Below are 225033 nucleotides of genomic sequence, written 5' to 3'. Positions count from 1 at the left end.
GCCCCAGGATCGGCAGGCGCAGCGCCAGCCCATGCACGATCGCGGCGTCGATATCCGCGGGTTCGGCATAGCCGCCATCCAGCAGATGAAAAACCTCGGCCGAGATCGCCGCCTGGATGCGGTTGGCGATGTAGCCCGGGATGAAGCGCTTCATCACCACCGGATGCTTGCCCAGGGCCGCGATCATCGCGCGCGCCTGCTCGATCAATTCCGGCGGGCATTGCGGCCCGGCCACGATGTCCACGAGGTCCACCAGATAGGGCGGCGCATACCAGTGCTGGACCATCGCGCGCGCCTGGCGCCGTTCGGGGATCAACGGGAAGGGGTCGAGGTAGGAGGTGTTGGAGGCGATGATCGCCTCCATCGGCGCCAGCGCGTCGATCTCGGCGAAGAGGGCGCGCTTGGCCTCGGGCTGTTCGATGATCGCTTCCACGATCCATTCGGCCTCGACCAAGGTATCGGCCAGGCTGGTGTGGATGGTCAGCGCCTCGGCCAGTGTCTCGGCGGTGAACTGGGTTTCGCCGGCCGCGACCAGGGTTTTGCGCGCGGCGTCGATCAGGGCCGGGGCGCGTTCCAGGGTCGGCAGATGGCTGTCCGTCAGCCGGACCCGATGCCCGCCGATGCCAAAAACCAGCGCCAAGGCATGGCCCATGGTTCCGGCGCCGATGACGGCGATATTGGCCATGCGTGTCTTCCCCCGATTGCGCCGGAGGTTGGCCTCTGGTTCAGCCGTCGTAAAGCCCGGGCGTGGTCACCACGCCACGTGCCAGATCCTGCGCGAGCGCCGCCCGGTCGCGCGCATGCGGATCGCCGAAGCCGCCGCCGCCGCTGGTTTCTAGCCGCACCACATCGCCAAAACCCAGGCGGTTGCCGTCGGATTTTGGCGGCAGGGGCGTCTCCACCCCATCGCGGATCAGGGTCAGCCGCCCCAGGCTGCCCGCGCCGCCGCCGGCCAGGCCAAAGGGAGCGAAGCGGAAGCGCTCCATATTGGCGCCGAAACTTGCCGCGGGGCATTCAACCCGCCATTCCCGCAGCAACCCCAGGCCCCCACGGAACTGCCCGGCCCCGCCGGAATCCGGCAGCAGCGCATAGCGGCGGATCGACAGCGGCATCGTCGCCTCGATCATCTCGACCGGAATATTGGCGTTGTTGTGCATGCCGGCGGCAAAAGCCGATGCCCCATCGCCGCGCGGCGAGGCACCGACGCCGCCGATCTCGATCTCGACCAGAACTTCGCGCTTGTGGTCCTCGTCCACCGTCTGGATCGATGCGACGTAGGACCCACCGTAGTAGGCAGCCGGGATACGATCCGGCACCGCCTGGTGCAGCGCGCCGAACATCGCATTGGCCAGGCGATGCACCACGGCGATGCGATGCGCGACGGGGGCCGGGAAGCGGCAATTCACCACGCTGCCGAGCGGGGTGATGATGGTGACGGGGCGGTAGCAGCCGGCATTGGGGAACAGCTCCGTGTCGGTCGCCGCCATCAGCGCGTAGAACACGCCGCAGGCGCTCATCCCGATGGTGCAATTCACCGGCCCGGCCTGTTGTGGCGCGCAGCCGGACAGGTCGACGGTCGCGGAATCTCCGGCGATGGTGACGGCGACATGCAAGCGGACCGGCGTGTCGGACACCCCGTCGTTGTCCACAAAATCCTCGAATTCATAGGTGCCGTCCGGCATGGCCGCCAGCGCGGCGCGCATCTGCGCCTCGCTCATGTCCAGCAGCCTCGCCTGAGCCTCGATCAGCGTCGCGGCGCCAAAACGCTTGGCCAGGCGGGTGATGGCGGCGGCACCGACCGATAGGCTCGCGAGTTGCGATTGCAGGTCGCCCAGCATGAGGTCGGGCTTGCGCACATTGGCGCCCAGCATGCGCCAGACCGAGTCATTCAGCCGACCGCCCTCGATCAGTTTCATCGGCGGGATGCGGCAGCCTTCCTGGAACAGTTCCGTGGCAGTTGCTGCGTAAGATCCCGGCGCCATCCCCCCGACATCGATGTGATGCGCCAGCGCGCCGACATAGGCGACGCGCCGCCCGTCGAAGAACACCGGGCGGAACACCAGGATGTCGTTCAGGTGCTGTCCCCCCGAATAGGGGTCATTGGTGCAGACGACATCATCCTCGGCCCAGTCCTCGGCCGCGACATGATGTTCCAGCAGCGCGCGCAACGCGTGGCCCATGCTGTTCAGATGCTGCGGGATGCGCGCCGATTGCGCGATGTTGAAGCCCTCCGCATCAAACACCGCCGTCGAGTAGTCCAGCAATTCGCGCACGATGGTGCTGCGGCTGGTGCGCCAGATGGTGACGTCCATCTCCGCCGCGGCGGCGGAAAGGGCGTTGCGGATGATCTCGATGTCGATCGGGTTCATGCCGCCTCTCCTTTCGTCGCGACAAGCGCGCCGGCGGCGCCCGGCCTGGCGGTCCAGCCGGGACCGATCCAATGGGTAGAAAAGGCTTCCTCGATGATCGCAGGGCCGGCGATGATATCGGCGGCCCCCAAAAATTCGCGCTGCCAGACTGGCACATCGGCCCAGGCGTTCTGGGTCCAGCACCGGCGCGTGCCTTTTTGCGCTCCGCCGCCAACGGTGTCCGCCGCGCGTTCGTCGGGTTTCTGCAACCGCCCCGTCGCGGTCGCGCGCAGAATGACGATCTCCACCGCATCGCCTTCATTGGCGTAGGAAAAGCGTTTTTGGTGCGTGGCGTGGAAGCCCGCCACCAGCCCGTCCAAATCGGTGCCATCGGGCCAGGGGATCAGCAGTTCAAACGCCTGGCCGCGATAACGCATGTCGGCGGCCAGCCCGATGATTCGGTCGGCGGGCGGAATGCCATCGGCCGCCAGCGCCGCATCGGCCTGGGCACGCAGCGATGCCACGGCCTCCTCGATCGCCGGCAGGTTTTCCGCTCGCGCCGATACCAGCCGCGCACGGGAAAAATCCTGCATCAGGTCGCTGTACAAAATGCCGAAGGCCGACAGCGTGCCCGGTTCAGCGGGGAAGACCACTTCGGTGATGCCCATTTCCTCCGCGACCTCGATCGCGTGCAGCCCACCCGCGCCGCCAAAGGTCAGCAAGGTAAAGGCGCGCGGGTCCAGCCCCTTTTCGAACAGCGACAGCCGCACCGCCGCCGCCAGGGTCGCATTGACCACCGCCAGCACCCCGGCGGCGGCCGGTTCCGCCCCCAGGCCCAGCGGTGCCCCAACTCGCGCGACCATCGCCGCCCGGGCGGCCGGCAGGTCCAGCGCCATCGCCCCACCCAGGAAGAATTCCGGATCCAGCCGCCCCAGCACCAGGTTGGCATCCGTCACCGTCGGCTCCGTGCCGCCGCGCGCATAGGCGACCGGCCCCGGCCTGCTGCCCGCGCTGCGCGGCCCGACCGCGAGCCTGCCGCCGGCATCCACGGCGGCGATGCTGCCGCCCCCGGCGCCGATGGTCCGCATCTCCACCATCGGCAGCCGCACCGGCAGCCGGTCGATCTCGCCCTGGGTGACGATGCCGACCCGGCCGTCCTGCACCACCGACACGTCATAGGATGTGCCGCCCATATCCACCGCGACCATGTCCGGCCGCGCCAGAAGTGCGGCCAGCCGCCCCGCGGCCAGCGCCCCGCCCGATGGGCCGGACAGCAGCAGCCGCGCGGGTTGCGATGCGGCGGTGGCCAGCGAACAGACCCCGCCGTTGGACTGCACCATGTAGACGTTGGGCGAAAACCCCGCCTCGGCCAGCCGCGCCGCCAGCCGGTCGAGGTAAGTCTTCACCACCGGCACCAGCAGCGCGTTCAACACCGTGGTGCTGGTGCGTTCGTATTCGCGCATCTCCGGCGACACGTCGGACGACAGCGACACCGCCAGATCGGGCCGCGCCGCCGCGATCAGCGCCGCCAGCCGCCGTTCATGCGCGGGGTTGGCATAGGCATGCAGCAAGCAGACCGCGACGGCCTGCACATCGCCCAACCGCTCCAGGATCGCGGGCAGGGCGGCTTCCTCCAGCGGCAATTCCACGCTGCCATCGGCGCGCAGCCTCTCGGCGATGCCGAAACGCAGGTCGCGCGGGATCAAGGTGGGGAAGGCGGCGGGCGTCAGCCCGTAGATGTCGCGCCGCACATGGCGGCCGATTTCCAGCACATCCTCGAACCCCGCCGTCGTGATCAGCGCACCGCGGGCCAGTTTGCGTTCCAGCACCGCATTGGTCGCGATGGTCGTGCCATGCAGCAGCAGCCCGACATCGGATAGCGCGAAACCGAACCGCGACGCCGCTTCGGTGATGCCGCGCAACAAGCCGATGGAGGGATCCTCCGGCGTCGTCGGGGTCTTCCAGGCGCGCGGCACGGGGTCGCGCGCATCCAGCAGCATCAGGTCGGTGAAGGTGCCGCCGATATCGACGGCAATGCGAACGGGGGGGGGATTGGCCATGCCCCATCCTGCCATGTGCTGGGCGGTCGAACAGGCCCGGGCTGGCTCGCCAAAACCCGCCCGCGCCAAAAATGCCGCGCGGACGGGCAGTTCGTCGTCGTCAGCCGCAGCCGGGGGCGGCCACGCGATCCGCCTCGCCAATCAGGCTGGGGGTGAAGGGCTCGGCCGCCTCCGTATCCACCGCGATCAGCACCGCGCGGATATCCTGCTCGCCCGGCACCATGATGCGGCGCAGGTTCGGCGCGGCCGGGATGGGGCGGTCGTCGAGGAAGAAGTGGCTGTCGCCGTTCAGCAGCAGCACCGGCTTGCCGAAGGCGCGCGCCCCCGCGCCGATCGCGGCGATCGTGTCGGTATAGCCGCTGCCATAGCCGCGCCCGCAGCGCTCCCGATAGAACAGATCGGCCTGCAGGTTGATCACCATGGCCGGGGCACCGGATTCGAGCGCGCGGACGAAGGCCGCGTTGATCCAGGCGATATTGGCGGCATTGCGCGCGGCGTATTCGGCCGCGGCGGAGGCCGGCGGGGCGATCACCGGCGCTTCGCCCGGGACTGTCGGGCGGTTGTTGTTGCTGCCGGGCACATGGGCGGTGACGAAGACCACCCCGTCGCGCTCCCAGCGCGCGTTTTCCACGTAGAGCCGCATCGCCGGGTCGGTATCCGCCTGGCGTGTCAGGCGCATCGGGCGGCGACCCAGGCTCTGATCATCGGGGAAGAACCGTGCGCGCAACAGCGCCAGGCGTTCATTCGCATCGAAGCGGCCGGCGCGGGTCTGCCAGCAATCGGTCCATTCATTGTCGCCGGGCGTATAGATCAGCGGGTGGGCCGCCAGGCTCATCCAGGTAAAGGCACGCAGCAGGCGGTCGTCGGAGCAGATCTCCGACCCCCCCTTGGTATCGCCCAGGAAGATGCTGAACGCTGGCTGGGCGCGGTTGATGGTGCCCATGAGCCGGGCCACGCGACCTTCCTCATCCGGGCAGAGGTTCGGGGCCGAGGGGATGCAATAGGGCATGTCCCCAAACGCCACGAAGGAAAAGCGTTCGGCCTGGGCCGGGGCCGCGAACAGGGGAAGCAGGCAAAGCAGGGCAAGGAGGCGCATGGAGGAATCCCTATTGATACCTCCATCCTAGCGGAACCCGGCGCCCTGTGGATGACAGCATGGTTGCGGTTCGGCCCGGTCCCGGCTACCGCCCCCCGCGTGCTTCTGAAAACCGCCGACTTCGACTTCCACCTGCCGGAACACCTGATCGCGCGGGAACCCGCCCGGCCACGCGATGCCGCGCGCCTGCTGCTGGTCGGCCCGGACGGCGCATCCGACCGCGCCATGCTGGACCTACCGGGGCTGCTGGAACCCGGTGACGTGCTGGTGGTCAACGACACCCGCGTCATCCCCGCCCGGCTGACCGCGCGCCGGGGCGAAGCGCGGGTCGAAATCCTGCTGAACCGCAACGAGGGCGGCGGCATCTGGCACGCGCTGGCCAAGAACGCCCGCCGCCTGCATGCCGGCGACACCATCCGGATCGAGGGCGCCGAGGATTGCACGGCCACCGTCCTGGCCGCCCCCGAAGACGGCGCGGTCCGGCTGGACTTCGGCCCCGACCAGGCGGCCCTGGCCGTGGCCCTGGAAGCCGCGGGGAAAATTCCCCTGCCGCCCTATATCCCCCGCCCCGATGGCCCGACGGCGCAGGATGTGGCCGACTACCAGACCATTTTCGCCCAAACCCCCGGCGCGGTCGCGGCGCCCACAGCCAGCCTGCATTTTTCCGAACGCCTGCTGGCGGCGCTCGACGCACGCGGTGTGACGCGCGCCACGGTGACCCTGCATGTCGGCGCCGGAACCTTCCTGCCGATGCGGGCCGACAACCCGCATGATCACCGCATCCACGCCGAATGGGGCGAAATCACCCCCGAGGCCGCCGCGACGATCAACGCCGCCCGCCGCGTCATCGCCGTCGGCACCACCGCGCTTCGCCTGATCGAGAGTGCGGCCCGCGACGGCGGCGGCGTCACGCCGTTCCGGGGGCTGACCGACATCTACATCCTGCCCGGCTTCCGCTTTCGCGTGGCCGATGGGCTGATGACCAACTTCCATTTGCCGAAATCGACCTTGTTCATGCTGGTTTGCGCCTTTGCCGGCGAAGCCCGCATGAAATCGGCCTATGCCCATGCCATCGCGGAGCAATACCGCTTCTATTCATACGGAGACGGTAGTTTGCTGTGGCGCGCATGAGCCTGCACTGGACCGAGACGGCCCGCGACGGCGCGGCCCGCGCCGGCACCCTCCATACGGCGCATGGCACCGTCGAAACCCCCGTCTTCATGCCCGTCGGCACCGCCGGCACGGTCAAGGCGATGACCGCCGACAGCGTCCGCGCGACGGGCGCGCGCATGATCCTGGGCAATACCTATCACCTGATGCTGCGGCCGGGGGCGGAACGGGTGGCGCGCCTCGGCGGGTTGCATCGCCTGGCCGATTGGCATGGCCCGATCCTGACCGATTCCGGCGGTTTCCAGGTCATGTCCCTGGCCGGACTGCGCCAGATGGACGCCGATGGCGTGACCTTCCAAAGCCACCTGGACGGCAGCAAGCACCGCCTGACCCCGGAACGCAGCATCGAGATCCAGCATTTGTTGGGCGCTGACGTGACGATGTGCTTCGACGAATGCACGCCCCACCCGGCGACCGAAGCCCAAACGGCCTCCTCCATGCGCCTGTCCATGGCCTGGGCCGCCCGATCCCGCGCCGCCTTTGTCCCGCGCGAGGGCCATGGGCTGTTCGGCATCGTCCAGGGCGGCGTGTTCAACGACCTACGGGCCGAAAGCGTCGCCGCCCTGACCGCCATCGGCTTCGAGGGCTATGCCATCGGCGGATTAGCGGTGGGGGAGGGCCAGGCGGAAATGTTCCGCGTGCTGGACTGGACGGTGCCGCTGCTGCCCCGAACCAGCCCGCGCTACCTGATGGGCGTCGGCACACCGGATGACTTGATCGGCGCCGTGCTGCGCGGGGTCGATATGTTCGACTGCGTGTTGCCCACCCGGTCCGGCCGCACCGCCCGCGCCTATACCAGCCGCGGCGTGCTGAACCTGCGCAACGCGCGCCACGCGGAATCGCTGGAACCGCTGGACCCCGATTGCCCGTGCCCGGCCTGCCAAAAGCATTCGCGCGCCTATATCCACCACCTGATCCGCGCCGATGAGATTCTTGGGCCCATGCTGCTGACCTGGCACAATATCCAATATTACCAGACCCTGATGGGCCGCCTGCGCGCCGCGATCATTGACGGCCGCCTGGTGGAGGAAGCCGCCGCGATCCGCGCGGGTTGGCAGGAAAGAGCCGTCGCATGAGCACCCCCACCGACACCAGCGGCCTGACGCAACTCGGCCACCTGTCCGGCCTGCCGGCCAATCCGGATGTGCCGGTGCTGGAACGCGTGCCCAACCCGCATCCCGGGCTGAACTATGTCGTGCGCTTCGTGGCGCCGGAATTCACCAGCCTCTGCCCGCTGACCGGCCAGCCGGATTTCGCCCATATCGTGTTGGACTACATCCCGGCCGATTGGCTGGTGGAGAGCAAGAGCCTCAAGCTGCACCTCTCCTCCTTCCGCAACCACGGGTCTTTCCACGAGGCCTGCACCCTCGACATCGCGCGCCGTGTTGGCGCGTTGCTGACGCCGGTCTGGTTGCGCATCGGCGCCTATTGGTATCCGCGCGGCGGGATGCCGATCGACGTGTTCTGGCAATCCGGCACGCCGCCCGAGGGCACCTGGATCCCCGACCAGGGCGTGCCACCGTATCGTGGCCGCGGCTGACCTGATCCGCGCCGAGGCCCTGGCCCTCGGCTTCGACAGCGTGGGTTTTGCCCGCGCCACGCTGGGCCTGGAGGTCCGCGAACGCATGGCGGCCTTCCTGGAGGCCGGGATGCATGGGCAGATGGCTTGGCTGGAGGACCGCGCCGAGCAACGCGCCCAGCCCCGCGTGTTGTGGCCGGAGGCAGTGTCGGTCGTCAGCCTGGGGCTGAACTACGGCCCGGCGAATGACCCGCTGGAAACCCTCGACCGCCGCGACCGCGCCAGCATCAGCGTCTACGCCCAGAACCGCGACTACCACGATGTGCTGAAGAAGCGCGTGAAGGCCCTGGCCCGCTGGATGGTCGGCAAGTTTCCAGGCGCGGACGTAAAAGTGTTCGTCGACACCGCCCCGGTCGCGGAAAAGCCCCTGGCGCAGGCGGCCGGGATCGGTTGGCAGGGCAAGCACACCAATCTCGTCAGCCGCGCCCTCGGGTCCTGGCTGTTCTTGGGCGAGGTGTTCACCACGCTCGACCTCGCCCCTGATGCCGCGGAGGTCGACCACTGCGGCACATGTTCGCGCTGCCTCGATGTCTGTCCGACCAAGGCTTTTCCCGCGCCCTATCAGTTGGATGCGCGGCGCTGCATTTCCTATCTGACCATCGAGTATCGCGGCCCGATCCCGGAGGAATTCCGCACCGCCATGGGCAATCGCATCTATGGCTGCGACGACTGCCTGGCGGTCTGCCCCTGGAACAAATTTGCTTCCGCCCATGACGAACCCGCCTTCGCCCCCCGCGCCGCGCTGAGCGCACCGCTGCTGGCCGATTTCGCCGCGCTGGATGACGCGGGCTTCCGTGCGCTGTTCAGCGGCAGCCCGATCAAGCGCATCGGCCGCGACCGCTTCATCCGCAACCTCTGCATCGCCATCGGCAATAGCGCGACACCCGCCCTGCTGCCCGTCGCGCAATCCCTGTGCGAGGATGCCGATCCTGTGGTGGCGGAGGCAGCGCGTTGGGCGGTGGACAGGCTTCGATGAACACGGCCCTGGTGCTGTTCAGCGGCGGACAGGATTCCGCCACTTGCCTCGCCTGGGCGCTGGCCCGCTTCGATCATGTGGAAACCCTGGGCTTCGACTACGGGCAGCGGCATCTGGTCGAACTCGCCTGCCGCGACGCGTTGCGTGCCGGCATGGCATCGCCAAAACTTGGCCCCGACCACACCTTGGCGGTGCCGACCCTGGCCGCGATCGGCGGTTCCGCACTGACCGAGGATGCGGCCATCGCCATGCGCGCCGACGGCCTGCCAAATACCTTCGTCCCCGGGCGCAACATCCTGTTCCTGACCCTGGCCGCCGCCCTGGCCGCGCGGCGCGGCATCCGCCATCTGGTGACGGGTGTCTGCGAGACAGATTATTCCGGCTACCCCGATTGCCGCGACGACACGATCAAGGCGGTGCAGGTTGCGCTGAACCTCGGCATGAATGCGCGCTTCGTCATCCACACGCCGCTGATGTGGCGCGACAAGGCGGCGACCTGGCGCCTGGCGGAGGCGCTGGGCGGCACCCCGCTCGTGACTTTGATCCGGGATGAAAGCCATTCCTGCTACATCGGCGATCGCAGCCAGCGCCACGCCTGGGGTTTTGGCTGCGGCGCATGCCCGGCTTGCGACCTTCGGGCTCGCGGTTGGGAGGCTTATGTGGCATCGGCAAACGCATGATGACCAAACGCACCGAGGGCCTGCTGTTCCTGGCCGGCTTCGCCCTGACCATCCCCGCCGCCAACTGGCTGATCGGCAATGCCGGCACGGTCTGCGTGCCGAACGGGCCCTGCCTGATCCCGGTCGCGCCGGGGCTGATGGCGCCATCCGGCGTGCTGATGGTGGGCCTGGCCCTGGTGTTGCGCGACATGGTGCAGCGCCGGCTTGGCGTCTGGGCCGGCGCCGGCGCGGTGCTGGTGGGCGCCGCCCTTTCGGCCTTCCTGGCGCCGCCGGCGCTGGTGCTGGCCTCGGCCCTGGCCTTCCTGTTCAGCGAGGCCGCTGACATGGCGGTCTTCACCCCGTTGCAGAAGCGGGGGCTGCTGCTGGCCGTTGTCGCGAGCAGCCTGGTGGGGCTGGTCGTGGACAGCCTGATCTTCCTGTCCGTCGCCTTCGGCAGCCTGGATTATCTGGCCGGGCAGATCGTCGGCAAGGCGCTGATGGTGGCCATCGCCCTGCCGCTGATCGCCCTGGTTCGTCGGCGGGACATCGCGCGCGGCTGGTAAAGCCGGTCAGCCGTGGCCGCCGCCCAGGTAGGCGTCACGGACTTCGGGCCGCGCCAGCAATTCGGCGCCGGTGCCCTGCATCGTGATCCGCCCATTCGCGAGGACGTAGCCGCGATGGGCCAGGCGTAGCGCCTGGAACGCGTTCTGTTCGACCAGCAGGACCGTCAGACCCTCTTCCTCGTTCAACCGCCGGATCGCCGAAAAGATCTGGCGCACGATCAGCGGCGCCAGGCCCAGCGACGGCTCGTCCAGCAGCAGCAGGCGCGGCTGCGACATCAACGCGCGCGCGATCGCCAGCATCTGCTGCTCGCCGCCCGACAGCGTCCCCGCACGCTGATCGGCACGCGCCGCCAGCAGCGGGAACAAATCATGCGCCCGCGCAAAGCCTGGGGCGGGGTCGTGGCCCGCGACCTCGGCGCCCATCAGCAGATTTTCGGCGACGGACATGCGCGGAAAGACCCGGCGCCCTTCCGGTGACTGCGCCAGGCCAAGGCGCATGATCTCATGCGTGGGCAGGCCGGTGATGTCGCGGCCGTCGAAAACGACACGCCCCGACCGCGCCCGCGGATCGCCGCAGATCGTCATCAGCAAGGTGGATTTGCCGGCCCCATTGGCGCCGACCAGGGTGACGATCTCCCCGGCCGCGACGGTGATCGACACCTCGCGCAGGGCCTCGACGGGGCCATAGCCGGCGGAGACGGATTCGAGCGCCAGCAGGCTCACGCTGGTTCATCCTCGCCCAGATAGGCCGCGATGACGGCGGGGTCGGCGCGGATCGCGGCGGGCGGGCCCTCGGCGATCTTGGCGCCGTGGTCGAGCACGACGACATGGTCGCTGATGCCCATGACCACGCCCATGTCGTGTTCGATCAGCAGCACGGAACAGGGCGGCGCCTCGGCCGCGCGGCCGTCGCGGATGGCCATGATCAGCGCCGACAATGCGGCGGATTCGCGCGGGTTCAGCCCGGCGGCGGGTTCGTCCAGGCACAGCAGGCGCGGCGCGGTGCACATGGCGCGCGCGATCTCCAGCCGGCGTTGCGCGCCATAGGGCAGGGCGCCCGCCGCATCATCGGCGCGGTCCAGCAGGTCCGTCGCGACCAGCCAGGCACGGGCGCGTTCGATCGCGCGGCGCTCGGCGGCCGGATAGCGCGACAGCCCCAGCACCGCGCCGATGCCGAAACCGCTCGCCGCCATCAGGGTGCGATGCTGCGCGACCAACAGGTTTTCCAGGCAGGTCATGCCGCCGAACAGCCGAATGTTCTGGAATGTGCGCGCCACCCCGGCCAGCGCGATGCGATGCCCCGGCAACCGGTGCAGCGCCGTGTCGCCCAGGGTGATGCTGCCGGATGACGCGCGGTAGAATCCGGTGATGCAGTTGAACAGCGTGGTCTTGCCCGCGCCATTCGGCCCGATGACGGCGGTGATACGCCCCGGCTCGGCGGTGAAGGACACATCATCCACGGCGACCAGCCCGCCGAAGCGCATGGTGACGTCGCGTACGGCCAGGGCGCTCATCCCTGACCCTGCCCGACCATGCCGCCGCCGATGGCTTTCTTTTGGCCGCCGAGCGTAACCGTCGGCGTCCGCTCGCCGACCAGCCCGCGTGGCTTCAGGATCATGATCACCACCATCGCCCCGCCGAAGAACAGCATCCGCCATTCGTCCAGGTCGCGGAACAGCTCGAAGCCGCCGATCATGACCAGCGCCGCGATGGCCACGCCCAACTGGCTGCCCAACCCCCCCAGCACGACGATCGCCAGGATGATCGCCGACTCGCTGAAGGTGAAGGATTCCGGGCTGATGAACCCCTGCCGCGTGGCGAAGAAGGCACCGGCGAAGCCGCCGAACAGCGCACCCAAAGCGAAGGCGGTCAGCTTGGTATTGGTCACGTTGATGCCTAGGGCGCGCGACGCGATCTCATCCTCGCGCAGCGCTTCCCAGGCCCGGCCAAGCGGTTGCCGGCGCAGCCGGATCGACACCCAGTTCGTCAGCAGGGCCAGGGCCAGGATCAGGTAGTAGAGAAACATCACCCGATGGACTGGCGATGGTTCCAGCCCAAAGGCGCCGGCGAAACTGCCCGGCCCACCATCGGCGGAAAACGGCAGGCCAAAGAAGGACGGGCGCGGAATCCCGCCGATGCCATTCGGCCCACCGGTCACGCTGGCCCAGTTCAGCAGGATGATGCGGATGATCTCGCCAAACCCGAGCGTCACGATGGCCAGGTAATCGCCGCGCAGCCGCAGCACCGGAAAGCCCAGCAAGACCCCCCAGAACGCCGCCAGCACACCCGCCAGCGGCAGGCAGATCCAGAACGACCAACCAAAGGTCTGCGCCAACAGCGCGTAGGAATAGGCCCCGATTGCGTAGAAGGCGACGTAGCCAAGGTCGAGCAACCCCGCCAACCCGACCACGATGTTCAGCCCCCAGCCGAGCATCACATAGGTCAGCACCAGGATGCCGATATCCAGCTCATACCGTCCGGTGAAGGGCAGCACGGGCAGCACGACGGCGAACCCCAGCAGGGCAGGGGCCAGGAAGCGCCCGATGCGCGGCAGGCGCGGCAAGGCGATCCGCGCCGGGCCCCGCGCTTGCCACGCCAGGATCGCCAGCCGTCCGCAAAACACCAGCCCCACCAGCAGCGCCACCAACCCCCAGCGCGGACGCAGGATCAGCGACCCGACCGGCCCCACATCGGTGCGCAGCCCGACGATGGGCGCGAACAACAGCAGGGCGACGGCGGCGACGGTCGCGGCGTCACGCAGGGAGGCGCGGTTCATACCTTCTCGACCTCCTGCCGCCCCAGCAACCCGGTCGGCAGGAAGATCAGCACGATGATCAGGACGGCAAAGGCCGCGACATCCTTGTATTGCACCGAGAAATAGGCGGACCAGAAGGTCTCGATCAGCCCGATCAGCAGCCCGCCCAGGACGGCCCCCGGCAGCGATCCGATGCCGCCCAATACGGCGGCGGTAAAGGCCTTCACCCCGGCGACGAAGCCGATGAAGAAATCGATCACCCCATAGCGCATCAGGTAGAGGCACCCCGCGACGGCGGCCAGCGCCGCGCCGATGACAAAGGCGAGCGAGATCGTTCGGTTGGTATCGACCCCCAGCAGGCTGGCCATCTTGCGATCCTGCTCCACCGCCCGCATCGCACGGCCCAGCGGCGTTTTCGTCACCAGCACGGTGAACCCGGCCAGCACGACCAGGGTCGTCACGATGATCAGCACCTGGATCGCGCTGATGGTCGCGGCAAACCCCGATGCATCGCGGAACAATTCCATGCCCCCGCGCACCACCGGCTCGGTCGGCTTGACCCGCGCGCCTTGCGCCAGTTGCACGTAGTTCTGCAGCACGATGCTCATCCCGATCGCCGAGATCAGCGGCGCCAGGCGAAACGATCCGCGTAATGGCTTGTAGGCGATGCGTTCGACCGCCAGCCCATACATCGCGGTGATGCCCATGGCGAAAGCCAGCACCAGCACGATCGCCGCGGGCCCGTCGATGCCGCCCGCCAGCAGCAGCAAGCCGATCAGCGACACGAAGGCCCCCACCATGAACACATCGCCATGGGCGAAATTGATCATGCCGACGATGCCATAGACCATGGTGTAGCCGACCGCGATCAGCCCGTAGATCATTCCCAGCGAAACGCCATTCACCAGCTGCTGCAACGCATAGGCCACACGATCACCCCTTGCCCGGTGGATGCGATGCTAGGCGGGGCGGCGTGGCCTGCGCCAGCGGATGATGCGCCGTGACCAGCGCGCGCAGCCGTTCTTCCAGCACCTTTGTATAGATTTGCGTCGTCGCGATGTCGGCATGCCCCAAAAGCACCTGCAGGCTGCGCAGATCGGCCCCATGCGCCAGCAGATGGCTCGCGAAGGAATGCCGCAGCACGTGCGGGCTGACCCGGTCGGGGTCCAGCCCGGCGGCCAGGGCTGCTTCCTTCAACAACAGCGCCATGCCCTGGCGGGTCAGATGTCCGGCGGCCCCGCGGGATGGGAAAAGCCAGCGGCTCGGTGTCTTATCCGTGGGGGCCTTGTCCGCGGCGGGCCTGGCGGCCAGTACCGCTTCCCGAGCCCGGGCGGAGATCGGCACCAAGCGCTCCTTGCCGCCCTTGCCCCGCACCGCGACCAGGATTTCGCCATCCCGGAGGGCCGCGGCAGGGAGTGTGACCAATTCGCTGGCCCGCAGGCCCGAAGAATACAGCAATTCCAACATCGCGACCGCGAGCGCCCCCCGCGTGCCGGGCAACAGGGCGGCCCCCGCGATCAACCGGGTCACCTCCTCCTCCCGCAACGCCTTGGGCAGGCTGGCCGGGGTTTTTGGGGAGGTCAGCAGGATGGTCGGATCATCATCCCGCACCCCCTCGCGCGCCAGGAACCGGAAGAACTGGCGCAGCGCCGACAGCCGCCGCTGGGCGGTGCGGGCGGCCAGCCCCGCGGCGTTCAAGCCGCGAAGGTAACTGGCCAGGGTCTCGGGCGTCGCCGATTCGGGGTTTTGGGCGAAGCGGCGAGCATGGCTGGCGAAATCGGCCAGGTCGGCGTTGTAGGCGGCCAGCGTGTTGCGGGCGGCACCCCGTTCCGCCGACAGCATTTCCAAAAAGGCCTCGACATGCCGGCCGTCGGCCACCGGTCAGCGAGTACCGAAACGGTCGTTGGGGATGCTGCGCTCGATCGGCTGCGGATCGACCGACGGCGGAAACGCGCCGATCGCCAGCAGCCCGAGCACAATCACCCCGATCACCACCAGAAGGATCGAAAGCACGGGGCGGCGGAACATGGGGCTGGGGCATCCTGTGCGGAGGTTGATGGTGTGCTAGCCTTCGCCACCGTGTCACGCAACCTCGACCTGGCGGCCCCCCCGTCCCACCAAAGCCAAAGCCCCTGGCGGCAGCCCCTGCCCATGGGGCAGGCCACGCATGGGCGCAGCGTCGTGCTGATCGGACTGCCCGGGGCGGGCAAATCCTCGATCGGGCGGCGCCTCGCACACCGGCTGAACCTGCCCTTCCGCGACGCGGATACGGAGATCGAGGCCGCCGCCGGCCTGCCGATCACCGAAATCTTCGCCCGCTACGGCGAACCGCATTTCCGCGATGGCGAACGCCGGGTCATCGCGCGCCTGCTGGCCGGCCCCCCCCTGGTGCTGGCGACCGGCGGCGGCGCCTTCATGGACCCGGTGACCCGCCAGGCGGTGCAGGCCAGCGGCGCCCTGTCGATCTGGCTGCGGGCGCGCGCGCCCACGCTGCTGCGCCGGGTCGCCGGGCGCGAACACCGCCCCCTGTTCCATGGCAAGGACCCGTCACAGGTGCTGCGGGACCTGATTGCCCTACGCCACCCTGTCTATGCCGAGGCCGATGTGATCGTGGACTGCACCGACGAACCGCCCGAGGGCACCACCCGGCGCGTGCTGGACGCGGTCGCCACCCACGCCAGCCCCGCGCGGCTGACCGTGCCGCTGTCCACCCCGTATGACATCCTGATCGGCGGCAATCTGCTGGCCCGGTCGGGCGCCTTGCTGGCGCCCCTGCTGCCCGGCACCCGCGTCGTCGTCATCGCCGATGCCAATGTCGCGGCCCAGCACGGCCACACCCTGCGGTCCGGGCTGGAGGAAGGCGGGCTGACCATCCTGGCCGAAATCACCCTTCCGCCGGGCGAGGCGACCAAATCCCTCGCCTCCTACGCCGATACGATGGAGGCGGTGCTGGCCGCCGGCGCCGACCGCCGCACCACGATCATCGCCCTCGGCGGCGGCGTGGTGGGGGATCTGGCCGGTTTTGTGGCCGCGACCACGCTGCGGGGCCTGGCCTTCGTGCAGGTGCCGACCACCTTGCTGGCCCAGGTGGACAGCAGCGTCGGCGGCAAGACCGGGATCAACCTCAAGGCCGGCAAGAACCTGGCCGGTGCCTTCCACCAGCCGAAGATGGTCCTGGCCGATACCACCACCCTGGCGACCCTGCCGCGGCGCGAATTGCGCGCGGGCTGGGCGGAGGTCGCCAAGCACGGCCTTCTGGACGGCCCGCTGTGGGACTGGTGCGAGGCCAATGGCCCCGCCGCCATCGACGGCGACCCGGCGGCCCTGCGCCACGCGGTCCTGGAATCCTGCCGCCTGAAAGGCGCCGTGGTCGCCGCCGATGAACGCGAGGAAGCCCCCGACGGCGGCCGCGCCCTGCTGAACCTGGGCCATACCTTCGGCCACGCCTTCGAATCCGAATGCGGCTACGACGGCAGCCTGCTGCATGGTGAGGCGGTGGCCATCGGCCTGGTCCTGGCCGTGGCGCTGTCCACCCGCCTGGGTTTTTGCGACGCCGGCCTGCCGGCGCGGGTGGCGCGGCACCTGTCGGCGGTGGGGCTGCGCGCGCGGGTCATCGACCTGCCGCGGCCGTTTTCGACGGCGCGGCTGATGGCCAGGATGCGGACGGACAAGAAGGCGCGCGAGGGCAAGATGCGCTTCGTGCTGCTGCGCGCCCCGGGCGACTGCTTCACCAGCAGCGACGTCCCGGAAGCGGCGGTCGAAACCCTGCTGCGGGACGCCGGCTGCGGCGACTGACGGGGCCGGCACCTGCAGCGCGATCGACGTGACGCGCTTCAGGCCTGTCTTCGGCCGGGCGGTGCCATCGCATCGCGCGCACGCCCTGGCCCGTACCCTCGCGTGTCAGGTCACGCGCAATCCGGCTGCTTCGATGACGGCCGACCACTTCGTATTCTCCGCACGGACGAATGCGGCGAAGGGCACGGGCGGCAGGAAGCCGACCGTGCAGCCCTGCTCCCCAACGCCCTGCACCACGGCGGGCTGCGCCAGCGCGGCGCCAAGCGCCGAGGACAGCTTCTCCAGCACCGGTGCCGGCATGTTCGCCGGGCTGCACACCCCCCACCAGGGTGCGGCGGAGAAATTCGCGAGGCTGGTGCCCACCCCCAGCTCCGCGATGGTCGCCAATTGCGGCATCTGCGGGACGCGCGCGGTGGTCGTCAGCCCGATGAGGTTGAGACGCTGGGCGTTGTAGTGCTCGACCACCGCCGATAGCGCATCGAAGTAGAAATCCACCCGCCCGGCGACCAGGTCCACCATGGCCTGGGAGGAGCCGCGATAGGGCACGTGGGTCACCTCGATCCCCGCGGTGCGGTTGAACATCTCGCCGGCCAGGTGGCTGGTCGAGCCGATGCCCGAGGAGACCATGTTCAGCTTGCCGGGATTGGCCTTGGCATAGGCGATGAAGCCCGGCAGGTCGGACGGCAGGCCTGGCCGCACCGCCAAGGCAAAGGGGCCATCGCCGATCAGCCCGACGAAGCCGAAGTCGCGATCGGGGTTGAAGGGCGTGTCGCGGTCGATCAGCGGGCGATAGAAGGCGCCGGCGCCGGCCATCAGGATCGTGTAGCCATCGGCCGGGCTCTTCGCGACATTCTCCGCGCCGAGCGAGCCGCCCGCGCCGGAGCGATTGTCAAAGATCACCGGCTGGCCGAGCAGCGGCGTCATCGCATCGCCGACGATCCGGGCGATATTCGACGTGGCGCCACCCGCCGGCCAGGGGACGACGAAGCGGATCGGGCGAGTCGGGAAGGCGCCTTGCGCCTGGGCGGCGCCGGCACCCAGCAGAAGGGCGGGGGCGGCAAGCAGGTGACGACGAAGCATGGTCTCAGGTTCTCATCGAGGGATCGCGGAACGATGACGCCGTTTCCACGCGACAGCAAGACGTCACGCTGCAATGCACAAAAAATCTACCTCTATCGCGGGTGGAATCCGATCACGCCGCGGGCATTTAACATCAGATCTGCACAACCGTCTCGCATCCCGGCCACGGCGATAGGATGGAACAGGTAGAGCCAGGCCGGATTCGCATGGAGTCGGGTGAGGCATGCGCCATAGGCGGCCTCCCGCGCCGTATCGCCGACGGTGCGATTGGCGCGCTGGATCAGCGCCTCAAGCGCCGGGTCGTCGTGCCCCTGCCACCAGAGCGCCCGTACCGCGCTGGAGATCTTGTCGTTGAGGATACGATAGGTGCTCTGCGGTGTGGAATCGAAGATCGCCATGTCGCCGATCTCCCGCCGGCTGGCTTCGCGGGCATAGGCCGGGCGGTCGGGTTGCACCTCGATCCGCGCGGGGACGCCGACGGCCGACAGGGCCTCGGCCAGGGCCTGGCTGATTCGTTCCGCCCTTTCGGGGGTCGTCGTGGGCGTGCGGATCAGCACGGGTGCCCGAATGTCCGCCGTGTCGAACAGCCGGCGGGCTGCCTCGGGATCGTAGGGGATGGGGGCGAGGGCGGCGGCCGAGGCGCCCAGGTGGGCGGGGCTGACGATCGTCGTGGCCGGCACGCCGAGGCCGAAGAAGATCTCCTCCACGATCGCCTGGCCATCGACGGCGTGGTTGACCGCAAGCCGCGCCTCCGGCCGCGCGAAGGGGCCGCTGGCTGCGTTGAGGAAGGCCGTGACCGACAGCGTGTTGACGGTGCGCAGCCAGTCCAGGTCGGCATCGAAGGCCAGCCGGTGCTCGCAACGTTCCAGGTTCATGGCGACATCCACCGCACCGTCGCGCAGGGCGCGCAGACGGTCCTCCGCCAGGGGCACGGCCAGCAGTGTCACCTGCGCGGGGCCCGCCGTCGCATAGACACGCGCCAGTCGCACCTGCCGCTCCGGCGCGTAGTCCACCACCCGATAGGGACCGGTGCCGAGGAGCGGCAGGCCTTCGGCCGTCTCGCGGGAGATGAAGAACTCCGCGAACAGGTCGAGGATATCGGCGAAGGGCGCCGGCGCTTCCACCTGGACGTCGCGACGCGACAGGGCCGTGATCCGGCAGCCCGCCAGGTACCGCGCGTAGGACGAGGCCATGCCGAATGTATCGATGGCATCACGGATGCCCGCGATGAAGTGCAGGATGGTGTCCGCATCGCAGGGCGTGCCATCGTGGAAGATCGCGCCGTCCCGGATTTGGAAGATCCAGCGACGCCCCTCGTCATGGTGCTGCCAGCGGGCGAACAGACCCGGCGCCGCGCGACCGTGCCGCCAGAGGCACAGCGGCTCCAACACCAGGGACCTCAGGGTCAGCAGGGCCGGGTCATCGGTGACCTGGCGCGCGGGCAGGAAGCGCAGCTTCTCGACCGCGATATGCAAGCCGCCCTTGTGTGAATCCGAAGCCCGCGCCCCGACCGCCTCCATCAGTCGGCGTAGGACCCGTCGATCCGGTCGAGCTGGCGCAGCAACGCCGGCCATTCCATCACGCCATAGGCCCGCCGCGTGCCGGGCTGGTAGTTCTTGTAGGTCGCGGCGACGACATCCTCCCGCGCCGGACGCAGGGGGGTGTTGCAGGCCATCGCCGCCAATTGCGCCTTGCAGGACAGTTCCAGCCGATGCATCGCGTTGAAGGCCTGGGGGATCGTCTCGCCCACCGTCAGCAGGCCGTGGTTGTACATGATCATGGCATTGCAGTCGCCCAGGTCGCGGACCAGCTCCTCCTGCATCTCCAGGTCCAGCACCACGCCCTTGTAGTCGTGATAGGCGATCTTGGCGAAGCGCATCGCCGTCTGCGTCAGCGGCAGCAGCCCGCATTCCAGCGACGAGATCGCCATGCCCGGCCAGGTGTGGGTATGGATGACGCAGCCGATCTCATGCTTCGCCTGGTGGATGGCGCTGTGGATCACGAAGCCCGCGCGGTTCACGCCGAAATCGAAACCGCCGAAATCGGTCTTGGCGAGCACATTGCCCAGATGATCGATCTTGATGAGGGAGGAGGCGGTGATCTCCTCATACATCATGCCATAGGGGTTGATGAGGAAGGTGTCCTCGCCCGGCACCCGGACCGAGACGTGGTTGGCCCCCATGTCGGCCATGCCATAGAGCGCCATCAGGCGGTAGCAGGCGGCCAGGTCGATCCGGGCCTGCCATTCGGCCGGCGTCACGCGGTCGCGCATGGAGGCGATGGTCAGGGTGGGTGTCGGACGGTCGAGCATGGGCTGTGTCTCCCTATGACGATATAATGCCATGTCGCGGCGGTGACCGCCAAGCCTGGGGCGCCAAGCCTTGGCGGGGGCGGGACTTGGCCTCATGTTGCCCCGCATGATGGCCAAGAAACAAGACGATGCCCTGCTCATCCTGGTGACCCCGGCATGAGCAATACCGCGGCCCCTTTCGCGGCCCTGCGCCCCCCGCCGCTGCCGCGCCGCCTGCGCGACATGCTGTCGCTGGATGACTTCGAACGCGCCGCCCGGCGCCACCTGCCGCGCCCGATCTTTGGCTATATCGAGGGTGCGACGGAATCCAACAGCGCCTTGCGCCACAGCCGCAGCGCCTTCGCGGCGCATGCCTTCGTCCCGAACGTCCTGGTCGATACCGGCGAGCGCCACGCCCGCACCCGCGTCATGGGGCTGGATTTCGCCCAGCCCTTCGGGCTTGCGCCCATGGGCGGCAGCGCGCTGGCAGCCTATCGCGGCGACGTGGTCCTGGCGCAAGCGGCCGAGGCCGCGGGCCTTCCCGCCATCCTCTCCGGCGCCTCGCTGATCGCGATGGAGGATGTCGCCCGCGCCGCACCCTCCGCCTGGTTCCAGGCCTATCTGCCCGGCGAGGAAGCCCGCATCGTGCCCCTGGTCGAACGCGCCAAGCGCGCGGGCTATGGCACGCTGGTGCTGACGGTCGATGTCGCCGTGCTGCCGAACCGAGAGAACAACGTGCGCACCGGCTTTTCCATGCCGCTGAACCCGACGCCGCGCCTGGCCTGGGATTGCGCGACCCGCCCGCGCTGGCTGCTCGGCACCTTTGGCCGCACGCTGCTGAACCATGGCATGCCGCATATCGAGAACATGGACGCGGTGCGCGGCGTGCCGATCGTCTCGCGCAATTTCGTGCGGCAACTGGGCGCGCGGGATCGGCTGACCTGGGCGCATGTGGCGCTGATGCGGAGGCTCTGGCCCGGCAAGCTGGTGGTGAAGGGCATCCTGGCCGCCGAGGACGCCCGTCGTGCCGCCGAACACGGTGTGGATGGCATCATCGTGTCCAACCACGGCGGCCGGCAGTTGGACTTTGCCGTGGCGCCCTTGCAGGTCCTGCCCGGCATCGTGGCGGCGGCGGGCGACATGCCGGTGATGCTGGATGGCGGCGTGCGGCGCGGAACCGATGTGCTGAAGGCGCTGGCCCTGGGTGCTGCCTTCGTCTTCGTGGGACGGCCGATGCTCTATGCGGCGTCGATCGGCGGCCAGGCGGGTGTTGCCCATGCCATCGGCCTGCTGGCGGAGGAAATTCGTCGCGGCATGGCGCTGCTGGGCACGCCGACCCTGTCCGACCTGGGGCCGCATATGCTGGTGAAGCCGGACTGACGGCCAGGGATCGACGCAACGATCAGGTCTGGACCGGTCCCCGCTGACACCGGCCTGGCCAGGACGTCGCCGCTGCGTGCTACAACTTGGCCAACCACCGCCGCTTGCCGGCCAGCACATGTTCCTCGCCCAGGCGCCGCGCCTCGGCCGCGTCACCGCTGGCGATGGCGTCCAGCGTCGCGGTGTGTTCGGCGTTGCTGGCGCGCATGTTGGCCTCGCTTTCCAGCGATTCCCACCGCGACCGCCAGCCCTCTCGCAGGGCTGCGTCATAGGCGGCGGCGACGCGCTTGTGCCCGGCGGCGACGAAGATCGCCTGGTGGAAATCCAGGTTCAGCCGGTAGTAGCCCTCCCGATCCCCGGCTTCGATCGCCGCCTGCATCGCCGCGACCATCGCCCGCAGCGCGGTCGGTTCGCCGCGACCGGCCAGGCGGGCGCAGGCAAAGCCGTTGAGCAGCGCGCGCATGTCGTAGATCTCGGCGACCTCGGCCGCTTCCAGCACGCGGACGCGCATGCCGCGATGGGCTTCGCCTTCCACCAACCCGGTCTGTTGCAGCGTGCGCAGCGCTTCACGGACCGGTCCACGCGATACGCCAAGCTCGGCGGCCAGCGCCGCCTCGTTCAGGCGGGTGCCGGGGGCAAGGCTGCCATCCAGCATGCGCTGTTCGAGCGAGGCGCGAACGACGTCGTTAAGCGCGCGGCGCGGCGCGGAGGGAATGGAGTCAGGCACGAACCAACATCGCGGAAGTACGCCGTCATCGTCAACACATTGTTAACATTGTGTCGGCATCCACTGCCAAGCTCACCTGCCCAGCGACCGAAGGATCGGACGCGATCCTACGCGGAGGGAAGCGAGTTCACTCGCAGCGCCGCCGCTGCATGCTCAAGGATCGTATCCGCGATCATCCTGTCCACGGACTCGCTGTAATGGAAGGGGGCATCGCCCCAACGGTGGTTGACGCGGGCCACTAATTTTTTTTCGGCAAACCCGAAGAATTTGGCCGTCGTCCGTATCTTGATCGCGTTGTATATGAGTTCGAGAGTCCGATTACTTTCATCCGCCTCCTTTTGCATTTTTTCATCGAAAAAACTTCCATCCTCTTTTTCAATTGTCCAAAACACATCATTAATATGAATATTTGGAATCTCTGCGAGGTAATCGCAGAGTGGTGGTAGAAATTCAGTTAAAATATTGTTATATTCATCTCTGTTTGGTCGAAAATATCGGAATTTCTTTAACACTTCAGGAGTTTTTTTCACAGCACGCTGCAGCGGTGTCGAATACGTGAAATATCCGCCACTTCCGACTCCGAGTCCAAATCGCTGATCAATAAAATCCATGATGAATATATCGGATTTTACCTGAAATCCATTTCGCCAGCTCTTATTGAAATCCTCGCGAACGCAGCGCAATTCAAATTTAGGGACATCCTCGTCGAGATCGAAGTCCATGGAAACCGGATCACTCATCATGGATCCAATAGAAGTCCGTGCCTGAAAGTAAGATATATTAACGCGATCCAGTATCAAATTCACGGCGTCACGCGTCACGCAGCTTCCTAAAATCGCCAGATCAATCTTTCTTGGGGTGGCGCTCTTATCTAAAATGTGGGCATCCACGGCAATGAACTCCGTCCAAAAAATACGGTGCGCACCTGGGGTGAATCGCACGTTGCGCGTTTTATATCCTGACTAAACTCTAGTGACTGGCGTGGGTGGCGCCAAGCTTCATATAAAGTCTGGACGCTTGTCCCCTCGGCGCGAACGCCCTTCGGACCGCCGAAGCCTTCTCGGCAATCTCGTCAACCGATTGTTGACATCCTGTCGGCAGATCGAAAGGATGGCCCCATGACAGACGCCCCGACCCCCTCCACGGCGCTCTCGCGCTTCACCGTCCTCGACCTGACGCGCGTGCGTTCCGGTCCGACCTGCGTCCGGCAGCTTGCCGACTGGGGCGCCAAGGTCATCAAGATCGAGATGCCGGAGGGCCTGGACCAGGGCGACCCGATGGGCGGCCCGCGCCTGGGCTCCGACTTCCAGAACCTGCACCGCAATAAGCGCGGCCTGACCCTGAACCTGAAGCACCCCGAAGGCGTGGCGCTGCTCAAGGAACTGGCCAAGACCGCCGACGTCATCGTGGAAAACTTCCGCCCCGACGTGAAGGAACGCCTGGGCATCGGCTACGAGGCGATGGCCGCGGTGAACCCGCGCATCATCTACGCCAGCATCTCCGGCTTCGGGCAGGACGGCCCCTACGCCGACCGTCCCGGCTTCGACCAGATCGCGCAGGGCATGGGCGGGCTGATGTCCATCACCGGCGAACCCGGCAAGGGTCCGATGCGCGTCGGCATCCCCATCGCCGACCTGACCGCCGGCATCTTCTGCAGCCAGGGCATCATGGTGGCGCTGCTGGAGCGTGAGGTGTCGGGCAAGGGCCAGTGGGTGCAGACCTCGCTGCTCCAGGCCCAGGCCTTCATGCTGGACTTCCAGGCGTCGCGTTGGCTGATGCAGGGCCAGATCGCCAAGCAGGCCGGCAACGATCACCCGACCAGCATCCCGACCGGCGTCTTCCCGACCTCGGATGGCTTCATCAACATCGCGGCCAGCGGCAACGCCATCTGGGCGCGCTGCGCCAAGGCGCTCGACCTGGGCGCGCTGATCACCGACGAACGCTTCGCCAGTGGCGAGGCACGCTCCACCAACCGCCACGCGCTGAACGCGTTGATCGCCGAACGCACCAAGGCCTTCACCAGCGCCGACCTGGTGGAACGCATGAACAAGGCCGGCGTGCCTTGCGGTCCGATCAACACCATCGACCAGGTTTTTGCTGATCCGCAGGTACAGCACCTCGGCGTCGCGCAGACCCTGAATGGCAACAAGACGGCGACCTACGTCGGCCAGCCCTTCACTCTGTCGCGCACCCCCTCCGCCATCGTCACGCATCCGCCGGCGATCGGCGAGCATACCGACGCCATTCTTGCTGAAATGGGCGTCGCCCCGGCGGACATCGCGCGTCTGCGCGCAGAACAGGTGGTTTGATAATGGATGGCATGACGCTCAACACCCCGCTGATGCTGGCCCGCAAGGGCGGCGGCATCGGCTGGATGACCTTCAACAACCCGGCCCGGCACAACGCCGTGTCGATGGAGATGTGGGAAGCCGCCGAAACCATCCTCGCCGATTTCACCGCCGATCCCGATGTGCGCGTGATCGTCATCCACGGTGCTGGCGGCAAGGCTTTCGTGTCGGGCGCCGATATCTCGAAGTTCGAAAGCGAGCGGTCTTCCGAAGCCGCCGTCGCCGCCTACCAGGCGCAGACCGCGCGCGTGTATGACGCGCTGTCCGATTGCCCGAAGCCGACCATCGCGATGATCCAGGGCCATTGCATCGGCGGCGGCACCGCGCTGGCCGTGTGCTGCGACATGCGCATCTGCAACGACACCGCCAGTTTCGGCGTGCCGGCGGCCAAGTTGGGTCTCGGCTATCCGCTGAAGGGCATCCGCCGCCTGGTCGATCTCGTCGGGCCGTCCTTCGCCAAGGAAATCTTCTTCACCGCCAGGAAATTCAGCGCCGAAGACGCCCGCGTCATGGGCCTGGTGAACCGCGTGGTGCCGAGCGCTGATCTCGAAGCCTATGTCACCGACTACGCCACCACCATCGCCGGCAATGCGCCGCTCACCGTCGGTGCGGCAAAATTCATCGTCGGCCAGGCGCTGAAGGACCGCGGCGCCGAGGATGGCGCGACCTGCGATGCCATGGTCGCCGCCTGTTTCGCCAGCGCCGACTACATCGAGGGTCGTCGCGCCTTCATGGAAAAGCGGCCGCCCCAGTTTCAAGGCAAGTAAGACGCGCGACGGCGGGACAACCGCCGCGCGAACCATTCGGGAGGTCCGCCATGTTTCCACGCCGCACGATCCTGGCCGCGTCGCTATCCGCGCCGGCCATCCTCTCCCCGTTCGGGGCCCGCGCCCAGGACACCTATCCCAACAAGGCGATCCGCGTCGTCGTCGGCTTCGCCGCCGGCGGCAGCACGGATCTGAACACCCGCACCATGGCGCCGAAGCTCGGCCAGTTGCTGGGCCAGCCGGTGGTGGTGGACAACCGCCCCGGCGCCGGCGGCAACCTGGCGACCGAGATCGTCGCCCGCGCCAATCCCGATGGCTACACCTTGCTGATGGGCACCATCGCGGCGCTGTCGGTGAACCCCAGCCTGTATCGCAACCTGCCCTTCGACCCGCAGACCGATGTCACGCCGATCTCCATGGCCGGCAATGTGCTGAACGTGCTGGTCGTCCCGATGGACCGGCCCTGGCGCAGCACCGCCGACCTGATCGCCGCGGCGCGGGCGCGGCCGGAGACCATCACCTATGGCAGCAGCGGTGTCGGCGGGGCCGGGCATCTGTCGGGCGCGCTGCTCGACCGCCTGGCCGGGGTCAAGACCATCCACGTGCCCTATCGCGGCGGCGGGCCGCTGATGACGGACCTGATCTCCGGCAAGCTCGATTTCGCCTTCTCGACCGGCCCGACCGCGCTGCCGCAGGTCGAAGGCGGGCGGTTGCGGATGCTGGCGGTGCCGTCCGCCGCGCGCAGCCCCTTGCTTCCCGATGTCCCCACCGTCGCCGAAAGCCTGCCGGGCTTCGACGTGCAGAACTGGAACGCGCTGGTCGGGCCGAAAAACCTGCCGCGCGCAATCGTGGACCGGCTGAATGCCGCCATGCGCACGACCTTGCAGGACCCGGAGGTGGTGCATCACCTCGGCCGCCACGGCGTGGAGCCGCTGCCCTCCTCCCCCGAGGATCTGGCCCGCTTCATCCGCGAGGAAACGGCCAAATGGGCGCCGATCCTGCGCGACGCCGGCGTCAGCCCGGACTGATCGGCGCATGGATCTGGGACTTTCGGGCCGCCGCGCCCTCGTGCTCGGCGGATCGTCCGGCATCGGCCTTGCCGCCGCCGCCATGCTGGTGGCCGATGGGGCCGATGTCACCATCGCCTCCCGCGACCAGGGCAAGCTGGACAAGGCGGCGGCCGAAACCGGCGCCCGCGCTGTGCGCTGCGATGTGGGCGACCCGGCCCAGGTCGCGGCCCTGGCGGCCGAATACGCCGATGGGCTGGGGCTTCTGATCTCGGCCTTTGGGGGCAGCCACCGGTCGCCCTTCCTGAAGCTGACCGACGAAGACTGGCTGGCGAATTACGAATTCAACCTGCTGGGCACCATCCGGGTGCTGCGGGCCTTCCACCCCGCGCTGGTCCGCGACGGGGCGGGCCGCGTCGTGCTGCTGGGCGCCGTCTCCGGCCGCCAGCCGACCGCCGAACAGGCGGTCAGCAATGTCCACAAGGCCGGGCTGCATGCGCTGACCAAGACGCTGTCCACCGAATGGGCACAGGACAACATAGGGGTGAACTGCGTCGGCCCCGGCCGCGCCTTCACCCCCCTGTGGCAGCGCCGCGCCACCGACCGCGCCGCGGCCGAGGGCACCACCGTGGCCGCGATCAAGGCCGAGGTCACGGCCGACATCCCGATGCGGCGCTTCGGCTCGGCCGAGGAAGTCGCCACCATGGTGGTCTTCCTGGCCAGCCCGGCCGCCGCCTATGTGACCGGCCAGACCATCATGGTGGACGGGGGCCTGATGCGCGCGGTGTAAGACTTCGTGGTTCGCCTCCCGCCCCGCGCGGGTGTAGGAAGCGACCATGGCTTTGCATGAACTCCGCGCCGACCGGCCGCTGGGGCGCGACAATGCGCCCGAAAAACCCGCCCCGCCCCCGCCGAAGGCGGACCGCCCGGTAAAGGCCAGGCGCGCCTATCGCTTCGGCTTCTTCGGCTGGACCTGGCGCATCGGCGTCGTGCTGGCCGGCACCGTCATCCTGGCCGCCGGGGTCGCGGGCTTTGGCTTCTACCGCGCGGCCGTGGCCGAACTGCCCGACTACCAATGGCTGGCGACCTACGAGCCGCCGCAGATGTCGCGCATCTATGCCGCCGATTCGCGGCTGATGGCGGAACTGGCGACCGAACGCCGCGTCTTCGTGCCCATCGCCGCCATTCCGCGCCGGGTGCAGCAGGCCTTCGTTTCGGCCGAGGACCAGAATTTCTGGTCCCATGGCGGCTTCGACCCCATCGCGATCCTGCGCGCCGCCCTGGTCAACGTCGAGAATATCGGCACCGGCCGCCGCGCCATCGGCGCCAGCACCATCACCCAGCAGGTCGCCAAGAACATGCTGGTCGGCAGCGACCGCACCATGCTGCGCAAGCTGCGCGAAGCCGTCCTGGCGACCCGTATCGAGGAGACGATGCCCAAGTCGCGCATCCTCGAAATCTACCTGAACGAGATTTTCCTGGGCGCCCAGGCCTATGGCGTCGCCGCCGCGGCGCAGCAGTATTTCAGCAAGGGGCTGGACGACCTGACCCTGGCCGAGGCTGCCTTCCTGGCCGCCCTGCCCAAGGCGCCCAACAACTACAACCCGATCCGCTACCCCGAGGCCGCCCGCGCCCGGCGCGACTGGGTCATCGACCGCATGGCCGACGACCGCGCCATCACCGCCGAGGAAGCCGCCGCGGCCAAGGCCGAGCCGCTGATGGCCCGCCCCAGCCGCCGCCCCGACTTCGTCCCCGTCGGCCAACACTTTACGGAAGAAGTCCGGCGCGAGTTGGTGACCCGCTTCGGTGTGGACCAGACGACGATGGGCGGCCTCGTGGCCCGCACCAGCCTGGACCCGCGCCTCCAGGCCCAGGCCGAGGTCGCGCTGCGCCACGGCCTGCTCGCCTACGACCGGCGCCGTGGCGGCTGGCGCGGGCCGGTGTCGCGCATTTCGGCGGTGCAGACCGAATGGCTGCCCCAGCTTGAACAGGTCATGCGCCCACCCGGCGCCCTGCCCGAATGGCGCGTCGCCGTCGCCCTGGACGTGCGTGACCGGGAGGCGCGGATGGCTTGGCTCGAACGCCCCGACCCGCGTGCCGCCCCCCAGCCCCAGACCATGACCCTGCCGTTCGACGAGGTGCAGTCCTGGGCCCGCCCGGTGCTGCGCGACGGCCGTCTCGGCCCGCCGCCGCGCCGCATGCAGGATGTGCTGGCGCCCGGCGACGTGGTGCTGGTCGAAGTGCTGCCGCCCACCGCGGCCAATCCGCCGCGCACCCCCGCCCGCCCGGAACGCCTGGCCTTGCGGCAATTGCCGGCGGTCGAGGGGGCGCTGGTCGCGCTCGACCCCAATACCGGCCGCGTGCTGGCCATGGTCGGCGGGTTTTCCTTCGAACGCTCCTGGTTCAACCGCGCGTCGCAGGCGATGCGGCAGCCCGGGTCCTCGTTCAAGCCCTTCGTCTATCTGCCGGCGCTGGAAATGGGCATCCCGCCGAACCAGCGCCTGCTGGACGCGCCGGTCGAAATCCAGACCGCCGCGGGCACCTGGCGCCCGGGCAATTACGCCGGCACCAGCAATGGCTGGGTCACCATGCGGTCGGCGCTGGAACGCAGCCTCAACCTGGTCACCGTGCGGCTTGCGCAGGAAATCGGCATGGAGCGGGTTTCCGCCACCGCCGCCCGCTTCGGCGTGATCGACAGCATGCCGCGTTACCTTGCCATGGCGCTGGGTTCCGGTGAGACGACGGTGCTGCGCATGACCTCGGCCTACGCTTCCTTCGCCAATGGCGGCAAGCGGGTGGAACCGACCCTGATCGACAGCGTGCAGGACCGCTTCGGCCGGCTGGTCTGGCGGCCCGATGGGCGCACCTGCCCCGAATGCGCGACCCGTGGCTTCGAACAGGGGCCGCCGCCGCTGACGGATGAACGGCGCCAGATCGTCGATCCGATCGCCGCCTTCCAGATGACCAGCATGTTGCAGGGGGCCGTGCAGCGCGGCACCGGCAGCCGCGCCGGGGCGGGGCTGAACCGCCCGATCGCGGGCAAGACCGGCACCACCAACGACTACATGGACAATTGGTTCGTCGGCTATACGCCCGACCTCGTGGTCGGCATCTGGGTCGGCTACGACGAACCGCGCACCCTGGGCGATGGCGAAACGGGCGGGCTGAACGCCGCCCCGATCTTCCGTGAGGTCGTGGCCGCGGCCCTGGCCGGCAGCCCGCCGGTGCCCTTCCGCGCGCCACCGGGCATCGCGCTGGTCCGCATCCAGACCGACAGCGGGGCGACGATCGTCGAAGCCTTCCGCCCGGGCACCGAGAACAGCGCCCGCCCGCCGCCGGACGACAATGCCCTGTTCGGCGGCGGCGGCGTCTCGGGCCTGCCGCCCGCCTTTGGCGTGCCCAGCGCGGCACCGAACCCCGGTGCCGCACAGCGCAACCTGGGCGATCTGTATTGAGGATCAGGAGTCCAGCCTGATCCCCAGATCGCGGATCAGGGGGCGCCACAGCGCGGACTCGGCTGCCACGAAGGCGTTGAATTCGGCCGGCGACCAGGCCGCGGGCTCGACACCCATCTCCTGCATCCGGCGCGTTATGTCGTCGGATGCGACGGCCGTGCGCATCGCCGCGTTCAGCCGGGCGATGATCACCGGCGGGGTCGCGGCCGGCACCGACATGCCCTGCCAGCCATAGGCGACGGCATCGATGCCCAGGTCCCGCAGGGTCGGCACCTCGGGCGCCGAGGCGCTGCGCGCATCTGACAGCACGGCCAGCACCCGAAGCTCCGGGTCGCGCAGGAACGGCAGGCCGGTCGCGGCGACCAGCACCTCGACCCGCCCCGCGCGCAGATCCTGCATCGCGGCGGCGGCCCCGCGATAGGGCACGTGCTCGGCCGCCAGCCCGGCGCGGCGCTGCACGAGTTCCATCGCCAGGTGATGCGGCGATGCCACCGCCGGGGTGCCATAGGTCACCGGCCGCACCCGGCCCTGTGCCACCAGCCCGGCGAAATCCCTGACCGGGCTGTCGGCCCGCACGACGAGGAACAGCGGAAACCGCCCGATGAAGCCGACGCCGGTCAAATCACGGTCCGGATCATAGGGCAGCCGGGTATAGAGCGCCGGGTTGTAGACCAACACGCCATTGTCGACGTGCAGCCAGGTATTGCCATCGGCCGGGCTTCGCGCGACCGCATCCGATGCCAGCACGGCGCCGCCGCCGGGGCGGTTTTCCACGACCACGTTCTGGCCCAGCGCCGGCGCCATCTGCGCCGCGATCAACCGGGCAAACAGGTCCGACGCGCCACCGGCCGGGTAGCCGACGATCCAGCGCATCGTCCGGTCCGGCCAGGGGGTCTGGGCCAGGGCCACACCCGGCAGCGCCAGCCCGGCCAGCGCCGCGCGCCGTCCGATGCCGTTCACGAATCCAGCCTGATGCCGAGTTCGCGGATCAACGGCCGCCACAGCGCGTTCTCGCGCCCGACGAAAGCGTTGAATTCCGCGGCGCTCCAGGGTGTCGCCTCGATGCCCAGGTCGCGCATGCGCCGGGCGATATCCTCCGACGCGATGGCCGCGCGCAGGCCCTCGTTCAACCGCGCAACAATGGCGGACGGCGTCGCGGCGGGGACTGACATGCCCTGCCAGCCATAGGCGACCGCATCCGGCCCCAACTCCTTCAGGGTCGGCACATCCGGCACCATCGGGCTGCGCGCATCCGACAGCACCACCAGCGCCCGCACCCGCCCGTCGCGGATGAAGGGCAGGCCGGTCGCGGTGTCGATCACGACGCAATCCACCTGGCCGGCCAACAAATCCTGCATCGAGGCCGGGCCACCGCGATAGGGCACGTGTTCCGCCGCCAGGCCCGACCGCCGCTTGACCAGTTCCATCGCCAAGTGATGCGGCGATGCCACCGCCGGGGTGCCATAGGTCACCGGCCGTACCCGGCCTTGCGCCACCAGCCCGGCAAAATCCCGGATCGCGCTGTCGGGCCGCACCACGATGTAAAGCGGGAAGCGCCCGATGAAACCGACCCCCGTAAAATCGCGGTCCGGGTCATAGGGCAGCCGGGCATAGAGCGCCGGGTTGTAGACCAGGATGCCATTGTCCACGTGCAGCCAGGTGTTCCCGTCGGCCGGGCTGCGCGCGACCGTATCCGACGCCAGCACCGCGCCGCCGCCTGGACGGTTTTCCACCACCACGCTCTGGCCCAGCCCCGGCGCCATCTGCGCCGCGATCAACCGCGCGAACGTGTCGGACGCGCCACCGGGCGGGTAGCCGACGATCCAGCGCAGCGACCGGTCCGGCCAGGCACCCTGCGCCCGGGCGGCGAGTGGCAGCAGCCCCGCGGTGCCTAAAAATGCTGCGCGCCGGCCAATCCTCAGGGTCCGCATCACCGCCTCCGTCGTCGTCATGCCCGCAGTTTGGGCACAGCGACGGCGATGGGGAAGGGGCCGCGCCTAGACCGCTTCGAGCAGGCCGAGCGCGAAGAGGCGTTGCAGAAACGCCAGCGCATCGCCCGGCAGGTCGGCCGCGGCCGCCCCATCCTCCAAACTCATCAGCCAGCCGAATTCCGCCTCGGTCATGATGATCTTGCCGCCGCCGTATCGCAGGGCGCCGCCGCCGTCGGGCAGCGGCACCACGGCGCTGTGCATGGAATCGGCCAGCCGCAGGCGCTGGTCCGGCGCCGGGGGCGGGGCGATCAGCCCGCGCGCGGGCATCTGCAGCCGGTCCTCCGCAAGCCGGCCGATCAAGGTCAGCGCCAGGGTCTCGACCAACCCCGGGGCGGCCAGCCGCGCGACCAGGTCGGCCAGCCCCGCGCCAAACCCGTCCTGCCCGATCCGCCAGGTGGGGACGGCGGCGCGGAAGGCGGGGTCCTGTTCCTCCGCCGTGTCGATGATGCGGCGCAGCGCCTCCGCCCAGGAGGGTTCCAGCAGCCCGATCGTGGCATGCAGGCTGGGCTCGCCGCCCGGCTGGGTGGCCGCGTCATGCATCACCCCGCGCGGCAGGTAGAGGATGTCGCCCGGGCGCATCGGCACGGCGATGGGTTCGCCCATCGGCTCCACCTGGTTGTCCCAGCGGACCCGCCGCGTCGGGTCCGGCACCGGCTGGCCGTTCCAGACGCGCCAGTCCTTCTGGCCGCTGACTTGCATGACCAGCACATCATGCGTGTCGAAATGCGCGCGAAAGCCCTGCGCACCCGGCGGGGTCAGGTAGATGTTGCACTGCACGCCGTGCAGGAACAGTTTTTCCAGCCCCCGGCAGAACCGCGCCAGCGGCGGATGCAGTTCGTGCAGTTCGCTGACGATCAGCGTCCCGCCCTGGTCGAAGCGATCGAACAGCCGCGGCAGGTCGACGCGGCCGTCATCGAAGGACCAGTCTTCCTCCGGCACCGCGGCACTACCCTCACGCGCGCTGTCGGCGACGGCGATGCGCCCGGCGCGCGCGGCGTCGGTCCGCAGCAGCGCGTCGATATCGGCGATCGAGACCAGGTGCGCGAAGCGGTCCGGGCTGGTGTGGCTGCGCAGATGGCACCAGTCGCGTGCTTCGCGCAGCGCGATGATCGCGTCCTCGTCAAGGCCGGGGAAGGCCAGGGCGGCGGCTTCTTCCGCCAGGGTCATGGTCATCGCGTCGTGCTCACTGTTCTGCGTGGCGTTAGCGCCGCCCTTGGCCCGCGGGGTCATCGGGATCGCTGTCCGACGTGCGTCGCACATTGCCACGGCCGCGCCCAGGGGCGTCGAAGGGGTCGGCATCGGACGCGGCGCCGCCGGCGCGATAGCCGATGCCGCGCCCCTGGCCCGGCGCGTCGGCGGGATCACTGTCGGAGATGCCGGTATAGCCGCGCGGCGCCACCGCACCGCGGCTGCCCCGCCCCTGGCCGGGCCGGTCGGAGGGATCATTGTCGTTGATGCCGCTCCCGCCCGTCTGGATCGAGACGCAGCCCGCAAGCCCGCCGGCGCCCAGCACCAGCAACCGTCGCCCGGCCCTGGATCCGGCCACGGATGGTTTTGGCGGATCTTGGTCGGCCGCCATGCAGGTGCCCCCGTGTATCGTGTCCTGTGCCATCCATGCTCGGCGCGAAACCGCGCCGGGTGCAAGCGTCGTCCCCCCGATTGCGCCAGGCCGGGCGTCGGACGCATGGTCTGCCCGAACAACCGAGGAACCCGCCGCATGGGCGATTTGCAGGCCTTGATCGGACGCAGCCGAACCGTGACCGACACGTTCACGGCGGCCGCCGTGCGGCGCATTCGTGCGACCCTGGATCTCGCGCCCGATCCGGTGCCCGACACGGTGCCGGCGCATTGGCACGCCATGTTCTTCGCCGACATCGCCCCGCAATCCCAGCTCGACCCCGACGGCCATCCCCAGAAGGGCGATTTCCTGCCGCCCGTGCCGCTGCCGCGCCGCATGTTCGCCGGCCGTCGCACGCGCCTGCTGGCCCCGCTGCCGGTCGGCGCCACCGCGACACGCACCAGCACCATCCACGCGGTCACGGAAAAGCAGGGCCGCACCGGGGCGATGGTTTTTGTCACCGTCCGGCACGAGATCGCGGCCGATGGCGTGGCGCTGGTTTCCGAAGACCAGGACATCGTCTACCGCGAAGCCGTCGCCCCGGGTGCCGCCTCGGCCACCGCAAGCCCCGCCATGGCCCCGGCCGACCCCGCCTGGTCGCAGGTCGTGACCCCCGATCCGGTGCTGCTGTTCCGCTATTCGGCCATCACCTTCAACGGCCACCGCATCCACTACGACGCGGATTACGTGCGCGGCGAGGAAGGCTATCCCGCGCTGGTGATGAACGGCGGGCTGACGCATCTGCTGCTGGCCGAGGCCGCGATCCGCCACGGCGGCCCGCTGCGCAGCTTTGCCGCGAAAAACCAGAAGCCGCTGTTCTGCGGGCGGCCGGCCACCCTGGCCGGCGATGGCACGACCGGCTCCATCAGGCTTTGGGCCGCCGACGACACCGGCGCGCTCGCGGTCGATGCATCGGCGGAGTTCGCGGCATGACGGCACAGAACAACGGCCCCCTTGCGGGCCTGCGCGTCATCGACCTGACCAGCGTCGTGGTCGGGCCGATCTGCACCCGGTCCCTCGCCGACCAGGGCGCCGATGTGATCAAGGTCGAAGCCCCCGAAGGCGACCTGCTGCGCCAATTGGGCGGCCGCGGCCGCAATGCGGGCATGAGCGGCAAGTTCATCAACTTCAACCGCAACAAGCGCGCCGTCTGCCTCGACCTGAAAAGCCCCGAGGGCCGCGCGGCGATGCTGCGGCTGATCGAGGGCGCGGATGTCTTCGTCTCCAACATCCGCCCCGCCGCGTTGGACCGCCTGGGCCTGGGCTGGGAGTCGCTGCGGGAGAAGAACCCGCGCCTGATCCATTGCAGCATCCTCGGCTTCGGCAAGGGCGGGCGGTATTGCGACCGCCCAGCCTATGACACCGTGATCCAGGGCGTCTCCGGCATCGCCGATGCCTTCAGCCAGTCCAACGGCACGCCGCGCTACGTGCCGATGGTGATGTGCGACCACACGACCGGGCTGATCGCGGCCCAATGCATCGGCTTCGCCCTGTACCGCCGCGAAAAGACCGGCGTCGGCGAGGCGATCGAAGTGCCGATGTTCGAGAACATGGCCGCCTTCGTCATGGCCGAGCACATGGGCGCGATGAGCTTCGACCCGCCACTCGGCCCGCCGGGCGATGCGCGCCTGCTGTCCAAGGACGCGCGGCCGCTGCCGACCAAGGACGGCTACATCTCGATCAGCGCCAATACCAACGCCCAGGCGTTCGGGTTGTTCGCCGCCATCGGCCGGCCGGAATTGCGCGACGATCCGCGTTTCGTCTCGGTCGCCGCCCGCACCGCCAATACGCCGGCCTATTTCGCCGTGCGGGCCGAGGCCCTGCGGGAAAAAACCACCGCCGAATGGCTGGAAGCCCTGGCCGCCGTCGACGTCCCGGCCATGCCCTGCAGCACCTTGGAAGGCCTGCCGGATGACCCCCACCTGAACGACGTCGGCTTCTTCACCGAGGAAGACCACCCGACCGAAGGCCGCCTGAAACGCTTCCGCCCGGCAAACCAGTTCGGTGGCGGCATGCGGGAGGGGCACCTGCCCAGCCCCCGCCTGGGCGAGCAAACCGCGGAGGTGCTGCGCGAAGCGGGGCTTTCGGACGCGGAGGTCGAGGCGATGCTCGCCAGCGGCGCGGCGCGCCAGGCCTAGCCGGCCGCGCCGCCCCTGTTGCCATTCCCGCCCATCGCGCATTCTCTGCGCCGTGGGAAATGGGATGCTGGAATGAGCCTGAAACACGCGGCCTGTATCGTCGGGGCCTTTGAGCACCCGACGCGCAAGGCGGAACACCAGTCGGTCGCCCAGTTGCACGCGGAGGTCGCCTGGGGCGCCCTGCAGGATGCCGGGCTGACCAAGGACGACATCGACGGGTATTTCTGCGCCGGCGACGCGCCGGGCATGGGGCCGGTCAATATCGTCGACTACCTGGGGCTGGACCGGCTGCGCCACGCCGACAGCACCGATTTCGGCGGCTCCTCCTACCTGGCCCATGTCGCCCATGCCGCCGCGGCCATCGCCGCCGGGCGCTGCAACGTGGCCCTGATCACCCTGGCCGGTCGCCCCCGGGCCGAGGCGATGGCGACCGGCACCGCTCCCCGTTCCTGGGGCGTCAACGTGCCCGATGATCCGTTCGAGATTCCGATGGGCCGCACCGTCGCCGCCGCCTATGGCCTGGTCGCGATGCGGCACATGTATGAATTCGGAACGACCTCGGAACAATTGGCCTGGATCAAGGTCGCCGCCAGCCACCACGCCCAACACAACCCCAACGCCATGCTGAAGAAGGTCGTGACGGTGGCCGAGGTCGTCGCCTCGCCCATGGTCGCCGACCCGCTGCACCGACTGGACTGCTGCGTGATCAGCGACGGCGGCGGGGCGCTGATCGTGACCCGGCCGGAAATCGCCAAATCCCTGAAGCGCCCGGTCGTGTCGGTGCGTGGCACTGGCGAGGCGCTGAAGCACCAGGCCGGCGGGACCATTGACCTCACCTATTCCGGCGGCCGCATGTCCGGCGCCGCGGCCTTTGCCGAGGCCGGCATCACCCCGGCCGATATCCGCTACGCCAGCATCTACGACAGCTTCACCATCACGGTGCTGGTGCAGCTTGAGGATCTGGGCTTCTGCGCCAAGGGCGACGGCGGCAAGTTCGTCGCGGACGGCAACCTGATCTCCGGCGTCGGCCGTCTGGCCTTCAACACCGATGGCGGCGGCTTGTGCAATAACCACCCGGCCAATCGCGGCGGCATGACCAAGATCATCGAGGCCGTGCGCCAATTGCGCGGAGAAGCCCATCCCGCCGTGCAGGTGCCCGGCCTGTCCCTGGCTCTGGCGCATGGCACCGGCGGGCTGTTGGGCACCCGCCACGGCAGCGCCACCCTGATCCTGGAGCGCATGGCATGACCCCCGCATCCAACCGCGCCATCCCGGCCCCCGTCATCGACCCGACCAACAAGCCCTTCTGGGACTCCGCCCGCGAAGGCCGGCTGCTGATCGGGCTCTGCGGCGACACCGGGAAGCATTTCTTCTACCCGCGCGGCTCCTCGCCCTTCACCCTGTCGCCCAACGTGACCCTCGTTGAGAGCAAGGGCACGGGCGTGATCTATTCCTACAGCGTCATGCGCGTCGCCGAGCCCTATGCCATCGCCTATGTCGAATTGGACGAAGGCCCACGGATCCTGACGAATATCGTGGACTGCGACATGGACGCCCTGAAGATCGGCCAGAGGGTGTCGCTGGTGTGGAAGCCGACGGTCGACAACGGGGCGCCGGTGCCGATGTTCGCGCCGGTGTAAGTCTTTTGCGCGTCTGGACCGTCGGAAACGGCGGTTTGGGCAAAAACCCCGGCCTCCCTCGGTTGCCGCAACGCAATGCAGCGTGCTAAGCGCCGGTCGCCGTCCGAGGGGGTGATCGCCCCCACGTGGCATCCTGGCAGCCGCCCGCCGGCCGCCAGGGCAGAATGACCAGGATTTCATCCGGGGCCATCGGGCTTCGGGACCAGATGGAACGGAATCGCCGTGGCCTCCGACGCGCCTGAGATTGCTGCCGATACGGTATCCAACAGCGGCGGCGCCGCTGATCGTTACGCCACGGCCATGCTCGGCCTGGGCGACGACCTGCGCCCGACCGACCCCGGCGCGACCGACCGGATCGCCGCCGATCTGGATCGCCTTTGGGCACTGTACCGGGACGACGCGGGCTTCCGCGCCTTCGTCACCGACCCGCGCTTCGGTGCGGTGGAACAGCGCCGCGCCGCCTTCGCCGTGATCGAACGGGCCGGCATCGGCCAGGAAGTTCGCAACCTGGTCGGCGTGCTGATCGCCAACCGGCGCCTGTCCATGCTGCCGGCGGTGGCCGAGGCCTTTGGCGCGGCCCTGGCCGCCCGACGCGGCCAGCAGGTGGCGCATGTCACCACCGCGGCGCCGCTGAGCGAAACACAATCCGCCGCCCTCGTGGCGCGGCTGACGGAATCGGGCTTTTCCGGCGTGCGCCTCGCGGCGCAGGTCGATCCCGCGATACTGGGCGGGCTGATCGTACGGATCGGCTCCCGCCTTTATGACAACAGCATCAAGAGCAAGCTGCAACGCCTGCAATACGCGATGAAAGGGGCCGCCTGACCATGGACATTCGTCCTGCCGAGATCTCGGAGATCCTGAAGTCGCAGATTGCGAACTTCGACGCCGAGGCGAATGTGGCCGAGGTCGGGACCGTCCTGACGGTCGGTGACGGCATCGCCCGCGTCTATGGGCTGCAGAACGTCATGGCCGGGGAGATGGTCGAATTCCCCGGCGCCGGGATCAAGGGCATGGCCCTGAACCTGGAAAACGACAACGTCGGCGTCGTCATCTTCGGCGACGACAAGGGCGTGAAGGAAGGCGACACCGTCAGCCGCACCGGCACGATCGTGGACGTTCCCGTCGGCCGTGGCCTGCTGGGCCGCGTGGTCGATGGCCTGGGCAACCCGATCGATGGCAAGGGCCCGATCGAGGCGACCGAACGCCGCCGCGTGGACGTGAAGGCCCCCGGCATCATCCCGCGCAAGTCGGTGCATGAGCCGATGCAGACCGGCGTGAAGGCGATCGACGCGCTGATCCCGATCGGCCGTGGCCAGCGCGAGCTGATCATCGGTGACCGCCAGACGGGCAAGACCGCGGTGATCATCGACACCATCATCAACCAGAAGGGTATCAACGCCGGCGACGACGAGAGCAAGAAGCTCTACTGCATCTACGTCGCCATCGGCCAGAAGCGCTCCACGGTTGCCCAGTTGGTCAAGACGCTGGAAGAAAACGGCTCGATGGAATACTCCATCGTCGTCGCCGCCACGGCTTCCGACCCGGCGCCCTTGCAGTTCCTGGCACCGTTCAGCGGCTGCGCGATGGGCGAATTCTTCCGCGACAACGGCATGCACGCGGTCATCTTCTACGACGACTTGTCCAAGCAGGCCGTCGCCTATCGCCAGATGTCGCTGCTGCTGCGCCGCCCGCCGGGCCGCGAAGCCTATCCGGGCGACGTCTTCTACCTGCACAGCCGCCTGCTGGAACGCGCCGCAAAGATGGGCGACGACTTCGGCAATGGCTCGCTGACCGCCCTGCCGGTGATCGAGACCCAGGCCGGCGACGTTTCCGCCTATATTCCGACCAACGTGATTTCGATCACCGATGGCCAGATCTTTTTGGAAACCGAACTCTTCTACAAGGGCATCCGCCCGGCCGTGAACGTCGGCCTGTCGGTGTCGCGCGTCGGTTCCGCCGCCCAGATCAAGGCGATGAAGCAGGTCGCCGGCAAGATTAAGCTGGAACTCGCGCAGTACCGCGAAATGGCCGCCTTCGCGCAGTTCGCCTCCGACCTCGATGCCTCCACCCAGGCGCTGCTGGCCCGTGGCGCGCGCCTGACGGAATTGCTGAAGCAGCCGCAGTTCAAGCCGGTCCCGGTCGAGGAGCAGGTGCTCGCGATCTTCGCCGGCACCCGCGGCTACCTCGACAAGCTGCCGCTGAACCGCATCGGCGCCTATGAGACGCAGATGCTGGCGGCCGTGAAGTCCCGTGCGCCGGCGATCATCGACGGCATCCGCGACGCGCGTGAAATCAAGAAGGACAATGAGGCCGCCCTGGTCGCCTTCCTGGACGATTTCACCAAGTCCTTCACCTGACACGCGGCCGGTAGGGACGACACAGCATGGCGAGCCTGAAAAGCCTGCGGCTGCGGATCAACAGCGTGAAATCCACGCGCAAGATTACGCAGGCCATGAAGATGGTGGCGGCGGCCAAGCTGCGCCGCGCCCAGTTGGCAGCCGAAGCCGCCCGCCCCTATGCCGAGCGCATGGCGGGCATCCTCGGCCGCCTGGGCCAGGCGGTCGCGGGCGCCCCCGGCGCCCCGCCGCTGCTGGTCGGCACCGGTTCGGACAAGGTCCACCTCCTGGTGGTGGTGACGGCCGATCGCGGCCTGGCCGGCCCGTTCAACACCAACGTCGGCCGCTTCGCCCGCGCCCGGGTGCGGGAGCTTGAGTCCGAAGGCAAGACGGTCAAGATCCTGTCGATCGGCCGCAAGGGCGCGACCTTCCTCAAGCGCGAATTCGCCTCCCGCATGGTGGGCGAGATCACCTACGCCGGCGTCAAGCGCATCGGCTACGAGCAGGCGGCCGAGGTCGCGGCCCGGGTGACCGCGATGCTGGAAGCCGGCGAGTTCGACGTCTGCACCCTGGTCTACAACCGCTTCCGCAACGTCATGAGCCAGATTCCGACGGAACAGGCGCTGATCCCCTCGGCGATCCCCGAGGACACGGCCGAGGTCGAGCCCGGCACGGTCCCCGCGCTCTACGACTACGAGCCGGCCGAGGAAGACATCCTGGCCGCCTTGCTGCCCAAGAACCTGGCGATCCAGATTTTCCGCGCGCTGCTCGAAAGTGCGGCCGGCGAACATGGTGCCCGGATGTCGGCGATGGACAGCGCGACACGCAATGCCGGTGAGATGATCAACAAGCTCACCCTGAACTACAACCGCACGCGACAGGCCAACATCACCCGGGAGCTGATCGAGATCATCTCCGGTGCTGAAGCCCTCTAGACAAGGATCTGTTCCCATGAAGAACAATGTTGGCAAGATCACGCAGATCCTGGGCCCGGTGGTGGACGTGCAGTTCAGCGGCGAACTGCCGTCGATCCTGAACGCGCTGACCACGCCGATGGCCGGCGGCGGCACCTTGGTGCTGGAAGTCGCGCAGCACCTGGGCGAACACACCGTCCGCTGCATCTCGATGGACACGACCGAAGGCCTGGTGCGCGGCAATGAAGTCGTGGACACCGGCAAGGGCATCGCCGTGCCGGTCGGCCCGGGCACGCTCGGCCGCATCATGAACGTCATCGGTGAGCCGATCGACGAGCGCGGCCCCGTGCCGCACGACATGGAATACACCATCCACCGCTCGGCCCCGTCCTTCGACGAACAGGCGACCAGCGCGGAAATCCTGGTCACCGGCATCAAGGTCGTCGACCTGCTGGCGCCCTACCTCAAGGGCGGCAAGATCGGCCTGTTCGGCGGCGCCGGCGTCGGCAAGACCGTGACCATCCAGGAACTGATCAACAACATCGCCAAGGGCCACGGCGGCGTGTCGGTTTTTGCCGGCGTCGGCGAGCGGACCCGCGAAGGCAACGACCTTTACCATGAAATGATCGATGCCGGCGTCATCAAGCTCGGCGACGGCAATACCGAAGGCTCCAAGGTCGCCCTGGTCTATGGCCAGATGAACGAGCCGCCGGGCGCCCGCGCGCGCGTCGCGCTGTCCGGCCTGTCGATGGCCGAATACTTCCGCGACGAGCAGGGCCAGGACGTGTTGTTCTTCATCGACAACATCTTCCGCTTCACCCAGGCGGGCGCGGAAGTCTCGGCGCTGCTGGGCCGTATTCCTTCGGCGGTGGGCTATCAGCCGACCCTGTCGACCGACATGGGCGCGCTGCAGGAACGCATCACCTCCACCAAGAAGGGGTCGATCACCTCGGTCCAGGCCATCTACGTGCCGGCCGACGACTTGACCGACCCGGCGCCCGCCACCTCCTTCGCGCACTTGGACGCGACGACGGTGCTGTCGCGCTCGATCGCCGAAATGGCGATCTTCCCGGCGGTGGACCCGCTGGACAGCACCTCCCGCGGGCTCGACCCCCGCGTGGTCGGTGAAGAGCACTACAGCACGGCGCGCGAAGTGCAGCGCATCCTGCAGACCTACAAGTCGCTGCAGGACATCATTGCCATCCTGGGCATGGACGAGCTGTCGGAAGAAGACAAACTGGTCGTCGCCCGCGCGCGCAAGATCCAGCGCTTCCTGTCGCAGCCCTTCCACGTCGCGGAAGTCTTCACCGGCACCCCGGGCGTCTTCGTGAAGATCGAAGACACCGTGCGTTCCTTCGCCGCGATCTGCGCCGGCGAATACGACCACCTGCCGGAAGCCGCCTTCTACATGGTCGGCACGATCGAAGACGCGGTGAAGAAGGCCGAATCGCTCAAAGCGGTCGCGTAAGGGGGTATCATGGCCACCTTCGAGCTCGAACTCGTCTCGCCGGAACGCCTGCTGCTGTCGCGGCCGGCGGAGATGGTCGTCATCCCTGCGGCCGAGGGGGAGATGGGCGTCCTTCCAGGCCACGCGCCGATGATCGTGAAGCTGGCCGCCGGCCTCATCCGGGTCACCGAGGGCGGCCAGGTGACGGAGGTCCTCTTCGTCCCCGGCGGCTTCGCCGAGGTCACGCCGGAACGCCTGACCATCCTGGCCGATGAGGCGACCCCACCGGCCCGCCTGTCGAAGGCCGAGGCCGAAGCCCGGATCGCCGCCGCCGACAAGGCCTACAACGAACTTGGCCTCACCGGCACGCCGGAGGCGCGGGAGGCCGCGATGGAGCAGCTCCTCGCCGCCCGCGCCATGGCCGCCGTCGCGGAAGCCGCCTGAACCTTCTTGCGGCCGCATGTCACTTTTCTGACACAACCGCTTGAAACGATACCCCGGATCGCGAAGATACGGGGCTGGGCCAAAAGCTGACCCGGCACTATGGTCAGGCAGTGGCGCTGATCTCGACACTGGCGGGAGATTCGGCATGAAGCACTGGACGTTGGATCAGGTGGCCTGGGATCAGTTCGACCCCACCGCCGTGGACCCGGCGTTGGTGCCGCTGGTCAAGGCCGCCGCCATGGTCGAAAAGAACGGTGCCGATTACGCGCTCTACCTGGGCGGCGTGTTTCACGACGACCCCGCCTTCCGCGCCGCCGCCGATCATTGGGCGGTCGAGGAAGAGCAGCACGGCGATGCCCTGGGCGCCTGGGCCATGCTGGCCGATCCGGGTTGGGATTTCGCCGCGGCCTTCGCGCGGTACCGCGCCGGCTACCACGTCAATACCACCGCCGATGCCTCGATCCGCGGCTCCCGCACGGGCGAGTTGATTGCCCGCTGCATGGTCGAAACCGGCACCTCCTCCTACTACACCGCGCTCGGCGAACAGACGACGGAGCCGGTGCTGAAGGAAGTCTGCCGCCTGATCGCGGCCGATGAGTATCGCCATTTCAAGCTGTTCTACGACCACATGAAGCGCTACCTGGCGCGCGAAAACCTGTCCTTCGCCAAGCGGCTGCGGGTCGCGGCGGGCCGGATCGGCGAAAGCGAGGATGACGAACTCGCCTTCGCCTATCATTGCGGCAACGAGGATGAATCCGTCCCCTACAGCCACGCCCGTTGCATCGCGGCCTATATGGGGACGGCCATGCAGGCCTATCGCTACCACCACATCCAGCGCGGCATGGCGATGGTGTTCAAATCCGTCGGGCTCGACCCGCGCGGACGCATGTCGGACCTGGCGGCCCGCGGCGCCTGGCGCTTGATGCAATGGCGGCGCGAACGCTACCGCCAGACCCTGGCCCGGGAAGCGAACGACACCACGGCGGCCCCGCTGGCCCGGGCCGCGTGACGGCCGGCCCAGACGGATACACCGGCCGGCGCGTCTTGGGCGGCGCGGCCCTCGCCGCAATCCTGTCGCGTGCCGCGGCGGCCCAACCGGGCACCGGCCTCGGCGCCATCGCCCGCCAGCACGGGTTTTCCTATGGCTGCGCTGTGCTGGGCAATCTGCTCCAGTCCAACCCCACCTATGCCCAGGCCGTGGCGATCGAGGCCGGGCTGCTGGTCCCCGAATACGAGGCCAAGTTCGCCGCCCTGCAACCGCAGGAAGGCCGCTTCGATTTCGCGCCGCTCGACGTCATCCTGAACTGGGCGCAGGCGCGTAGCATCCCGGTGCGCGGCCATGCGCTGATCTGGCATGAAGCTCTGCCGGCCTGGGTGCCGCCCGCGCTGGCCGAAGGCCCCGCCCGCGCCCGCGGCATCATGCAGGCGCATTTCGACACGGTGCTGGCCCGCACCCGCCCGCGAATCCGCGACTGGGACGTGGTGAACGAAGCCGTGGCCAATCCGCCCGGCAGCGACAATCCCAGCCCCTCTGGCCCCTTGCGGCCGACGCCCTGGCTTGCCGCCCTCGGCCCCGACTACATCGGCATGGCCTTCCGCCTGGCGCGGGAACGCGATCCGACCTTGCGGCTGGTGTTGAACGACTACGGGGTCGAGGAAGACACCCCCGCCGCCGAGATCAAGCGCGGCTGGCTGCTGGCCCTGTGCCGCCATTTGCAGGACCAGAACGTGCCGCTGGATGCGGTCGGCATCCAGGCGCACCTGCAGATGCGCAACGCCTTCAGCGCCCCCAAGTTCACTGCCTTCGTACGCAACCTGCGGGCGATGGGGCTGGCGGTGCTGATCACCGAACTGGACGTGCGCGAACCCGACCGGGTGGCCAATGGCTATCCGGCCCGCGATGCCGCCGTCGCGGCCTGGGTCGGCAATTTCCTGGGCGCCGCGATCGAAGGCGGGGTGCGGACGGTGCTGACCTGGGGGTTGATCGACCGCTATTCCTGGCTGGTGACCACCCCGGGCGTCGCCCGGCGGGATGGGCTGTTCCATCGCGGCCTGCCGCTCGACTGGAACGCCCAGCGCAAGCCGATGTGGCGCGCCATGGCCCGGGTCATGGGCGGACAAGTGTAGCACCCGAGACACGCAGATGTGCGGTCCGGTCTCCCGCACCTGGGATTAACCTTCGCTGGTCTTTGAACCTTCGGGGGAACCGGCATGTTGCTCGTCAAACGCGGTGACCGTGGCCCGCGCGTCATCATGATCCAGGGCATTCTTCGGTCGATGGGCAGCCCCATCAGCATCGATGGCGCCTATGGCCCCGGCACCGCCGCGGCCGTCGCCGCGTTCCAGGGGCGGGCCGGCGGCGGGATCGCCGCCGATGGCACCGTCGGGCTCGCCACCTGGGCCGCGATGGAACGCCTCAGCGGCTATCGCATCATCAACGTGGTGGATGCGGAGGATGCGGCCCAGCGCCAGCGCGTCTGTTCCGGCCTGACGCGCGCGGGCGGCGACCCGATCATCATGCATGGCATGAGCAATGCCGTGATGCAGGCGATGGACGAGGTCTGCAACCGCGCCGGCGGCAGCGGCGGGATCGCGATGGTGCGCTTCTACTCGCATGGCGGGCCGGGGATCCAGAACGTCGCCTCGGGCCATGATGCCGGCAACATGGGCCATCTGTCGGGCATTTCGGTGCAGCATTTCCCCGCCATGCGGGCGCAGTTCGAACGGCTGAACGATGTGCTGGCCCCCTTCGGCTGCGTCGACCTGATGGGCTGTTCGGTGGGTGAGGGCGCCCAGGGCACGGCCCTGCTGGAAGGCATCGCCGATGCCGCCGACCGCCCGGCCGAGGCCGGCATCCAGGTGCAGTATTCGCAGGACGAGGGCTACAAGGTCTTCAACTTCGAAGGCCCTGTGCGGCAATGCTATCCGGGCCGGCGCTCCCGCGTCGCCTGGGGGCAGCGGGTGCAGGGCTGGATGGGGGCCACGCGGCGGCGTGCCTGAAACTCTCTGCAACCGTTTCGCCCATTGGCGCGGCGGGCGGCGACCCCCATTCTCCGGAACATGCCCGACATCACCCGACGCGCCACCCTTGCCGCCGCCATCGCCCCCGTGGTGCTGGCCCCGCCTGGCCTGACCAGCCCCGCCATCGCGCAACCGGCGCCCACGACGGCCAATCGTGGCCGCCCGCTGTTCGGGGCCAGCCTGTGGTCGCTGCCGAACGGGTTGCGGGTCGCGCATGTCGAACAGCGCCGCGCGCCGGTCGTGGCGCAATACCTCTTCGTCGCCGCTGGCGGTGGGGAGGATCCCTCGGGCCTGTCCGGCACCGCCCACTTCCTCGAACACATGATGTTCAAGGGCAGCCCGCGCGTCGAATCCGGTGCCTTCTCCCGGAAAATCGCGCGTGAGGGTGGCAGCGACAACGCCTTCACCTCCCGCGACGTCACCGCCTATTACGCGCAGGTCGAGGCGACCCGCCTGCCGCTGATCGCGATGCTGGAATCCGACCGGCTGACCGCGCCGGTCATCCCGGAAAGCGAAGTGGACCCCGAGCGCCTGGTGGTGATCGAGGAACGGCGCCAGCGCACCGACGTCTCCCCCCGCGCCCGCTTCCAGGAAGAGTTTGCCGCCGCGATGTGGGGGCCGCAGCATTGGGCCGGGCGCCCGATCATCGGCTGGCCGGACGAAATCCGCCGCATCGACCGGGACGCCCTGGCGGCCTTCTTCGCGACCCACTACGCCCCGGCCAATTGCGTGCTGGTCGTCGCGGGCGCCGTGCCGGAGGCGGAGTTCCGCCGCATCGCCGAACAGGAATTCGGCGCGGTCCCGGCCCGCCCCTTCACCCCGCGCCACCGCGCCGGCCCGCCCGCCGCCGCCCATACCCCCCGCCTGGTCCGCCACGACCGGGTGGAGGAAGCCAGCTTCGTCATGGCCTGGGCCGCACCGTCGCTGACCTGGGGCGACACTGCCCAGGCGCTGCCGCTGGAGGTCCTGGCCCATGTCCTGGGCAGCGGCCCCGGATCGCGGCTGCATCGGGCGCTGGTGCAGGAAGGGCTGGCCCTGTCGGTCGGTGCCTCGATGGATGCCGATGCGATGGGCGTCTCGGATTTCAGCATCTATGCCGCGCCCCGCCGGGGCGTGGCCCCCGCGCGGGTCGAAGCCGCCTTGCGCGCCGCCATCGCCAGCCTGCTGGCCGATGGCGTGACCGAGGCGGAGGTCGCCCGCAGCACCCGCCAGATGACGGCCGGTGCGCTGCTGACCTTGGATGGGCTGGGGGCCGCCCCGCGCATGATCGGCCAGGCGCTGTCGATCGGGCTGTCGCTCGACACGGTGGAATACTGGCCCGCCCATATCGCCGCGGTCACGGCCACGCAGGTCAGCGCGGCCGCGCGCGCAGTCCTCGGCGGCACCCAGGTGCAGGCCACCGGCTGGCTCTTGCCCGAGGGCGCGGAGGTCCCGGCATGACCGGCTTCACCCTGCCGATCCAGGTGGTCACCGCCGGCGGCCTGTCCGCCTGGCTGACCGAGGATCACAGCGTCCCCGTCGTCTCGCTCACCTGGTCCTGGACCGGCGGCGCGGCGCTGGACCCCGTCGGGCAGGAAGGGGCGGCGGCGCTGGCCATGGGGTTGCTGACCTCCGGCGCTGGCGACCTGTCGGAAACCGCTTTCGCCGAGGCGCTGCGCGACAACGCCATTTCCCTGACCTTCAGCGCCAGCCGGGATGAGGCCGATGGCGGCTTCCGCTGCCTGGCCGATGCGCTGCCGGAGGCGGTGCGACTGGCCCGCCTGGCCATGACCGCACCGCGCCTGGATGCCAATCCCTTCGACCGCGCGCGCGCCCGGGCGCTGGCCAGCCTGCGGGCGGCGCAGGAAACCCCGCGCGGCCGGGCGGGGCGCGCTTTTTGGCCGGCGGCTTTCCCGACGCACCCGGCGGCCCGCCCGACCGGCGGCACCGCCGAAAGCCTGCCGGCGATGACCACCGACATGCTGCGCGCGGCGCTGGCGCGCCAGTTGCGCCAGGGCGGGCTGCTGATCGCGGCGGCCGGGGCGATCACCCCGGCGGCGCTGGCGGAGCTGATGCCGGTGCTCTTCGCAACCCTGCCGGCGGAAGCACCGCCCGCCGTGCCGCCGCTGCCCGCGATGGTCGATTTCGGCACCAGCGTGGTGCCGATCGCCGCCCCGCAATCCCTGGCGATTTTTGCCCAGACCGGCCTGTCGGTCGCCGACCCCGATTGGGAAGCGGCCCAGGTCGTGCTGCGCGTGCTGGGCGGTGGCGGCTTCTCCTCCCGCCTCATGGACAGCGTGCGAACGCAGCGTGGCCTGACCTACGGCATTTCGACCGGCTTCGACACGCTGTTCGGCCAGGGCATCGTGATCGGCACGGTCGCCACCGAAAACGCCCGCATGGCCGAAACCCTGGGCCTGGTGCGCGAGGAATGGGCGCGCATGGCCCAGACCGGCCCGACGGCCGAGGAATTGGCCGATGCCGTCGCCTTCCTGACCGGCAATGCACCGCTGCAATTCACCGATACGCGGCGGATCGCGGGCAATCTTCTGGCGCTACGGCGCAACAACCGGCCGCTTGACTGGCTGGCGCAGCGCCCGGCGCGTCTGGCCGCCCTGACGCAGCCCGGCACCGCCGCGGTGGCGGCGCGGCTGCTGCGGCCGGCCGCCTTGTCGGTCATGGTGGCGGGCGAACCGATCGGGCTGTAGCCTTCCCGCCGTATCCGCGCCACGATTTTCCTATAGGGTATCGACCCTTAGGGAGATCTGAACGTCCGTGACCGACACCACCGCAGCGATCGCCAGGCGCCTCGCCGACCTTGCCGCCTTCGCTCGCACCGCGCGCGAGGACGGCACGGGCCGCGCCACCATCCGCCCCCTGTTCGCCGCCGACCCCGGTCGCTTCGCGCGGATGAGCAACAGGGTGGGGCCGCTGCTGCTCGATCGTTCAAAAACCTCGCTGGATGATGCGGCGATGGCGGCCTTGCTGGGCATGGCGGCAGCGACCGATGTCGCCGGCCAGGCCCGCGCCATGGCGGCGGGGGAGGCGGTGAACAGCACCGAGGGCCGCGCCGTCCTGCATATCGCACTGCGCGCGCCGCGCGACGCGGGCTTCCGCGTCGGCGCCGAGGATGCCTCGGCCGAGGTCGCCGACACGCTGGACGCGATGCGCGCCTTCTGCGCCGCGGTGCATGACGGCACCCTGCGCGGGGCGACCGGCAAGCGCTTCACCAATGTGCTGAACATCGGCATCGGCGGCAGCGACCTCGGCCCCTTCATGGCCGTGCGGGCCTTGTGGACCGAAGCCTCGCCGATGCGGCCGTACTTCATCGCCAATGTCGATGGCCACGCCTGGCTGGCCGCGACGAACCGCCTGGATCCCGAAACGACCCTGGTGCTGGTGGCGTCAAAGACCTTCACCACGGCCGAGACCATGCAGAACGCCAACAAGGCGCGCGAATGGATCGCCGGCGCGGTCGGCGAGGCCGGGGTGGGGGCGCATTTCGCCGCCCTTTCCACCAATCTTTCAGCGACCGCCGCCTTCGGCATCGTCCCGGCCCGGGTTTTTGGGTTCCGCGACTGGGTCGGCGGGCGATTTTCGCTATGGTCGGCGATCGGGCTGTCGATCGCGCTGACCTGCGGCTGGGATGCCTTTACCGGCATGCTGGACGGGGCGCGGGCCTTGGATGAGCACGCGCTCTCCGCACCTGATGCCGAGAACCTGCCGCTGCTGCTGGCACTGGTCGAGGTCTGGCACGTCAATGCCCTCGGCTATCCCGCCCGCGCCGTCCTGCCCTACGACGCCCGGCTTGGCCGGCTGCCCGCGCATCTGCAACAGGTCGAGATGGAAAGCCTGGGCAAGCGGGTCGGCCGCGACGGGGTGCTGGTGCCCTATGCCACCGGCCCCGTGGTCTTCGGCGAACCGGGCACCAATGCGCAGCATTCCTTCATGCAGTTGCTGCACCAGGGCACCACGCCCGTGCCGGCCGACATCATCCTGGTCGCCGCCCCCGAACATGGTGACGCCGCCAGCCATCGCATGCTGCTGGCCAATGGCCTGGCCCAGGCCGAAGCCCTGCTGGTCGGCCGCGACCTGGACCAGGTGCGGGCCGAGATGGTCGCAGCCGGCCTGGATGCGGCCGAAGTCGCGCGCCTGGCGCCGCATCGGGTGTTCCCCGGCGACCGGCCGAGTGTCGCCATCCTGCTCGATCGGCTGAACCCCTATACCTTGGGGATGATGATCGCGCTCTACGAGTACAAGGTGTTCTACCTGGGCGCGCTCTGGGGCGTGAATGCCTTCGACCAGTATGGCGTCGAACTGGGCAAGGTGCTGGCCAGCCAACTCCTGCCGGAGGTGACGACGGGCGCGAAGGCGGGGGGACATGACGGATCGACGGCGGGCTTGATCGCCGAGATCCGGGGGGCGTGGTCGGGCTGACCGCGCCCCGCAGGCATCAACCCGGCGGCGGCACCACCGCATACATCACGCTATTGCCCCGCATATAGCCCTGCAACCAGGCCGAACCGCAGCGGTAGTAGGTCGTCGGCCCGACCGGCTGCGTCGTGCAGCCCCCCGGCAGGGCCGGCAATTGCGTGCCGATGGTCAGCGGCGTGCCCTGGGGCGCAAAGGCCGGCGCCGGATAGGCATAGGCCGGGGTCGGGTACACCGGCACCACCGGCGGCGCGCCGTAATAGACCGGCGCGGCCGGGCGTGTCGCGGCCTCGACCGCGCCCGCCGTCAACCCGCCGACCAACCCGGCCGTGGCCCCGGCCGCGACGGCGGCGCCGTAGTTCGGCGCGGCGTGGTAGTAGCCCGGATAGACGTTCACATTGCCGTGGTAGGTGTTCACGGGCGGGCGCCCGCCGACGGCCCAACTGCCCGAATGCCCGGCCCAGGTGCCACCGCCGGGGGCGTGGTAGACGCCGCCACCCCCTTCATGCGCGGCATACCAGGCCTCGGCCGGTGCGGTCGTGGCCAGCAGCGCGGCCGCCAGGGCGGCGGCGCCGAGGATGACGCGGCTCATTGGGCAGACTCCATCGGCGGGCGCTGGCCCCGCTCCAGCAAGGGCACGCGCACCGCACCGCGCGGCGGGGTGAAGGCGAAGTCGCGGGCACCCAGGCGGGGCTGGAGGTTCCAGGCCTCGAATTCCAGGATCAGGCGCGGCGCGTCGGGCACGCCGCGCGCGACGACCGACACGCGGCAGGGGACGGGGCGGGGGCCGGTGGCGATCCAGATCTCCCAATCCGCCGCGGTGTTGCGCAGCGCATAGTGGTCGCAGGCGACGCCGCCGACGATGGTGCGCCCGAGCAACCGGCCGGAGGTCCCGACCGGCAGCAGGATTTCGGCCGGGTCATTGGCCAGCAGAGGGCGCAGCGGCAGGTCGATGCCGTAGCGATCGTCCAGCGCCGTCAGCATCTGTTCGATCGAACCCGCCAGCGGCGTGCTGGAATAGGTATTGGCGACCGGCGCCAGCACCGACAGCGTCGTGCCATCGAACCAGACGGCGATACTGCCCAGGTCGCTGCCGCTGATCGCATTCAGCCGGTTGGGGCGTTGCACGGCGGCGACGGTGGTGGCGCCCAGCAGGACCATCTGGCCTTCCGGCAGCGGGGCCTCACGCAGCGATGTCATGCGCACGGTCAGGGCCGGTGCCGCCGACAGGGTGGCGCCCATGGCGCGGATCGCATTGACGATGGCGGGGTCGAGCGGCGGCGCCGGGGCGACCGCGACGGGCGGCGGCGGCGCCGGTTGCGTGGCGCAGGCGCCGAGCAGCATCGCCGCCAGGACCCAGGCAGGCCCCCCCAACTTGGCGCGTCGCGGGGATGGCGTCTGATGGGCGTGGGGGCTTGGGGCCGGCATCGTCCCTCCGGGGGCGTTTATCGCGTGGTCAGGTGCGAAGCCTAGACCGATCGCGTTAACCTTGTCTCCCGGGGGGGCGTCTCAACTGTTCGGGGGGCCGTGGCGCATCAGCACCACGCGCAGTGGATCGGCGCCGGGGTTATGCGCCGCCATATCGATCACGACCTGCCGCGCAGCCACGTCGCGGCCGTAATAGGCGCGATTGGCGGCGGGCCGGGTGGACAGCAGGCTGCCTTCCAGCGCGATGCCCGCGAACAAGCCGCGCGACCGCGCGAAGGCCACGATATCCGCACCCACCGCGGCGGTGGTCGCGCCGCCGATGCCGCTGCCCATGTTGGCGATGGCGATGGCCGCATCCGCGCCGATGGTGAACTGGCTGTTCAGCACCGCGTCCAGCCCGCGCTGGCTCATGATCAGCATGGCGATCTGGGCTTCCTGCACGCCCGCCTGCGCGCCGAAGGACCCCGACCCCAGGCCGTAGAAGGCCGGCGACGACCAGGACCCGCTGCCATCGCGCGCCACCAGCACGCAGGCGCCGCCCTGGCCCGCGAAGATGAAGCCGGCCCGGATCACGCTGGGGCAGATCACCGCCGCCCGCGCCCGGCGCAGCACATTGGTGAAGTCGGCGGTATTGTCGCCCAGGGTGGAGAGTTCATCGATCGTGCGGGTGGCGTTGTCGATCAGCGCCTGCTGGTCGGCCTGGGCCTGGGCCAGCCGTGGTGCCGCGAACAACCCGCAGGCGGCGAGGAAAAGGGCGGTGATTTTGATGCGGCGGCGCATGAGACTTCCCCGGCAAGCCGTTGCCTTTCATCGAATCTAAACTATCGCGACTCGGGGCGCCAGTTTTACCTGACGTCAGCGCCGGCCAAACATCCGCTCCAACGCCGCCTGGTCCAGCCGCAGCACCGTCGGCCGGCCGTGGCTGCAGGTCGCGGCACGCGGCGTCGCCTCCATCTGGCGCAGCAGGGCGGACATTTCCGCCGCGTTCAGCCGCCGGCCGGCGCGGATGCTGCCGTGGCAGGCCAGGCGGGCGACGGCGGCATCCAGCCGGCTTTCCAGCGCCGGCAGATCATCGCCGCTGGCCCAATCGGCGACTTCCTCCGCCAGGTCGCGCAGCAATGGGCCGGGGTCGGCGGTGCCCAGCAGCGCCGGCAGGGCGCGGACCAGCACGGCACCGCCGCCAAAGCCTTCCAATTCCAGCCCCAGGCGGGCCAGGGCCGGGGCGGCGGCCAGCAGGGCGGCGGCCTCGGCGCGCGGCAAATCCACCACGGCGGGCAGCAACAGCGGCTGGGCGCGGACCCCGCCCTCGATCAACTGCGCGCGCAGGGCTTCATGCGTCAGGCGTTCGTGGGCCGCGTGCTGGTCCACCAGGACCAGGGCGCCGTCCGGGGCCTCGGCCAGGACATAGGTTTCCAGCAATTGCGCCAGGGGGCGGCCGAGCGGGCCGTCCGGCGCATCCTCGGCGATGGCCGGGGGCGCGGCGCGGGAAAACGCCAGCGGCAGGGCGGTTTGCGCCGGGGCGATCTGGGTGGGGGCCTCGGCGAAGCCGGGCGCCTGCCACGCATTCGGTGTCGCGGCCTGCCACGGCGCCTCCGCGCGCGGCGGGCTTGGGCGCCAACCCCCCGGCGTGCCGGCCGACCACCCCCCCGCGGTGCCGGCACCGACCCCCAAGGCCCGGCGCAGCGCCCCGATCACCATGCCACGCACCCGCTCGCCCTCGCGGAAGCGCAATTCGGCCTTGCCCGGATGCACGTTCACATCGACCGCCTCGGGATCGATGGCCAGGAACAGCGCCGCCGCCGGGTGGCGGCCCTTTTCGATCAGGTCGCGATAGGCCACGCGCAGCGCCGCCCGCAGCATCGGGTCCTGCACCGGCCGGTCGTTCACCACCAGGTGCTGGCCGCCGGTCGTCGCGCGGGTATGGATCGGCAAGGCGGCCAGGCCGGTCAGGGTCATCCCCTCCGCCTCGGCCAGCACCGGCACCGCCTGGGCGGCGAACTCCGGGCCGAGCAGGGCGGCGATCCGCGCGTCGCGGTCCTGTGGCGGCAGGGCCAGGACCTCGCGCCCCTCGACCTCCGCCCGGAAGCCGACGCCGGGCCAGGCCAGGGCCAGGCGGCGCACCGCCTCGACCGCCGCCGCCGCCTCGGTCGATGGCTGGCGCAGGAATTTGCGCCGCGCGGGGGTGGCGTAGAACAGGTCCCGCACCTCGACCCGCGTGCCGGGGGCGCCGGCGGCCGGGGCGACGGCGCCCTTGGCGCCGCCTTCCACCGTGATGCGATGCGCCGCGCCGCCAGCCGTGCGCGACACGATGGACAGGCGCGCGACGGCGCCGATCGACGGCAGTGCCTCCCCCCGAAAACCCAGGGTGGCGATGCGGAACAGCATCGCTTCCTCGGGCAGTTTGGAGGTCGCGTGCCGTTCCACGGCCATGGCCAAGTCATCCGGCGCCATGCCGGTGCCGTCATCCTCGACCATGATGCGGGCGCTGCCGCCGCCTTCCAGCACGACCGAGACGCGGCGGGCGCCGGCGTCCAGCGCGTTCTCGACCAATTCCTTCACCGCGGCGGCCGGTCGCTCCACCACCTCGCCGGCGGCGATCCGGTCGGCGGTGGCGCTGGGCAGCAGGCGGATGCGCCCGGGGGTCGATTCGGTCTGGGACACGCGGCCAGGATACACCGGCCGCGTGACCGCGTCGTGCGGGACCGCTTAGGCCGACAGGTCCCGCATCACCTTGATCAGATCCGACTTCCCCTCGAAGCCGATGCCCGGCAGTTCCGGCATGACGACATGGCCGTTCTCCACCCGCACCCCATCCGGGAAGCCGCCATAGGGCTGGAACAGATCCGGGTAGCTTTCATTCCCGCCCAGCCCCAGCCCCGCCGCGATCATCAGCGACATCTGGTGCCCGCCATGCGGGATGCAGCGCGACGGCGACCAGCCGAACTGCTTCAGCACATCCAGGGTGCGCAAATATTCGACCAGCCCATAGGACAGCGCGCAGTCGAATTGCAGCCAATCGCGATCCGGCCGCATGCCGCCATAACGCAGCAGGTTGCGCGCATCCTGGTGGGAGAACAGGTTCTCCCCTGTCGCCATCGGGCCGGGATAGAATTCCGACAACGCGGCCTGCAGCGCATAGTCCAGCGGATCGCCCACTTCCTCGTACCAGAACAGCGGGAAGTCGCGCAGCATCTTGGCATAGGCGATGCCCGTCTCCAGGTCGAAGCGCCCATTGGCATCCACGGCGAGCTGGGCCTGCGACCCGATCTCGGCCAGCACCGCCTCGATCCGCCTGGCATCCTCGGCGATGCTGTCGCCGCCGATCTTCATCTTCACCACGTTGTAGCCACGGTCGAGGTAGCTGCGCATTTCGCCCCGCAGCGCCGTATTGTCCTTGCCCGGGTAGTAATACCCTCCGGCGGCATAGACGAAGACGCGCGGGTTCGCTTCGCGCGCGTGGCGTTCCGCCAACATGCGAAACAGCGGCTTGCCCTCGATCTTCGCCACCGCGTCCCAGATCGCCATGTCCAGCGTGCCGACGGCGACCGAGCGTTCGCCATGCCCGCCGGGCTTCTCGTTCACCATCATCGCGGCCCAGGCCTTCGCCGGGTCGATATTGTCCCGCGTGTCGTCCAGCAGGCTTTCGGGCTTGGCCTCCAGCAGGCGCGTGCGAAACCGCTCGCGGATCAGCCCGCCCTGGCCGTAGCGGCCATTGGAGTTGAAGCCGTAGCCGACGACCGGGCGGCCATCGCGCACCACATCGGTGATCACGGCGACCAGGCTCGTCGTCATCTTGCTGAAGTCGATGTAGGCGTTGCGGATCGGCGAGGCGATCGGCTGGGTGATTTCACGGACGTCCACGATGCGCATTTGGCATGCCCTTTTCGGTTGCTGGGTGCAGGTACGATTGTCCTGGACGCCTTTCCAATGCCAAGTTTCGGAATCGTCATGCAGGATCGGCATCGACCATGGAACTCGCCTGGCTTGAGGATTTCCTGGCCCTGGCGGAACACCGGAACTTCTCGCGTGCCGCCGAGGCGCGCAACATCACCCAGCCCGCCTTCAGCCGGCGCATCCAGGCGCTGGAAGCCTGGGTCGGCACGCCCCTCGTCCTGCGCCGCCCGCAAGGCGTGGCGCTGAACGCCGCCGGCGACTACCTGCGCGAACAGGCCGCCGACCTGACCCGGGACCTGCACCGGATGCGACGCGGCGCGTTGAAGGCCGCGGGGCGCGACGGGGCGGCGCTGTCCATCGCCGTGACCCACGCCCTGTCCTTCACCTTCTTCCCAAGCTGGATCCGGGCGCTGTCGCCCCTGGGCACGCTGAACCTGATTTCCGACACCATGGCCGCCTGCGAGAAGATCCTGCTCGCGGGCGATGCCGATTTCCTGCTTTGCCATGCCCGCCGCGACGTGCCGACGCGCCTCGTATCGGCCTCCTTCACCAGCCGGGTGGTCGGCACCGACTGCCTGGTTCCCGTCACCGCCCCGTATGCGCAGCACCTGCCCGGGACGCCGGAGGCCCCGGTGAGCCTGCTGGCCTATAGCGAGGTCTCGGGCCTCGGGCGCATCCTCACGGCAACCCAGGCCTCCTTCGCCGAGGCCCCCTCGCTGGAGACGGTCTTTACCGCCCCCCTCGCGGCCACCCTGCAATCCATGGCGCGACAGGGCCAGGGCATCGCCTGGTTGCCGCGGACCATGGTCGCCGAGGACCTGGCCGCCGGGCGCCTGGTCGATGCCGGCGGCGGGGCGTTTTCGATCGAGGTCGAGATCCGGCTGTTCCGCCCCCTGCGCCGGCTGTCGAACGCCGCCGAGGCCTGCTGGAACGCCGTGTCCGCACAAGCCGCGCCCTGACGAAACCCGCCAGCCATTCCTTCGCCCCCGGAAAGCCGCTTCTCTACCGTCGGGTGGCGGGGGAACGGTGATGCGGGCCGATGCGGCGATTCTTCTCTACGGGCCGCCACTCGCGCCCCCGGTCGAACTCAGCCGCTGGCTGCTGGACCGCCTTGCCATCCCCTATCGCTTCGAGACGGCGGCCGCGGGCCTCAGCGCGATCCGGTCCCGGCGCGAGAAGGTGCCCGTCGAGTTGCCGCTGCTCACCTGGAATGGCGAGGCCTCGGGCGGGCTGCGCGCCGCCTTCGACCGCATCACCGGCCCGATCGCCGCGGCCCATGCGGTCGTGGTGCCAGGCTTCGATGCCGAGTTCGTTGGTCAGATGGTGGCGAGCCTGTTCGGCCCCGCGGTCCGCAGCTTCTATCGCCACATGCTGCCCCGGCCGGATTTGCTGAAGCCCCTCGCGACCGCGGGCGTGCCCGTGCCGCATCGGGTCGCCATCCAGCTTGCCTACCCGGCCTGGCGCTGGGTGATGGCCAAGGGGCTGAACCTGGCGAGCCATGCGCCCGATGCGGATGTCGCCAGCATCGGGGACGCCTTCGCGCAGGTCGAGGCCAGGCTGGCCGATGCACGCTTCCTGGGCGGGGATCAGCCCGGGATCGACGATCTCCTCTTCGCCGTTCTCGCCAGCCCCGTGCTGTTGCCGCCGGAGCATCCGGTCCGGCTACCGCCGCTCGATACGCTGCCGGCGCCGCTCGGGGCGCTCATCACCCGGTTCCGCCACAGCCGGGCAGGGGAACTGGCGTTGCGAACCTACGCGTCCGCGCGGCGCCGCGACTGACGTCGCTACCGGAAGCGGTCCAACCCCGCCCTTAGGCCACCATCCGGGTCGCCCAAAAACCCGTGCCGCAAAAACAGGTCGATCAGCACCAGGGCGACGTTGAACTTCACATCCTCGGTGCAGCGCACCGCCTCCAGCAGCCGCGCGGCGGGCCAAAGCTCGAAGCGCGCGACCTCATCGCCATCCGGCACGGGGACGAAATCCTCCGGCAGGTCCAGGTCGAAGACATGCAGCACGTCGCGCCGCAGGCCCTCGCGCGCCGACATCACATAGCCAAGCCGCCCCGCCGGCCGGGCGCGCGCCGCCAGGTCGGGCGGGATCGCCGCTTCCTCGCCGGCTTCCTTGACCAGGCATTCCATCGGGGTCAGCCCGGCGCTCAGCCCGCCGGCCACCAGGTTGTCCAGCTTGCCCGGCGCCACCGCCTTGTCGGCCGCACGCACGCCGACCCAGATGTGCAGCCCATCGGCGCGGCGGACCAACCCGTTCAGGTGCACCCCCTGCGCCGCCACGCCAAACACCGGGATCGCGCCGCGATCCAGCACCGCCAGCGCCGGGGCTTCGGGGGTGGCGCGCACGTCGAAGGCCTCGCCCCTGATCCGCAGCAGCCCGGCGTGCGCCAGGCGCTGCGCGGCGGCGGCCAGCGCGGCGCTGCGGGCGGCGGCATCGCCTGGCACCAGCGCCAGGCCCGCGCCGTCGGTGGCGAAACCCGCCGTGTCGCGGCGCAGATCCTCGGCGGCGGCGGGGCTGACCCAGCCGACCAACGCCCCGTCGATCGACAGCGGCACGCGCCCGCCGGGCAGGTCGGTGTTGTTGCAGGCGGCAAGGTGGCGATGAAGGCTGGTCATGCGTTCGTCTGGGATGGGTCGGCCGGCGGCGTCAACCGTCAGCCCGCGCGCCGGTACAGCATCAAGGTCAGCCACCGGCCGCGCACGTAGTTCAGGCCCGACACCTCACCCAGCACGGTGACCTCCAGCCCCAGCCGCACCGCCTCGGCGCGAAAGGCGGTTTCCTGGCGGTCGTTCACCGCGACCACGCGCCCTGGCGCACCGCCCAGGAATTCGGCCGCCGCCGCGCCGTCGCGCAGCAGCCGCGTGCCGGACCCCATGGCGAAGATCAGCGACGGCTCGTGATGGCCGACCACGCCAAATTTTTCTGACGGTAGCCCCGGGGCGACCCGCTGCATCACCGTGGCGACGCGGGGCGCCAGCCAGGGTGCCTCCAGCCGCGGCAACACCCCGGCCAGCACGACCCAATACAGCGGCACCACCAGCAGCACCGCCGCCAACCCGGCCCGGCCATAGGCGCCAGCCCGCCAGGCTCCGGTGCTGGCCCAGACCAGCAGGGCCGCCGCCGCCAGCCCGGCCACGGCCATCGCCGCCGTCCAGATCAACCGCCCGTCGGCGAACCAGATCAACGCCGGGCCGGCCACGGCCAGCCCGATCGCGGTGCCGACCAGCGCCAGGGCGGCGATCCAGGCCACCCAGCGCGGCGCGGGCCGCCGCAGAGGATCCATCGCCCAGGCCCCCGCCAGCAGCATCAGCGCCGGCCAGACCGGCATGGTGTAGTGCGGCAGCTTGGTCGCCACCGCCTCGAACAACAGCCAGGTCGGGGCGGCCCAGGCCAGCAGGAAGCGGGTGCCGGGCCGCAGCCGGTCGGCCCAAGCGGCCGGCAGCGCCAGCAACACCAGGAAGGCCGCCGGAAAGGCCGCGATGCCAAAGGTCATGACGTAGAACCCGGGCGGGCCCCAATGGGCTTCCTCGCCCGATCCGACCTTGTTCAGCATGTCCTCGCCGATCGCCTGGGCGAAGAAGCGGCCTTCGGTCGCGATGCCGATGGCGATGAACCAGGGCGCGGCGACGGCCAGCATAAGCGGGATGCCCCACCCCGGCCGCAGCGCCCGCAGCCAGGGCGCATGCAGCCAGCCGCCGCCGGCGCGGCGGTCGACGATGGCGAGCGTAACCCCGGCAAACAGCGCCACCATCGGCCCGATCGGACCCTTGAGCAGGATGGAAACCCCCAGGATCAGCCAGAACCCCACCGCCTGCCCGGTGCGGAACGTGCCCGGCGACAGATACGCCCGGCCAAACAGCCCCATGGCCGCGGCGACGGTGCCCAGCAGCGCCGCATCGGTCTTGGCGATATGGGTTTCCACCACCAGCACCATCGTGCTGGCCAGCAGCGCCGCCCCCAGGAACGCCGCCCTGCGCCCGACCAGCGCGCGGCCCCAATGGAAGGTCGCCAGCACCGCCGCCAGCGCGCCCAGCACGCCCGGGATGCGATAGGCCCAGATATCGGCGCGGGTGCCGAGGCCCACGGCCTCCAGCGCCGTCACCACGCTCGCCTGCGCCCAATGGATGCCGACGGGCTTCTTGTTGCGGTCTTCGTCACCGACCCGGATGCGGACCCAGTCGCCGCTCTCCACCATCTGGCGGCTGGCCTGGGCGAAACGCGCCTCGTCCCGGTCGCTGGCCGGGATGGTGAAGAAACCCGGCAGCCACAGCGCCAGGCACAGCAGCACCAGCACCAGTCGCGGGCGGCGCGTTTCGGGCAAACGATCGAGGAAGATGGACAGGGCAGGGGGCATGGGCCACGCGGCACTAGCATGGGGGGCCAGGGCGGGACATAGGAAGCCGATGCAAGACCGCCCACCCCGCCGCCCGAAAGGCGTGCCCCTGCCCCCCGAAGCCCGCCCTGGCCGGCATCGCACCTCTGGCCCCCGCACGCCCGCGCCCCCGAACCCCAAGGCCAGCCCAGCCCGCGTCGCCGCGCTGTCGCTGTTGCAGGCCGTGTTGGAACACCGGAGGTCGCTGGAAGACGCGCTGGATGCGCTGCCGACGCATGAACCGCGCGACCGCGCCGCCGCCCACCGCATCGCCGCCAGCGTGCTGCGCAGCCTGGGCACCCTGGACGCGATCCTGGAACCCTATCTGAAGCGCGAACCGCCGCCGGAGGTGCGTGAGGCCCTGCGCATCGGCGCCGCCGAACTGCTGTTCCTGGGCACGCCGCCCCATGCCGCCGTCGCCTCGGCCGTCGACCTGGTGCCCAAGCCTTTTGCCGGGCTGCTGAACGCCGTCCTCCGCCGCGTCGCCGAAGCCGGGCAGGGCGCGCTGGAGGGTATCGACGCCGACCGCATCGACACCCCCGTCTGGCTCTGGACCGCCTGGCACGGCGCGTTCGGCGCCGCCGGGGTGCGCGCCATCGCCGCGGCCCACCGCATCCCGGCCCCGCTGGACCTGTCGCTGCTGCCCGGCGTCGCCCCGCCCGAGGGCGCCATCCTGCTGCCCAATGGCACCGCCCGCATGCCCGCCGGCACCCGTTTTGCCGATTTGCCCGGCCCCGAGGGGTTTTGGGCGCAGGATGTGGCCGCAACCTTGCCCGCGATGCTGCTGCGGGCGAAAAAAGGCGAACGAATCGCCGACCTCTGCGCCGCCCCCGGCGGCAAGACGGCCCAACTCGCCGCCGCCGGCGCGACCGTGACGGCGGTGGAAAAGGACGCCAGGCGAATCGCCCGCCTGTCCGACAATCTCGCCCGGCTGGGGCTGGAGGCCGAAATCATCGCGGCCGACGCGCTGTTGTGGCGCCCGCCCGCGCTGCTGGACGCCGTGCTGCTGGACGCGCCCTGTTCCGCCACCGGCACCATCCGCCGCCACCCCGATGTCGCGCGCCTCAAGCGCCCGACCGATGTGGCGACCCTGGCCGCCCTGCAATCCCGCCTGATCGCCGCCGCCGCCGAGATGCTACGCCCGGGCGGGCGCCTGGTCTTCGCCACCTGCTCCCTGCAGCCCGAGGAAGGCGAAGCCCACCTGCGCGCTGCCGACGCCGCCGGCCTGCTGCCCGACCCGATTCGGGAGGAGGAGATGCCCTGGCTGGAAGACGCCATCACCGGGGGCGGCAATCTGCGCACCCGGCCCGACATGTGGGCCGAACAGGGCGGCATGGATGGCTTCTTCGCCGCGCGTTTCGTGAAGCGGTGACGCGGCAGCGGTTGGCGTCCCGGGCCTGTCAAGGCTAGGGTCGCACCGTGACACGCAATATCCGCATCGCCCCCAGCCTCCTCGCCGCCGATTTCGCCAGGGCGGGCGAGGAAGTTCGCGCTGTGACCGCCGCCGGCGCCGACTGGCTGCACCTCGACATCATGGATGGGCATTTCGTGCCCAACATCTCCTATGGGCCCGCGATCGTTAAGGCTTTGCGCAAGCACACGACGATCCCCTTCGACGTGCACCTGATGATCGCCCCGGTGGACCCCTACCTCGCGGCCTTCGCCGATGCCGGGGCGCAGGTGATCTCCGTCCATGCCGAAGCCGGGCCGCATCTGCACCGATCCTTGCAGACCATCCGCGCCCTGGGGCTGCAAGCCGGCGTGGTGCTGAACCCCGGCACCCCGGCGGGCGTCGTCGCGCCCGTGATGGACCTGCTGGACCTGATCCTGGTGATGACGGTCAACCCGGGCTTTGGCGGCCAGAGCTTCCTCGACAGCCAATTGCCGAAGATCGCAGCACTGCGGGCGATGATCGACGCGACCGGCCGCGACATCGCGCTGGAGATCGACGGCGGGGTCACGTCCGTGACCGCGCCGCGCTGCATCGCCGCCGGGGCCGATACCTTGGTCGCGGGCACCGCGGTCTTTGGCACCGACGACTATGCGGCAGCGATCCGTGGGCTGCGTGGCGGCCAGGTCGCCAATGGGAAGGCCGCCTGATGGTCGAGAATTTCCTCCGCGGCGCCCGCCAGATGCTCGCCGGGCTCAAGCCCGTCCGGGCGCCGGATGCCCCCGCCCGCGCCTTCCGCGACCTCTGGCCCGGCGATGCCGCGCGCGGCAACCGGCTGTTGCAGGGCGAATTCGAATTCCTGGGCAGCGCCCGCGCCCTGACCGAGGAAACCGGCTGGGACCAGGGCAGCCTGCCCTGGCGCGCCGCCGCCCACGCCTTCGGCTGGGCGCGCGACCTGCGGGCGCTCGGCACCGATGCGGCGCGGCTGCGCGGGCGCGGGCTGACGGCGGCCTTCCTGGGCCGCTGGGGCGCCGACCCCCTGGCCGCGGTGCCGGAAGTGGCGGGCGCGCGGATTTCCGCCTGGCTCGGCCATTGGGATTTCTTCTTCGCCACGGCCGAGGACAGCCTGCGTCGCGGCGTGATGCAGCGCATGGCGCAGGATGTCCGCACCCTGGTCGCCGGCCTGCCGGCCGAGGCCGCGCATCGCGGCGCGCTCGCGGCGCTGAAGGGCGCCATGGCCGGCGCGGTGGCCCTGGATGATGAAGCCGCCCTTTCGCGCTGCCTGCGCTTCCTGACCCAGGAATTGGAACGCCAGTTCCTGCCCGACGGCTGCCATGTGGAACGCAGCCCGGCGCAACACCTGCTCGCCCTTCAGGATCTGGTCGAAATCCGCAACCTGCTGCACGGCGCCGGCGTCGAAAGCCCGCCGCACTTGGCCATGACGCTCGACCGCGCCGCCCCCGCGCTGCGCCTGTTCCGCCATGGCGATGGCGGCCTGGCCGGGTTCAACGGCACGCGGGAAGAAGCGGCCAGCCTGCTGGACCTGACCCTGACCCAGGCCCAGGCACGCGGGCGGTCGCCCCTGGCACTGCCCGATGGCGGCTTCCAGCGCATGCAGGCGCAGCGGACCCTGGTCATCGTCGATGCCGGCCCGCCGCCACCGGGCCGCGCCGGCACGGGGCTGCTGCCACGCGGCGCCGACCGCTTCCATCACGCCGGCACGCTCTCCTTCGAAATGTCGGTCGGGCGCGACCGGGTGATCGTCAATTGCGGCGCCGCCCCGGCCGCCGATGCCGGCTGGCGCGACGCGCTGCGCGCCACCGCCGCCCATTCCACGCTGATCGTCGCCGATACCAATTCATCGGAACTGCAGGACACCGGCCTCGGCCGCCGCCCGGAAGCGGTGGAGGCCGAGCGCCAGGAAACCGGCGGCGCCCAATGGCTGGAAATCGCCCATGACGGCTATCGCAAGCCCTTCGGCGCCGTCCATCGCCGCCGCATCTACCTGTCGGAAAGCGGCGACGACCTGCGCGGCGAAGACGTGCTCGAAGCCGAAAAGCCGATGCCCTTCACCGTCCGCTTCCACCTGCACCCCGGCGTATCCGCGACCGCGCAGCAGGATGAGCAGGCGGTGATGCTGCGCCTGCCCTCCGGCGCCGGCTGGCGCATCCGCGTCAAGGGCGCCCGCGTCGCCGTGGAAGAAAGCATCTACCTGGCTGCCGAACCACGCCGCACGGTGCAAGTGGCCCTCTACGCCGACGACGGCGAACAAACCGTCCAATGGGCCATCAGCCGCATCAGCCTGGCAGGACCAGACCCGGCGGCGACCTAGCAAAGTGCTGAAACTTGGCAGGTTGCGCTTTGAGAGGGGCGTGGCCCCTCTCAAACTCTCCCCACCAAGGGGCTGTGGCCCCTTGGAACCCACGCGATTTGGTAAAATAAAGAGAGGGGCATCCATTGGCGTGCCTTTGATCGAAGGCGGACCATGCCCCTCTCTTTATTTTACCAATATTCCGCCGGTCCAGGGGCGGCGGCCCCTGGTGGGGGTGGTGTGGAGGGGGCGACGCCCCTTCCACGGCGCAACCTCCCCTGTTCCAGCACCCCGCTAGTCGCCGATGCTGCGTAATGTCCTCACGGTCGGCGGCTGGACCATGGCCAGTCGTATCCTCGGTTTCGCGCGTGATGTGCTGATCGCGTCGCGGCTGGGTGCCGGGCCGGTTGCCGATGCTTTTTTCGTCGCGCTGAAGCTGCCCAACCTGTTCCGCCGCTTGTTTGGCGAGGGCGCGTTCAATGCGGCCTTCATTCCCGCCTTCGCCGGAACGCTGGCGGCCGAGGGCAGGCTGGCCGCCTTGGCGCTGGCGAACCATTTGGCCGCGCTGATGACCTTGTGGCTGTCGCTGATCGTGGTCGTCGGCTGGATCCTGATGCCGCAGTTGATTTTTGTGCTGGCGCCGGGCTTTGCCGACGAACCGCTGCGCTACGGGCTGACCGTGGAGATGACGCGGATCACCTTCCCCTATCTGCTGTTCATCTGCCTGGCGGCGCTGGTGTCGGGCGTGTTGAACGGGTTGAACCGCTTTGGCGCGGCGGCGGCGGCCCCGGTGCTGTTCAACCTGATGAGCATGGCGACCTTGATCGGGCTGACGCCTTTCGTCGCGACGCCAGGCCATGCGCTGGCCTGGGGCGTGATGCTGTCGGGCATCGTGCAACTGGGGCTGGTCTGGTGGGCGGCGCGCGACGCCGGCATGGCGATCGGGCTGGTCGGCATACCGCGCCTGACGCCCGCGGTGCGCGCCGTGCTGCGGCGAATGGGGCCGGGCATCTTTGGCGCCGGGGTGACGCAGTTGAACCTGGCGATCGACGTGATCATCGCCTCCACCCTGCCGGCGGGGGCGGTGTCGTTCCTGTATTATGCCGACCGGGTCGCGCAATTGCCGCTGGGCGTCATCGGCGCGGCGATGGGCACGGCCTTACTGCCATTGTTGGCCCGGCAGTTGCGGATGGGCCAGCCGCTGGCGGCGCATCGCAGCCAGAACCGTGCGCTGGAATTGTCGCTGCTGCTGACCCTGCCCTCCGCCGTGGCGCTGGCCTTGTTGGCCGAGCCGATCATCATGGCGCTGTTCCAGCGCGGCGCCTTCTCGGCCGATGCCGCCTCCGCCACCTCCGCCGCCCTGGTCGCCTATGCGTTTGGCATGCCCTTCTTCGTGCTGGTGAAGGTCTTTGCGCCGGGGTTCTTCGCCCGTGGCGATACCTCCGCGCCCGTAAAAATCGGGCTGGTCGCGGTGGCGCTGAACCTGGCGCTGAACCTGTCGCTGTCGCCCTTCCTCGCGCATGTCGGGATCGCGCTGTCCACGGCGATCGCGGCGGCGGTGAATGCGGGGCTGCTGGCGGTGGTGCTGATGCGGCGGCGGCAATTGGTCTTCGACGCCCGGCTGCGGCATCGCGTGCCGCGCATGCTGGCGGCGGTGGCGGTGATGGGGCTGGTGCTGGCCGCCGGCCGCGCCCTGTTGTGGCCGGCCGAGCCTGGGCTGCGGCTGGCGGTGCTGGCGCTGCTCTGCCTGGCTGGCGGCGTCGCCTATATCCTGTCCGTGTCGGTATTTGGCGCGCTGCGGCTGTCCGAGTTGCGCGCGATGCTGCGCCGGCGATAATCGGCCGCCATGTACAATCCGCCCGCCTTCCGCATTGATGACGCTGACGAACTCGCCAGCCTGATCACCCAGGCGCGCCTGGCCCTGCTGGTCTGCAACGGCGCCGATGGCATTCCCGCGGCGTCCCATCTGCCGCTGATCCTGGACCGCGCCGACAAGGTTCTGCACGGCCATCTGGCGCGCGCCAATCCGCAATGGCAGGCGCTGGCGGCGGCGGGGCGGGCGCTGGCGGTGTTCAGCGGGCCGGACGCCTATGTTTCGCCCTCGCTTTATCCCTCAAAGGCCGAGCATGGACGCGTGGTCCCGACCTGGAATTACGTCGCCGTCCACGCCCATTGCGATGTCGAGGTCTATGACGACGCCGACCGTCTGCACGCCGTCGTCTCCCGCCTGACCGACCTGCATGAATCCCCCCGGCAAAAACCCTGGGCGGTGGATGATGCGCCCAAGCCCTTCGTGGCTGGGCAGCTCAAGGGCATCGTCGGGCTGCGGCTGACCATCACGGCGCTGATCGGCAAGAAGAAGCTGTCGCAGAACCGCGCCGCGCCGGATCGTGACGGCGTGGCGGCGGGGCTGGCCGATAGCGCGGACCCGCGCGACCAGGCGGTCGCCCAGGCGATGCGGGGCTGATCAGAAGGCGATCATCCGGGGCCGCAGCGGCGCCTGCGCCACGCTGCCCACCGGTGCGGCCGCATCGCTGAACCGCAAACCCGTGACCGCCCAGCCGAGCCGCAAGGGGGCGGTCATCGACATCGTCACCCGCAGCGACGGGGCATCGTCGCCGCCCCGCCCCAGGCCCAGCGTCAGCCGGCCGATATCTTCAAGCCTGGCGCCTTCCAGCCGGGGGCTGCCCCGATCGGCCAGCACGATCGACCGCGCCTCCGGCCGTTGCCAGGCCGCCGCCATGTCCTGCGCGAGCCCATCGAGGAAGCGGCTCGCCCCGGGACCATGGTCGCGGCCGGCAGAATCGCGGAACGAAACCGCCAGGGCCGGGATGGCCGCCGCCCAATCCACGCGGTCGGTCAGTGCCGCGCTGTCCGGCCCGCGCAGGATGTCGCCGGCGATCAGCACCGGACCCGCGAACCAGGCCAGCGGCAGGGCCAGCAGGCCGAGCCAGGCGCGGCGCCGCGGGCGGGCCGCGACCGGCGCCACCGGGCGCGCGTCGAACCTGTTCCAGACGTCGTCCCAGGCATCGGCGGTCGCTCGGCTGGTCATCGTGGCGCGTCTCCCACCGCATGCGGCGTCATCTCATGATTTGAGACTAGCGACGCGCAGATGGGTGAAAGGTTAACGCCTTCGGTCCGGCGGCGGGTTTTTGTTCACGAAGCGCCAAGGAAGCGACCATGGCGCGGGACGGCCGGATCAGGCGTGCGCCCGCAACGCGTCTTCCAGCGCGGTCAGCGCCCCAGCCAGGGCCTCGGTGCCCGACGCGGCGATGGCGCCAGGCGGCGGCCCGTCGGGGTTGGTGGAGGCCGGCAGCGGCGCCCGCCCGATCACGGCCCATTGCCCCACCACCCGTCCACCCCCGCCATCGTCGCCGGCCAGCAGCAGCACGGCGATGCCGGCACGGGATTGGCCGTCGCGCAGATCGGCCTCCAGCGCCGTCACCTCGCCCTCCAGCACCAGGTCGGTGCGGGCGCGGGTGCCCTGGGCGACGATGCCGCCGAACAGACCGCTGGCCGCGAGCCAGCGGCGCAACTGCTCCTCCACCAGTTCATTCGGCGGCCCAACCCATTCGGCATAGGGATCCAGCCGTTCGGTGCCATCGGCGCGGATCACGCGCAGGCCCCGCGCGTCCAGCCCCGGGGCGGCGCGCAAGCCGCGGATCATCAAAGTCGGGCGGCGCGGGCGCCCGCCGCGCACGGCCGATGCCGGCATCGCGACCGGCATGGCGGCCGGCCGCGCGGGCTGCAACGGATAGCGCAGCGTTTCGACATAGGGGCGGTCCAGCACGGAACACCCAGCCAGCAAGGGCAGCGCCAAAAGGCCGGCGCGGCGGGTCACAAAGGGTCCGGTCATCGGGTGCGCTCGCGGTTGGTGGGTGGCGGCGGCGGGCTGCCCCAGAGCCCCTGGGACGGCGTGCGGCGGATCGTCTCCGTGGTGTCGCGCAGGTTCTGGGCCGTACCGCGCAGGTCGCGCAGCAGCGGCGCCAGGTCGGCCGAGGTATCGCTGGTCGCGACCCGGATGGTCCGCACCGCCTGTTCGACCTGGGCGATCGCGGCCGGCAGGCGCGCCATCGCCGCGCGCAATTCGGCCGCCGCGGCGGCGCTGTTCTGCACCGCGCCGCGCACCTCCGGCCCCGCCACCAGCGCGCGGGTATCGGCGGCCAGGCCGCGCATTTCCGCCACCGCCCCCGGCAGGTCGGCCTTCTCGATGGCCTCCCGGATGCCGACCAGCGTCGTCGAGGCCTCACGCAGCACCACGGCGATGTCGCCCGTGGTGATCATCGCGCGGAAATCGTTCACCAGCGCCGCGCTGTCCTGCAGGATGCGGTCGAGGGGGGCTGCCTCGATGCGGGTCAGGATCGCCTCGGCGGCCGAGGTCACTTGCGCGATGGTCGATGGCATCGACGGGATCACGGTGAACTGCGGTATCCAGGGCGTCGGTTCGACAGGAAAACGCGCCGGATCGACGAAATCGGCCTCGATATACATCACCCCGGTGATGCCCGTGCTGGCCAGCTTCACGCGCAATCCGGCCGCCACGGCCTGTTCGATGGTCGGTGCGTTGCTGCCAAGCGCCGCCGGGTCGATCGCGAACCGCACGACGACGCGCCGATAGGCCGCATCGTCGGCTTCGCTCCTCGGGCGGTTCTCGGGGCGCGGATAGAGGCTGCCGGCCAGCCGCAACTGGGTGACGCGCCCGACCTGCACGCCGCGGAACCGCACCGGCGACCCGACATCCAGCCCGGTCACCGATTCGCGCAGATAGGTCTCGAACAGGGCGGTATTGGCCGAGAACCGGCCGGAGGTCAGGAACAGCAGGAAGCCGATGCCCAGCACCCCCGCAACCAGGATCAGCGCGCCCACGCGGGCATAAAGTCTGCGGTTCACGGCCATCTAATCAACGGCCTCCCGCCGGAAAAACGCGCGCACGGTGGGGTGCGTCGCTGTGTCGCGCAATATGCGCGGGTCGCCGGTCGCGATCATGCCCTGGGCATCCTTGTCCAGCATGATGCAGCGATCCCCGATCGCCAGGATCGACTGCAATTCATGGGTGACAACGACAAAGGTGGTGCCAAGGTCACGCGCCAATTCCTGGATCAGCTTGTCCAGCCCGGCCGAGGTGATGGGATCCAGCCCGGCGGAAGGTTCGTCCAGGAACAGCAGCGGCGGGTCCAGCGCCATCGCGCGCGCGATCCCGGCACGCTTGGCCATGCCGCCGGAAATCTCGGCCGGCAGGCGATTGGCCGCATCCGACAGCCCGACCATGCCGAGCTTGATGCGGGCGGCTTCCTCGCGGGCCTCCTCCGGCATGCTCGTATGCGCCTCCATCGGCAGCATCACGTTCTCCAGCAGGGTCATGGAGCCGAACAGGGCGCCCGATTGCCACATCACCCCCAGCCGCGTCAGCAACGCTTCACGCGCGTCCCCATCGGCGCCCAGCATGTCGGTGCCCAGGATGTCGATGGACCCCGCGGTGGGCGGGAACAGGCCGATCAGCAGTTTCAGCAGGGTGGACTTGCCGCAGCCGGAGCCGCCGAGGATGACGAAGACCTCGCCCTTCTTCACCTCGAAGGACACATCCTTGAACAAGGTGCGACGGCCGAAGGCCATGGCCAGGTCCTTGACCGTGACCACGGGCGGGCCGGGCTGGCGCTTCGGGCGGTCGTCGCCCTCACGCTTTGTGGGGGTTTGCGCCTCGCGCTTCGCGCGGTCCTCAGCCTCGCGCTTGCCGCGGTCCTCGGTCGGGTCCGGCGCGTCGGTCACCAGCCCATCCTGAAGAACACGACAGCGAAAATGCCGTCGAGGATGATCGTGGAGACGATGCCGCCAACCACCGCCCCGGTCGCCGCATCGCCCACCGCCCGCGGCCCGCGCCCGGCCGAAAGCCCGGCCCGGCAGCCGATCAACGAGATCGCGAAGCCGAAGGCGGCCGCCTTGCACAGCCCGCCGACCATGTCCCCCAGGTGCAGCGTCTGTTCCAACTGGTTGATGGTGGCGACGAAGGGGAAGCCCAGGCCCAGCATCACCAGCCCCATGCCGATCAGCCCCGTCAGGGTCAGCAACAGCGCCAGCGCCGGCATCACGATCGTGCCGGCGAACAACCGCGGCAGCACCAGCATGCGCATGGGGTCGATCCCCATGATCCGCAGCGCGTCCACTTCCTCATTTACCGTCATGGTGCCGAGTTCGGCGGCATAGGCCGAACCGGTGCGCCCGGACAGGATGATCGCCGCCATCAGCGGCCCCAGTTCGCGCATCAGCGAAATGCCGACCAGTTGCGGGATGAAGATCTCGGCCCCGAACTGCCGCATCGGGATCGAGGACTGGAACGCCAGGATGACCCCCAGCAAGGTGCCCAGCAGGATGGTCAGCGGAAAGGCGCGGGTGCCGGCCTCATCCAGGTGCCGCAGCACATCGCCCAGCCGCACCCCGCGCGGCCGCACGACATAGGAGGCACCCGCGACCGCCGTTTCGCCGACAAAGGCGATTTTTTCCTGCAGGCCGCCCAGGAAATCGAAGAACCCGGCCCCGACGCTGGACAGCAGCGACAGCGGACGCGGCCCCGCCTGCGGCGCGGGGGCCGCCGCCGCGGTCACCGCGCGGGCCAATACCGCCGCGACGGGGGCCGAGGCGCCCTCGACCTTCGGCGCCGCCTCGCTGCCCGCCGCATGCAGCAGCAAGGTCGCGCCATTGGTGTCGAGCGAGTCCACCGCCTTGAGATCGAGCGTGATCGCCCCGGTCGCTTCGGCCCGCGCCTCGCTCGCCGGGCGCCACAGGGCCGCGGCGGCCTGGGAATCCAGCGTGCCCGCAAAGATCAACCGGTCGCCGTCGCGCGTCAGCGAGGGCGGCGCAGGGCTGGCGCTGGTGGGGGCTTCGGCGGCCATGCTCTCCTGTCCCCGCGGCGCGAACATGTTGCGGCGCGGCGTGGTCGTCCTTGTGCCCGTCGCGGCGCGCCGCGCCAAGTGTCCAGGCGCGCCAAGCCAAGTGTTCGGGGGCGCCGCGCCAGATGCCGCGCCCTGGCGATGTGTCGCTATCCGGTGATCATGGCGGCGGCCCGCAAACCGCTTTCCCAGGCGCCGCCGACAGTGCCGGCCAGCGTCGGGTGGCAGGCCTCGCCCGCCAGGATGACCCGACGGGCCGCATCCAGCGGCGTGCCCAGCACACCCCGCGCCGCGGCCTGGCCGGGGCGGGCGTGGCTATAGGCGCCACGCGACCAGGGATCGCGGCCCCAATCGGTGACTATGGCGCGCCCCCAGTCGAAGGCCGATTCGCCACGCGCGCCAAAGCGCGCGGCGATCTCGGCCCGCATCAACGCGATCGTGGCCGAGGGCGGCTGGTCCGCCAGCGCCCAGGCCACAGGCCCGCCGACAAAGCCGAGCGCATGCGGCTGGCCAAAGGGCCAGAGCAGGAAGGTGACCAGCGTCTCGCCCGGCGCGATCTGCCGGTCCACGACGGAAAACGGCACCACGTCCAGCCGGTCGGCCCCGGCTGCCGGCAGCAGCACCTTGGTCAGCAGGCCGAGCGGCAGCGCCTCGGCCGCCGCCTGCTGCGGCACGGGAAGCGGCGGCGAAAACGCGAAATCCAGCAGCAGCGGGGTCGGCAGCGTCACGATCGCGTGTTTGGCGGTGACCGGCCCGGCGGCGGTCTGCGCCACCACGCCGGGGCCGGACCAGTCCAGCGCGGTGACCGGGCAGGACAGGCGGATCGGCAAGCCGCCGCCCAGGCGCGCGACCAGATGGCCGAACCCGCCCTCGGGCAGCAGGTTCGGCGGGTCCAGCGCATTGGCGGTGAAATCATGCAGATCTATCGCTGCCAGCGGGGCGGCGGAGATCAGATCGCCCGCCCAGGCCGCGATGGTGGGCCCCCAGGGGCCGGTGGGTATGGGCACGCCGCGCGGGCCGGGGCCGGCGGCTTTGACATGGGCGTAAAATCCGGCCTGCGCGGCGTCGCGGGCGGCGACCTCGGCCGGGCTGGCGCGGCGGGGGCCGACAAAGGTGATCTCATCGCCCAAGGCATCATGATCGGCCAAGGTCACACCCAGCCCGCGCGCCAGCGGCGTCAGCGGGTTGGTGCGGCCGCTGTGCAGCCAGGAGGCACCGGCATCGAAGGCGCCTTCCGGCGTGTCGATCGTCCAGGCCCGGCCGCCGACGCGGTCCCGCGCCTCCAGCACCAGCACCGAACGCCCGGCGGCGACCAGGGCGCGCGCGGCGGCGATGCCGGCGGCCCCGGCACCGATGACCAGCACATCGGCATCGGGCATCAATCCAGCCGGGCGCCGCTGATTTCCACCAGCCGCCGCCAGGGCGCCTGTTCGGCCGCGATCAGCGCCCCAAGCGCCGCCGGCGTCGCGGAGGTCACCACGTCATACCCAAGCGGCCGCAGCCGCTCGATGAAATCGGGCATCACCGCGACCTGGCGGATCGCGCCGAACAGGCGCTCGACGACCGGGGCCGGGGTATGGGCGGCGGTCATCAGCGCGTTCCAAGTGACGACATCCATCTCGCCCAGCCCGATATCGGCGAATTCGGCATAGCCGGGGATGTCCGGCGCGAAGCCCAGGCGTTGCGCGGTGGAGACCGCCATGGCCTTGAACTTGCCGCTCTCCACATGCGGCATCAGTGCGGGCGACACGTCGAACATCATGTCGATGGTGCCCGACAGCAGATCGTTGATGGCCGGCCCGCCGCCGCGATAGGGCACGTGCAGGATACGTGCGCCGGTCGCCTGGTTCACTGCCTCGATATTCAGGTGGCTGGTGGTGCCGGTGCCGGAGGAGCCCATTCTTATGCCCTCCGGGTTCGCCCGGCCCCACAGGATCACGCTGCGAAAATCGGTCCAGCGGCGCCGCGTCGCGGTTTCGGCGTTCACCACGCACAACAACCCGCCCGTGGTGACCTGGGTGACGGGCGTCAAATCCTTCTGCGGATCAAACGGCATGTTGCGCGACATATAGGATGCGGCGGCCAGGGTGGTGACGCTGATCAGGCCCAGGATGCTGCCATCGGCCGGGCCCTTGGCGACCACGTCGGCGCCCAGCAGCCCACCGGCGCCGCCGCGGTTTTCCACCACCACCGACTGGCCGATCACGGTTTGCAGGCGTTCGGCGATCAGCCGGCCCAGGATGTCCACCGCCCCACCGGGCGGGAAGGGCACCACCAGCCGGATCGGCCGCCCGCCGGCGATGGGCTGGGCGCGGGCGACCGCGGGTGCGGCCAGGGCGGCGAGGAGCAGGGGGCGGCGACGCATGGCGATCTCCCGGGGGCGGCCTGTCAGGGTGACGCCCCCGGGGGATGTTTCGCAAGCCGCGGGCGGATCAGTCGCCGCGCCGCGGGCGGATCAGTCGCCGCGCCGCGGGCGGATCAGTCCCCACGCCGCAGGCGGATCAGTCCAGAGTCGCGCCCGAATCCGCGACCAGCTTTTCCCACGTCGACAACTGGCTGGTCAGGTAGGCGCCGAAGGCGGCCGGGGTCGCATCGGTGATCGGCTCGAACCCCAGGGGCTGCAGCCGCGCCTTGAACTCATCCGATCGCACGACCTGCACGATGGCGCGGTGCAGGATGGCGATGCGATCCTCCGGCGTGCCGGCCGCCACATTGATGGCGTACCAGGACTGCATGTCGATGTTGCTGCCCGGCAGGGCCTCGCGCATCCCCGGCACATCCTCCAGCCCCGGCACATAGGTCACGCGTTCGGCGCTGCCGACGGCCAGCGGGCGGAAGCGGCCCTCGCGCACATGCGGCATCAGTGCCGGCATCACGTCGAACATCATGTCGATGGTGCCGCTGACCAGGTCGGTGATGGCGGGGCCGCCGCCACGATAGGGCACATGGGTGATGTCCACGCCGGCGAACTTGCTGACCGCGCTGATGGTCAGGTGGCTGACCGTGCCCGTCCCGCTGCTGCCCATCGAGATCTTGCCCGGGTTGGCGCGGGCAAAGGCGATCATCTCGGCGAAGGTGCGATAGGGGCGATCGCTGTTGACCACGCAGAGCACCGTGCCGGTGGAGACGCGCGTCACAGGCGCCAGGTCACGCGACGGGTTGAACGGCATCGACCGCCGATACAGGAACGGGTTCGCCGCCATGATCGAGGCGGTGGAGAGCAGCAGCGTGTGGCCATCCTTGTCGCCCTTGGCGACCACATCGGCGCCGAGGTTGCCACCCGCACCGCCGCGATTGTCCACGACCAGCGACTGCCCCAGGATCGGTTGCAGCTTTTCCGCCAGCAACCGGCCGGTGATGTCCACCGCCCCGCCCGGCGCGAAGGGCACCACGATCCGCAAGGACCGGCTGGGGAAGGCGGTTTGCGCGCGCGCGAACGCCGGGGCCGCCAGCAACGGCGCGGCGGCGAGCAGGGTTCTGCGGGTCGTCGTCATGATCATGTTCTCCGGGGGGGGTGCGCAGGGAATGGGAAGCGCCGCTTGTCAGGTCAAGGCATGAAACAGCACGGCCGCCGCCGCGGACACATTCAGGCTTTCGACCAGCCCCGATCCGGGCAGGGTCACCCGCATCTCGCAGGCGGCGATGGTATCGGGCGCCGGGCCGGTTTCCTCATTGCCCAGGACCAGCGCGATGGGCCGGTCGCGCGGCACGGCGGCCGGCGCGACGCCGCCGGCGGCGACGGCCACCACGGTCAGCATGCGCGGCGCCAGGCCGCGCAGGACCGAGGCCAGGGGGTCGGCGCGATACAGGGTCAGGTGCTCCAACCCGCCTTCGGACACGCGATAGGCCGCATCCGACAGCCCCGCCCGCCCCATGCCGCCCAGCAGCATGGCCCGCGCGCCGAAGAACGCCGCCGTCCGGGCCAGGGCGCCCAGGTTGTGCGGATTGCCCACCCCATCCAGCACCGGCAACAGCGTGCCCGTGATCGCCAGATTGTCCGGCAGGGCCATCAGGGATCGCGGTTCGGCGATGCCGACGATGCCGCCATGATGCGGCGTGCCGGCGATGCGGGTCATCTCCTCTGGCGGGACTTCGCGGTAGGGGCGGCGGGACTTGGCCAGCAGCGCGCAATAGGGCCCAGCGCGGAAACGTTGTTCGGGCACATAGAAGAGTCGCAGCACCGCCGCCGGACGGCAGGCGAAGAGGGCGGCGACGGCCGGGGCACCGCAGATGCGGTCAGGGTCAGTGAAGCTCACGACCCCGTCCCTAGCACAGCCGCGGCCCGGTTACGCCATCATACCCCGGGCGCCGATCGGCCAGAGGCATTCCACCCGGCCCTTCCGCACACCCACATACCAGTCGAAACGATCCACCGTCGGGTCGCAATGCCCGGGCACCAGGCGCAGTTTCTCGCCCAGGGCGGGGGCCGCGCCGTCGCCAATGGTGATCTTCCCGTGCTCGTCGCTGGCCCCGACATAGGCCAGCCCCGGGCGTTCCCAGACCAGCGGATAGCCGCTGTCGGTCGGGATCGCCTTATGCCCCGCATCCACCACCGCGACCCCGGGCACCGCGCGCGACATCACCGTGGCCAGCACGAACAGCGCATGGCGGAACGGCGGCGGCGACGCGTTCCGGGCGTAATCCGCATCCATGAAGGCATAGGACCCCGCCTGGATTTCCGTATAGACGCCGCTGCCCGCCTCCAGCGCGAAGGTCCCGGTGCCGGCGCCGCCGACAATCGGACAATCCAGCCCACGCTGGCGCAACTGTTCGACCGTGCGGCGGCTGTCCTCGCTGGCCGAGGCGATGGCGGCGACGCGCGCTTCCGGATCGCGGATGTGCTGGGCGCTGCCGTGATAGGCTTGGAGCCCGCCAAAGATCAGGTGCGGGCTGTCGGCGATTCGGGTGGCCAGCGCCACCGCCTCCGGCCCCGGCGTCACGCCGCAGCGCCCCGCGCCCACGTCGATTTCCACCAGCACCGTCAGCCGGCGACCGGCGGCCTCGGCGGCGGCCTCGGCCGCGACGATCTGGGCTTCGTCGTCGACGCAGACCGCCACATCGGCGATGCGCGACAGCGCCATCAGGCGCGCCAGCTTCTTCGGCCCGACGACCTCGTTCGACACCAGGATGTTGCGCACCCCGCCCCAGGCGAGGATCTCGGCCTCACCCACCTTCTGGACGCATTGCCCGATGGCGCCGCGCAGGATCTGCGCATTCGCGACCACCGCCGACTTGTGGGTCTTGGCATGTGCCCGCAGCCGAACCCCCGTCGGGATCAGGGCGCCGGCCATGGTGTCGAGGTTATGCTCGAAGGCATCGAGATCCAGCACGAGCGCGGGAGTCTCGACATCCTCCTCACGCATGCCGGGTTCGGCGGGCGGGTATTGCATGTCAGGGGCCCTTGTCGATCGCGTCCAGCACGCTGGGATGAAACAGGTCTTCGGGCGCGATGGGCTGGGCCGCAAGCCCATCGGCGACGGCATAGCGAATCATCGCCGCGATTTCGTCGCGATTGCGCGCCAGCCCATAGGGCCAGGGGTTGCCGCCCATGAGGCTGGACTGTTCCTGCGCCTCGTAATGCGAAAAGGGCAACGACACCCGCAGCACATTGCCCAGCATCATCTCGCGCACCGAGGCGTTCTTGGCGGCGCAAAACGCCTCGAACAGCGCCATCGGCAGGTCGGGATTCGCGGCGGCGACATCCTTGCGGATGGTCAGGCAATGCATGATCGGGAAGAAACCGGTCGCGGCATGATAGGCTTCCTCCGCCGCGCGCGGTTCGGGCCAGAGGCGCGCAACCGGCGCGCCGGCAGTCAAGGCCCCGGCCGGCGGGCGCGGCCCGAAGAAGGCATCGACCCGGCCGGCGATCAACGCCTCATCCGCCGTTTCGCCCAAGGGGGCCAGATCCATCCCCGGCGGAGGCGTGATCGCGATGCGTTCGCTGACGATCCGCCATTTGATCGAGGCCGTATCGACCCCGTGCTGGTCGCGCAGGATGCCGCGCACCCAGAGCGCCGCCGTCTGCTGGTATTCCGGCAGCGCGATGGTCTTGCCCGCAAGATCCCCGGGGCCGTTGATCCCGCGATCCGTCCTGATCCAGACGGCATTGTGCCGGAAAGCGCGCGACAGGAAGACGGGGATGCCGGTGTAGCGGCTGTCGCCGCGTGCCGTGGTGACGATGTGGCTGCCCATGCTGAGTTCCGCGACGTCAAACGCCGCTTCACGCAGGGTGCGCCGGAAGATGATCTCGGGCTCGTCGGCGACATGCGTGATGGCGACGCCGGGGATCGGAAACCGCCCATCCAGCACCGGGCGGGTGCGGTCGGTCAGGGTGCTCGCCAGGACGATCGGGATCATGCGGCGGCCCTCATCACGGCGCTGACAATGCGGTTGTGGCTGCCGCAGCGGCACAGATGCGGGTCCAGCGCGGCACGCACCGTCGCCTCATCCGGATGCGGCGTGGTCTCCAGCAAGGCCGAGGCACTGACCAGAATCCCCGGCAGGCACCAGCCGCATTGCCCCGCCTGTTCGTCAAGAAACGCCGTCTGCAAGGCATGCGGCGCCTCCGCCGTGCCAAGGCCTTCCACGGTGGTGACGCGGCACCCCTCCACCGCCGTCAGCGGCAAGGTGCAGGACGGCACCGACTTGCCATCCAGCAGCACATGGCAACAGCCACAGGCCTCCGCACCGCAGCCGAATTTCGGCCCGTTGAGTTCCAGCGGCCCCCGCAGCGCATGCAGCAGGGTGGCGTCATCCGGCAAATCCACCGAAACGGGGCTGCCATTCAGGGTGAAGCGCGTCATCAGCCGGCCTGGATCCGGGCCATGCGGATGTATTCCGCCTGGCGCGTGATGTCGGCGCGCAGGAAGGTGTCGAATTCGGCGATGCTCATCGGCATCGGCTGGGCGCCCATGCGGGCCTGGGCGGCCTTGGTGGTCTCCAGCCCCAGGATGCGGTTCACCTCGCCGTTCAGCCGTTCCACGATCGGGGCCGGCGTGCCGATGGGGGCCATCAGGCCGAGCCAGATGCTGGCGTCATATCCCGGCAGCGTCTCGGCCAGCGGTGGCGCTTCCGGCAGCAGCACGCTGCGGGTCGGGCCGGTCGTGGCCAGCGCGCGCACGCGGCCGGCAACGATCTGTTCGCGCATGGTAGGGATGGCGTCGAACATCATCGGCACCTGGCCGCCGATCAGCGCGGTCCGCGCCTCGTTCGACCCGCGGAAGGGGATGTGGCTCAACTGGATGCCGGCCATGGCGGCAAAAACCTCGCCGGCGATGTGATACGGCGTGCCGGGGCCGGAGGAGGCGAAGTCGATCGCCCCCGGCCGCGCCTTGGCCGCCGCGATCAACTCGGCAACGGTGGAAACGCCCAGGCTCGGGTGCACGGCCAGCACATGGAAGGCGATGTTGATCGCCGCGACCGGCATCAGGTCGCGCATCAGCGCATAGGGGCGCGCCGGGATCAGCGTCTCATTCGCCGTATGCGTGTTGCTCATCAGCAGCAGCGTCTGCCCATCGGGCGGCGATTTCGCGACCAGGTCGGTGCCGATGACGGCCCCCGCGCCGGGGCGGTTCTCGATGATCACCGACTGGCCGAGCGACACGGCCAGCGGTTCGGCCAGGAAGCGCGCCGCGACATCGGCGGAACCACCGACGCCAAAGGGCACGACGATGCGGATCGGGCGGCTGGGCCAAGCCTGGCTGAAGGCGGGGCGTGCCAGCAGCAGCGCCGGTAGCGCCAATGTTGAACGGCGGTCGATCATGCGGCGCTCTCCTTTTCGGATGTTGTTTTTTGTTGTTGGACGTATTCCCAGTCGGGCGAGGGAATCCCGAGCCAGGCGGCACGCAGCGATTCCTCCCAACCCACCCGCACGGTGCGCAGATAGGGGTCTTCCTCCACGATCCGCCGTTGCAGCGCGATGTCGTGCGTGCCCTCCCGATACACCAGCAGGTCCAGCGGCAACCCGCAGGTCAGGTTCGACCGGATCGTGCTGTCCATGCTGACCAGCACCAGCTTGATGCCCTGGTCGATGCTGGTGTCATGGCGCACGCCGCGATCCAGCACGGGCTTGCCGTATTTGTGCTCGCCGATCTGCAGGAAAGGGTTGTCCGGCGTCGCCTCGATGAAATTGCCGGCGGCATAGACCAGGTACAGCCGCATCGGCCCGCCGGCGATCTGCCCGCCGACCATCACCGACACGTCGAAGCCGATATTCTGCGCCGACAGCATCGCGGCATCGGCGCGATAGACATCGCGGATCGCCTCGCCGACCAGGCGGGCGGCCTCGAACATATTGGTCACGTTCAGCAAGGTTTGCTTGCGCTGGTCGAGGAAGACGCCGTCCTGCAAGCGGTTCCACGCCGATTGCGTGATGGCCAGGTTGCCCGCCGACAGCAGGCACAGCATCCGTTCACCCGGCGCCGTCACGGTGAACATCTTGGAGAAGGTGGAGATGTGATCGACACCCGCATTGGTGCGGGTATCGGCAAGCATGACCAGTCCTTCCTGCAAGAACAGGCCGACGCAATAGGTCATGTTGTTTCCTCCAGCTTTACCCGTGCAGATACGTGTCCGCGATCTGGATGCCAAGGCGGAGGTTGATGCCGATGGTCTCGGTGATGAAGGCGTGCACGCCCTGCTCCAGGATATCCTCGATCCTGGCGTTCCGCAGCCGCGTGTGCAGGGCGGCGACGATGTCATTCGCCTCCCCACGCCGGCCGCCGGCATCCTGCGAAATCCGGTCCAGCACCTGGTCCACGCGGCGATAGCAGGCGACCAGCGAACGCGGCAATTCCGGCTTCAGGATCAGCAATTCCGCGACCAGCCGCGGCGTCAGCCGGGCGCGATAGACGTGCTGGTAGGCGCGCAGCGACGCGACGGCGCGCAGCACCGCCTGGCATTGCGCGTGGGATGACGCATCCTCCGGTGCATCGGGCACGAAGACCGCATGGCGCACATCCAGCAGCCGCGCGGTATTGTCGGCGCGTTCCAGCATGGTGCCGAGGTGGGTGAAGCGCCAGGCCTCGCCCCGCAGCATCGTGTCGGCGGCGGCCCCGTTGAACAGCAGGGTTCGGGCCTTCACCCAATCCAGGAACCCGGGCAGCCGGTCGCCCTGGATGGTGCCTTCATCCATGCGGCGGAATTCCAGCCAGGTCTCGTTGATCGCCTCCCACATGTCGGCGGTCAGCGCGGTGCGCACGGCGCGCGCGTTGCGCCGCCCGTTCTCGATGCAATTGGCGATCGAGGAGGGGTTGTCGGTATCCAGCGTCAGCCAGTGGATCGCCGTCTCGCCGGTCGCGGCGCCATGCTTTTCGGCAAAGGCCTCACGCCCGCCCGTGGCGGTGACCAGCGCCTGCCATTCCTGCGGCGCCGAAGCCAGCGCGCCGCCCAGCGAGGCCATGCGCAGCGACGCCTGCAAGCCGCGCGCGACATTGCCGGCGCGTTCGGAATAGCGGCCGAGCCAATACAGGCTGTCAGCGGTGCGGGAGAGCATCAGCCGCCCCCCCCCTGGCTTTGCGATTGGCTTTGCGACCCGCCGCCGGATTGGGACTGGGATTGCGATTGGCTCTGGACCGGTTCGTCCTCCACCACCCAGGTGTCCTTGGTGCCGCCGCCTTGCGATGAATTCACCACCAGCGACCCTTCCCGCAGCGCGACCCGCGTCAGCCCGCCCGGCACGATCCGCACTTCACGCCCGGTCAGCACGAAGGGCCGCAGATCGACGTGGCGCGGCGCGATGCCGCTATCCACCAGCGTCGGCACGGTGGACAGCGCGAGCGTCGGCTGCGCGATGTATTCATGCGGCCGCGCCCGGATGCGGGCGGCGAAATCGGCACGTTGTTCGGGCGTGCTATGCGGCCCGACCAGCATGCCATAGCCGCCGGAGCCATGGGTCAGCTTCACGACCAGCTTGTCCAGGTTCGCCAGCACGTATTCGCGCTCATCCTCCCGTTCGCACAGGAAGGTCGGCACATTCGCCAGCAGCGGTTCCTCGTTCAGGTAGAAGCGCACCATCTCCGGCACGAAGGGGTAGATCGCCTTGTCGTCGGCGATCCCGGCCCCCGGCGCGTTGCACAGCGCGACATTGCCGGCGCGATAGGCCCGCATCAGCCCCGCGACGCCCAGGGTGCTGTCCGGAAGGAAGACCTCCGGGTCCAGGTATTCATCGTCGATGCGGCGATAAATGACATCGACCCGCTTCGGCCCGGCCGTCGTCTTCATGAAGACGATGTCGTCCTCGACGAAAAGGTCGGTGCCCTCGACCAGCTCGACACCCATCTCATCGGCCAGGAAGGAGTGTTCGTAGTAGGCCGAATTATACGGCCCCGGCGTCATCACCACGACGATCGGATTTCCGGTACAGTTTTCCGGCGCGATGGATTTCAGGGTTTCGAGCAATTCCTCGGGGTAGTTGTTCACCGGCAGCAGGCGATGCGCCGCGCAGACATCGGGGAACAGCCGCAGCATCGCCTCGCGGTTTTCCAGCATGTAGGACACGCCCGATGGCGTGCGGCAATTGTCCTCCAGCACATAGAATTCGTCAGGTCCCGTGCGGACCATGTCGATCCCGGCGATCTGCGAATAGACGCCGCGCGGCGGATGGATGCCGACCATTTCCTTCCGGTAGCAGGCATTCTCCATCACCAGCGCGCGCGGGATCAGCCCGGCGTCGAGGATTTTCCCCTCGCTATACACGTCGGCCAAAAAGGCGTTCAGCGCCCGTACCCGCTGTTCCAGCCCCTTGGCCAGCCGGTCCCATTCGCCGCGGCCCAGGATGCGCGGGATGATGTCGAAGGGGATAAGCCGCTCCGGGTCACCACCCTCGCCATAGACCGCGAAGGTGATGCCGATGCGGCGGAACAGGACCTCCGCCTCGCGCCGCTTTCGCTGCAACAGCGGTTCGCCGGCGGTGGCGAGGTAGCGGGCAATGCCGGCATAGGGGGGGCGCGTGCCTTCCCCTTCCGTCATTTCGTCGAAGGGGGCGGGGCGGTCCGTCACGGCGATCTTCGTTGTCCCAAGGTCGTGATGCAGTCTCGGCAAGCAAAGCGGGCTGCGCAAGGGCCGGGACCGGGGGGATCGCCCCGGTCAGACCACGTCCGGGCGCCGCAAATGCCAATCCGTGTCGCGTTGGAAGGCATCTGCTGCTGCCAGAACGCGCGCTTCGGCAAAAGGTCGCGCGGCAAGCTGCAACCCGACCGGCAGCCCCCGGTCGTCGAAGCCGCAGGGGACCGACACCACCGGCAGCCCCAGGTAGTTGAAGGGCCGGGTATTGGTGGACACCGCCAGCATCCTTGGCCAATTGGCCGGATCGGCATCGGAATCCGTCTCGGCCCGGGTCGGCACCCGGATGGGCATGGTGGGGCTGGCGACCAGGTCGGCATCGGTCAGGCAGGCGCCGACGAAGGCGCGCAGCAGGGGGCCGCGCATCGCCAGCGCCTCGTTATAGATCGCCCCGGGGATGGCGAAGCCGCCATAGATCCGGGCCGACAGGTGCGGCGCGTAGTCGCCCGGTCTTTCGCGCATCCAGTTGGCATGGATGGTCGCCGATTCCACGCGGGACAGCACGGCCATGCCGGCGTTGATCGCCCGCATCAGCGGCAGCGCCATGCGGGTGATCGTCGCACCCCGGGCGGCGAGGACCAGCAGCGCCGCCTCGAACGCCGCCATGACCGGGGCGTCGATGTCCTCCATGAAGGTGGTTTCGACCACCACGATCCGCCGCCCGCGCAGGTCGCCGGTCAGTGCCGCCTCGTAATCCGGCACCGCTTCCCTGGCACAGGTCGGATCCAGCCCGTCGGCGCCGGCGATCACCTTCATGAAGCGCGCCGCGTCCCGCGCCGTGCGGGTCAGCGGCCCGACGTTGTCGCAGGAAAAGGACAGCGGCATGACCCCGGTGCGCGGCACCCGCGTCTGCGTCGGCTTCAACCCCGTCACGCCGCACATGGTCGCCGGCAGGCGGATCGACCCCCCCGTGTCCGACCCCAGCGAGGCATAGGCAAACCCGGCCGCCACCGCCGCCCCCGGCCCGGACGATGACCCGCCGGTGCAGTAGTCGGTGTTCCAGGGGTTCCGGCAATCGCCGAAATGCGCGTTGTGGCCGGTGCCGTTCTGGGCGAATTCCGACATGTTCAGGGTGCCGCAGTCGATCGCCCCGGCGGCATCCAGCCGGGACAGCACCGTCGCGGTCACCGGGGGGACGAACATCCCGCGGATGCTGCTGCCGCAGGTGCTGACATGGCCTTCGCGGTAATACATGTCCTTGTGCAGCATCGGCACGCCGGCCAGCGGTCCCAGCGGTTCGCCGCGTGCGCGGGCGGCGTCCAGCGCCGTGGCGCGGCTGCGCGCGGCCTCCGCATCCAGCCGGATCACCGCATTGATCGCGCCATCCTGGGCAGCGATACGCGCCAGGCAGCTTTCGGTCAGGGCCGCGGCCGAAACCTCTCCGGCGGCGAAGGCATCCGCCGCCGCGGTCAAGGTCGGGTAGGCGAGGGCCGGCATCAGCCCGGGTCCCGCGTCGCCGCCAGGGCCGCCTCGAAACTGGATGGCTCGTATTCGAAGGCCATCTGCCCCCGCAACGCCACGAATTCGGCCAGCACCGGCGCCAGATCCGCCAGGGCCAGCAACGCCAGCGGGTTCGGCGGCGTGACACCGTGCCATTCGGCGATCTCGGCCACGCGCCGTGCCACGAAGCTGTCGTCCAAGGCGGCCATCCTCTTTTCCTGTCAGGCCGGAAGCGTATCGGAGGCCCCGGCGATGCGCCATGCTCCGCCCCAAGGGAGGAACCGCCATGACCGAAGCAGCGCCCGTGCTGATTGCCATCGACGACCAGGGCGTCGCCACCGCCACCCTGAACCGCCCCGCCCGCGGCAATGCCTATGACGAGGACATGCTGGAGGCCCTGATCGACGGCCTGGCCAGCCTGGCCACCGACCCCGAGGTCCGCGCCCTGGTCATCCGCGGCGACGGCAAGCATTTCCAGGCGGGGGCCGACCTGACCTGGCTGCTGCGCGCCGCCGCCTACCCGCCCGACCAGGCCTTTGCCGCCAGCATGGCGACCACGACCGCGATGCAGCGGCTGAACGAATTCCCCAAGCCGAGTTTTGCCATGGTGCATGGCGCCTGCTTCGGCGGCGGCTGCGGGATGGTCTGCTGCGTGGATGTGGCGCTGGCGACGCCGGATTCGATCTTCGGCCTGACGGAAGTGCGCGTCGGCGTCGCCCCCACCCCGATCTCCACCCACATGGTCAACGCCATGGGGCTGCGCCACACCCGCCGCTACGCCCTGACCGGCGAACGCTTCGACGCCGCGGAAGCCCTGCGGATCGGCCTCGTGCACGAGGTCGTGGCGGCCGAGGCGATCGAGGCCCGCCTGGCCCATATCCTGGCCGAAACCCTGCGCTCGGCGCCCGGTGCCTGCGCGGTGACCAAGCACTCCTTCCTGGCCGCCAACGGGCTGACCCTGGACGCGCGCCAAATGGCACTGCTGGCGCATGAAAGCTGGATGCAGCGGGCATCGGAGGAAGGCCAGGAAGGCCTGTCCGCCTTCGCCGGCCGCCGCCGCCCGGCCTGGGACCCGGCGGCGTAGGTTGCACGGATCAGGGCCGGATCGCGATGCCGGCCTGTTGTGACTGTCTCGGTTTTTCACGATACGATCACGGTCGCGCCGGCTTGGGCCGGCCAAGGTATTGACCCGCATGACCATCGACCTGCCGCCGCTGCTCACCTCGCCGCGCGACCTCCTGGGCTATGCCGGGGACTTGCCGCATGCACGCTGGCCGGGCGGGGCCGGCATCGCCGTCTCCTTCGTCGTGAATTTCGAGGAAGGGTCCGAATTCTCCATCCGCGACGGCGATGCGCGGAACGAGGCAATCCACGAGGTCTCCCACCCCCTCGACGGCCCCGACCCCTGCACCGACACCCATTTCGCCTATGGCACCCGCGCCGGCTGGTGGCGGATCATGGACCTGTTCGACGCCTATGGCGTGAAAGCCACCATCAGCACCTGCGGCCGCGCCGCCCAGCGCCTGCCCGGCCTGGTCCGCGACGCCGTGCTGCGCGGGCATGAGGTGTCGGCCCATGGCTGGCGCTGGGAAAGCCACGCCGCGATGCAGGAGGATGAGGAACGCGCCACCATCCAGCGCACCATCGCCGCCATCAGCGCCGCCGCCGGCACCCGCCCGGTCGGCTGGCACACGCGCTCCGCGGCCTCGGCCAATACGCGGCGCTTGCTCGTCGAGGATGGCGGGTTCTTGTACGACAGCGACGCCTATGACGACGACCTGCCGTACCTGACCTCGGTCGCCGGGCGGCGGCACCTGGTGCTGCCCTATGCCTTCGACACCAACGACATGCAGTTCCTGAACGAGTCGCGCTTCAACGGCCGCGATTTCGCCGACTACTGCAACGGCGCCTTCGACTGGCTGCTGCGTGAGGGCGACCGGCGACCCCGCATGCTGTCGATCGGCCTGCATCTGCGCATGATCGGCCGCCCCGGGCGGATGGGCGCGCTGGAGGCGATCCTGGCCCATATCGCCGCCAGCGGCCGCGCCTGGGTCGCGCCCCGCGCCGCCATCGCGCGGCATTGGCTGACGGTGGTGCAACCACCCGAGCCTTGATTCTGCAATCGGTTGCATTCATAAGTCCGTCAGGAAGAAACGGACCCAAACAATGACCTCGAAGCAGGACACGACCGGCCTCGGCCGGCGCGGGCTGGCCGTCGCCGCCGCCACACTGGCCGCCGCCACGGCGCTGCCCGCCATGGCGCAAACCCCCGCCAACCGCCCGATCCTGATCCGCGGCGCCCATATTCTCTCGATGGACCCCGCCATCGGCGACCTGCCGCGCGGCGATATCCTGATCATCGACGGCATCCTCCGCGCCGTCGCCGCCGCCATCGAGGCCCCCTCCGGCGCCCTGGTCCTGGACGGCACCGGCCGCATCGCCATGCCCGGCATGGTCAATGGCCATATCCACCTAGCCCAGACCATGCAGCGCGGCCTGTCCACCGAACATTCCTTCGGTGACTACTTCCAGACCATCGTCCTGCGCCATTCCAACCGCATGACGCCCGATGACGTGCGCCTGGCAGATCACGCCGGCGGCCTGGAACAAATTTTCGGCGGCGTCACCACGGTGATGGACTGGAGCCGCGAAACCGCCTCCCCCGACCATGCCGACGCCGCCCTGGCGGGGCTGGATGCCGCCGGCATCCGCGCGGTCCTGGCCTATACCGCGCCGCCGATCCCCGCCGGCGGCGACGCGGCCGCGATCAACGCGCGCATGATGGCGCATGCCCGCGCCCTGCGCCCGGGGCCGATGGTCAACCTCTGGACCTGCCTGCAAGGCCCGGATTTCACGCCGCTGGAACCGGCGCTGGCCGATATGCGGCGGCTGGCCGAACTCGGCTTCCCCATCTCGATCCATACCGGCGCCGCGATCTACCCGAACCGCAAGCAGCGCCTCCTGGCGCAACTGGACGCCGCCGGCCTGCTGAACGATCGCCTTCAGATCGTCCATGCCAACAGCCACGAGGACGATGAATACAAGCTCGCGGCCGACAAGGGCGCGATGCTCTGCTCGACGCCCGAGGTCGAGATGCACATGGGCCACGGCCACCCCGCGATCTTCAAGGCCGCCGCCGCGGGCATGCGCGTGTCCCTCGGCACCGACATCCCCTCCATGGTCGGCGGCGGCCTGCTGCCGCAACTCCGCGTCGCGCTGGCCGCCGAATTGCACCGGCTGAACGTCGCAAGCCTGGCCGCGACCCGCGCCGCCCCCAGCCCGCCGCCCGTCACGGCCCGGCAGATGCTGGGCCTAGCCACCATCGACGGCGCCCGGGGCCTCGGCCTGGACCGCATCACCGGCAGCCTGACCCCCGGCAAGCGCGCCGACCTGCTGCTGATCCGCACCGACAGCGCCCTGACCGCCCCCGTCAGCGACCCGGCCGGCCTGGTCCTGCTGCAAGCCAGTGCCGGCGATATCGACACGGTCATCATCGACGGCCGCATCCGCAAGCAAGCCGGCCAACTGACCGATGCCGACGCGGCGGCGGTCTTCGCCCGGCTGCAGGCGCGGGCCGAGGTGATGCGTGAGGCGGCGTCACGGTAGCGGGGGCGCGTAAGTACTGGGGAGGTTGCGCTTTGAGAGGGGCTTTGCCCCTCTCAAACTCTCCCCACCAGGGGCCGCCGCCCCTGGACCGGCGAGATGTATTGGCAAAATAAAGAGAGGGGCACCGGGCACCCTTGATCAATGGCGCTCCCGTGACGCCCCTCTCTTTATTTTGCCAAACGCCGTGGGTTCCAAGGGGTCACGGCCCCTTGGTGGGGGAGGTGTGGAGGGGGCGAAGCCCTCTCCACGGCGCAACTTACCCGTTCAGACCACCACCGCCCGGTACAGATGCCACGTCGCATGCCCCAGCACCGGCACCACCACCGCCAGGCCGACGAAGAATGGCACGGCGCCCAGCAGCAGGGCCGTCCCGACGATCAGCCCCCAAAGGGCCATCGTGAACGGGTTGGCCGCGACCGCGCGGATGGAGGTGCGGATTGCGACGCCGATCCCCGGGTCGCGGTCCAGCAGCATCGGGAAGGATACCACCGTCAGCACCAGCACCAGGGCCGCGAAGAAGAAGCCGACGGCGTTGCCCAGCACGATCATCCGCATCCCTTCGGGCGAGTTGAAGACGAAGCGCACGAAGGCGTCGAAGGGCGCGTTCGGTATGCTGCCCATGGTCAGCCCGTAGATCATTCGTGCCGCCGTCATCCAGGCGACGAAGATCGCCAGCAGGATCACGCCCATGATCAGGATCGAGAAGATGGCCGGCGAATGTCGGACCTGCAGCGCATCCAGCCAGGACACCTCCATCCCGTTCTCTCGCCGCCGGCTGATCTCATAGAAGCCGAGTGCGGCGAGCGGCCCCACCAGCGCGAATCCGCTGACCAGCGGCCAGATCATCGGCAGCAGGCTGTCGCCCGAGGCGACGGCCGCCGCGACCAGCCCCACGATCGGGTAGATCAGCGCCAGGAAGAACAGTTGCGTCGGCGCGGCCAGGAAATCCTGCCAGCCCAGCCGCAGCGCCCGCCACAGGTCGGATGGGCCGATGTGGCGGATGGCAGGGGCCTGCCCCGCCATCGAGTGCATGTTGTCTACCGTATATGCCATGTCGCGCTTCCTCGGTACGCCGTTGGAGGCTCCGATCGGGCAACGCGGGCCAGGGTCGATTCTCAAAGATGGCCGGCCCTGGCGGGCGGCGGGTCGAACCTCAGGCAGGCAGGCTAGCAGCCTTGTCGGCATTCGGCAGCGAATAATCGTATCCGCCGCCGGGGGGCGCCCCTGATACGAAAAAGGGCCGCCCCGGTTGGGGCGGCCCTTTTTGCGTGGGGATCGAAGGCCCTCAGGGCAGCGGCTGCGGGCTCGCCGACAGGGTGCGCAGATAGGCGATGATATCGGCGCGCTGCTGCGCATTGGAGACGCCGGCGAAGGCCATGCGGGTGCCGGGCATGTAGCGCGTGGGCGACACCAGCCAGGCGTTCAGGTCCTCATAGGTCCAGGGCTTGTCGCCCTGGGCGCGGTTGGCGGCGGAATAGTTGAAGCCTTCGGCATGCGCGTGCTTGCCGCCGACGACGTTCCACAGGTTGGGGCCGACGCCGTTGCGCCCGCCTTCGGTGAAGGTGTGGCAGACGCCGCAGAGGCGCCGGGCCAGCACTTCGCCGTTCTGGACATTGGCCGTCGCCAGCATCGGGCCGATCGGGGCCAGTGCCGGCGCGGCCGGCGCCGTGGCGGCGGCGGCGGCGACCGCGGCCGCGGATTCGGCGGGGACCGCGGCCGTCGCCACGGGCGGCGGGGCGGCGGCGGCCGCGGCGGCCTGGATCTCGGCCTCGGTCGGCAGCGGGGCAGGGGTCGCGGCCAGGGACCGCAGATAGGCGATCACATCCGCGCGCTGCTGCGTATTGGCCAGGCCGGCATAGGCCATGCGCGTGCCGGGGGCGTATTGCGCCGGCTTCCACAGCCATTCGTTCAGGTCGGTGTAGCTCCAGGGCTTCGCATTCATGCCGCGGATCGCGGCGGAATAGTTGAAGCCTTCGGCATGGGCGTGGTGGGCGTTGACGATATTATAGAGGTTCGGCCCCACCCCCGCGCGGCCGCCGTCGTTCACGGTATGGCACACGGCGCATTGGCGGCCGAACACGGTCTGGCCATTCGCGACATTGGCCGTGGCCAGAAGCGCCAGGATCGGGTCGGCCTTGGCCGGCGCCGCGGGCGCCCCGGCCGGCGCCGCCGCCGGGTCGGGGCCGAGCGCGATCGCCAGCTCATGCGCGGGTTTCGGATGGACCAGCAGCCCACTGACGAAACCGGTCACCATGAAGGCGATGCCGGCCGTCAGGACCGCCCCGAAGACCTTGTTCACTTCGAGTGAGCTCATGGATCCCGATGTCCCCTGCTACACGGTACGCTGCCCGAACAAATAGCGTCGGGCCAGGGGCCAGGCGCCCCGTATTCATTGCGCGTGATATGGCGTGCGGCGCGGGACTGCAACCCGCGGATCGGCGGTTTCGCGGCCGCCGGGGGCGGCATTCGGCCGCGACGGCGCATATTATGGACAATCCACCATGATCGGCTTCCCGGGGCGGCAAGTCCTTGCCTGGGCCGGGGCGGCACGCTATCTAGCGCGACACAAACATCTTCACTGACATTCAGAGGGGGTGGCCTTGCGGGGCCGCCCTTTTTCATGTCCACCCCTTTTCTTGTCCCCCCCGATCCGTTGGTTCGGGGGCCTTGCGACCGGACCCGCCGTGACCAGCGAACCCGATAAACCCGAACCGATCGCGACCCCGATCCTCCCCTCCGGCGACCTGCCGATGCATGAGGGGCTGGAAGCGCGCCTGGCCGACTGCATCCTGCCGGTGATCCTGCAACTGGGCTACGAGCTGGTCCGCGTGCAGGTCAGCGGCAAGGAACGGCCGACCGTGCAGATCATGGCCGACCGCACCGACGGCGCCATGATCGATGTCGAGGATTGCGCCACCATCAGCCACGCCGCCGGCGCGGCGCTGGACGTGCTGGACCCGTTCAAGGGCTTGTGGAACCTGGAAGTCTCCTCGGCCGGCATCGACCGGCCCTTGACCCGCATCAAGGACTGGAACCGCTTCATCGGCCACATCGCGACGGCCGAGGTGATGGTCCCGCTGAACGGGCGCAAGCGCTTCCGCGGCATCGTGCTGGGCGCCGATGCCGAGACCGCCCGCATGAAACTGGATGATGGGACCGAGATCGCCCTGCCGCGCGCCACCCTGCGGCGGGCCAAGCTGGTCCTGACCGATGAACTGATCGCGGCGACGGCGGGCCCCCCCGCCGCGCCCAACTGACCGAGAGAAAGAGGAACACCGCCATGGCCATCGACGTCGCCATCGCCCGCCCGGAACTGCTGCAGGTCGCCGAAGCCGTTGCTCGTGAAAAGATGATCGAGCGCGAGGAAGTGCTCGACGCCATGGAACAGGCCATGGGCAAGGCGGGCAAGGCCAAGTACGGCCTGGAGAAGGACATCCGCGCCACCATCGACCGCAAGAACGGCGAAGTCCGCCTGTCGCGCTGGACCGAGATCGTCGATGCCGAGCCTGTGGAAAACGAGGCGACGCAGCTTTCCCTTCGCATCGCGGTGAAGATCAAGCCGGGCATCAAGACCGGCGAATTCATCGTCGACCCCCTGCCGCCGATCGATTTCGGCCGCATCGCCGCCCAGACCGCCAAGCAGGTCATCGTCCAGCGCGTGCGTGAGGTCGAGCGCAAGAAGCAGTTCGACGAATACAAGGACCGCGTCGGCGAGATCGTGAACGGCATCGTCAAGCGCACCGAGTACGGCAACCTGATGGTGGACCTGGGCCGGGCCGAAGCCCTGCTGCGCCGGGACGAGACCATCGCCCGCGAAGCCTTCAAGAACGGCGACCGCGTCCGCGCCTATATCTATGACGTGCGCGAGGAACCGCGCGGGCCCCAGATCTTCGTGTCCCGCACCCACCCGGGCTTCCTCGCAAAATTGTTCGCGCAGGAAGTGCCGGAAATCTACGACGGCATCATCGAGATCAAGGCCGTCGCCCGCGACCCCGGTTCTCGCGCCAAGATGGCCGTCATCAGCCGCGACCAGTCGATCGACCCCGTCGGTGCCTGCGTCGGTATGCGTGGTAGCCGCGTGCAGGCGGTGGTCGCCGAACTCCAGGGCGAAAAGATCGACATCATTCCCTGGTCGCCCGACAACGCGACCTTCATCGTCAACGCCCTGGCCCCGGCCGAAGTGACCAAGGTCGTGCTGGATGACGAGGCCCGCCGGGTCGAAGTCGTGGTCCCCGACGACCAGCTCTCCCTGGCCATCGGCCGCCGCGGCCAGAACGTGCGCCTGGCCAGCCAGTTGACCCGCTACGACGTGGACATCCTGACCGAGGCCGAGGAATCGGAGCGCCGCCAGGAAGAATTCCGCACCAAGACCGGCCTCTTCGTCCAGGCGCTGGACGTGGACGACATGATCGCCAGCCTGCTGGTGACCGAGGGCTTCTCCACCATCGAGGACCTTTTGGCCGTCGAGGATGAGGAACTGGCCGAGATCGAAGGCTTCGATGAATCCGTCGCGGCCGAGTTGAAGCGCCGCGCCCAGGCCTTCCTGGACGCCCGGGACCTGGAACTGGAGGCCAAGCGCGTCGAACTCGGGGTCGAGGACAGCATCCTGGAGATCGGCGTATTCACGCCTGCCATGCTTGTGGCGCTGGGCGAGAAGGGCATCAAGTCGCTGGACGACCTGGCCGACCTCGCCTCCGACGAGCTGCTGGAGATCGTGGGCGAGGAAGCCCTGGACGAGGAAAGCGCCAATGCCGTGATCATGGCGGCCCGCGCGCATTGGTTCCCGGATGACGAAAATGCCATGCCGGAGGCCGATGACAACGCCCCCGCCTGACGCGACGACCGACCCGGCCGATCCCGTAGAGGACGAACCCGAAACCGGACCGACCCGGCGCTGCATCGTCACGCGCGACACGGATTCGCGCGAAAAAATGTTGCGCTTCGTGATCGGTCCCGACAACACGGTGGTCCCCGACCTCGCGGCGAAGCTGCCGGGGCGGGGTTTGTGGTTGAGCGCGCGGGGCGATGTGCTAGAACGCGCCGTCACCCGTGGGGCCTTTGCCAAGGCCGCGCGGTGTGCGGTGCATGTCCCCCCCGACCTGAGGTTGCGGATCGAGGATGGTCTGCGGCGCCGCGTACGCGACCAGATCGGTCTGGCGCGGCGTGCCGGACAGGCGGTTGCCGGTTGGGCAGCCGTGAAGGAATGGCTGCTGGCGGGCCGGGTCGGCCTGTTGGTGGAAGCGGCGGACGGTAGCTTGTCCGAACGCGATCGTCTGCTTGGCAGACGCGACGTGCCGGTGGTCACACCGCTCACCGCCGCCGATCTCGGCGGGGTGTTCGGTCGGGACCAGGCGGTGCATGTGGCGGTGGCGCCTGGTCGTTTGGCCGGATCCATCGCAACCGAGGCGCAGAGGTTGGCCGGTTTCGCCGGCGGCCCCAGCACCCCCGGGACAGTTTGACGGTTACCAGGTTACCAGGCGGACGGATGAGCGATCAAAACGACCAGGATGCGACCAAGAACAAGCTGAGCCTTCGGCCCAGCGGTCGTCTGGAACTCAACAAGACAGTCGATGGCGGCACCGTCCGCCAGTCCTTCAGCCATGGCCGCAGCAAGGCTGTGCAGGTCGAGGTGCTGAAGAAGCGCGTCGTCAGCACGCCGGCACGCCCGGGCGGACCGCAGGTGATGGTGCCCTCGCAGGGCTCGCGCCCCGCGGCCCCGGCCGTGCCCGCCGCGGCGAAGCCAGGGGCCGCCGCCCCGGCGGCACCGCGCCCCGCGGCAACCCCCGCCGGCCGGCCCCTGACCGCCGCCGAACTGGCCACCCGCCAGCGCGTGCTGGACGAACAGCGCCGGCTTCAGGCCCAGCGTGAGCGCGAGCTGCGTGAGCAGCAGGCGCTGATGGTCCGCTCCGCCGCCGAGGAAGCGGCCCGCCGCGCCGAGGACGACCGCCGCCAGGCGGAAGAGGACGCCCGCGCCGCCGAGGAGGCGCGCAAGGTCGCGGCCGAAGCTGCCAAGCGCGCCAATATCGAAGCCGCCCTGGCCCGCGCCACCGGCGTGCCTTCGCCCGAACCGGCCGAGGAAGCCGCCCCGGCCCCGGTCGCCGCTGCCCCGGCCGCCCCCGCGCCGGTCGCCGCCGCCCCGGCCGTCGACCTGCCCGGCAGCCCGGTCCGCCAGACCGTCGCCCGCCCGATCGCGGCCAATGCCGTCGGCCAGGCCCCGGTCCCGGCCCGCCGCCCCGGCAGCCCAGCCCCCGGCGCCGCCGCCACCACCCCGGGTGCGGCCGCCGCCAAGTTGACCCTGCGCGCCCGTCCGGCGGGCGAGGAAGAAGAAGAACGTCGCGGTCCGCCGCGCCGTCCGGGCGGGATGCCGATGGGCCCCGCCGGCAAGCGCATGCCGCCGCCGCCCGTCCGCAAGACCACCCCGGCCTCCGCCGGCCGCCGCGACAGCGGCCGCGTCGACGTGAATGCCGCGATCGAGGGCGAGGACGAGCGGTCCCGCTCGATCTCCTCGCTGCGCCGCGCCCGTGAACGCGAACGCCGCCAGGCCGAACTGGCCCGGCTGCGCTCCGACCAGGTGCGCGTCGTGCGTGACGTCGTGGTGCCGGAAGTCATCACGGTGCAGGAACTCGCCAACCGCATGGCCGCCCGTGGCGGCGAAGTGGTGAAGTCGCTGTTCCGCATGGGCGTCATGGCGACCCTGACGCAGAGCATCGACGCCGACACCGCCGAACTCGTGGTCCAGGAATTCGGCCACCGGGTGAAGCGCGTTGCCGACAGCGACGTGGAAATCGGCCTGGAAGGCGTCGTGGACGTCGACACCACCATGGTGCCGCGCCCGCCGGTCGTGACCATCATGGGCCACGTCGACCACGGCAAGACCAGCCTGCTGGACGCGCTGCGCAAGACCGATGTGGCCGGCCGCGAAGCCGGTGGCATCACCCAGCACATCGGCGCCTACCAGGTGAAGCTGCCGTCCGGCGAACGCGTCACCTTCATCGACACGCCGGGCCACGAGGCCTTCACCTCGATGCGCGCCCGTGGCGCTTCGGTCACCGACATGGTGGTGCTCGTGGTCGCGGCGGATGACGGCGTGATGCCGCAGACGATCGAGGCCATTCGCCACGCCAAGGCGGCGAACGTGCCGATCATCGTGGCGGTCAACAAGATCGACAAACCCGGCGTGAACCCGGCCCGCGTGCAGCAGGAACTGCTGAGCCACGACATCGTCGTGGAAGACCTCGGCGGTGAAACCCAGGTGGTGCTGGTCAGCGCGACCCAGGGCACCAACCTCGACAAGCTGCTGGAATCGATCCTGCTGCAGGCCGAAGTGCTCGACCTCCGCGCCGCCGTGGATCGTGCCGCTGAAGGCACGGTCATCGAAAGCCGCCTGGACAAGGGCCGCGGCGCCGTCGCGACCGTGCTGGTCCAGAAGGGCACCCTGAAGCAGGGCGACATCGTCGTTGCCGGCGCCGAATGGGGCCGCCTGCGCGCGATCGTGGACGACAAGGGCAAGACGGTGAAGGAAGCCGGACCCTCGGTCCCGGTGGAAATCCTCGGCCTGTCGGGCGTGCCCTCGGCCGGTGAGACCTTCATCGCGGTCGAGAACGAAGCCCGCGCCCGCGAAATCAGCGAATTCCGCCAGGCCCGCCTGCGCGAGAAGGCGGTGAATGCCGCCGGCGCCAGCCGTGGCACGCTGACCGAAATGCTGGCCCGCATCCAGGCCGGCGCGCAGAAGGAAGTCACCTGCGTCGTCAAGGCCGACGTGCAGGGCAGCGCCGAAGCCATCGGCGTGACCCTGGGCAAGATCGGCAACGACGAGGTGAAGGTCCGGGTGCTGCACAGCGCCGTCGGCCAGATCACCGAGTCGGACATCCAGCTCGCCAAGGCTTCCGATGCCGTGGTCGTCGCCTTCAACGTCCGCGCCACGGTGCAGGCGCGGGAGATGGCGCAGCGCGACGGTGTCGACATCCGCTACTACTCGATCATCTACGAGGTCGCGGACGACATCGAGAAGCTGGTCCGCGGCAAGCTGGCTCCGGTGCAGCGCGAAAAGTTCCTGGGCTACGCCCAGATCCTGCAGGTGTTCGAGGTCAAGCGCATCGGCAAGGTCGCCGGTTGCCGCGTGACCGAGGGCGTGGTCCGCCGCGGCTGCGGCGTTCGCCTGCTGCGCGAGGGCGTGGTGATCCACCAGGGCGAACTTTCGACCCTGCGTCGCTTCAAGGACGACGTGAAGGAAGTCACGAACGGCTACGAATGCGGCATGGGCTTCATGCGCTACGACGATATCCGTGTGGACGACCAGATCGAGTGCTACGAGGTCGAGACGGTCGCCGGCACGCTGTAAAAGGCGTCCAGGGTCAAAGCGTCGGGGGCGCCCCCGTAGAACGGGGGCGCCGGTTATCCAGGGAACACCACCACCATGTCGAAACGCGCCGCCGATGCGGGGCCGTCCCAGCGTATGCTGCGGGTCGGCGAAGAAGTGCGTCACGCGCTTTCCGCCGTTTTTGCGCGCGGGGAATTCCGTGACCCCGCCCTTGATGGCATCGCCCTGACCGCGACCGAGGTTCGGGCATCGCCCGATCTCAAGCACATGACGGTTTTTGTCGCCGCCCTCGGCAAGCCCGTGTCCAACGAATTGCTGAAGCTGCTGCATGCCGAACAGCCGCATCTGCGGCACGCGGTGTCGCAGGCGGTGCGCCTCAAGTTCGCGCCGCAACTGCATTTCCAGCCCGATACGGCACCGGATTACGCGCTGAAGATGGACCTGCTGATGAAGCAGCCCGAAGTGTTGCGCGACCTGCTGGCCAAGAACGAACCGGAAGACCCGGAGTGACGGCGCCGACCGAACCGCCCGTCATCCGCACCATTGCCATGCCGGCCGACACCAATCCGGCCGGCGATATTTTTGGTGGCTGGCTGATGGCGCAGATGGATTTGGCCGCCGGCAATGCCGCCGCCCGCCGGGCACGCGGCCGCGCCGCGACCGTGGCGGTGGAGGCGATGTCTTTCGAAGCCCCGGTGCATGTCGGCGACGAGGTCAGCCTCTACGCCACCGTGCTCGCCACCGGCCGCACCTCCATGCGCATCCGCATCGAGGCCTGGACCCGCGAACGCCATGAAGACGCCACCCGCCGCGTCACCCAGGCGGTCTTCACCTTTGTCGCGCTGGACACAGCCGGCCGCCCACGCCCGATTCCTGAGGACACTGACTGATATGCCCCCGCGTTTTCAACGTAAGCCCAAGGGCCGCGTCCTCGACGGCTGGCTGGTGATCGACAAGCCGGGTGGCATGGGTTCGACCGATGTGGTCAACAAGGTCAAGCGCGCCTTCCAGGCCCAGAAGGTCGGCCATGGCGGGACGCTGGATCCGCTGGCGACCGGCGTGCTGCCGCTGGCTTTCGGTGCCGCCACCAAGACCGTCCCCTATGCCATGGACGCGACCAAGATCTACCGCTTCACGTTGCGCTTCGGCGAGGCACGCGACACGGATGATTCCGACGGCGTGGTGATCGAAACCTCCGACGCGCGACCCTCGGATGAGGCGATCCGCGCCGCATTGCCCGCCTTTCGCGGCGACATCATGCAGATCCCGCCGCAGTATTCGGCGATCAAGATCGGCGGCGAACGCGCCTATGACCTGGCCCGTTCCGGCCAGGCGGTCGACATCGCCGCCCGCCCGGCCCGTGTCGATGAATTCGACCTGGTCGAACGGCCGGACGCCGATACCGCCATCTTCCATGTGCGCTCGGGCAAGGGCGTCTACATGCGCTCGCTCGCCCGCGATGTGGCGCGTGCGCTCGGCACCGTCGGGCATATCACGGCGCTGCGCCGCCTGCGGGTCGGCCCCTTCCTTGAGAGCATGGCGGTTTCGCTGGACTCTTTGCTGGTTTCCGGCGATACGCCGCCTCCTTCCCCGGACCTTCTCTTGCCGGTAACGACCGCGCTGGCCGACATCCCGGCACTGGCCGCGACCGCAGGAGAGGCCATGAGGCTCCAACACGGCGAGGCAATGAGCCTTGTCGCGTTCATGGGCCGCATTCCGACCGATGCCAGCCCCGATGGGGGCCTGGTCCGCGTGATGGCGGGGGAGCGCTTGTTGGGCCTGTGCCGGCTGGATGGGGGCATGTTGCTCCCCGAACGCTGGATGGGTGGCCAGGGCGAAGCCTAACTCAAACGCGAAGGAACACGCGATGTCGATGGACTTGGCCGCCCGCTCGGCGGTTGTCAAAGAATACCAGACCAAGGCGAATGACACCGGCAGCCCGGAGGTCCAGGTCGCCCTGCTCTCCGGCCGGATCACCTACCTGACCGAACACCTCAAGGCGCACCCCAAGGATTTCCACAGCCGTCGTGGTTTGTTGGTCCTGGTTGGCCAGCGTCGTGGCTTGCTCGACTACCTGAAGCGCAAGGACCACAAGCGCTACGAGAGCCTGATCGGGCGCCTCGGCATCCGTCGCTGACGGTGTAGGCGAGGGGTTTTTTTCACCCCTCGCGCTTTCCGGCGGGAACCTTCGGTTCCTGCCCGGATTTGCCCCCATGGCGGGGCAGGGTAGCGGCGCTAGACCCGGATGCGTTCGCCTTCACTCACCCATCAGGGTCCAGGATTCTGTTTTCGCGGGTGATTCAGATCTTCGGCGCCTTCGCGCCTGCGGTCATCACGCTCTAAAAACCGTTGCGGCAACGCCCCATGATGCAGGTATGACTCGCACCTGCGGTCCCCGGCGGATCGCGGCGGGGGGGCCTGCGATGGCGAGCGATCTATCCACGCTGACGACACTCCATACGGCGCTCAGTTTCATCGCCCTGGCGACAGGTGCGGTCGTGGTCGCCCAATTGCTGCGTGAGGGTGCCCGCCCCGGCTGGACGGGAATGTTCCTCGCCAGCGCGATCGCCACCAGCGTCACGGGCTTCCTGTTTCCCCTCGGCCGGATCCTGCCATCGCATCTGGTGGGCGGGATCGCACTGCCCGTCCTCGGCCTCGTGCTCGCCGCGCGCTACGCCTTCCGGCTGGATGGCGGCTGGCGCCAGGTGGATGCGGGCGGGATGGTGGCCAGCCTCTACCTGCTGGCCTTGGTGGCCGTGGCGCAGGCCTTTGCCAAACTGCCGGAACTGCGCGCGGCGGCGACGCGATCCGAAACACCCTTTAACGTGACGCAGGCGGTCCTGCTGGCCGGCTTTGTCGTGCTTGGTGTTGCGGCCGTCCGGGCTGCGCGGCGCGGGCGAACCCTGACCGCCTGATCAGCGCGCCGCGACCAGGGGCGGCGCCTGCATCACGCGAGACGCCGCCTCGGCGAGGATGCGATGCCCCACGGTCGTCGGATGCGCGGGGTCCCAGTAGAAGAAGCGATCCGGCGCCGCGCATTGGGTCCCGTTGCCCAGCGCGTCGCCGACCCAGCACACCTGCCTGGCCTCCACGAGGCCGAAGCGTGCAGGGTCGGCCACGACCGCGCGATAGGTCGCGAAGGCATCAAAAACCCGCAGTTCCAGCCCACGCTGTTCGGCGATGGCGCGAATGGCCGGCACCAGCGCAGCGTTCAGCGCCTCGCTACGCTGCGTCGCATTGGCGGCGATCGGCGGCGTGTCCAAGGCGTAGCGCGGCACGATGCCGCGGTCGGGCACCGTCACGAGCAGGAAGCGCTTGGCGCCGCGCTCGGCCAAGGTATTGACCAGGGTTGCGACATTCGCCGTCGTCTGCGCGATGGCCTGGCCCGCCAAGGGGCCATCGATGCCTTCGGCGCGGAAGATCGCGGCGAGGTCGTTGGCGCCGATCCAGATCACATGCAGCGCCGCAGGATCCGCCGCGGGGGTGCGCGCCAGATACTCGGCAAGCTGTCCGGGGCCATCACTGGGGGTCGCGGCATAGACGGCGGTCGGCCCGGAGGTGGCGCCACCATAGGCATAATTGGTCCCGCCCCGCCGGCTGGCGACGGGCGTTTCCGCGCCGATCATCGGCGCGAGCAGTTCCACCCACACCGGTCCATTGGTCGACCGCTCGGCATAGGGCGGCCTCGGGTTGGCGCCGCCGCGCAAGACGAAGTTGTTGCCGCCGTCGGAGAGGCTGTCGCCGAATACGAAGATCGCTTCCGCCGCGACGGGCTGGACGAAACCAACGGCCAGGCCGGCCAGGAGTGCGAGGCGAAGCAACATGGCGGTCCTCCCCAGGACGATGTCTTTCGCCAACATTCGGCCCGGTGGCCGTATGGGTCAATACCCTGACCTAAGGGGTGCTCGCGAATTGCCGTTGACAAATTGGCAAGATCGCCGCGAGCATGCGGACAAATAAGTCCATCAAGGACAGAGGAGGCGTCCATGCTCGCCGAAGCCCAGACCAGGGTCCGTGCCGTACCAACCGGCGGCCCGCTTGGTGCCGACATCGTCGATTTCGACCCAGGCCATTTCTCGGACGAGGATATGGCCGTCGTCCGTCAGGCGCTGCTTGACCACCTTGTCATTCGCATCCGCAGCACGGATATCGACGACGTCGCCTTCGAACGCTTCGGCAGCCGCTTTGGGGAACTCCTCCCTTCGCCGGACTTCACCCGCAGCCGGCCCGTCTATCTCGAGAACGCCCGCTACGTGACGATCATCTCCAACGTCACCGACGACGGCAAGCCGATCGGCGAGCATGGCGACGGCGAATTGCACTGGCACACCGACCTCGCCTTCACCGACACGCCCTCCGCCCTCACCATGCTGCTGGCGCGGGAGGTTCCGCCGACCGGCGGCAATACCTCCTTCGCCAATATGTATGCGGCCCTCGGCGCGCTTTCGCCGGAGACGCGGGAGCGCATCAAGCGCCTGCGCATGAAGCACCAGGCCAGCCACAACGCCCAGGGCGGCCGGCGCCCGGGCTACAAGGACATCGAGACGGATGACGTGCGGGAGATGCCGGGCCCGATCCATCCGATCATCCGCACCCATCCGCTCAGCGGCCGCCAGGCGCTCTACCTCGGCCGCCGCTTCGGCGCCTATATCCCCGGCCTGCCCTTGGCGCAGTCGGAAGCGCTCTGCGACGAACTCTTCGCCACCGCCAATGATCCCTCCCGCGTCTGGGCGCAGGAATGGAAACTCGGCGACCTGGTGATCTGGGACAACCGCTGCACCATGCATCGGCGCGATGCCTTCACCGGCCTCGGTCGCCGGCGAATGCACCGGCTGACCACGCGCGGCGAACGGCCCGTCTGACACCATGACGGGCGCCCAGCCGCAGCATGCAGCCCGCGCCCCCACCCTGGCTGACAGGGTGGAGGAGCAGCTGCGCCGGCTGATCGACCGTGGCGATTTCCCACGCGACTGCAAGCTGCCGACCGAATTTACCCTGTGCCGTCGCTTTGGTGTCTCCCGCCCGGTGCTGCGGGCGGCGCTCGCAAAATTGCGCGACCAGGGCTACGTCAGTTCGCAGCAGGGCAGTGGCACCCTGGTGCTGCGCGGGCCGGAAGCCGGCGCCATGCGCTTCCCGCCGATCGCGACGGTCGCCGATGTCGAAAGCCTCTACGAGTTCCGCATCGCGATCGAGGGCGAGGTCGCGCAACTCGCCGCCCTGCGCCACACGCCGGACACCCTGTCCGAAATCGAGAACGCCCTGGCCGAGGCCGAGGCGATGGTGACCAGTGTCTCCCCGGAACTGGTGCGGGACACCAACTTCCGCTTCCACCGCGCGGTCGCACATGCCTCGGGCAACGGCTTCTTCATCGCGACCCTGGAGCAGATGCCGAACCTCATCGGCCTCGGTCCGGTCGAGGTACGGAATTTTGGCCTGCACGACCCGGTCGCGCGGGCACGATTGATCGCCGCCGAACACCGCACCATCCTCGACGCCATCCGCAGGCGGGATGCGACTTTGGCGCGGGCGGAGATGCAGGCGCATATCGCGGCGGCCCGGCAGCACATCTACCAACGCCAGCCGGTGGGCCTCGTGGCACCGGACTGAACACCAAGGAACAGGAGGGAAAACTCCGATGACGACGACCCGCCGACTCTTGTTGGGATCCGCCGCCGCCGTGCTGGCGGCACCGGCCATCGCCCAGCCGCGCCGCTTCGTCATCATGGGCCATGCGGTGCACCAGCGCGCCGTCACCGGCGCCACGGGGGGCGACAGCAGCGCGGAATGGCGCGCCAGCACCGGCATGCAGACGGAATGGCTGACCTTTGGGGTCGAGGCGGTGCATGAGCGCGTGTATCGCGAAGCCGCCCTGGCCGAAGGCGGCGTCGATGTCGCCTTTCTGCTCGACCGCTACACCGGGCCGCATGTCGCGCCGCTGTTCGAAGACCTGACCCCCTTCATGGCGGCCGAACCGCTGGAGATGCCGGACGAAATCCCCGCCGGCATGTATGCCTCCCACAATTTCCGTGGCCGCCAGACCGGCATCCCCTATCGCCACGCCACCCATGGTTTCTTCTTCAACCGCGCGCTGATGCGCGAACGCGGCGTGACCGCCGTGCCGACGACCTACGACGAGATCATCCAGGCGGCGGACAAGCTGACCTTCACCCGGTCGGACGGCACTCGCGTCGCCGGCTTCGTGAATTCCATGGACGATCCCTCCGGCACCATGGACCTCATCCGCGCCCATGGCGGCGACTTCATCACTCAGGACTACCGCTTCGTCGCCGACCAGGAACCGGCGGTGCGCTCGGTCGCGCTGCTGCGCGACTGGTTCCGCCGGGGCGTGCTGCCGCGCAACGTGATGACCTTCAAGACGGAGGAGGTGATCACCGCCATGCAGCAGGGCCGCGCGGCGATGACGACGCAGCCTTTCGGTCGCTTCGTGAACTACAACGACCCCCGGCAAAGCCGCTTTGCCGGCGAAATCGACGTCATACCGATCCCCATGGCCGCCGCCGTCGGCCCCCCTGGCGCGTTGGCGCCGGCAAAAACCTCGGTCTGGGCCATGGCGATTCCCAAGAACGCCCGCGACAAGCGCCTGTCCTGGTCCTTCATCCGTGAGGTGTCGTCCCGCGCCAGCACCATCCGCGCGGCGGTCAACGGCAACGGGCCGGTCCGCGCCTCGGCCTACGACGATCCCAAGGTGCAGGAGATGGCGCCCTTCCTGACCACCGAGAAGCGCGTGCTGCCCTATGCCCGCCTGACCGTGCCTGGCTTTGAAGGCGCCGGCCGGTCGATGGATATCTTCATGGAGGAAATCCAGCGCGCCATGCTGGGCCAGGTGGAGCCGCTGGCCGCCATGCGCACGGCCAAGCAGCGCATCGAGCCGTTGCTGCCGAGTTGAGCGCGGCCGAACGAACAAGCGCGCTGGACCTGCCCGTCGCGGCCAAGCCGCGGCGCCGCACCCGACCGATGTTCGGCGGCCGGCCCGGCCTCGCGCAATGGGTCCTGCTGACGCCGGCCCAGTTTCTGCTGATCGCGCTGATCCTGCTGCCGGCGGTCTGGGTCGTCTGGCTCAGCCTCAACAAGGTCTCCTTCACCGCGCAGGCGGAGTTCGTCGGCCTCGGCAATTTCTACGCGCTGGCGGCGGACCGCGTCTTTTGGCGCGCGGTCTGGAACACCTTTGTGGTGGTCAATGTCGTCGTCTATGGCGAATTGCTGCTGGGGCTGGGGCTCGCGTTTCTCGCCATCGGCTGGATGCCGTGCCGCACGCTGTTCATCGCGCTGCTGATCGCGCCCTACGCCATCAACGAAGTCTCGGCCGTGGCGATGTGGCGCTTCGTGCTGGAACCGGACATCGGCATGGTGAGTTGGACGCTGGACCAGATCGGCATCGGGCAACTCGACTGGTCCTCCGACCCCACCGACGCGCTGGTGCTCGCGTCACTGCTGTCGATCTGGATCCATACGCCCTTCACCTTCCTGATTCTCTACGCCGCCTTGCAGGCGGTGCCGCGCGAGTTAATCGAAGCCGCGACCGTGGATGGCGCCGGCGGCTGGCGCGTCTTCATCCATGTGCAATTCCCGATCATCCTGCCGGCGCTGCTGGTCGCGCTGATGTTCCGCTACATCACGGCGATGCGGGTCTTCTCCGAGATCTGGCTGCTGACCGAGGGCGGACCCGCGCGACTGACCGAGGTGCTGGCCGTCTACCTCTACCGCGAGGCCTTCCGGTATCATGAATTCGGCCTGGCCTCGGCCACCGGGCTGGTGATGATGCTGCTGTCGCTGACCATCGCTACACCCTACCTCTACGCCGCCTGGAAGCGGATGTTCGCCCGTGGCTAGGCCGAGCCTGGCCAGCAAGGCGATCCGCCTGTCGCTCGGCGCGCTGGCGGTGTGCTGGTCGGTCTTCCCGATCGCGATGGTGATCTCCGCCAGCTTCAAGCCGCCGCGCGATATTTTCGCGATCCCGCCGACGCTGATTTTCACCCCCACGCTTGACAACTATCGGGAGCTTTGGCGCGCGTGGCCGGCCTTCTTCGACAACATGCTGAACAGCCTGATCGTCACCATCGGCGCGACGGGAATGACCGTCCTCTTCGCCACCTGCGCCGGCTATGTCTATTCGCGCTACAGCAGCCGGCTCTTGACGCTGTCGGCCTTCTTCATGGTGGTGGTGCGCATGCTGCCGCCGATCGTGGTGACCCTGCCGCTGTTCCCGGTGTTCAGCTGGCTGCGGCTCAGTGACACGCATCTGGTGCTGATCCTGCTCTACTCGGCATTCTTCGTCAGCCTTTCGACCTGGATCATGCGCGCCTTCATCGACCAAGTGCCGCGCGAATTGGAAGAAGCAGCGGTGGTGGATGGCGCGACCCTGTTGCAGATCCTGCGGCGCATCGTCTTCCCGCTGGTGATGAACGGGGTCATCGCCGCATCGCTCTTCATCATCGTCTATGCCTGGAACGAGTTCATCTTTGCCCTGGTCTTCACCACGCGGCATGCCCGCACGACGCCGCTTGTGCTCAGTGAAATCCTGAGCACGGTCGAGGGCGTGGATTGGGGTGTGCTGTTTGCCGCGGCGACGGTGCAACTGGCGCCTGTGCTGGCCTTCGTGCTGGCGGCGCAACGCTATGTCATCGCAGGCTTGGCCGCAGGCGCGGTGAAGGGATAGCGCTTAGCTCAGCGCCATCTCCACCAGCGGGGCTTCCTCGGCAAAATGGCAGGCCGCTTCGCGCCCGCCGCCAAACTTCCGCAACGCCGGCATCTCCGTCCCGCAGCGATCCACCCCCATCGGGCAGCGCCCATGAAAGCGGCAGGCGTTGGGGTCCGGGTCGATCGGGCTTTTTGGGTCGCCGACCAGGCGCAGCGCGTCGTCGCGCAGTCCGTCGAAGCGCGGCACCGCCGCCACCAGCCCGCGCGTATAGGGATGCAGCGGATTGTCGAAGACGGCCCGCGCCGGCCCGACCTCCACCACCTTGCCCAGATACATCACCACCACCCGGTCGCAGAGCAGCCGCACCACGTTCAAATCATGGCTGACGAAGACGTAGGAGATACCGAGGCTTTCGCGCAGCGACACCAGCAACTGCAGGATGGTGACCTGCACCGACACATCCAGCGCGGCCGTCGGTTCATCCAGCACCAGCAAATCCGGGCGCGGCCCGATGGCGCGCGCGATGCCGACGCGGGCGCGCTGCCCGCCGGACAATTGGTGCGGAAAGCGGTTCAGCAATTCCAGCGGCAGGCCGCAGAGCGTCGCCGCTTCCTCGACCTTCGCGCGCAATGCGTCGCCGGTCATCCCCTTCAACTGCCGCAGCGGGTCCGCGATGGCATCGGCCGCGGTGAAGCGCGGGTTGATGCTTTCACCCGCGTCCTGGAACACGATCTGGATCCGGGCGCGGTCAAAATCCTTGGCGAAATCCTTGGCTGGGATGGCCGAAAGTTCGCGCGTGCCGAAGCGGATCGACCCACTGGTCGGATCGGTCAGCCGCGTCAGCAGCCGCACCAGGGTCGATTTGCCGCAGCCGGATTCGCCAACCAGTCCCAGTGTCTCCCCCCGCGCCAGGGTCAGCGACACGTCATCCACGGCATGCACCATCGACGGCGACTTGCCGCTGAAAAAGCCCTTCCTGCCGACGGGAAAACGCTTGGACAGTTCCGCGACATCCAGCAGCGCCGGGCCTTCCAGCTCCGGCGGGGTCGGGTCATTGCCGATCATATGGCTCATGCCGGGTTCCAGCACGCGATGCGGTGTTGCGGCGCGATGTCGCGCCAGACCAGGGGCTGGTCGCAGTCCGGCAAGTGACGATCGCAGCGCGCCGCGAAACGGCACGGCGCCAGGTCGGTGCGTCGCAGATCCGGCAGGCTGCCGGGGATCGAGCGCAAATCGGCCAGCGACCCCGCCGCCGTCGGCGTCGCCGCCAGCAGCCGCCGCGTATAGGGGTGGCGAGGATTGCTCAGCAGGGTCTTGGTCGGCGCATCCTCGACGATATGCCCAGCATGCATCACCGCAATCCGCCCGGCGCGTTCGGCTGCCAGCGCAAGGTCGTGGGTGATCAGGATGGTCGCCATGCCGGTGTCGGCGGCCAACTTGCCCATGATATCCATCACCACCGCCTGGGTGGTGACATCGAGCCCGGTGGTCGGTTCATCCGCGATCAGCAGCGCGGGACGCGTCGCCACCGCGATGGCGATCATCACCCGCTGGCACATGCCGCCCGACAATTCGAAAGGATAGGCCGCCGATCGCCGCACCGGGTCGGGAATGCCGACGGCGCGCAGCATCTCGATCGCGCCCTCGGCCGCCGCGCGTGACGACAGACCGGCATGGCGGCGCAGGACATCGGCGATCTGCGCCCCCACGGCACGGATCGGGTTCAACGCCGCGCGCGGGTTCTGGAACACCATCGACGCGCGCTTGCCGCGGATCGCCGAGAGCGTGGCGGGGGAGGCGGTGGTCAGTTCCGTGCCCTCAAGCACGGCACTCCCGCCGGTGATCCGCCCGGCGGCATCCAGCAGGCCGAGCAGCGCATAGGCGGTGACGGATTTCCCCGATCCGGATTCACCAACCAGCGCCAGGGTTTCGCCGGCGCCGACGGTGAAGGCGATGCGGTCCAGCGCCTTCACGATGCCGGAGCGCGTGCGGAACTCGACCGAGAAATCCTTGACGTCGAGGACGTTGCTCACGTCCACCAACCCCTTGAGCATATCGGCGTCCTCACGTCCGCCTCCGGGGATCGACGATATCCCGCACGCCGTCGCCCAACAGGTTGAAGCAGAATACCGCGACCATCAGCGTGGCCCCCGGGAACAGCGCCACCCACCATTCGCCGGAGACGATGAAGGCGGCACCCTCCGCCACCATGATCCCCCATTCCGGCGTCGGCGCGCGCACGCCCAGGCCGATGAAGGACAGCCCCGCCGCGTTCAGGATGGCGTAGCCCATGGTCAGCGACATCTGCACCACCATGATCGGCATGATGTTCGGCGCCACCTGGCTCAGCAGCACGCCCATGTCCCGGTGCCCGGCGATGCGGGCAGCATCGACGAACCCGGCTTCCCGCCGTTGCACCGTCTCCGCCCGCGCAATGCGCACATAGAGCGGAAAGTTGATGATCGCCGTCGCCAGAACGATATTCGGCACGGTATTGCCCAGCGCCGCGACAATCGCCATCGCCAGCACGAACAGCGGGAACGCCATGATGGTGTCGGTGATCCGCCCGATCACCAGGTCCACCCAGCCGCCGAAGAACCCCGACACCAGCCCAGCAAACCCCCCGGCAGCAAACACCAGCGCGACCGATGCCGCGGCGATCCCCAGATCCAACCGCGTCGCCACCAGCACGCGCGAAAAAATGTCGCGCCCGATCTGGTCCGTGCCGAACCAATGCTGCGCCGATGGCGGTTGCAGCGCGCGCATGGTGTTGCTCGCCAGCGGGTCATAGGGCGCCAGGGACGGCCCAAAAATCGCGGCCAGCACGAAGAAGACGAACAGCCCCAGCGCGATGCCGGTGACCGGGTTCTCCGACACCACATGCCGGGCGTGGCCGAGTGCTGTGTCGCTCATGCCTGGCGCGCCCTTGGGTCAAGCAACCGATTCACCAGGTCGATCGTCAGGTTAAGCACGACGTAGAGGATCGCCATGGTCAGCACGAACCCCTGCACCGGCGCGCCATCCGATGCGATCAGCGCCTCGACCGCGTAGGATCCGATCCCCGGCCAGGCAAAGACTTTCTCGACCAGCACATTCGCGCCGAGCAGGAAGGAGAAGACCATGCCAAGCGTCGTCACCACCGGCAGCAGCGCGTTCCGCAGCGCATAGGTCAGGATGATGGTGTTCGACGACAGCCCCGATGCGCGTGCCGTGCGGATGAACTCCGCCCCCAGCACCGCCAGCATCGACGCCCGCGTGATGCGCGCGATCGGCGCCAGCGCGAACAATCCCAGCGTCGCCGCCGGCAGGATCAACTGCGCGAAGGCGCTGCGCCACGTCTCCCAATCGCCGGCAATCGCCGCATCGATCAGGTAGAAGCCCGTATAGGTCGGCGGTGCCGAGGCAAACGCATCCAGCCGCCCCACCGGCGCCGGCGACCAGCCCAGCAGGAAGTAGAAGACATAGACCAGCAGCAACCCGGTGAAGAACACCGGCAGCGACACGCCCGCGGTCACGATGATGCGGCAGGCATGGTCGGCCCAGGAGCCCTGCTTCACCGCCGCCACGATGCCCAGCGGAATGGCGATACCCATGGCGATCAACAGCCCGGCCAGGGTCAGTTCCGCCGAAGCCGGCAGCCGCGCCACGATGTCCTTCAACACCGGCTGCCCGGTGGTCAACGACATCCCCAGATCGCCCCGCGCCAGCGCCTGCACGTAATTGCCGAACTGCTCCAGCAGCGGGCGATCCAGCCCCAATTCCCGCTTGATCTGCGCGATGCTCTCCGCACTCGCGGTCGGCCCGGCAAAATACGTCGCGGTATCGCCGGGCAGCACCCGCGTCAGGATGAAGGTGACGATCACCACGGCTACCAGCGCCGGCAGCGATCCCACCAACCGGAGGAGGACGCCCCTCATCCCTTCGTCAGGAAACGGAAGTCCGGTTCGCGGCAGGGCCAGAATTGATACCCGCCGATGGTCCGCTGCATCGCCACGTCATGGAACGGCTGCGCGATCGGGATGAAGGGCACTTCCTGCATCCCCAACTCCAGGAACCCGCGCACCGCATCGGCATAGGCCGGCGCATTTGGCGCGAAGCGCGCCGCGTCGATCAAGCGGTCCATCGCCGGGTTCTGGTAGGCCGCGACGTTGAAGATCGAATTGTTGCCGTGGTAGTTCCAGAAGAAGAAGTAGTCGGGCCAATCCAGCCAACCGCCGAAGCGGTTGATCACCATTGGCGCCGTCTTCTTGTTCAACTCGCCACGGAAGTTCGCACCAGGCACCTTGTTCAGCTCGACGGTGATGCCGAGCGGCGCCAGCGCTTCCTTGACCAGCACGGCCATCGGCTCGGCGATCGTGCCCGACCCCGCGTCGAAGACCAGCGATGTGCTGAACGGCGCCACGCCCGATTCCGCCATCAGCGCCTTCGCGCGGTCGATGTTGGAGGTATAGGGGAAGGGCACCGGCCAGGTCAGTTGCGCCGGGGTGGACGGCCCGCCCCACATCGGCACGCCGCGCCCGAACAGCGACGCCTGCATGATCTGCTCATAAGGGATCGCCCAGGCCACGGCCTGACGCAGCTTCACGTTGTTGAAGGGCGGCAGCGAGGAATTCAGCGCGACATACCAGATCGCATTCGGCACCGGCACCGCCGAGACCCGCACCCGCCCGGCCGCCGCCAGATCAGCAAAGTCCTTGGGCGGCAGGCCGTAGGAGATGTCGGCATCCCCACGTTCGATCAACGCCCGGCGCGTGCTGGGGGAGGGGATGTCGCGCGCGATCACCCGCCGCAGCTTCGGCAGCGGCCCGTTCTTCCAGTCGTCGTTGCGCGTGTAGATGGTCTCGGTGCCCGGGCGCCAGGCCTCGACCTTGAAGGCACCGCCGCCGGCGATGTTATTCTTCAGGTAATCCTTGGCCCAGACATCGCCGCCGGAATTGCGGATGGCCAGTTCGCTGTCGAAGACGAAGGGGATGGTGACGGCCAGGTTCGGCATCGTCAGCTTGTCGCGGCGCAGGAAATCGATGCGGAAGGTCTTGTCGTCCACCGCGACGAACTGCTCCGGCTTCTCCAGGGAGCCTGCGTTCATCTGGGTGGTGGCGAAGCCGCCGATGCTCACGGCGCGGTCCAGCGACCACTTGACATCGCGTGCCGTGACGGTGCGGCCGCTATGGAAACGGGCATCTGCACGAATCTTGAACGTAACGCTCGTGCCATCGCTGGCGTCCTGCCAGGATTCGGCCAGTTCCGGTTCCAGCGCATTGATGTCGAAGCTGGTGGTCACGTCATCGACGCGCACCTGCTTGAACTTCACCAGGCGGTCGTAGCAGTTCAGCGCCACGCCATTGACCGGCTGGGATGAGCCAATTCCCTGCATGTCCAGGCTGTTCGGCCCGTATTCCTGCACCAGCAGCAGGGTTTCGTTGCGGGTCGGGGCTGCCGTCTGCGCCTGCGCGACGGCGGGGGCCGCCAATGCTGCGGCGGGGGCAACCTTCAGGAAATCGCGGCGCTTCATGCGGGCCTCCAGACCTAGGTTCTGGGACCGGTGCAGCAAACCCTATGCCAGCAACGCCTCGATCGCCCGCGCCGCCCGGTCCCGGGCCGCATCGTCCAGATGCAACCCACGCTTGGTGCGGCGCCACAGCACGTCCTCGGCCGTGGTGGCGAATTCATGCGCCTTCATCCAGGCGATCTCGCAGGCATAGAGCCCCGCGCCCAGATCCGGCCCCAGGTCGTTCAACCCTTCGGCGCCGGCCAGCACCAGGTCGATCTCGCTGCCATAGCACCGCACCATCCGCGCCAGCACCGCGCGCGGCAGGAAGCGGAAGCGCAGCGCCGCCGCTTCCTCGAACGCCGCCAGCGACAGGCCGCCCAGGTCGCCGCCCGGCAGCACCGCCCCGGCGGTCCAGGCTGCGGCATCGCGCCCCATGGCACGGCACAGCCGGTCCACCGCCTCCTGCGCCAGATGCCGGAAGGTCGTGATCTTGCCGCCATAGACGGTCAGCAGCGGGGCGCCACCCTCATCCAGCCGCAGCACATAGTCGCGCGTCACCTCCGATGCCGCCCCCGCGCCATCGTCGAACAACGGCCGCACCCCGGCATAGCGCCAAACGATATCGGCCGGCGTCACCGGACGGGCGAATTGCGCGCTGACGGCGGCGCAGAGATAGGCTTCCTCGGCCGGCGTGCAGACCGGGGCCTCATCCCCCTGCGGTTCGTCGGTCGTGCCGATCAGGCTGAACCGGCCCTCATACGGGATCACGAAGACCACGCGCCCGTCGTCATTCTGCAGGATGAAGGCCTGGTCGCCATCATGCAGCCGCGGCACCACGATATGACTGCCGCGAACCAACCGCACGCGACCGCTGGCCGGCGCCCCGGTGGCCGCCTGGGTCGCCATCACCCAGGGGCCAGCCGCATTGACCATCGCACGCGCCCGCACGCTACGGGCCGCGCCATCCGGCCCCACCAGCCGCGCCGTCCAGCCCCTGGCATCGCGCGTGGCGTCCACGAAGGCCGTGCGCACCAGGACCTCCGCTCCCCGCCGCGCCGCGTCACGCGCGTTCAGCAGGGTCAGCCGGCTGTCCTCCACCCAGGCGTCGGAATAGGCGAAGCCGCGCGCCCCCGCCGCCAGCGGCGCCAGCAGCGGGTCGCCGGGCGCCAGGCTTCTGCTCGCCGGCAAGGTCACGCGCCGCGCCAGATGATCATACAGGAACAGCCCCGCCCGGATCAGCCAGGCCGGGCGCATCGCCGGCCGGTGCGGCAGCACGAAGCGCAAGGGCCAGGCGATATGCGGCGCCAAGCGCAACAACACCTCGCGTTCGGCCAGCGCCTCCCGCACCAGGCGGAACTCATACTGCTCCAGGTAGCGCAGCCCGCCATGGATCAGCTTGGACGAGGCCGATGACGTCGCCCCCCCCAGGTCGCCCTTTTCGACCAGCAGCACCGACAGGCCGCGCCCCGCGGCATCCCGCGCGATCCCGGCGCCATTGATCCCGCCGCCGATCACCAGAAGGTCGTAGCTATCCCGCATGGATCAAGCATGGGGACGCCCCGGCCCGCTGGGAAGCCGTCGCTTGGAACACAGGACCGCGTGTGACAGCATCCCGTCGGAGCAACCCGGAACCGAACCCATGCATCGCCGCAGCCTGGCCGCCCTCCTGGCCGCCATCCCCCTCTCGGCCCGGGCGCAGGTCGAAACCCATCCCATGCCGCCGGCCGGCCGCCGCGCCTGGGCCGACCAGGTGCCGGTGCTGCGCTTCGGCATCCTGGGCGGCGAGAACGAGGCCGATCGCCTCGGCCGCTACGACGGCTACCGCCGCATGATGGAGGAGAATTTCGGCATCCCCGTCCGCCTCCTCTTCGCCGCCGATTATTCGGGCGTGCAGCAGGCCTTTTCGGCGAGGCAACTCGAAGCCTCCTACATGTCGCCCGCCGCCTATGCCGCGACCTGGATGGACACCAATGGCGGCGTCGAACCCCTGCTGGTGACGAAGGAGGCCGATGGCAGCACCTCCTATGTCTCGGTCATGTATGTCCGCGCCGACAGCGGCATCACGACCCTGGAACAGATGCGCGGCAAGGCGATGGCCTGGTCCGATCCGAATTCGGCCAGCGGCTACCTGATCCCACGGTCGGAACTGCGCGGCGCCGGCATCAACCCCGAGCAGTTTTTTGGTCGCACCGGCTTCGCCGGCGGGCATGAACAGGCAATGGTCGCGGTGCTGGGGCGGCAATATGACGCAGGTGTCGCCTGGGCCAGCGGCCAGGGCGAGGAATCCCAGGGCTTTTCGCGCGGCGCCCTGCGCGCGGCGGTGGACAAGGGCCTGCTGAAGATGTCCGACGTGCGGATCATCTGGCGCTCCCGCCCGATCCAGAACGGCCCTCTGGTCGTGCGCACCGACCTGCCCGCCGCCTTCAAGCAGGACATGATCGCCTTCCACCTCGCGTTGCCCAGCGCCGCCCCCGATGTGCATCGCGCCATCGAACGCGGCAGCGCCATCGGCTGGGCCCTGACGCGACATGAGGATTATGCCGTCTTCGTCGACATGCGCCGGGTCGAGGCGCAGGAACGCCGCCGCCGCAACTGAAATTAAATACTCGGCAAGTGCAGACCGCCATCGACGTGAAACGCATCGCCGGTCGAAAACGGCATGCGCCCCGCGGCCAGGGTGGCGACCACGCGGCCGACATCCTCCGGCTCCCCCCAGCGTCGCGCCGGCACCACGCCTGACGCGATCCGCGCGCCATGGGCCGACGCCGCCGGCGCGGTCATCGCCGTGCGGATGATGCCGGGCCGCACCTCATGCGCGGCGATGCCGTGCGGCGCCAGGCGCAGCGCCAGCACCTTCACCATCATCGACAGCGCGGATTTCGAGAAACAATACTCCGCCCGGTCCGGCGCCGGGATGAAGGCATTGGCCGAGGTGATGGTGACGATGCTGCGCGGCGTCGCATCATCGCCACGCTCCTCCGCCAGCATCCGCCGCGCGATCGCCTGGGTCAGGAAGAAGGTCCCGCGCAGGTTCACCCCCATCAGGCGGTCGAAGGACTCTGCGCTCGTGTCCAACAGATCCCCGCGCACCGCGACCTGCACGCCGGCATTGTTCACCAGGCAATCCAGGGTGCCAAAGGCGCCAAACGCCGCCGCCGCGATGCCCGCATGGCCGTCCACATCGGCGATATCGGCGGTCAGCCAGGCGGCCCGGCGGCCCAGTGCCATGATGGCGGCCATTGTTTCGTCGGCATCCGCATCGCGGCCCAGGTCGGCCACGACGACGTCAAACCCCTCGGCCGCCAGGGCCAGGCAGATGCCCCGCCCGATGCCGCGCCGCCCGCCCGTGACCAATGCCACCGGTGCCCTGTCCGCCATGGATTTTCCCCCCCGTGGCGAGCAGGCTGGCGCAACGGTTGCCTCCCGCCAAGCCCGACCGATAGGCTGGCCCGTCCGTTGCATGGCGCAGCCCATCCCACAGGAGAGTCCACAGATGACCACCGTCCCACGTCGTGCCCTTCTGGCCGGGGCCGCCTTGCTCGCCGCCCCCGCCGTCCGCGCGCAGACCGCGCCGCGCCGGGTGCGTTTCGTGCTCGACTGGACCTGGCAATCCGCCCATTCCGCCTGGACCCTGGCCGGCGACCGCGGCTTCTTCACCGCGCGCGGCCTGGATGTCGGCATCGATCGCGGCTTCGGCTCGGGCGACACCATGACCAAGGTCGCTGCCGGCACCTATGACATCGGCTTCGCCGATACGAACCTGCTGCTGAAGTTCAACCACGACAACCCGAACAACCAGCTCGTCTCGGTCTTCGTGCTCTACGACGCATCGCCGAATGCCGCGATCTTCCTCAAGTCCAGCGGCATCACCCGCCCGAAGGACCTGGAGGGCCGCAAGGTCTCCGTCACCGATGGCGAGGGCACGCGCCTGCTCTTCCCGATCTTCGCCCGCGCCAACCAGATCGACGTGTCGAAGATCGAGTTCCTGTCGGTCAACGCGCAACTGCGCGACGCGATGGTGGTGCAGCGCCGCGCCGATGCGACGCTGGGCTTCCTGACCACCACAGCGCTGAACATGGTCGGCAGCGGCGTGCCGCTGAATGACATCGGCTGGCTGCAATACAACCGCTTTGGCGTGGAACTCTATTCCTCTGGCCTGGTCTGCCGGAAGGATTACGCCGAGCGGAACCCCGAAGCCGTGACGGCCTTCGTCGCCGCCACCATCGATGGCATCCGCGCCATGGTCGCCGATCCGCGCGCCGCCATGGCATCGCTGAAACGCCGCGAACCGCTGATCGACGAGGCCGTGGAAATCCAACGCAACGAACTGATCAACGAAGTCGCGCTGCTGACCCCGCACGTGCGCGCCAATGGCGTCAGCAGCGTGGTGCAGGCGCGCTTCGAACGCTCGGCGGCACAAGTCGCCGAAGCCTTCGACATCCCGATCCGCCCGTCGATGGATTTTACGTACACGGACCGGTTCCTGCCGGCGGATCGCAAGATCGTGTGAGGTCGCGCCTTGAGAGGGGCGTTGCCCCTCTCAAACTCTCCCCAGCAAGGGGCCGTGGCCCCTTGCAACCCACGATGCTTGGTAAAATGCGGAGAGGGGCATCAAGCGCGCGCCATTGATCCAAGGCGCGCCATGCCCCTCTCCGCATTTTACCAATGCCGCCGGTCCAGGGGCGGCGGCCCCTGGCGGGGAGGGGGGCGGAGCCACATCCACGGCGCTACCCGAACCGCTCCGGCCGATACGCCTCCGGTGCCACGAACGGCTGCTCGCCCACCATCATCTCCGCCAACAACCGCCCCGTCGTCGGCCCCAAGGTCAGCCCCTGGTGCGCATGTCCAAAGGCGCACCACGCCCCTGCCTGCCCCGGCATCCGCCCGATGATCGGCAGCATATCCGGCGTGCAGGGCCGCACGCCCATCCAGGGCGTGACCTCCACCCGTTCCGCCAGCGGCAGCAACGCCCGCGCGACGGGTTCGGCCCGGTCCAATTGCATCGGGCTCGGCGCCGCTCCCGGCTGCGCGAATTCCGCCCCCGTGGTCAGCCTCACCCCCGCCCGCATCGGCGCCAACAAAAACCCGCTGCCCACGTCCAGCACGGGGCGGTTCAGCGTCGCATTGCCGTGCAGGCCGAAATGCGCGTGGTAGCCACGCTTGCCAAACACCGGCGGCGCATAGCCCAGCGGCTTCGTCACCCGCGCCGAGGCATCGCCCAGCGCCACCACCACCTCGGCGGCCTCCACCGGCCCGGCCGCACTCGTGACCTGCCAGCCTGACCCCGCCCGCCGCAGGGTGGTCGCATCGCCGATGGCCAGCGTTCCGCCCGCCTCGGCAAAACGCCGCGCATAGGCCAGCGTCAGCGCATGCGGGTCGCTGACGGAAAACGGGTCGGTCCAATGAATGCCGCCCGCCCGTTCCACCAGCAGATGCGGTTCGGCCGCGGCCACTCCCGCGCGGTCCAGGGCGGTGAAATTGACGCCATGATCCCGCCGCGCCGCCTCGGCCTGCGCCAGCGCCGCGTCCAGCATGTTCGGGTCCGCAAACACCTTCATCCAGCCGATCGGCCGCAACAGCGCCATCGCCTCGGTGTCGCGGGCGAGCGCCATATGCTCATCCAGGCAGGTCGCGATCAGCGCCGCATGCCCGCGCACCGCGTCCAGGTAGCGTTGCGGTTCGGAATGCCACCAATACCGCAGCAGCGGCGCCGCCAACCCCGGCAGGGCGCCGATGTGGTAGGCGGTATCGACCTGCCGGTTCCCGACAATCCGCCGCAGTTCCGCGATGTCGCGCGGGAAGGGATGGGGATACACCGCCTCCCGCTGGATCAGCCCGCCATTGCCGAAGGACGCGCCTTCGCCCGGCCCGCGCCGATCCACCAGCACCACATCGTAGCCGCGCCGCCGCAGATGCAGCGCCACCGACACCCCGACCATCCCCGCGCCAAGGACGATGGCCGAACGTGTCACTGCGCCAACCGCGCCGCGATCCCCGCCGGCAACCGCCCCATATCCCGCGCATGATCCCACACCCGCCGGATCGCGGCCCCACCGCGCCGCACGACGGAAACCTCATCCGCCACCAGCACCTGGCGGTCGCGCAGCAACGGCACGCCATCGACGAACAGGCTGTGCAGATCGGCAGCGACGCCATTGGTCAGCAGCGCCTGCAACGGGTTCCACACCGGCTGGTAACGCGCGCCCGACAGGTCGAACAGTAACAGGTCGGCGGTCGCCCCCGGCGCGATCACCCCCAGGTCCGGCCGCAGGATGGCCTCGGCCCCCGACAGGGTCGCAGCCCCCAGCATCGCCTCCGCCGAAGCGATCCCCGCCCGCCCCGCCTGCACCTTCGCCAGCAGCGCCGCGGCGCGCAGTTCCGCCACCATGTCCAGCCCAACGCCATCCGTCCCGACACCCAGCCGGATGCCGCTGTCGAGGAACCGCGCAAACGGCACCGCGACGCCGCTACGCGCAAACGCATAGGGGCAGGACGCAATCGCCGCCCCGTGTTCCTTGACGATCGCCAATTCCTCGTCGGTCGCGAACACGCAATGCGCCAACACAGTCCCCGGCCGCAGCAGCCCCAAATCCCGCAAATGCCGGATCGGCGAGGTGCCGTAGCGCTCCTGCACGATCCCCAGTTCCACCGCCGACTGCGCCGCATGGATCGTCAGCGGCACGCCAAGTTTTTCGACCGCCGCGCCAATTTGCCGCAGCAGGTCCGGCGTGCAGGTATCCAGCCCATGCGGCCCGAACCCGACACGAGTCCGTCCACGCGGCCCCTCGTCATGCGCCGCGATCAGCGCCATCACCGTGCCGAAGCCGGTATCCGCCGCCAGCGGTGCCGTCACCGGCTTCCCATCCGGCGTCATATCCATCTTCGGTGTCGAGAACAGGTAGGGACAGGAATAGGTCCTTAACCCCAGCCGCTTCGCACGCCCGACAAAAGGCGCCTGTTGCAGCCGCCAGATATCCATGATGGTGGTCGATCCACCCTTCAGATTCTCCAGCAACGCCATTTCCGCGACGTCGCCGATCTCCTCCTCGTCCAGGATTTCCGCCGCGATGTCGCCCAGCGGCATCAGCAGCGAATAGACGACATCGCCCGGCAGATCCGCCTCGCCAATGTCATCCGCCAGGCCCCGGAACAGCGGCGCGCTGAAGGCGTGGTTATGCAGGTTCACAAACCCCGGGATCAGCAGGCTGTCCGGCAGGGCGATGCGGTCGGCATCCAAGGTCGGTGCCTCGGCGACCACATCGGCAATCCTGTTGCCCTCGATGACCACATGCTGCCCGCCGCGCAGCCCCCCGGCCGCATCCCAGATCCAGCGCGGCGAAACAACGATCGTCATCCCAGGCAAGCCTCCTTCAACAGCCGGAACGCCGCCGCACGATGGCTGATGCGGTGTTTTTCGGCCGGGTCGATTTCAGCAAAACTTTGCGTCATGCCGTCGGGAATGAACATCGGGTCATAGCCAAAACCTTTGTCCCCGCGTGGCGGCCAGACCCAGGTGCCATGCGCCTCACCCAACACACCCTCGGTATGGCCATCGGGCCAGGCCAGGACCAGCGCGCAGGAAAACCAGGCGCGGCGGTCGCGGTCGTGGCGCGCCAGTTTCTCGACCTTGGCCATCGCCATCTGGTAGTCGCGCCCGGTCGGCGTCTCCGCCCAATCGGCGGTATAAACCCCCGGCGCGCCATCCAGCGACGCCACCGAAAACCCGCTGTCATCGGCCAGCGCCACCATCCCCGACGCCCGCGCCGCAGCCAGCGCCTTGATCGTGGCATTGCCGATGAAGGTCGTTTCCGTCTCCGCCGGTTCCGGCAGGCCCAATTCCTTGGCGCTCACCACCGAAATGCCATGCTCGGCCAGCAAGGCGGCGTTCTCCGCCACCTTGCCGGCATTGTGGCTGGCCAGGCAGATCCGGGTCTCGGTCAGCCTGCGGTGCATCAGAGACCCAGCGCCTTCTGCTGCGCCGCGAACAGCGCCGCCGTGCCCTGCCGCGCCAGCGCCATCAGCGCCAGGAACTCGGCCTCCGAAAACGGATCCTGTTCGGCGGTGCCCTGGATTTCGACGATGCCGCCGCTCTCGGTCAGCACGAAATTCGCATCCGCCTGGGCGTCGCTATCCTCGGCATAATCCAGGTCCAGCACCGGCGTGCCCTTGTAGAGCCCGCAGGACACCGCCGCGACCTGGCCCGACAGCGGCACGCGCGGCAGCACGTTCAACTTCACGCAATGCTGGAAGGCCAAATGCAGCGCGACCCAGGCCCCCGTTATGGCGGCGCAGCGCGTGCCCGCATCGGCGGTCAGCACGTCGCAGTCGAGCGTGATGCTCATCTCGCCCATCGCCTCGCGGTCGGTCACGGCGCGCAGCGCGCGGCCGATCAGGCGCTGGATTTCCTGCGTGCGGCCCGATTGCTTGCCACGCGCCGCTTCACGATCGCCGCGGGTATGCGTCGCGCGGGGCAGCATGCCGTATTCGGCGGTGACCCAGCCCTGGCCCTTGCCGCGCAGGAAAGGCGGCACCCGCGCCTCGACGCTGGCGGTGCACAGCACCTCCGTCACGCCCATTTTTATCAGGCAGGAGCCCTCGGCGTAGCGGGAAACGCCGGGAGTCAGGATGACCTCCCGCAACTGGTCGGGAAGGCGGCCGGATGGGCGCATGGGGTGGGGCTCCGCGTGTCTGTTCGCGGCGCAGGAACCCCGCCCGGTTGGCCAAGTCAATCAGGCGGTCAAGTCAATAAAGCGGCGGCTTCGGGGCGCCCCGCATGTAGCGGCGCTCGGGGCGGTAGCGAAGCCGGCGCAGCAGGCGCTGGAACAAGGCGGACATGGGCGGAACCCCGGCGGTGTCCGGCGGCCCCATCCTGAAAACCGGGCCGGACGTCATGCCCGCCTTCTGGGCCCCATTCCGTGAACCGACCGTTTACGTCCGTCCACAATTCCGCGACGCCCCCAGCCCGGCGAGACAGCCCTCAGGCGTCGATCACCGGCGTCCGCAAGGTGCCGATGCCTTCGACATAGGCCTCCATCTTGTCCCCGGCCTTCAGATGCTGCGGCGGGTCCATCGCATAGCCCACGCCATGCGGCGTGCCGGTCATCACGATGTCCCCCGCCTCCAGGGTCAACCCGGCCGACAGATGCTCGATGATCGACGGGATCGGGAAGATCATGTTGCTGGTCCGGCTGTCCTGCCGCAGCTCGCCATTCACCGTCATGGTCAATTGCAGATCCATCGGGTCCAGCGCATCCGCCGTCACGATCCAGGGGCCGAGCGGGCAGGACTTGTCCAACCCCTTGCCCTTGAACCACTGCCCATGCGCCCGCTGCAACCGGCGCGCCGTCACGTCATTGCCGACCGTATAGCCAAAGATGTGCTTGAGGGCGTCGGCCTGGACGATGTCGCGCCCGGTGGTGCCGATGATCAGCACCAGCTCGACCTCGTAATCCATCGCGGTATTGATCGGGAAATGCAGCGTCGGCTCATCCGGCCCGATCACGGCGGTCGGCGGCTTGGTGAAGAATTCCGGCAGGGCCGGCGGCGGGGCAGGGGGGGCGCCGCGGGCCTTCAGCCCCTCGTTGATATGCGCCTGATAGTTGCGGCCGACGCAGAACACGTTTTTCGCGGGCCGGGGGATCGGCGCCAGCAGCTTGGCACCAGTCACCGTGGCACCCGCCGGCGGGCTCGCCGCCCAACCCGCGACCTGCGCCTTCACCTGCGGCCAGGCCGCGATCAGCGCCAGCATCGACGCATAGGGCGCAGCCCCGCCCGAAGCCGCATGCAGGTCCAACACGCTGGCCCCGGTCGCATCCAGCACCACACCCACGCGCGCGCCGGCACCCGCATCAAACGTCACAAGCCGCATTGTCCGCCTCCCTTTGCCCGGCACCCCCTTGTCGATACACTGGGTGGCGGAAACATATTGTCGATAAAAAACTACCGAGGCAAAGCCCCATGCGCAACCCTGTCCACCGCCGCGCCCTGCTGGCCGCACCCGCCCTGCTGGCGCTTCCCGCGATCGCCCAGACCGCCTGGCCCGACCGCCCCGTCCGGGTCATCGTGCCCTTCGCCCCGGGCGGGCCGACCGACCAATTGGCGCGCCAAGCGGCGCGCGACCTGTCCAGCCGCCTCGGCCAGCCCTTCGTCGTGGAAAACCGCCCCGGCGCCGGCGCCAATATCGGCATCGGCCAGGCGGCGCGCGCCACCCCCGATGGCACGACCCTGCTGTTCGTCTCGGCCGCCATCGCGATCAACCCCAGCCTCTATGCCCAGGTGCCCTACGACCTGGCCCGCGACCTGATCCCCGTCACGCGGGTCGCCACGTCCTTCAACATCATCGCCTCCCGCCCCGACCGGCCCTTCCAGGACATCGCGGGGCTGGTCACGGCGGCCCGGGCGCGGCCGGGGGCGCTGACCTATTCCTCACCCGGCATCGGCACCTCGCCACACCTGGCGATGGAGATGCTCAAGCAGCGCGCCAACATCGACATCCTGCACGTGCCGTTCAACGGCGCCGCCCCCGCGGTGCAGGCGGCCTTGGGCGGGCAGGTGGACATGGTCTCCTCCTCCCTGCCCGTGGCCCAAGCCCATGTCGCCGCCGGCACCCTGCGCGGCCTTGCCGTCACCGGCCCGGTCGCCATCGGCGGCGTGCCCAGCCTGGTCGAACAGGGCTTTGCCGGCCTCGTCTCCGACAATTTCCAGGCCTTCTTCGCCCCCGCCGGCACGCCGGAGCCGATCATCGCGCGGCTCCATGCATCGCTGCGCGCCTGGGTCGCGGAACCCGACACGGTGGCCGCGATGGAACGCCAGGGTTTTTCCATCATCGCCGACAGCCCGGCCGATTTCGCGACCGCCTTGCGGGCCGAACAGGCGGTCTGGGCCGCGGTCGTCCGCGCCGGCGGGATCAGGGCGGAGTAGGCACCGCCACCGCCTCCAGCATCCGCAGCGCCTCATCCCGCACCGACACGGTGCGCGCCGTCCAGCCGCGCCCGAACACGTCGAACTCCGCCAGGCTTTGGTAATGCGCCAGCCGGCGTTCGGCGAATTTGTTGATCAGGTCACGGGGATTGCCGGCCCGCACCGCCGCCAGGGTGATCGGCCCGATCGATCCATCCGCCGTCACCCCCGCCAATTCCTGCAGCATCTTGATCGAGGTCCGCACCCCGGCGTTCACGCCGAAATCGAAGGTCATCAGGTCAACCCCGGGCGGCAGCGCATCGCAATTGGCCGCGGTCCAATACTTGGCGCGATAGATCTCCCTGGCTTCCTCCACCTTCAGGTTGCGCATCATGTCCTCGGTGACGCTCGCCGCATCCATCTCGTTGAAATCGGCAAAGGCCTTCAGCGTGATACCGAAATTCGTCGGCCCGCCGCGATCGCGCGGGTGGTTGCTGAAGCCGCCCTCCTTCTCCAGCACCATCGCGACGCAGCGGTCGAAATTGCCGGGTTTCTGCGGCCCCGCCGCATGCATCGCCGCGACCGGCGTGGTCACGAGTTGCCGCAGCCCCTGGATCGCGGCCTGCGCCTGCTCTGTCTGTCCCTGGATGGCCGATTGCGCCTGGGCCGATTGCGCGGCCTGCAGGGTGCGGACCGTCGCATCCTTGTCCCGCGAGCCTTGCGACGAGCCGATCCAGAAATTCACCACCGCGGTAAAGGCCGCGACCAGCGACCCCACGATGATGTTCATCAAATCCCGCGCCGACTGGTTCACCGACAGGTCGGTCTGCCGCACGATGTAGAAGGTCCAGAAAAACCCGATCGTGACGACCAGGGAGATGATCGGCGCCCCCCAGGCCATCGCGCTGCCCTTGTCCGCCAGGCTCGTCATCGTGCTCCTGGCCGATTGCACATCGGCCAGCCGCTTGTTGAGTTCGTCGATCTCCGCCTGGCGCCGCTTCTCCTCCGCCTCGAAGCGAAGGCGTTCGCCGTCGATGGCGATCTGGGCAAGCTGCACCCGCAGCGCCGTCACGGCGGCGGGGTCGGCGTCCAGTTTCTGCTTGGCCAGTTCCGGGTCATCGGTGCCCGTCGCGACGCGCACGGCCTCGGTGACCGAGGCCGCGGCGGCCCCGGCGCGATCCCCGGCCAGGACGCGCACAATCTCTGGAAGGATCGAGGCGGCGAGCGCCAGGAGCGGAAGCGGCATGGGTTTCCCCTTCGCGCACGACAGGTGTCGTCCATCCGTGGCGGAGGTTTGCCGCTGTCGCGATCCGGTCAGGTCCGCCGGGGATAGTCTTGGTCGCCGCGCGGCGCCTAAGCAACGAATAAATGGGCAACGAATAAATGGGCGTCAGCCCAGCAACCGCCCGATCACCCGCGCCGTGTAATCCACCACCGGGATGATCCGGCGATAATTGATCCGCGTCGGTCCGATCACCCCGATCGCGCCCACCACCCGCTGCCGATCCGGCCCGGTCGCGGCGCCAAAGGGCGCGACCACCATCGACAGCCCGGCGCTGTCGAACAGCCCGTTCTCGGCACCGATGAAGATCTGGACCCCGGTCCCCCGCTGCGCCAGGTCCAGCAGCCGCAGCATCGTCTCCTCGGCTTCCAGGCGCTCGAACAGCGCCTCGATCTGCTGCACCTGGGCCAGGCCCTCCAGGTTCCGCAACAGCCGCGACTGGCCGCGCAGGATCAGCGACCCCTGTGCCCCGCCGCCTGCCCAGGTCGCCAAGCCGGCGCCGACCACGGCCTCGGTCAGCGCATCCAATTGGGTGCGGTGGGCGGCGACCTCATCCTCGATATCGCGCTTGGCATCGTCCAGGGTGCGGCCGCCCAGCCGGGCGTTGAGGTAATTGCTGGCCTGCACCAGGGCCGAGGGCGGCAGGCCCGCGGGGATGTCGATCACCCGGTTTTCCACCTGGCCATCGGCGGTAACCAGCACCACCAGCGCCCGGCCGGGGGACAGGCCGACGAATTCGATATGGCGCACCGGCGCCTCGCCCTTGGGCGCCACCACCAGCCCTGCTGCCCCCGCCAGGCCCGAGAGCATGGTCCCCGCCTCGGCCAGCGTATCCTGCATCGACCGCCCGGCGGCGGCGCAGCGGGCGGCGATCGTGTCGCGATCCTCCTCCGCCAGGTCGCCGAATTCCAGCAAGCCATCGACGAAGAGCCGCAACCCCCGGTCGGTCGGCAGCCGCCCGGCCGAGGTATGGGGGGCATAGAGCAGCCCAGCATCCTCCAGATCCGCCATCGCATTGCGGATGGTCGCCGGGGACAGCGCGACGGGCAGGCGGCGGGACAGGGTGCGGGAGCCGACGGGTTCCCCCGTCTCGACATACAATTCGACGATTTGGCGCAGGATGGCGCCCGATCGTTCGTCGATCGTGCGGCGTGTCTGCGGGTCCAGCACCGGGTTTGGCTGCATCAGCGATGGAGCGCGGAAAGGGGTCGGCAATGCCATGCGGCCTGGGGGCGGTCCTTGGGAATCTACCCTTGCAAGGTGGGTGGGGGTGGGGTGTGGGTCAAGCGCGGTTTTTATACCTATTTTTGGCGGGGCGTGCTAATGAATTCCCGCCCACGGGAGATGTGCGCCGCTGCCCTCCAGCCAATGCACGTGAGCAACTGCGCACGGGATAAAAAATGTATTCTAAAATAAATAGGGCGGCGCCCAAATTGTTTTGTCTACGTTGCTGATTTAGAAGGGGGATTTTTTTGATTTTTTCTTCTTAGGGGTTTCGATAGTATTCTTGTTCCCTCGAGGAGATAAAATAATGAAAGTGATACTCGTTCAGCCCGAGCGCAATCTTTTTTTACGGACAAGGCTGTAATTATTTCTTCTTTTGTTGCGCGTCTTCCATCCGTTTTATAACAAATCATCCGAATTTGATCTGCGTGGCCCGTATTCGTGTATAAGGAATGGCAATAACTGTTGCGTCGCCCTTCAAGAAATTTAATTTCTGAAAATAATTCATCATAGAAAGCATTAAATCCCTCAGTCATTTCGACTGCGAGCGAGGCTGTTTCGACTATTCCGAGACGTTGGGAAAAGCTGGTGCTAACTCCCAGCAAGTGCTCGCTGGTGGATCCATCTATTCCAGTAATTTTTGAAAAAAGAGATGGCAGGGAATTTTCAATGGCGCCGAAGTGATTTATAAAAATTGCCACCTGCAGGCCTACTTCCGGTAGTTTTTCCAAGGCACTAACTGCTCTCCATTGTTTATCTGAAATAATAAACTCGGACGGTCGTTTGGGAGCGGAAGACAGCATGATGGATTCTCGAAGGGCATCAAACTCAATACGCACCACAAACGCTGAGTCAATCTGGTGTAGCAACTGCCGAACCGACCGAGCAGAAATTTGACCGAAACGTCGAAAACTCCGCCTTTTGTATCTAGTTCAACCAGTGCCGCAAATCTTCCATCGCACCTGTCACCCGATCCGCAACCACGCCCTTCGGCAACGCCAGCAGCCGATCCAGTCCTTCACCCCCGCACCGCCCTCATCACCCGCGCAAACACCGGCAGTGCCCGCTCCACCATCGCATCCGTCGCCGTCAGGCTGATCCGAAACCGCCCCGGCATCTCCGCCACACTGCCCGGCAGCACCCAGACATCCCCGGCCGCCAGCCGGGCGGCAAACGCCACATCATCCGCCTCCGGCGCATGCGGCACGAGATAAAAAGTCCCCTCCGGCACCGCCACCTCATAGCCCGCCGCCCGCAACCCCTCGACCATCCGGTCGCGCCGCCGCTGCAACGCCGTCACGTCGATACACAGACCCTCCAACTCCGGCAGCGCGCGCTGCAGCGTTTGCCCCGCAAAAGCCCAGCCGTGCGACATCTGGGCCAGCTCCACGGCGTCGCGCAGCGCAACGCGGTCGGCCTCCGGCATATCCGGGCACAGCGCCAGCCAGCCGAGCCGTTCCCCCGGCGCCAGCAGCACCTTGCCGTAGGAATAGGCGACCAGCGTATGCGGATAGCTCTCGGCCGGGCTGATATGCACGTGCCCGTCGAAGACGATCCGCGCATAGGGTTCGTCGGCCAACAGATAGATCACCTTGCCATGCCGCTCGGATGCCTCGGCCAGCAACCCCGCCAACGCATCAAGCTGGGCACGCGGAAAAATCCGCCCCGTCGGATTATGCGGCGTATTCACCACCACCACCCGCGTCCGCGGCCCGATCGCGGCGGCGATGGCGCCAAGATCGAGGTCGAAACTCCCCGGCACCAGATCCACCGGAACCGGCGTGCCCCCCGCCGCGCGCGTCAGCCCGCCGTACAAAAACCAGCCCGGGCGCGGATAGAGAACCTCGTCACCCGGTTCCAGCACGGCCAGCAGCGCCGCCGCCAGCGCGCCAAACCCGCCCGCGGTGATGGCGATATCGGCCGCCTGGTAGGGCCGCCCACGCGCCTGGCGCAGCGACCGGGCCACCGCCTCGCGCGCCACCGGGTTGTGGGTGATATAGGCGAACCAGTGCACGCCGCGCGGCTCCGCGTGGCGGATCAGCGCCTCGACCAGCCCGCGCAGCGGCGGTTCCTGGGGGTTGCCGAAGGTGAAGTCGCAGGCATCCGGGCCAAACCCGCGCTCGCTGACGACACGCTGCACGAATTGCCTGAGGGTGCGTCGCTCCTCGGCGGTGGCCAGCATGCGGCTCGATACGGTGGCGATCGCCATGGCGCATCCTCCCTTGCCTCGGACTGCCCCTTTTGGGGGGCATGCTAGGCCGTCCAGGCGGCGGTCGGAACGTTAAACTGGGGGCGCCCGCAAGCCCCCGGCAATTTGTCCGAAACAGCAAAAACCTAAGGAAAACCTCAGTTCAAGCGTTGCCGCAACTCCTCCATCACCCCCTTCACCCGCTCCGCCGCCTCCCCCGTCGGCACCAGCGCCAAAAACCGGTCCAGACAGACCAGCGCCGCGCCGATCCGGTCCAGCCGCTGGTTCATCAACCCCGCCTCCCGCCACAGCGGCGCGGAATCCGGCGCCAGGCGCAGCATGTCCTCGGTGCAGGCCAGCGCGCCCGCCATGTCCTGCGCCTTCAACCGGCGCAGCTTGATGTTGTTCTGCAAGCGCAGCAGCACCGACCGGCGTTCCACCGGGGCGACCATGTTCGGCCGCAACTCGGCCTGCCGGCCCTCGACCCGCTTCAGCACCTCGCGCAGGGCCGGGGCATCCATCGCGGTCCCTTCGTTGAAGGGATCGACCACCACCTGGCCACGCACCCCCTCCAGCGCCAGGAAGAAGTGCCCCGGGAAGTCCAGCCCATGCACCGGCCAGCCCACCGCATCGGCCGCATGCATCCACAGCAGGCCCAGCGCGACCGGAAGCCCGCGCCGCCGCTCGATCACCTGCAGCAGATTGGCGTTCGCCGGGTCGTCATAGGTCTCGCTGTCGCCGGCATAGCCGAAGTCGCCGTGGATCACCTCGGCCAGCACGCCGCGGCGGGCCTCTGCATCGCCCTGCTCGGCGGCGGGGCTTTGCTCCGCCGCCAGGGTCATGGCGCGGGCGATGTCGGTCAGGTGGTCCATCGCCCCGCGCCAGTCGCCATCGGGGGTATCGATCAGGGCGAAGTGCAGGGCGATGGTCGCGAGATCAAGCTCCGCATCGGGCAACTGGCCCGCCGCCGTCAGCGCCGCGCGGGGATCGGGCTCCTTCAAGGGGCGGGTGCCGCGACCATGCGGCCCAGCCGCCGGCCGCCGAAGACATGGACGTGGAAATGCGGGACTTCCTGCCCACCCTCGGCGCCCATGTTGGACAGGATGCGATAGCCGCTGGCCTCCAGCCCCGCGTCGCGGGCGACGGCGCCGACCATGCGCCAGAAGCCGCCCTGTTCGGCATCGCTGGCGCCGGCCGCGAAATCGGCCAGCGAGACCCAGCGCCCCTTGGGCACGACCAGGATATGCACCGGCGCCTGGGGGTTGATGTCGTGGAAGGCCAGGGCGTGGTCATCCTCGGCCACCCGCTTGCAGGGGATCTCCCCCCGCAGGATGCGGGCAAAGATGTTGGCGTCGTCGTAGGGTGGCAGGCCGGTCGTGGACATCGGGGCTTCCATCGTGTGGCGCCCAGATTACCCGGCGGCGCGGCCTTGGGCAAAGCGGTTGGCCCCATGTGGACGTTGAACCTGGGCGCGGGCAAAATAACGGCGGCGCGGTTTCGCCAGACAGGATGGCACGATGGCCGATGATCCCTACAAAGTTCTTGGCCTCGCCCGCGATGCGACGCCGGAGGCCATCAAGGCGGCCTACCGCAAGCTCGCCCGCAAGCACCACCCGGACCTGAACCCGGGCAAGCCGGCGGCCGAGGCGCTGTTCAAGGCCGCCTCCGCCGCCAATGACCTGCTGTCCGACCCCGACCGCCGCGCCGCCTTCGACCGCGGGGAGATCGACGCCGAGGGCCAGCCCCTGCGCCCCACCGGCGGCTACCGCCAGCAGGCGGAGGGGGCACCCGGCGAACGCTACCGCCCAGGCGGCGCCTATGGCGCCGGCAATGCCGATGTGTTCGAGGACCTGTTCGCCGACATGTTCGAAGCCCGGCGCCGCGCCGAGGCGGCCCCCCGCCGCGGCCAGGACCAGGCCTATCGCCTGGCGGTGCCCTTCCTGTCGGCCGCCCTCGGCGCCACCGAACACCTGACGATGCCGGATGGGCACAGCCTGGCCGTGAAAATCCCCCCCGGCGTCGTCACCGGCCAGATCCTGCGCCTGCGCGGCAAGGGGGCGCCCGGGCGCAACGGCGGCCCGGACGGCGATGCGATGATCGAGTTGGACGTGGCCGAGCACCCGGTCTTCAAGCGCGACGGCATGGACCTGCGGGTGGAATTGCCGGTCACGATCAAGGAGGCGGTGCTGGGCGGGCCGGTGACGGCGCCCACGCCCAGCGGCCCGGTGCGCGTCACCCTGCCGCCCCATAGCGACACCGGGCGCCAGATCCGCCTGCGCGGCCGCGGCATCGCCAAGCATGGCGACCGGGCGGCGGGGGACTTGTTCCTGACGCTGAAGGTGGTGACCGGCCCGCCGGATGCGGCGCTGGAAGCCTTCCTCAAGGACTGGGAGCCTGACGCCGCCTTCGACCCCCGTGCCGGGTTGGAGGCCGCGACCACATGATCACGCTGGACCTCCTCCGCGCCCGCTTCGCATCCCTCTCGCCCGAGGATCTGCAACGCTGGATCGCCGAGGGCTACGTCCACCCCGAACCTGGCCTGGTGTTCCAGGAGATCGACGTCGAACGGGTCCGGCTGATCCTGGAACTGCGCGACGACCTGGCGGTGAACGAGGACGCGCTGCCGGTGGTGCTGTCGCTGCTGGACCAGGTCTATGCGCTGCGCCGGCGGCTGAAGCGGCTGGGCGTGGTGCCGGACGAGGACGAGGGTTAGGCGACGCCCATCACCCCGGCCGCGCCGCGACATAGCCAAAGTAATTGCCGGAAAAATCATCCTCCGACAGGCGCCCCTTGTCGGGCACCTGGATGTCGCCGCCCCAGGACCAGATGTTCAGGTCGATCGACCCCTGGGTGAAGCCCGAGGTGTGGTTCAGCAGGATCCAATGGTCGGGGATGGTGAAGACGCCGTGGTCCCGCTGCGATTTGGCCTGGATCATGTTGGCGCAGATGAACAGCGCGACGGCATAGCCCTGCGATCGCAGGCGTCCGGCCTCATCGATGTTCGCGGCCCCCTTGGTGAACCAGATGTTGGTCTCGTTGCGCTGGTCGCGGTAGCCGACCTTGGTGAACCATTCGGCCAGGTCCTCCGGCATGGTGATGCCGCCGGCCGCGTCGTCGTCGTCGTCGTAGTCGAAGACGTCGTTCTCGGAATCGCGCAGGCTGGCCAGCGCCACCCAATCGACCGGGGCGATGAAGTTGCGCGGCTTGCCGCTGAACTTCGACGGCATGGGCTTGGGCTTGTAGTTGCGGCAATCCTCGCCCGGCTTCACGACGATCGTGCCCAGCTTGCCGACGCCGGTTTCCCAGACGCTGATCACATAGGTCACGTACACATCGGGGTCGTCGTGCAGCAGGCTGGTGCACAGCGCCGATGGACCGCACAGGCTGGTGGTCTTCTGGCTGATCGACTTCTTGTCGGCCAGGCGTTCGCGCAAGCCCGCCACGACATCGGCGCGGCTGATGTGGGGGAAGACGCCGGCGCCGCCGCGCTTGGAGAATTCGTCGATCAGGCGCGGCGCCTGGCTCGCCTTGCCCTTGCCGCCGCCGCCGGGGCCGAAGGGCGCGCCGAAGGCCGGCTGGTCCGCCACCTGCAACAGCCCCGCCATCACCTGGTGCTTCAGCGCCAGCAGCAAGTCGGAATCGTCGAGGAAGGCCGCCGTCGGCAGCACCCCGGCGGCGGTCGCGCGGAAGGATGCGCGTGTCCATGGATCGGCCCAGGCGTCCTCCAGCATGCGGTCCGCCTGGGAATGCGGCATGGCGCGGGTCGCGCATGCCTGGGCGCTGTCACCGGCGGTGGGGCGGAGGATCAAGGTCATGTCCGGAGTGTTCCGGCCCGGCCATGCGGCGCGCAAGTGGATTGCGGGGCGGGCGGCATCACTTTCGCGGTGCGTGGCGCGATTACGCTTCGGCGGCGCATGCTCTAAGCAGGCCCCATGCGCGCCATCCTGTCCTCGTGCCTGGCCCTTCTGCTCGCTGCGGGCTGCGCCACGCCGCCGCCCCCCGCCACCCTGGGGCCACCGATGGCCTACCCGCCCAGCGTGCGCGAACGCCTGCTGCGCATCGCCGCCGAGGAATGGCGCGAATGGGGCGCGATCGCAGTGCCGGACGCGGCCAATCCCGGCGAGGTCCCGCCCCGGTTGGAAGGGCTGGCGGACAACATGCCCCGGCTGATCGCCTATTGGCGCAGCGTGCCGGATGATGAGGGCGCGATCGCGCGCGCCAGGGCGGAGTACGCGCCCGATCCCCTGGCGCCGCCGGCGACGCTCTGGGCCGATCCGCCCTGGTCGGCGGCCTTCATCTCCTACCTGATGCTGCGCGCCGGGGTGGATGTGCGGGAGTTCCCGCCGGATGCGTCCCATGCGCTGTACCTGGACGGGCTGACCGCGACGGCGGCGGCCTGGCCGGCCACGGCGCCCTTTGTCCCGCTGGCACCCGAACAGGCGGTGCCGGCGCCGGGCGACCTGGTCTGCGCCGACCGCAGCCGGGCACCGCTGCCCGCCTGGTCGGCGCGCGCGGCGGAGGTCGGGCGCTTCCGCCCGATGCATTGCGACCTGGTGCTGCAAACCGCCCCGGGCAGCGTTTCGGCACTGGGCGGCAATGTCGCCGATGCCGTGGTGCTGACGCGCTTTGCGACGGATACATCGGGGCGGCTGCTGCCGCGTGGCCCGGGGCGTGCGCCCTGGGTCGTGGTGATGCAGAACCGCCTTGGTCAATTGCCCCCTTTTGGAGTGCCTGGTTCATGACCGACCTCTTCGCCCCGCTGGATCTGGCCGGTGGCACATCGCGCAACCGCATCGGCATGTCGCCCATGTGCCAATATTGCGCGGCCGATGATGGGCGGGTCACCGACTGGCACATGGCGCATCTGCTGCAACGCGCCGTGGGCGGCGCCGGGCTGGTCATCACCGAAGTCGCCGCCATCACCCGCGACGGGCGCATCACCCCGGGCGACCTGGGTTTTTGGGAAGACTCGCAATTCGACGGCCATGCCCGCCTGGCCGCCGCCATCGCCCATGCCGGCGCGCTGCCCGGCATCCAGATCGGCCATGCCGGGCGCAAGGCCAGCCGGGGCGCGCCCTGGAACGACGGCCCCGCCGTGCCATCCTGGCCGACCTTGTCGGCCAGCCCTGTGCCGATGGGCAATTTTGCCGTGCCGGCGGCGATGACGGTGGCCGAGATCGAAGGCGTCATCGAGGCTTTTGCCGAAACCGCCGCCCGTGCGGCCCGCGCCGGCTACCGCATCATCGAATTGCATGGCGCGCACGGCTATCTGCTGCACCAGTTCCTGTCGCCGCTGTCGAACCACCGCGACGATGCCTGGGGCGGCGATTTCGCCGGCCGGACCCGGCTGCTGCTGGAAGCCACCCGTGCCGTGAAGGCGGTGCTGCCCGCCGATGTCTCGCTCTGGGTCCGCATCAGCCATACGGATTGGATCGAGGGCGGCTGGACCACCGATGACACCATCCGCGTCTCCGCGCTGCTGAAGGACCTGGGCGTCGAGGCGATGGACGTCTCCTCCGGCGGCATCGACCCGTCGCAGAGGATCCCGGTGGGGCCGGGATACCAGGTGCCGGGCGGGCGCGCGGTGCGGCAGGCGACGGGCATGCTGACCGCATCGGTCGGCATGATCACCGAACCGGCGCAGGCCGCCGCGATCGTCGCCGATGGCGATGCCGACATGGTCTTGCTGGCCCGCGCGCTGCTGCGCGACCCATACTGGCCGCTGCGGGCGGCCGCGGCACTGGGCCGGCTGGATGCGATTACGGTGGCGCCGCAATACGAACGCGGCTGGAATGCCCTCGGGCGCATCGCGATGGACCGCGCCGCCGCCGAGGCCATGCCACCGGTTTGAGGGAGACCCGCCATGCCCGCCTACATGATCGCCGACCTTGAGGTCACCGACCCCAGCCGCTTCGGCGAATACCGCACGGCGGTGTCGCCGATGATCGCGCGCTTCGGCGGCCGCTACTTGATCCGCGGCCCCGAGTTGGAGGTGAAGGAAGGCGCGCCCTTCTTCCACCGCCTGGTCGTGCTGGAATTCCCGAGCATGGACGCGCTGCGGAATTTCTACGACAGCCCCGACTACGCGCCCCTGCTCGCCCTGCGGGAGGCCTGTTCGACCTCCCGCCTGGTTTTTGCCGAGGGCTACGCCGCCAGCGCCGGATAGTCGGTGTAGCCTTCGGCCCCGCCGCCATAGAGCGTGGCGGGGTTCACCGTGTTCAGCGGCGCATCCTGGCGCAGCCGGGCCACGAGGTCCGGGTTGGCGATGAAGGGACGGCCGAAGGCGACCAGGTCGGCACGACCCTCAGCGACGGCCTCGATCGCCATGGCGCGCGTATAGCCGTTGTTGGCGATATAGGCGCCCTTGAACGACCTCCGCAGCGCCGCGTAGTCGAAGGGCGCGACATCGCGCGGACCGCCGGTCGCACCCTCCACCACATGGATGAAGGCGATGCCGCGCTTGGACAGTTCCGCGACGAAATAGCCAAACACCTCGGCCGGGTCGCTGGTCACCGCATCATTCGCCGGGCTGACCGGAGAAATGCGGACGCCAAAACGCTTCGCCGGAAACACCTTCAGCATCGCATCCACGACTTCGAGCCCGAAGCGCGCACGGTTTTCGACCGAGCCGCCGTAGCGGTCGGTGCGCGTGTTGGTGCCATCCTTGAGGAACTGGTCGATCAGGTAGCCATTGGCGGCGTGCAGTTCGATGCCGTCAAAGCCCGCGCGCGTCGCATTCTGCGCGGCCTGCACATAATCGCCGATGATCGCGTCGATCCCGGCCTGGTCCAGCGCCTGCGGCATCGAGGTTTCGGCAAAGCCCGTCTCGATGAAGGTCTTGGTTTTCGCCGCGATGGCCGAGGGCGCGACCGGGGCGGCGCCATCATCCTGAAGTGAGACATGCGACACGCGGCCGACGTGCCAGAGCTGCACGATGATGTGCCCGCCCTTGGCATGCACCGCGTCGGTGACCTGCTTCCAGCCATTCACCTGGGTTTCGGAATACAGCCCCGGCGTCCAGATATAACCCTGGCCCTGTCGGGAAATCTGCGTGGCTTCCGAGATCAGCAGGCCCGCGTCGGCGCGCTGGGCATAATAGGTCGCGTTCAACCCATGTGGCGCATCGGTGCCGCGCGCGGCGCGGTTGCGCGTCAGCGGCGCCATGGCGATGCGGTTGGTCACAGGGATGTCGCCCAGCATGAAGGGCTGGAACAAGGCGTTGGAATGATCGGTCATGAAGGCTCCGCGCTTTACGTGTTAGCGGGGAGGTGGCGCGGCCAAGCCGGTGCTTCCAGGCCCGCCACGGTGAAACACCGTCGCGGGCTGGCGGTTGGGCCATGCGCAATCAGCATGGCCCCGGGGAGTCAGCGCCCCGTGAGAATCCGTTCGACCAATTGGCCGGCGGTCGGGATGAAACCGTTCGAATAGAACGGGTCCTGCGCGAAACGCGTCGCCACCTGGCCCGCGAACATCAGGTTGTCCTCGGTCCCGCCGCCATGGGCGATCGCCTGCAGCTTCTTCTGGATGCAGAAGGACCGCGGGTCGGCGCGCTTGCCGGTCGAGAAGTCGGGTTCGATCTGCGTCCAGTTGCTGAAGCGGCAATGCGACAGGCAGCCCATGCAATCGGTCTGGTCCTGCAGGATTTCCCGCGCGGCTTCCGGCGTTTCGAAGACCAGCGTGTCGTCCGGGGTGCGCAGGGCTTCCGTAAAGCCCTGGCGCGTCCAGAGTTCGACCTTGGCGCGGTCTTCCGGGGTCATCCAGACGGGGCGCTTGCGCGGGCCGACGCCATATTCGGCGGTCTTGTCGCCCTCGGCGGCACCGATATAGGCGACCTGGCGTTCGCTGCGCTCTTCCAGGTCGCGCAGCAGCCGCGTGCGCACGGCCGATGAATAGAAGCCGGTCGGCGAAAACGCCTGCAGCGACACGTCGCCCGGCTTCAGGGTCAGCAGCCGCTGCTTCCATTCGTCGGGGATCGGGGATTCCTTGGTCAGCAGCGGACGCGTGCCGAACTGGAACGCGATGGGGCCGAGGTCGGGATTGTCGATCCAGTCCTCCCATTCCTCCAGCCACCAGACGCCGCCGGCCATGATGATCGGCACGGCCTGCAGCCCGAAGGAGTTCATCAACTGGCGCAGCGCCAGGACGCGGGGGAAGGGGTCTTCCGGCTGGCGCGGGTTTTCGCTGTTGGACAGGCCGTTGTGGCCACCGGCCAGCCAGGGGTCCTCATAGACCACGCCGCCCAGCCATTCCGATGCCTTGGAATAGGCCCGGCGCCACAGCGCGTTGAAGGCGCGGGCGCTGGAGACGATGGGATACATGTAGACGTGGTGCTCACGCGCCACGGCGGCCAGGCCATAGGGCATGCCCGCGCCGCAGGTCACGCCATGGATCATGCCCGGCACGGCTTCCAGCATGCCACGGATGATGCGTTCCGCGCCGCCCATCTCCCACAGGATATTGGCGTGGATGCGACCACGGCCGCCATTGACCTCGTGGGCGACCTTCACCTGGGCGATGCCGCCGGCGATGCCGTAGGCGACCAGTTCCTCATGCCGCTCACGCCGGGTCTTGGCGTGGTAGATCTGGGGGATGACCTTGCCATCCGCGTCGTAGCTATCGGCATTGACCGCGCTGACGGTGCCCACGCCGCCGGCATGGGCCCAGGCGCCGCTGCTTTGCCCATTGGTGGCGGAAACGCCCTTGCCGCCTTCGACCAGGGGAAGGACGTCGGCACCGCCCATGCGGATCGCGTTGATTGGCTTCACGTTTCTGGTCGTTCGCTCTTGCTGGGGCCGGGGCCTTCGGGGCCTTGGCGGGCGGTTGCGGGCGCGGCCGGCTGGCGTGCGGTCCCGTCGGTCGCAGATGAGTCGTTCACGGGCCTTTCGCAAGGCCCGGGGCCAAGCCGATGCGCGGACGCATCGGCTTGGTATTCCGGTCAGTCGGCGGCGAAATCGCCACCGCCACGACGCGGGCCACGATCGCGGCGGAAGCCGTCGCGGTCGCCGCTGCGTTCACGACGGGGTTCGCCGCCTTCCTCACCCTCGGCCCGGGGGCGCTTGGCGCCCACCTGGTCACTGATGTCGGCGCCGGTCGCCTGGTCCACCACGCGCATCGACAGCTTCACCTTGCCGCGGTCGTCGTGGCCGATGACCTTCACCTTCACCTTGTCGCCGACATTGATGATGTCGGTGGTGCGGTTGACCCGTTCATTGGCCAGTTCGCTGATGTGAACCAGCCCGTCCTTGGCGCCGAGGAAGTTCACGAAGGCGCCGAATTCGGCGGTCTTCACGACGGTGCCGTTGTAGATGGCGCCGATCTCGGCCTCGGCCGTGATGCCACGGATGATGCTGATCGCGTGTTCCGTCGCTGCCGGGTTGGTCGAGGCGATCTTGATCGTCCCGTCATCCTCGATGTCGATCTTGGCACCGGTCTTTTCGACAATGTCACGGATGACCTTGCCGCCCGTCCCGATGACTTCGCGGATCTTTTCCTTCGGCACCTGGATCACGGTGATGCGGGGCGCATTGGCCGCCACGTCGCCGCGCGCGCCGGTCAGCGCCTTGGCCATCTCGCCCAGGATGTGCAGGCGCCCACCCTTGGCCTGGTCCAGCGCGATACGCATGATATCGGGTGTGATGGACGTGATCTTGATGTCCATCTGCAGCGCGGTCACGCCGGCCTCGGTCCCTGCCACCTTGAAGTCCATGTCGCCGAGGAAATCCTCGTCGCCCAGGATGTCGGACAGCACGGCGAAGCCACGGTCTTCCTTGATCAGGCCCATGGCGATGCCGGCGACAGGCCGGGTCAGCGGCACGGCCGCATCCATCAGCGCCAGCGAGGTGCCGCAGACCGTCGCCATCGACGACGAGCCGTTGCTCTCGGTGATCTCGGACACGACGCGCATCGTGTAGGGGAACATGGTCTTTTCCGGCAGCAGCGGCCGGATGGCGCGCCAGGCCAGCTTGCCATGGCCGACTTCACGGCGGCCCGGGCTGCCCATCCGCCCCGTCTCGTTCACCGAGTACGGAGGGAAGTTGTAATGCAGCATGAAGTTTTCACGATAATCGCCGCCCAGGGCGTCGATCACCTGTTCGTCCTGGCCGGTGCCGAGGGTCGCGACGCAGAGGGCCTGCGTCTCGCCACGGGTGAACAGGGCGGAGCCATGCGCGCGGGGCAGCACGCCGACCTCGGCCATGATCGGGCGCACGGTCTTGGTGTCGCGGCCGTCGATGCGCAGGCCGGTGTCCAGGATGCTGTTGCGGACGACGTCGGCTTCCAGCGCCTTGAGCAGGCCCTTGGCGGCGGCGGCATCATGGCCTTCGGCGGTCAGGGCATCGGCGACCTGCTTCTTCACCGCGCCGACCTTGCCCTGCCGGAGAAGCTTCTGCGTCTCCTTGTAGGCTTCGGCCATCGGGGCGAAGCCGAGTTCCTTGATGCGCGCCTTCAGCGCGATCTCGGCCTCGGAGACTTCCTTGACGGCCCAGGGCTCCTTCGCGGCGCGCTCGGCCAGTTCGATGATGCCCTGGATGACCGCCTGGCAGGCCTGGTGACCGAAGGTCACGGCGCCGAGCATCTCGTCCTCGGACAGTTCCTTGGCTTCGGATTCGACCATCAGCACGCCTTCGGCGGTGCCGGCGACCATCAGGTCCAGCTTGCTGTCCTTACGCTGTTCCAGCGTCGGGTTCAGCACATAGGCGCCTTCGATGAAGCCGACGCGGCAGCCGGCGACGGGGCCGAAGAAGGGGATGCCCGACAGGGTCAGGGCGGCGGAGCAGCCGACCAGGGCGACCACGTCCGGGTCGTTCTCCATGTCATGCGACAGCACGGTCGCCACGACCTGGACCTCGTTGCGGAAGCCCTCGGGGAACAGCGGGCGCAGCGGGCGGTCGATCAGGCGGGACACCAGGGTCTCCAGCTCCGATGGGCGGCCTTCACGCTTGAAGAAGCCGCCCGGGATCTTGCCGGCGGCAAAGGCCTTTTCCTGGTAGTTCACGGTCAGCGGGAAGAAGTCCTGGCCCGGCTTGACCGAACGGGCACCGACCGCCGTGCAGAGCACGATGGTGTCGCCCATGCGCGCCATCACGGCGCCGTCGGCCTGGCGGGCGATCTTGCCCGTTTCCAGGGTCAGGGTCTTGTCGCCCCAGGTGATGTCTTTGCGGAAGTAATTGTCGAACATGCGTCGTCCTATCCGCCCAACGCCATCGGGGCGCTGGGCTGCGGCGCCCTGGCCCTGTCCGGGATGGGTCGTCGCGGGTTGTACGGCGCGGGTACGGGCAGGTGCGGCCGGGAGACTGCTATCCAGGAACGGAGCGCGGCGCTTCGGGCTGCACGGGGGAGGCGAGCCAGCCCCCCGGAGGAAACTGGCAGGCCGCCCATGTGGCCGGAAACGCCGTCACGTCCTGCCAGCGGTCCGGTATGGAACGGCAGCGTGCTGACGACCCCGCGCGCGCGGGAATGCCGCCGGCGCTATCTGGCGCCCCCGGCGGGCGCCGTATGGCACGTCTGCGCCGGGGACGCCAATTGTTTAAAGCAGCGGCCAGATCTCAGGCCGCATCTTCCCTGCGGTCGCGCGTCCGCACATAGGCGACGGCGGCGTGTTCGGTGCAGTAGGGCTTGCCCGTCAGCGCATCGCCGCCGCAGAAGCGGAAGGCGGCCGTCCCAGGCTCACCCAGCGGCCAGCAGCAGGTCCGGCCGCCAAAGCGTGGGAAGGCCCGGACCACGGGCGGCGGTGCCGCGACGGCGCGGGGGGCGGCGGGCGGCGGGGCCGCGGCCATGATGCGCTGCACCGGGCTGGCCGGCGGGCGCGTCACGCTGGCCCGGGGCGCGACCGGCGCGGGGCGCGGCACGACGGCCATGATCGGCCGGCCCGATGTGATCGGGCGCGGCACGCCATCGCGCCGGATCGGGCTTGGCCGCGCGGGCAGCACCAGGCGATGCGCCTTGCCGACCACGGCATTCTTCGAAATGCCCATGCGGCGACCGATTTCCGCTGTCGAATGGCCCTCGGCCCAGAGGGCCTTGAGGGTCTCGATTGCCTCGTCTGACCAATCCATAGGTTGTGGCTCCCATCTGCCCTGCTACCACAATTGGTAAGGGCGATGGGGTCCCCGGGGCAAGCATTCGATTCGCCCCGGGCACTGAAACTTGTGGAGAACTAGGTGGCGACCCACCAGGGCTAGTGGGCTGCCCCGTTCAGATCAAACCAGCAACCCCTTCGCCAGCATGCCGTGCACACCCTTTTCGCCGTTGACCGTCTGTGTCACTCGGAAATCCACCGCCAGGGAGCAGAACTGGTAGGCATCGGCCGGGGTGATGTTGGTGCGTTCGACGATGAAGGCGATCATCTCCCGCAGCGCCTGCTTCATGGCCAGGTCCAGGTCCTCGTTCATGCCCATGGTGATGTAGTGGGTCGGCGTCTCGCCACGCGGGAATTTGAGCGCCGGGTCTTTTGCGCCGCCGCCCTTTTCCAGGGTCAGGCGGAAGGTGCCGGTCAGGCACATTTCCAGCGCGTTGATGCAGACCTCGCCATCGCCCTGCACGCCATGGCCGTCGCCGGCCGAGAAATTGGCGCCCGGCGTATGCACCGGCAGGAACAGGGTCGCGCCCTCGCCCAATTCCTTGTTGTCCAGGTTGCCGCCATGGGCGCGCGGTTCCTTGGTGCTGATCTGGCCCCAATCGGCCGGGGGGGCGACGCCCATCACGCCAAAGAACGGCCGCAGCGGCAGGATGGTGCCGCCTTCCTTGGGGCCGAAGGGCAGGCGGCAGGTCCGCGCCTCCCGATCGACCGGGATATGCAGCATCCGCTTGTAGGGGAAATCCTCCGGCAAGGTGCCGAACAGGGGGCGGAAGCCGCAAAAGCCCCAATCCGCGCCGAAATCGATCTTCAGTACATCCACCCGCAGCACATCGCCGGGTTCGGCACCCTCCACCGCCACGGGGCCGGTCAGGATATGGGGCCCGAGGCGCGGCGGCATCGCCGCATGGATCGCGGCCAGCGCCGGGGGCACCGCCATGCCCATGGCCGCGGGCGGCATGGATTCCGGCCCGCCGGAGACGCATTGCAGCACCACCGTCTCACCACTGCGGATGGTCAGCACGGGGGGGAAGCTGGCGTCGAAGGCGCCGAACCGGATGGTTTCGGGGCTGGCTGCGACGCGATGGGATTCGGGCATGTGCGGGCGGCTCCTGTGACGCTGCTGTTGCAGCGCGGCGCATGGCGGGGCGCAAGGGGGGATGGTGAAAAATCGGCCCTGCCGGCGGCTTACGCGCGATGCGCGTCCACCATGTCCGGCGTGCCGTAGATCAGCCTGCGTTCACGGGGGCGGTCGGACAGGCCGAGCAGGCCCTTGGCGCGCTCGACGGCCGCCGGCTCGCCCTCGAAGGCGATCATCCGGCGCGCCGGCTCGTCGACGAGCCCGACATAGCCCATCCAGGCCCGGGTGAAGGTCGGCAATTCCGCCGAGATCTCCACATCCACCGGATAGCCCGGATTCTTCATGCACAATTCGATGTCCGGATGCGTGATCACGAACCACCAATGCTTCGACGCGGTTTTCGCACCTGGCAGTCCACGGAAGGCGAAGCAGATGACGAAGCGGTCCACCGGGCAGGCGGAGGTGGGAATCTGGCCGCGCACGCTCATGAGGAAGAAGACCGGGTCGAAATCCTCGGGCTGCAGGATGTTCCGGGTATGCCGCTGCCCCCACAGGCTGAGGGCGTCGATAATGGGGCGAAAATCCTCGCCAGCGGCCGTCAGCGCATAGACGTGCCCCGGGCCCGTCGGCTTCTCCGTGATGCTGATCACCCCATGCTGTTCCAGGTCGCGCAGGCGCTGCGCCAGCAAGGTCTTGGAGATGAGCGGCAGGCGCCGCCGCAAATCGTTGAACTGCGCTGGGCCGCAACACAGCTCGCGCAGGATCAGTGGCGTCCAGCGCTCGGCGAACAACTCGCAGGTCTTCGCCACCGGGCAGAACTGTCCGTAGCTGGTCATGCGGCAGGGTCATCCCGCCGATCGCATGAAATCAAGTCCATTTTCTGTCCTTGAAGGGCCTGCCAGCGCCTCGCCACCCTGCACGCACGGCGAAAGCCACGACAGGGAGAGCGACAATGCCCGACACCATGATGCCCGACACGTTGTTGAAGGGGACGGAAACCACCGACTGGGTGGCCCTGGCCGACCAGATCGGCCGCGATATCGCCGCCGCCGCCGCGCGGCACGATGCGGAGGATGGCTTCGTCACCGAGGGGTTCCAGGCCCTGCGCGCCGCCGGCTTCCTCAAGGCGCTGGTGCCGGCGGAACTGGGCGGCGGCGGCGCCGAGTACCGGGTGATCTGCGACGCCATCCGCCGGCTTGGCACCCATTGCGGCGCGACCGCGCTGGCCTTTTCCATGCAGTGCCACCTGGTCGCGGTGCCGGCCTGGCGCTGGCGCCACGAACAGGCGCCGGTCGAGGCGCTGCTGCGGCGCATCGCCGCGGAGGATCTGGTGCTGATCTCCAGCGGCGGCTCCGACTGGTTGCCGAGTTCCGGCCAGGCGGTGCGGGTGGAGGGCGGCTACCGCATCACCGCCCGGAAGCGCTTCGCCAGCGGCTGCCCGATGGGCGACCTGCTGATGACCAGCGCGATCCTGGACGATCCCGAGAAAGGCCCGACTGTCCTGCATTTCGGCGTGCCCTTCCGGGCGGAGGGCCTGCGCGTGCTCGACACCTGGCATGCCCTCGGCATGCGCGGCACCGGGTCGCATGACGTGACCTTGGAGGAGGTCTTCGTGCCTGAGGCCGCGATCGCCGCGCGGCGGGAGCCGGGCAAGTGGCACATCCTGTTCCACCACATCTTCGCCATGGCCTTCCCGCTGGTCTATTCGGCCTATGTCGGCGTCGCCGAGGGTGCGCGCGACAAGGCCCTGACCTTGGTGCGGGCCAAGGGCGACCGGGCCGCCAGCGCCGTCCTGGCCGGGCGGCTGGAGAATGCCTTCGCCAAGGCGGAGATGGCGCTCGACCGCATGATCCGGATCGCCGAGACCGAGGCGCCAGGCCCGGCGCGCACCGGCCGCACCGCGACCGCCCGCACCCTGACCGGCCAGGCGGCGATCGAGACGGTGGAGCGGGCGATGGAACTGGTCGGCGGGGCCGCCTTCTACCGGGACCTGGGGCTGGAACGCGCGTTCCGCGACGTGCAGGGCGCGCGCTTCCATCCCTTGCAGGAGATGCCGCAGCTTGAACTGACGGGGCGGCTGGCGCTGGGCCTGCCGATCGACGGCTAGACCATTTTCCGTTCGCAAGGGCTCACGTCAAACGGTCTAGCTTGTTGTCTTGGCGCATTTTCCGAGTCGTCAGGTGAGTCCACCTGACTTGAAAATGTACTAACCCAGCGCCGCCAACACCGCGGCCACCGGTAGCAACGCCATGTCGGCGCCGCCGTGATCCTGCGCCCGCAGCACGGTCACGCGCGGCCCGATGGGGCGGAATTTTGTGGCGCTGGACGGGCCGAACAGCGACACCAGTGGCGTGCCCGACGCCGCGATCATGTGCCCCGCGCCGGAATCATTCGACAGACCGATGCGGCAGCGGGCGGCCAGCGCGATGGTGGCGAGCGGTTGCGGCCCGCCGCTGGCGGCGATGGCCGGGTGCTCCAGCGGGAAGATGGCCTGCGGCAGCGCATCGGCGATGGCCGCGCGCAACGGTGCCTCGGCGGGGCCGAGCAGGAAGACCGGGGTTTCCGACCGGGTTTTGGCGACGGCGATGAAGCGGTCCAGCGGCCAGATCTTTTTGACGCCGCCCGCACCGGGCGCGATGGCCAGGCGTGGGGCATCGCCCGGCAGCGCCGCTTCGGCCGCGGCGCGGATCGCGTCGGGCACCGGCAGCGGCGCCAGGTCGCGCGGCGGGTCGCCGATCAGGGCAAAAAGCCGGTCCAGCACATGCGGCCCGGCCGGCTTTTGCGGCGGACGGATCGCGGAGACGAAGCGGCCGTGTGTCACCCGCCACACCGCCGCCGTGCGCCAGGCCAGCGACTGCGTGTCGATCAACAGGTCGAAGGGGCCGATGCCTTCGGGCAGGCGCGCCAAGAATTCGCGCGGGGACGCACCGATGCCGCAGCGTTCGCGCACGTCGTCCAACAGCGGCGCGGCAACGCTGGACAGCGACGACGCATACAGCGTCGTGCCGGTCACGAACCAGGTGATCCGCGCGCCGGGATACGTCGCCCGCAGCGCGCGGCAGAAGACGATCTTGTAGATCGCATCGCCAAAGGTCTCGCCGGTCGAAAAGACGCCGACGGTGCGCGGGATCAACGCGGCAATTCGCGTTCCGCGAGGCGTGCGAACCACGCCGCACCCAGCGGCGCCATATCGTCGTTGAAGTCATAGGCGGGGTTGTGGACGTTGACCGCGCCCTTGCCATCGGGGGCGGCCTGGCCCAGGCGGATGAAGGCGCCGGGGCGGGCCAGCAGCATGTAGGAAAAATCCTCGCCGCCCATCACCGGCGGGTTGTCGCGCAGCACCTTGTCGGCCCCCAGGATGTCGTCGAGCGCACGGGCGGCGCGTTCGGTTTCCTCGGCATGGTTAACGGTCGGCGGATAGCCCCAGCGGTATTCGACCACGGCTTCGGCGCCATGGGCGGCGGCGGTGTTTTCGGCAACCTGCTTGATCAGGGCGGCGACCTGCTGGCGCACCTCCTCGTTCAGCGCGCGCACGGTGCCCTGGATTTCGGCGACCGGGGCGATGACGTTCATCGCCGATCCCGCGTGGAACATGGTCAGGGAGACGACACTGCTCTGGATCGGGTCCACGCGGCGGGAGACGATGCTCTGCAGCGCCACGACGACATGCGCGCCGACCACCACCGGGTCGATCGTCGTATGCGGCCGCGCCGCATGGCCGCCACGGCCCTTGATCGTGATGACCAGCCTGTCGCTGGCCGCCATGATCGTCCCCGGCACGCAGGCCGCGGTGCCGAGCGGCAGGTTCGGGTCATTGTGCAGCGCATAGACGCTGTCGCAGGGGAAACGGTCGAACATCCCTTCCTCGACCATCACGCGCCCACCGCCGCCGCCTTCTTCGGCCGGCTGGAAGATGAAGTGCACGGTGCCAGCGAAATTCTTCGTTTCGGCCAGGTATTTGGCGGCACCTAAAAGGGTCGCCGTATGGCCGTCATGGCCGCAGGCATGCATCGCGCCCGGATTCTGGCTGCGGTAGTCGAGGCCGGTCAGTTCCTCCATCGGTAGCGCGTCCATATCGGCGCGGAAGCCGATCGACCGCGATCCCGGCTGGCCGCGCAGCACGCCGACCAGGCCGGTGCCGGCGATGCCGCGATGCACCTCGATCCCCCATTCCGCCAGTTTCGCGGCCACGATGTCGCTGGTGCGGAATTCGGAAAAGCCGAGTTCGGGATGTGCGTGGATGTCCTGGCGCCAGGCCTTGATCTCGGGGGCCAGGTCCATCAGGCGGTTCGGGACGGGCATTGTTCTTCCTTTTCTTTTAGCCGCCGCGCGCGGCATTGGCATTCAGCGCACGCAAAACGAACTCATCGGCCCAAGGGGCGTATTCGGCCCAAAGCGAGGCCAGGGTGGCAATCGGATCATCCGCCTTGTCCACCCGCAGGTCGGCGTAGGGAAATTCCTGGTCGGTGACGATGCGCAGGGCGGCGGACAGGACCGGCCCATGCTCACCCCCCGCGGCCTGCCCGGCGGCCAGGCCGGCCAGAAGGCGGTCGGCAAAGACGCCGGTCGCGGCCGAAAACGCCGCGACCATCGCGGCCGGCACCTGGTCATTGGCCAGGATATTGCCCAGGGCGACGACCCCCGGCCCGTGGGCCGCGTTATGGGCCGGCTTGACCCGCGCGCCATGGAAATGCGCCGTGGCGCCGGTCGCATCGATCACGCCCAACTGGCGCCAGGCGTGGTCCGGCGTGCTGGCGACCAGGGCGGCGACGGTATGGGTCGCGTCGCAACCCGACCGCAGCAGCCCGATCCCCCGCGGGGCCAGGCGCGGATCGGTGCGGTGCTGGGTCAGCACACCCCCCACGCCAGGGGCCAGGGCGCAGATGCGCGCCCCTACCCCGATGTTGCTGGTCGCGGCGGCATAGCCGAAGGCGCCGGTGTCGGGGCATCGGGCAAGGAGGGAGAATGTCATGCGGGGGCAGAAAACCCCCGGCCGGCCGGGTTGTCCATCACCCGTAGGGCCCGGGCCTCTCACCATTCGCGATCCGCGCTTCCAGCAGGGCGATGGCGCTGGGCAGGCCGGCGATGCTGTCGATCACCAGATGCGCGCCGGCGGCCAGCAGCGGAACAGCGGCGGTCTTGCGCAACGCTGCGGTTTCGGCCGGGGTGAGGGCGGCCAATTCGGCCTCCGTCAGCCCCGCCATGTTGCCCGACAGGGTCAGGCCGACGGCCCAGGTGCCGGCGGCGCGGCCCTCGGCGATGCCGACCGGGGTGTCGTCCAGCTTGACCACGGCATGGGCCGGCCAGATGCCCATGGCCGACATGACGTGCCACATCTGCAACGGCGCCGGGCGGCCGGCGGCAAAATCCCCGGCGCAGACGGTGACCTCGGGCGAAAAGCCCTGGGCGGCGGCCAAGGGGGCCAGCACGGCCATGATCGGCCGCGTATAGCCGGTGGTCGCGCCGATGCGGATATCCCGCGCGGCCAGCCAGTCCAGGGTCTGCTTCGCGCCGGGGATCAGCGCCGAATGGGCCTCGACGCTCGCGACGTTCATCGGTTCGAACACCGCGAAGATCGCGTCGATGGCGGCGTCGTCGAAATCGCTGCCCTGGGCTTCGCGCCACGCCTTGGCCACGTGCGGCAAGGCGCCCACGGTCTTGATGTGGTCGCGCTTCGCGCTGCCCATCGGGCCGCGCGCATCGGCCACGGTGATGGTCACACCAAATTGGCCGAAGGCGCGGACGAAGGCGCCCATCGGCGCCAGGCTGCCATGGTCCACCACGGTCCCGGCCCAATCGAAAACGACGGCTTTGATCACGCAAAACTCTCCAGGGTTTCCTCGGCGATGCCGAAGGCGGTGCTGGCGCCGGTGCCGCTGGTCACGCTGACCAGGCGCAGCCCGGGGCCGAGGTCCTCGGTGAACATGTCCTCGGGGCCGGAGGGGTAGATCCCGGTCCAGCGTTCGACGACCGGTGGCGCTGCGCCAAAAACAGCGCGGAATTCATCCAGGATGATCTCGTCGACAAACCCCGGCTGGAAGGGGTCGGGCGTCGCGGCGTAATGATGGCTGTCGCCGACGACCAATGACCCATCGGCGCCCTGCACCACGATCAGGTGCACGCCATGGTCCAGCGCATCGCGCTGTTCCGCCGCCAACCGATCCAGCAAGGGGCCCAGGGGGGTTTCATGGGCGTAGCCAAGGTAGCGCGCCATGCCGAGGTCGCTCATGACAGCCGCCGGCAGCCGCCAGCCGGGATCGGCCAGGCGCAGCATGTGCAGCTTGCACAGGGTGGTGTCGCGGCGGGCAAAGACCTCGGGGAACAGGGTCGCGATATCGGTGCCGGGGCAGACGATGATCTTTTCGGCGCGCAGCGTGCCGGCGGTGGTCTCGACAATGCCGGGGGCGACGCCGCGCACGGCGGTGCGGCGGGTGAAGCGAACCTCCTGCGTCGCTTCCAGCCAAGCGGCCAGGCGCGGGATGGCGTCGCGGCTTTCGACGCGCAGTTCGTGCGAGGAGTGCAGCGCCGCCAGCACGCCAGGGGACAGCATGGGCGGCAGGTCGGCGGCCGCGACCATCTTGCAACCGGTGCCCATTGGCCCGGCGCAAAAGGCTTCGGCGACGGCCACGGCTTCAGGCCGACGGCAGGCCATCAGCAAGCCGCGGTGATGCACGGCAATTTTTGCCAGGGCCGCGACCTCTGCCCAGATCGCGCGCGACCGCATGGCCCGGCGATGGGTGTGCGGGAACCCCTGGCCGGTGACGGTGACGAAGCCGAAATTGCGGATGCTGGCGCCATTGGCCTGGGCATCGCGGTCCACGACCAGCACCGAAAGCCCGGCACGGCGGGCGGCGAGGGCGTGGGCGAGGCCGACGATGCCGGCCCCCACGATGATGATGTCTGCATCCATCCGCGGATGCTGGCACGCGGCGCGGCGCTTGTCCTGTTACGCTCTGAGTGGGATCACTGCCGCCATGCCGCATCGCCTGATTTTCGCTGCCCTGGCGCTGACCATCACCGCATTGCTGCTGGGCCTGCTGTGGCGCGCCATCGCGCCAGGCGGGGTGACGGTGTGGGAATGGCTGATTTTGGTGGCCTATGTCGGCACCGTGCCGTGGTCGGCGATATCAGCGGGCAATGCCTTGCTGGGTTTTTGCATCCTGATGGGATCGCGCGACCCGCCGGCGGCCGTGGTGCCGCAGTTGAGTCGTGCGCGAGAAACCGACGTGCCAGGGGTGAAGACCGCCATCCTGGTCTGCATTCGCAACGAGGACATGGCGGCCGTGCTACCGCCGTTGGCGACCCTGCTGGACGGGCTGGAAGCGGCGGGGGCGGGCGAAGCCTTCGTGCTGTGGTTTGCCTCCGACACCCAAAACCCCGCGGCCGCCCTGGCCGAGGCGACCGCCATCGCGACGTTTTGCCATGCGCGCAGCGGCCGCCCGATCCCGGTCGAATACCGCCGCCGCGCCGAAAACACCGGCTTCAAGGCCGGCAATGTCATGGATTGGTGCGACCACCACGGGATGGGCCTGGAGGCGTTCATCTGCCTGGATGCCGACAGCGCCATGTCCGCCCGCGCGGTGCTGCGCCTCGTGTCCTGCCTGGAGGCGGATCCGCGCCTGGCCATCCTGCAGCAGTTGATCACTGGCCGCCCCGCTGTCGCGCCATTCCCCCGCCTGTTCCAGTTCGGCATGCGCGCGGGGATGCGGAGCTGGGCGACGGGGCAGGGCTGGTGGCAGGGCGACGAAGGCCCCTACTGGGGCCACAACGCGATCATCCGCATCGCACCCTTTCGCACACATGGGCGCTTGGAAACCCTGCCCGACGGCAGCCACATCCTGTCGCATGACCAGGTCGAGGCGGTGCGCCTGCACGCCGCCGGCTGGAAGGTCCGCTGCCTGCCTGACGAAGACGGCAGCCAGGAAGGCAACCCGCCCGCCATGCCCGAATTTTTGGGGCGCGACCAACGTTGGGCGGCTGGGAACATGCAGTATTTCGCCTTGCTGCGGCTGCCTGGGCTGACGGCGATGGGGCGCTGGCAGTTGTGGCAGGCGATCCTGCTGTTTTTCGGCGCGCCGCTGTGGCTGCTGCTGCTTCTGGCGGCGACGATGAACGTGGTGACGGGCGGCGGCGCCGCGACCCCATCGGGCGCGCTGGCGGCGGTGATGGTGGCGACCTGGCTTTGCTATTTTTCGCCGAAACTCATGGGGTACCTGCAGGTACTGCTGCAGCCGGTGCAGGCCGCGCGCTACGGCGGGCGCCGACGCTTCGCGGCGGGGGCGCTGGCCGAGATCGGTTTCACCACCCTGTTTGAACCACCATCCGTGCTGAACAAGGCGATCTTCCTGCTGCTGCTGCCCTTTGGCCGGCGCGGCGGCTGGGCGCCGCAGAACCGCGCCGATCGCGGTGTCACCTGGGGCGATGCCTGGCGCTTGCTGTGGCCGCATACGTTGCTGGGCTTGGTCCTTGCGGTCGCGCTGGGGCCGGCTGTGGTCTGGGCGGTGCCCTTCCTGGCGGGGTTGTGGCTGGCGGTGCCCTTGTGCGTGGTCACTGCGTCACCGACCCTGGCGGCCTGGATGCAGGCGAGGCGCCTCTGTGCGGTGCCGGAGGAATTGGGCCGATGATGCTTTACGACCTGCCGATCTCCTCCTCCGGCGCCAAGGCGCGCATCGCCTTTGCGTTGAAGGGCGTGTCGGTCGAGTCCCTGCCGCCGCCGGATGGTTATGGCAGCCCCGCCTATCGCGCGATCGTGCCGGCCGCGACGATCCCCGCGCTGGTGGATGGGGATTTTGTGCTGTCGGAAAGCAGCGCGATCCTGGAATGGATCGAGGAGGTTTTTCCGACCCCAACCCTGCTACCCGGCGACGCCCACGCGCGGGCCAAGATCCGCCAGATGGCTGCGTTCCACGACACCGGCGTGGACCCCCCGCTGCGCGCCCTGTTCCGCGCCCCGCCGCCCGATGTCGCGGCACCTTCGATCCGTCGCGCGCTGGACCGGATGGGCGTGCTGGAAACGTTGCTGGACGAGGACGGCCCCTTTGCCTGCGGCGCATCGGTGACCTTGGCTGATTGCGGCTTGCCGATCACCTTGCTGATCGCCGACGAAATTCTGCCCCGCTATGGGGCGGCCACGCCCACGACGCCCCGGTTGGTGCGCGCGCGGCACGCCTGGGCCGGGCATCCGGTGATCGGGGCGGCCGTGGCGACCTACCGCATCGTGCTGGCGGCCTGGGCCGCCGAGCGGTTCCGTAACCTGAACGCTTAGACCGTCAGCAGTTTCCGCACCGCCGGTTCGTCCAGTTCGCTGGTCGGGCCGGCCAGCGCCACCTCACCACGCACCATGACGGTGATGCTGTCGGATAGGTCGCGGGCGAACTCAAAATACTGTTCGACCAGCACCACGGCAAAGCCGCGATCGCGGGCCAGGTATTGGATGACCTTGCCGATGTCCTTGATGACATTGGGCTGAATGCCCTCGGTCGGTTCGTCCAGGATCAGCAGTCGCGGCCGCGCCGTCAGCGCACGGGCGATGGCCAGTTGCTGCTGCTGCCCGCCGGACAGGTCGCCCCCACGCCGGCGCAAGAAACTGCGCAGGATGGGGAAGAGGTCAAAAATCTCCGATGGCACTTTTGAGCCACGCGGCGCGGCGGCCAGCGCCGTTTCCAGGTTTTCCTGCACCGTCAGGAACGGAAAAATCTCGCGCCCCTGCGGCACATAACCGATGCCGCGCCGGGCGCGTTCGGCCGGGGCCAGGGTGCTGATGTCGGTGCCTTCCCAATGAATGCTACCGCCGCCGATGCGTTCCAGCCCGATGATGGAGCGCATCAGCGAGGATTTGCCGACCCCGTTGCGCCCCATGACCGCGGCAACCTTGCCGGGTTCGACACTGAGCGACACCCCGCGCAAGCAGCGGCTGGCGCCGTAGGAGAGGTCGATGGCGCGGACGTCCAGCATGTCTCAGCGCCCCAGATAGACTTCGATCACGCGCGGATCGTTCTGCACGTGGTCGATGGACCCTTCGGACAGGACCGAGCCTTCGTGCAGCACGGTCACGCGGCTGCCGAGGGCGCGGACGAATTCCAGGTCATGTTCGACCACCACCACGCTGCGGGTGCCGGCGATGCCGCGCAACAGGGTGGAGGTCAGTTCGGTCTCATGATCGGTCATGCCGGCGACGGGTTCGTCCACCAGCAGCAGTTGCGGGTCCTGGGCCAGCAGCATCCCGATCTCCAGCCATTGCTTCTGGCCGTGGGAGAGCAGGCCGGCGCGGTCCTGCACGCGTTCGGACAGGCCGATCTCCGCCATGATGCTGTCGATCTTGCCACGGGATTCGCTGTTCAGCTTCCAGCGGATGCAGGGGATCGGCCCGCGCGGTGCCTTCAGCGCCAGTTCCAGGTTTTCGAACACCGTCAGCGCATCGAAAACGGTCGGCTTCTGGAATTTGCGGCCGATGCCCATGGTGGCGATGGAGGCTTCGTCCATGCGTGTCAGGTCGGTGTCGTGGAAGCGCACGATGCCCTTCGTCGGGCGGGTTTTGCCGGTGATGACGTCCATCATCGTGGTCTTGCCCGCGCCATTCGGGCCGATGATCGCCCGCAATTCGCCGGGTTCGACGATCAGCGACAGATTGTTCAGCGCGCGGAAGCCATCGAAGACCACCGAGACGCCGTCGAGGTAAAGGCCGGTGCTGCTCATTTCGCGGGCCCCTTGCGCAGCAACCCGATCAACCCGCGCGGCAGCAACAGCGGCACCGCGATGAACAGGCAGCCCAGCGCGATCAACCACAAATCCGGCGCGAAGGACGTCAGCCAGGTCTTGATCGCATTGACCGAGAAAGCGCCGATGACGGCCCCGACCAGGGTCCCGCGGCCACCGAAGGCGACCCAGACCACGGCCTCGATCGAATTGCCGGGGCTGAATTCGCCCGGGTTGATGATGCCGACCTGGGGCACATAGAGCGCGCCCGCCAACCCCGCCAGCATGGCCGAAAGCACGAAGACGAACAGCTTGTGCTTCGTCACATCGTATCCGAGGAACCGCGTCCGGCTTTCGCCATCGCGGATCGCCGTCAGCACGCGCCCAAATTTGGTCTGCGTCAGCGCCGAGCAGAGGATGAACGACCCCACCAGCGCGACCAGCGACGCGTAGAACAGCACCGACCTTGCGGCCGAGGTGTTCAGCGGCATCCCCAGCAATTCCTTGAAATCGGTAAAGCCGTTGTTGCCGCCAAAACCCATGTCGTTGCGAAAGAAGGCCAACATCAGCGCATAGGTCATCGCCTGGGTGATGATCGACAGGTAGACGCCGGTGATGCGGCTGCGAAACGCCAGATACCCGACCACCGCCGCCAGCAAGCCCGGCACCACCAGCGCCATGGCAAAGGCGAAGGCGAACCAGTTGAAGCCCAGCCAGTACCAGGGCAGTTCCGTATAGCCCAGGAAGACCATGAAGTCGGGCAGCACCGGATGGCCATAGACACCGCGCGGCCCGATCAGCCGCATCAGGTGCATGCCGATCGCGTAGCCGCCCAGCGCGAAAAACGCGCCATGGCCGAGCGACAGGATCCCCGCGTAGCCCCAGGCCAGGTCCAGCGCCAAGGCCAGGATCGCGTAGCAGATCCACTTGCCGGAAATGCTGACGATGAAATCCGAGACATGGAAGACGTTGCTGGGTGGCAGAAGGTTCAGGATCGGGATCAGGGCCAGCAGCAGGACGCAGCCGATAAGAATAATGCGACGGTTCATTGATCAGCCGCCCGGCCCTTGAGCGCGAACAGACCCTTTGGTCGACGCTGGATGAAGATCATGATCCCGACCAGCACGGCCACCTTGGCCAGCACCACCCCGGCGTAGGGCTCCAGCAGCTTGTTGAACAAGCCGAGGGTAAAGGCCCCGACCAGCGTGCCCATCAGGCTGCCGACGCCACCAAAAACCACGACCATGAAGCTGTCGATGATGTAGCCGGTGCCGAGGTTGGGAGAGACATTGTCGATCTGCGACAGCGCCACACCCGCCAGCCCGGCGATGCCCGACCCGAAGGCGAAGGTCATCGCATCGACACGGCCCGTGCGGATGCCCATGGTCGCGGCGATGCGGCGGTTCTGCACGACGGCCCGCATTTCCAACCCGAAGCGCGTCAGGCGGATGGCGGCGAGGGTGGCGAGCAGGACAAAAAGCGAGAACAAAATGATCCAGGCGCGGTTCTGCGTGATGGCGATCTCGCCCGGCAGGATCATCGTGCCTTGCATCCAGGCGGGGCTGATGACTTCGCGGTTCTGCGCGCCAAAGGTCAGGCGCACGACCTGTTGCAACACCATGCCGACACCAAACGTCAGGAGCAGGGTTTCCAGCGGCCGGCCATACAGGTGGCGGATCAACCCGCGCTCCATCGCCGCACCGATCGCGGCCGTGACCAGGAAGGCCGCCGGCACCGCCAGCGGCAGCGACCAGGGCTGCAGGGCCGGGATGTTGCGGCAAAGCTCCTGCACGGCGAAGGTCGTGTAGGCGCCGAGCATCACGAACTCGCCGTGCGCCATGTTGATGATGCCCATGACGCCAAAGGTCACGGCCAAGCCAAGGGCCGCCAGCAGCAGCACCGACCCGAGCGACAGGCCCTGGAACGTCGTCTCCGCCGCTCGGCGGAACGCCAGGCGTTCGTCGATATCGGAGATGGCGCTGGCGATTTCCTGCGCCAAATCGGGGTTCTGCGCGCGGGATTCGATCAGCAGCGACCGCGCTTCGGGGGAGGTGGACCGCCCCAGCGCGGCAATGCCGATCCGCTTGGTCGCGGGGTCGGCCGCGGCCAGCCGCGCGCCACCAAGGGCCAGGGCGATGCGGTCGCGGTTGCGCGCGACATTCTCGCGCCCGAGGGCGACTTCCAGCATGGGGATGTCATCGGCGCTGCGGTTGCGCAGGATCGCTTCGGCGGCGATGAGTCGCTCGGCCGGATCACTGGACGCGAGTTGCAGCCGACCAAGGGCGCCGCGCAGGGCGCCACGCACGCGATTGTTGATGCGGATCACGTCGCTGCCCGCCGGGGGCTGGGCTTCGCTGACAATGACCGTGTTGTCGGGGCCGCGCAGCAGCCTGGTATCGCCCAGTGCGCGCAGGATCGGCAGGGCACGCGGATCGCCGAGCGCCCCAAGGCGCTCCACGGCGTCCGCCTGCTCGGCGAAACTTCCGGTCAGCCCGGGCAGGAGCGCCGTAAAGGCGTCCTGCGCACGGGCTGGCAGGGTGGCGAGCAGAAGCAGAACAACTGCGACGGCTCCCGCTCGCCAATAGGCCATCAGGGCCGGCGCCGATTGGCGTTCTCGGGGATGAACGGCGACCAGTTCTCCGCGGGGATCGCGGTCGGCGTCTTGCTGATGATGTTGAACTGACCATCGGCCTGGATTTCGCCGATCATCACCGGCTTGGACAGGTGATGGTTGGCGAACATCTGCTCTTCGTAGCCGGCGGGCGCCTGCACCTTCTGGCCGATCATCGCGGTGCGGACGGCGTCGACCGAGGTCGTGCCGGCCTGCGCCACGGCCTGGGCCCACATCTTGAAGCCGGTGTAGGTGGCTTCCATCGGGTCGTTGGTGACGCGGCGCGGGTTCTTGATATAAGCGCGCCACAGCGCCAGGAACTCGGTGTTCGCCGGCGACTGCACCGACATGAAGTAGTTCCAGGCGGCCAGGTGCCCGACCAGCGGCCGCGCATCGATGCCGGCCAGCTCTTCCTCGCCGACCGAGAAGGCGACGGAGGGAATATCCTCGGCCTTGATCCCCTGGTTGCCGAGTTCGCGGTAGAAGGGAACGTTCGCGTCGCCATTGATGGTCGACACGATCGCGGTCTTCTTGCCCTCACCGGCAAAGCGCTTCACGCGGGCGACGATGCCCTGCCAGTCGCTGTGACCGAAGGGCGTGTATTCCTCGATGATATCGGCATCGGGGATGCCCTTGCTGTTCAGGTAGCCGCGCAGAATGCGGTTGGTGGTGCGCGGATAGACGTAGTCGGTGCCGAGCAGCGCGATGCGCTTGGCCGAACCGCCATCGGGGCCGAGCAGATATTCGACCGCCGGGATCGCCTGCTGGTTCGGCGCGGCGCCGGTGTAGAAGATGTTGCGGCTTTCTTCCTCGCCTTCGTACTGGACGGGGTAGAACAGCAGGCCGTTCAGTTCTTCGAAGACCGGCAGAACCGACTTGCGCGACACCGAGGTCCAGCAGCCATAGGTCACGTCGACCTTCGACACGGCCAGCAGTTCACGCGCCTTTTCGGCGAAGAGCGGCCAGTTGGACGCGGGATCGACGACCACCGCCTCAAGCCGGCGACCCAGCAGGCCACCGCGGCTGTTCTGCCATTCGATCATCATCAGCACGGTGTCGCGCAGCGCGGTCTCGCTGATCGCCATGGTGCCGGACAGGGAGTGGAGCACGCCGACCTTGATCGGCGCGGCCTGCGCCATCGACGGGCGGATGTACGGCAACGCCAAAGCAGCGCCCAGGCCCGCGATCGCGGTCCGGCGTGTGACGGGGGGGAGGCGGGTTGTCATGACATAGCCCTCTTGTGTTTTGGACGCACAGGTTTCGGTGCCTGATCGTCGTGGCTTAGCGAGGCCCGTGCCAAGTCCATGATCCGCCGCGCCGGATGCCGCTGGCACGGTGGATGCCCCTTTCGCGTGCAGTTCGCCCGCGTCCCGCACAGCAAATCATCGTCGTGCCCCCGGGTTTCCACGGCCGCGGATCGTGGCATTGTCGCCGCGTGCTCCCAGCCAGACATCAACGTGCCGAAGGCGGCATCCTCGCGCGCTTCACGGCGGCCCCCCATGGCGCGGCGCCCGCCGACTTGCGGCAGATGGCCCCGCTGCGGCTGCTGCTGCCCGACCCGGAACCGGATGAGGCGACGACCGCCGCCTTGCTGAACATCGGCGGCGGCCTGGCCGGTGGCGATGCGCTACGCATCGGCATCACGCTCGATGCCGACGCGCGCCTGACCGTGGCGACGGCGGCGGCGGAGAAGATCTACCGCAGCCTGGGGCCGCCGACGCGGATCGCCGTGGACCTGGCCGCCGGGGCCGGGGCCGCGCTGGAATGGATCCCGCAGGAAACGATCCTGTTCGACCGCGCCTCGCTGGCCCGGGCCACGACGATCCGCCTGGCGGCCGATGCCCGCCTGCTGGCCGTGGAAACGCTGGTTTTTGGCCGCGCGGCGCATAAGGAGGTCCTGGCGACGCTTACGCTGCACGATTCCTGGCGGTTGCATGTCGGTGACCGGCTGCTCTGGGCCGATGCCATGCGCATCACTGATGCGGCCGTGCTGGCCGACCGGTTTCGTTTCGGCGGCGCCGGGGCGCTGTCCACGCTGTTGTGCGTGGGGCCGGGGGCGGCGGCGCTGCTGCCGGTGTTGCGGAACGCGCTGGCCGGGCCGGCCCGCGCGGCGGCCACCATCCCCGCCCCGGGGCTGCTGCTGGCGCGCATCATCGGTGAGGCGACGGCCGTGCGCGCCACCGTAGCGGCCGCCATCCTGGCCCTGCGCGCCCCGCATCTGGGCCTGCCGGCGCGGTTGCCGCGGCTGTGGACGAATTGATATGGCTCGTTCCATGATGCACGCATGCACCTGACCCCCCGCGAAAAAGACAAGCTGCTGATCGCCATGGCCGCGCAGGTCGCGCGCCGAAGGCTGGACCGCGGCCTGCGCCTGAACCACCCCGAGGCCGTGGCCCTCATCAGCGATTACGTGGTGGAGGGTGCGCGCGATGGCCGCAGCGTCGCCGAGCTCATGCGCGACGGCGGCACCGTGCTGACCGCCGCCCAGGTGATGGAGGGCATTCCGGAAATGATCCCCGAAATCCAGGTCGAGGCGACATTCCCGGACGGCACCAAGCTCGTCACCGTGCACAGGCCGATCCGATGATCCCGGGCGAGATTTTTACAGCGCCCGGCGAGATCGAACTCAACGCCGGCAGCCCGGTGACGGAACTGGTGGTGGCGAATACCGGCGACCGGCCGATCCAGGTTGGCAGCCACTACCATTTCAACGAAACGAATCCGGCGTTGGAATTCGACCGCGTGGCGGCGCGCGGCAAGCGGCTCGACATCGCAGCCGGCACCGCCGTGCGCTTCGAACCCGGCCAGACACGCACCATCCGCCTCGTGCCCTTCCGCGGCGCCAGGATCATCCATGGCTTCCGTGGCGAAATCGAGGGCGTCGTCTGATGCGGATATCCCGTCACGCCTATGCCGGCATGTATGGCCCCACCACGGGCGACCGCGTGCGGCTGGCGGATACCGACCTGATCATCGAAGTCGAACGCGACCTGACCGTCTATGGTGAGGAAGTGAAGTTCGGCGGCGGCAAGGTCATCCGCGACGGCATGGGCCAGTCCCAGCGCACCCGCGAACAGGGCGCGATGGACACGGTCATCACCAATGCGCTGATCGTCGATGCGGCCGGGATCCTCAAGGCCGATGTGGGGCTGAAGGACGGGCGGATCGCCGCGATCGGCAAGGCCGGCAATCCCGACACGCAGCCCGGCGTCACCATCATCATCGGCCCGGGCACGGAAATCATCGCGGGTGAGGGAAAAATCCTGACCGCGGGCGGCATCGACGCACATATCCATTTCATCTGCCCGCAGCAGATCGAGGAAGCGCTCGCCTCCGGCATCACCACTATGTTCGGCGGCGGCACCGGCCCCGCGCATGGCACGCTGGCGACGACCTCCACACCAGGGCCATGGCACATGGCGCGGATGATGCAGGCGGCTGAATCCTTCCCGATGAATCTGGGCTTCCTGGGCAAGGGCAATGCCGCCCTTCCGGCTGCCCTGGAAGAACAGATCCTGGGCGGCGCCTGCGGGCTGAAGCTGCACGAGGATTGGGGCACCACACCAAAGGCCATCGACACCTGCCTGACGGTCGCGGATGCCTATGACATCCAGGTCGCGATCCACAGCGACACGCTGAACGAATCGGGCTTTGTCGAGGACACCATCCGCGCCATCGGTGGCCGCACCATCCAGGCCTTCCACACCGAAGGCGCCGGCGGCGGTCATGCGCCGGACATCCTGCGCATCGTCGGCTACCCCAATGTGCTGCCCAGCAGCACCAACCCGACCATGCCCTACACGATCAACACGGCCGATGAGCACCTGGACATGCTCATGGTCTGCCATCACCTCGACCCGCGCATCCCGGAAGATGTCGCCTTCGCCGAATCCCGCATCCGCCGCGAAACCATCGCGGCCGAGGACATCCTGCACGACCTCGGTGCCATCTGCATGATGTCCTCCGACAGCCAGGCGATGGGGCGCGTGGGTGAGGTGATCATCCGCACCTGGCAGACCGCGCATAAGATGAAGCAGCAGCGCGGTCGCCTGGTGGAGGAGACCGGTGACAACGACAACATGCGCGTACGCCGCTACATCGCGAAATACACGATCAACCCCGCCATCGCGCAGGGCATCGCGGCGCATGTCGGCAGCATCGCGCCCGGAAAACTGGCCGATTTGGTGCTCTGGGCGCCCGCCTTCTTCGGTGTGAAGCCCGAGATGATCCTGAAATGCGGAACCATCGCCATGGCGCCGATGGGCGATCCCAATGCCTCGATCCCGACGCCGCAGCCGGTGCATTACCGGCCGATGTTCGGGGCCTATGGGAAGTCCATGGTGGCCTCGGCCGTCACCTTCACCTCGGCCGCGGCGCTGGCCAATGGCATCGGCGACCGTATCGGATTGTCGCGGCCCTTGCTGGCCGTGCACAACACGCGCGGCGGCATCGGCAAGAAGGACATGGTGTTGAACAACGCCACGCCAAAAGTGACGGTCGATCCCGAGACCTATGAAGTGCGCGCCGATGGCGCGCTGCTGATCTGCGAACCGGCAAGCGTCTTGCCCATGGCCCAGAGGTATTTTCTGTTCTGATGCTCCGCGCCGACACGATTCTTGCCGCCGGATCCTGGAAGGATTCGCGCGACACCATCACCCTGGATTTCGACGACCGGTTTCGCCGGCGGAAAGCCTATGTCGCGGAGGGCGGGCTGGCCTTCCTGCTCGACCTGCCGGAGGCGACCGTGCTGCGCGACGGCGATGCCTTGCGGCTGGAGGACGGCAGCCTGGTCGCCGTGCGCGCCAAACCCGAACCGCTGATCGAAGTGACGGCCGGCGAAGCAATCAGCCTCGCTCGGCTGGCCTGGCACCTCGGCAACCGCCATCTGCCGGCGGAGATCGACGGCGCCCGCATCCTGATCCGCCACGACCATGTCATCGAGACGATGCTGCGTGGCCTCGGCGCCGGGGTGCAAGAAGTCCTGGCCCCCTTCAACCCCGAAGGCGGCGCCTATGGCGAGCATAACCGCGCCGCGGCACACCCCCACACGCATCACCATGGCGACGACCATCACCACCACTGAGATCGACCTCGGCCGCCTGCTGGCCTGGACCTCCCCGGCCTATCCGATCGGCGGCTTCTCCTACAGCCACGGCATCGAGATGGCGGTGGAGGAGGGCGCGCTACGCAACCGCGCCGACCTGGTCGGTTATATCGAAGCGGTGCTGGCGGATGGCGCGGCCTCGGTCGATGGGCCGCTGCTGGCCGCCGCGCATCGCGCGGTGGGCGATGACGCGGCCCTGGATGCCGTGGCGGCCCTGGGCGCCGCCTTTCGCGGCACGGCGGAAACCGCGCTGGAAAGCCTGCAACAAGGTGATTCCTTCGCCCGCATCACGCAAAGCGCCTGGCCCCAGGATGGTTTTGCGGCTTTCGTCGCGCGGCATCCGGGGCGGCTGGCGCATGCCGTGGTCTTTGGCGCGGCGGCTGGGTTCGCCGGGCTGCCGTTGCGGGCCTCGGCCTATGCCTACCTGTCGGGCTTCGTCGCCAATCTCGTCTCGGCGGGGGTAAGGTTGATCCCGCTGGGCCAGACCGATGGGCAGATCGCGACGGCGGCGCTGGTCGCTGCCGTCACCCGCGCGACCGATGCCGCCCTGGCGACGCCGTTGGAGGACATCGGCAGCGCGACTCCTATGCTGGACCTGTTTTCGATGGCCCATGAAACCCAATACACAAGGCTCTTTCGTTCATGAGAAACGGACCCTTCCGCGTCGGCGTCGGCGGCCCCGTGGGCTCGGGCAAGACCGCGCTGCTCGACCGCTTGTGCAAATACCTGCGCGACGACCACGACATCGCCGCCATCACCAACGATATCTACACGCGGGAAGACGCCGAATTCCTGACGCGTTCCGGTGCGCTATCGCCCGATCGCATCATGGGCGTCGAAACCGGCGGCTGCCCGCATACCGCGATCCGCGAAGATGCCTCGATCAACCTGGCCGCCGTCGCCGACATGTCGGCGCGGCACCCCAATCTTGAAGTGCTGTTCATCGAAAGCGGCGGTGACAACCTGGCCGCGACCTTCAGCCCGGAACTGGCGGACCTGACGATCTACGTCATCGATGTCTCGGCCGGCGACAAGATCCCGCGCAAGGGTGGGCCGGGCATCACGCGGTCGGACCTGCTGGTGATCAACAAGACCGACCTCGCCCCGCTGGTCGGCGCCGACCTCGGCGTGATGGACCGCGACGCCAAGAAGATGCGCGGTGCGCGGCCCTTCATTTTCACCAACCTGAAGATCAACCAGGGCGTGGCGGAAATCGCCGCCTTCGTCCTGGCCCAAGGCGGGATTGGTCAGACAGGCTCGTAGTTCACGCTCCGCAGCAATTCCGTCGCGTACGGCGGTCAGCAGCAAGGCGAAAAATCAGGCCGCGGCCACGCGGCGACCCTCCATCGCCTCCACCCGCCGCACGCCGACCACCTGACCGAGGTTCCCGGCCACCAAGTCCACCATATGGGCGGGCATCGCATGCAGCGTGATGTCCATGGTCATCACCCCACCCTGGCGCTGCGACCGCACCCGGTCGGGCACCAGGTCGCGCTTGGCGAAAGGTTCCAGCAACCGCGGCAAAAGCCCGGCGGAGGCATCGGCGAGGACGGAGAAACTGGCCGCTGTCAGCGGTGTGTCGGAATACATTTTTGGAAATTCCCGGATCATCGGGTGAAGGGAGCGTCGCGGGGTGTCCCGGCCGCAGCCCCCCGCGAGAGGCTACTGAGCGGCCGGGCCGCTAATCATCATGATCCGGTGCGTTTTCATGGCGTGACCTTAGCCACGCCATGCCGCACTGCACCCGCGCCCGTCGCGCATATCTGGTCAGCGTTTCAGGCCGAGGGCTTCGGCTTCTGCTCCACCAGCATCGTTGGCGCCTGGGAGGGGTGCTCGATCCCTTCCTGGGCAAAGAGCTTCTTCATGCGCCGGTTGAACTCCCGGCCCACCGCCCAGCGCGCCGACGGATCGGTCTTCAGCCGCACGCGCAGGACCACCGAGGTGTCGCCCAGCTTGTCCACGCCCATGACGTCCAGCGAATCGCGGATCATCGGGCCGTATTTCGCATCGTCGCGCATGCTCTCGCCGACGCAGCGCAGCACCTCGGCCACCCGGTCGGTATCCTCGCTATAGGGCAGGGCCACGTCCATCACGGCAAAGCCGAAGTCGCGCGACTGGTTGGTCACCGTGGTTACCGCGCTGAACGGCACGATGTGGATGCTGCCATCCAGCGCGCGCAGCCGGATCGAGCGGATCGAGAGTTGTTCGACCGTGCCGCTCATCCCGCCCAGTTGCACGGAATCGCCGACCGCCACCGCATCCTCGAACAACAGGAAGATGCCGGTGATCACGTCCTGCACCAGCTTCTGGCTGCCGAAGCCGACCGCCAGGCCGATCACGCCCGCACCGGCGATCAGCGGGGCCACGTTCACCCCGATCTCGGTCAACACGTTCAGGATGACGAAGGTCAGGATGACCACCAGCAGCGCCGTCTTCAGCATCGGCAGCAGGGTGCGCACGCGGGCGGATTTCGCCGCCTTGGCGTCGCGCGACAGCCGTTCCAGGTAACGCGCGATGGAGGCGTTCACCGCCTCCCACACCCCGACCGCCAGCAGCAGCACGAAGCCCATCTGCACCACGGACCCCAGCAACCGGTTGCCGAGCGCGCCGCGCTTGAACCAGGCGAAGGACTGGATGCCCCAGGATTCCAGCAGGACAAGCACCGCCACGACCATGATCAGCGTGGACAGCACGCCCTTCAGCACGGGCAAATAGCGGTTCGCCCGCAGTTCCAGCCCCGGGTAGCGCACCGCCAGATCGTCGCCGACGCGAAAGCCGCGGATCAGCGCCCGGCGCAGCCCCTCGTCCAGCAGCTTGGCCACCGCCACGACGGCGACGGTGGTGAGCGAGACATGCAACAGGCGCTCGAAGCCGTCGCGCACCTCCAGCGCCCAGACGCCCCAAAGCGCCAGCAGGTAGAGGATGGCGATGACGTGCCAGACCTCGGCCAGGCGCGAGCGCAGCGCGCGCAGCAGGCGGCGCCCCCGATCGGGGCTTTCGCCTTCGGCCAGGGGTGGGGCGCGCAGCACGGCGGCGACGGCGGCACGGTTCTGCAGCACGACGATGCCGAGGAACAACGAGATCATCAGCAGCACGAGCCGGATGATGGAATCATAGGCCGACCACGGCAGGCCAAACAGCAGCCCGGTTTCGGCCAGGCTGAACCCGACCACGCCGACCGCGACGATCCGCCGCAGCCAGACGGTGATGTAGGCCGCCGTCTCATCCGTGCAGGGCAGCAGCCGCAGATGCGTCGATGCCGGTGAGAACAGCATCCGCGCGACGATCAGGATCGCCCGCGCCAGGATATAGGCGTTGTTGCAGCCCAGCAGGATCAGTTGCGTCGTCGGCAGCGGGTTCACCGCCCCGATCAGCCCATAGGAGACGACGGCAAAGGCCCCGACCGGTATCATGTCCAGCACCAGCCGCCCCAAGACCAGCGGTACCCGGCGCAGCCAGGGCCAGGGCGCATCGCCCGGCGGGGTCGCCGCATCCAGCCTGTCGCGCCAGCGGCTGATGCTGCGCCGGGCCATGCTTTCCGACAGCAGCCCCAGGCCGAACAGCAGCGCCAGTTTCCACGACGCATCCAGCACCCGCGCCTGGGTCACCGGGTCGCGCGCCAGGTTGGACACGAAGGCCGCCATCGACGGCAGGTCGGTCAGCGCCTGGATGGCCGCGACCAACTGGTCGGACATCGACTGGATGCGCTGGCTGGCCCCCATCAGCAACTGCGCGCCCAGCGTGTTGGGGGCCAGGATTTCCGGGATCGGGCTGGCGGCGGGCTCGGCGGCCGGGGCCGTTCCAGGGGTGGCGGGGTCGCCGCCGGCGGCGGGCGCCGCGGCGGGTGCGCCGCTGGCGGTCGACAACGCGTCCAGGGTGCGCAGCAGATCGGCCCTGCGGGCATCGTCGCGCAACAGGTCGCGCAGCCGCGCGGCCTCGGCCGCCGGCAGCGCCGCGGCGGGCGTGGCTGGCGCGGCGGCGGGCACCGCGGCTGGCGCCGGTCCCTCCGCCGAGACCGGCACCACCGATGCCGGCGGCAATGGCATGGGCGCCAGGATCGGCGGCGCCTCCTGCGCCGCGACCGGCGCGGCCAGGAGGAGGAACAGGAGCAGGAGGCGGGCAGACAGGTTCATGGCGCGCATGCCCTGCCCTTACCGGGGGGACTGGGTCAACAGTATGGCGTGTGCCGCGATGCAACATAACGTGTGGCGGCGCGGTCATGGACGCCCGGCCTTCGCACCCGCAACATGAAACCCATGTTTGCACAGCCTTCGGTCTGGACGGTGATGGTGGCGCTTCTGGGCGTGCACCTGGCCGGCATGGGCGCCTTCCTCACCATCCCCGTCCTGGCCCCCGCCATCGCGGCCGAAACCGGGCTGGCGGCCAGCCTGACCGGCTACAATACCGCGCTGGTCTATGGCGGGGCGCTGATTTCCGGCCCCTTCACCGCGACCTTGCTGCGCGCCTGGGGCGGGGTGCGGCTGTTGCAGATCGGGCTGTGCCTGATCGCCTGCGGCATCCTGCTGGCGCTGGTGGGCACGCCCACGGCGCTGGCGGCATCGGCCCTGCTGGCGGGGTTCGGCCATGGGCCGGTGACGCCGGCGGGCAGCCACCTGCTGGCCAGCCGCGCGCCGCCGCACCAGCGCAGCCTGATCTTCAGCCTGAAGCAATGCGGCGTGCCGGCGGGCAACATGATGGTCGCGGCCCTGGCACCGGCCGTTGGCGTCGCCTTCGGCTGGCGCTGGGGGGCGGCGACGATCGCCCTGGTCGCGGTGCTGGTCGCGATATCGCTGCAACCGCTGCGCGCGGCGCTGGATGCGGACCGGGTGCCGGGCACGCGCATCGACGGATCGGCGCTGCGGGAAGCCGCATCCAGCTTGGCGCTGCTGCGCCAGCATCGGGCGCTTTTGTGCCTGACCCTGGCGGCGGCGGGGTTCGGCGCCAGCCAGTTCTGCTTCGCCTCCTTCTTCGTGGTCTGGCAGGTCGAGGTCCTGGGCGTCGCCCTTGGCCAGGCCGGCATTGCCCTGGCCATCGGCCAGGGGGCCGGGGTCGCGGGCCGCGTCGCCTGGGGCTTCATGGCCGACCGGGTCGGTGCCCTGCCGGTGCTGACCGGGCTTGGCCTCGGCACCGTCGTCTCAGGCCTGGTGCTGGCCGTGGCGGGGCCCGGCTGGCCGCAGGCGATGATCATCCTGGCCGGCATGGCCATGGGCGCCACCGCCGTCGGCTGGAACGGCGTGTTGCTGGCCGAAGCCGCGCGGGTCGTCCCCGCGGGCCGGGCCGGGGCCGCGACGGCGGCGCTGGGCGTGGTGTTTGGTGGCGCAATGCTGGTCTCGCCGTCGCTGTTTTCGGCGCTGGTGCAGGCGACCGGCGGCTATTCGGCGGGGTTCGTGATGTGCGCGGTTCTGGCGGGGCTGGGCACGCTGGCGCTGCGTGGGGCTAAGTAACGGGAAGGTGGCGCTTTGAGAGGGGCTTTGCCCCTCTCAAACTCTCCCCACCAAGGGGCCGTGGCCCCTTGGAACCCACGGAATTTGGCAGAATAAAGAGAGGGGCATCACGCGCGATCCATTGACCAATGGAACGCCGTGCCCCTCTCTTTATTATGCCAATACATCCCGCCGGTCCAGGGGCGGCGGCCCCTGGTGGGGGTGGTGTGGAGGGGGCGAAGCCCCTTCCACGGCGCAACTTCCCCGTTATTGGCACCCCCAGCCACCCGCCACCGGCGCCAGCACCGGCGTGGCAAACGCCGCCACCACCGGCACATCCGCGGGCCACTTGGCACGCCAGCGATCGCCTTGCAGCATCGCCGCCACCATCGCCACCGGTCGCACCCCGGCCCGGTCCAGCAAGGCCAGCCCGGCCAGGGCCGAGGCCCCCGTCGCCAGCACATCATCCACCAGAAGCACCCGCCGCCCCGCAAGCCTGGGCAGCACCCGTGGGTCCAGCCACATCGCCCGCGCATCGGGGCTGGTGGATGAATGCGCCGGGGCCGACAGCGCCGCGTCGTACCAGGTCTTTCTCGACCATCCCGGCGCGACCCAGTTGGTATGGCCCAGGGCCTCGGCGATCAGGGGGGCGAAAACCTGGCCCTGGCTCGGCAGCCCGACCACGACATCGGCGCCAAAGCCGCGCGCGGCCTCGGTCATCCAGCCGGCCAGGGCGCGGGCGACGGCGAAACTCGCCTGGTTGGCGATCAGCCCCGTGACGGCATGGTCGCCCCGGTCGCGGATCGGCAGCCACAGCACCCGCCCATCGGGCATCGTCGCCGGATAGGCGTCCGTCCAGGGTGCGGGCGGGGCGGTGTCGTCAAAAACCTGCCAGAAATCCATCGGCCGAGCCTATCGGCCGCGTGCCGGTTTGCCGAGGGTGCGGCCGCGTGGCAGTAACCTCAATCATGCTCTCCATCCCCGCCAGCCGCGTGAACGTCTATACCGGCAGCCCGATCGACCGCGTCAGCAACCGCCGCGACGACGCCGATTTCCTGGCCGCCGCCCTGACCGATCCGGCCGCCTTGTTCGCGCCGGTCTGGCGCAGCCGCAGCCTGATGCGCGGGGTCGAGGCCGGGACGCCGGAGGCGGTGTTCCTCTCCCCCGCCGCCGCCGATGCCGTGCGCATGGCGGGCGGCCCCTGGGCGCTACTGGGCCTGTGGGGCGGCCGGCCCGTCTTCGCCGTCGATTGTTCGGCCGCCGAGGATCCCCTGCCGCTGTTGCCGCCCGATCTTGGCGCCTTCACCGACCTGCGCGGCGTCGCGGGGCTGTTGCCGGCGGGCGAGGCGAGCGTGCTCGCCCATGCCCGCGGGCTGATGCATTGGCGCACCCGGCACCGTTTCTGCGGCGTCTGCGGTGCCACCTGTGAACCGCGCAATGCGGGCAATGCGATGACCTGCACCGGTTGCGGGGCGCAGCATTTCCCGCGCACCGACCCTGCGGTGATCATGCTGGTGGTGCACGGCGACCGCTGCCTGCTGGGCCATTCGCAGCGCTTTCCGAACGTGACGATGTATTCGACGCTGGCCGGCTTCGTCGAACCCGGCGAAAGCCTGGAAGAAGCCGTGCGGCGCGAAGTGCACGAGGAATCGGGCATCACCGTCGGCGCCGTGCGCTACCATTCCAGCCAGCCCTGGCCCTTCCCGGCCAGCATCATGCTGGGCTTCTACGGCGAAGGCCTGTCGGATGAGATCACCATCGACCCGGAGGAATTGCGCGACGCGCGCTGGTTCACCCGCGCCGAATTGCGCGACCCGGTGGCGGGCGGCTTCAGCCTGCCGCGCGTCGACAGCATCGCCCGCCGCCTGATCGAAGATTGGTTGGAACACGCATGATCCGCTCATCTGCCCTGATTGCCTGCCTGCTCCTGGCTGCCTGCGGCCCGCGTGCCGCTGGCCAGATCCATCTGAACGACACGCCGGAAGTCGCCGCCTGCCGCGCCGAGGCACGCCGCGACCCCGGCGTGATCGCCGCCAACCGCAGCATGAACATCCAGAACCGGGACAACATGGACCGCGTTCGCGCCGAAGTCGCCGAGGCCGAGCGGCGCTCCTTCAACGCCTGCCTGCGCCGCGAGGGCTTGCCGCTGCCGGGTGGGGTCGAGGCGCCGACGCGCAGGCTATCGGCCTTCTGACGCGGCCTACGCCAGCACCATCCCCGCCCCGCGTTCCGCCACCGCCAGCACCGTCGCGTTGATGTTGCAGACGGGGATCGTCGGGAACACGCTGGCATCGATCACTCGCAACCCATCCAACCCACGCAACCGCAACTGTGGATCCAGCGGCGCGTCGGCGCCCCCCATGCGGACGGTGCCGCAGGGGTGATAGACGGTGCCGCCCGCCGCCCGTGAAAACGCCAGCAGCCCGGCATCATCGGCCACATCCGGGCCGGGCCGAACCTCCCCGGTCACGACGCCCCGCAGCGGTGCCGCAGTCATCCAGCGCCGCGCCAGGCGCAGCCCCCGCAGCAGCGCATCCCGGTCGCCCGGCGTTGCCAGATACCGTGGCGCGATGCGCGGCGCCGCGGCCGGATCGGGCGAAGCCAGCGTCACCGCACCCCGGCTTTCCGGCCGGCATTGCCAGACGCCGGTGGTCGCACCCGGCAAATCCTCCGGCACGCCGATCCGGCCGGGCTGCCAGGACAGTGGGCCGGCGTTGAACTGCACGTCGGGCACGGTCTCCGCATCCGCGGCGCGCCCTGCCTCGATCCGGCGCGTATCGGCAAAGACCGCCATCATGCCGGGTGACCAAGTGAGGGCGCCCTTGGCCTGGATCAGCCAGCGCGCCGCCTCCAGCCCCAGGCGCGGCCAGGTGATGCGGCGGTTGGCCGACCAGCGGTGACCGGCCAGGCGCCAGGTCAGCCGCACGATGAAATGATCCTGCAGGTTCTGGCCGATGCCGGGGATGTCGCGCAGGGGCACGATGCCATGGGCGGAAAGGGCGTCGGCCGGCCCCAGCCCCGACAGCATCAGCAGATGCGGGCTGCCGATGGCGCCCGCCGCCAGGATCACCTCCTTGCGCGCCTGCACCACGCTTTCCACGCCCTCGCGCCGGATGGCGACGCCGGTCGCGCGGCCCGCTTCAACGACGACGCGCAGTGCCAGCGCCCGGTCGATGATGTTGACGCGCCCGGTGCGCAGGGCGGGGATCAGGCAGGCGCGCGCGGCTGACACCCGCGCGCGGCCGCGCCGGGTTTGCTGGAACAGGGCGACGCCCTCGCGGCGCGCACCGTTCATGTCGGGGTTGTGCGGGATGCCGATGGCCTCGGCCGCCGCGACCATGCGTTCCAGCAAGGGCGGGGTTTCCGCCAGGGGCGACACGGGAATGGGGCCATCGCGGCCGCGCAGCCCGTCCGGGTCCTCGCCGATATAGGATTCATGCGCGGACAAGGCCGGCAACATCGCCTCCCACCCCCAGCCCGTCGCGCCATGCTGGGTCCAGAGGTCGTAGTCCGACGCATGCCCGCGCACATGCCCCAACCCGTTGATCGACGACGACCCGCCCCAGACTTTTCCACGCGGATAGTCATAGGCGGGCAAGCCCAACGCCTCGTCCGGCGCCGTGCGGAACCCCCAGGTCAGCCGCGGATGCGTCAGGATCTTCGCGTAGCCGGCGGGGATGTGGATCCAGGGGTGGCGGTCATGCCCACCGGCCTCGATGACACCCACCGTCAGCCCCGCCGCCGAAAGGCGCATCGCCAGCAGCGACCCGGCCGATCCCGCGCCGACAATCACGACATCGAACATCATCCCGGTGCCGGCCCCATCCCGCGCGCCACGGTCATCAGGGTGCGGCGCAGCCAGGCGTGGCCCTGGTCGGCCTCGAACCGCCGGTGGAACACCAGCGACAGGCGCAGGTGGCGGATTTCGATCGGGCAGGGGCGCATCACCAGCCCATGCACATCGGCCATCTGCTGGGCCAGGCGCGCGGAGAGCGTCATGACCAGGTCGGTCCGCCGCAGGATTTCGGGGACAGCCGACAGATGCGCGACCGTCGCCCCCAGGCGGCGCGGGAACCCCGCTTCCCGCAACGGTACGTCCAGCGCGCCATCCAGGCTGCCATTCGGCGAATGCAGCAGATGCGGAAAGGCGACGAAACGTTCCAGGCTGATCTCGCCCTCGGCCAGCGGATGGCCCGGGCGCACCAGGGTCAGGAAGGCCTCTGGCAGCAGCCGCACGCGGGTATAGAGGGCAGGGGGTTCGCCCAGCACGGCGACCGCCAGCCCGGCATCCCCGGATTCCAGCATGTTCAGCGCATTGGTGCGGTCGGCGTGGCGGATCGCAAGCATGCAGTTGGGGGCTTCGGCCGCCATGCGTTCGATCAGCGCCGCGCCCAGCACCGCCTCCGCATATTCGCTGAAGCCGACCATGAAGGTGCGGGTGGAGGTCGCGGGGTCGAAGGGCGCGTGGGTCGCGAGGGTTTCGCGCAGCCGGTCCAGCATTTCCGCCACGGGGGCGGCCAGCGACAGCGCCAGCGCGGTCGGTTCCACCCCGCCCGGCCGGCGCAGGAACAATTCATCCCCCAGCGCCGCCCGCAGCCGCGCCAGCGCGTTCGATACGGCCGGCTGCGACAGATGCAGTCGTTCGGCCGCCCGCGTCACGTGCCGTTCCCGCGCCACGGCATCGAAGACCCGCAACAGGTTCAGGTCCAGCGTCCCGAGATCGGCCATGCGAGCCCCTTCATTGATCTGCGTGATGATGGGCGTTCGCGATGCTGCTTGGAAGCCGGGGACAAGCTCGTGCATGACGCTGGGCATAGAACCGAACGGAGACCCCCATGCCCACCACCGCCACCACGACCCCCTATGCCGCCTTCCTCCTGCGCGTGTCGCTGGGGCTGATGTTCCTGGCCCATGGCGCGCTGCTGAAGCTGATGACCTTCGGCATCCCCGGCACGATGGGGTTCTTCGGCAGCCTGGGCTATCCGCCGATCTTTGGCGTCGTCGTCATCGTGGCCGAGATCGCCGCGGGCATCGCCCTGATCGCCGGCGTCTGGGTGCGCCTGGTCAGCATCCTCGCTCTGCCGATCATGATCGGCGCCCTGATCCAGCACAGCGGCAATGGCTGGCTGTTCAGCGCGACCCGCGGCGGCTGGGAATTCCCCGCCTTCTGGATCGCGGCGCTGCTGGTGCAGGCCGGGCTTGGTGCCGGCGCCTTCGCCGTGGACACGAACAAGCTGCTCGGCCGCACGCCGGCGACCGCGCGCGCCTGATCGCCTGAAACACGGCCCCCGCGCCGCTTCGCCGGCGCGGGGGTCTTATCGTTCGCAGCGGATGAACACGGTGGACCGGTGCGCGATGTCGCCGACATCCGGCGCGCTGCGGTCAGGACCGGTGCTTTCCGCCAGCCGCGGCGTGATGCTGGCGCGGCGCAAGAACTCCAGCGCGGCGCTGCCCCGGATGGCGAAGTTCACATTCTGGGCGATGTCGCCGGTGCGCCGCGCGACATTCTGGGCGTTCAATTTCGACACCACGACGCCGACCAGGTTGCCCTGCATATCCAGCATCGGCCCGCCCGAATTGCCCGGCTGGACCTCCGCGCTGACCTGGTATTGCGCCTGGTTGTCGCCGAGGCCCGCCAGGCCGTTGATCTCGCCGCGGGTCAGCTTGGGGTCCGACGACAGCAAGCCTGCCAGCGGGAAGCCATAGACCACCACACCCTCACCCCGGCGCACGGCGGGGCCGCTGCGGAAGGGCAGGGGCGGCAGCCCCAGCCCCGGCACGTTCAGCACCGCCAGGTCCAGCGCCGCATCCACCCGTGCCGGTGGCACGGCCGCGATCATCCGCCCATCCGGCGTGCGGACCAGCACGCGGTTGCAGGTGTCCACGACATGGTGGTTCGTCATCACCCGGTCGGCGGCGATGGCGAAGCCGGTGCCGGAACTGGCGCGCGCCTGGGCATTGGGGGCGGCGTTCGGCGCCCTTGGCGCGGCCGGTGCAGGGACCGCTGCCGCGACCGGCACGCGCGGGGTGGAGGGATCGAGCGCGATCTGCCGCTCGGTGCAGACATCCTGCCCGCGCACCACCGATTCCCGCCCGTCCGTCAGCACCATCCGCAGGTCGAACTGGCACCCGGCCCCCGCGTTCGGCCGCAGGATGAACCCCGCGCCATCGCCCAGCGGGCCGCGGTTCAACAGGTTGCCACCCCAGTCGGGCCGCCCGCTGCGCACGGCATAGAGCGCCGTCGCCTGCTGCCCGGTGCGGTTCAGCACGCGAAAGCCTTCGGTCGCGGGGGTTTGGGCCAGGGCAGGGGGGGCCAGCACCAGGATGGCCAGCAGCAGCACGCGCGGAAAGGATGTCATGCGGCGCAGATTTGCCATCCTGTGCCCCGGGTCAACCTCGGGCGTAAGATATCGCCGCCCATGGAGACCCCACGATGATCACCCTGACCGTCACCGGCATGACCTGCGCCCATTGCGTCCGCGCGGTGGACCAGGCGATCAAGGCGCTGGACCCCGCCGCGCAGGTGCAGGTCGACCTGGCCAAGGGCATCGTCCAGGCCACCACGACCCTGTCCCGGGACGCGGTCGCCGCAGCCATTCGTGCCGAGGGCTATGGCGTCGCCGACTGACGCCCCCGCCGGGGCGGCGGATCGCGCGACAGGCCACGTTCGGCCAGCGCCGCCTCATAGGCCGCCCAGATCCCGGCCTGCTCTTCCCCCAATCGGCGCAACGTCGCCCACGGAAAAATCCCGCTGTCGTGCAGATCGTCGAAGACGATCCGAACGGCGTAATGCCCGACCGGTTCCAGCCGCATGATGTTCACATGTCGCCGCCCGGCGACGATGGTTTTTTGGCCTGGGCCATGGCCCTGCACCTCGGCCGAGGGGCTTTCGACCCGCAGGTATTCCGCCGGCAGGTGAAACACCGCGCCATCGGCGAAGGTCACGTCCAGCATCCGGTCGGCCGTGCGCAGCCGCAACTCGGTGACCGCGTGCTGCATCATCCCTCCAGGCGGCGCGCTTCGTCCGGCAGCATGATCGGGATGCCGTCGCGGATCGGGAAGGCCAGGCCCGCCTGCTCGCTGATCAATTCCCCGGCGGCGCGGTCGTAGCGCAACGGTCCCTTGGTCACGGGGCAGACCAGGATTTCCAGCAGGCGCGGATCGACCGCGCTGCCGGGTTGGGGGGGGGTGGTCGGTTCGGTCATGGCTGGCGTCTCCCGGTCCATCGTCTTCAGCTCGGCCGGCCTTCCGGGCCGGCGCCGCCATGGGCTTCCATCTGCAACAACGCGACCAGCATGCCGGCACGGTCCCCGGGCGTCGGCGCTTCCAGCAGCGCCTGCTTTTCCCGGGGGTCGAAGGGGCAGACCATGCACAAGGTCGTGACCAGGGTCGCATCGGCCGTCTGGTCGATCGCATCCCAATTGGCGTCGATGTGCTGCGCCTTGAAGTAGGGCCGCAAGGCCCCGACCAGCGCCGCCCGGTCGAGCGGACCCGCCTCCCCATTCGCCAGGTCGCCGGCGAAGCCGCCGTAATCGGCGCGCACCCGCCGGTAGCCGCGGCGCAGGGCGATCTCCTCCACCACATGGAAGCGCAGCATCCCGGTCAAGGTGACCAGGAAGCGCCCATCCTCGGTTTCCGAGAAAGATGTGATCCGCCCCAGGCAGCCCACGCGATACAGCGCCGGGCCGCTCGTCCCGCGGGCGCCCGACGCATCCGGCTGGATCATCCCAAAGACCCGGCCATGGCCCATCGAATCCTCGATCATGGCCAGGTAGCGCGGCTCAAAGATATTCAGCGGCAGCCGGCCCTGGGGCAGCAGCAGCGCGCCGGTCAGCGGGAAGACGGGGATCTCCTCCGGCAGGTCGGCGACGCTGATGGTCAAGGCGGACATGGGACATGACCCTTCGGGTGGGACCATTTCTCCAGGCCCCGGGGCCGAACCGCCACGCCGCCGGGGATCAGCGGAACAGCAGCGCGGAGAGTTTGCGCCGCCCAGCCTTGGCTGCCGGGTCCTCGAAGCCCCAGGCCTCGAAGAACTTCAGCAGCTGCTTGCGGGCGGCCTGTTCCCCCCAAGTGCTATCGCGCTTCATGGCGTCAAGCAGCGCATCGGTCGCGGCGTCGCGCTGGTCCATCGCATTCAGCGCGATGGCCAGGTCGATCCGGGCCGCGTGGTCGTTCGGATCGGTGGCCAGGCGGGCCTCGAAATCCGCCAGCTTCTCGCGCGCGGCGCGGCCGACGATGGCCAGTTCCAACTGCGAACGGACCGAGGCCAGTTCGGCATGCTGGGCGATCTTTTCCGGTGCGGAATCGAGCACGGCCTGGGCCTGCTCCTCCTCACCCAGCAGCATCAGCATGCGGGCGACGCCGGCCAGGGCCTCGGGGTTCTCCGGCTCGGCCTGGGCCAGGGCGCCGTAGGCCTCCAGGGCAGCCTGGTGGTCGCCCGCCTCGGCGGCGGCCTTCGCCTCCGCCAGCAAATCGGCGCTGGGCATCTGCCCGCCGGCCGCCTTCAGCAGGCCCTCGACGAATTTTTGCACGCCGCTTTCCGGCAGGGCGCCCTGGAACAGGTCCAGGATCTGGCCCTTCCAGAAGGCGACGACGGTCGGCACGGACTGCAGGGGCAGCCCCATCTGGGACAGTTGCTGGACGAGCTGCTGGTTCTTGTCGATGTCGATCTTGACCAGGCGGACCCGGCCGGCGGCCGCGCGCGTGACCTTCTCAAGCGCCGGGGTCAGCGCCTTGCAGGGGCCGCACCAAGTGGCCCAGAAGTCCACCAGGATGGGGACCTCCTGGCTCGCCTGGACGACGTCCTGCATGAAGGTTTTCTGGTCGCCGTCCTTCACGGGGTCGGCGCCGTTCGGCAGGTTGGTGTTCAGAAGGGTTTCCATAGGGTCCGGCCGCCTGAAATGGTGGGGGTGCGTTTCGGCGGCATAGATGTCCTCCCGGGGGGCGGTAGGCAAGCGGGGGGGATCGGGATCGCTATTCCGTCCGGCGGACGGCCCTGACGTGTTTCGCGTTCCGCCAGGCGGCAAACGCCTGCCGCACCCGCGCCATCAGCACGGAGGGAAGCGGCCCATAGACGACCGACCCCGCGCCGGCCTCCGTCGCCCGCAGATCCGGACCCGGCCAGCCGAAGACGTTGAACTCGGACACCATGATCCAGCACTGCTCGCGCTGAAGCCCAAGCCGCGCCCGCGTCGGGGCAGGGATTTCGACGCCCGCAGCCGATTCCGTCGGCGCCGAGGAGGTTATGGGCAGCACCACCACCTCGTTAGCGCCCTCAGCCGTCCGGATCAGCGCGACCACGGCGGCCGGCCGGTCCTTCACCGCCTCTTCACGCCCCGCGTCGTGTTCGTGGCTCCATAGGTAGGCGTAGCGGATGACGTCGCCGACGGATGGCAGCGCGCCCCTAACCGGCCTCATGATCGAAGGCCTGCGCCTCCTCCGGCGGTCGCGCCGCCAGGATCGCGTCCACCACATCCTGCGGGGCGTCTTCCGTCCGCACGACCTGCCGGTCGCGCCGCTTGAGCCGCTCGTATTCCTCGATCGAGATCATGACCACGCGTGCCCGCCCGTTGCGCGTGACCGCGACGGGTTGGGTCAGGGCCTTGTCCTGGTAAAGGCCGAAATGCCGCTGTGCTTCGGCCGCTGGAATCTTGAGCATCGGCTCGGTCATCCGGAGAATCCTTGGATTATGTAAAATACATAACCCATGCATGGGGTGTTTTCCAGCTACCGCAGCCGCTGCACAAACCCCGCGATCGCATCCGACAACTCCCGGTCGGCGGTGCCGATGGCAAAAACCGTCGAAAGATGGTTGTGCCCCGGCAGCCGGGCCATCGCCGGGGCGCAGCCCACCGGGCGGGCGCAGAGCGCCGCCTGCAAGGCCTCGCCCTGGCGCAGGAACCCGGGCGGGTCCAGCGCCGCCGTCGCCTGCATGATCGGCAGGTCCGTGGCCGCCAAGCCCTCCAGCGACCCCCGTTCGGCGTAGAACGACCGGTCGGTGCCGTAATAGGCCTCGATCCCTGGCGAAGGCGGCAGGGCGGCGATGTCATACAGGCCCGAGATCAGCACCAGTCCCGCGATCCCCTCGCCCGTGGCGGCGAAGGCGGCCGCATGCGCGGCGCCGGCCGAATGGCCGACCAGGATGATGCGGTCGGGATTGCCGCCGAAATCCGGCGCACGGGCGCGGATCCACCCGATCGCGGCGGCCAGGTCCTCGGCCGCCGCGGGCCAGGGATGCGCCGGCGCCAGGCGGTAGGTCACGTTGATGCCGACCATCCCAGCGCCGACCGCCCAGGCCCCGATGTTCTGGTAGGCAAAACCGTTGGCGCTGCGCTTGTCGCCGCCGGTGAAGGCGCCGCCATGCACGAAGACCAGGATCGGGCGTGCCGGGCCGGGGGTTTCGGCGACAAAGATGTCCAGTTGCTGGCGCGGATCGGGGCCATAGGCCTGGTCCAGCACCTCGCGCACCCCCGGCCGGGGGAAGGGCTGATGGAACGGCGCCAGCAAGGCCGCCGTGCGGGCCGGGTCCACCACGGGGCCGAGGGCCGCGAGCCCATCCTCGACCCCCAGCGGCAAGGCGCCGATCTGGGCCTGGGCGGAGACCGCGCCCAGCAGCCAGATCGCCAGCGCCTGCGCCTTCATCCCAGGGTTTCCGGCCAGTAGAGCCGGGTCGGGTTGTCCACCAGCACCTGGTGACGCACCGCCTCGTCATCGGTGAAGCGCGCGAAGAGATCGACCAGCGCCCCGTCATTCGGCATGTCCTGGGAGATATTCGGATGCGGCCAGTCGGTGCCCCAGAGGCAACGGTCCGGCGCCACCGCCAGCAGTTTTTGCGCGAAGGGGATCGCGTCCTCGAACGGTGCCCGCCCGACCGACACGCGTTCGGCGCCACAGATCTTTACCCAGGCCAGGGGGTTTTCCATCAGCCCCAGCAGGGCGCGGAACGGCGCCTGATCGGTCCCCAGCTTCGCCTGCACCCGGCCCATGTGGTCGATGACGAAGGGGATGCGGATGCGGTCGATCCGCGGCGCTAGGTCCGCGACATCCTGCGCATCCAGGTGCAGCACGACGTGCCAGCCGAGTGGCTCGATCAGCGCCAGCACGCGGTCCATCACCGCCAGGTCCGGCATGCCGCCCAGATGGCGGACGAAGTTGAACCGCACGCCGCGCATCCCGCCGTCATGCAGGCGGGCCAGTTCCCCGGCCGTGATGTCGCCATCGACCACCGCGACCCCACGCATGGTCCCGCCGCTGCGGGCGATCCCATCCAGGGTCACGGCCATGTCGGTGCCGTGGCAGGAGGCATGCACGATCACCGCACGGCTGATGCCCAGGTGCCGGTGCAACGCCTGCAGCGCCTCGAACGGCGCATCGGGCGGCGTATAGGCGCGATCGTCCGCATAGGGGAACACATCAGCCGGCCCGAAGACGTGGCAATGCGCGTCGCAGGCACCGGGCGGCATGCGGTAGGCCGGGGTGGTGGGGTGTGGGTCGGGGGCTTTGCAGAGCTTCATACTGGGGAGTCTCGCGCGGCTTGTCGGGGCGGCGCAAGCCATGCGGTCAGGGGCGCATGGCCTCGGCGGTCGCCAGGCGCTTTTGGAAGCCGGCGTTGTCGGGCATGCGCGCCACGGCCTCCTGGGCGGCGGCGATCGCGCCGGCCCGGTCGCGGCAGCGCATCAGGTAGCCGGCCAGCGCGTGGTGCCCGGACGGATCGGCCGGGTTGAGTGCCAGGACCTGGCGCATGGTGGCGGCTGCCTCGGCAAAGGCCCCGGCGATGCCGAGTGCCGTGGCCAGCACGCGCAGCGTCGGCCGATGCGCGGGGAGCAGAAGCAGGGCGGCCCGCGCCGCCGCCATCGCTGCGGCCAGGTCGGCGGCATCGCCGGACCCGCGGCGTTTTCGCAGCGTCACGCTGGCCAGGTCGGACAGGGCGGCCCCGCGCGATGCATCATCGGTGGCGGCTTCGATGGCCGATTCGGCCAAGGCGATGGCCCGGGCGACATCGCCTTCCCGCGATGCCCGCGCGGTCAGGCGCCGGAGAACCTTGTGATACAGAGGGCGCGCCCGCAGAAGCTCGTCCGCGACCATCCGCGCCGCCTCGCGCCGAAAAATCCCGGCGGCCCAGACGGGATGCCGGACCGAGGCCGCGCGGAACAAGTGGTAGGAACGATGCGCCGAGGCGCGCCGCGCCTGGGCCGTCAGGCGCCCCAAGGCCGGCGCATCGCCCGCCAGGGCCGCGCTGAACAGAAGGGATGCGATCTCGGCACGGGCGATGGTCATCACCGGGCGATGCTGCGTATGCGGCATCCAGATGACGGTGACGCCTGGGGCCGCGGCGCGGATCATCTCGACGTTCCAGCGATCGATCTTATCCTGGGGGTCGATGAAGATGTAGCTGCGCGGCGCGACATCCGCCGCGGTGATCTCCATGCCCTGGTTGAAATCGGGGCGAAAACGATGGCTGTTCCGGGTGAATTCCCCGACCACCGAAGGGTCGATGGAATATTGCGGGACGAAGGCCAGGGTCGCCGCGGCTTGCAGCGCGCTTGCATACTTCAACGCGCCGTAGCCCCCCTGGGATGACCCATAGGTCAGCCGGCGCGTGTGGCGCGCCAGACGGGGCGCCAGCGCCGCGATGGCGGCCCGCATCGATGTTTCGGGGTACCAGTTCGGCTTGCGGGACACGAAGCCGATACTGTCGATGCCAAGCTTTTCCGCCACGGGCTGGCCCCAGAAGCCATGGCCTTCGGTCGGCATGGCGATATGGGCGAAGGTGATCAGCAGAAAGTCATGGTCGCTTTGCGCGACATCATGCGCCGCGACGTAGATCTCATCATCCTCGAACAACAGCATGCGGCGGCCCGTTTCGGTGGGCTGCCATCAACCCGCCAAAAAATCCCGCGTCAATGCGCGCAGGAACGCCGTATCCACCGGGTTCGTCGCCGGGTTCCCCGCGCGATGCCCCCAGATCGAGGGAATCGGCACCACCCGCCCATCCCGCAGATGCGCCACCTCCGCCAAATTGTCGGCGACGCGGAAATACAGATCCGTCTCCCCCGGCATCAGCAGTACCCGCGCCTCGATCGCGGCCAGTGCCGCCGCCAGATCGCCACCGGGGGCGATGTCCCCCGCCTCCCAGGTGCGCAACTGCGCCAGCAGATCGGCCGCGTGGCGGCGCTGGTAGCGGGCTTCCCATTCATCCCGCAGGTAGTCATCCAGGGCCCCGGCCCCATGCAGCCCGGCGCGGTAGAAATCCTGGCTCAGCGCCATCGTCGCATAGATGCGGCCAAAGGCGCGCAGGGCCGCGACCGGGGGCGCCGAAAACCCACCCTTGCCATCATATTCCGGCGCCGCTTCCAGCACCGCCATCAGCGATTTCAGGAAGATGCGATTGTGCACGGCGGTGCGGGCACTGCCGCAGACGGCGATGATCCGCGACACCGGCAGGGGCCGGGCCGCGGCCCAGTGGTAGGCCTGCTGCGCGCCCATCGACCAGCCATAGACCGCATGCAGCCGCGCGACGCCAAACACCTCCGCCAGCAAGCGCGCCTGCGCCGCGACATTGTCCCAGGCCGTCACCAGCGCGGGGTAGTTGTGGGTGTTGGAGGGCGATGACGACACGCCATTGCCGAACATCTCCGGGATCAGCACGAACCAGCGGCCCGGGTCCAGCACACCCTGCGGCCCGACCAGCCATTCGATATCGGCGCCATGCGCGGAATAGGATGTCGGATACAGCACCACATTATCGCGCGCCGCGTTCAGCGTGCCATGGCTGCGCCAGGCCAACCGCGCATCGGGCAAGATCCCGCCGTGCCGCAGCGGCCAATCGCCCAGCGCCAATGTGCCTTGATCCATGCTGCTGTCACTTCTTCCGGGACGCGAGGGCGGCGATCACCACCACGGCGGCGACCAGGGCAACCCCCACCATCGCGCTGACCACGCCGAAATTATCGGAGTCGCGCGACAGGAACAGCGCGGTGATCGCCGCCGACGCCGCCAGGATGATGCGAACCAGGACCGACATCACCGCCCCCGCCGTGTTCAGATGGGCCAACTTCACGCCCCGCGCGGCTGCGCGCAAGCCTATTGGGCCGGTTGCGCAACCACGGGGCCGAGCCCCAGCATGGCCAGGAGCGCCACGCGCTGCACCGGCTTGGCCATGTAGTCGTCCATGCCCGCGTCCCGGCACTGGCGTTCGAACTCGACGCCGACATTGGCGGTCAGGCCGATGATGCGGGTGCGGCGGTTCCGCCCCGTGCCGCCGCGGATCTGGCGGGTCGCCTCCAGCCCATCCAGCACCGGCATCTGCAAATCCATCAGGATCACGTCATAGGGCAGGCGCTGGGCTGCGGCGACGCCCTCGGCGCCATCGGCCGCGACATCCACATGGCATTGCGCGCGGTTCAGGATGGCCTTCATGACCAACTGGTTGGTCGCATTGTCCTCGACCAGCAGCACCCGCAGCCGTGGCGGCGCGCCGGCATCCGGTTCGGCCGGCAGGTCCGGCGCCACCGGCGCCGGCGCCTGGGCCAGGCCCAGCGCATGCAGCAGCGCGTCGCGCAACCGCCCGGGCAGGGCGGGCTTCAGCAACACGGCATCGACCAGGCCCGACAATGCGCCGCCGCCCGCGCCAATGCCCGACGAACACAGCACCAGCACGGGCTTGCCGGTTGTGGGGTCGGCGCGGATGCGGCGGGCCAGCTCCGTCCCATCCACCCCTGGCATCTGCCCATCCAGCACCGCCGCCGCAAAGCCTTCGCCCGCCGCCGCCGCGACCCGCAGCAGCGCCAGCGCCGCATCGGCATCGGCCACGGCCATCGGCCGCGCGCCCATCGTGGTCAACTGGCGTGCCAAAATCTCCCGGTTCAAGGCCAGGTCATCCACGACCAGCACGCGGCGGCCGTCCAGCCCGATCAAGGGCGGCGCCGCATCGGTGGTGCGGCCGACGACAATCTCGAAGCGAAAGACGCTGCCGCCGCCATCGCGCGGGGCGGCATGGATGCCGCCGCCCATCTGTTCCGCCAACCGCCGGCAGATGGCCAGGCCCAGGCCCGTGCCGCCGTATTTGCGGGTGATCGACGCATCCGCCTGGGTGAAGCGTTCGAACAGCAGCGGCACCTGTTCGGCCTTGATGCCGATCCCGGTATCGGCCACGGCGCAATGCAGCAACCAGTCCTGCCGCCCCGGGCCAGTCAGCTTGGCGCCGACGACGACCTCAATCCAGCCGCTTTCGGTGAACTTGATCGCATTGCCGATCAGGTTGAACAGGATCTGGCGGAAGCGGCCCGGATCGCCGACCACCCGGGCCGGCAGATCATCGTCCAGCGCGACCACGAGTTCGACACCCTTGGCCGCGGCCTTGGGCGCGAACAATTCGACGATCGTCGCCATCTCCGCCTCGATCCCGAAGGGGATCGCCTCATGGTCCAGCATCCCCGATTCCAGCTTGGAAAAATCGAGGATGTCGTTCAGCACCATCAGCAGATGTTCGGCGCTGCTGCCGATGGTGTCGGCATAGCGGCGCTGCATCGGGTCCAGCCCGCTGTCCAGCAGCAGCCCGGTCATGCCGATGACGCCGTTCATCGGGGTGCGGATCTCATGGCTCATGGCGGCCAGGAATTCCTCCTTGGCCTGGGTCGCCCTGCGGGCCGCCTGTTCGCTGCGGGCCAGTTCGTCGCCCTGCGCCTTCAGCGCCTGCGCCTGGCGGAACATCAGCCACAGCGCGCCCAGCACGATCAGGGCGGCGATGGCCGATCCGACCAGCAGCGCCTGCGCCAGGCTTGCCGCGGCCTCGACCGCGGCGGCGCGGGTGCGGGCGACCTCCACCACGAAAAACCCCTGCCGCGTCACGGCAAAGGATGCGACCACATCCTGCCCATCCTGGTCGCGGCCGGACCAGGTGCCACTTTCCCGGCGCGGCAGGAAATCGCGGAACGGCCAGGCCAAGGCATGCATCTCCCCGATGCCGCGCAGGCTGCGGTTCGACCGCGCCAGCAGCAGCCCGGCGGGCGATGAAATCCGCACCGTCACGCCATAGGCCATGGCCGATTGCCGGGCGATCGCCGCCAGGTCCTCGGGGTTGATCAGCACCACCGCCACGCCGGCGAAATCGCCCCGCAGGCCACGGATGGTGCGTGCCAGCGGGATCGACCAGATGCGCTGCTCGGCGATGGAACGCGTCGGGTCGGCCGCCAGGTAGCGTGCCGGTTCCGGCGCGCCCAGCCCGGTCAGGGACGACCCCTGCCGCATCACCTGGAACCATGGACGGTCGGCGATGCTGAGATCCTCCAGGCTTTCCACCGTGGAGGACTGCACGATGCCGGCGGCATCGGTGACGAAGACGGCGCGCAACAGCGGCACGTCGCGAATCCGGGCGGATAGCGTGCGGGCCAGGGTGTCGGTATCGCCATCGCCAACGCGCTCGGCCAATTCGGCCAGCACGATGTCGACCGTCTGGATGTTGCGCGACAACTGCTCCGCCAGGCTGGCGGCGACGCCCTGGGTCAGGCGCCGTGCCTCGGCGATGGCGTCCCGCTGGCCGCGCTGTGCCAGGATGCCGTACATGACGGCCAGGCTGACCCCCACCAGCAGCGCCGCCGCGGCGAACAACAGCCAGGGCTTGGGCTCGCTCGCACGGCCTTGTCCGGGGCGAAAGCCGAGGAATTGGCGGATCCGCCCATAGGCGTTTTGGGTGGGGGAGTCTTGGATGGGGGAGTTTTGGATGCGGCCCGACATTGTCGCGATTATTGCAGCCTGCGCCGCGTTCGTCATGCAGGCATCGGTGTTTTCACCAAAGCTTGCGGCGATGACCCGGATCGCGCCCGCCCAAATCGTTGACGCCGGGGCCGGCCCCCCCGTCCAACTGGCGACGCACACGTCGCAGCCGCATGTGGTGACGCCGCCGATGACCTCGCCCCATTCGGGGCAGCCGCGCCTGGCGGTGATCCGCGCCCGGGGCGAACTGCTGGTCTGTATCTGGCCGGAATATTACGCCATCTCCTGGCGCAACCCCCGCAATGGGGAGATGGAGGGGCTGGACGCCGAGATGGCGCAGGCCCTGGCCGATCGGCTCGGCGTCCGGCTGCAATTCGTCGAAACGCATTTCGTGGAATTCCTGGACCGGCTGGAACAGGGCGACTGCGACATCGCCATGATGGGCGTCGGCATCTCACCGGAGCGCAGCGAGAGGGTGGCGTTCAGCAAGCCCTACCTGGGCAGCCCCATCTTCGCCGTCACGACGCGGGACAGCCCGCGGGTCGCCTCATGGGCCGACATGGACCGCCCGGGCCACGTGATCGCGGTCGCCGCCGGCACGATCCAGGTCGGCCAGATGCGCGGGGCGCTGCGCGCCGCCGAACTGCTGGTCGTATCCCCCCCCGCGTCGCGGGAGGCGGAGGTGCTGGCGGGCCGCGCCGACGCCTTCGTCTCCGACTTCGCCTATACGCGCGGGATGCAGCAGATGCACGGCTGGGCGCATGTGATGGAATCGCCGGATCGTTTTGGCGACACGCTCTTCGCCTATGCCGTTGCCCGTTACGAGACGGCCTGGCTGGCGGAGGTCGATGCCTTCCTGGCCGCGGCCAAGGCCGATGGGCTGCTGGCGCGCCTGGCCGAGCGCTATGGGCTGACCTCCGGGCTGGTGCGCTGAACGGGGCGTCAGCCGCGCCACACCGGGCCACGCGCGACCGGGCGGCCCGTGGGGGTGCGGTCGGGCTGCGGGGCGGTGCTGACGCAGAGCTGCATCGCGTGTTGCAGGATGGCCGTCGCGTCCGGATCCTCCAGCTCCGCCAGATTCGACCCAAGCCGGTGGATTCGTGCCTCCCCCGGGGCGTCGCAGAGCGGCGGTTCGGCCTGGGGGGGGCGCCGGGCGGGGGCGGCGGCACGCGGCCGGGCCGGGGCGGGGCGGACCGTCGGGCGTGCCGGCGTTGGCGCCGTGGCGACCTCGATCGCATTGGCCGGCGTGGCCGCCAGGCCCGCACAGCCGCCGCCGATCAGGCTGGCGGCGATCCCGGCCCGGCCCATCATCCCAAACCAAGCCCCGCGTCGCATCGACCACATGTGCCTGCCTCCTGGCTGGAGCATGCGCTATCCTGCGCCCGGTCACTTGCCGGATCGTGAACACAGATGCGATAGCGCGCGGGACCGCGGGATGGTTCCCTCCTTCCCCGCCGAACCGCCCTGGCAGGAGCCCCGCCCATGGCCGACGACGCCGACGAAGACGAGTTCGACCTGCGTGTAAGCCTCGAGACGGTGGCAACCGTCATCGACCACGCCCGCGCCATCCAGGAAGAGGATGAGTCGGACGACGACGAAGATGAAGACGAGCCCGACGGCAGCGATGAAGAGATGGACGAGGAAAGCCTCTCCGCCTTCCTGTCCGAACTGAACGAGGACGAACAATCGGCCCTGATCGCCCTGGCCTGGGTCGGCCGCGGCGATTACGAAGCCGAAGAATGGGAAGAAGCCCTGAAAACCGCCGGCGAACGCAGCGCCGGACGCGATACCGCGACCTACCTGCTGCAAATGGACATGCTGGGCGACCTGCTCAGCGAAGGCCTGGCCGCGTTTGGGATCGCGGCCGAGGAAATCGAGCGGTAATATCGGGGAAGTGGTGCCGTGAGAGGGACGTCGTCCCCCTCACACTCCCCCTACCAGGGGCCGCCGCCCCTGGACCGGCGCGATGTATTGGTAAAATAAAGGGAGGGGCATGGCGCGCCTCTGTCCAATGGCGCGGCGTTGATGCCCCTCCCTTTATTTTACCAAATCCCGTGGGTTCCAAGGGGCCACGGCCCCTTGGTGGGGGAGGCGTGGAGGGGGCGAAGCGCTCTCCACAGCGCAACCTACCCCCGCATCGGCCCATCCAGCCCGGCGATTTCGCGGATCAGCTTGCGTTTCACCGCGATGCCGAAGGATTCGAAGTCCTCCGCGACCACCATGAAGGCGCCGACGCCGCCCACCACCGCCTCCTGGTAGTAGGTGTCGAGTGGGATGGGTGGCTGGCGGCCGAAGGTCGGGCGGTCGTTGATGATCGGCAGGCCGTTGATGGTGACCCCTTCCGCCACCAGGCGATCACGTTCCACCTCCGCCGGCGGGCCGCTGTTGTTCACCCCGTCGCCCGATACATCGATGACCTTGCGGGTGCCCTCGAACGGGGCTTCCGCCAGGGCGGCGCGGCTGGCCCGCAGCCCGCCGGAGATCGAGGTCCAGGACAGCGACGCCCGCGGCGCCTCGGCCAGGGTCGCGGCCCATTGGTCGGCGTCGCGCTGGCTGGCGATCCGGGTCCAGGGGATGACCGTGCGCTGGTATTCGATCCCGGCCCATTCGATGTAGCACAGGCCCACGGCGCCGATCATGCCGCCCTGGATCGCGCGCACCACCACCTGGTCGCTGACGGCGTGGCGGTAGCCTTCGCGCTGCAGCCGTGCCTCATCCTCGTCGATCGAGCGTGAGACATCGACCGCCAGCACCAGCAGCACATCGACGGGTTCGTTGGCCCGGGCGGGCCGTGTAAGGGCCGCGGCCGCCCCGGCCGCCAGAAGCGAACGACGAAGCATCACGCCCTCCTGCATCGCGAATCTGCGATGTATGCGAGCGCGTCCTCTCGCCGCGACGCAAGGAAAATCGATCAGCGCGGCGGCAGGAATCCGACCAGTCGTTCGGCTTCGGCGACGATCGGATCGGCAATCGCCGCCGCCCGTGCCGCGCCCTTGTGCAATGCCGCGTCCACGGCGCCCGGATCGTTCAGCAGGCGCTTCATCTCCGCCGCGATGGGCGACAGGTGGTCGACCAGCGCCTCGACCAGCACTTCCTTGAAGGCGCCGAAGCCTTTGCCGCCCTGCTCGCGCAGGATGTTCTCGGGCAGGGTGCCGCTGATGGCGGCCAGGATGCCGACCAGGTTGCGGGCTTCGGGCCGTGCCTCAAGCCCGGCCATGTGGTCGGGGATGGGCTCGGCGTCGGTCTTGGCGCGGCGGATCTTCAGCGCGATCGTGTCGGCATCATCGGTCAGGTTGATGCGCGACTGGTCCGACGGATCGGACTTGCTCATCTTCTTGCTGCCGTCGCGCAGCGACATGACGCGGGCGGCGACGCCCAGGATCATCGGCTCGATACGCGGGAAAAACTCCACGCCGTAGTCGTGGTTGAATTTCTGGGCGATGTCGTTGGCCAGTTCCAGGTGCTGGCGCTGGTCGTCGCCCACGGGCACCGATGTCGCGTGATAGGCCAGGATGTCGGCCGCCATCAGGTTCGGATAGACATAGAGCCCGGTGGACGCGGCTTCCCTGTCCTTGCCCGCCTTGTCCTTGAACTGGGTCATCCGGTTCAGCCAGCCCAGCCGCGCGATGCAGTTGAAGATCCAGCCGAGCCTGACATGCGCCGGCACATGCGACTGCACGAACAGCACGCAGCGATCCGGGTCCAGCCCGCAGGCGATCAGCGACGCCGCCATTTCGCGCGTGGCGGAAGCCAGTTCGCCGGGGTTCTGGAACACCGTGATGGCATGCTGGTCCACGACGCAGAACAGGCTTTCGTCGCCATTCTGCATCGGCACCCAATTGCGGATGGCACCGAGGTAATTGCCAAGGGTGGGAACGCCGGAGGGCTGGATACCGGAGAAAACGCGGGCCATGGGATGCTTTCAGTCTGGAAGATGGCGCCCTGTTCACCCCCGCCCGGGGTTCCGTCAAGCGTGACCATTGCACCACCGGTCCCGCCCTGCGTAGCATCGGATCGCAAACAGGCCGGATCAACCGGCCACGGCACCCCGAAAACGGGGGCCGGGCTCTGGGAGGGGTTTTCTGGAATGGCGAACAACGGGATGTCTCGTCGCGCGGCGCTTGGCGCCGGCGTGGCCGGGGTGGCGGCCTCGACGCTGCCGCTTTTCAATGTCCACGCACAGGGGACGGCGGGCACCTTGCGCTGCGCCTTCTGGGATCATTGGGTCCCGACCGGCAATGGCGCCCTGCGCCAGCTCTGCGGTCAGTGGGGTGAGGCAAACCGGGTCAACGTCCAGCTCGACTTCATCAACACCACCGGCAACCAGTTGCAACTGACGGCCGCCGCCCAGGCGCAATCGCGCAGCGGGCACGACATCATCTCGCTCAGCCCCTGGGATGTCGGCGGCTATGCCGACCGGCTGGAGCCGGTGGATGACGTCATGGGCCGCCTGGCGGCCAAATACGGCCCGGCCAACCCGGTCGCGGAATACCTCAGCAAGCACAATGGCGCCTGGCGCGGCGTGCCGGCGACGTCCGGCACCCAGAACAAGCCCGCCTGCGTGCGCTTCGACCTGCTGCAGGAACACGCCGGGATCGACATCCGCGCGATGTGGCCGGCCGAGAACCGGGCTGGGCCGGGGGCGGAGAACTGGACCTGGGCAACCTTCCTCACCGCGGCCGAGGCCTGCCACAAGGCGGGCTTCCCCTTCGGCCTGCCGATGGGCCAGTTCACCGACGCCGTGGATTGGGTGGGGGCGATGTTCGCCGGCTTCGGCGCCCGCGTGACCGATGAACGCGGCAACCCGACGGTTCGCGGCAATGACAAGCTGCGGACCGCGATCGATTACGGCGTGCGGCTGTCGCGCTTCCTGCCGAATGATGTCTGGGCCTGGGATGATGCCTCCAACAACCGGGCGCTGATTTCCGGCCGGTCGGCGCTGATCTTCAACCCGCCGTCCGCCTGGGCGGTCGCCAAGCGCGATGCGCCGCAGGTCGCGGAGAAATGCTGGACCGTGCCGATGCCGGCGGGGCCGGAGGGGCGCTTCATCGCCTATCTTCCCTGGACCTCGGGCATCTGGGCGTTCGGGCGCAACAAGACCGCCGCCAAGGGGCTGCTGGAATTCCTGTCGGAACGCAACTCGGCCGAGGTCATCACCACCACCAGCAACGGCTACGACATCCCGCCCTTCGCGACGATGAACGACTTCCCTGTCTGGAACACGGAAGGACCGCCGGTCGGCACGGTCTTCAACTACCCGGCGAAACCGCATCACAACGCCCGGCCTAGCATCGCCTTCGCCCCGGCGCCCGCGGAACTGGCGGCGCAGATGTACATCCAGGCACTGAACACCAAGGTCATCGCGCGCGTCGCCCAGGGTGGCGACAGCATCGATGCCGCGATGGGCTGGCTGGACCGCGAGATCACCAACATGCGCCGCGGCTGATCGTCTGGCGGCGCCGGGCCTTTCGCCCGGCGCCGCCGCATTCCCGAAGGACCACGCCGATGGCAGCCGACGGCAGCATCGTTTCGCATATCGAACCCCAAGGCGGCGACAGCCTGCGCCGCTTCGCGCGACGGCGCTCCACGATCGCCTTCCTGATGACCCTGCCGCTGATCGCGGTGATCGGCGGGCTGGTCGCCTGGCCGGCGGGCTATGCGATGTACCTGGCCACGCTGAACCGGCGCATGACCGCCTTCATCGGTTTGGAGAACTTCAACATCCTGCTGGATTCCGAAACCTTTCGGATGGTCATCTGGCAGAGCATCATCTTCGCCGTCACCGCGGTCATCGCCAAGGCGGCGATCGGTTTCTGGCTGGCGCATATGCTGCACCACATCCCGTCCAAGGGTCAGCGCAAGTGGCGCGGCATGCTGCTGGTGCCCTGGGTGATTCCGCCGGCCCTGTCCACGCTCGGCTGGTGGTGGATGTTCGAACCTTCCTATTCCAGCATCAACTGGCTGCTGGCGGTTTTTGGTGTGCCGGCGGTGCCGTGGCTGGGTGAACCCGGCTGGGCGCGGGCCAGCGTGATCATCGTCAACGTCTGGTATGGCGCGCCCTTCTTCATGATCATGTACCTGGCGGCACTGAAATCGGTGCCCGAGCAATTATACGAAGCCGCCGACATCGACGGCGCCACATCCTGGCAACGGCTGCGCTACATCACCCTGCCGATGATGCGGAACATCATCTCGATCACCGTGCTGTTCAGCCTGATCGTCACCTTCGCGAACTACGACATCGTGCGCGTACTGACCAATGGCGGGCCGCGCGACCTGACGCATGTCTTTGCGTCCTACGCCTTCCAGGTGGGCGTGCTGTCCGGGAACATCCCGCGTGGTGCGGCGGTCAGCCTGTTCATGTTCCCGCTGCTGGCGGTCATCGCCTATTTCGTGCTGCGCGGCGTCAATCGGCGCGACAAGGAGATGGCGGGATGAGCGCCACCGTCCCCGGCTTCCGCCGCAAGACCGGCAGCCTGCACAGCGAACGCCGCTGGGCGCTGTGGTCGGCCTATATCTCGCTGATCTTCGCCGCCATCATCATGCTGGCGCCGCCCTTCTACATGCTGATGACCAGCCTCAAGAGCAGTGCTGAGATCGCCGACCTGTCCGGCAATCCCTGGATCGTGCGGTCGCCCACCCTGGAGAATTTCTGGGGGATCATCTCCAACCCGATGTTCCGCGGCTTCATGTACAACAGCATCATCATCACGGCCTCCGTGGTGGTGATCACCATGATCATCTCGGTGCTCGCGGCCTTCGCGCTGTCGCGCATGCGTTTCTGGGGGAGCCAGGCGCTGGCGACCGGCGTGTTCCTCACGTATCTCGTGCCGGATACGCTGCTGTTCATCCCGCTCTACCAGATCGTCGGCGGGCTCGGGTTGCTGAACTCGGTCTGGGGGCTGGTGCTGGTCTATCCGACGCTGACCGTGCCCTTCTGCACCTGGATCATGATCGGCTACTTCGCCTCCATCCCGAAGGAATTGGACGAGGCGGCGCTGATCGATGGCGCCAACTGGATGCAGATGCTGGTGCGCATTTTCATCCCGGTGGCGATGCCGGGGATCATCGCCGCGACGATCTTTGCCTTCACCGTGTCCTGGGCGGCCTTCGTCTATCCGACCGCCTTCATCACGCAGCCTTCCGAGATGCCGCTGACCATCGGCGTCGTGTCGCAACTGATCCGCGGCGACACTTTTGCTTGGGGCCAGTTGATGGCGGGGGCGTTGTTGGCGGCTCTACCGCCGGTGATCGTCTACGCCTTCCTCATGGACTACTACATCGCGGGCCTGACGGCCGGCGCGACAAAGGGATAATCGCTGATGGCGCAAGTCACGCTCAGGAAAATCGTCAAGGCCTATGAGGGCGGCGTCCAGGCGGTGAAGGGGATCGACCTCGACATCGCCGACCATGAATTCGTGGTGCTGGTCGGCCCCTCCGGCTGCGGGAAATCGACCACGCTGCGCATGATCGCGGGGCTGGAGGAAATCACCTCCGGCGACATCGCCATCGGCGGCAAGATCGTCAACGACATCCCGCCGCGCGACCGCGATATCGCGATGGTGTTCCAGAACTACGCGCTCTATCCGCACATGACCGTCGCCGACAACATGGCCTTCGGGTTGATGCTGCGGAAATTCCCCAAGGACGAGATTCGTCGCCGCGTCGACAACGCCGCAAAAATCCTCGACATCACCGAACTTTTGGGGCGCAAGCCAAAGGCCCTGTCCGGCGGCCAGCGCCAGCGCGTCGCCATGGGCCGCGCCATCGTGCGCGATCCAAAGGTCTTCCTCTTCGACGAACCGCTGTCCAACCTCGACGCCAAGCTGCGCGTGCAGATGCGGACGGAGATCAAGAAGGTCCACCAGACCGTCAAGACCACCACCGTCTACGTCACCCACGACCAGATCGAGGCGATGACCCTGGCCGATCGCGTGGTGGTGATGAATGGCGGCATCATCGAACAGGTCGGCCCGCCGCAGGAACTCTACCACCACCCCGCGACGCGCTTTGTCGCCGGCTTCATCGGCAGCCCCGCGATGAACTTTTTCCCCGCGCATCTGGTGAATGGATCGGGCGCGCTGCGCGTGCGCCTGCCGGATGGCACCGAACTGGCCGTGCCCGAATCCCGCACGCAGCGCTATGCCGCCTGGGCCGGGCGCGACCTGGTCTTCGGCCTGCGGCCCGAACACCTGACGGAATCGAAGAACCTGACGCGCGAAAACGTCGCCATCCTGACCTGCACGCCCGAGGTCATCGAACCCATGGGCATGGAGACCCTGATCCATTTCAAGATGGGCGGCGCCGAGATCTGCGGCCGCATCGACCCGACGACCGAGGCGCATCCGAACGTGCCCCTCGCCATGGCGGCCGACATGAACAACATGCACCTGCTGGACCCCGCGACGGGCAAAGTCCTGTGAAGGGCAAGCGAATATGGGTCACCGGTGCCGGGTCCGGCATCGGTCGCGCCGTCGCGCGGGCGCTTGCGGCCGAAGGCGCCAGCCTCATCCTCTCGGGCCGGCGCGAAGCCCCTTTGCGCGAAACCCTGCCGGACGCGCAGATCGAGGCCCTGGACCTGACCGATGCCGCCGCTGTCCAGGCCGCGGCCGATCGCATCGGCCCCATCGACATCCTGGTGAACAATGCCGGCGGCAACCTGCTGCGCCGCCATTGGCACCAACTGACCGCCGAGGCGGCCCAGGGGATGCTGGCGCAAAACCTGTCCGCGCCCTTCCTCACCTCCCTCGCGGTGCTTCCCGGCATGCGGGCGCGGGGTGGCGGGCTGATCGTGCAGATCGCCTCGATGGCCGGCAAGCACACGCACCCCGTCGCGGGCCCCGCCTATATCGCGGCCAAGCACGGGCTGGTGGCGCTCTCGGCCAGCATCAACAACGAAAACGGCATCCACGGCATCCGCTCCACCGCGATCTGCCCGGGCGAGGTGAATACCCCCATCCTCGACCTGCGCCCGCAGAAGATCGCGGCCGATGAATTGGCGCGGATGCTGCAACCCGAGGACCTTGCCGCCGCCGTCCTCTTCGTCTGCCAGCAACCCCCGCGGGTCTGCATCAACGAGATGCTGGTGACGCCGACGCGAAACCGCGCGAACCTGGATCTTGCCTCGGCGATCGCCGCACTACCCTGAAGGATATCATGGCTCACTACGTCACCATCCCCATCCCCGCGGCCTCGCTGCAGGACCTGGTCCAACGCATTTTTGAAGCCGCGGGCTGCGCCCCAGGCGAAGCACATCGCGTCGCGGAACATCTGCTGGGCGCCAATCTCGCGGGCCATGACAGCCATGGTGTCGCGCGCGTGCCGCGCTACGTCGAATGGCTGGAAAAGGGCTATGTCCTCGCCGGCCAGAAGGTCGAGACGATCACCGACGGCGGCGGCTTCGTGCTGCTGGACGGTAAGTTCGGCCTGGGCCAATCCGTCGCGCGTGAAGCCGCGGCCATCGGCATTTCCCGCGCCGTCACCAGTGGCGCCTGCATCGTGGGGCTTCGCAACGCCGGCCACGTCGGCCGCATCGGCGAATATGCCGAACAGGCGATCCGGGACGGCATCCTGTCCATCCACTTCGTCAATGTCGCGGGCTCCGTGCTGGTCGCCCCCTTCGGCGGTGTCGAACGCCGCTTCTCCACCGCCCCCTTCTGCGTCGGCGTGCCGCTGCCGGGCGATCCGGTGCTGCTCGATTTTGCAACCTCGCGCGTGGCCGAGGGCAAGGTCCTGGTCGCTTCCAACGGCGGCAAGGCGCTGCCGGATGACGCGCTGATCGAACCCGATGGCAGCATGTCGGGCGACCCGCATACGCTGTATGGCGACTACGCCCAGGTCGGCCCGCGCGATGCCGCCGGCGGGCTCGGCGCGATCCGCGCCTTTGGCGAACACAAGGGCAGCGGGCTGGCCATGATCTGCGAATTGCTGGGGGGCGTGTTGACCGGCGGCGGCGCCTGCGGGCCGATCACCGAACGTGGCCGCATCGCCAATGGGATGCTGTCGATCTACCTCAGCCCCAAGCATTTCGGCACCGAGGCTGAGTTCCACGCGGCCGGCCGGTCCTATGTCGACTGGGTCCGCGCCGCCAAGCCCATCGACCCCGCGCTTCCGGTGCTGGCCCCCGGCGATTCCGAAGCCCGGCTGCGCGCCGATCGCCTGGCCAATGGCGTGCCCCTGCAACCCGATACCTGGGAGGGCATCAAGCGCTGCGCCATCGCCCTTGGCGTGGCCGTGCCATGATCAACCGCCGCACCCTCCTCGCTTCCGCCCCCGCCTTGCTGCTGGCGGCGCCCGCGCTGGCCTTCCCCGACCGCACCATCACGCTGGTCGTGGGCTTCGCACCGGGCGGCAGCACCGATATCGCGGCGCGGCTGGTCGGCGACCGGATGCAATCCTTCCTGCCGAACAACGCCCGCGTCGTGGTGGAAAACCGCGCCGGGGCAGGCGGCACCGTGGCGTCGGACTGGCTGCGTCGCCAGCCGGCCGATGGGCACACCATCATGCTGGTCGAGGCTTCGAGCCATGCGGTGGCGCCGAACGCCATCGCCGGCGGCACGCGCTTCGATCCGATCAACGATTTCGCCCAGATCGCCATCGTCGGCACCGGGCCGCTGGTGCTGGTCTTCACACCCTCCTTCGCCGCGCGCACGCCGGAGGAAGCCGTGGCCGCGTTGCGCGGACTGGGGCCGCAGGGGATTTCCTATGCCAGTTCCGGCGTCGGCTCGATCCCGCATTTGGCGGCGGAGATGCTGCGCCTGTCGACCGGTGCCACCGCGCCCTTCACCCACGTGCCCTATCGCAGCGGCGGGTTGATGGTCGAAGCCATCGCCAAGGACGAGGGCACCTTTGGCGTCGCGGTGCTGGCCAGTGCCGCCGCGCAGATGCGCGACGGGCGTGTGCGTGGCATGGCGCTGACCGGCGCCCGGCGCAGCCCAGCCTTCCCCGACCTGCCGACCCTGGCCGAAGGCGCGCTGCCTGGCTTCGACCTCGGCACCTGGAACGTCATCCTCGCGCCCAAGGACACGCCGCCCGAGACCGTCGCGATGCTGAACCGCGCCATCACCAGCGCCATCGCCGACCCGGCGCTGCGCCAGCGCCTGCTGATCGCGGGGGTGGATGCCTGGGAAGGGCCGAACACGCCCGCCGATGCACGCGCCTTCATGACCGCCGAACTGGCAAAGTTCCGCGATGTTGTGGCCCGCACCGGGGTCCGCCTGGACCCGTGAACGACGCCGATATCATCGTCGTGGGCGGCGGCAGCGCCGGCTGCCTGCTGGCCGCGCGCCTGTCGCAGAACCCATCCTGCCGCGTGCTGTTGCTGGAGGCTGGGCCATCCGGCAAGGGCGATCCCTGGATCGCGCTGCCCGGCGGCTACGCCAAGCTCTACGGCAGCGGCAAATACGATTGGCGGTATGAGACCGAGCCCGAGCCCCAGTTGAACGACCGCCGCATCCACTGGCCACGCGGCAAGGTCCTGGGCGGCAGCGGCAGCGTCAACGGCCTCGTGTTCCTGCGCGGCGCGCCCACCGACTACGACCGCTGGTCGCAGGCCGGCGCGCGCGGCTGGGCCTATGCCGATGTGGAGCCGGTGTTCCGCGCCTTGGAAACCTGGGAAGGCGGCGCCGATCCCCTGCGCGGCGCCGATGGCCCGATCCATGTCGCGCAGCCGCGCAAACTCGCCCCCGCCGCCGATGCTTTCGTCAAATCCGCCATCGCCTTCGGCCTGCCCGAGAATCCCGATTTCAACGGCGGCACCCCGATCGAGGGCGCGGGACCGATCCAGTTGAACACCCGTGGCGGCTGGCGCTCCTCCTCCGCCCGCGAAATCCTGAAGCCCGCCATGGGGCGGCCGAACCTGCGCGTCGAAACCGGCGTGCTGACCACCCGCGTCATCATCGATGGCGGCCGCGCCACGGGGGTGCAGACCAGTCGCGGCGTGTTCACCGCGGCATGCGAGGTCGTGCTCTGCGCCGGGGCCATCGAAACGCCGAAACTGCTGATGCTGTCAGGCATCGGCGATGGCGCCGCCTTGCAGGCGCTGGGCATCGAGACGATCCACCACGCCCCCGATGTCGGTGCCAACCTGCAGGACCACCTGGTCGGCAAATGCATCTGGCGGACAAAACCCTGCGGCAGTCTAAACGAAATCCTGACCAACCCGTTGCGCCAGGCAAAGATGGGTCTGGACTGGCTGCTGGCCAAGCGCGGCCCGCTCGCCATCGGCGCTGGCGAGGCCAATGCCTTCGCCCGCGTCACCCCCGGCGCGGAGGAAGCCGAGGTGCAGTTCCTCTTCGTGAATTTCTCGACCTTCAACTACGCCGACGGGCTGCATCGCTTTCCGGGCGTCATGCTGAACTACGGCCAGTGCCGCCCCGACAGTCGCGGCAGCATCACCCTACGCAGCCCCGATCCATCGGAAAAACCGGTGATCCGGGCCAATTACCTCGACCACCCCAATGACGTGCGGGTGATGCTGCTGGCGGCCCATATGGCGCGGAAGATCGCGGCGCAAAAACCTTTTGCTGACCTGGTCATCGAAGAACTGCGCCCCGGCCCCGCCGCGCAGGATGACGCCGCGATCCTGCAAAACATCCGCGCCACCGGCGGCACCGTCTTCCATCCCTGCGGCACCGCCCGCATGGGCAGCGACGACCTCGCGGTGGTGGACCCGCAATTGCGCCTGCGCGGAATCGCGGGGCTGCGGGTGGCCGATGCCTCGGTCTTCCCGCTGATCCCGTCGCCAAACATTCAGCCGGCGGTGCTGATGGTGGCGGAACGCGCGGCGCGCTTTATCTCAGACGACAACCGCAAGGCGTAGCGGGAGCGGCGTCGCCGCATCCGGCATGGCCAGCCGCAGCCGCGCCTCCAGCACCGCCATGCCATCCTGCATCTTGATCGCGACGGTCGATCCCGCCGCTTCCGGCACCGTGTCCAGCCAGGCCTGCACCCGCGCCCCCGCCTGGCCGGTGCCGGCGTGCAGCGCCCGCGCCGCCCTGACGCGCAAGGCCCGCATCACCCGCGCCGAGGCGATCACCGCCGGCAACCTGGCCGCCCGTTGCGCCGCCTCGGTCGCCTCCGGCCGGTCCAGTTTTGGGGGGCGATGCAGACTGGGCAGCGTGGCGCCCGATGCCAGGCCCGACCGCGCCAGCGCGGCGGCGGTGGGGGAGGGCGCCTCGCCCTCGGCCCCGGCCCCCCAGCCATCCTCGGCCACGGTCGCGGCCAATCGCGTCACCAGCGTCCAGCCGCTGCCGACCACGAGCGCCAGGAAGCGCGCACCGGCATCGACCCGCAGCGTCCTGAACGGCGCGAAGGCGGGGCTTTCGTGCAGTCGCGCGGGGTCGGATTGCGCGGGTTCGCCCAGCAGCCCGGGTGCTGCCTCCGCCACCACCGCGCAGAGCAGCGTTTCCCCCACCACCGCCAGCCCGCGCAGCAGGGCCACGTCATCCGCCTCATGCCCGAGGGGGCGGTCCACCAGCAGGACGGCGGGGGCGGCGCCCTCGGCCTCGGCGTGTTCCATGATCTGCATCAGGGCGCTGTCCTCGGCCGGGGTGCCCCGGCCCAGGTCGCGCTGCAATTCCCGCGGCGACACCGGCAGCACCGCGACCTGGGCGCCGCTATCCACCAGGTCGCGCAGCGCCTGCCAGCGGTCACGGGCGGCGATGAAGGCGGGGGCCGTGACGATGGCCTCGGTCAGGGCCGCGATCCGGGCGTCGATGGCGAAAAGATCGGCCGCGCGCGGGTCGACGCCAGCGGATTCGCGCTGCCGGGCCTCGGTCGCCGCGAAGATGGCGGCCAGCGGGTCATTGTCCTCGGTCATGGCGCCCTCCTGTTTGGGCGCAGGCTAGACCGGTTTGTTTCGAATCGTCAGGTGCTGGTGTTCGCCGGTGCCTCGGCCCCGGCCAGCCGTCGCACCGCCGCCACCAGCCGGGGCGAATCCCAGGCCGCCGCGCCCTCCAGCCGCGCCCTTTCGCGCCCGTCGCGGCCCACGATGATCGTCGTCGGCAGCCCGCGCACGGAAAAGGCCCGGCCGACCGTGCCGCGCGGGTCCAGCCAGATCCCCAGGTTCCGCAACCGCGTGCGTTCATAGAACGGCGCGACCTGCGCCCGCCCACCCCGGTCCGACGACAGCGGCAGCACCACGATTCCCTGCGGCGCCAGCAGCGCGGCCAAGCGGTCCAGCGCCGGCATCTCCGCCACGCAGGGCGCGCACCAGGTCGCCCAGAGGTTGATCACCATCCCCCGCCCGGCAAAGGCGGCGGGGCCGGAGGCCGCGCCCTCGCCATCCGTCCAGGCCAGCCCCTCCGGCAGGGCCCGCGGCGGGGTCTCGACCAATGCCTCGAACCCGTCCCGTTCAGCAGCCGATGCTGGACGCAGGCCGCCCCCCATGGTGAGAGTGCCGCCAACGGTCAGCATCGCCGGGGCCATCATGGATTGGCGACGGGTCATGAACAGCACGGGGCACTCCTTCCAGTGACGAACGCAAGCAAGGCAGTCTTGGGCAACCAACAATGGGGCGGGCGTTACGCCGAAGGCCCTTCGGCCATCATGACCGCCATCAATGCCAGCATCTCCTTCGACCGTAAAATGTGGCGCCAGGACATCCGCGGCAGCCTGGCCCATGCCGCCATGCTCAAGCATGTGGGGATCCTGACCGCGGAGGAGGAGGCCGCCATCCGCGACGGCTTGGCCGCCATCGCCACCGAGATCGAGGGCGGGACCTTTACCTTCTCCGAGGCGCTGGAGGACATCCACATGAACGTGGAAGCCCGCCTGACCGACCGCATCGGGGACGCGGGCAAGCGCCTGCACACCGGCCGCAGCCGCAACGACCAGGTGGCGCTGGATGTCCGCCTCTGGGTCCGGGATGCCATTGATGGGCTGGACGGGCAGATCGCCGATTGCATGACCGCCCTGGTCGAACGTGCCGGCGAGCACGCGGGCTCCGTCATGCCGGGCTTCACCCATCTGCAACCGGCCCAGCCGACGACCCTGGGCCACCATTTGCTGGCCTATGTCGAAATGCTCGGCCGCGACCGGGGCCGGCTGGCCGATTGCCGGGCGCGGATGAACGAAAGCCCGCTTGGGGCGGCCGCCCTCTGCGGCACCGGCTTCCCGATCGATACGCATATGACGGCGGCGGTGCTGGGGTTCGACGGGCCGATGCGCAACAGCCTGGATGCGGTCGCGTCCCGTGACTATGCCATTGAATTCCTTGCCGCCTGCGCGATCTGCGCCACGCATCTGTCGCGGTTCGCCGAGGAAATCGTCCTCTGGACCAACCCCTATTTCGGCTTCATCAAACTGTCGGATTCGTTCTCGACCGGCAGCAGCATCATGCCCCAGAAGCGCAATCCCGATGCCGCCGAGCTGGTGCGGGCAAAAACCGGGCGCATCACCGGGGCCGTGGTCGGGCTGCTGATGGTGATGAAGGGCCTGCCCCTGACCTATGGCAAGGACATGCAGGAGGACAAGGAAGGCCTGTTTGACGCCGCCGAATCCCTGACCCTCGGCCTCGCCGCCACCGCCGGCATGGTGCGGGACCTGAAGCCCGATGTGGCGCGGCTGCGGGATGCGGCGCGGGCCGGCTTTTCCACCGCCACCGACCTCGCCGATTGGCTGGTCCGTGAACTGCATTTGCCCTTCCGCGACGCCCACCACGTGACGGGGCGCCTGGTGAAGGAGGCCGAGACACGCGGCATCGACCTGCCCGACCTGCCGCTTGAGGCCATGCAGGCGGTCCACCCCGGCATCACCGACGCCGTCTATTCGGTGCTGACGGTGGAGGCATCGGTCGCCTCCCGCACCTCCCACGGCGGCACGGCGCCCGAAAATGTGCGCCGGATGGCGGCGGCGTGGCGGGAGCGTCTGGCATGATTTTGCGCACGGGGCTTCTTCTGCTCGCGGCCTCCCTGGCCGCCTGTGGCCGGGTCGGGCCGATTTCACCCCCCGGCCCTTCGGACCGGATCATCTACCCGCGCGCGTACCCGGCGCCGGACCGGGCGCCGCGCCCAACGGTCCTGGACCCGACGCCCGTGCCGCCGGGCACGACCCCGCCGCCGGCGTGGCCATCCCGGTAAACACCCGCCGGACCTGCCGCCCCGCTGGGCCAAAACCGCCCGGTTTGCGGGCAGCGGCGGCGCCGGGCGCGTAACAGCGGCGCCGCCTGCGCGCTTCTTCCTTTGCAGCGCGGCATGGCGCCCCCATAATTCTGGGCATGGCTTCCCCCTTGCCCGCCGCATTCGGCGATGACCCGTCCTTCGCCGAACTCCTGGCCGCCCGTCCCGGCCTGTCCGCCGATCCCCTGGCCGGCCTCATGATGGAGGAAGTGGCCCTTGCCCGCATCGCCGCGGCCGTCGGCACCCCCGCGTGGGTGTATTCGGCCGGCACGCTGCGCCGCCGCCTCGCTGCCCTGCGGGGCGCCCTGGATGGCGCCGGGCTGAACGCCACCATCCATTACGCCATGAAGGCCAATGACAACCTGGCCGTCGTCCGCGTCCTGGCCGCCGGCGGCGCCGGGGCCGACGTGGTCAGCGAGGGCGAATTGCTGGCCGCCCGCGCCGCCGGCGTGCCCGCCTCCGCCATCGTCTTCTCCGGCGTCGGCAAGACCGAGGCCGACCTGCGCCGGGCGCTGGCCGAGGACATCTTCCAGATCAACGCCGAAAGCGTGGAGGAGATCGAAGCCCTTTCGATCATCGCCACCGCCATGGGCCGCACCGCCCGCGTCGCCCTGCGGGTGAACCCCGATGTGGATGCCAAGACCCACGCCAAGATCACCACGGGCCTGGCCGAGAACAAGTTCGGTGTCGCCATCGGCGATGCCCCCGCCATCTACGCCCGCATGGCCGAACTGCCGGGGATCGAGCCCATCGGCATCGCCATGCATATCGGCAGCCAGATCACCGCCGGCATGTCGGCCTATCGCGCCGCCTATGCCAAGGCGGCCGAACTGGTCCGCACCCTGCGCACCGCCGGCCTGCCCGTGCAGCGCGTCGATTGCGGCGGTGGGCTCGGCATCCCCTATCGCGACGAGATCGCCCCCCCGCCGGAGGCCCTGGCCGGCGCCATCAAGGCGACCCTGGGCGACCTCGGCCTGCCCGTGATGATCGAGCCCGGGCGCTGGCTGGCCGGCCCCGCCGGGCTGCTGCTGTCGCGGGTCGTGCTGGTCAAGCACGGGGCCACGCGGCGCTTTGTCGTGCTGGACGCGGCCATGAACGACCTGGCCCGCCCGGCCATGTATGACGCCTGGCACGGCATCCTGCCGCTGGCCCCGGCCGCCCTGGTGGCACCGCGCACCCCGGCCGATATCGTCGGCCCGGTCTGCGAAACGGGCGATACCTTTGCCCGCGACCGCGCGCTGCCGGCGATGAAGGCCGGGGACCTCGTCGCCCTGCTCGATGCCGGCGCCTATGGCGCGACCATGAGCAGCACCTACAACGCCCGCCCCCTGGCCCCCGAGGTCATGGTCGATGGCGACCGTTTCGCCGTGGTGCGCGACCGCCAACCGATCGAGGACCTGCTGGCGCGCCAGCACATGCCGGACTGGCTGACATGACCGACGACCGCCTGGATCGCCGCCGCCGGGCCGCGCGCCTGGCCTTGTGGTGGGAAGCCCTGTGGCCCCGGCTTTGGCCGGTCCTCGGCGTAGGCGGAGTCTTTATTGTCCTGGCGCTGCTTGGCCTGCCACTGGTGCTGCCGCGCTGGCTGCACATGATTGGCTTGGCCGTTTTCGCGGGTCTTCTCGGCTGGGCCGCCTGGCGCGGGCTGCGCGGCTTGCGGGTGCCGGGCCTGGCCGCCGCCGACCGCCGTCTGGAAAAAGCCTCCGGCCTGCGCCACCAGCCGCTGGCCGTGCTGTCGGACCACGCGGCCGGCGACGACCCCATCTCCCGCGCGGTCTGGAGCGAGCACCAGCGCCGGGCACGGGCGATGATCGGCCGCCTGCGCGTCGGCCTGCCGCGCCCGGGGCTGGCCGCGTTGGACCGCCGCGCGCTGCGTGGCGGGCTGGTCGTGGCACTGGTCGGCGCCTTTGGCATCGCCGGCGCCGAAACGCCGGAACGGCTGCGCCGCGCCCTGGTGCCCGGCTTCGAACTGCCGCCGCCCGCCCCCGCCCTGCGGCTGGAGGCCTGGGTGACCCCGCCGCCCTATACCGGCGCGCCGCCCCTCTTCCTCGACCCCGCCGGGGGCAGCGTCAGCGTGCCGGCCGGCAGCCGCGTCCACCTGGCCCTGTCGGGCGGCAGCGGCGGCGTGCCGGACCTGTTGCTGGATGGCACCGCCACCCCGTTCCGTGCGCTCGATGGCTCCTCCTTCGGTGCCGAGGCGCTGGTCGATCGCGGCATGACCGTCGGCATCCGCCGCGACGCCAGCGACATCGCCCGCTGGTCGCTGACCGCGCGCGCCGATTCCCCGCCGGTCGTGGCCTTTGCCGAACCGCCCGGCCGGGCGCAGCGCGGCCTGGCCGTGCGCCTGCCCTGGCGGGCCGAGGATGACTGGGGCCTGGTGACCGTCCGCGCCGAACTCCGCCTGGTCGCGCGCCCCGATGCGCCGGCGCTGGTGGTGGACCTGCCGCTGCCCGCGGCGTCGCCGAAGCAGGCGCGCGGCGCCGCCCAGCCCGACCTGTCCGCGCATCCCTGGGCCGGGTTGCCGGTGCGGGTCCTGCTGGTCGCCGTCGACGGCGCGGCGCAGGAAGGTCGCAGCGACGACGCGACCCTGACCCTGCCGGAACGCGCCTTCACCCATCCTGTCGCCCAGGCGCTGATTGCGCTGCGCCGGGCGCTGTCGGTGGACCCGGACGCCCGCGCCTCCTCCCGCGCCGAGTTGGACCGCATCACCGCCTCGCCCGAGGCCTTCGAGCATGATTCCGCGACCTACCTGGCCCTGCGCGCCGCCCGCGCCCGGCTGGTCCGCGACCGCCGCCCCGAAGCCATCCCTGAGGTCCAGGACATCCTGTGGGAAGTCGCCCTGGCGCTGGAGGAAGGCCGCGCCGACCGGACAGCCCGTGCCCTGGCCGAGGCCCGGCAGGCGCTGCGCGAATCGCTGGACCAGGCCGAACGGCGCGAAGCCGAACGCCGCGAACAGGACGCCCAGAACCCGCCGAACCCGGAACAGCAGGTCCAGCGCGAGGCCGAACGCCAGCAGACCGACGAACGCATCCAGCAATTGCGCGAAGCCATCCGCCGCCACCTGGAAGCCCTGGCCGAACGCCTGCAGCGCGAAAACGCCGAGGCGATGCCCTACGACCCCGCCAACCGCCTGCTGGACCAGCGCGAGTTGGACCGCCGCACCCAGCGCATGCGCGACGCGGCACGTGAAGAACGCAACCGCGACGCCCAGCGCGAATTGGCCGAGCTGGAACGCATGCTCGACAACCTGGAACAGGGCCGCAACAGCCGCGCCGAAAGCCCCGAGCGCCAGCAGCGCCGCGAACGCGGCCAGCAGCAGATGGGCGCGATGCAGGACATGGTCCGCCGCCAGCAAGGGCTACTGGACGAAGGCCACCAGCGCGCCGAGACCGAGGAACAGCGCCGCAACGCCGCCCGCCGCCAGCCCGGCCGCCAGCCCCCCGGCGCCCAGCCGCCCGAAGCCGCCGCCCAGGACCGCGCCGCCGCCGAACGCGACGCCCGCGTGCAACGCGCCCTGCGCCGCGCGCTGGGCGAGGTGATGCAGCAATTCGGCGACCTGACCGGGGAAGTGCCCGACGCCCTCGGCCGCGCCGACCAGGCGATGCGCGAGGCGCAGGAGAACCTGCGCGGCGGCAACGACGCCCGCCCCGACCAGCAGCGCGCCCTGCGCGAATTGGCCGAGGGCAACCGCCAGATGGCGCAGCAGATGCAGCGCCAGTTCGGCCAGGGCCAACCCGGCGGTGAGCCCGGCGAGGAAGAGGGCGAGGACGGCGAAGGCCAGGGCATGGCCGATGGCAGCGAACAAGGCGGCGAGGGCGGCGACACCCCCGGCGACCTGGCCCAGGGCCGCGATCCCCTCGGCCGCCGCGCGCGCGAAGCGCCGGGGGCGGCCGAAAACGGTGGCGATACCCGCGTGCCGGAGGAAGCCGAACTGCTGCGCAGCCGCCGCATCCAGGAAGAACTGCGCCGCCGTGGGGCGGAGCGGGAACGCCCGGCACAGGAGTTGGACTACATCGACCGGCTGCTGAAGCGGTTCTGATTTGCGTGGTGCTGCCTGAACGGGCAAGCAGCACCCATGATCCCCGTCACCAACCGCATCAGCCTGGACGAGCGTGAACTGCACGAGGATTTTCTGCGCGCCTCGGGGGCAGGGGGCCAGAACGTCAACAAGGTCGAAACCGCTGTCCAGCTGCGCTTCGACGTGCGCAATTCGCCCAGCCTGCCGGAAGCCGTGCGCGAACGCCTGGAACGCCTGGCCGGTCGCCGCCTGACCAAGGATGGCGTGCTGATCATCGCCGCCCAACGCCACCGCACCCGTGAACGCAACCGAGAAGACGCGCTGGAACGCCTGCTGGACTTGATCCGGGAGGCCGCCAAGCCGCCACCCCCGATCCGCCGCCCGACGCGCCCGACCCGCGGGTCCAAGGAACGCCGCCTGGAAGGCAAGTCCATCCGCGCCGACGTCAAGAAGGGGCGCGGCAAGCCGTCAGAGTGACGGGCGCACCACCGTCTCGCCCTGCCGTGTCTCCGTCGGCAGGCACAGCGCCACGATCTCCGGCGCCACATCGGCCGGTTGGGCCAGGCTGGACTGGTCTTCGCCCGGCATCGCCGTCATGCGCATCTTCGTCGCCACGATGCCGGGGTCATACAGGTTCACCCGCAGCGGCGACTCATGGGTTTCCAGCGCCCAGCTTTGCACCAGATGCGCCTGGCCGGCCTTGGTCGCGCCATAGCCGCCCCAATAGGCCTTTGGGCGCTGGATGCGGCCCGTGGTGATGACCACCGCCCGCCCCGCCGGCGCCGCCCGCATCGGCGGATCGCAGGTGCGGATCAGCCGCCAGGTGCTGGCCATGTTGACCGCGATCATCTCGGCCCAATCCTTGGGCTGGATATGCGCGACCGGCGTCAGGCTGCCGAGAGCCCCCGCCGCATGCACCAGGATATCCAGCCGCCCGAACCGCGCGACGATCGACGGCCCCAGCATGTCGATCTGCTCGGCATCCTTGATCAGGTCCAGCGGCAGCAAGGTCGCGGAGGACCCCGCCGCACGCACGGCGTCGTCGGTTTCCTCCAACCCGCCCTGCGTCCGCGCGACCAGCACGACCTGCGCCCCGGCCCGCGCCAGTTCCACCGCGACGGCGGCACCGATGCCGCGCGACGCCCCGGTGACCAGCGCCACCTGGCCCAACAATGGACGGATCATTCGGCGACAGCCGGCAGCATCGACAGCGGTCGCGGCGCGTTTTCCTGCGCATCCGGCAACGCGATCGCGTAATCGCCGGTGAAGCAGGCGTCGCAATAGGCCGGCGCATCGCTGTTCCGCCCGGGCTTGCCCAGCGCGCGATACAGCCCGTCCAGCGAGATGAAGGCCAGGCTATCCGCGCCGATGATCCGCGCCATCTCCGCCACCGAATGATTCGCCGCCATCAATTGCGAGCGTTCCGGCGTGTCGATGCCGTAGAAACAGGAATGCGTCGTCGGCGGGCTGCTGATGCGCATATGCACCTCGGTCGCACCCGCCTGGCGCACCATCTCGACGATCTTCCGGCTCGTTGTGCCGCGCACGATCGAATCATCCACCAGGATGACGCGCTTGCCTTCCAGCATCGCACGATTGGCGGAATGTTTGAGTTTCACACCAAGATGGCGGATGTGGTCGGTCGGCTCGATGAAGGTGCGGCCGACATAGTGATTGCGGATGATGCCGAGTTCGAAGGGGATGCCTGACTCGGCCGCATATCCCATCGCGGCGGGCACGCCGCTGTCGGGCACCGGCACCACCATATCGGCCTCGACCCCGGCCTCGCGCGCCAATTCCTCGCCAATGCGCTTGCGGGTGCCATAAACGGGCGTGCCCTCGACCACGGAATCCGGCCTGGCAAAATAGATGTATTCGAAAATGCAGAAACGTTCCGGTGCGGCGGCGAAGGGTTTGACGCTGGTCACGCCCTTGTCGTCGATCAGCACGATCTCACCCGGCTCCACGTCGCGCACGAAATCGGCGCCGACGATGTCCAGCGCGCAGGTTTCGCTGGCCAGCACCCAGGATGCGGTGTCGCCCGACCCAAGCCGGCCCAGCACCAGCGGCCGCACGCCGCGCGGATCGCGCGCGCCGATCAGCGCGCCATCATGCAGCGCGACCAGCGAATAGGCGCCCTGCACCTGCTTCAGCGCATCGATCAGCCGATCCACCACCGTATCGTAGAGGCTGGTGGCGATCAGGTGGATGAACACCTCCGAATCCGTCGTGGACTGGAAGATGCAGCCGCGCCGCACCAGCGCGCGCTTCAGCCCGACGGCATTCGTCAAATTGCCGTTGTGTGCGACGGCGAAACCACCAAACACGAAATCGGCGTAGAGCGGCTGCACATTGCGCAGCGCCGTTTCACCCGTCGTGGCATAGCGGTTGTGGCCACAGGCCGCCCGTCCGGGCAGCCCCGCCATCACCTTGGCATCGGAGAAATTGTCGCCCACCAGGCCGCGGCCCTTGTGCGCATGGAAGCGTCCGCGATCGAGCGAAACGATCCCCGCCGCTTCCTGGCCCCGGTGCTGCAAGGCATGCAGTCCGAGCGCGGTGAGGGCGGCGGCATCGGTCGCGCCCCAAACTCCAAAGACACCACATTCCTCGTGGAAGTGGTCGTCGTCGTGCGGATTGGTGATCATCGGGGGGGCACCCTTACGCGCAAGCGATGGCACCGGTTCGGGGTTCGATCCGGGGCTTGTCGCACAGCCGTCATGTGCGACTTCTGGCCGGCGGCCGCAACAGGTCCTCTTGCGTCGGCACCCGCCTGCTGGGCAGGTCTGGCAGGCGCGGACGGTATTCGGCCGGCATTCGATTCACCATCCAATCGGCTGCTTCCGCGACATGTGGCAGCGCGCGCGCATCGCGCACCGCATCGGGCCACTTGTCGGCGGTCGGCACGAACAGCCCGCCGACCACATAGGCCAGGATCGCCAGGAAGGCCCCGCGCGCGATCCCGAAGGGGATGCCCAGCGTGCGATCCAGCCCGCCCAGCATCGACCGCTGGATATGGCCGGAAATCCAGCCGATCAGCAGCTTCAGCACCACCAGCGTGATGAGGAACACGCCGCCGACGGCCAAAACCTCGGCCAGCCAGCGCGGTTCGACATAGGGCAGCAGCATCGGCAGCGTCTGTGGCTGCAGCAGGAAGGCCAGGGCGACAGCCCCGACCCATGCCGCGACTCCCAGCACCTCGGCCACCAGGCCGCGAAAAAAGGCAATGATCGCCGAAAGGGCCATTACCACCAGCAGAGCGATGTCGACCCAGGTCATGCGCGCCGGGGTATAGCGGGCGCGTAACGTGGCGTCACGCCTTGGTCGCGGGCTTCTTTTTTGGATCGATAAAAGGGGCGACCAGATCCGCCAGATGGCCGATTTCCCGGACGGTCATGCCGTCAGGTGCCACCGGCGTGCGGCCACCGCGTGCCACCCGGCGCGGCAGCACGGCGGCCGAAAAGCCCAGCTTGGCGGCCTCCCGCAAGCGCGACTCGCCCTGCGCCACTTGCCGCACCTCGCCCGACAGGCCGATTTCACCGAAATACACCGCCCCCGCGCTGGTCGGCTTGGCGGTCGCGGCGCTGACCAGGGCGGCGGCGACGGCCAGATCGGCGGCGGGTTCGTTGATCCGCAAGCCGCCGGCGATGTTCAGGTAGACATCGTTCTGCCCCAGGGTCAGCCCGCAGCGCGTTTCCAGCACCGCCATCAGCATCGACAGCCGCGCCGAATCCCAGCCCACCACCTGCCGCCGCGGCGTGCCGCCACCGGGCGTGGGGGAGAGCAGGGCCTGCACCTCCATCAACACCGGCCGCGTGCCCTCAAGCCCGGCGAACACAGCGCTGCCGGCGATATTGCCGCGCCGTTCGGCCAGGAACAGGGCGGAGGGATTGGGCACTTCCTCCAATCCCTGCTCGGTCATTTCGAAAACGCCGATTTCATCGGTCGCGCCAAAGCGGTTCTTGACCGCGCGCAGGATGCGGAACTGGTGGCCGCGGTCGCCTTCGAAATACAGGGTCGCGTCGACCATGTGTTCCAGCACGCGCGGCCCGGCGAGCGCACCTTCCTTGGTGACATGCCCGACCAGCACCAGGGCAAAGCCGCGCGATTTGCACAGGCGGATCAACTCGGCGGCGCAGGCGCGCACCTGGCCGACGGTGCCGGGGGCGCTGTCCAACGCATCGGTCCAGACGGTCTGGATCGAATCGATCACGACCAGGGTCGCCTGGCTCTCATCCTCCAGGCTCGCCGCGATGTCGCGCAGGGCGGATGCGGCGGCCAGCGCCAGCGGGGCATCGGCCAGGCCAAGGCGCAGCGCGCGCATGCGGATCTGCTCCACCGCCTCTTCGCCCGAGATATACAGCACCCGGCCGCCGGCCATCGCCATGCGGGCCGCCGCCTGCAGCAGGATGGTGGATTTGCCGATGCCCGGGTCGCCGCCCACCAGCACTGCCGATCCGGGCACGAAACCGCCGCCCAGCACGCGGTCCAACTCCGTCATGCCGCTGGCGGTGCGGGGGGGCGGCGCCGATGACCCGCGCAGCGCCACGAATTCCACGCGCCGCCCGCCGGCCGCGACCTTGGCCGCGATGCCGGGGCCGCGGGCTTCGGCGGTTTCCTCGACCAGGGTGTTCCAGCCGCCGCAACCATCGCAGCGCCCCTGCCACTTGGCGGCGGTGGCGCCGCAGGATTGGCAGACGAAGCGGGGGGAGGCTTTGGCCAAGCGAAGACCCTTTGGAAACGAACCATGAACAAGATGGCCCGCCCCGGCCCCGGGCGCCACCCCCCTCGGCGTGGTCGTCAGCGCGGCTGGCTGGGTGGCAGCCCGCCGATATCCGCCGGATAGCCGAAGGCCGTGAGCATCCGCGCCTTGGCGGCGAAATAGGCTCGCACCCAGTCAAAACGCGCGCCGGTCTTCGACATGCCGACGCTGCCGGCGATGCTGTCGAGGCTGATCACCCCGCCGCCGGCCCCCCAATTGCCCTCCGTCACCTCATCGATGACGGTCAGGATGCTGCCCCCGGCTCCGGGCTCCTCGGTTCCTGTGGCAGCGAGGATCGCGGCCGCGACCCAGCGATGCACCTCGCCCTTGTGCTCGGCGTTCATATAGCCTTCGGGAATGGTCACATGGACCAGGAAGCGTCCCGGGGCATGTACGAAGCGGGCGCCCGTTTCGCCACCCACCCACCAGTCGCCCTCCGGCACCGCGGTGAACAGCACCGAAGCGAAGGCGCGTCCGCCGTCCGTGCCGGCGCCGCCTTCCATCCGGATCAACACATCGGTCAGGCGCTTGGCGAGATCGGCCTTGGCGGCCTGGTCGAGGCCACCGGCAGGGTAACGGACATCCATGATCGGCATGTCATGCGCCTTTGTGATGATGGGGTGGGCAAACCTCATGCCCAATCGGTGCCGCGAGCAGGACGGCAAAGCATGCGCTAGTGACCGGCATGACTGCCCTCCCAGGCCTTGATGGTGGTGTCGTCGACCATGATCGTCTCGACGATCAGCACGTCGGTATCGTCCTCGACAATCTCCAGGGAGATCTCGTCGACGTCCCAAACTCCCGTGCTGTCACGACGGCCGAGCGCCATCCCCCCACAGATCACCGCGCCCTCGCGCACGAAGACATAGAGGCCGTGCGACCGCGTGCGGGGCCGGTACGGGAAACTACGCCCGGCATCGGCGATCAGCCGTGAAACGCGGAGGTCCTGGGGGATCGGCAGGGCCTCGTCGCTGTCGCCGACAAGCTGCACGAGGTCGTTGCGTCGTTTCCGGAAATCGAAATGGCCGCGATGGTAGCTCGGCGGCAGGAAGAGCTGCCCCGGAAGCGCCCAGAGATAGATGACGTGCATATCCTCTGGCGTGACGCTCAGCTCCGCATGCTTGCCGCCGGAGCCAGCCGAGAAAACGTAGTAGTCCCCGGCTGTCAGCCGATCGACCATGCCCGCGCCCGCGGTGTTGATATGAGTCAGATCGCCCGCGAAGACGAAGGCACAGATGACGAAGTTATGGTGCGGATGCATGTTGTAACCGCAGCCGGCACCGTGAAAAACCTCATCGCCGAAGACGCGGACCGGACCGAAGCCGGGCCGGCCGGTCTGGTAGTCATGGAAATTGAAGCTTGAGGCGCGGGTGACGAAGCCATCGGGATGGCCGGCGATATAGGACGCCCGTGACCCATCGGATGTGATCATGTCGTGGCCGCGCTCGGCATTGCGGATGACAAACGAATTGCTCATGGCCCGGGTTCCTTTCTTTGCTGAGGGCTCAGGCGGTGCGGGCGAGGTCGGCGCCGCCGGCGGCATAGCCAATCGCGATCATCTCGAACGCGTGCTTGGGGGTGCCGCAGTCCGGACAGACCCAATCGTCCGGGATGTCGGCCCAGCGTGTGCCGGCCGCCAGGCCGTGCTCCGGGAGCCCGAGCGCCTCGTCGTAGGAAAACCCGCAGCCGAGACACAGCAGCCGCTTGAGGGGTTCGAGATCCATGGTCGTCTCCATCATGTAATGCGTAACGCGCTACGTGTCGCGTGTGACGCGCTACTGGGCTTGCTTCGTTGGTCGCGCAAGCCGAAAATTCGCGATCCTGGGCAAAAAGACGAAGCTCGGCGGACTACCGGGCTTTCGCGGAGGCGCGCGCCAATTGCAGCAGCGCCTCGGTGAAGATCGGCTGCCAGGAACGGATATGGTTCCTCAGCAGCCCGCGCAGGCTGTCGGCGTCGCCGATCTCCACCAATTCGATGATCCGATAGTGCTCGCCCACGGATTCGCGCTGGCGCTCCAGGCCCTGCTCGGAGCCGATGCCATAGAGGCGCATCTTGTCCCGCAGCGTCATCACGGTCTCAGTGAGCAGTTCATTGTCGGCGAGTTCGGTCAGCGCCTGATGGAAGCGACGATCCGTCGCGAGATAATCCGCAACACTGCCGGCCCCGACAGCACGCTCGACATCATTGGCGAGTATCCGCAGCGGCCCGAGATCCTTCTTGCGCTTCAGGGCCACGATCTCCGCCGCATAAAGCTCGACCAGTTCGCGCATGTCGAACAGATCGCGCAACTGCGCCAGGCTTGGCTCGACGACCTTGAATCCCCGATTGCGCAGGGGTTCGATGAGCCCCATGCGCGCGAGTTCCAGCAAGGCCTCGCGCACCGGCGTCGTCGAGACGCCGAGCGTCGCCGCGAGGCTGGGGACGGAATACATGACGCCCGGCGCGCTCTCGCCGGAGATGATTTCGGAGCGCACCTGCTGGAGCACCTGCTCCCGCAAATTGCCATCCATCGGTCGTTCGAGTGTTGTCGGCATGACAAATAGGTAGCGCGCTACTTCGGGAATTACAAATAATCTGCGATGTCCGATGGCATGCTATTCTGGAGCCGCCGCGGGTCCGGCGGCGACGCGCCCCTGTTACGTTCGCGACGCCCGGGCCGGCGTGGTCAGGGCCCCAGCCAGCAAGATCAGGCAAACCCCCAGCACCACCCCGGCCAGCCGGTCCAATGCCGGCAGCAACATGTCCGGCGGCCCGCTGCCGGACACGATCGCGATGATGAAGGCCACCCCCGCCTGCGTGCCGACATAGGCCGAGGGCCCGCCGCCGTGATGGATCGTGGAAAACAGGAACACCCCGATCGTCAGCGCCCCCAGCCACAGCATCAGGCTATCGGTCCCGACCAGCACCACCGCGATGCCGCAGGCGGCCCCCAACGCGCAGCCCAACAGGCGCTGCCGGCCGCGCAACCCCTGCTGGGTCACGTCCTTGTCCAGCACCACGATGGCGGTGACCGCCATCTGCACCACCTGCGGCACGTCGAACGCCTGCCAGGTCACCATGACGAGCACCGGCAGCAAGCCACCGATCAGTGCCACCTGCCGCAGCGCGGCGGGGCGTTCGACCGTGGCCGGCGCGGCCCCGCGCGCGGCGGCGATATCGGCGGCGATCGGCCCGCCCAGCACCGCACTGACCAGGGTCGCGACGACCACGCCGGTCAGGATCTCCAGCGCCCGCCATTGGGCAAAGGCCAGCAGCCCATAGGGCGTGGCCGCCGACTGCATCACCACCATCATCATGGTGATGCCGCAGTAGAGCCAGCCGTAGCCATGAACGCTGGCAAAGCGCTGCCGCGTCGCCACCGTGCCGATCGCGAACAGCAGCACCAGTTGCAACACCGGCAGCCCCGCCACCATCGGCGCCACCGCCAATCCCAGCGCCAGCCCGATCACCGTGCCCAGCAGCCGCTGCACCCCCTTGGACCACAGCGCCTGGCGGTGTTCGTTCGACACCACCCAGGCCGTGAGCGCCGCCCACCACGGGTCATCCAGTCCCAGCAACAGGGCCGCCAGCACCGAACAGGCGACGGCGGCCGAGGTGATGACCCCCTGCCGCGCATGCCAGGTGCCGATCAGAAGAACACCATTCAGAAGAACACCAGCACGCGGGCCGTCGCGCCATGGAACCGGGATGCATCGGCCGGCAGGTCGGGCAGCACGATCTCCACCGGAAAACGCTGCGGCAGGCGGATCCAGTCGGTGTCCAGCGGGACATAGGGGATCACCCCGGCGGTCACGCCATCGGGCGTGCTGGTGACGGCGGTGGCGATGCTGCGGACCACGCCGCGATGCGGCCGCCAAGGCTGGTTGCCGAGCGTGACCCAGACGGTCTGGCCCGGGGTGAGGCGGGCCATATGCCGCTCCGCCACATTGGCGATGACCCGCCAATCCGCGTCGGTCACCAGCAGCAGCACCGGCACGCCCTGCGCCAGGTTGTCGCCCGGCCGCGCGGTGAAGGGTGCGACGCGCCCCGCGATCGGCGCCGTCAGGGTGGTGCGGCTGAGGTTGTAGCTCGCCTGGTCACGCGCGGCCGCGGCGGCGGCGACCTCCGCCGCCCGCACCGTCACCAGCCGGTCGGCCACGGCGGCCGCGGCCTCGGCGCGTAGCATGGCGCCGCGGCCGACATCGGCATCGCGCGTCGCGTCATCGACCCGCTGGCGCGGCGCGTCGCCGGAGGCCGCGAGTTCCTGCTGCCGCCGCAACACCGCCTCGGCATCGGTCAATGTCGCGCGGGTCTGGGCCACGACGGCCGTGGCCTCCGCGACCGCCAGGGCCGCGAGTTGGCGGTTCTGTTCGGCCACGTCGTAACCGGCCTGCGCCGTCGCCAGCGCCAAGGCAAAGGGCCGCTGGGTGATGGTCAGCAAGGTGGCGCCGGCGGCGATCTCCTGGCCCGCCCGCACCGGAATGCTGTCGATGGGGCCCGCGACCTCCGGCGCCACGGCGACCAGGGCGCCGACCATCCGGGCATCGCCGCTATAGGCCAACACCAGGGCGGAGACCTGGTAGATCGCCAACAGCAGCGCCGCCACGATCAGCACGCTGCGCGCGACATGCGTCTCGATCCACGTCAGCATGCCGTCACGGACCCCCAGGTGCTACTTGCGCAACTCCATCTGGATCGGCCCCTCGCGCGACCCATTGGCGAACTGGTCCACCATGGCATTGCCGGTCTGGCCCAGGACTCGGGCATCGCCGTTCCAGATCATCTTTCCACGGTAGATCATTGCGGCATCGTCGCCGATGCGGCGCGCGCTCGCCATGTCATGGGTGATCGCGACGGCCGTTGCACCCAGGCGCTTGACCACATCCACGATCAACCCGTCGATCACCGCCCCCATGATCGGGTCCAGCCCCGTGGTGGGTTCGTCGAGGAAGATGATATCCGGCTGCGCCGCGATGGCGCGGGCCAGCGCCACGCGCTTCTGCATGCCGCCCGACAGTTCCGACGGCGACAGGTCGCCGACGCTGCCGGCCAGCCCGACCTGCGCCAAGACCTCGGCCGCCTTGTCCCGCGCCTTGCCGCGCGTGATGCGGTTTTGGGCCAGCAGCTTGAAGCAGACGTTTTCCCAGACCGGCAGGCTGTCGAACAAGGCGCCGTTCTGGAACAGCATGCCCGTGCGATCCGCGATCTCGGTCCGCTGCCGCGCCGTCATGGCGCTGACATCGACGCCATCGATCTCGATCAGCCCTTCGTCCGGCGTGATCAGCCCCATCACGCATTTGATGGTGACCGACTTGCCCGACCCGGACCCGCCCAGGATCACCATGCCATGCCCGGCCCGCACATCCAGGTCGACGCCGTCCAGCACCTGCTTGGACCCGAACGCCTTCTTCAATCCGCGCATGCGGATCTTCGGAACCTCGGTCATCGCGCGAAGAACAATTCGGTCAGCACATAGTCCAGCGCCAGGATCAGGATCGAGGACGAGACCACCGCCGCCGTCGTCGCCTGGCCCACGCCTTGGGCGCCACCCTTGCTCTGATACCCGTGCCAGCAGCCCATCAGCGCGACCACGAAGCCGAAGACCGCGGCCTTCACCAGCCCGGACACGACATCCATCGTCTTCAGCGCATCCAAGGTGGAGACGAGATAAGCGCCCGACCCGAAGCCCAGTTTCGCCGTCGCGATGATCCAGCCACCCATCACACCCAGTACATCCGCCACCATCACCAGCAACGGCAGGGCGATGGTCGCGGCGATCAAGCGCGGCGCCACCAGATACTTCATCGGGTCGGTGGACAGGGTGGTCAAAGCGTCGATCTGGTCGGTCACGCGCATGGTGCCGATCTCGGCGGCGAAACTCGCGCCGATGCGCCCCGCGACCATCAACCCCGCCAGCACCGGCCCCAATTCGCGCGTGATCGACAGCACCACCACGGTCGCCACCGCGCCCTCGGCATTGAAGCGGGCAAACCCGGTGTAGGACTGCAGCGCCAGCACCATGCCCGTGAACACCGCGGTCAGCGCCACGACCGGCAACGAGAAATAGGCGATCTCGACAAAGGCCCGCCACAGCAGCCGCCCATAGAGCGGCGGGCGCACCGCATGCGCCAGCCCGGTGCCGGCGAAAATCGCGACCTCCCCGGCATAGCGGCAGACGCCCAGCATCCCCCGCCCAATGGCGGCCAGCACATCCAACGGGTTCGGCACTACGCGACCCAAACCCGGCGATACCTGGGGCCAAGCCCGGTCAGCATCTCGTACCCGATGGTCCCCGCCGACAGGCCCAGGTCGTCGGCGGACACGCCCTGCCCGATCAGCACCACCCTGTCGCCAGGGTTGGGCCGCGGCGCGTCGGTCACATCGAACGTCAACAGATCCATCGACACGCGGCCCACCAATGGCACCCGGACGCCGGCCAGCATGGCCCAGCCTTGCCCCGAGAGGCTCCGCAGATACCCGTCCGCATACCCCGCGGCAACGGTCGCGATCCGGCTGTCACGTTTCGCAACCCAGGTCGCGCCATAGCCGACGGGGGTTCCTGCGGTAATTTCGCGCAGTTGCACGATAGGTGCCTCAAGCGTCACCACCGGCTGCATCGGATTTTTGTGCCCCGGCGTCGGGTTCAGCCCGTAGAGCGCAGCCCCGGGCCGCGCCAGGTCGGACGCAAACCCCGCCCCCAGGAACATCGCGGACGACGCCGCCAGGCTGCGCTTCACCCCCGGAAACACCGCGGCGACGAAACGATCGCGCTGGATCGCGTTCAGCGGATGCGCCGGCTCATCGGCGCAGGCCATGTGCGTCATGACATAGCGCAGGTCGATCCCCGCCAGCAGCCCCGGTTCCCCGGCCAATTGCCGCTGCTCCGCCGGCGGCAGCCCCAGCCGCGCCATGCCGGTATCCAGTTGCAACAGCGCCGGCCGCCCCAGCCCCGCCCAGGCCCGCACATCGGCCAGGCTGTTCAGCACAGGCCAAATGTCGCAGCCGAGATCGGGCGAAAAGCCGTTCAGCACGGCGATCATCGGCCCGGGGCCAAGCACCTCCCGAAGCGCCAGCCCCTCGGCCTTATGCGCCACGAAGAAATGCGCGCAGCCGGCGTCGCGCAGGGCAGGGGCGATGGCCTCGGCCCCCAGCCCATAGGCATCGGCCTTCATCACCGCCGCGACCGCCTGGCCCGGCTGCACCCCCCCCAAAAACCGCCAATTCGCGACGATGGCGCCGAGCGATACGGTCAGGACCCCGGGGGCACCCACGCGCTAATACTGGTCCGGTTCGTGGGTCTGATCCAGGTCGCCGAAGCGGGTGAACTCGCCTTCGAAGAACAGGTCGATCTTGCCGGTGGGGCCGTGCCGCTGCTTGGCGATGTAAAGCTCGGCGCGATTGTGCACGCGGGCCATTTCCTGCTGCCACTTGTCGTGGGCGGCGTGGAACTTCTCGTCATTATCGAAGTTCGTGGTCTTTGGTTCGCGCTGCGCCAGATAGTAATCGTCACGATATACGAACATCACGACGTCGGCGTCCTGCTCGATCGATCCCGATTCACGCAAGTCCGAAAGCTGCGGGCGCTTGTCCTCGCGCGATTCGACCTGACGCGACAACTGGGACAGGGCGATGACCGGAACCCGCAATTCCTTGGCGATGGCCTTCAGCGCCTGGGTGATCTGGCTGATTTCCTGCACGCGGTTTTCCGGCTTGGTGCCGGCCGCCGGGCGCATCAGCTGCAGGTAGTCCACCACGATCAGGTCCAGCCCCTTCTGGCGCTGCAACCGGCGGCAACGGGTGCGCATCGCGCTGATGGTGATCGCGGGCGTGTCGTCGATGTAGATCGGCAGCGCCGACAATTCCCGGCTGGCGGCCACGAAGCGGTCGAAATCTGTCTGCTCGATCTCACCACGCCGGATGCGGTCGCCGGAGATGCGGGCCTCTTCCGACAACAGACGTGTCGCCAACTGGTCGGCGCTCATTTCCAGCGAGAAGAGCGCGACCCCCGCCTTGGGCACCGCGTTGGGGCCGTTCTTGTCTCGCGCTTCCTGCAACAGCGACTTGGCCGCGCCGAAGGCGATCTTCGTCGCCAGCGCGGTCTTGCCCATGCCCGGACGCCCGGCCAGGATCAGAAGGTCCGAAGGGTGCAGCCCACCCATCTTGCGGTCGATATCCCGCAACCCCGTCGCCAGGCCCGACACGCCCTCGCCGCGCGTAAAGGCCGTCGCCGCGACTTCGACCGCCTGCAACAGCGCGCGGTCAAACCCCAGGAAGCCGCCGCCGGTCGATGAATCCTTGTTGATGTCGAACAGCGCCTGTTCGGCGGCCTCCACCTGGTCCTGCGCGATCAGCCCCTCGGCATCGCCAAAGGCGCGGTTCACCACGGTTTCGCCGAGGTCGATCAACTGCCGCCGCAACCAGGCGTCATGGATCACCCGGCCGTATTCACCGGCGTTGATCACGCCCACGGTCGCGGACAACAGCTGCGCCAGGTAGGCGGCACCGCCGACCTCATCCAGCAGCCCGGAATGTTCGAATTGCGCGCGCAGGGTCACGCCATCGGCGAGTTGCCCGGCCTCCAGCCTGCGCTGGATCGCGCTGTAGATGATGCCGTGGACCGGGTCGGCAAAATGCTCGGAGGAGAGGAATTCCGAGACGCGCTCATAGGCCTTGTTATTGGCCAGCAGGGCGCCGAGCAGGGCCTGTTCGGCCGCCATGTTTTGTGGGGGAAGGCGGGGCTGAAGCCCGGAAGCGGGTAGAGAATCCATATCCCCATCCTAGCGCATGCGCGACGCGCCTGGAGTGGTGCGAAGTGGGGATAACGGGGACAAAGTCGCGCCGGGGCGCGGGGGCGGTGCCCCCGCTTCACTTTGCCGGTCCGGGGGGCGGCGGCCCCCCAGCCGGGGTCCGGGGGCGAAAAGCCCCCGGGTGTGCTTACTCGCTCGCGGCGCCCAGGTCGGCCAGCTCGGCGGCCAGCTCGGCCTCCAGGCTCGCTTCCTCGGCGGCGTCGGCGGCCTTGAGGTCTTCGCCACGGGCCTGCTTCTCAGCCTGCTCCAGGCTGCGGGCGATGTTCACGATCACCGGGATATGCACTTCCGGGTGCAGTTCGACGCGCACGGTATGCAGGCCGACCGCCTTGATCGGCTGCTCCAGCAGCACCTGGGCGCGGGTCACGGTCAAGCCGCCTTCGGTGCAGCCTTCGGCGATGTCGCGCGGGCTGACGGAGCCATACAGGCCGCCGCTCTCACCCGCCTGGCGGATGATCGTGACGGTCAGGCCGGTCACGCGCTCGGCGACGCGCTCGGCCTCGTCACGGCGCTTGATGTTCTGGGCTTCGAGCTGGGCGCGCTGTTCGGCGAACTTCGCCATGTTGTCGCGGCTGGCACGGATGGCCTTGCCCTGCGGCAGCAGGAAGTTGCGCGCATAGCCCGGGCGCACCTTCACGGTCTCGCCCATCTGGCCAAGCTTTTCGACGCGTTGCATGAGGATCAGGTCGATCATCGGGATATCCCCCTTAATCTAAACGGGTTGTCAGGTGGTTCCGCGCGGGGCCCGCGCGGAAAAGTGGTCGAACAGGGCCAGGCCCACCAGGAAGGCGGCGGTCGGGACGCTGAAAATCACAAGCGCCATGTAGCCGGCGCCCAGGATGAAGGGCCGGCCATTGCGCCCGCGCGTGCGGGTGTGGATGACGGCAAGGCCCCGGAACAGCAGCGGCAGCATCAGCACGATGAACAGCGACAGGGTGGTGCCGCCAAAATCATCCATCGCCGCGATGACCAGCGCCACGGCCGGGATCGCCGGATAGAGTTTTGGCAGCATCGCCTCCGACCACGCCGGGCGCGGTGCCAGCGACAGGCCGCGCCGGGCCAGAAACCCCTGCGCGCCGATGCCGTTGACCAGAAGCGCCAGCGCCAGCCAGAAGCCGACGGCGGCCGCCTTGATCCGCACGATATCGGCGACCATCGCGTCACCGGCCGGCAGGCCCATGCGGTCCAGCCCGACCTTGACGATGGCCGTCAGCACCGCTTCCAGCCCGCCATCCCCCGCCAGCAGCAGCGCCGCGAACAGGATCAGCACGGCCGGGTAGATCCCCAGCAGCGCCAATGGCAGCGACCCGTCCAACCGCCCGCGCCGCAGCCCGACCGCGACCAGGATCACGGCCGGCAAGGCAAAGGCCAGGAAATGGATGGCAAAGGGGATGAACCCCCCGGCCGCCAGCAGCGCCGCCGAGGCCACGCCGACCGCCGCGACCATGGCCGGCAGGCCAAAGCCCAACCCCGCCAGGAACAACGGCAACGGTGACAGCCACAGCAGGCCCGGCCCCAGCGGCAGGCCCCGGAACGCCCAAAGCGCCAAGGCGGCAGATACGAGCCCCCCCGCGCCGGCGGCAAGCCAGCGTGGGTCGGCTGCTATGCCCCGGGTGCCCTGAGAAGGGGTCGCCACGCTGCCCATGCCTTCCGGCGTATCAGTCCGCGATCACGTACGGCAGCAGCGCCAGGAACCGCGCACGCTTGATGGCGTTGGCGAGTTCACGCTGCTTCTTGCCGGACACGGCGGTGATGCGCGACGGGACGATCTTGCCGCGCTCCGACAGGAAGCGGGACAGCAGGCGCACGTCCTTGTAGTCGATCTTCGGCGCGTTCGGGCCGCTGAACGGGCAGGACTTGCGACGGCGATAGAACGGACGGCGGGCGCCAACGGCGGCGCGACGGCCGGCGGGGTTCGATTCTTCGGACATCGCTTATTCCTCCCCGCCGCGGCCGCGGTATTCGGGCACGCCCTCTTCGCCGTCATCACGCCCACGGGCGCGGAATTCCTCGCGGTCGTCGCGCTCACGGCCACGGCCGCTGCCGAAACGGCCAGCCGGGCGGGGGCCGCGGAAGCCACGGTCACGCTCACGATCGTCGGCGCGCTTGGCGAGGATGGCCGACGGCGCTTCCTCGATCGCTTCGACGCGCAAGGTCATGTGACGCAGGACGTCTTCATTGAGGCCGAACTGGCGCGCGATTTCCTTTTCCGCGGCGGGCGGGCATTCGATGCCGAGCAGCATGTAATGCGCCTTGCGGTTCTTCTTCACGCGGTAGGCAAGGCCGCGAAGGCCCCAATACTCGCGCTTCTTGATGGAACCGCCCGCTTCGGTGGCGATGGTCGCGACCTGGTCGGCGATGACTTCGACCTGCGCTTGTGTCAGGTCATTGCGTGCGATGAACACGCTTTCGTACAACGGCACCGGTTTTCCCTTCGGCTGGCTCAGCCTGGCTGGCGACCGGCGGGATGCCGGGGGCCAGAAAACAGGCATAGCCGGGCGCGATGCCACGCGCCCGGCAGGGGAGGCGGCTTTGAGCATGTCTTTGCCCGCGCGTGAAGAGGCTTTGTGCTTTCGTCACATTGACACATCCGCCCCCCACCGCTAGGCGCCCGCCGCACCCATAGCCACAAGAAGCGGCCCCTCACACATGGCTCTCGCCTTTGTTTTCCCCGGTCAGGGCAGTCAGGCCCCCGGCATGGGCCGCGACCTCGCCGCCGCTTTTGCCTCCGCGCGCGAGGTTTTTGGCCTCGTCGACGAAACGCTGAAGCAGCATTTGTCGCGCCTGATGTTCGAAGGCCCGCCGGAGGACCTCACCCTCACCGCCAATGCCCAGCCCGCGCTGATGGCCCATTCCCTCGCCGTGCTGCGGGTGCTGGAATCGGAGGGCGGGTTCAAGCTCGCCGACCGCGTCTCCCTCGTCGCCGGCCATTCGCTCGGCGAATACTCGGCCCTGGCCGCCGCCTCCGCCTTCGATATCCCGACCGCCGCCCGCCTCCTCCGCCTGCGCGGCGAAGCGATGCAGGCCGCCGTCCCGGCCGGTGAAGGCGCCATGGCCGCCCTTCTGGGCGCCGACCTCGCCCAGGCCATCGCCATCTGCGAACGCGCATCGGAAGACCCCGAAACCGGCGAAAAACAGGTCGTCGAGGCCGCCAACGACAATGGCGGCGGCCAGGTCGTCATCAGCGGCGCCAAGGCGGCCGTCGAACGCGCCGTCGAGATCGCGAAAACCGATGGCGTGAAGCGCGCCATGATCCTGCCCGTCTCCGCCCCCTTCCACTGCGCCCTGATGGCCCCCGCCGCCGCCGTGATGCGCGATGCGCTGGACGACGCCAGCATCCAGGCCCCCCTGGTCCCCCTGGTCGCCAACGTAAGCGCCGCCAAGGCCACCGACCCCGCAAACATCCGCGACATGCTGGTCACCCAGGTCACCGCCACCGTCCGCTGGCGCGAATGCGTCGCCGCCATGGCCGCCATGGGCTGCGACCGCTTCGTCGAACTGGGCGCGGGCAAGGTCCTGACCGGCCTGGCCAAGCGCAACGCGCCCGATGCCCAGGCCATGGCCTGCGGCACCCCCGCCGAGATCGAGACCGTGCTGAGGAGCCTCACATGACCGCCCTGTTCCGCCTCGACGGCAAGGTTGCCCTGGTCACCGGCGCCACGGGCGGCATCGGCGCCGCCATCGCCCGCGGCCTGCACGCCCAGGGCGCCCGCGTCGCCCTGACCGGCCGGCGGGAAGCCGAACTCCAGGCCCTGGCCACCGAACTCGGCGAAGGGGCTGCGATCTTCCCCGCCGACCTGTCCGACCCCGAGGCCCCGGCCGCCCTGGTCGAGGCGATCGAGGAAAAGCTCGGCGCCCTCGACATCCTCGTGAACAACGCGGGCCTGACCCGCGACGGCTTGGCCCTGCGCATGGGCGACAAGGACTGGGGCGATGTGATCGAGGTCGATTTGACCGCGCCCTTCCGCCTGGCCCGTGCCTCCCTGCGCGGCATGATGAAGCGCCGTTCGGGCCGGATCATCTCGATCGCCAGCATCGTCGGCGTCACCGGCAATGCCGGCCAGGCGAACTACGCCGCCGCCAAGGCGGGCCTGATCGGCATGAGCAAGGCGCTCGCCCAGGAAGTCGCCCCGCGCCGCGTGACGGTGAACGTGGTCGCCCCGGGATTTGTCAAAACCGCCATGACCGATGCCCTGAACGATGCCCAGAAGGCCGGTCTGATGGGGCGCATCCCGCTCGGCCGCATGGGCAACCCCGATGATATCGCCGCCGCCGTCACCTACCTCGCCTCGGCCGAAGCGGCTTGGGTTACAGGGGTGACACTTCATGTGAACGGTGGCATGGCCATGATCTGACCGGGTTCGGGGGTTTGCGGGGGCTGCGCATGCATTCCTCCCCTTGCCCCCGGCCCCTGCGGCGGCTACGCCGCCCCACCATGTCGTGATACGACGCCAGGGCCCGAGGGAATCGCAACAACCGCACCCGCCCGCCACCGGCGCCGCGTCAGGAAACCGCCCAACTCTACCCCACCCACCCCTAATAAAGTCCAATCGGGACAGACAGGACCGCACATGAGCGAGACCGCCGACAAGGTGAAGAAGATCGTCGTCGAGCACCTCGGCGTCGAAGAGTCGAAGGTGACCGACACGGCCTCCTTCATCGACGACCTGGGCGCCGACAGCCTGGACACGGTCGAGCTGGTGATGGCCTTCGAAGAAGCCTTCGCCATCGAGATCCCGGACGACGCCGCCGAGAAGATCACGACCGTCAAGGACGCGATCGAGTTCATCGAGAAGGCGAAGGCCTGAGTCCGGACCGGGGCGGGCAGGAGCAAGCCGCGTGCTAGGTCGTATGACGACCCCGCGCCGCGTCGTGGTCACGGGGATGGGCATCGCCTGTCCCCTGGGCCTGGGTGTGCCGCGCGTGTGGAAACGCATGCTCGCCAGCGAAAGCGGGATCGGCGCCATCCAATCCTTCGACACCACCAATCTGTCCGCGAAGATCGCGGGCCAGGTGCCGGTGGGCACGAAGGCGGATGGCGGGCTCGACCTGAACGAATGGATCGCCCCCAAGGACCAGAAGAAGATGGACCGCTTCATCCAGCTGGCGCTCGTCGCCGCCGGAGAGGCGGTCGAGGACAGCGGCTGGATGCCGGAGGACGAGGAGTCGCGCTGCCGTACCGGCGTGCTCATCGGCAGCGGCATCGGCGGCCTGCCGACCATCTATGAAGCCTCCATCCTGATCAGCCAGGGCAAGCAGCGGCGGATTTCGCCCTTCTTCATCCCCTCGGCCCTGATCAACCTGGCCTCCGGGCATGTCTCGATCCGCTATGGCTTCAAGGGTCCGAACCACAGCGTGGTCACGGCCTGCGCCAGCGGCGTGCATGCCATCGGCGATGCGGCGCGGCTGATCGCGCTGAACGACGCCGATGTGATGGTCGCCGGCGGGGCCGAGGCCGCGGTCAGCGAAATCGGCATGGCCGGCTTCTGCGCCGCCCGGGCGCTTTCCACCAACTTCAACGACCAGCCGACCAAGGGCAGCCGCCCCTGGGACGAGGGCCGCGACGGCTTCGTCATGGGTGAGGGTGCCGGGGTCGTGGTGCTCGAGGAACTGGAACACGCCAAGGCACGCGGCGCGACGATCTACGCCGAGGTCGTGGGCTACGGCATGTCCGGCGACGCCTACCACATCACCGCCCCGGCCGAGGGCCATGAAGGCGCCTTCCGCGCCATGCAGGCCGCCCTGGGCGATGCGCTGCTGACGCCGGCCGATATCCAATACGTCAACGCCCATGGCACCAGCACGCCGCTCGGCGACGACCTGGAACTGGAAGCGGTCGAGCGTCTGTTCGGCGACGATGCCAAGGGCCTGGCCATGTCCTCGACCAAATCGGCGATCGGCCACCTGCTGGGTGCCGCCGGCGCCGTCGAAGCCGTGTTCAGCATCCTGGCGATCCGCGACCGCGTGGCCCCGCCGACCCTGAACCTGGAAAAGCCGTCGCGCGAAAGCGTGATCGACCGGGTGGCGCTCTATGCGCAGGAACGCCCGATCGATGTGGCGCTGTCCAATTCCTTCGGGTTTGGCGGCACCAATGCCAGCGTGATCTTTCGCCGCGCTGCCTGATCCGGCGCGCGGCCCCCTGACAAATCGGGGGGCCGTCGCCACCTCTGGCGCCGCCCGATGAAACGTTTCCTCTTCCTTCTCGCGATACTCCTGGTCGCGGGTGCCGCCGGCGGCTGGGTCTGGGCGCAACGGACCTGGGTCGCGCCCGGGCCGCTGGCCGCCCCCGCGCAACTCGTCATCCCGCGCGGCGCCAATGGCCCCGCGATCGGCGCATTGCTGGCCGAGGCTGGGGTGATCGCCGATGCCCGCCTCTTCACCGCCGCCGCCTGGATCACGCGCGGGCAGGGGCCGCTGCGCGCCGCCGAATTCGCCTTTCCGCCCACGGCCTCGCTGGAACAGGTGCTGGAGATCCTGCGCCGCGCCCGCCCGGTGCAGCGCCGCGTCACCATCCCCGAGGGCCTGACCATCCGTCAGATCCAGCCCCTGCTGGAGCGCGCCGAGGGCCTGACCGGCGACACGCCGCCCTTCGCCGAGGCAGCCCTTCTGCCCGAAACCTATACCTACCAATGGGGCGACACCCGCGCCGCCCTGGTCGCCCGCGCCGATGCCGCCATGGACACCGCCCTGGCCGAGGCCTGGGCCGCCCGCGCCCAAAACCTGCCGTTGGCGAGCGCGCGCGAGGCACTGGTCCTCGCCAGCATCGTCGAACGCGAAACGGCCCGGCCGGAAGAACGCGCCCGCGTCGCCGGGGTCTTCATCAACCGCCTGCGCCGGGGCATGCCGCTGCAATCGGACCCGACGGTCGCCTATGCCGCCGCCGCCGGGCCGCTCGACCGGCCCATCAGCCGGGCCGACCTCGACCGCGACCACCCCTTCAACACCTACCGCATCCGCGGCCTGCCGCCCGGCCCCATCGCCGCCCCCGGCGTCGCCTCCCTGCGCGCGGTGACGCGGCCGGAGGTGCATGAGTTCCTCTACTTCGTCGCCGATGGCACCGGCGGCCATGCCTTCGCCCGCACGCTGGAGGAGCACAACCAGAACGTCGCCCGCTGGCGCGCGCTGACGCGGTGACGCCCCCGCAAAACCTGACCGGGGTGCCGCTGTGGTGGCGGCTGTTGGTCATTGGCTTCTTCTGGGGCGCGTCCTTCCCGGTGCTGCGCCTGGTGGCGGGGGTGATGCACCCCTTTGCCCTGGCGGGCGTCCGTGGGGCGATCTCGGGCCTCGCCATATGGGCGTTCCTGGCCGCGACGGGGGCCATGTCCCGCCCCGCGCCGGGACTGGTCCGGCACATGCTGGTGGTCGGCACGCTGAACGGCTGGCTGCCCAATGTGATGACCGCCATGGCACTCGGCCGGATCGAGGCCGCGCCCGCCGCCCTGATCCAATCCGCGGCCCCCCTCTGGGTCGGGCTGCTGTCCGCCTTCCTGCTGGCCGGGGAACGGCCGGGGCGGCTGGCGCTGGCGGGGCTTGTCCTCGGCTTCTGCGGCATCGCCGTCATCATGGGACCGGGCGCGCTGGAGGGCGGGGCCAGCCTGGAGGGCGCCCTTCTGATGCTGGCGACCGCCTTCTCCTACGCGCTCGGCACCGTCTATGTCCGCGCGGTGCGGCCCAGCCAGCCGGCGATGCTGGCACTCGGCCAACAGGTCGTGGCCGCCGCCGTGGCCCTGGCGCTGGCGGTCGGTTTCGGGCCGCTGTCGGCCTTCGACCAGCCGGCCTGGGTCTGGGGCACGCTGGCGGTGCTGGCGGTCTTCGCCTCCGCCCTGCCGCTGGCGATGTTCACCATCCTGCTGACCCGGGCGCGGGCGACCGAAGCCTCGATGGTCGGCTACCTGCAACCGCTGTCGGCAGCGCTGATCGCGGCGCTGTGGCTGGCGGAATGGCCCGCCCCGCAGGTTTTGCTGGGTGGCGCGCTGGTCATGCTCGCGGTGTGGCTGGGCACGGCCGGGCGGCGGTAGTCTCAGCCCGCCAGCATCGCCCGCATCTCCCGCATCGCGGTCCCATAGCCCCGCGCCCCCAGCCCCGCGATCACCGCCGTCGCGACGGTCGAGACCAGCGAATGCTGGTAGATCGGATCCCGCCTGTGGATGTTGGAGATATGCAACTCGATGATCGGCCCGCCGAACATCTTCAGCGCGTCCAGCAGCGGGATCGACCGGAAACTCAACCCCGCCGGGTTGATCACGATGCCCCCCGCCTCGCCATCCGTCGCCTCGTGGATCCAATCCACCAACTGGCCTTCGTAATTGGTCTGGTGGAAGACGACCTCATGCCCGCCCGCCTCGGCGCGGCACATCGCCTCGACCTCGGCCAAGGTCGTGTGGCCGTAGATCGCCGGTTCGCGCTTGCCCAACCGGTTCAGGTTCGGGCCGTTGAGGACGTAGATGGTGCTGGCCACGGTGATGATTCCTGTCTTGCGGGGCTTACCCCTGGTAGCCCATCAGCCGCGGCAGCCAGAGCACCAGTTCGGGCACATAGGTGATCAGCATCAGCGCCGCGATCATCGCCAGCATGAAGGGGATGGTGTCGCGCACCACGGCCGCCAGCGGCTGTTCCGAGATCTTCGCCACGATGAACAGCAGCAACCCGTAGGGCGGCGTGATCAGCCCGATCATGATGTTCACCACGACGACGACGCCGAAATGCACCATGTCCACGCCCAGCGCCTGCGCGGTCGGCACCAGCACCGGCACCACCACCAGCAGGATGGTGCTGCCTTCCAGCAGGCAGCCCAGCACCAGCAGGATCACGTTGACGACGAGCAGGAACTCCCACTTCGACATCTCCCAACCCGCCAGAAGGCCGCGCACGGTGACGGGAATGTTCTCGCTGGTGATGACGTAGTTGAAGGCCAGCGCGCCGGCGATCAGCATGCCGATGGCGGCGGTCGATCGCGCGCTTTCCACCACCGCGGTATAGGTCTGCCGCCAGGTCAGGCTGCGATAGAACACCGCCGCGATCAGATAGGCATAGGCCGCGGCGACGGCGGCGGCCTCGGTCGGCGTCATCACGCCGCCATAGATGCCGCCCAGCAGGATCACCGGCATCAGCAGCGCCGGGAAAGCTTCCAAGGTCAGGCGGGGGAATTCGCGCAGCGGCACGCGTTCGGAGATCGGGAAGTCGTGCCGATGCGCCATCCACGAATTGATGCCCATCTGCGCCAGCGCCATCAGCAGCCCGGGGATCACGCCGCCCAGGAACAGGAACCCGATCGAGGCATCGGCGACCAGCGCATAGAGCACCATCGGGATCGACGGCGGGATGATCGGCCCGATGACGGCCGTGACGGCGGTCAGGGCCGCCGCGTAGCTCGCCGGATAGGCGCCGTTCTTCGTCATCATGTCGATCTGCACCTTGCCGCTGCCCGCGGCATCGGCGATCGCGGACCCGGACATGCCGGCGAAGATCACGCTCTGGACGACATTGACGTGGCCAAGCCCGCCGCGAAAACGACCGACCAGCAGGTTGCAGAAGCGCAGCAGCCGGTCGGTCAGGCTGCCGGCATTCATCAGCCCGGCCGAGAAGATGAACAGCGGCACCGCCAGCAGCACGTAGCTGCCGTTCAGCCCGTTCAGCACCTGCTCCGCCGCGGTGGACATGTCCTGCCCGGACAGGCCGAGGTAGATGATGCTGGCCATGATCATGGTCAGCCCGATCGGCAGGCCCATCAGCGACAATGCGACCAGCGCGATCATCGCCAGGGTGAAGGGATCATGCAGGTTCACGCGGCACCCCGGGCGATGCCGCGTCCCGTCACCGCGCGCCAGGCGATGGCGGCGTGGCGAATGATCATGGCGACAGCAAAAATCAGATAGACCGAGTAGAGCAGGTCGAAGCGGATGCCGAGATAGGCGCTGCGCTCCACCTTCATGAAGGTGACGTAGTCCACCATCGCCGGCAGCGACCAGGTGAAGACCACGACCACCGCGATGCCGGTGATCGCATCGCACACCCGCTTCACACCGCCCGGCATGACGCCATAGAGGATGTCGAAGCGGATCTCCTCATCATCGCGCAGCACCAGCCCGGCACCCCACAACACGCCCCATACCCAGGCGAGGGTGGAGAACTCGGCCGTCCAGCTCAGCGGCGCGTTCAAGACATAGCGCGTGACGATCTGCAGCATGAAGGCGACGAACATCGCCACCAGCAGCGCGGACAGCACTTCCTCGGCGCGCCGTCGGCCCCAATCGAACAGGCGGCACGCCGCGGTCGTCACGCTCAGCGCACCGCGGCGATGCGATCCAGGATGCCCGGCGGCCAGCCCTGCGACTGGGGCGATGCCAAGTAGCGCCGCTGCGCCTCGGCGCGGAAGGCGGCGACGTCCGGCTCATAGACTTCCAAGCCCTGGGCGCGGAAGAAAGCCACCAACTCCTGTTCCTGCGCGACGTGGCGCTGCGTGCTCTGGTCGATCGCCTTGTTCGCCGCCGCCTGGATGGCCTGCTGCTGCGCCGGCGGCAGCCCATCCCAGAACCGGGAGGAGACCGAGAGCAGGTCATAGGCGACGAGGTGGCTGGTCAGCACGAACTGCGTCGTCACCTCGAAGAAGCGCATCGTGCGGCTGGCTGGCAGCGGATTGTCCTGGCCATCCACCGTGCCGGATTGCAGCGCGGTATAGAGTTCTGCGAAGGCGACCGGCGTCGGGTTCGCACCCAGCGCCTCGCCAAGGAACTGCCAGGTCTCGCCCGGCGGCATGCGCAGCTTCAGCCCCGCCATGTCGGCCGGCGTGTTGATGCGCTTGCGCGGCCGCAGGTTCACATGGCGCGTGCCGAAATACAGCGGACCCAGCACATGGACGTTCAACTGCTCCCGCGCCATGCGGTTGAACTCGGCGCCGATCTCCCCGTTGAAGACCTTCCGCATATGATCGGCGTCGCGGAACAGGTAGGCGGAGGCCATCACCGACCAGGCCGGAATCTGCCGCGACAGATCCTGCGGCGCGAGATTCGCCATCTCGATATTGCCGCGCTGGATCGCGACCAGCTCCGTGCCCTGGCGGAACAGCGTCGCGTTCAGATGCAGTTCGACATCGAATTGCGCGGCGAGATCCTGCTGGAAGCCGCGCATCGCGTCGGCGCGGATGTCCTGGTCGGAAAACACGGCGGAGAAGCGGATACGGCGCCGCGCCTGGGCCTCCGCGCCGATGATCGGGGCGGTGGCCAATGCGGCCGCCGTGGCTGCCATGACGGACCGGCGTCCGAGTTTCGATTGCATGATCGTCCTCCCCGATGATTTCTTGGCCGCATGGCTGCGGCAGGTGCGCGGAGGCTAGAGACGCCCACCGACAGGATCAAGCGAGATTCGGCAAATCATCCGAAATTTTATCAGATCACCGATATTGTTTATCCGGCGGCCCTTCACGATACTGCCCAGCATGGAGAACCCAGCCGCGCTCCAAAGCGAGACGCAGGACAGCTCGGGCGAGGCGGTCTACGCCCGCCTGCGCGCCGACACCGTCCTCGGCCGCCTGGCACCCGGCCGCAAACTGGGGCTGGAGGGCCTGCGCCAGATCTACGGCGCCGGCGTGGGCACCTTGCGGGAGGCGCTGAACCGCCTGGCGAGCGAAGGCCTGGTCGTCGCCGAGGGCCAGCGCGGTTTTTCGGTCGCCCCCGTCTCGGCCGCGGATTTTGCCGAGGTCGCCGAACTGCGCCTGCTGCTGGAATGCCATGCGGTCCACAAATCCTTCGCCGCGGGCGATCTGGACTGGGAGGGTCGCGTCGTCGGCGCGCACCACAAGCTGGCCATGCTGGAACGCCGACTCCTGGCCGGCGAACCCGCCGATGCGGCGCTGTGGAAACGCTACGACCGCGAATTCCACCAGGCGTTGATCGAGGCCTGCGGCTCCGCCGCCCTGCTGGAAACCTATGCCGCCGCCTATGACCGCTACCTGCGCTACCAGATGGTCGCCGTGGTCTTTCGTGGCGCCGTCGCCGCGACCCAACACGCCGACCTGCTGCACTGCGCCCTGGCGCGCGACGCGGCGGGCGCCTGCCGCCTGCTGGAAGCCCACGTGGCCGGCTGCGTGGAGCATGTCGTCAGCACCGGCACTTTGGTGCCCTTCGCCTCCACCCGCCCCTGTCCCGCGCCCGAGGCGGCGACGCCCACGGCCGGCGAACGCGCCTATCGCCTGATCCGCGCCGACATCCTGCGCGGCACCCTGGCACCCGGCCAGAAACTGAAACTGGACGCGCTGCGCGACGCCTATGACGCCGGCCTCGGCACCTTGCGCGAAACGCTCAGCCGGCTGATCGCCGAACGCCTGGTGGTGGCCGAGGGCCAGCGCGGGTTCGAAGTCGCGCCCTTCTCACCCGCCGACCTGCGCGACATCGCCAACCTGCGCCTGCTGCTGGAGGGCCATGCCCTGGACCAGGCCTTCCACGCCGGCGACGTGGAATGGGAGGGGCGCGTCGTCGCCATCCACCACAAGCTGTCCCAGGCCGAGGAACGCCTGCACGCCGGCGACGGCACAGTGCTGGAAACCTGGCGGCGCTTCGACTCGCAATTCCACGAAACGCTGATCAGCGCCTGCGGGTCACGCACCCTGATGGCGACGCATGCCGCCGTCTTCGACCGCTACCAACGCTACCAGTATCGCGCCCTGGGCTTTCGCGGGGCGATCGCGATCCGCGAACACGCCGCCCTGCGCGACTGCGCCTTGCGGCGCGACGCCCCCGGGGCGCGGGCGGTGATGGCCCGGCATATTTTGGGGGGCGTGGACCAGGCGCTGGCCAGCGGGGCGCTGTAGGGCGCGCCTACCGCCCCACCAGCGCCTGCAAATGCTGCGGATACCGCGCGCCCTGCACGGTGATCTTCGCGATGGCGCCTTCGATCTCGCGCAGATCATCGGGCGTCAGCGTGACGTCGGCCGCGCCGATATTCTCCGCCAGCCGATGCGGCTTGGTGGTGCCCGGGATCGGCACGATCCAGGGTTTTTGGGCCAGCAACCAGGCCAACGCGATCTGCGCCGGCGTCACCCGCTTCTTGGCCGCGATCGCGCCCAGCAGATCCACCAGACCCTGGTTCGCCTGCCTTGCCTCCGGCGCGAAGCGCGGCACGGTATTGCGAAAATCCGTGCTGTCGAAACGGGTCGCCGCATTGATCGCGCCCCTCAGGAAG

The 225033-nt window shown here is 69.0% G+C and carries 224 protein-coding genes (2 of these 224 cut by a window edge); 96 read left to right on the top strand and 128 right to left on the bottom strand.

The genetic code is table 11. From position 1 onward, the window contains the following. The 4 genes from ACQW02_RS21480 to ACQW02_RS21465 all read right to left on the bottom strand — a co-directional run. A protein-coding gene (locus ACQW02_RS21480) for a 3-hydroxyacyl-CoA dehydrogenase family protein (RefSeq protein WP_431281947.1) crosses the window boundary here: on the bottom strand, positions 1 to 685 show its 5' portion. Its footprint begins 266 nt before the window's first position; only the first 685 of its 951 coding nucleotides appear in the window; it begins with the start codon at positions 683 to 685; its stop codon lies beyond the left edge, outside the window. Positions 686 to 725: 40 nt separating this feature from the next. Then, positions 726 to 2369 (bottom strand): hydantoinase B/oxoprolinase family protein, encoded by a 1644-nt coding sequence (locus ACQW02_RS21475; RefSeq protein ID WP_431281946.1) that lies wholly within the window; start codon positions 2367 to 2369, stop codon positions 726 to 728. Then, complete coding sequence (locus ACQW02_RS21470; protein WP_431281945.1) at positions 2366 to 4408, bottom strand: hydantoinase/oxoprolinase family protein; 2043 nt, start codon at positions 4406 to 4408, stop codon at positions 2366 to 2368. The genes ACQW02_RS21475 and ACQW02_RS21470 overlap by 4 nt, the downstream gene beginning before the upstream one ends. Positions 4409 to 4508: 100 nt before the next feature. Continuing rightward, on the bottom strand, positions 4509 to 5504 hold the full coding sequence (locus ACQW02_RS21465; RefSeq protein WP_431281944.1) for a hypothetical protein: 996 nt from the start codon (positions 5502 to 5504) through the stop codon (positions 4509 to 4511). A 105-nt stretch (positions 5505 to 5609) separates the two neighbouring features. On the opposite strand from ACQW02_RS21465, the gene queA reads away from it, so the two are divergent. Genes queA through ACQW02_RS21435 form a run of 6 tightly spaced genes read left to right on the top strand, consistent with a single transcriptional unit; the run spans position 5610 to position 10451 of the window. Further along, positions 5610 to 6635, top strand: a complete 1026-nt coding sequence (queA, locus tag ACQW02_RS21460) for a tRNA preQ1(34) S-adenosylmethionine ribosyltransferase-isomerase QueA (RefSeq protein ID WP_431285953.1) — start codon at positions 5610 to 5612, stop codon at positions 6633 to 6635. Further along, a complete protein-coding gene (gene tgt / locus ACQW02_RS21455) occupies positions 6632 to 7750 on the top strand; it encodes a tRNA guanosine(34) transglycosylase Tgt (protein ID WP_431281943.1) in 1119 nt (372 codons plus the stop codon). Before queA ends, tgt begins: the two co-directional genes overlap by 4 nt. Beyond that, positions 7747 to 8214 (top strand): preQ(1) synthase, encoded by a 468-nt coding sequence (gene queF / locus ACQW02_RS21450; protein ID WP_431281942.1) that lies wholly within the window; start codon positions 7747 to 7749, stop codon positions 8212 to 8214. The genes tgt and queF overlap by 4 nt, the downstream gene beginning before the upstream one ends. Then, entirely contained in the window at positions 8201 to 9229 is a 1029-nt protein-coding gene (queG, locus tag ACQW02_RS21445; protein WP_431281941.1) for a tRNA epoxyqueuosine(34) reductase QueG, read from the top strand. Before queF ends, queG begins: the two co-directional genes overlap by 14 nt. Further along, positions 9226 to 9909 (top strand): 7-cyano-7-deazaguanine synthase QueC, encoded by a 684-nt coding sequence (queC, locus tag ACQW02_RS21440; RefSeq protein WP_431281940.1) that lies wholly within the window; start codon positions 9226 to 9228, stop codon positions 9907 to 9909. The genes queG and queC overlap by 4 nt, the downstream gene beginning before the upstream one ends. Then, complete coding sequence (locus ACQW02_RS21435) at positions 9906 to 10451, top strand: VUT family protein (protein ID WP_431281939.1); 546 nt, start codon at positions 9906 to 9908, stop codon at positions 10449 to 10451. The genes queC and ACQW02_RS21435 overlap by 4 nt, the downstream gene beginning before the upstream one ends. A 6-nt stretch (positions 10452 to 10457) precedes the next feature. On the opposite strand, the gene ACQW02_RS21430 is transcribed toward ACQW02_RS21435, so the two are convergent. Genes ACQW02_RS21430 through ACQW02_RS21405 form a run of 6 tightly spaced genes read right to left on the bottom strand, consistent with a single transcriptional unit; the run spans position 10458 to position 15234 of the window. Then, positions 10458 to 11174 carry an ABC transporter ATP-binding protein gene (locus ACQW02_RS21430; RefSeq protein WP_431281938.1) on the bottom strand — a complete coding sequence of 239 codons (717 nt, stop codon included), beginning with the start codon at positions 11172 to 11174 and terminating at the stop codon, positions 10458 to 10460. Then, positions 11171 to 11965 carry an ABC transporter ATP-binding protein gene (locus tag ACQW02_RS21425; protein WP_431281937.1) on the bottom strand — a complete coding sequence of 265 codons (795 nt, stop codon included), beginning with the start codon at positions 11963 to 11965 and terminating at the stop codon, positions 11171 to 11173. Before ACQW02_RS21425 ends, ACQW02_RS21430 begins: the two co-directional genes overlap by 4 nt. Then, positions 11962 to 13227, bottom strand: coding sequence for a high-affinity branched-chain amino acid ABC transporter permease LivM (gene livM / locus ACQW02_RS21420; RefSeq protein WP_431281936.1), 1266 nt, complete (start codon positions 13225 to 13227; stop codon positions 11962 to 11964). Before livM ends, ACQW02_RS21425 begins: the two co-directional genes overlap by 4 nt. Further along, the gene (locus ACQW02_RS21415) at positions 13224 to 14135 is read right to left on the bottom strand and encodes an ABC transporter permease subunit (RefSeq protein ID WP_431281935.1); all 912 of its coding nucleotides are present in this window, start codon (positions 14133 to 14135) and stop codon (positions 13224 to 13226) included. Before ACQW02_RS21415 ends, livM begins: the two co-directional genes overlap by 4 nt. Positions 14136 to 14139: 4 nt before the next feature. After that, positions 14140 to 15084 carry a tyrosine recombinase gene (locus ACQW02_RS21410; protein WP_431281934.1) on the bottom strand — a complete coding sequence of 315 codons (945 nt, stop codon included), beginning with the start codon at positions 15082 to 15084 and terminating at the stop codon, positions 14140 to 14142. Between the two features lie 3 nt (positions 15085 to 15087). Continuing rightward, the gene (locus tag ACQW02_RS21405; RefSeq protein ID WP_431281933.1) at positions 15088 to 15234 is read right to left on the bottom strand and encodes a hypothetical protein; all 147 of its coding nucleotides are present in this window, start codon (positions 15232 to 15234) and stop codon (positions 15088 to 15090) included. A 33-nt stretch (positions 15235 to 15267) separates the two neighbouring features. Here ACQW02_RS21405 and aroB point away from each other — a divergent pair, with 33 nt between their 5' ends. Further along, the gene (gene aroB, locus ACQW02_RS21400; RefSeq protein WP_431281932.1) at positions 15268 to 17001 is read left to right on the top strand and encodes a 3-dehydroquinate synthase; all 1734 of its coding nucleotides are present in this window, start codon (positions 15268 to 15270) and stop codon (positions 16999 to 17001) included. 105 nt (positions 17002 to 17106) lie between these two features. Here aroB and ACQW02_RS21395 read toward each other — a convergent pair whose 3' ends face one another. From ACQW02_RS21395 to ACQW02_RS21385, 3 genes are all read right to left on the bottom strand, one after another. Further along, positions 17107 to 18081 (bottom strand): Bug family tripartite tricarboxylate transporter substrate binding protein, encoded by a 975-nt coding sequence (locus ACQW02_RS21395; protein WP_431281931.1) that lies wholly within the window; start codon positions 18079 to 18081, stop codon positions 17107 to 17109. A 92-nt stretch (positions 18082 to 18173) separates the two neighbouring features. Then, positions 18174 to 19556 carry an ABC transporter substrate-binding protein gene (locus tag ACQW02_RS21390; protein WP_431281930.1) on the bottom strand — a complete coding sequence of 461 codons (1383 nt, stop codon included), beginning with the start codon at positions 19554 to 19556 and terminating at the stop codon, positions 18174 to 18176. A 44-nt stretch (positions 19557 to 19600) separates the two neighbouring features. Then, the gene (locus tag ACQW02_RS21385) at positions 19601 to 20392 is read right to left on the bottom strand and encodes a class II aldolase/adducin family protein (protein WP_431281929.1); all 792 of its coding nucleotides are present in this window, start codon (positions 20390 to 20392) and stop codon (positions 19601 to 19603) included. Between the two features lie 156 nt (positions 20393 to 20548). Between ACQW02_RS21385 and ACQW02_RS21380 the strand changes: the two genes are divergently transcribed. After that, positions 20549 to 21751: an alpha-hydroxy acid oxidase gene (locus ACQW02_RS21380; RefSeq protein ID WP_431281928.1), complete on the top strand. Its 1203-nt coding sequence runs from the start codon at positions 20549 to 20551 to the stop codon at positions 21749 to 21751. Between the two features lie 79 nt (positions 21752 to 21830). On the opposite strand, the gene ACQW02_RS21375 is transcribed toward ACQW02_RS21380, so the two are convergent. After that, positions 21831 to 22478 carry a GntR family transcriptional regulator gene (locus ACQW02_RS21375; RefSeq protein WP_431281927.1) on the bottom strand — a complete coding sequence of 216 codons (648 nt, stop codon included), beginning with the start codon at positions 22476 to 22478 and terminating at the stop codon, positions 21831 to 21833. 107 nt (positions 22479 to 22585) lie between these two features. Then, on the bottom strand, positions 22586 to 23419 hold the full coding sequence (locus ACQW02_RS21370; protein WP_431281926.1) for a DUF6270 domain-containing protein: 834 nt from the start codon (positions 23417 to 23419) through the stop codon (positions 22586 to 22588). A 177-nt stretch (positions 23420 to 23596) separates the two neighbouring features. Between ACQW02_RS21370 and ACQW02_RS21365 the strand changes: the two genes are divergently transcribed. Genes ACQW02_RS21365 through ACQW02_RS21345 form a run of 5 tightly spaced genes read left to right on the top strand, consistent with a single transcriptional unit; the run spans position 23597 to position 30055 of the window. Then, positions 23597 to 24787: a CaiB/BaiF CoA transferase family protein gene (locus ACQW02_RS21365; protein ID WP_431281925.1), complete on the top strand. Its 1191-nt coding sequence runs from the start codon at positions 23597 to 23599 to the stop codon at positions 24785 to 24787. A gap of 11 nt (positions 24788 to 24798) precedes the next feature. Then, positions 24799 to 25593, top strand: a complete 795-nt coding sequence (locus tag ACQW02_RS21360; protein WP_431281924.1) for an enoyl-CoA hydratase — start codon at positions 24799 to 24801, stop codon at positions 25591 to 25593. Between the two features lie 50 nt (positions 25594 to 25643). Continuing rightward, positions 25644 to 26621: a Bug family tripartite tricarboxylate transporter substrate binding protein gene (locus ACQW02_RS21355; RefSeq protein WP_431281923.1), complete on the top strand. Its 978-nt coding sequence runs from the start codon at positions 25644 to 25646 to the stop codon at positions 26619 to 26621. A 7-nt stretch (positions 26622 to 26628) separates the two neighbouring features. Next, complete coding sequence (locus tag ACQW02_RS21350; RefSeq protein ID WP_431281922.1) at positions 26629 to 27390, top strand: SDR family oxidoreductase; 762 nt, start codon at positions 26629 to 26631, stop codon at positions 27388 to 27390. 46 nt (positions 27391 to 27436) lie between these two features. Further along, positions 27437 to 30055, top strand: coding sequence for a penicillin-binding protein 1A (locus ACQW02_RS21345; RefSeq protein WP_431281921.1), 2619 nt, complete (start codon positions 27437 to 27439; stop codon positions 30053 to 30055). A gap of 3 nt (positions 30056 to 30058) precedes the next feature. On the opposite strand, the gene ACQW02_RS21340 is transcribed toward ACQW02_RS21345, so the two are convergent. From ACQW02_RS21340 to ACQW02_RS21325, 4 genes are all read right to left on the bottom strand, one after another. Then, positions 30059 to 31015 (bottom strand): Bug family tripartite tricarboxylate transporter substrate binding protein, encoded by a 957-nt coding sequence (locus ACQW02_RS21340; protein ID WP_431281920.1) that lies wholly within the window; start codon positions 31013 to 31015, stop codon positions 30059 to 30061. Further along, on the bottom strand, positions 31012 to 31986 hold the full coding sequence (locus ACQW02_RS21335) for a Bug family tripartite tricarboxylate transporter substrate binding protein (protein ID WP_431281919.1): 975 nt from the start codon (positions 31984 to 31986) through the stop codon (positions 31012 to 31014). The genes ACQW02_RS21340 and ACQW02_RS21335 overlap by 4 nt, the downstream gene beginning before the upstream one ends. A gap of 66 nt (positions 31987 to 32052) precedes the next feature. After that, complete coding sequence (locus ACQW02_RS21330; RefSeq protein WP_431281918.1) at positions 32053 to 33276, bottom strand: cupin domain-containing protein; 1224 nt, start codon at positions 33274 to 33276, stop codon at positions 32053 to 32055. Next, complete coding sequence (locus tag ACQW02_RS21325; RefSeq protein WP_431281917.1) at positions 33248 to 33592, bottom strand: hypothetical protein; 345 nt, start codon at positions 33590 to 33592, stop codon at positions 33248 to 33250. Before ACQW02_RS21325 ends, ACQW02_RS21330 begins: the two co-directional genes overlap by 29 nt. Before the next feature lie 210 nt (positions 33593 to 33802). Between ACQW02_RS21325 and ACQW02_RS21320 the strand changes: the two genes are divergently transcribed. The 15 genes from ACQW02_RS21320 to pgi all read left to right on the top strand — a co-directional run bounded on the left by ACQW02_RS21320 (position 33803) and on the right by pgi (position 50020). After that, positions 33803 to 34597: an FAS1-like dehydratase domain-containing protein gene (locus tag ACQW02_RS21320; protein ID WP_431281916.1), complete on the top strand. Its 795-nt coding sequence runs from the start codon at positions 33803 to 33805 to the stop codon at positions 34595 to 34597. Beyond that, positions 34594 to 35802: a CaiB/BaiF CoA transferase family protein gene (locus ACQW02_RS21315; RefSeq protein WP_431281915.1), complete on the top strand. Its 1209-nt coding sequence runs from the start codon at positions 34594 to 34596 to the stop codon at positions 35800 to 35802. The genes ACQW02_RS21320 and ACQW02_RS21315 overlap by 4 nt, the downstream gene beginning before the upstream one ends. Before the next feature lie 72 nt (positions 35803 to 35874). Further along, entirely contained in the window at positions 35875 to 37050 is a 1176-nt protein-coding gene (locus tag ACQW02_RS21310) for a thiolase domain-containing protein (RefSeq protein ID WP_431281914.1), read from the top strand. After that, positions 37047 to 37442: a Zn-ribbon domain-containing OB-fold protein gene (locus ACQW02_RS21305; RefSeq protein WP_431281913.1), complete on the top strand. Its 396-nt coding sequence runs from the start codon at positions 37047 to 37049 to the stop codon at positions 37440 to 37442. The genes ACQW02_RS21310 and ACQW02_RS21305 overlap by 4 nt, the downstream gene beginning before the upstream one ends. 222 nt (positions 37443 to 37664) lie before the next feature. Continuing rightward, on the top strand, positions 37665 to 38264 hold the full coding sequence (atpH, locus tag ACQW02_RS21300) for an ATP synthase F1 subunit delta (RefSeq protein WP_431281912.1): 600 nt from the start codon (positions 37665 to 37667) through the stop codon (positions 38262 to 38264). A gap of 2 nt (positions 38265 to 38266) precedes the next feature. Further along, positions 38267 to 39799 (top strand): F0F1 ATP synthase subunit alpha, encoded by a 1533-nt coding sequence (gene atpA, locus ACQW02_RS21295; RefSeq protein ID WP_431281911.1) that lies wholly within the window; start codon positions 38267 to 38269, stop codon positions 39797 to 39799. A 26-nt stretch (positions 39800 to 39825) separates the two neighbouring features. Further along, entirely contained in the window at positions 39826 to 40713 is an 888-nt protein-coding gene (locus ACQW02_RS21290; protein WP_431281910.1) for a F0F1 ATP synthase subunit gamma, read from the top strand. Between the two features lie 16 nt (positions 40714 to 40729). Continuing rightward, positions 40730 to 42160 (top strand): F0F1 ATP synthase subunit beta, encoded by a 1431-nt coding sequence (gene atpD / locus ACQW02_RS21285; protein WP_431281909.1) that lies wholly within the window; start codon positions 40730 to 40732, stop codon positions 42158 to 42160. A 9-nt stretch (positions 42161 to 42169) separates the two neighbouring features. After that, positions 42170 to 42583, top strand: coding sequence for an ATP synthase F1 subunit epsilon (gene atpC, locus ACQW02_RS21280; protein ID WP_431281908.1), 414 nt, complete (start codon positions 42170 to 42172; stop codon positions 42581 to 42583). Between the two features lie 145 nt (positions 42584 to 42728). Next, positions 42729 to 43592 carry a ferritin-like domain-containing protein gene (locus ACQW02_RS21275; RefSeq protein WP_431281907.1) on the top strand — a complete coding sequence of 288 codons (864 nt, stop codon included), beginning with the start codon at positions 42729 to 42731 and terminating at the stop codon, positions 43590 to 43592. Further along, positions 43589 to 44710 (top strand): endo-1,4-beta-xylanase, encoded by a 1122-nt coding sequence (locus tag ACQW02_RS21270; protein WP_431281906.1) that lies wholly within the window; start codon positions 43589 to 43591, stop codon positions 44708 to 44710. Before ACQW02_RS21275 ends, ACQW02_RS21270 begins: the two co-directional genes overlap by 4 nt. Positions 44711 to 44794: 84 nt before the next feature. After that, positions 44795 to 45583 carry a peptidoglycan-binding domain-containing protein gene (locus ACQW02_RS21265; RefSeq protein ID WP_431281905.1) on the top strand — a complete coding sequence of 263 codons (789 nt, stop codon included), beginning with the start codon at positions 44795 to 44797 and terminating at the stop codon, positions 45581 to 45583. Positions 45584 to 45643: 60 nt separating this feature from the next. Next, the gene (locus tag ACQW02_RS21260; protein ID WP_431281904.1) at positions 45644 to 47044 is read left to right on the top strand and encodes a M16 family metallopeptidase; all 1401 of its coding nucleotides are present in this window, start codon (positions 45644 to 45646) and stop codon (positions 47042 to 47044) included. After that, positions 47041 to 48291 (top strand): M16 family metallopeptidase, encoded by a 1251-nt coding sequence (locus tag ACQW02_RS21255; protein ID WP_431281903.1) that lies wholly within the window; start codon positions 47041 to 47043, stop codon positions 48289 to 48291. Before ACQW02_RS21260 ends, ACQW02_RS21255 begins: the two co-directional genes overlap by 4 nt. A gap of 67 nt (positions 48292 to 48358) precedes the next feature. Beyond that, complete coding sequence (pgi, locus tag ACQW02_RS21250) at positions 48359 to 50020, top strand: glucose-6-phosphate isomerase (protein WP_431281902.1); 1662 nt, start codon at positions 48359 to 48361, stop codon at positions 50018 to 50020. Positions 50021 to 50036: 16 nt separating this feature from the next. Here pgi and ACQW02_RS21245 read toward each other — a convergent pair whose 3' ends face one another. The 5 genes from ACQW02_RS21245 to ACQW02_RS21225 all read right to left on the bottom strand — a co-directional run bounded on the left by ACQW02_RS21245 (position 50037) and on the right by ACQW02_RS21225 (position 55312). Beyond that, positions 50037 to 50606, bottom strand: a complete 570-nt coding sequence (locus ACQW02_RS21245; protein WP_431281901.1) for a hypothetical protein — start codon at positions 50604 to 50606, stop codon at positions 50037 to 50039. Beyond that, positions 50603 to 51442: a DUF2092 domain-containing protein gene (locus tag ACQW02_RS21240; RefSeq protein WP_431281900.1), complete on the bottom strand. Its 840-nt coding sequence runs from the start codon at positions 51440 to 51442 to the stop codon at positions 50603 to 50605. The genes ACQW02_RS21245 and ACQW02_RS21240 overlap by 4 nt, the downstream gene beginning before the upstream one ends. A gap of 81 nt (positions 51443 to 51523) precedes the next feature. Continuing rightward, complete coding sequence (locus tag ACQW02_RS21235) at positions 51524 to 52222, bottom strand: lipid-binding SYLF domain-containing protein (protein WP_431281899.1); 699 nt, start codon at positions 52220 to 52222, stop codon at positions 51524 to 51526. A 75-nt stretch (positions 52223 to 52297) separates the two neighbouring features. Next, positions 52298 to 54103 (bottom strand): DNA mismatch repair endonuclease MutL, encoded by a 1806-nt coding sequence (gene mutL, locus ACQW02_RS21230; protein WP_431281898.1) that lies wholly within the window; start codon positions 54101 to 54103, stop codon positions 52298 to 52300. Between the two features lie 45 nt (positions 54104 to 54148). Beyond that, positions 54149 to 55312, bottom strand: coding sequence for a mandelate racemase/muconate lactonizing enzyme family protein (locus ACQW02_RS21225; protein WP_431281897.1), 1164 nt, complete (start codon positions 55310 to 55312; stop codon positions 54149 to 54151). 98 nt (positions 55313 to 55410) lie between these two features. On the opposite strand from ACQW02_RS21225, the gene ACQW02_RS21220 reads away from it, so the two are divergent. Both ACQW02_RS21220 and ACQW02_RS21215 read left to right on the top strand, forming a co-directional pair. Continuing rightward, positions 55411 to 56295: a LysR family transcriptional regulator gene (locus tag ACQW02_RS21220; RefSeq protein WP_431281896.1), complete on the top strand. Its 885-nt coding sequence runs from the start codon at positions 55411 to 55413 to the stop codon at positions 56293 to 56295. A gap of 70 nt (positions 56296 to 56365) precedes the next feature. Then, positions 56366 to 57115 carry a hypothetical protein gene (locus ACQW02_RS21215; RefSeq protein ID WP_431281895.1) on the top strand — a complete coding sequence of 250 codons (750 nt, stop codon included), beginning with the start codon at positions 56366 to 56368 and terminating at the stop codon, positions 57113 to 57115. 5 nt (positions 57116 to 57120) lie between these two features. Here ACQW02_RS21215 and ACQW02_RS21210 read toward each other — a convergent pair whose 3' ends face one another. Next, positions 57121 to 57960, bottom strand: coding sequence for a DUF4743 domain-containing protein (locus ACQW02_RS21210; protein ID WP_431281894.1), 840 nt, complete (start codon positions 57958 to 57960; stop codon positions 57121 to 57123). A 38-nt stretch (positions 57961 to 57998) separates the two neighbouring features. Next, positions 57999 to 59699 (bottom strand): ArnT family glycosyltransferase, encoded by a 1701-nt coding sequence (locus ACQW02_RS21205; protein WP_431281893.1) that lies wholly within the window; start codon positions 59697 to 59699, stop codon positions 57999 to 58001. Positions 59700 to 59748: 49 nt separating this feature from the next. On the opposite strand from ACQW02_RS21205, the gene ACQW02_RS21200 reads away from it, so the two are divergent. From ACQW02_RS21200 to ACQW02_RS21180, 5 genes are all read left to right on the top strand, one after another. Further along, positions 59749 to 61089: an RsmB/NOP family class I SAM-dependent RNA methyltransferase gene (locus tag ACQW02_RS21200; protein WP_431281892.1), complete on the top strand. Its 1341-nt coding sequence runs from the start codon at positions 59749 to 59751 to the stop codon at positions 61087 to 61089. Positions 61090 to 61136: 47 nt separating this feature from the next. Continuing rightward, the gene (gene rpe / locus ACQW02_RS21195) at positions 61137 to 61817 is read left to right on the top strand and encodes a ribulose-phosphate 3-epimerase (RefSeq protein WP_431281891.1); all 681 of its coding nucleotides are present in this window, start codon (positions 61137 to 61139) and stop codon (positions 61815 to 61817) included. Continuing rightward, entirely contained in the window at positions 61817 to 63439 is a 1623-nt protein-coding gene (locus ACQW02_RS21190; protein WP_431281890.1) for a heparinase II/III family protein, read from the top strand. The genes rpe and ACQW02_RS21190 overlap by 1 nt, the downstream gene beginning before the upstream one ends. A gap of 283 nt (positions 63440 to 63722) precedes the next feature. Next, on the top strand, positions 63723 to 65255 hold the full coding sequence (gene murJ / locus ACQW02_RS21185; protein ID WP_431281889.1) for a murein biosynthesis integral membrane protein MurJ: 1533 nt from the start codon (positions 63723 to 63725) through the stop codon (positions 65253 to 65255). Positions 65256 to 65264: 9 nt separating this feature from the next. Then, positions 65265 to 65885 (top strand): FMN-binding negative transcriptional regulator, encoded by a 621-nt coding sequence (locus tag ACQW02_RS21180; protein ID WP_431281888.1) that lies wholly within the window; start codon positions 65265 to 65267, stop codon positions 65883 to 65885. On the opposite strand, the gene ACQW02_RS21175 is transcribed toward ACQW02_RS21180, so the two are convergent. The 18 genes from ACQW02_RS21175 to ACQW02_RS21090 form a co-directional block, all read right to left on the bottom strand. Further along, positions 65886 to 66470, bottom strand: coding sequence for a hypothetical protein (locus ACQW02_RS21175; RefSeq protein ID WP_431281887.1), 585 nt, complete (start codon positions 66468 to 66470; stop codon positions 65886 to 65888). It lies immediately after the preceding gene. Between the two features lie 147 nt (positions 66471 to 66617). Continuing rightward, entirely contained in the window at positions 66618 to 67274 is a 657-nt protein-coding gene (locus tag ACQW02_RS21170) for a hypothetical protein (protein WP_431281886.1), read from the bottom strand. Continuing rightward, entirely contained in the window at positions 67271 to 68314 is a 1044-nt protein-coding gene (locus tag ACQW02_RS21165; RefSeq protein WP_431281885.1) for an MlaD family protein, read from the bottom strand. Before ACQW02_RS21165 ends, ACQW02_RS21170 begins: the two co-directional genes overlap by 4 nt. Continuing rightward, positions 68315 to 69031: an ABC transporter ATP-binding protein gene (locus ACQW02_RS21160; protein WP_431285952.1), complete on the bottom strand. Its 717-nt coding sequence runs from the start codon at positions 69029 to 69031 to the stop codon at positions 68315 to 68317. It lies immediately after the preceding gene. Positions 69032 to 69180: 149 nt separating this feature from the next. Beyond that, on the bottom strand, positions 69181 to 70305 hold the full coding sequence (locus tag ACQW02_RS21155) for an ABC transporter permease (RefSeq protein WP_431281884.1): 1125 nt from the start codon (positions 70303 to 70305) through the stop codon (positions 69181 to 69183). Positions 70306 to 70451: 146 nt separating this feature from the next. Then, complete coding sequence (locus ACQW02_RS21150; protein WP_431281883.1) at positions 70452 to 71681, bottom strand: flavin monoamine oxidase family protein; 1230 nt, start codon at positions 71679 to 71681, stop codon at positions 70452 to 70454. Next, a complete protein-coding gene (locus ACQW02_RS21145) occupies positions 71681 to 72667 on the bottom strand; it encodes a Bug family tripartite tricarboxylate transporter substrate binding protein (protein WP_431281882.1) in 987 nt (328 codons plus the stop codon). Before ACQW02_RS21145 ends, ACQW02_RS21150 begins: the two co-directional genes overlap by 1 nt. 136 nt (positions 72668 to 72803) lie before the next feature. After that, positions 72804 to 73796, bottom strand: coding sequence for a Bug family tripartite tricarboxylate transporter substrate binding protein (locus ACQW02_RS21140; RefSeq protein ID WP_431281881.1), 993 nt, complete (start codon positions 73794 to 73796; stop codon positions 72804 to 72806). Positions 73797 to 73844: 48 nt separating this feature from the next. After that, positions 73845 to 74558, bottom strand: a complete 714-nt coding sequence (locus tag ACQW02_RS21135) for a TrmH family RNA methyltransferase (protein WP_431281880.1) — start codon at positions 74556 to 74558, stop codon at positions 73845 to 73847. Between the two features lie 30 nt (positions 74559 to 74588). Continuing rightward, positions 74589 to 75692: a DSD1 family PLP-dependent enzyme gene (locus tag ACQW02_RS21130; RefSeq protein WP_431281879.1), complete on the bottom strand. Its 1104-nt coding sequence runs from the start codon at positions 75690 to 75692 to the stop codon at positions 74589 to 74591. Position 75693: 1 nt separating this feature from the next. Beyond that, positions 75694 to 76659, bottom strand: coding sequence for an ABC transporter substrate-binding protein (locus ACQW02_RS21125; RefSeq protein WP_431281878.1), 966 nt, complete (start codon positions 76657 to 76659; stop codon positions 75694 to 75696). Then, complete coding sequence (locus ACQW02_RS21120; protein WP_431281877.1) at positions 76656 to 77105, bottom strand: (2Fe-2S)-binding protein; 450 nt, start codon at positions 77103 to 77105, stop codon at positions 76656 to 76658. Before ACQW02_RS21120 ends, ACQW02_RS21125 begins: the two co-directional genes overlap by 4 nt. Continuing rightward, the gene (locus ACQW02_RS21115; protein WP_431281876.1) at positions 77105 to 78064 is read right to left on the bottom strand and encodes a tripartite tricarboxylate transporter substrate binding protein; all 960 of its coding nucleotides are present in this window, start codon (positions 78062 to 78064) and stop codon (positions 77105 to 77107) included. The genes ACQW02_RS21120 and ACQW02_RS21115 overlap by 1 nt, the downstream gene beginning before the upstream one ends. After that, positions 78061 to 78837 carry a peptidase gene (locus tag ACQW02_RS21110; protein WP_431281875.1) on the bottom strand — a complete coding sequence of 259 codons (777 nt, stop codon included), beginning with the start codon at positions 78835 to 78837 and terminating at the stop codon, positions 78061 to 78063. Before ACQW02_RS21110 ends, ACQW02_RS21115 begins: the two co-directional genes overlap by 4 nt. A gap of 16 nt (positions 78838 to 78853) precedes the next feature. Continuing rightward, positions 78854 to 79795, bottom strand: a complete 942-nt coding sequence (locus ACQW02_RS21105; RefSeq protein WP_431281874.1) for an alpha-E domain-containing protein — start codon at positions 79793 to 79795, stop codon at positions 78854 to 78856. After that, positions 79795 to 81300 carry a circularly permuted type 2 ATP-grasp protein gene (locus tag ACQW02_RS21100; RefSeq protein ID WP_431281873.1) on the bottom strand — a complete coding sequence of 502 codons (1506 nt, stop codon included), beginning with the start codon at positions 81298 to 81300 and terminating at the stop codon, positions 79795 to 79797. The genes ACQW02_RS21105 and ACQW02_RS21100 overlap by 1 nt, the downstream gene beginning before the upstream one ends. Positions 81301 to 81387: 87 nt before the next feature. Next, positions 81388 to 82800: an amidase gene (locus ACQW02_RS21095; RefSeq protein ID WP_431281872.1), complete on the bottom strand. Its 1413-nt coding sequence runs from the start codon at positions 82798 to 82800 to the stop codon at positions 81388 to 81390. Then, positions 82800 to 83012, bottom strand: a complete 213-nt coding sequence (locus ACQW02_RS21090; RefSeq protein WP_431281871.1) for a hypothetical protein — start codon at positions 83010 to 83012, stop codon at positions 82800 to 82802. The genes ACQW02_RS21095 and ACQW02_RS21090 overlap by 1 nt, the downstream gene beginning before the upstream one ends. 77 nt (positions 83013 to 83089) lie before the next feature. On the opposite strand from ACQW02_RS21090, the gene ACQW02_RS21085 reads away from it, so the two are divergent. The 3 genes from ACQW02_RS21085 (at position 83090) to ACQW02_RS21075 (ending at position 86409) form a co-directional block, all read left to right on the top strand. Beyond that, complete coding sequence (locus ACQW02_RS21085; RefSeq protein WP_431281870.1) at positions 83090 to 83887, top strand: enoyl-CoA hydratase-related protein; 798 nt, start codon at positions 83090 to 83092, stop codon at positions 83885 to 83887. A gap of 109 nt (positions 83888 to 83996) precedes the next feature. Next, entirely contained in the window at positions 83997 to 84917 is a 921-nt protein-coding gene (locus ACQW02_RS21080; RefSeq protein WP_431281869.1) for a polysaccharide deacetylase family protein, read from the top strand. Positions 84918 to 84969: 52 nt separating this feature from the next. Next, complete coding sequence (locus ACQW02_RS21075; protein WP_431281868.1) at positions 84970 to 86409, top strand: amidohydrolase family protein; 1440 nt, start codon at positions 84970 to 84972, stop codon at positions 86407 to 86409. Between the two features lie 264 nt (positions 86410 to 86673). On the opposite strand, the gene ACQW02_RS21070 is transcribed toward ACQW02_RS21075, so the two are convergent. Together ACQW02_RS21070 and ACQW02_RS21065 are read right to left on the bottom strand one after the other, a co-directional pair. Further along, a complete protein-coding gene (locus ACQW02_RS21070) occupies positions 86674 to 87462 on the bottom strand; it encodes a DUF2189 domain-containing protein (protein WP_431281867.1) in 789 nt (262 codons plus the stop codon). A gap of 232 nt (positions 87463 to 87694) precedes the next feature. Next, positions 87695 to 88723 carry a c-type cytochrome gene (locus ACQW02_RS21065; RefSeq protein WP_431281866.1) on the bottom strand — a complete coding sequence of 343 codons (1029 nt, stop codon included), beginning with the start codon at positions 88721 to 88723 and terminating at the stop codon, positions 87695 to 87697. Between the two features lie 436 nt (positions 88724 to 89159). Here ACQW02_RS21065 and rimP point away from each other — a divergent pair, with 436 nt between their 5' ends. From rimP to ACQW02_RS21020, 9 genes are all read left to right on the top strand, one after another. Beyond that, complete coding sequence (gene rimP / locus ACQW02_RS21060; RefSeq protein ID WP_431285951.1) at positions 89160 to 89666, top strand: ribosome maturation factor RimP; 507 nt, start codon at positions 89160 to 89162, stop codon at positions 89664 to 89666. Between the two features lie 23 nt (positions 89667 to 89689). Next, the gene (gene nusA / locus ACQW02_RS21055; RefSeq protein ID WP_431281865.1) at positions 89690 to 91243 is read left to right on the top strand and encodes a transcription termination factor NusA; all 1554 of its coding nucleotides are present in this window, start codon (positions 89690 to 89692) and stop codon (positions 91241 to 91243) included. Continuing rightward, positions 91224 to 91868: an RNA-binding protein gene (locus ACQW02_RS21050; protein ID WP_431281864.1), complete on the top strand. Its 645-nt coding sequence runs from the start codon at positions 91224 to 91226 to the stop codon at positions 91866 to 91868. The genes nusA and ACQW02_RS21050 overlap by 20 nt, the downstream gene beginning before the upstream one ends. Positions 91869 to 91894: 26 nt before the next feature. Next, entirely contained in the window at positions 91895 to 94750 is a 2856-nt protein-coding gene (gene infB, locus ACQW02_RS21045; protein WP_431281863.1) for a translation initiation factor IF-2, read from the top strand. 75 nt (positions 94751 to 94825) lie between these two features. After that, complete coding sequence (gene rbfA / locus ACQW02_RS21040; protein ID WP_431281862.1) at positions 94826 to 95239, top strand: 30S ribosome-binding factor RbfA; 414 nt, start codon at positions 94826 to 94828, stop codon at positions 95237 to 95239. Positions 95240 to 95277: 38 nt separating this feature from the next. Continuing rightward, complete coding sequence (locus ACQW02_RS21035; RefSeq protein WP_431285950.1) at positions 95278 to 95619, top strand: acyl-CoA thioesterase; 342 nt, start codon at positions 95278 to 95280, stop codon at positions 95617 to 95619. Between the two features lies 1 nt (position 95620). Then, the gene (gene truB, locus ACQW02_RS21030) at positions 95621 to 96574 is read left to right on the top strand and encodes a tRNA pseudouridine(55) synthase TruB (protein WP_431281861.1); all 954 of its coding nucleotides are present in this window, start codon (positions 95621 to 95623) and stop codon (positions 96572 to 96574) included. Positions 96575 to 96596: 22 nt separating this feature from the next. After that, positions 96597 to 96866 (top strand): 30S ribosomal protein S15, encoded by a 270-nt coding sequence (gene rpsO / locus ACQW02_RS21025; RefSeq protein ID WP_431281860.1) that lies wholly within the window; start codon positions 96597 to 96599, stop codon positions 96864 to 96866. A gap of 286 nt (positions 96867 to 97152) precedes the next feature. Next, positions 97153 to 97644, top strand: a complete 492-nt coding sequence (locus ACQW02_RS21020; RefSeq protein ID WP_431281859.1) for a hypothetical protein — start codon at positions 97153 to 97155, stop codon at positions 97642 to 97644. On the opposite strand, the gene ACQW02_RS21015 is transcribed toward ACQW02_RS21020, so the two are convergent. After that, positions 97645 to 98553: an SGNH/GDSL hydrolase family protein gene (locus ACQW02_RS21015; RefSeq protein ID WP_431281858.1), complete on the bottom strand. Its 909-nt coding sequence runs from the start codon at positions 98551 to 98553 to the stop codon at positions 97645 to 97647. Positions 98554 to 98715: 162 nt separating this feature from the next. Here ACQW02_RS21015 and ACQW02_RS21010 point away from each other — a divergent pair, with 162 nt between their 5' ends. From ACQW02_RS21010 to ACQW02_RS20990, 5 genes are read left to right on the top strand one after another with little or no spacing between them, the layout of a single operon-like run. Beyond that, positions 98716 to 99591, top strand: coding sequence for a TauD/TfdA dioxygenase family protein (locus ACQW02_RS21010; protein ID WP_431281857.1), 876 nt, complete (start codon positions 98716 to 98718; stop codon positions 99589 to 99591). Between the two features lie 4 nt (positions 99592 to 99595). Continuing rightward, positions 99596 to 100336, top strand: a complete 741-nt coding sequence (locus ACQW02_RS21005) for a FadR/GntR family transcriptional regulator (protein ID WP_431281856.1) — start codon at positions 99596 to 99598, stop codon at positions 100334 to 100336. Positions 100337 to 100364: 28 nt separating this feature from the next. Next, the gene (locus tag ACQW02_RS21000) at positions 100365 to 101636 is read left to right on the top strand and encodes an ABC transporter substrate-binding protein (protein WP_431281855.1); all 1272 of its coding nucleotides are present in this window, start codon (positions 100365 to 100367) and stop codon (positions 101634 to 101636) included. Then, positions 101633 to 102580, top strand: coding sequence for a carbohydrate ABC transporter permease (locus ACQW02_RS20995; protein WP_431281854.1), 948 nt, complete (start codon positions 101633 to 101635; stop codon positions 102578 to 102580). The genes ACQW02_RS21000 and ACQW02_RS20995 overlap by 4 nt, the downstream gene beginning before the upstream one ends. Beyond that, positions 102573 to 103406 carry a carbohydrate ABC transporter permease gene (locus ACQW02_RS20990; protein WP_431281853.1) on the top strand — a complete coding sequence of 278 codons (834 nt, stop codon included), beginning with the start codon at positions 102573 to 102575 and terminating at the stop codon, positions 103404 to 103406. The genes ACQW02_RS20995 and ACQW02_RS20990 overlap by 8 nt, the downstream gene beginning before the upstream one ends. 3 nt (positions 103407 to 103409) lie before the next feature. Here the strand turns inward: ACQW02_RS20990 and ACQW02_RS20985 are convergent, their stop codons facing one another. Genes ACQW02_RS20985 through glpD form a run of 6 tightly spaced genes read right to left on the bottom strand, consistent with a single transcriptional unit; the run spans position 103410 to position 110418 of the window. Then, positions 103410 to 104462 carry an ABC transporter ATP-binding protein gene (locus ACQW02_RS20985; protein ID WP_431281852.1) on the bottom strand — a complete coding sequence of 351 codons (1053 nt, stop codon included), beginning with the start codon at positions 104460 to 104462 and terminating at the stop codon, positions 103410 to 103412. After that, positions 104459 to 105421 (bottom strand): ABC transporter ATP-binding protein, encoded by a 963-nt coding sequence (locus ACQW02_RS20980; RefSeq protein WP_431281851.1) that lies wholly within the window; start codon positions 105419 to 105421, stop codon positions 104459 to 104461. Before ACQW02_RS20980 ends, ACQW02_RS20985 begins: the two co-directional genes overlap by 4 nt. Before the next feature lie 31 nt (positions 105422 to 105452). Next, a complete protein-coding gene (locus tag ACQW02_RS20975) occupies positions 105453 to 106301 on the bottom strand; it encodes an ABC transporter permease (RefSeq protein WP_431281850.1) in 849 nt (282 codons plus the stop codon). Next, positions 106298 to 107305, bottom strand: coding sequence for an ABC transporter permease (locus ACQW02_RS20970; protein WP_431281849.1), 1008 nt, complete (start codon positions 107303 to 107305; stop codon positions 106298 to 106300). The genes ACQW02_RS20975 and ACQW02_RS20970 overlap by 4 nt, the downstream gene beginning before the upstream one ends. After that, positions 107302 to 108900: an ABC transporter substrate-binding protein gene (locus ACQW02_RS20965; RefSeq protein ID WP_431281848.1), complete on the bottom strand. Its 1599-nt coding sequence runs from the start codon at positions 108898 to 108900 to the stop codon at positions 107302 to 107304. Before ACQW02_RS20965 ends, ACQW02_RS20970 begins: the two co-directional genes overlap by 4 nt. A 42-nt stretch (positions 108901 to 108942) precedes the next feature. Continuing rightward, complete coding sequence (glpD, locus tag ACQW02_RS20960) at positions 108943 to 110418, bottom strand: glycerol-3-phosphate dehydrogenase (protein WP_431281847.1); 1476 nt, start codon at positions 110416 to 110418, stop codon at positions 108943 to 108945. A 100-nt stretch (positions 110419 to 110518) separates the two neighbouring features. On the opposite strand from glpD, the gene phnD reads away from it, so the two are divergent. Beyond that, entirely contained in the window at positions 110519 to 111475 is a 957-nt protein-coding gene (gene phnD / locus ACQW02_RS20955) for a phosphate/phosphite/phosphonate ABC transporter substrate-binding protein (protein ID WP_431281846.1), read from the top strand. Positions 111476 to 111477: 2 nt separating this feature from the next. Here the strand turns inward: phnD and ACQW02_RS20950 are convergent, their stop codons facing one another. Further along, positions 111478 to 112257: a 3-ketoacyl-ACP reductase gene (locus tag ACQW02_RS20950; protein WP_431281845.1), complete on the bottom strand. Its 780-nt coding sequence runs from the start codon at positions 112255 to 112257 to the stop codon at positions 111478 to 111480. Between the two features lie 115 nt (positions 112258 to 112372). Between ACQW02_RS20950 and ACQW02_RS20945 the strand changes: the two genes are divergently transcribed. After that, complete coding sequence (locus tag ACQW02_RS20945; RefSeq protein ID WP_431281844.1) at positions 112373 to 113389, top strand: ABC transporter substrate-binding protein; 1017 nt, start codon at positions 112373 to 112375, stop codon at positions 113387 to 113389. Between the two features lie 217 nt (positions 113390 to 113606). On the opposite strand, the gene ACQW02_RS20940 is transcribed toward ACQW02_RS20945, so the two are convergent. The 5 genes from ACQW02_RS20940 to ACQW02_RS20920 all read right to left on the bottom strand — a co-directional run bounded on the left by ACQW02_RS20940 (position 113607) and on the right by ACQW02_RS20920 (position 118747). Next, on the bottom strand, positions 113607 to 114851 hold the full coding sequence (locus ACQW02_RS20940) for an NAD(P)/FAD-dependent oxidoreductase (RefSeq protein ID WP_431281843.1): 1245 nt from the start codon (positions 114849 to 114851) through the stop codon (positions 113607 to 113609). Continuing rightward, complete coding sequence (locus ACQW02_RS20935) at positions 114848 to 116233, bottom strand: amidohydrolase family protein (RefSeq protein ID WP_431281842.1); 1386 nt, start codon at positions 116231 to 116233, stop codon at positions 114848 to 114850. The genes ACQW02_RS20940 and ACQW02_RS20935 overlap by 4 nt, the downstream gene beginning before the upstream one ends. Continuing rightward, positions 116230 to 116832: a non-canonical purine NTP pyrophosphatase gene (locus ACQW02_RS20930; protein WP_431281841.1), complete on the bottom strand. Its 603-nt coding sequence runs from the start codon at positions 116830 to 116832 to the stop codon at positions 116230 to 116232. Before ACQW02_RS20930 ends, ACQW02_RS20935 begins: the two co-directional genes overlap by 4 nt. After that, a complete protein-coding gene (gene rph, locus ACQW02_RS20925; protein WP_431281840.1) occupies positions 116832 to 117548 on the bottom strand; it encodes a ribonuclease PH in 717 nt (238 codons plus the stop codon). Before rph ends, ACQW02_RS20930 begins: the two co-directional genes overlap by 1 nt. Positions 117549 to 117856: 308 nt before the next feature. After that, a complete protein-coding gene (locus tag ACQW02_RS20920; RefSeq protein ID WP_431281839.1) occupies positions 117857 to 118747 on the bottom strand; it encodes a fumarylacetoacetate hydrolase family protein in 891 nt (296 codons plus the stop codon). A gap of 89 nt (positions 118748 to 118836) precedes the next feature. Here ACQW02_RS20920 and ACQW02_RS20915 point away from each other — a divergent pair, with 89 nt between their 5' ends. Continuing rightward, positions 118837 to 119799 carry a Bug family tripartite tricarboxylate transporter substrate binding protein gene (locus tag ACQW02_RS20915; RefSeq protein ID WP_431281838.1) on the top strand — a complete coding sequence of 321 codons (963 nt, stop codon included), beginning with the start codon at positions 118837 to 118839 and terminating at the stop codon, positions 119797 to 119799. Here ACQW02_RS20915 and ACQW02_RS20910 read toward each other — a convergent pair. The 6 genes from ACQW02_RS20910 to ACQW02_RS20885 form a co-directional block, all read right to left on the bottom strand. Beyond that, positions 119786 to 121024 carry a glycoside hydrolase family 108 protein gene (locus ACQW02_RS20910; protein WP_431281837.1) on the bottom strand — a complete coding sequence of 413 codons (1239 nt, stop codon included), beginning with the start codon at positions 121022 to 121024 and terminating at the stop codon, positions 119786 to 119788. The genes ACQW02_RS20915 and ACQW02_RS20910 overlap by 14 nt on opposite strands. 144 nt (positions 121025 to 121168) lie before the next feature. Then, positions 121169 to 122245 carry a heat-inducible transcriptional repressor HrcA gene (hrcA, locus tag ACQW02_RS20905; protein ID WP_431285949.1) on the bottom strand — a complete coding sequence of 359 codons (1077 nt, stop codon included), beginning with the start codon at positions 122243 to 122245 and terminating at the stop codon, positions 121169 to 121171. A gap of 257 nt (positions 122246 to 122502) precedes the next feature. Continuing rightward, complete coding sequence (locus ACQW02_RS20900) at positions 122503 to 123123, bottom strand: hypothetical protein (protein WP_431281836.1); 621 nt, start codon at positions 123121 to 123123, stop codon at positions 122503 to 122505. A gap of 179 nt (positions 123124 to 123302) precedes the next feature. Continuing rightward, positions 123303 to 124493: an aminotransferase class I/II-fold pyridoxal phosphate-dependent enzyme gene (locus tag ACQW02_RS20895; protein ID WP_431281835.1), complete on the bottom strand. Its 1191-nt coding sequence runs from the start codon at positions 124491 to 124493 to the stop codon at positions 123303 to 123305. 137 nt (positions 124494 to 124630) lie between these two features. After that, positions 124631 to 125473 (bottom strand): SirB1 family protein, encoded by an 843-nt coding sequence (locus ACQW02_RS20890; RefSeq protein ID WP_431281834.1) that lies wholly within the window; start codon positions 125471 to 125473, stop codon positions 124631 to 124633. Beyond that, complete coding sequence (locus ACQW02_RS20885; protein ID WP_431281833.1) at positions 125470 to 125856, bottom strand: histidine triad nucleotide-binding protein; 387 nt, start codon at positions 125854 to 125856, stop codon at positions 125470 to 125472. The genes ACQW02_RS20890 and ACQW02_RS20885 overlap by 4 nt, the downstream gene beginning before the upstream one ends. Positions 125857 to 125989: 133 nt before the next feature. On the opposite strand from ACQW02_RS20885, the gene ACQW02_RS20880 reads away from it, so the two are divergent. Further along, positions 125990 to 126916 (top strand): DnaJ C-terminal domain-containing protein, encoded by a 927-nt coding sequence (locus tag ACQW02_RS20880; protein WP_431281832.1) that lies wholly within the window; start codon positions 125990 to 125992, stop codon positions 126914 to 126916. After that, entirely contained in the window at positions 126913 to 127185 is a 273-nt protein-coding gene (locus tag ACQW02_RS20875; protein ID WP_431281831.1) for a chaperone modulator CbpM, read from the top strand. The genes ACQW02_RS20880 and ACQW02_RS20875 overlap by 4 nt, the downstream gene beginning before the upstream one ends. 10 nt (positions 127186 to 127195) lie before the next feature. On the opposite strand, the gene ACQW02_RS20870 is transcribed toward ACQW02_RS20875, so the two are convergent. Then, positions 127196 to 128287 carry a hypothetical protein gene (locus ACQW02_RS20870; protein WP_431281830.1) on the bottom strand — a complete coding sequence of 364 codons (1092 nt, stop codon included), beginning with the start codon at positions 128285 to 128287 and terminating at the stop codon, positions 127196 to 127198. A gap of 117 nt (positions 128288 to 128404) precedes the next feature. On the opposite strand from ACQW02_RS20870, the gene ACQW02_RS20865 reads away from it, so the two are divergent. The 3 genes from ACQW02_RS20865 to ACQW02_RS20855 are packed head-to-tail and all read left to right on the top strand — an operon-like array spanning position 128405 to position 130638. Further along, positions 128405 to 129214, top strand: a complete 810-nt coding sequence (locus ACQW02_RS20865; RefSeq protein WP_431281829.1) for a DUF2272 domain-containing protein — start codon at positions 128405 to 128407, stop codon at positions 129212 to 129214. After that, positions 129211 to 130323: an NADH:flavin oxidoreductase/NADH oxidase gene (locus ACQW02_RS20860; RefSeq protein ID WP_431281828.1), complete on the top strand. Its 1113-nt coding sequence runs from the start codon at positions 129211 to 129213 to the stop codon at positions 130321 to 130323. Before ACQW02_RS20865 ends, ACQW02_RS20860 begins: the two co-directional genes overlap by 4 nt. A 12-nt stretch (positions 130324 to 130335) precedes the next feature. Next, on the top strand, positions 130336 to 130638 hold the full coding sequence (locus ACQW02_RS20855; protein ID WP_431281827.1) for a DUF1330 domain-containing protein: 303 nt from the start codon (positions 130336 to 130338) through the stop codon (positions 130636 to 130638). Here ACQW02_RS20855 and ACQW02_RS20850 read toward each other — a convergent pair. From ACQW02_RS20850 to ACQW02_RS20825, 6 genes are all read right to left on the bottom strand, one after another. Next, positions 130617 to 131708, bottom strand: a complete 1092-nt coding sequence (locus tag ACQW02_RS20850; protein ID WP_431281826.1) for an alkene reductase — start codon at positions 131706 to 131708, stop codon at positions 130617 to 130619. The two genes, ACQW02_RS20855 and ACQW02_RS20850, sit on opposite strands and share 22 nt — an antisense overlap. A gap of 128 nt (positions 131709 to 131836) precedes the next feature. Continuing rightward, positions 131837 to 133237, bottom strand: coding sequence for an NAD(P)H-dependent flavin oxidoreductase (locus ACQW02_RS20845; protein ID WP_431281825.1), 1401 nt, complete (start codon positions 133235 to 133237; stop codon positions 131837 to 131839). 170 nt (positions 133238 to 133407) lie between these two features. Continuing rightward, positions 133408 to 135648, bottom strand: coding sequence for a polyribonucleotide nucleotidyltransferase (gene pnp, locus ACQW02_RS20840; RefSeq protein ID WP_431281824.1), 2241 nt, complete (start codon positions 135646 to 135648; stop codon positions 133408 to 133410). A 367-nt stretch (positions 135649 to 136015) separates the two neighbouring features. Next, positions 136016 to 136525, bottom strand: a complete 510-nt coding sequence (locus ACQW02_RS20835; RefSeq protein WP_431281823.1) for a GcrA family cell cycle regulator — start codon at positions 136523 to 136525, stop codon at positions 136016 to 136018. A gap of 144 nt (positions 136526 to 136669) precedes the next feature. Next, a complete protein-coding gene (locus ACQW02_RS20830) occupies positions 136670 to 137644 on the bottom strand; it encodes an acetamidase/formamidase family protein (RefSeq protein WP_431281822.1) in 975 nt (324 codons plus the stop codon). Positions 137645 to 137733: 89 nt separating this feature from the next. Then, the gene (locus tag ACQW02_RS20825; RefSeq protein ID WP_431281821.1) at positions 137734 to 138462 is read right to left on the bottom strand and encodes a winged helix-turn-helix transcriptional regulator; all 729 of its coding nucleotides are present in this window, start codon (positions 138460 to 138462) and stop codon (positions 137734 to 137736) included. Positions 138463 to 138578: 116 nt separating this feature from the next. On the opposite strand from ACQW02_RS20825, the gene ACQW02_RS20820 reads away from it, so the two are divergent. Beyond that, positions 138579 to 139733 carry an acyl-CoA dehydrogenase family protein gene (locus ACQW02_RS20820; RefSeq protein WP_431281820.1) on the top strand — a complete coding sequence of 385 codons (1155 nt, stop codon included), beginning with the start codon at positions 138579 to 138581 and terminating at the stop codon, positions 139731 to 139733. 99 nt (positions 139734 to 139832) lie between these two features. Here ACQW02_RS20820 and ACQW02_RS20815 read toward each other — a convergent pair whose 3' ends face one another. From ACQW02_RS20815 to ACQW02_RS20795, 5 genes are read right to left on the bottom strand one after another with little or no spacing between them, the layout of a single operon-like run. Continuing rightward, a complete protein-coding gene (locus ACQW02_RS20815; RefSeq protein ID WP_431281819.1) occupies positions 139833 to 140759 on the bottom strand; it encodes a glycosyltransferase family 9 protein in 927 nt (308 codons plus the stop codon). Next, on the bottom strand, positions 140756 to 141928 hold the full coding sequence (locus ACQW02_RS20810) for a M20 aminoacylase family protein (protein WP_431281818.1): 1173 nt from the start codon (positions 141926 to 141928) through the stop codon (positions 140756 to 140758). Before ACQW02_RS20810 ends, ACQW02_RS20815 begins: the two co-directional genes overlap by 4 nt. 16 nt (positions 141929 to 141944) lie before the next feature. After that, on the bottom strand, positions 141945 to 142598 hold the full coding sequence (locus tag ACQW02_RS20805) for a DUF1028 domain-containing protein (protein ID WP_431281817.1): 654 nt from the start codon (positions 142596 to 142598) through the stop codon (positions 141945 to 141947). A 37-nt stretch (positions 142599 to 142635) separates the two neighbouring features. After that, positions 142636 to 143445, bottom strand: a complete 810-nt coding sequence (gene phnX / locus ACQW02_RS20800; RefSeq protein WP_431281816.1) for a phosphonoacetaldehyde hydrolase — start codon at positions 143443 to 143445, stop codon at positions 142636 to 142638. Next, positions 143442 to 144536: a TIGR03364 family FAD-dependent oxidoreductase gene (locus ACQW02_RS20795; protein ID WP_431281815.1), complete on the bottom strand. Its 1095-nt coding sequence runs from the start codon at positions 144534 to 144536 to the stop codon at positions 143442 to 143444. Before ACQW02_RS20795 ends, phnX begins: the two co-directional genes overlap by 4 nt. Between ACQW02_RS20795 and mdoH the strand changes: the two genes are divergently transcribed. Together mdoH and ACQW02_RS20785 are read left to right on the top strand one after the other, a co-directional pair. Further along, positions 144502 to 146250, top strand: a complete 1749-nt coding sequence (gene mdoH / locus ACQW02_RS20790) for a glucans biosynthesis glucosyltransferase MdoH (protein ID WP_431281814.1) — start codon at positions 144502 to 144504, stop codon at positions 146248 to 146250. The genes ACQW02_RS20795 and mdoH overlap by 35 nt on opposite strands. After that, on the top strand, positions 146247 to 146891 hold the full coding sequence (locus ACQW02_RS20785; protein WP_431281813.1) for a glutathione S-transferase family protein: 645 nt from the start codon (positions 146247 to 146249) through the stop codon (positions 146889 to 146891). The genes mdoH and ACQW02_RS20785 overlap by 4 nt, the downstream gene beginning before the upstream one ends. Here the strand turns inward: ACQW02_RS20785 and urtE are convergent. Genes urtE through urtA form a run of 5 tightly spaced genes read right to left on the bottom strand, consistent with a single transcriptional unit; the run spans position 146888 to position 152158 of the window. After that, entirely contained in the window at positions 146888 to 147580 is a 693-nt protein-coding gene (gene urtE / locus ACQW02_RS20780) for an urea ABC transporter ATP-binding subunit UrtE (protein WP_431281812.1), read from the bottom strand. The two genes, ACQW02_RS20785 and urtE, sit on opposite strands and share 4 nt — an antisense overlap. Before the next feature lie 3 nt (positions 147581 to 147583). Continuing rightward, positions 147584 to 148321, bottom strand: coding sequence for an urea ABC transporter ATP-binding protein UrtD (gene urtD, locus ACQW02_RS20775; RefSeq protein WP_431281811.1), 738 nt, complete (start codon positions 148319 to 148321; stop codon positions 147584 to 147586). Beyond that, the gene (urtC, locus tag ACQW02_RS20770) at positions 148318 to 149370 is read right to left on the bottom strand and encodes an urea ABC transporter permease subunit UrtC (RefSeq protein ID WP_431281810.1); all 1053 of its coding nucleotides are present in this window, start codon (positions 149368 to 149370) and stop codon (positions 148318 to 148320) included. Before urtC ends, urtD begins: the two co-directional genes overlap by 4 nt. Beyond that, complete coding sequence (urtB, locus tag ACQW02_RS20765) at positions 149367 to 150911, bottom strand: urea ABC transporter permease subunit UrtB (protein WP_431281809.1); 1545 nt, start codon at positions 150909 to 150911, stop codon at positions 149367 to 149369. The genes urtC and urtB overlap by 4 nt, the downstream gene beginning before the upstream one ends. Then, positions 150911 to 152158, bottom strand: a complete 1248-nt coding sequence (gene urtA, locus ACQW02_RS20760) for an urea ABC transporter substrate-binding protein (protein WP_431281808.1) — start codon at positions 152156 to 152158, stop codon at positions 150911 to 150913. Before urtA ends, urtB begins: the two co-directional genes overlap by 1 nt. Before the next feature lie 209 nt (positions 152159 to 152367). Between urtA and ACQW02_RS20755 the strand changes: the two genes are divergently transcribed. The 7 genes from ACQW02_RS20755 to ureG are packed head-to-tail and all read left to right on the top strand — an operon-like array spanning position 152368 to position 157299. Further along, complete coding sequence (locus tag ACQW02_RS20755; RefSeq protein WP_431281807.1) at positions 152368 to 153192, top strand: urease accessory protein UreD; 825 nt, start codon at positions 152368 to 152370, stop codon at positions 153190 to 153192. Between the two features lie 24 nt (positions 153193 to 153216). Beyond that, positions 153217 to 153519, top strand: a complete 303-nt coding sequence (locus ACQW02_RS20750) for an urease subunit gamma (RefSeq protein ID WP_431281806.1) — start codon at positions 153217 to 153219, stop codon at positions 153517 to 153519. Further along, positions 153516 to 153821 carry an urease subunit beta gene (locus ACQW02_RS20745; RefSeq protein ID WP_431281805.1) on the top strand — a complete coding sequence of 102 codons (306 nt, stop codon included), beginning with the start codon at positions 153516 to 153518 and terminating at the stop codon, positions 153819 to 153821. The genes ACQW02_RS20750 and ACQW02_RS20745 overlap by 4 nt, the downstream gene beginning before the upstream one ends. Further along, positions 153818 to 155527 (top strand): urease subunit alpha, encoded by a 1710-nt coding sequence (gene ureC / locus ACQW02_RS20740; protein ID WP_431285948.1) that lies wholly within the window; start codon positions 153818 to 153820, stop codon positions 155525 to 155527. Before ACQW02_RS20745 ends, ureC begins: the two co-directional genes overlap by 4 nt. Next, on the top strand, positions 155527 to 156015 hold the full coding sequence (ureE, locus tag ACQW02_RS20735) for an urease accessory protein UreE (protein WP_431281804.1): 489 nt from the start codon (positions 155527 to 155529) through the stop codon (positions 156013 to 156015). Before ureC ends, ureE begins: the two co-directional genes overlap by 1 nt. Then, entirely contained in the window at positions 155945 to 156682 is a 738-nt protein-coding gene (locus ACQW02_RS20730; RefSeq protein ID WP_431281803.1) for an urease accessory protein UreF, read from the top strand. The genes ureE and ACQW02_RS20730 overlap by 71 nt, the downstream gene beginning before the upstream one ends. Continuing rightward, positions 156679 to 157299, top strand: coding sequence for an urease accessory protein UreG (ureG, locus tag ACQW02_RS20725; RefSeq protein WP_431281802.1), 621 nt, complete (start codon positions 156679 to 156681; stop codon positions 157297 to 157299). Before ACQW02_RS20730 ends, ureG begins: the two co-directional genes overlap by 4 nt. Before the next feature lie 54 nt (positions 157300 to 157353). Here the strand turns inward: ureG and ACQW02_RS20720 are convergent, their stop codons facing one another. Both ACQW02_RS20720 and ACQW02_RS20715 read right to left on the bottom strand, forming a co-directional pair. Continuing rightward, the gene (locus ACQW02_RS20720; RefSeq protein ID WP_431281801.1) at positions 157354 to 157626 is read right to left on the bottom strand and encodes a hypothetical protein; all 273 of its coding nucleotides are present in this window, start codon (positions 157624 to 157626) and stop codon (positions 157354 to 157356) included. 185 nt (positions 157627 to 157811) lie between these two features. Beyond that, positions 157812 to 160169 (bottom strand): mechanosensitive ion channel domain-containing protein, encoded by a 2358-nt coding sequence (locus ACQW02_RS20715; protein WP_431281800.1) that lies wholly within the window; start codon positions 160167 to 160169, stop codon positions 157812 to 157814. A gap of 114 nt (positions 160170 to 160283) precedes the next feature. On the opposite strand from ACQW02_RS20715, the gene ACQW02_RS20710 reads away from it, so the two are divergent. After that, positions 160284 to 161480: an MFS transporter gene (locus ACQW02_RS20710; RefSeq protein WP_431281799.1), complete on the top strand. Its 1197-nt coding sequence runs from the start codon at positions 160284 to 160286 to the stop codon at positions 161478 to 161480. Between the two features lie 246 nt (positions 161481 to 161726). Here the strand turns inward: ACQW02_RS20710 and ACQW02_RS20705 are convergent, their stop codons facing one another. Beyond that, positions 161727 to 162362 (bottom strand): phosphoribosyltransferase, encoded by a 636-nt coding sequence (locus ACQW02_RS20705; RefSeq protein WP_431281798.1) that lies wholly within the window; start codon positions 162360 to 162362, stop codon positions 161727 to 161729. Positions 162363 to 162427: 65 nt separating this feature from the next. Here ACQW02_RS20705 and nudC point away from each other — a divergent pair, with 65 nt between their 5' ends. Both nudC and ACQW02_RS20695 read left to right on the top strand, forming a co-directional pair. Next, a complete protein-coding gene (nudC, locus tag ACQW02_RS20700) occupies positions 162428 to 163354 on the top strand; it encodes an NAD(+) diphosphatase (protein WP_431285947.1) in 927 nt (308 codons plus the stop codon). Further along, positions 163351 to 163653, top strand: coding sequence for a phosphoribosylamine--glycine ligase (locus tag ACQW02_RS20695; RefSeq protein WP_431281797.1), 303 nt, complete (start codon positions 163351 to 163353; stop codon positions 163651 to 163653). The genes nudC and ACQW02_RS20695 overlap by 4 nt, the downstream gene beginning before the upstream one ends. Positions 163654 to 163659: 6 nt before the next feature. Here ACQW02_RS20695 and ACQW02_RS20690 read toward each other — a convergent pair whose 3' ends face one another. Together ACQW02_RS20690 and ACQW02_RS20685 are read right to left on the bottom strand one after the other, a co-directional pair. Then, on the bottom strand, positions 163660 to 165267 hold the full coding sequence (locus tag ACQW02_RS20690) for a GMC family oxidoreductase (protein WP_431281796.1): 1608 nt from the start codon (positions 165265 to 165267) through the stop codon (positions 163660 to 163662). After that, positions 165264 to 166187, bottom strand: coding sequence for a LysR family transcriptional regulator (locus ACQW02_RS20685; RefSeq protein WP_431281795.1), 924 nt, complete (start codon positions 166185 to 166187; stop codon positions 165264 to 165266). The genes ACQW02_RS20690 and ACQW02_RS20685 overlap by 4 nt, the downstream gene beginning before the upstream one ends. A gap of 107 nt (positions 166188 to 166294) precedes the next feature. Between ACQW02_RS20685 and ACQW02_RS20680 the strand changes: the two genes are divergently transcribed. Beyond that, complete coding sequence (locus ACQW02_RS20680; protein ID WP_431281794.1) at positions 166295 to 166729, top strand: DoxX family protein; 435 nt, start codon at positions 166295 to 166297, stop codon at positions 166727 to 166729. Positions 166730 to 166774: 45 nt separating this feature from the next. On the opposite strand, the gene ACQW02_RS20675 is transcribed toward ACQW02_RS20680, so the two are convergent. Further along, positions 166775 to 167818, bottom strand: coding sequence for a trypsin-like peptidase domain-containing protein (locus tag ACQW02_RS20675; protein ID WP_431281793.1), 1044 nt, complete (start codon positions 167816 to 167818; stop codon positions 166775 to 166777). A 74-nt stretch (positions 167819 to 167892) separates the two neighbouring features. Here ACQW02_RS20675 and ACQW02_RS20670 point away from each other — a divergent pair, with 74 nt between their 5' ends. Next, on the top strand, positions 167893 to 168087 hold the full coding sequence (locus ACQW02_RS20670; protein ID WP_431281792.1) for a heavy-metal-associated domain-containing protein: 195 nt from the start codon (positions 167893 to 167895) through the stop codon (positions 168085 to 168087). On the opposite strand, the gene ACQW02_RS20665 is transcribed toward ACQW02_RS20670, so the two are convergent. The 12 genes from ACQW02_RS20665 to ACQW02_RS20610 form a co-directional block, all read right to left on the bottom strand. Then, on the bottom strand, positions 168069 to 168458 hold the full coding sequence (locus ACQW02_RS20665; protein WP_431281791.1) for a gamma-butyrobetaine hydroxylase-like domain-containing protein: 390 nt from the start codon (positions 168456 to 168458) through the stop codon (positions 168069 to 168071). The genes ACQW02_RS20670 and ACQW02_RS20665 overlap by 19 nt on opposite strands. Continuing rightward, the gene (locus ACQW02_RS20660; protein ID WP_431281790.1) at positions 168458 to 168664 is read right to left on the bottom strand and encodes a Trm112 family protein; all 207 of its coding nucleotides are present in this window, start codon (positions 168662 to 168664) and stop codon (positions 168458 to 168460) included. The genes ACQW02_RS20665 and ACQW02_RS20660 overlap by 1 nt, the downstream gene beginning before the upstream one ends. Positions 168665 to 168690: 26 nt before the next feature. After that, positions 168691 to 169350, bottom strand: a complete 660-nt coding sequence (locus ACQW02_RS20655; RefSeq protein ID WP_431281789.1) for an LON peptidase substrate-binding domain-containing protein — start codon at positions 169348 to 169350, stop codon at positions 168691 to 168693. A gap of 67 nt (positions 169351 to 169417) precedes the next feature. Beyond that, positions 169418 to 170344: a tetratricopeptide repeat protein gene (locus tag ACQW02_RS20650; protein ID WP_431281788.1), complete on the bottom strand. Its 927-nt coding sequence runs from the start codon at positions 170342 to 170344 to the stop codon at positions 169418 to 169420. A 91-nt stretch (positions 170345 to 170435) separates the two neighbouring features. Beyond that, complete coding sequence (locus tag ACQW02_RS20645) at positions 170436 to 170879, bottom strand: hypothetical protein (protein WP_431281787.1); 444 nt, start codon at positions 170877 to 170879, stop codon at positions 170436 to 170438. Beyond that, positions 170866 to 171132, bottom strand: coding sequence for a type II toxin-antitoxin system Phd/YefM family antitoxin (locus ACQW02_RS20640; RefSeq protein ID WP_431281786.1), 267 nt, complete (start codon positions 171130 to 171132; stop codon positions 170866 to 170868). Before ACQW02_RS20640 ends, ACQW02_RS20645 begins: the two co-directional genes overlap by 14 nt. Before the next feature lie 56 nt (positions 171133 to 171188). After that, complete coding sequence (locus tag ACQW02_RS20635) at positions 171189 to 172103, bottom strand: alpha/beta hydrolase (protein ID WP_431281785.1); 915 nt, start codon at positions 172101 to 172103, stop codon at positions 171189 to 171191. Continuing rightward, positions 172100 to 172975, bottom strand: a complete 876-nt coding sequence (locus ACQW02_RS20630) for an amidohydrolase family protein (RefSeq protein WP_431281784.1) — start codon at positions 172973 to 172975, stop codon at positions 172100 to 172102. Before ACQW02_RS20630 ends, ACQW02_RS20635 begins: the two co-directional genes overlap by 4 nt. Before the next feature lie 46 nt (positions 172976 to 173021). Then, complete coding sequence (locus ACQW02_RS20625) at positions 173022 to 174311, bottom strand: hypothetical protein (RefSeq protein ID WP_431281783.1); 1290 nt, start codon at positions 174309 to 174311, stop codon at positions 173022 to 173024. A 27-nt stretch (positions 174312 to 174338) separates the two neighbouring features. Beyond that, a complete protein-coding gene (locus tag ACQW02_RS20620) occupies positions 174339 to 175316 on the bottom strand; it encodes an alpha/beta fold hydrolase (protein ID WP_431281782.1) in 978 nt (325 codons plus the stop codon). Positions 175317 to 175323: 7 nt separating this feature from the next. Continuing rightward, complete coding sequence (locus ACQW02_RS20615; RefSeq protein WP_431281781.1) at positions 175324 to 175521, bottom strand: hypothetical protein; 198 nt, start codon at positions 175519 to 175521, stop codon at positions 175324 to 175326. A 23-nt stretch (positions 175522 to 175544) separates the two neighbouring features. Next, complete coding sequence (locus ACQW02_RS20610) at positions 175545 to 178196, bottom strand: response regulator (RefSeq protein ID WP_431281780.1); 2652 nt, start codon at positions 178194 to 178196, stop codon at positions 175545 to 175547. Here ACQW02_RS20610 and ACQW02_RS20605 point away from each other — a divergent pair. Further along, positions 178183 to 179109 carry a substrate-binding periplasmic protein gene (locus tag ACQW02_RS20605; RefSeq protein ID WP_431281779.1) on the top strand — a complete coding sequence of 309 codons (927 nt, stop codon included), beginning with the start codon at positions 178183 to 178185 and terminating at the stop codon, positions 179107 to 179109. The genes ACQW02_RS20610 and ACQW02_RS20605 overlap by 14 nt on opposite strands. Positions 179110 to 179117: 8 nt before the next feature. Here ACQW02_RS20605 and ACQW02_RS20600 read toward each other — a convergent pair whose 3' ends face one another. Next, on the bottom strand, positions 179118 to 179519 hold the full coding sequence (locus ACQW02_RS20600) for a hypothetical protein (protein ID WP_431281778.1): 402 nt from the start codon (positions 179517 to 179519) through the stop codon (positions 179118 to 179120). Positions 179520 to 179657: 138 nt separating this feature from the next. Between ACQW02_RS20600 and ACQW02_RS20595 the strand changes: the two genes are divergently transcribed. Then, complete coding sequence (locus ACQW02_RS20595; RefSeq protein WP_431281777.1) at positions 179658 to 180059, top strand: DUF3775 domain-containing protein; 402 nt, start codon at positions 179658 to 179660, stop codon at positions 180057 to 180059. Positions 180060 to 180301: 242 nt separating this feature from the next. Here ACQW02_RS20595 and ACQW02_RS20590 read toward each other — a convergent pair whose 3' ends face one another. Then, complete coding sequence (locus tag ACQW02_RS20590) at positions 180302 to 181015, bottom strand: DUF1194 domain-containing protein (RefSeq protein WP_431281776.1); 714 nt, start codon at positions 181013 to 181015, stop codon at positions 180302 to 180304. Positions 181016 to 181086: 71 nt separating this feature from the next. Continuing rightward, positions 181087 to 182088, bottom strand: a complete 1002-nt coding sequence (trpS, locus tag ACQW02_RS20585) for a tryptophan--tRNA ligase (RefSeq protein WP_431281775.1) — start codon at positions 182086 to 182088, stop codon at positions 181087 to 181089. A 189-nt stretch (positions 182089 to 182277) separates the two neighbouring features. Between trpS and ACQW02_RS20580 the strand changes: the two genes are divergently transcribed. From ACQW02_RS20580 to ACQW02_RS20545, 8 genes are read left to right on the top strand one after another with little or no spacing between them, the layout of a single operon-like run. Further along, complete coding sequence (locus tag ACQW02_RS20580; RefSeq protein WP_431281774.1) at positions 182278 to 183621, top strand: ABC transporter substrate-binding protein; 1344 nt, start codon at positions 182278 to 182280, stop codon at positions 183619 to 183621. A 59-nt stretch (positions 183622 to 183680) separates the two neighbouring features. Beyond that, positions 183681 to 184613 (top strand): carbohydrate ABC transporter permease, encoded by a 933-nt coding sequence (locus ACQW02_RS20575; protein ID WP_431281773.1) that lies wholly within the window; start codon positions 183681 to 183683, stop codon positions 184611 to 184613. Then, complete coding sequence (locus tag ACQW02_RS20570; protein ID WP_431281772.1) at positions 184610 to 185491, top strand: carbohydrate ABC transporter permease; 882 nt, start codon at positions 184610 to 184612, stop codon at positions 185489 to 185491. The genes ACQW02_RS20575 and ACQW02_RS20570 overlap by 4 nt, the downstream gene beginning before the upstream one ends. A gap of 6 nt (positions 185492 to 185497) precedes the next feature. Beyond that, entirely contained in the window at positions 185498 to 186598 is a 1101-nt protein-coding gene (locus ACQW02_RS20565; RefSeq protein WP_431281771.1) for an ABC transporter ATP-binding protein, read from the top strand. Then, positions 186595 to 187323, top strand: coding sequence for an SDR family oxidoreductase (locus ACQW02_RS20560; RefSeq protein WP_431281770.1), 729 nt, complete (start codon positions 186595 to 186597; stop codon positions 187321 to 187323). Before ACQW02_RS20565 ends, ACQW02_RS20560 begins: the two co-directional genes overlap by 4 nt. An 8-nt stretch (positions 187324 to 187331) precedes the next feature. Beyond that, complete coding sequence (locus ACQW02_RS20555) at positions 187332 to 188417, top strand: malate/lactate/ureidoglycolate dehydrogenase (RefSeq protein WP_431281769.1); 1086 nt, start codon at positions 187332 to 187334, stop codon at positions 188415 to 188417. After that, on the top strand, positions 188414 to 189403 hold the full coding sequence (locus ACQW02_RS20550; RefSeq protein ID WP_431281768.1) for a tripartite tricarboxylate transporter substrate-binding protein: 990 nt from the start codon (positions 188414 to 188416) through the stop codon (positions 189401 to 189403). The genes ACQW02_RS20555 and ACQW02_RS20550 overlap by 4 nt, the downstream gene beginning before the upstream one ends. Next, entirely contained in the window at positions 189400 to 190995 is a 1596-nt protein-coding gene (locus tag ACQW02_RS20545) for a GMC family oxidoreductase (protein WP_431281767.1), read from the top strand. The genes ACQW02_RS20550 and ACQW02_RS20545 overlap by 4 nt, the downstream gene beginning before the upstream one ends. Here ACQW02_RS20545 and ACQW02_RS20540 read toward each other — a convergent pair. After that, the gene (locus ACQW02_RS20540; RefSeq protein WP_431281766.1) at positions 190972 to 191994 is read right to left on the bottom strand and encodes a type VI secretion system contractile sheath domain-containing protein; all 1023 of its coding nucleotides are present in this window, start codon (positions 191992 to 191994) and stop codon (positions 190972 to 190974) included. The two genes, ACQW02_RS20545 and ACQW02_RS20540, sit on opposite strands and share 24 nt — an antisense overlap. A gap of 47 nt (positions 191995 to 192041) precedes the next feature. Beyond that, positions 192042 to 192623: a TlpA disulfide reductase family protein gene (locus ACQW02_RS20535; protein WP_431285946.1), complete on the bottom strand. Its 582-nt coding sequence runs from the start codon at positions 192621 to 192623 to the stop codon at positions 192042 to 192044. Positions 192624 to 192722: 99 nt separating this feature from the next. On the opposite strand from ACQW02_RS20535, the gene argH reads away from it, so the two are divergent. The 4 genes from argH (at position 192723) to arfB (ending at position 198788) form a co-directional block, all read left to right on the top strand. Further along, a complete protein-coding gene (gene argH / locus ACQW02_RS20530; protein ID WP_431281765.1) occupies positions 192723 to 194051 on the top strand; it encodes an argininosuccinate lyase in 1329 nt (442 codons plus the stop codon). A gap of 340 nt (positions 194052 to 194391) precedes the next feature. Beyond that, positions 194392 to 195729 carry a diaminopimelate decarboxylase gene (gene lysA, locus ACQW02_RS20525; RefSeq protein ID WP_431281764.1) on the top strand — a complete coding sequence of 446 codons (1338 nt, stop codon included), beginning with the start codon at positions 194392 to 194394 and terminating at the stop codon, positions 195727 to 195729. Further along, positions 195726 to 198332: a DUF4175 domain-containing protein gene (locus ACQW02_RS20520; RefSeq protein WP_431281763.1), complete on the top strand. Its 2607-nt coding sequence runs from the start codon at positions 195726 to 195728 to the stop codon at positions 198330 to 198332. Before lysA ends, ACQW02_RS20520 begins: the two co-directional genes overlap by 4 nt. Before the next feature lie 36 nt (positions 198333 to 198368). Next, complete coding sequence (arfB, locus tag ACQW02_RS20515) at positions 198369 to 198788, top strand: alternative ribosome rescue aminoacyl-tRNA hydrolase ArfB (RefSeq protein ID WP_431281762.1); 420 nt, start codon at positions 198369 to 198371, stop codon at positions 198786 to 198788. Here the strand turns inward: arfB and ACQW02_RS20510 are convergent. The 18 genes from ACQW02_RS20510 to rpsF all read right to left on the bottom strand — a co-directional run bounded on the left by ACQW02_RS20510 (position 198780) and on the right by rpsF (position 214280). Continuing rightward, entirely contained in the window at positions 198780 to 199496 is a 717-nt protein-coding gene (locus ACQW02_RS20510; RefSeq protein ID WP_431281761.1) for an SDR family NAD(P)-dependent oxidoreductase, read from the bottom strand. The two genes, arfB and ACQW02_RS20510, sit on opposite strands and share 9 nt — an antisense overlap. After that, entirely contained in the window at positions 199493 to 200956 is a 1464-nt protein-coding gene (gene purF, locus ACQW02_RS20505; RefSeq protein WP_431281760.1) for an amidophosphoribosyltransferase, read from the bottom strand. Before purF ends, ACQW02_RS20510 begins: the two co-directional genes overlap by 4 nt. Positions 200957 to 201026: 70 nt before the next feature. Beyond that, positions 201027 to 201587: a CvpA family protein gene (locus tag ACQW02_RS20500; RefSeq protein ID WP_431281759.1), complete on the bottom strand. Its 561-nt coding sequence runs from the start codon at positions 201585 to 201587 to the stop codon at positions 201027 to 201029. A 34-nt stretch (positions 201588 to 201621) separates the two neighbouring features. Further along, positions 201622 to 203031 carry a DNA repair protein RadA gene (radA, locus tag ACQW02_RS20495; RefSeq protein WP_431281758.1) on the bottom strand — a complete coding sequence of 470 codons (1410 nt, stop codon included), beginning with the start codon at positions 203029 to 203031 and terminating at the stop codon, positions 201622 to 201624. Between the two features lie 77 nt (positions 203032 to 203108). Then, positions 203109 to 203666, bottom strand: a complete 558-nt coding sequence (locus tag ACQW02_RS20490) for a tautomerase family protein (RefSeq protein ID WP_431281757.1) — start codon at positions 203664 to 203666, stop codon at positions 203109 to 203111. Between the two features lie 77 nt (positions 203667 to 203743). Further along, positions 203744 to 204547: a pirin family protein gene (locus tag ACQW02_RS20485; RefSeq protein ID WP_431281756.1), complete on the bottom strand. Its 804-nt coding sequence runs from the start codon at positions 204545 to 204547 to the stop codon at positions 203744 to 203746. A gap of 28 nt (positions 204548 to 204575) precedes the next feature. After that, complete coding sequence (locus ACQW02_RS20480) at positions 204576 to 204794, bottom strand: rubredoxin (RefSeq protein WP_431281755.1); 219 nt, start codon at positions 204792 to 204794, stop codon at positions 204576 to 204578. Positions 204795 to 204918: 124 nt separating this feature from the next. After that, complete coding sequence (locus tag ACQW02_RS20475) at positions 204919 to 205581, bottom strand: GntR family transcriptional regulator (protein ID WP_431281754.1); 663 nt, start codon at positions 205579 to 205581, stop codon at positions 204919 to 204921. Between the two features lie 126 nt (positions 205582 to 205707). Then, the gene (locus ACQW02_RS20470) at positions 205708 to 206670 is read right to left on the bottom strand and encodes an FUSC family protein (protein WP_431285945.1); all 963 of its coding nucleotides are present in this window, start codon (positions 206668 to 206670) and stop codon (positions 205708 to 205710) included. 44 nt (positions 206671 to 206714) lie between these two features. Then, positions 206715 to 207701, bottom strand: coding sequence for an HlyD family secretion protein (locus tag ACQW02_RS20465; RefSeq protein ID WP_431281753.1), 987 nt, complete (start codon positions 207699 to 207701; stop codon positions 206715 to 206717). Positions 207702 to 207722: 21 nt separating this feature from the next. Then, positions 207723 to 208496 carry an ABC transporter ATP-binding protein gene (locus ACQW02_RS20460; RefSeq protein ID WP_431281752.1) on the bottom strand — a complete coding sequence of 258 codons (774 nt, stop codon included), beginning with the start codon at positions 208494 to 208496 and terminating at the stop codon, positions 207723 to 207725. Further along, entirely contained in the window at positions 208493 to 209236 is a 744-nt protein-coding gene (locus tag ACQW02_RS20455) for an MlaE family ABC transporter permease (RefSeq protein WP_431285944.1), read from the bottom strand. The genes ACQW02_RS20460 and ACQW02_RS20455 overlap by 4 nt, the downstream gene beginning before the upstream one ends. A 41-nt stretch (positions 209237 to 209277) precedes the next feature. Beyond that, complete coding sequence (gene alr, locus ACQW02_RS20450; protein WP_431281751.1) at positions 209278 to 210321, bottom strand: alanine racemase; 1044 nt, start codon at positions 210319 to 210321, stop codon at positions 209278 to 209280. A gap of 3 nt (positions 210322 to 210324) precedes the next feature. Next, a complete protein-coding gene (locus tag ACQW02_RS20445; protein WP_431281750.1) occupies positions 210325 to 211818 on the bottom strand; it encodes a replicative DNA helicase in 1494 nt (497 codons plus the stop codon). Between the two features lie 166 nt (positions 211819 to 211984). Further along, positions 211985 to 212557: a 50S ribosomal protein L9 gene (gene rplI, locus ACQW02_RS20440; RefSeq protein WP_431285943.1), complete on the bottom strand. Its 573-nt coding sequence runs from the start codon at positions 212555 to 212557 to the stop codon at positions 211985 to 211987. A gap of 24 nt (positions 212558 to 212581) precedes the next feature. Beyond that, positions 212582 to 213406, bottom strand: coding sequence for a hypothetical protein (locus ACQW02_RS20435; protein ID WP_431281749.1), 825 nt, complete (start codon positions 213404 to 213406; stop codon positions 212582 to 212584). A gap of 109 nt (positions 213407 to 213515) precedes the next feature. Next, entirely contained in the window at positions 213516 to 213788 is a 273-nt protein-coding gene (gene rpsR, locus ACQW02_RS20430; protein ID WP_431281748.1) for a 30S ribosomal protein S18, read from the bottom strand. Between the two features lie 3 nt (positions 213789 to 213791). Further along, on the bottom strand, positions 213792 to 214280 hold the full coding sequence (gene rpsF / locus ACQW02_RS20425; RefSeq protein WP_431285942.1) for a 30S ribosomal protein S6: 489 nt from the start codon (positions 214278 to 214280) through the stop codon (positions 213792 to 213794). Between the two features lie 226 nt (positions 214281 to 214506). On the opposite strand from rpsF, the gene fabD reads away from it, so the two are divergent. From fabD to ACQW02_RS20395, 6 genes are all read left to right on the top strand, one after another. Further along, complete coding sequence (fabD, locus tag ACQW02_RS20420) at positions 214507 to 215469, top strand: ACP S-malonyltransferase (RefSeq protein ID WP_431281747.1); 963 nt, start codon at positions 214507 to 214509, stop codon at positions 215467 to 215469. Between the two features lie 5 nt (positions 215470 to 215474). Continuing rightward, positions 215475 to 216212, top strand: a complete 738-nt coding sequence (gene fabG, locus ACQW02_RS20415) for a 3-oxoacyl-[acyl-carrier-protein] reductase (protein ID WP_431285941.1) — start codon at positions 215475 to 215477, stop codon at positions 216210 to 216212. Between the two features lie 216 nt (positions 216213 to 216428). Then, the gene (locus ACQW02_RS20410) at positions 216429 to 216665 is read left to right on the top strand and encodes an acyl carrier protein (RefSeq protein ID WP_431281746.1); all 237 of its coding nucleotides are present in this window, start codon (positions 216429 to 216431) and stop codon (positions 216663 to 216665) included. A gap of 43 nt (positions 216666 to 216708) precedes the next feature. Next, on the top strand, positions 216709 to 217980 hold the full coding sequence (gene fabF / locus ACQW02_RS20405; RefSeq protein ID WP_431285940.1) for a beta-ketoacyl-ACP synthase II: 1272 nt from the start codon (positions 216709 to 216711) through the stop codon (positions 217978 to 217980). Between the two features lie 57 nt (positions 217981 to 218037). After that, positions 218038 to 218991 (top strand): endolytic transglycosylase MltG, encoded by a 954-nt coding sequence (mltG, locus tag ACQW02_RS20400; RefSeq protein WP_431281745.1) that lies wholly within the window; start codon positions 218038 to 218040, stop codon positions 218989 to 218991. After that, on the top strand, positions 218988 to 219875 hold the full coding sequence (locus ACQW02_RS20395) for a DMT family transporter (RefSeq protein ID WP_431281744.1): 888 nt from the start codon (positions 218988 to 218990) through the stop codon (positions 219873 to 219875). The genes mltG and ACQW02_RS20395 overlap by 4 nt, the downstream gene beginning before the upstream one ends. A 2-nt stretch (positions 219876 to 219877) precedes the next feature. Here the strand turns inward: ACQW02_RS20395 and ACQW02_RS20390 are convergent, their stop codons facing one another. The 4 genes from ACQW02_RS20390 to dctP are packed head-to-tail and all read right to left on the bottom strand — an operon-like array spanning position 219878 to position 223131. Continuing rightward, positions 219878 to 220315, bottom strand: a complete 438-nt coding sequence (locus ACQW02_RS20390; protein WP_431281743.1) for a type II 3-dehydroquinate dehydratase — start codon at positions 220313 to 220315, stop codon at positions 219878 to 219880. Positions 220316 to 220340: 25 nt separating this feature from the next. After that, positions 220341 to 221642: a TRAP transporter large permease gene (locus tag ACQW02_RS20385; protein WP_431281742.1), complete on the bottom strand. Its 1302-nt coding sequence runs from the start codon at positions 221640 to 221642 to the stop codon at positions 220341 to 220343. After that, positions 221639 to 222136: a TRAP transporter small permease gene (locus tag ACQW02_RS20380; RefSeq protein ID WP_431281741.1), complete on the bottom strand. Its 498-nt coding sequence runs from the start codon at positions 222134 to 222136 to the stop codon at positions 221639 to 221641. The genes ACQW02_RS20385 and ACQW02_RS20380 overlap by 4 nt, the downstream gene beginning before the upstream one ends. 2 nt (positions 222137 to 222138) lie before the next feature. Continuing rightward, positions 222139 to 223131: a TRAP transporter substrate-binding protein DctP gene (dctP, locus tag ACQW02_RS20375; protein ID WP_431281740.1), complete on the bottom strand. Its 993-nt coding sequence runs from the start codon at positions 223129 to 223131 to the stop codon at positions 222139 to 222141. A 160-nt stretch (positions 223132 to 223291) separates the two neighbouring features. Between dctP and ACQW02_RS20370 the strand changes: the two genes are divergently transcribed. Next, positions 223292 to 224662 (top strand): GntR family transcriptional regulator, encoded by a 1371-nt coding sequence (locus tag ACQW02_RS20370; protein ID WP_431281739.1) that lies wholly within the window; start codon positions 223292 to 223294, stop codon positions 224660 to 224662. A 7-nt stretch (positions 224663 to 224669) separates the two neighbouring features. Here ACQW02_RS20370 and ACQW02_RS20365 read toward each other — a convergent pair whose 3' ends face one another. Further along, on the bottom strand, positions 224670 to 225033 hold the 3' end of the coding sequence (locus tag ACQW02_RS20365) for an aldo/keto reductase (RefSeq protein WP_431281738.1). The gene runs 626 nt beyond the window's last position; 364 of the gene's 990 nt are visible here — the last part of the coding sequence; its start codon lies beyond the right edge, outside the window; the stop codon is at positions 224670 to 224672.

The sequence above is a fragment of the Humitalea sp. 24SJ18S-53 genome (genome assembly GCF_050632385.1).
Classification (GTDB): Bacteria; Pseudomonadota; Alphaproteobacteria; order Acetobacterales; family Acetobacteraceae; genus Humitalea.
The sequence above is the reverse complement of the archived record's forward strand: the minus strand, read 5'-3'. Positions and strand labels throughout refer to the sequence as shown.

Bases quoted from the DNA above. Each gene is read 5' to 3' on its own strand.
- ACQW02_RS21475 (WP_431281946.1), bottom strand. From the start codon at position 2,369: ATGAACCCGATCGACATCGAGATCATCCGCAACGCCCTTTCCGCCGCC.
- ACQW02_RS21470 (WP_431281945.1), bottom strand. From the start codon at position 4,408: ATGGCCAATCCCCCCCCCGTTCGCATTGCCGTCGATATCGGCGGCACC.
- ACQW02_RS21465 (WP_431281944.1), bottom strand. From the start codon at position 5,504: ATGCGCCTCCTTGCCCTGCTTTGCCTGCTTCCCCTGTTCGCGGCCCCG.
- tgt (WP_431281943.1), top strand. From the start codon at position 6,632: ATGAGCCTGCACTGGACCGAGACGGCCCGCGACGGCGCGGCCCGCGCC.
- queF (WP_431281942.1), top strand. From the start codon at position 7,747: ATGAGCACCCCCACCGACACCAGCGGCCTGACGCAACTCGGCCACCTG.
- queC (WP_431281940.1), top strand. From the start codon at position 9,226: ATGAACACGGCCCTGGTGCTGTTCAGCGGCGGACAGGATTCCGCCACT.
- ACQW02_RS21435 (WP_431281939.1), top strand. From the start codon at position 9,906: ATGATGACCAAACGCACCGAGGGCCTGCTGTTCCTGGCCGGCTTCGCC.
- ACQW02_RS21425 (WP_431281937.1), bottom strand. From the start codon at position 11,965: ATGAGCGCCCTGGCCGTACGCGACGTCACCATGCGCTTCGGCGGGCTG.
- livM (WP_431281936.1), bottom strand. From the start codon at position 13,227: ATGAACCGCGCCTCCCTGCGTGACGCCGCGACCGTCGCCGCCGTCGCC.
- ACQW02_RS21405 (WP_431281933.1), bottom strand. From the start codon at position 15,234: ATGTTCCGCCGCCCCGTGCTTTCGATCCTTCTGGTGGTGATCGGGGTG.
- ACQW02_RS21395 (WP_431281931.1), bottom strand. From the start codon at position 18,081: ATGCTTCGTCGTCACCTGCTTGCCGCCCCCGCCCTTCTGCTGGGTGCC.
- ACQW02_RS21385 (WP_431281929.1), bottom strand. From the start codon at position 20,392: ATGCTCGACCGTCCGACACCCACCCTGACCATCGCCTCCATGCGCGAC.
- ACQW02_RS21380 (WP_431281928.1), top strand. From the start codon at position 20,549: ATGAGCAATACCGCGGCCCCTTTCGCGGCCCTGCGCCCCCCGCCGCTG.
- ACQW02_RS21365 (WP_431281925.1), top strand. From the start codon at position 23,597: ATGACAGACGCCCCGACCCCCTCCACGGCGCTCTCGCGCTTCACCGTC.
- ACQW02_RS21360 (WP_431281924.1), top strand. From the start codon at position 24,799: ATGACGCTCAACACCCCGCTGATGCTGGCCCGCAAGGGCGGCGGCATC.
- ACQW02_RS21355 (WP_431281923.1), top strand. From the start codon at position 25,644: ATGTTTCCACGCCGCACGATCCTGGCCGCGTCGCTATCCGCGCCGGCC.
- ACQW02_RS21350 (WP_431281922.1), top strand. From the start codon at position 26,629: ATGGATCTGGGACTTTCGGGCCGCCGCGCCCTCGTGCTCGGCGGATCG.
- ACQW02_RS21345 (WP_431281921.1), top strand. From the start codon at position 27,437: ATGGCTTTGCATGAACTCCGCGCCGACCGGCCGCTGGGGCGCGACAAT.
- ACQW02_RS21335 (WP_431281919.1), bottom strand. From the start codon at position 31,986: ATGCGGACCCTGAGGATTGGCCGGCGCGCAGCATTTTTAGGCACCGCG.
- ACQW02_RS21330 (WP_431281918.1), bottom strand. From the start codon at position 33,276: ATGACCCCGCGGGCCAAGGGCGGCGCTAACGCCACGCAGAACAGTGAG.
- ACQW02_RS21315 (WP_431281915.1), top strand. From the start codon at position 34,594: ATGACGGCACAGAACAACGGCCCCCTTGCGGGCCTGCGCGTCATCGAC.
- ACQW02_RS21310 (WP_431281914.1), top strand. From the start codon at position 35,875: ATGAGCCTGAAACACGCGGCCTGTATCGTCGGGGCCTTTGAGCACCCG.
- ACQW02_RS21305 (WP_431281913.1), top strand. From the start codon at position 37,047: ATGACCCCCGCATCCAACCGCGCCATCCCGGCCCCCGTCATCGACCCG.
- atpA (WP_431281911.1), top strand. From the start codon at position 38,267: ATGGACATTCGTCCTGCCGAGATCTCGGAGATCCTGAAGTCGCAGATT.
- ACQW02_RS21290 (WP_431281910.1), top strand. From the start codon at position 39,826: ATGGCGAGCCTGAAAAGCCTGCGGCTGCGGATCAACAGCGTGAAATCC.
- atpD (WP_431281909.1), top strand. From the start codon at position 40,730: ATGAAGAACAATGTTGGCAAGATCACGCAGATCCTGGGCCCGGTGGTG.
- atpC (WP_431281908.1), top strand. From the start codon at position 42,170: ATGGCCACCTTCGAGCTCGAACTCGTCTCGCCGGAACGCCTGCTGCTG.
- ACQW02_RS21275 (WP_431281907.1), top strand. From the start codon at position 42,729: ATGAAGCACTGGACGTTGGATCAGGTGGCCTGGGATCAGTTCGACCCC.
- ACQW02_RS21265 (WP_431281905.1), top strand. From the start codon at position 44,795: ATGTTGCTCGTCAAACGCGGTGACCGTGGCCCGCGCGTCATCATGATC.
- ACQW02_RS21260 (WP_431281904.1), top strand. From the start codon at position 45,644: ATGCCCGACATCACCCGACGCGCCACCCTTGCCGCCGCCATCGCCCCC.
- ACQW02_RS21255 (WP_431281903.1), top strand. From the start codon at position 47,041: ATGACCGGCTTCACCCTGCCGATCCAGGTGGTCACCGCCGGCGGCCTG.
- ACQW02_RS21245 (WP_431281901.1), bottom strand. From the start codon at position 50,606: ATGAGCCGCGTCATCCTCGGCGCCGCCGCCCTGGCGGCCGCGCTGCTG.
- ACQW02_RS21240 (WP_431281900.1), bottom strand. From the start codon at position 51,442: ATGCCGGCCCCAAGCCCCCACGCCCATCAGACGCCATCCCCGCGACGC.
- ACQW02_RS21235 (WP_431281899.1), bottom strand. From the start codon at position 52,222: ATGCGCCGCCGCATCAAAATCACCGCCCTTTTCCTCGCCGCCTGCGGG.
- ACQW02_RS21225 (WP_431281897.1), bottom strand. From the start codon at position 55,312: ATGCGCATCGTGGACGTCCGTGAAATCACCCAGCCGATCGCCTCGCCG.
- ACQW02_RS21220 (WP_431281896.1), top strand. From the start codon at position 55,411: ATGGAACTCGCCTGGCTTGAGGATTTCCTGGCCCTGGCGGAACACCGG.
- ACQW02_RS21215 (WP_431281895.1), top strand. From the start codon at position 56,366: ATGCGGGCCGATGCGGCGATTCTTCTCTACGGGCCGCCACTCGCGCCC.
- ACQW02_RS21210 (WP_431281894.1), bottom strand. From the start codon at position 57,960: ATGACCAGCCTTCATCGCCACCTTGCCGCCTGCAACAACACCGACCTG.
- ACQW02_RS21205 (WP_431281893.1), bottom strand. From the start codon at position 59,699: ATGCCCCCTGCCCTGTCCATCTTCCTCGATCGTTTGCCCGAAACGCGC.
- ACQW02_RS21200 (WP_431281892.1), top strand. From the start codon at position 59,749: ATGCAAGACCGCCCACCCCGCCGCCCGAAAGGCGTGCCCCTGCCCCCC.
- ACQW02_RS21190 (WP_431281890.1), top strand. From the start codon at position 61,817: ATGGTCGAGAATTTCCTCCGCGGCGCCCGCCAGATGCTCGCCGGGCTC.
- murJ (WP_431281889.1), top strand. From the start codon at position 63,723: ATGCTGCGTAATGTCCTCACGGTCGGCGGCTGGACCATGGCCAGTCGT.
- ACQW02_RS21180 (WP_431281888.1), top strand. From the start codon at position 65,265: ATGTACAATCCGCCCGCCTTCCGCATTGATGACGCTGACGAACTCGCC.
- ACQW02_RS21175 (WP_431281887.1), bottom strand. From the start codon at position 66,470: ATGACCAGCCGAGCGACCGCCGATGCCTGGGACGACGTCTGGAACAGG.
- ACQW02_RS21170 (WP_431281886.1), bottom strand. From the start codon at position 67,274: ATGACCGGACCCTTTGTGACCCGCCGCGCCGGCCTTTTGGCGCTGCCC.
- ACQW02_RS21165 (WP_431281885.1), bottom strand. From the start codon at position 68,314: ATGGCCGTGAACCGCAGACTTTATGCCCGCGTGGGCGCGCTGATCCTG.
- ACQW02_RS21160 (WP_431285952.1), bottom strand. From the start codon at position 69,031: ATGGCCTTCGGCCGTCGCACCTTGTTCAAGGATGTGTCCTTCGAGGTG.
- ACQW02_RS21155 (WP_431281884.1), bottom strand. From the start codon at position 70,305: ATGGCCGCCGAAGCCCCCACCAGCGCCAGCCCTGCGCCGCCCTCGCTG.
- ACQW02_RS21150 (WP_431281883.1), bottom strand. From the start codon at position 71,681: ATGCCCGATGCCGATGTGCTGGTCATCGGTGCCGGGGCCGCCGGCATC.
- ACQW02_RS21145 (WP_431281882.1), bottom strand. From the start codon at position 72,667: ATGCGTCGCCGCCCCCTGCTCCTCGCCGCCCTGGCCGCACCCGCGGTC.
- ACQW02_RS21140 (WP_431281881.1), bottom strand. From the start codon at position 73,796: ATGACGACGACCCGCAGAACCCTGCTCGCCGCCGCGCCGTTGCTGGCG.
- ACQW02_RS21130 (WP_431281879.1), bottom strand. From the start codon at position 75,692: ATGCAATACCCGCCCGCCGAACCCGGCATGCGTGAGGAGGATGTCGAG.
- ACQW02_RS21125 (WP_431281878.1), bottom strand. From the start codon at position 76,659: ATGATCCCGATCGTCCTGGCGAGCACCCTGACCGACCGCACCCGCCCG.
- ACQW02_RS21120 (WP_431281877.1), bottom strand. From the start codon at position 77,105: ATGACGCGCTTCACCCTGAATGGCAGCCCCGTTTCGGTGGATTTGCCG.
- ACQW02_RS21115 (WP_431281876.1), bottom strand. From the start codon at position 78,064: ATGATCGACCGCCGTTCAACATTGGCGCTACCGGCGCTGCTGCTGGCA.
- ACQW02_RS21110 (WP_431281875.1), bottom strand. From the start codon at position 78,837: ATGACCTATTGCGTCGGCCTGTTCTTGCAGGAAGGACTGGTCATGCTT.
- ACQW02_RS21105 (WP_431281874.1), bottom strand. From the start codon at position 79,795: ATGCTCTCCCGCACCGCTGACAGCCTGTATTGGCTCGGCCGCTATTCC.
- ACQW02_RS21095 (WP_431281872.1), bottom strand. From the start codon at position 82,800: ATGCCGGCCCTCGCCTACCCGACCTTGACCGCGGCGGCGGATGCCTTC.
- ACQW02_RS21090 (WP_431281871.1), bottom strand. From the start codon at position 83,012: ATGGCCGCCTTGGACGACAGCTTCGTGGCACGGCGCGTGGCCGAGATC.
- ACQW02_RS21085 (WP_431281870.1), top strand. From the start codon at position 83,090: ATGACCGAAGCAGCGCCCGTGCTGATTGCCATCGACGACCAGGGCGTC.
- ACQW02_RS21080 (WP_431281869.1), top strand. From the start codon at position 83,997: ATGACCATCGACCTGCCGCCGCTGCTCACCTCGCCGCGCGACCTCCTG.
- ACQW02_RS21075 (WP_431281868.1), top strand. From the start codon at position 84,970: ATGACCTCGAAGCAGGACACGACCGGCCTCGGCCGGCGCGGGCTGGCC.
- ACQW02_RS21070 (WP_431281867.1), bottom strand. From the start codon at position 87,462: ATGGCATATACGGTAGACAACATGCACTCGATGGCGGGGCAGGCCCCT.
- ACQW02_RS21065 (WP_431281866.1), bottom strand. From the start codon at position 88,723: ATGAGCTCACTCGAAGTGAACAAGGTCTTCGGGGCGGTCCTGACGGCC.
- rimP (WP_431285951.1), top strand. From the start codon at position 89,160: ATGCATGAGGGGCTGGAAGCGCGCCTGGCCGACTGCATCCTGCCGGTG.
- nusA (WP_431281865.1), top strand. From the start codon at position 89,690: ATGGCCATCGACGTCGCCATCGCCCGCCCGGAACTGCTGCAGGTCGCC.
- ACQW02_RS21050 (WP_431281864.1), top strand. From the start codon at position 91,224: ATGACAACGCCCCCGCCTGACGCGACGACCGACCCGGCCGATCCCGTA.
- infB (WP_431281863.1), top strand. From the start codon at position 91,895: ATGAGCGATCAAAACGACCAGGATGCGACCAAGAACAAGCTGAGCCTT.
- rbfA (WP_431281862.1), top strand. From the start codon at position 94,826: ATGTCGAAACGCGCCGCCGATGCGGGGCCGTCCCAGCGTATGCTGCGG.
- ACQW02_RS21035 (WP_431285950.1), top strand. From the start codon at position 95,278: ATGCCGGCCGACACCAATCCGGCCGGCGATATTTTTGGTGGCTGGCTG.
- truB (WP_431281861.1), top strand. From the start codon at position 95,621: ATGCCCCCGCGTTTTCAACGTAAGCCCAAGGGCCGCGTCCTCGACGGC.
- rpsO (WP_431281860.1), top strand. From the start codon at position 96,597: ATGTCGATGGACTTGGCCGCCCGCTCGGCGGTTGTCAAAGAATACCAG.
- ACQW02_RS21020 (WP_431281859.1), top strand. From the start codon at position 97,153: ATGGCGAGCGATCTATCCACGCTGACGACACTCCATACGGCGCTCAGT.
- ACQW02_RS21015 (WP_431281858.1), bottom strand. From the start codon at position 98,553: ATGTTGCTTCGCCTCGCACTCCTGGCCGGCCTGGCCGTTGGTTTCGTC.
- ACQW02_RS21010 (WP_431281857.1), top strand. From the start codon at position 98,716: ATGCTCGCCGAAGCCCAGACCAGGGTCCGTGCCGTACCAACCGGCGGC.
- ACQW02_RS21005 (WP_431281856.1), top strand. From the start codon at position 99,596: ATGACGGGCGCCCAGCCGCAGCATGCAGCCCGCGCCCCCACCCTGGCT.
- ACQW02_RS21000 (WP_431281855.1), top strand. From the start codon at position 100,365: ATGACGACGACCCGCCGACTCTTGTTGGGATCCGCCGCCGCCGTGCTG.
- ACQW02_RS20985 (WP_431281852.1), bottom strand. From the start codon at position 104,462: ATGAGCCATATGATCGGCAATGACCCGACCCCGCCGGAGCTGGAAGGC.
- ACQW02_RS20975 (WP_431281850.1), bottom strand. From the start codon at position 106,301: ATGAGCGACACAGCACTCGGCCACGCCCGGCATGTGGTGTCGGAGAAC.
- ACQW02_RS20970 (WP_431281849.1), bottom strand. From the start codon at position 107,305: ATGAGGGGCGTCCTCCTCCGGTTGGTGGGATCGCTGCCGGCGCTGGTA.
- ACQW02_RS20965 (WP_431281848.1), bottom strand. From the start codon at position 108,900: ATGAAGCGCCGCGATTTCCTGAAGGTTGCCCCCGCCGCAGCATTGGCG.
- glpD (WP_431281847.1), bottom strand. From the start codon at position 110,418: ATGCGGGATAGCTACGACCTTCTGGTGATCGGCGGCGGGATCAATGGC.
- phnD (WP_431281846.1), top strand. From the start codon at position 110,519: ATGCATCGCCGCAGCCTGGCCGCCCTCCTGGCCGCCATCCCCCTCTCG.
- ACQW02_RS20950 (WP_431281845.1), bottom strand. From the start codon at position 112,257: ATGGCGGACAGGGCACCGGTGGCATTGGTCACGGGCGGGCGGCGCGGC.
- ACQW02_RS20945 (WP_431281844.1), top strand. From the start codon at position 112,373: ATGACCACCGTCCCACGTCGTGCCCTTCTGGCCGGGGCCGCCTTGCTC.
- ACQW02_RS20935 (WP_431281842.1), bottom strand. From the start codon at position 116,233: ATGACGATCGTTGTTTCGCCGCGCTGGATCTGGGATGCGGCCGGGGGG.
- ACQW02_RS20930 (WP_431281841.1), bottom strand. From the start codon at position 116,832: ATGCACCGCAGGCTGACCGAGACCCGGATCTGCCTGGCCAGCCACAAT.
- rph (WP_431281840.1), bottom strand. From the start codon at position 117,548: ATGCGCCCATCCGGCCGCCTTCCCGACCAGTTGCGGGAGGTCATCCTG.
- ACQW02_RS20920 (WP_431281839.1), bottom strand. From the start codon at position 118,747: ATGCGGCTTGTGACGTTTGATGCGGGTGCCGGCGCGCGCGTGGGTGTG.
- ACQW02_RS20915 (WP_431281838.1), top strand. From the start codon at position 118,837: ATGCGCAACCCTGTCCACCGCCGCGCCCTGCTGGCCGCACCCGCCCTG.
- ACQW02_RS20910 (WP_431281837.1), bottom strand. From the start codon at position 121,024: ATGCCGCTTCCGCTCCTGGCGCTCGCCGCCTCGATCCTTCCAGAGATT.
- hrcA (WP_431285949.1), bottom strand. From the start codon at position 122,245: ATGCAGCCAAACCCGGTGCTGGACCCGCAGACACGCCGCACGATCGAC.
- ACQW02_RS20895 (WP_431281835.1), bottom strand. From the start codon at position 124,493: ATGGCGATCGCCACCGTATCGAGCCGCATGCTGGCCACCGCCGAGGAG.
- ACQW02_RS20885 (WP_431281833.1), bottom strand. From the start codon at position 125,856: ATGTCCACGACCGGCCTGCCACCCTACGACGACGCCAACATCTTTGCC.
- ACQW02_RS20880 (WP_431281832.1), top strand. From the start codon at position 125,990: ATGGCCGATGATCCCTACAAAGTTCTTGGCCTCGCCCGCGATGCGACG.
- ACQW02_RS20875 (WP_431281831.1), top strand. From the start codon at position 126,913: ATGATCACGCTGGACCTCCTCCGCGCCCGCTTCGCATCCCTCTCGCCC.
- ACQW02_RS20870 (WP_431281830.1), bottom strand. From the start codon at position 128,287: ATGACCTTGATCCTCCGCCCCACCGCCGGTGACAGCGCCCAGGCATGC.
- ACQW02_RS20865 (WP_431281829.1), top strand. From the start codon at position 128,405: ATGCGCGCCATCCTGTCCTCGTGCCTGGCCCTTCTGCTCGCTGCGGGC.
- ACQW02_RS20860 (WP_431281828.1), top strand. From the start codon at position 129,211: ATGACCGACCTCTTCGCCCCGCTGGATCTGGCCGGTGGCACATCGCGC.
- ACQW02_RS20855 (WP_431281827.1), top strand. From the start codon at position 130,336: ATGCCCGCCTACATGATCGCCGACCTTGAGGTCACCGACCCCAGCCGC.
- ACQW02_RS20850 (WP_431281826.1), bottom strand. From the start codon at position 131,708: ATGACCGATCATTCCAACGCCTTGTTCCAGCCCTTCATGCTGGGCGAC.
- pnp (WP_431281824.1), bottom strand. From the start codon at position 135,648: ATGTTCGACAATTACTTCCGCAAAGACATCACCTGGGGCGACAAGACC.
- ACQW02_RS20835 (WP_431281823.1), bottom strand. From the start codon at position 136,525: ATGGATTGGTCAGACGAGGCAATCGAGACCCTCAAGGCCCTCTGGGCC.
- ACQW02_RS20830 (WP_431281822.1), bottom strand. From the start codon at position 137,644: ATGCCCGAATCCCATCGCGTCGCAGCCAGCCCCGAAACCATCCGGTTC.
- ACQW02_RS20825 (WP_431281821.1), bottom strand. From the start codon at position 138,462: ATGACCAGCTACGGACAGTTCTGCCCGGTGGCGAAGACCTGCGAGTTG.
- ACQW02_RS20820 (WP_431281820.1), top strand. From the start codon at position 138,579: ATGCCCGACACCATGATGCCCGACACGTTGTTGAAGGGGACGGAAACC.
- ACQW02_RS20810 (WP_431281818.1), bottom strand. From the start codon at position 141,928: ATGCCCGTCCCGAACCGCCTGATGGACCTGGCCCCCGAGATCAAGGCC.
- ACQW02_RS20805 (WP_431281817.1), bottom strand. From the start codon at position 142,598: ATGACATTCTCCCTCCTTGCCCGATGCCCCGACACCGGCGCCTTCGGC.
- mdoH (WP_431281814.1), top strand. From the start codon at position 144,502: ATGCCGGCCCCCACGATGATGATGTCTGCATCCATCCGCGGATGCTGG.
- ACQW02_RS20795 (WP_431281815.1), bottom strand. From the start codon at position 144,536: ATGGATGCAGACATCATCATCGTGGGGGCCGGCATCGTCGGCCTCGCC.
- ACQW02_RS20785 (WP_431281813.1), top strand. From the start codon at position 146,247: ATGATGCTTTACGACCTGCCGATCTCCTCCTCCGGCGCCAAGGCGCGC.
- urtE (WP_431281812.1), bottom strand. From the start codon at position 147,580: ATGCTGGACGTCCGCGCCATCGACCTCTCCTACGGCGCCAGCCGCTGC.
- urtD (WP_431281811.1), bottom strand. From the start codon at position 148,321: ATGAGCAGCACCGGCCTTTACCTCGACGGCGTCTCGGTGGTCTTCGAT.
- urtC (WP_431281810.1), bottom strand. From the start codon at position 149,370: ATGAACCGTCGCATTATTCTTATCGGCTGCGTCCTGCTGCTGGCCCTG.
- urtB (WP_431281809.1), bottom strand. From the start codon at position 150,911: ATGGCCTATTGGCGAGCGGGAGCCGTCGCAGTTGTTCTGCTTCTGCTC.
- urtA (WP_431281808.1), bottom strand. From the start codon at position 152,158: ATGACAACCCGCCTCCCCCCCGTCACACGCCGGACCGCGATCGCGGGC.
- ACQW02_RS20750 (WP_431281806.1), top strand. From the start codon at position 153,217: ATGCACCTGACCCCCCGCGAAAAAGACAAGCTGCTGATCGCCATGGCC.
- ACQW02_RS20745 (WP_431281805.1), top strand. From the start codon at position 153,516: ATGATCCCGGGCGAGATTTTTACAGCGCCCGGCGAGATCGAACTCAAC.
- ureE (WP_431281804.1), top strand. From the start codon at position 155,527: ATGCTCCGCGCCGACACGATTCTTGCCGCCGGATCCTGGAAGGATTCG.
- ACQW02_RS20730 (WP_431281803.1), top strand. From the start codon at position 155,945: ATGGCGAGCATAACCGCGCCGCGGCACACCCCCACACGCATCACCATG.
- ureG (WP_431281802.1), top strand. From the start codon at position 156,679: ATGAGAAACGGACCCTTCCGCGTCGGCGTCGGCGGCCCCGTGGGCTCG.
- ACQW02_RS20720 (WP_431281801.1), bottom strand. From the start codon at position 157,626: ATGTATTCCGACACACCGCTGACAGCGGCCAGTTTCTCCGTCCTCGCC.
- ACQW02_RS20715 (WP_431281800.1), bottom strand. From the start codon at position 160,169: ATGAACCTGTCTGCCCGCCTCCTGCTCCTGTTCCTCCTCCTGGCCGCG.
- ACQW02_RS20710 (WP_431281799.1), top strand. From the start codon at position 160,284: ATGAAACCCATGTTTGCACAGCCTTCGGTCTGGACGGTGATGGTGGCG.
- ACQW02_RS20705 (WP_431281798.1), bottom strand. From the start codon at position 162,362: ATGGATTTCTGGCAGGTTTTTGACGACACCGCCCCGCCCGCACCCTGG.
- nudC (WP_431285947.1), top strand. From the start codon at position 162,428: ATGCTCTCCATCCCCGCCAGCCGCGTGAACGTCTATACCGGCAGCCCG.
- ACQW02_RS20695 (WP_431281797.1), top strand. From the start codon at position 163,351: ATGATCCGCTCATCTGCCCTGATTGCCTGCCTGCTCCTGGCTGCCTGC.
- ACQW02_RS20690 (WP_431281796.1), bottom strand. From the start codon at position 165,267: ATGATGTTCGATGTCGTGATTGTCGGCGCGGGATCGGCCGGGTCGCTG.
- ACQW02_RS20685 (WP_431281795.1), bottom strand. From the start codon at position 166,187: ATGGCCGATCTCGGGACGCTGGACCTGAACCTGTTGCGGGTCTTCGAT.
- ACQW02_RS20680 (WP_431281794.1), top strand. From the start codon at position 166,295: ATGCCCACCACCGCCACCACGACCCCCTATGCCGCCTTCCTCCTGCGC.
- ACQW02_RS20675 (WP_431281793.1), bottom strand. From the start codon at position 167,818: ATGACATCCTTTCCGCGCGTGCTGCTGCTGGCCATCCTGGTGCTGGCC.
- ACQW02_RS20670 (WP_431281792.1), top strand. From the start codon at position 167,893: ATGATCACCCTGACCGTCACCGGCATGACCTGCGCCCATTGCGTCCGC.
- ACQW02_RS20665 (WP_431281791.1), bottom strand. From the start codon at position 168,458: ATGCAGCACGCGGTCACCGAGTTGCGGCTGCGCACGGCCGACCGGATG.
- ACQW02_RS20660 (WP_431281790.1), bottom strand. From the start codon at position 168,664: ATGACCGAACCGACCACCCCCCCCCAACCCGGCAGCGCGGTCGATCCG.
- ACQW02_RS20655 (WP_431281789.1), bottom strand. From the start codon at position 169,350: ATGTCCGCCTTGACCATCAGCGTCGCCGACCTGCCGGAGGAGATCCCC.
- ACQW02_RS20650 (WP_431281788.1), bottom strand. From the start codon at position 170,344: ATGGAAACCCTTCTGAACACCAACCTGCCGAACGGCGCCGACCCCGTG.
- ACQW02_RS20645 (WP_431281787.1), bottom strand. From the start codon at position 170,879: ATGAGGCCGGTTAGGGGCGCGCTGCCATCCGTCGGCGACGTCATCCGC.
- ACQW02_RS20640 (WP_431281786.1), bottom strand. From the start codon at position 171,132: ATGACCGAGCCGATGCTCAAGATTCCAGCGGCCGAAGCACAGCGGCAT.
- ACQW02_RS20635 (WP_431281785.1), bottom strand. From the start codon at position 172,103: ATGAAGGCGCAGGCGCTGGCGATCTGGCTGCTGGGCGCGGTCTCCGCC.
- ACQW02_RS20630 (WP_431281784.1), bottom strand. From the start codon at position 172,975: ATGAAGCTCTGCAAAGCCCCCGACCCACACCCCACCACCCCGGCCTAC.
- ACQW02_RS20625 (WP_431281783.1), bottom strand. From the start codon at position 174,311: ATGCTGTTGTTCGAGGATGATGAGATCTACGTCGCGGCGCATGATGTC.
- ACQW02_RS20620 (WP_431281782.1), bottom strand. From the start codon at position 175,316: ATGGATCAAGGCACATTGGCGCTGGGCGATTGGCCGCTGCGGCACGGC.
- ACQW02_RS20605 (WP_431281779.1), top strand. From the start codon at position 178,183: ATGCGGCCCGACATTGTCGCGATTATTGCAGCCTGCGCCGCGTTCGTC.
- ACQW02_RS20610 (WP_431281780.1), bottom strand. From the start codon at position 178,196: ATGTCGGGCCGCATCCAAAACTCCCCCATCCAAGACTCCCCCACCCAA.
- ACQW02_RS20600 (WP_431281778.1), bottom strand. From the start codon at position 179,519: ATGTGGTCGATGCGACGCGGGGCTTGGTTTGGGATGATGGGCCGGGCC.
- ACQW02_RS20595 (WP_431281777.1), top strand. From the start codon at position 179,658: ATGGCCGACGACGCCGACGAAGACGAGTTCGACCTGCGTGTAAGCCTC.
- ACQW02_RS20590 (WP_431281776.1), bottom strand. From the start codon at position 181,015: ATGCTTCGTCGTTCGCTTCTGGCGGCCGGGGCGGCCGCGGCCCTTACA.
- trpS (WP_431281775.1), bottom strand. From the start codon at position 182,088: ATGGCCCGCGTTTTCTCCGGTATCCAGCCCTCCGGCGTTCCCACCCTT.
- ACQW02_RS20580 (WP_431281774.1), top strand. From the start codon at position 182,278: ATGTCTCGTCGCGCGGCGCTTGGCGCCGGCGTGGCCGGGGTGGCGGCC.
- ACQW02_RS20575 (WP_431281773.1), top strand. From the start codon at position 183,681: ATGGCAGCCGACGGCAGCATCGTTTCGCATATCGAACCCCAAGGCGGC.
- ACQW02_RS20570 (WP_431281772.1), top strand. From the start codon at position 184,610: ATGAGCGCCACCGTCCCCGGCTTCCGCCGCAAGACCGGCAGCCTGCAC.
- ACQW02_RS20565 (WP_431281771.1), top strand. From the start codon at position 185,498: ATGGCGCAAGTCACGCTCAGGAAAATCGTCAAGGCCTATGAGGGCGGC.
- ACQW02_RS20555 (WP_431281769.1), top strand. From the start codon at position 187,332: ATGGCTCACTACGTCACCATCCCCATCCCCGCGGCCTCGCTGCAGGAC.
- ACQW02_RS20550 (WP_431281768.1), top strand. From the start codon at position 188,414: ATGATCAACCGCCGCACCCTCCTCGCTTCCGCCCCCGCCTTGCTGCTG.
- ACQW02_RS20540 (WP_431281766.1), bottom strand. From the start codon at position 191,994: ATGACCGAGGACAATGACCCGCTGGCCGCCATCTTCGCGGCGACCGAG.
- ACQW02_RS20535 (WP_431285946.1), bottom strand. From the start codon at position 192,623: ATGACCCGTCGCCAATCCATGATGGCCCCGGCGATGCTGACCGTTGGC.
- argH (WP_431281765.1), top strand. From the start codon at position 192,723: ATGACCGCCATCAATGCCAGCATCTCCTTCGACCGTAAAATGTGGCGC.
- lysA (WP_431281764.1), top strand. From the start codon at position 194,392: ATGGCTTCCCCCTTGCCCGCCGCATTCGGCGATGACCCGTCCTTCGCC.
- ACQW02_RS20520 (WP_431281763.1), top strand. From the start codon at position 195,726: ATGACCGACGACCGCCTGGATCGCCGCCGCCGGGCCGCGCGCCTGGCC.
- arfB (WP_431281762.1), top strand. From the start codon at position 198,369: ATGATCCCCGTCACCAACCGCATCAGCCTGGACGAGCGTGAACTGCAC.
- ACQW02_RS20510 (WP_431281761.1), bottom strand. From the start codon at position 199,496: ATGATCCGTCCATTGTTGGGCCAGGTGGCGCTGGTCACCGGGGCGTCG.
- purF (WP_431281760.1), bottom strand. From the start codon at position 200,956: ATGATCACCAATCCGCACGACGACGACCACTTCCACGAGGAATGTGGT.
- ACQW02_RS20500 (WP_431281759.1), bottom strand. From the start codon at position 201,587: ATGACCTGGGTCGACATCGCTCTGCTGGTGGTAATGGCCCTTTCGGCG.
- ACQW02_RS20490 (WP_431281757.1), bottom strand. From the start codon at position 203,666: ATGCCGATCATGGATGTCCGTTACCCTGCCGGTGGCCTCGACCAGGCC.
- ACQW02_RS20485 (WP_431281756.1), bottom strand. From the start codon at position 204,547: ATGAGCAATTCGTTTGTCATCCGCAATGCCGAGCGCGGCCACGACATG.
- ACQW02_RS20480 (WP_431281755.1), bottom strand. From the start codon at position 204,794: ATGGATCTCGAACCCCTCAAGCGGCTGCTGTGTCTCGGCTGCGGGTTT.
- ACQW02_RS20475 (WP_431281754.1), bottom strand. From the start codon at position 205,581: ATGGATGGCAATTTGCGGGAGCAGGTGCTCCAGCAGGTGCGCTCCGAA.
- ACQW02_RS20465 (WP_431281753.1), bottom strand. From the start codon at position 207,701: ATGCTGACGTGGATCGAGACGCATGTCGCGCGCAGCGTGCTGATCGTG.
- ACQW02_RS20460 (WP_431281752.1), bottom strand. From the start codon at position 208,496: ATGACCGAGGTTCCGAAGATCCGCATGCGCGGATTGAAGAAGGCGTTC.
- ACQW02_RS20455 (WP_431285944.1), bottom strand. From the start codon at position 209,236: ATGCTGGGCGTCTGCCGCTATGCCGGGGAGGTCGCGATTTTCGCCGGC.
- ACQW02_RS20445 (WP_431281750.1), bottom strand. From the start codon at position 211,818: ATGGATTCTCTACCCGCTTCCGGGCTTCAGCCCCGCCTTCCCCCACAA.
- rpsR (WP_431281748.1), bottom strand. From the start codon at position 213,788: ATGTCCGAAGAATCGAACCCCGCCGGCCGTCGCGCCGCCGTTGGCGCC.
- fabD (WP_431281747.1), top strand. From the start codon at position 214,507: ATGGCTCTCGCCTTTGTTTTCCCCGGTCAGGGCAGTCAGGCCCCCGGC.
- ACQW02_RS20410 (WP_431281746.1), top strand. From the start codon at position 216,429: ATGAGCGAGACCGCCGACAAGGTGAAGAAGATCGTCGTCGAGCACCTC.
- fabF (WP_431285940.1), top strand. From the start codon at position 216,709: ATGACGACCCCGCGCCGCGTCGTGGTCACGGGGATGGGCATCGCCTGT.
- mltG (WP_431281745.1), top strand. From the start codon at position 218,038: ATGAAACGTTTCCTCTTCCTTCTCGCGATACTCCTGGTCGCGGGTGCC.
- dctP (WP_431281740.1), bottom strand. From the start codon at position 223,131: ATGCAATCGAAACTCGGACGCCGGTCCGTCATGGCAGCCACGGCGGCC.
- ACQW02_RS20370 (WP_431281739.1), top strand. From the start codon at position 223,292: ATGGAGAACCCAGCCGCGCTCCAAAGCGAGACGCAGGACAGCTCGGGC.